This is a genomic window from Streptomyces sp. bgisy159 (assembly GCF_057707805.1).
Map to the genome: position 1 here is coordinate 1 of NZ_JBYIQX010000006.1, position 219444 is coordinate 219444.

Below are 219444 nucleotides of genomic sequence, written 5' to 3' on the forward strand. Positions count from 1 at the left end.
AGGCCGTCCTCGCCTTCCTGCGCGAGTACGAGGACGACCTGGTGCTCTGCGTGCACAACTTCTCCCGCTTCTCACAGCCCACCGAGCTGGACCTGCGCCGCTTCGCCGGCCGCCACCCGGTGGAGCTGTTCGGCGGCGTCCGCTTCCCCGCCATCGGTGAACTGCCGTATCTGCTCACCCTCGCGGGTCACGGCTTCTACTGGTTCCGGCTCGCCCGAGTCGCATCCCGCACCGGCCGGCGCGGATGAGCGTGCGCCGGGGAAAGGACGCGTCACCATGCCGAAGACCGCTGTGATCACACGAGGGTCGGCCGGTACCGACACCCGTGCCGTCGGGGCGCTCGGCGCCCTGCTGAGCGAGTGGCTGCCGCGCCAGCGCTGGTTCGCGGGGAAGGACCGGCCCGTCGAGGAGCTGCGTCTGCTGTCCATGACGGAGCTCTACCCGGGCTGTCTGCACGTGCTGCTGCAGGCGGGCCACGCGGGGGTGCCGGCGCCGGTCGGCGCGGCGCCCACCGGCGACTGCTACCAGCTGCTGCTCGGCGTGCAGGAGCATCACACGCCCCGTCTGGGCCGGGCGCTGATCGGCAGGGTCGCGGAGGGTCCGCTGGCCGGACGTACGGTGTACGACGCCCTGCAGGACCCCCGTTCGGCGCAGCTGCTGCTGGAGCGCATGCGCCATCCGGGCACGCTCGGGCCGCTGGTCTTCGAGTCCGACCCGGACGCCCCGCCGGTGCCCGCCGGGCTGGCACCCCGGCTGATGGAGGCCGAGCAGTCGAACACCTCGCTGGTGTACGGGGACGCCTTCATCCTGAAGGTGTTCCGCCGCATCCAGCCCGGGGTCAACCCCGATCTGGAGGTGCCGGTCGCGCTGGCCGGCCAGGGCTGCGAGCGGGTGCCCGCACCGGTGGCGTGGATCCGCACCACCCAGCCGCAGGAGGCGACGCTGGGCGTGCTGCAGCCGTTCCTGCCGAACGCCTCCGACGGCTGGACGCTGGCGCTGGACGCCCTGGCCCGCGGCGAGGACTTCACGGCCGAGGCCCACGCGCTGGGCCGGGCGACGGCCGAGGTGCACCTGGCACTGGCGGCGGCCTTCCCGCTCGGCGAACACGGCGGCAACGGTCCGCTGGCCATCGCGATGGCGGACCGGCTGGAGGCGGCCGCACGCCATGTGCCCGGGCTGCGCCCGCACGTCCCGGGGCTGCGCCGGGCCTTCGGCGCCCTGTGCGCCTGCGATCCGGGGCCGCCCGCCCAGCGCATCCACGGCGATCTCCATCTCGGCCAGGTGCTGCGCGCGGGGCGCGAGTGGTTCGTCATCGACTTCGAGGGCGAACCGTCGCGTCCGCTGGCCGAGCGGTGCAGCGCCCACTCCCCCGTGCGGGACATCGCCGGGATGCTGCGCTCCTTCGACTACGCGGCCCGGCAGCGGCGGCCGTGGCGCCCCGAGTGGGCGCGCCGCTGCCGGGAGGCGTACTGCGCCGGGTACGCGGCCCGGGCGGGCTGGGACCCCCGCAAGAAACACGCCCTGCTGCGTGCTCACGAGACCGACCGCGCGGTGTACGAAGTGCTGTACGAGGCCCGGCACCGGCCCGACTGGCTGGCGGTGCCGATGGCCGCGATCGAACGACTAGCAGTCCGAGGAGGCTGACCCGTGGCCCTGCGTGACACGTCACTGCCCGAGGGGGCCGGCCCGGGCCCGTCCCGGACCGTGCCCCTTGACCCCGACGACCGTGCCCGGCTGCTGGCGGGCGCGCACCACGACCCGCACGCCCTGCTGGGCGCCCACCCGGTGCCGGACGGGGTGGTGATCCGTGCTCTGCGGCCCTTCGCGCGCTCGGTGACCGCCCTGGTCGACGGCGAGCGCGTCCCGCTCGCCTCGGACGGCGACGGCCTGTTCTCCGCCGTCCTGCCGGTGGCGGAGATCCCCGAGTACACCCTGCTGGTGGCGTACGACGGCGACGAGAGCGAGACGCACGACCCGTACCGCTTCGTGCCGGCCCTCGGTGAGCTGGATCTGCATCTGATCCGGGAAGGGCGGCACGAGCAGCTGTGGAAGGCGCTCGGCGCGGAGCCGATGACGCACCAGGGCGTGGCCGGCACCCGGTTCACCGTGTGGGCGCCGAACGCCCGCGGTGTGCGGGTCACCGGCGACTTCTGCTGCTGGGACGGCACCGCCTACCCGATGCGCTCGCTCGGCGCGGCCGGTGTGTGGGAGCTGTTCCTGCCCGGCATCGGCGAGGGCACGCGGTACAAGTTCGAGATCACCTCGCAGTACGGTCAACGCTTCCTCAAGGCCGACCCGTTGGCCCGCCGCGCGGAGGTGGCCCCGGACACGGCCTCGATCGTGCACGCCTCGCACTACGAGTGGGGGGACGCCGACTGGCTGGCCCACCGGGGGGACGTGCCGGTGCACCGGGCGCCGTTCTCGGTGTACGAGGTGCACCTGCCGTCGTGGCGGCCGGGGCTGACCTACCGGGAGCTCGCCGAGGAGCTGCCCGCGTACGTGAAGGACATGGGCTTCACGCACGTGGAGCTGATGCCGGTGGCGCACCACCCGTTCAGCGGATCGTGGGGCTACCAGGTCACCGGCTTCTACGCACCGACGCCCCGGCTGGGCGGCCCGGACGACTTCAAGTTCCTGGTCGACGCCCTGCACCGAGCCGGCATCGGCGTGATCATGGACTGGGTGCCGGCGCACTTCCCGAAGGACGACTGGGCGCTGGCCCGGTTCGACGGGGACCCGCTGTACGAGCCCGGGGACGCGCGCCGCGCGGAACACCCGGACTGGGGAACGTACGAGTTCGACTTCGGGCGCGTGGAGGTGCGCAACTTCCTGGTCGCCAACGCGGTGTACTGGTGCGAGGAGTTCCACATCGACGGGCTGCGGGTCGACGCGGTCGCCTCCATGCTGTACCTCGACTACTCGCGCGACTCCGGGCAATGGGCGCCGAACGTGTACGGCGGCCGGGAGGACCTGGACGCGATGGCCTTCCTGCAGGAGATGAACGCGACGGTGTACCGCCGCAACCCGGGCGTGGTGACCATCGCCGAGGAGTCCACCGCCTGGGGCGGGGTGACCCGGCCCACCGACAGCGGCGGGCTCGGGTTCGGCCTGAAGTGGAACATGGGCTGGATGCACGACTCGCTGCAGTACATGAGCCACGAGCCGGTCCACCGCAAGTACCACCACCACGAGATGACCTTCTCGATGGTGTACGCCTACAGCGAGAACTACGTGCTGCCGATCTCCCACGACGAGGTGGTGCACGGCAAGCAGGCGCTGGTGTCGAAGATGCCCGGGGACTGGTGGCAGCAGCGCGCCAACCACCGCGCCTACCTCGGCTTCATGTGGTCCCACCCGGGCAAGCAACTGCTGTTCATGGGGCAGGAGTTCGCGCAGGGCGCCGAGTGGTCCGAGCCCGAAGGGCCGCACTGGTGGCTGCTGGACCCGGCGTACGGCGCGGCGGACGACCACCGCGGGGTGCGCGACCTGGTCCGCGACCTCAACCGGCTGTACCGTGCCACGCCGGCCCTGTGGGAGCGCGACACGGACCCGGCCGGCTTCCGGTGGGTCCTGTGCGACGCCGCCGACGACAACGTGTACGCCTATGTGCGCCACGCCGCCGACGGCACCCCGCTGCTGTCGGTCAGCAACCTCTCCCCGGTGGTCCGCCACGGCTACCCCCTCGGCGTCGGTGACGACGTGGCGGCCTGGGAGGAAGTCCTCAACACCGACGCTGCCCGCTACGGCGGCGGCGACGTCCGCAATCCGGACCCGGTGAAGCCGGAGGACGGGCGGATCCGCCTCACTCTGCCGCCCCTGGCCACGGTCTGGCTGGCACCGGCTGTGTGAACCGGTGTCGCGGGGGCAGTCGGGTGCGTACGAGCCGTAGCAGAGAGGCCGCATGCCGTGCGCACTGTCGGAGTGGAGGAGGAACTCCTCCTGGTGGACCCCGGGACGGGTGAGCCCCGCGCGCTGTCCGCCGCGGTGCTCGCCCGTGCCGCGCGGGAGGAGAACGGCGGGCGGGACGTCTTCGAGAAGGAACTCCACAACCAGATGCTGGAGTTCGCCACCCATCCGCAGTCCAGGATGGACGAGCTGGCGGCGGAGATCGTCCGGTGCCGCGCGGAGGCGGCCCGGCACGCCGGGGAGGCGGGCTGCGCGGTCGCGGCGCTGGCCACGTCGCCGCTTCCGGTGCGCCCGTCCGTCGGCATGCACCGGCGCTACCAGTGGCTCGCCGACCAGTACGGCATCGCCACCCGCGAGCAGCTGGTGTGCGGCTGCCACGTCCATGTGCAGGTCGACTCCGACGAGGAGGGCGTGGCGGTCATCGACCGGGTGCGCCCGTGGCTGTCGGTGCTGGCGGCGCTCAGCGGCAACTCACCGTTCTGGCAGGGCCGCGACACCGGGTACAGCAGCTATCGCAGCCGGGTCTGGCAGCGCTGGCCGTCGGCCGGGCCGACGGAGCTGTTCGGGTCGGCGGAGGGCTACCACCGGCGGGTGGCGGACATGGTGGCCACGGGGACGATTCTCGACGGGGCGATGGCCTACTTCGACGCGCGGCTGTCCGAGCGCTACCCCACCGTGGAGATCCGGGTGGCGGACGTCTGTCTGCACGCCGACACCGCGGTGCTGATCGCCGCGCTGGTGCGGGGGCTGGTGGAGACCGGCGCGCGCGACTGGCGGGCCGGCCGGGCCCCGGCGGACCACAGCGTGAGCCTGCTGCGGCTGGCCGACTGGCGGGCCGCCCGCTCCGGGCTGACCGGGGAGCTGCTGCACCCCGAGACGATGCGGCGGGCGCCGGCGAAGACGGTGGTCGAGGCCCTGCTGGACCGTGTCGGGGAGGCGCTCGCGGAATTCGGTGACCTGGAACGCGTGCGATCGTCCTGCGCCGAGCTGCTCGCCCGGGGCGGCGGGGCCCAGGTGCAGCGCGAGGTGTGGGCGCGCACGGGCAGCCTGCGGGACGTCGTCACCGCCTGCGTCCGGCACACCCAGGGCTGAGACCGCCGGTCGGTCGCGGTCCGTCCGGTCCGCCGGGGGTGGCTCACAGCATCAGCACGATGGCGTACGCCAGGAAGAAAGCGGCGACCAGGACGACCAGGCCGAGGATCAGCACCAGCGGGCCCTTGGCCCAGCCCTTGGTGGGATTGTGCGTCTCGCGCGGTCCGGCCTCGGGCATGCTGCTCTCCGCGGGCGGGGTCTCGCCCGGGGGGACGCCACCGCCCGGTTCCAGTCCGGTGGAGCGCTCGGGTTCGGGGTCGGGATTGATGTGCGTCATGCCGTCCGAGTCCCCCGAACCGGTCAGCATCACCAACTTGTCGGTTCCCGGCCACAAGTGGTCCCGCCTGGGCTACATTCGACCACCGCCGATGACGGTTCACGTCGGCGGCGTCACAGTCCGTACACCTCAGGAGCAGCGCATGCGCGACCTCGCGATCGCTCCCCCGGCCACCGCCCCGCTCACCGCGGGGCTCGCCGACAGCGTCTTCGACACCGCCGACCGCTCTCCCACGCTGCCCGTCCTGGCCCGCCGCCGGGCGGACGGCGCGGCGTGGGAGGAGGTGACGGCGGTGGAACTGCGGGACCAGGTGGTCGAGCTGGCCAAGGGTTTCGTCGCCTGCGGGATATCGCCAGGGCACCGCGTGGCGATCATGGCGCGCACCCGCTACGAGTGGACGGTGCTGTGCTACGCCCTGTGGGCGGTGGGCGCCGAGGTGGTCCCGGTCTACCCGACGTCGTCGCGCGACCAGGTGGCGTGGATCCTCCGGGACGCGGGGTGTGTCGGGGTGGTGGTGGAGGACGAGCAGAGCGTGATGACGGTCGGCTCGGTGTGCGCGACGCTGCCCGCCCTGCGGCACGTCTGGCAGCTGGACTCGGGGGCCCTCGCGGAACTCGCCCGGCACGGTGCGGAGATCCCCGCCACCACCGTCGACTCGCTGCGCCGGATCGTCCTGCCGGACGCCACCGCTGTGATCGCGTATACCTCCGGCACCACGGGCCGCCCGCTGGGCTGCGCCCTCAGCCACCGCAGTCTGGCCGCCCCCTGCGACACCCTGCTGGCCGGCTGGGGACACACCGCGGCTGCGCCCGGCGAGCGCCCCTCGGTCCTGGCCTTCCTGCCCTTCTCCCACGTGTACGGTCTGATGATCCAGGGGCTGTGCGTGCGCGGCGGCATCCTCATGGGCCATGAGCCGGACCTCAGCCAGGAGGCGCTGTCCTCGGCGCTGCTGACGTTCCGGCCCACGTACCTGTACGCGGTGCCGTCGGTGTTCGAGAAGCTGTACAAGGGGTTCCTGCGGGCGGCCCAGCAGGCGGGGCGCGGTGTCCTGTTCGAGCGGGCCGCCGCGACCGCGCGGGAGTTCGCGGCGGCCGTGGAGCGCCGGCGGATGGGGCGCGGCAGCGGCCCCGGTCTGGAACTGCGCCTGCAGCACGCGGTGTTCGAGCGGACGGTGTACCGCAAGCTGCGTGCGGCGCTGGGCGGCCGGGTGCACCGCGCCACCTCGGGAGGTTCGCCGCTGGGCCGTGACCTCTCCCTGTTCTACGAGGGCATCGGCATCTACGTGCACGACGGCTACGGCCTGACGGAGACCGCCGGCGGGATCACCGTGCAGCCGCTCGGCCGTGAGAAGTCGGGGACCGTCGGGCAGGCCCTGCCGGGCACGGAGATCCGGGTGGCCGCCGACGGGGAGATCCTGGTGCGCGGCCCGTCGGTGTTCCAGGGCTATGTCAATGCCGAGGCCGCCACCCGGGCCGCGCTGTCCGGCGGCTGGCTGGCCACCGGTGATCTCGGGCACCTGGACGAGGACGGGTACCTGACCATCACCGGCCGCAAGAAGGACGTCATCATCACCAGCGGCGGCAAGAGCGTCTCGCCGGCCCTGCTGGAGCAGCGGCTGCGGATGCACCCGCTGGTCCACGAGGCGGTGGTGGTGGGCGACAACCGGCCCTGCGTGGGGGCGCTGATCACGCTGGACCCCGAGTTCCTGACGCACTGGCGGGGCGGGCTCGCGCTGTACGGGGACATCCCGAGCCGGGAGGCCCGGGAGGAGAACGCGCTGCGGGAGGAGGTGGGCCGGGCGGTGGCCGCGGCCAACAGCGCGGTGTCGCGCTCGGAGTCGATCCGGGTCTTCCGGATCGTGCCGCAGCCCTTCGACCGGACCGGGGAGCTGCTGACTCCGTCGATGAAGTTGCGCCGCGATCTGGTCGTCGGACACTACGCGGCCGAGATCGACGCCATGTACGCGGCCCGCAGACCGGTGTCCCGGCAGGGCGGGCAGCATGAGGCGCCGGCCTGGGAGGACGCCGACGATGTGTTCCGCTGAACTCACGCGTAGGACGCGCCAGTCCGGGAACCCTCCCTGTGGCGACTGAGACAGCCGTACGAGAAGGGACGACGGCCCGGGACCGACGGGCCGCACGACGTCATGGCAACCGAGCCGAGCGGGAGTGACTCACTGGCCTCCTGGGGACCACCGACCCGTAGCGTCCGTTTCGCGGGCGAGCCGCACGACGTGACGGGGGCGCGGCTGGCCGCGGAGGAGTATCTGCGCGACCTGGCACGGGTGGCACCGCCGACGAGTGAGGAGTACTGGCACGACATACTCCTGATCGTCGGCGAGCTGACCTCCAACGCCGTCCAGTACGCGCCGGGCCCCTTCGAACTGCGCATGCGGCGCACGTTCGACGGGGTGCACGTCACCGTCCACGACACCAGCCCCACACGCCCCGAACCACGGCCGTTCCGCCCCGACAGCAGCGGCGGCGGCATCGGCTGGCACCTGGTGCACACGCTGTGCAGTCAGGTCAGCGTGGTGACGACCGAGCAGGGCAAGGACGTCCATGTGTTCCTGCCCTGGTGAGCGGGCCGCCGGCTCAGCCGGCGGCCGTGCCGCGCGCGGTGCGGCGCAGATAGTGGGTCCCGACCGTCGCCAGATAGGCGGGGTCGGACGTCTCGCTGTCGGTGCGGAACCCGGGCGCCGACCTCACCTGGTCGCGGGTGCAGGACAGCGATATCCGGCGGGCGGTCGCGTCGACGGAGGTGACCACGCCCGCGGGCACCACGGCGCTGCGACCGAAGATCCATCTGCCGCTGTCCACCACCAGGTGCGCCATGCCGTGGGGGCCGGCGGCGCGCTCCACGTGGCCGACCGTGCCGCCGTCGGCCGCGACCACGGTCCACCCGGTCAGGTCCTGCCCGTGGTGGTACCCGCTGCCGGCCGCGTAGGACCAGATCCCGTCGTCGGTTCTCACGCCGCCCCACCCCTTCGCCGGTGCGCGGGGGCACGGGATGCCACCGCGCTCGCTTCATTGCACCCTGTACCCGTCCGGCGCCGCTCCGATGCGGAGCGCGACTGTGCCCCATGTCGCATCCAAGCGGCGCGCCGGGGTAGCTGCCTGACATCCCCACAGTTCGGAGGCCCCCGTGTCCACCGCTCAGAGTCCCCTGTCGATCGAGGTCGAGCTGGCGCGCGAGGACGTCGTCCTGGTGAGCGTCGCCGGCCATCTGGATCTCGACACCGCGGCCGCGTTCCAGGCCGGGCTGGCCGAGCAGCTGCGCCAGGGCCGCCGGCACTTCCTGCTCGACCTGTCGGCGGTGCCGTTCATGGACTCGTCGGGGATGAACATCATCCTGCGGACGTACCACGAGACCCGCGGGCGGGCGGGCAGTGTGCATGTGATCCGTCCGGTGAACGCCGTGCGCCGGGTGCTGGACCTGACCGGCGTCAGCCTCACGGTCCCCATATCGGAATCGGTCGACGAGGCACTCGCCCTGATCGACGGACAGGGGGCCGGGCAGGCGTCGGCCGAGACGCCGGGGGACGCCTGAGGGGACCCGCGGCTGGGCGTCTTCGTCTGGTTGCCTCACCCGGCTGGCGCTCACCGGCCGGGCGCGGTGGGATCGTGTGAGGTGCGACACGGCGTGCGGCGGGCATGCGCGTGCCGTCGAGGCAGACCGCCGGAGCCGCAGAGAGGGAGATCGACGTGATACGACCCAGGATCCTGGTGGTGGGCGCGGGCTTCGCGGGAGTGGAGTGTGTCCGGCGCCTGGAACGCAAGCTGTCCCCCGACGAGGCGGACGTCACCCTGGTGACGCCGCAGGCCTACCAGCTCTATCTGCCGCTGCTGCCCCAGGTCGCCTCGGGGGTGCTGACCCCGCAGTCGATCGCCCTGTCGCTGCGCCGCAGCCGTAAGTACCGCACCCGGATCATCCCGGGCGGCGCGATCGGGGTGGACCTGGCGGCGAAGGTCTGCGTCATCCGCACCATCACCGACCGGATCGTCAACGAGCGCTACGACTACATCGTGCTGGCCCCCGGCAGCGTGACCCGGACGTTCGACATCCCGGGGCTCACGGACAACGCCTTCGGCCTCAAGACGCTCGCCGAGGCGGCGTACATCCGGGATCACGTGATCTCGCAGCTCGATCTGGCCGATGCCAGTCTGGACCCGGCCGAGCGGGCGGCCCGGCTGCAGTTCGTGGTGGTGGGCGCCGGTTACGCGGGCACCGAGACCGCGGCCTGTCTGCAGAAGCTGACGCACGCGGCGGTGCGGCGTTACCCCCGCCTGGACCCGCACCTGATCAAGTGGCACCTGATCGACATCGCCCCGAAGCTGATGCCGGAGCTGGGCGAGAAGCTGGGCCGCAGCGCCCAGGAGATCCTCAGCCGGCGCGGCATCGACATCTCGCTGGGGGTGTCGATCGCCAAGGCCGGCCCGGAGGAGGTCACCTTCACCGACGGGCGGGTGGTTCCGACCCGCACGCTGATCTGGACGGCGGGCGTGGTCGCGAGCCCGCTGATCGCCACGCTGGGCGCCGAGACGGTGCGCGGCCGGCTCGTGGTGTCCGACGAGATGGCCGTGCCCGGCCATGACGGGGTGTTCGCGCTCGGTGACGCCGCCGCCGTGCCCGACGTCACCCGGGAGGAGGGCACGATCTGCCCGCCTACCGCGCAGCACGCCATGCGGCAGGGCAAGGCGGTCGCGGACAACGTCATCGCGACGCTGCGTGGGCAGCCGCTGCAGCGCTACGAGCACGGGGATCTCGGTCTGGTCGTCGACCTCGGCGGCCGCGACGCCGTCTCCAAGCCGCTCGGCCTGGAACTGCACGGCCTGCCGGCCCAGTTCGCGGCGCGCGGCTATCACTGGTGGGCGCTGCGCACCAATGTGGCGAAGGTCCGGGTGGCCACCAACTGGACGCTGAACGCCGTCGCGGGCGACGATTTCGTGCGCACCGGCTTCCAGGCGCGGCGGCCCGCCAAGCTGAAGGACTTCGAGTACACGGACACGTACATGACACCCGAGCAGGTGCGGGCACATGTGGCGGGGACGGAGCCGCCGACCGGCGGCTGAGGCGGTGGACCGACGGCGACGGACGGGGGCCGGTGGAGCGCACGTGGTCGCGCCCCGCCGGTCCCCGTCGCCATGGGCGAGGGGGACCGGCGGGGCGCGGTGGTGGGCGGCCCGCTCAGAAGTCGGTGGGCAGCCCGCTGACCTCGGCGATGCCCCGCAGTTCCTCGGTGTCGTGGTGCCGCTGCCGGATGTAGCCGGCGATCTCGGCCAGCCGCACGGGGTCGGCCGCGGTGTCCGCGTCGGTCACCACCCGCACCGGGCCGGTCTCGTCGATGTTCAGTTCGACGAGCTGGTTGTCCAGGCGTCCGGTGACGGCGGTGGCGATGACCAGGGCGGCCTCGTCACGGATCTGCTGGGGCAGGGTGTCGGTGTCGTCCGGGTCCAGGGAGAAGTCGAGGGCCTCCGGGGGCTGCTCGTCCAGAGCACGCAGCGCCGGGGCGACGACCCTCAGCAGGAGCCGGTAGTCGTCGTTGTCCATCCGTCCGCGCAGACGGTCGAGGTAGAGGTCCACGGCCCGCCCGTCCGGCGAGTTCTCGGGTTCCGTCATTCGTTACGGGTTCCTCCCTCGCTCGGGTGTACACACGCTCACGCGTAGGCGCGAGGGTCCGCGCCCGCCGGGCCGGCGGTCGGCGCGGAACCGTGGTGCGAGAGCCACCGGTGGGCGGTCTGCAGGGCGTGCCGCACATCGCGGGTGCCCGTGGACACGCACAGCGTGTAGGCGAGGTCCTGGGCCCGGATGTCGGCCTCGGTGCGCCGGTCGGCCTTCTCGTCCGACGCCGTCAGTGCCTCGTACTCGTCGACCAGTCGACGCAGCACGGCGGGATGGGGCATCAGCATCGGTTCGCTCCTCGGTCCGGGTCGGTGGGGCGGCGGGTCAGTGACGGGTGCGCGGTGTCGGACGCGTGCTCCTCGGGTCTTCCGCGGTTCCGGACGGCGGTACCGCCGGACGGTGGTCAGGCGCCGGGTGCGGGCGGCCCGTTCTTCCCAGCGGTGGTGGTGCCGGAGCTGCCGCCACGCCCCAGGGCTTCCTCACGGACCCGGGCGCAGCTGCGGCTGATCAGCCGGGAGACGTGCATCTGGGAGATGCCCAGTTGGTCGGCGATCCGGCTCTGGGTCATGTCCTCGAAGAAACGCATGTAGAGGATGGCCCGCTCGCGCTCGGGCAGGCGGCGCAGTCCCTCCTTCGCGGACTCTCGGTCGACGACGACGTCGTAGGAGGCGTCGGCGGCGCCGAGGGTGTCGGCCAGGCTGTACCCATCGTCACCCGAAGGGAGTTCGGCGTCCAGTGAGAGCGTGCTGAAGCTCTCCAGCGCCTCCAGGCCGGCGTTGACCTCGTCCTCGGTGAGGCCGGTGTGCGCGGCGATGTCTGCGACCGAGGGTTCCGGCGCTCCGGGATTCTGGGTGAGGTCGCGGCGGGCGACACGGACCTTGTTGCGGAGCTCCTGCACGCGGCGCGGCACGCGCAGCGCCCACATGCGGTCGCGGAAGTGCCGCTTGATCTCACCGGTGATGGTGGGCACGGCGTAGCTCTCGAAGGCCCCTCGGGCCGGGTCGAAGCGGTCGACGGCCTTGACCAGTCCGAGGGCGGCCACCTGGCGCAGGTCCTCGATGGCCTCCCCCCGGTCGCGGAAGCGGCCGGCGATCCGGTGGGCCATGGGCAGCCACGCGGTGACGATCTCGTCGCGCAGCGCGTCGCGTTCGGGGCCGTCCGGCAGGCCGGTCAGCCGGACGAACTGGGCTGTCGTGTCGGGTGCGTCGTCGTGGGTGCGTCGCGGCGACGTGGTGGTGCGGGCGGAAGTTGCGAGTCGACTTGTCGACAGATCCGTAGCCATTGCGGTTTCGCTCCTGAACGGTGGAGTCAGGGACTGACCGCGGGAGGAACGGCGCCTGAGGGACCCAAGAGGCCCCGGCAGCCGTACGGCTCCCGCTGGCGCGCCTCCGGTCCGAAGCACGAGTGTGCGTCTGCCCCTGTGACGGGGGACCAAACCCCCTGGAACGCAAAAGGCGTCTGAGAGGCATGTGGCGCTTTTTGCGCCTGTGTCCATGGAAGGGCCCCAAGGGGGCGGACGGGAGGGCGGCCTGCTGGAACAGGCGAGGTGGCGGGCGTCAGAACACCGGGACGACGGCGGTGATGCGCTTGCCCCCGGAGGGCAGGTCGGCGACGCTGACCTCGCGGGAGAGCCTGCACACGATCGGCCACCCGCGGCCGCCGGTGCTGCGCCGGGACCGGGGATCGTGGCTGTCCACGGCGACGGGCAGCCGGTCACTGCGGTCGCTGACGGAGACCCGGACGGCCGGGCCGTCGACGTCGACGTCGAACTCCGTGACGCCGCCGCCGTGCAGGATGGCGTTGGTGGTCAGCTCCGAGGCGACGAGCAGGGCGTCGGAGAGGGCGGCCTCGTCGCAGTGGGTGCCGGTCGCCCCGCACCGCCGGGCCACCACGCCCCGCACGGCGCGGCGGACGTCGGCCGGGCGGCACGGACCGCGGGCGCAGTGGCGTGGCAGGCAGCGGTCGGACGTGCCGAGCGGGCTGGGTGCGGGGTCGGTGGTCATCCTTTCACTCCTTGGCTGGTCCCGGCCGGCACCGGCCGGGCCGGGCGGCAAGCTGTCTCCCTGTTCGGCTGGCCAGCCGCGCCCGGGCCAAACATCACGGGCGCCGTTTCCCGCCACATCCCGGCTCGGAGCGGCCCGTCGGCCCCGGCCGGGTGGGTTCGGGCGGCGACGGGGTACCCGCGGGCCATGTCCGATGTGGTCGACTCCGACGAACTGCTGCGCCGCATGCAGCGGGCCAGGGCTTACGCGCGTCAGGAACTGCGCACCTGGCGGACGCTCGCCGAGGGGGCGGAGCCCGCGGCGGACGCGGCGGCGGCGCGTACCCGGCAACTGGCGTACGAGGTGGTGGTGCGTGTCCTGGACGAGATCCTGACTCCCGGCAGCCACGGTCCGGAGCCCGGGAAGACGCGGTGACCGGGACGACGCGGTGATCGGGACGACCCGGCGACCGGGGGAGGCGGGACGAGGTGGTGGGCCGACGTGAATCAGGTCACGCGACCCGGTTTTGATTTCTCATACGATCCGAAAATCGTTTAGTGTTCATCCATACGCGGCGCGCGGAGTCGACGGCACTCCTCCTCCGTACCCCGCCCTGGACCGCCCTGGCCGGCTTCCCCCGTCCGGCCAGGGCGTTTTTCTGTTCCTCCCGAGGTGCCCGACGCCGCGTGGGCGGTTCCAATGGGCATAGGGAAAGCACGCATCCGTCGTCGGCGAGGAGCACCGCGCCATGACCAAAGCGATCAAACTGCTGTCCGCCCTCGCCCCACCCCAGCGCGCACGGCTGATGGAACTCGCCCGCGAGGTCTCCTTCCCGGAGGACACCCGGATCTTCGAGGCGGGCGGCCGGGCGGACCGCTTCTGGGTCATCCGGTCCGGGGCGGTCTCCCTCGATCAGCGCGTCACCTCGTTGCAGCGGGTCACCGTCGCCAGCCTGGCGGCAGGCGACCTGCTGGGCTGGTCCTGGCTGTTCCCGCCCTACGAGTGGGACTTCGGCGCGGAGGCGTTCAGCCCGGTGCGCGCCTACGAGTTCGACGCGCAGCCGGTGCTGAAGCTCTGCGAGGAGGACCCGGCGCTCGGCTTGTCCCTGGTGCGGATCGTGGCCGAGATCCTCGCCCACCGCCTGGAGGCGACCCGCGGCAAACTGCTGGAACAGGGCGGGTCCTACCGGTGGGGGCGGCGGTAGGGGCGGTCAGCCGCCGCTCCCGGCGAGCAGCAGCAGCCCGAGCGTGATCATCGTCGCCGCGACGAGCCCGTCCAGCACCCGCCAGGCGGCGGGCCGGGCCAGGAAGCGGCCCAGCAGGCGGGCGCCGAAGCCGAGCGCGGCGAACCAGCACAGACTGGCCAGCGCGGCGCCGACCCCGAACGTCCAGCGCAGCGGGCCCCGGTCGGCCGCGATGGAGCCGAGCAGGAAGACGGTGTCCAGGTAGACGTGCGGGTTGAGCCAGGTCAGCGCCAGGCAGGTGAGCACCGCCCGGCGGCGTGAGCCGGCCGCCTCGCCCTGCGCCACCAGCGCCCCGCCGGGCCGCAGCACGCGGCGGGCGGCGAGCACGCCGTAGCCGAGCAGGAAGGCGCCGCCGATCCAGGCCACCGCGGTCAGCGCCTGGGGCCAGGCCACCACCACGGCACCCACCCCTCCCACGCCGAGCGCGATCAGGACGACGTCGGACAGGGCGCAGATCCCGACGACGGCGAGGACGGCGTCGCGTCGGATGCCCTGACGCAGGACGAAGGCGTTCTGGGCGCCGATGGCGACGATGAGCGACAGACCGGTACCGAAACCGGCCGCCGCGGCGGCGAGAGCGTTGGACATGGCGCCCACGGTAGGGAGCCCGATCACTGGACGTACAGCTAAAGATTCTTACGTAACATTAGCTCTCGTGAAGACGATCGCTGATCCCGGGATGCCGGACCTCCCGCTCGACCAGGTGCGGACCCTGCTCGCCGTGGTCGACGAGGGCACCTTCGACGCCGCGGCCGCGGCGCTGCACGTCACCCCCTCCGCGGTCAGCCAGCGGGTCAAGGCGCTGGAACGGCGCACGGGGCGGGTCCTGCTGCTGCGCACCAAGCCGGTGCGGCCGACCGAGTCCGGGGAGATCGTGGTGCGGTTCGCCCGCCAGCTGGCCCGGCTGGAGCGCGACACGCGGGCCGAACTGGGCATGAGCGGTGCCGGGGAACCGACCCGGGTCTCCGTCGCGGTGAACGCGGACTCACTGGCGACCTGGTTCCTGCCGGCCCTCACCCGGGTCGCGCGCGAGCCGCGCCTGTGCTTCGAGCTGCACCGCGAGGACGAGACCCGCACCGCCGAACTGCTTCGTGAGGGACTGGTGATGGCGGCGGTCACCTCGTCGCCGGACGCGGTGACGGGCTGCTCCGTGCGCCGACTGGGCACCATGCGCTATCTGGCCGCCGCGACCCCCGGCTTCGCCGAGCGCCACCTGGGCGGCTCGCTGGGCGAAGCCCTGGCCGAGGCGCCGGTGGTCACTTTCGACCGCAGCGACGACCTGCAGGACGCGTTCGTGCGACGCCTGCGGCCCGGGCGGGGCCGGGCGGGCACGGTACGGCACGCCGTGCCGACCTCGGAGGGCTTCGTGTCCGCGGTGGCCGCCGGGCTCGGCTGGGGCATGGTGCCGCGCGCCCAGGCGGCGGAACTGCTGCGCACCGGCCGTCTGGTGTCCCTGGCCCCGGACCGCCCGCTGGACGTTCCGCTGTACTGGCAGCAGTGGCGGCTGGACTCCCCCGCGCTGGCGGCCCTGGCCGAGTCGGTGGCCCGCGCGGCGGCCGAGGCGCTCGACCAGGGCCCGTCCTGAACGTCCGGGCCGGAAGACGTCGCGGCGCCGGAGGGGCTTCGGCGACGGGCCCCGGCCGTCCCGGCGGCCCGCTCGGATCGACAGGCCCCGGCCGTCCGGGCGGCCCGCTCGGGGCGACGCGGCGGCCGGCGGGCCGGCGGCCGCGTCGCGGGGGCGCGGGCGACGGCGGGTCGCGAAACCCCCTCGGATCCGGTCAGCCGCTTCCGCGGCGCAGGGGGCCCCAGGCGCTCTCCTGGCGGGCCACCTCGGCCCGCGCCTCCTCGATGACGCGCCGGTCGATCCAGCACAGCGGCCGCACGTCGGTCACGAGGGGCTCGTTGTCCGGCCCGCGACCCGTCTCGCGGCCCGCGAGGACCCAGGGACGGACCCCCGGCCCCTTGTCGTGCGGCAGGTGGGCGTAGTCGTACAGACGGCGGGCCACCCACAGGTCCAGGGGCCGGTGCCGCCACCACTCCTCCACGTCCAGGGGGTTGGCCGACAGGCCGGGCATCGCCACGCCGGTGAGGTCGTCGGTGCTGGACGTGCCGGCGAGATCCGCCTCGGGGCCGCGGGACCAGCGGACGTAGAGACCCTGGCGGCGGCCCACCAGCCGGGTCAGCTCGCCCAGGCTGCGGGCGACGGGCAGACGGCCCGGCGTGCTGCTCATGGACCCTCCTTCCGCGCCACCGGGCCACCGGAGTACCCAGGGTGGACGAGCCGGAACGGGGCGGTCGCGTGACCATGGGGCGAGCAGCGTCCCCCGCCGGAAAGGAGAATCCCATGAGTGTCCGTGTGCGCCGCGTCTACGATCCGCCGCACCCCGACGACGGGGTGCGGGTGCTGGTCGACCGGCTGTGGCCGCGCGGGGTGTCCAAGGACGCCGCGCGCGTCGACGAGTGGCCCAAGGCCCTCACCCCGTCGACGGAGCTGCGCCGCTGGTACCACGCCGGCGAGGGCTCCTACGAGGAGTTCACCCGCCGCTACGAGGCGGAACTGGCCGCCCCGGACGCGGCCGGGCTCCTGGAACAGGTGCGGTGGCTGGCCCGGGAGGGGCCGGTGACGCTGCTGACGGCCTCGAAGACACCCGAGGAGAGTCACGCAGCCGTGCTGGTCGGCCTGCTCACGGCCGACGGGTGACGTCACGTGGTCCCGGGCCGCTCGCGGGGTGCCTCAGCCGGTCTGCCGGGCCGCCGCCCGTCCCGCCGCGCGCCCGGAGAAGAGGCAACCGCCGAGGAAGGTGCCCTCCAGGGCGTTGTAGCCGTGCACCCCGCCGCCGCCGAAGCCGGCCACCTCGCCGGCCGCGTACAGTCCCTCGACGGGCCGTCCGTCCGCGCCGAGGGCGCGGGAGTCGAGGTCGGTCTGGATGCCGCCGAGCGTCTTGCGGGTGAGGACGTGCAGCTTGACGCCGATGAGCGGGCCGGCCGCGGGGTCGAGGACCCGGTGCGGGGTGGCGACCCGGCCGAGGCGGTCGCCGAGGTAGCGGCGGGCGTTGCGGATGCCCTGCACCTGGGTGTCCTTGGCGAACGGGTTGGCCATCTGCAGGTCGCGGGCCTCGATCTGCCGGCGCAGCGTGGCCGCGTCGAGCAGCGGCTCGTCGGTGAGGGCGTTCATGCGGTCGACGAGCCGGTCGAGGGTGTCGGCGACGACGAAGTCGGCCCCGTGGTCGAGGAAGGCCCGGACGGGCGCGGGCGCGCCCTTGCCGAGGAGCCGGTCGCGCAGGACCGCGCGCTTGTCCTTGGCGGTGATGTCCGGGTTCTGCTCGGAGCCGGAGAGCGCGAACTCCTTCTCGACCATCCGGCGCGTGAGGACGAACCAGGAGTGGTCGTACGCGGCGATGTCCTCGGTGGTGCGCAGGTACTTCAGGGTGCCGAGGGTGTCGTACCCCGGCAGGCAGGGGTCGGGCAGCCGACGGCCGAGCGCGTCGAACCACAGCGGGGACGGTCCGGACAGGATGCGGATGCCGTGACCGGGCCACACGGGGTCCCAGTTGCGCACGCCCTCGGTGTAGTGCCACATGCGGTCGCGGTTGACCAGGCGGACGCCGGCCTCGGCGCTGATGCCGAGCATGCGGCCGTCGACGTAGGCGGGGACGCCGGTGACCATCTCGGTGGGCGGGGTGCCCAGCCGCCGCGGCCAGTGGCGCCGCACCAGGTCGTGATCGGCGCCGATGCCGCCGGAGGTGACCACGACCGCCTGGGCGGTCAGCTCGAACTCGCCGGACCGCTCCCGGCTGGAGGCGACGCCGCGCGGCGAGTCGTCGGAGGCCAGGACGGTGCCGCGCACCCCGCGGGCCGCACCGGACTCGACGACCAGTTCGTCCACGCGGTGGCGGTGGTGGAAGGTGAGCAGTCCGTCGCGGGCGGCCTGCTCGGCGTAGCGGGCGAAGGGCTCGACGACGCCGGTGCCGGTGCCCCAGGCGATGTGGAAGCGGGGTACGGAGTTGCCGTGGCCGTCGGCGCGCGGGCCGCCGCGCTCGGCCCAGCCGACGGTGGGCAGCAGCGTGATGCCGTGCCCGGCGAGCCAGGCGCGCTTCTCGCCGGCCGCCCACTCGACGTAGGCGCGCGCCCAGCGCACCGCCCAGGAGTCCTCGTCGTCGAGGCGGTCGAACCGGGCACTGCCCTGCCAGTCGTTCCAGGCGAGGTCGAGGGAGTCCTTGACGCCGAGGCGGCGCTGCTCCGGAGAGTCGACGAGGAAGAGCCCGCCGAACGACCAGTAGGCCTGGCCGCCGAGGTTGGCGGCGTTCTCCTGGTCGACGAGTGCGACCCGGCGGCCCCGGCTGGTCAGTTCGTGAGCGGCGACCAGGCCGGCGAGGCCGGCTCCGACGACGATGACGTCCGCGTCCATGGGGTGCGTTACCTTTCCTCGGTCCCTCGTCGGGGGTCTGTCGCCGCTGTGGTGAGCAGGGCGGTGAGCAGCTGTTTGAGCCAGGCGCGGGCGGCGTCGACGTCCTTGTCGAGCAGGAGCTGGGTGGTGACGCCGTCGTAGGCGGCGACCACCGCGCGGGCGGCACCGTCGACGTCGCCGAGCGCGGTGGACGGTTCGGGATGCCCCTGGGCGCGGGCGAGCCGGTCGGCGATGGCGCCGCGCAGCCGCACCCGGTGGTCCAGGAGCGTGCGGGCGACCTCGGGGTCACGGGCGGCGTGCACCAGGAAGTCGGTCTTCACCAGCAGCCAGTCCACGTCCAGCAGGAGGACCTCGGTGACCCGGTCGACGGCGGCGGGCACGTCGAGGCCGGGCCCGTCCTGGGCGAGCGCGTCGGCCACCTGTCCGGCGATGAGGTCCGCGCGTTCCCGGTAGAGCGCGAAGAAGAGTTCGTCCAGGGTGGCGAAGTTGGAGTAGAAGGCGCCCCGGCTGTAGCCGGCGGCCTCGCAGACCTCCTCGATGGAGACCCGGCCGAAGCCCTTGGCCGCGAACACCGCGAAGGCGCCGTCGAGCAGCCGGGCGCGGGTGCGGACGCGGCGCCTGGTGACGCGCCCGGGTGCCTCGTCGGCCATCTCCGCCCCCTCTCCGTTCGATACGGGAATGTATCGGATACGCCAGTGCATCGAAAGACCGGTCGACGGCCGATCACCCGCCGCCCGCCGAACGGCAACCCGCCCCACGAATGGAACACAGTTTCGATTCGGGGGTAGGCTGGCCGCATGGCCACGCACCACCTCCAGGGCTCCCTCTTCGACCAGGCCGACGAACTGCGGCTCGGCGCCCTCGCCGGGATCCGCCGGACCGAGCTGGGCGCCGGGGCCTGGATCGACGTGCGGCCGGGCTGGCTGACCGGCTCCGACGGCCTCTTCGACCACCTGGCGACCGGTGTCCCCTGGCGCGCCGAGCGGCGGAAGATGTACGACAACGTCGTCGACGTTCCGCGGCTGCTCGCCTTCTACGGGGCCGGGGACCCGCTCCCCCACCCCGTGCTGGAGCGGGCGCGCGCGGCGCTGTCCGCGCACTACGCCGGGGAACTCGGCGAGCCGTTCACCACGGCCGGCCTGTGCTACTACCGCGACGGCCGGGACAGCGTCGCCTGGCACGGCGACCGGGGCGGCCGGGGCTCGCGCGAGGACACCATGGTCGCGATCCTGTCCGTAGGCGCCCCCCGCGACCTGCTGCTGCGCCCGGCCCACGGCGGCGGTGAGACCGTGCGCCGCCCGCTCGGCCACGGCGACCTGATCGTGATGGGCGGCTCCTGCCAGCGGACCTGGGAGCACTGTGTGCCCAAGTCCACCCGCGCCGCGGGTCCGAGGATCAGCGTCCAGTTCCGTCCGCACGGGGTCCGCTGACGCGTCCGCCCGCCGATCTGCTTTGCTGGCGTCCTCAGCCACCTCTTCGCCACGGGACGGTCATGCGGGCACAAGTGCAGCAAGTAGCCGACGGCGTGCACCTCGTGCACGGCTCCGACACCAACTGGGTGATCCTCGCCGACGGCGACGCCGTCACCCTGATCGACACCGGCTATCCCGGGGACCGGGGGCTGCTGCTGGACTCCCTGGCCCAGGTCGGGAGTTCGCCCGAGGCGGTGACGGCCGTCCTCGTCACCCACGCGCACACCGACCACATCGGCTCGGCGGAGTTCCTGCGCACCCGGCACGGCACGCCGGTACGGCTGCACCAAGCCGAAGTCCCCCACGCGCGCCGGGAGTTCCTGCACCAGGTGGGCGTGGGGACGGTCCTGCGCCAGGGCTGGCGACCCGGGGTCCTGCCCTGGGCGGTGCGCGCGCTGCGCTCCGGCGGCACCGCCCACGTCCCGGTGGCCGGGCCCGAACCGCTGCCGGCCGCCGCCGGTCCGCTCGACCTGCCCGGCCGGCCCGTGCCCGTGCACACCCCGGGCCACACGCTCGGGCACTGCGCCTACCACCTGCCCGCGGCGGGCGTGGTGGTGTCCGGCGACGCCCTGGTCAGCGGCCATCCCACGTCCCGGGTGCGGGGCCCGCAGCTGCTGCCGACCATGTTCCAGCACGAACGCGAGCACGCCCTGGCCTCGTTGCGGCTGTTCGAGGAGCTGGAGGGGGATGTGCTGCTCCCGGGGCACGGGCCGGTACACCGGGGCCCGGTGGCCGACGCCGCGCGCCGTGCGCGGGAACGCGCCGTCTAAGGTCGGACCATGGCTTTGCAGATCAGCGCCACCAACCCGGAGCACCCGGCCCTCCTGCTGGAGCTGCCGTGGCACCTCCCCCTGGAGGAGTGGCCGGAAGAGGTCCTCGTCCCGCTGCCCCGGGGCATCTCCCGCCACGTGGTGCGCTACGCCCGCGCCGGCGAGGAGGTCATCGCCGTCAAGGAGCTCGCCCAGCGGCCCGCGCTGCGGGAGTACGAGCTGCTGCGCGACCTGGACCGGCTGTCCATCCCGGCCGTCGACCCGCTCGCCGTGGTCACCGGCCGCCTCGACACCGCCGGGGAGTCCCTGGAGCCGGTGCTGGTCACCCGGCACCTCGGCGGGTCCATGCCGTACCGGTCGATGTTCGAGACGACGATGCGGCCGGCGACCATGCACCGGCTGATGGACGCCCTCGCGGTGCTGCTGGTCCGGCTCCACCTGGCCGGGTTCGCGTGGGGCGACTGCTCGCTGTCCAACACGCTCTTCCGGCGCGACGCGGGCGCCTACGCCGCCTACCTGGTGGACGCCGAGACCGGCGACCTGCATCCGCGGCTGAGCGACGGCCAGCGCGCCTACGACCTCGACCTGGCCCGGGTGAACATCAGCGGCGAGCTGCTCGACCTGGAGGCGTCCGGGGCGCTGCACCCCTCCGTCGACCCGATCGAGTTCGGCACGGAGATCTGCGCCCGGTACGGCGACCTGTGGAAGGAGCTGACCCGCACCTCCGTCTATCCGGCGGGCAAGTACCACTACATCGAGCGCCGCATCCGGCGCCTGAACGACCTCGGGTTCGACGTGGCCGAGATGCAGATCGAGCACTCCTCCACCGGGGACACGGTCACCTTCGTGCCGAAGGTCGTCGACGCCGGCCACCACCAGCGCCAGCTGCTGCGGCTGACCGGGCTGGACGCCGAGGAGAACCAGGCCCGCCGGCTGCTGAACGACCTGGAGAGCTGGATGGCCACCCAGGACGACTACGCCCCGGGCGACCCGCTCGCCGCACGGCCGGAGGTGCTCGCCCACCGCTGGGTGCGCGACGTGTTCCGTCCGACCGTGCGGGCCGTTCCGCTGGAGCTGCGCGGCTCGATGGACCCGGCGGAGATCTACCACGAGCTGCTGGAGCACCGCTGGTACCTGTCGGAGCGGGCGCAGCACGACATCGGGCTGGACACCGCCGTCCGGGACTACATCGAGAAGATCCTTCCCAAGGCGCGCGAGACCCTGGAGCCGACCGTCCCCGAGGCGTGATCAGTCGTGCGGGACGACGGCCACCGGGCAGTCCGCGAGGTGCAGCACCCCGTGGGCGACGGAGCCGATGCGGGCGCCCACCGCCGTACGGTGCGCCCGGCGGCCCACGACCATCAGCTGGGCCCGCCCGGACACCGACAGCAGGACCTGTCCGGCGCTGCCCATCTCCACGTGCTCCACGACGTGCACGTCCGGGAACCGCTCCCGCCACGGCTTCAGGGCCTCCGTCAGCGCCTGCTTCTCGAACGGTTCCAGGCCGCCCGCGTCGTCGAGGAGCTGCATCGAGGCGGGGCTGTAGGCGAACACCGGCGGCAGGGTCCATGCGCGTACGGCGCGGACCGTCGCGCCGCGCGCGGCGGCCGTCTCGAACGCGAACCGCAGGGCCGCCGCGCTGTCGTGCGGGTCGCCGTGCTGACCGACGACGACCTCGTGCCCGGCGACCTCGTCGGACGGCTTGTCGCCGGCCCGCACCAGGACCACCGGGCGGGCTGCCTCGGCGATCACCTGCTGGCCGACGGAGCCCAGCAGGAAGCCGACCACGGCCCCGTGCCCGCGCGAGCCGAGCGCCAGCAGTTCGGAGTCCGCCGCGGCCGACACCAGCGCTTCCGCGGGGCGGCCCTCGACCAGGTCGGCGGTCACCCGGAGACCGGGGTGGCGCTCGGTGACCGCCCGGACCGCCTCGTCGACCCCCTCGCGCACCCAGCCCGCCTGGGTGTCCCGGTCCGCGGTGCCGGCCGCCGCCTGGGGCTGGAACCGCCAGGCGTGCACCAGGCGCAGCGCCGTGTCCCGCCGGACGGCCTCCCGGGCCGCCCAGGCGAGCGCCGCCCGGCTCTCGTCCGTCCCGTCGACCCCTACCGTGATCGGGCGCGTCATACCGCCGCCTCCCCTGCCTCGTGATCTTTCTGACCCGGCCCAGTCTTCACTACGCTTTCGGTATGGGCCTGCAGTGGGAGCAGATCTGCGTCGACGCACGTGATCCCGCGGCGCTCGGGGCTTGGTGGGCCCGGGCGCTCGGCTGGGTGGTGGTGAACGACGACCCTGAGGAGTACGAGGTCCGGCCGGCCCCGGACCGGCTGCCGGGTCTGCTGTTCGTGCGCGTGCCGGAGGCCAAGACGGTCAAGAACCGGTGGCATCCGGACTTCCGGCCCGTGGACCAGGGGGCCGAGGTGGAGCGGCTGCTGGCGCTGGGCGCGCGGCGCGCGGACATCGGGCAGGGCGAGCGGCCGTGGGTGGTCCTGCGGGATCCGGAGGGCAACGAGTTCTGCGTCCTGGGGGCCAGCAGGCAATCCTGAGCGCGGCGGGCCGATCGAACATACGATGGCCGGTAGCCGGCCTGGTCGACCGTCTCCGGGGTCACCCGGCCGCGGCACCGATCACTCGGGGTGGGAGACGCATGGCACAGGCCGCCGAAGCAGCGCGGACCGTCATTCTGACCGTGGACGACGACCCGGGTGTCTCCCGCGCCGTCGCCCGCGACCTGCGGCGCCGCTACGGCGCCTCGTACCGGATCGTGCGGGCGGAGTCCGGCCCGTCGGCCCTGGAGGCGCTGCGCGAGCTGAAGCTGCGCGGCGACCTGGTGGCGGTGATCCTCGCCGACTACCGGATGCCGCAGATGAACGGCATCGAGTTCCTCGAGCAGGCCCTGGACATCCACCCGGGCGCGCGCCGGGTGCTGCTGACGGCGTACGCGGACACCGGCGCCGCGATCGACGCGATCAACGTGGTCGATCTCGACCACTACCTGCTCAAGCCGTGGGACCCGCCGGAGGAGAAGCTCTATCCGGTGCTGGACGACCTGCTGGCGGCGTGGCGGGCCGGTGACCACCGGCCGGTGCCGAGCACCAAGGTGGTCGGCCACCGGTGGTCGGCCCGCTCCTCGGAGGTACGGGAGTTCCTCGCCCGCAACCAGGTGCCGTACCGCTGGTACTCCTCGGACGAGCCGGAGGGGCGGCGGCTGCTCGCGGCCGCCGGGCAGGACGGGCGGCGGCTGCCGCTGGTCGTCACCCCCGACGGCGACCCGCTGGTCGCGCCGGAGCCGCCCGAACTCGCCGCCCGCGTCGGCCTGGCCACCGACCCGACGACCGACTTCTACGACCTGATCGTGATCGGCGGCGGCCCGGCCGGGCTCGGCGCGGCGGTGTACGGGGCGTCCGAGGGACTGCGGACGGTGCTGGTGGAGCGGTCGGCCACCGGCGGGCAGGCCGGGCAGAGCTCGCGGATCGAGAACTACCTGGGCTTCCCCGACGGCGTCTCGGGTGCGCAGCTCACCGACCGGGCACGGCGGCAGGCGACGAAGTTCGGCGCCGAGCTGCTGACCGCGCGGGAGGTGACCGCGCTGGAGGTCAACGGCGCCGCGCGGATCGTCCGGTTCTCCGACGGCTCGGCGATCGCCGCGCACAGCGTGATCCTGGCCACCGGCGTGTCGTACCGGCAGCTGGCGGCGCCGGGCGCCCGGGACCTCACCGGGTGCGGGGTGTTCTACGGCTCGGCGCTCACCGAGGCGGCCTCCTGCCAGGGCCACGACATCTACATCGTCGGCGGGGCGAACTCGGCGGGGCAGGCGGCGATGTACCTGTCGCGGCACGCCAAGTCGGTGACTCTGCTGGTGCGCGGGCCGGACCTGACGGCGTCGATGTCGCACTACCTGATCCAGCAGATCGAGGAGGCGCCGAACATCTTCGTGCGGCCCCGCACGGTCGTCGACGCGGCACACGGCGAGGGGCGGCTGGAGCGGCTGACGTTGCGCCAGGTGGAGTCGGGGGAGACGGAACAGGTCGACGCGCAGTGGGTGTTCGTGTTCATCGGCGCCGCCCCGCTGACCGACTGGCTGGACGGCGCGGTCCTGCGCGACGAGCGCGGCTTCATCCTGGCGGGCCCCGACCTCAGCCCCGACGGGCGGCCCCCCGAGGGCTGGGAGCTGGACCGGCCGCCGTACCACCTGGAGACCAACGTGCCGGGCGTGTTCGTGGCGGGCGACGCGCGCGCCGAGTCCGCCAAGCGGGTCGCGTCCGCCGTCGGTGAGGGAGCCATGGCCGTGATGCTGGTCCACCGCTACCTGGAGCAGTCGTGAGCGGGCGCGCGATGCCGTGCAGCCCGGCGGAGATCGGCTCGCTGTTCCTGTTCGAGAAGCTCTCCCCGGAGCAGCTCGGGCGGCTGTGCGCCGAGGGCCGGGTGGAGCGGTTCGAGCCGGGGCCGGTGTACGCCGAGGGGGACCCGGCGACCTGCTTCTATGTGCTGATCGAGGGCACGGTGGTGCTGTCGCGCCGGGTCGGCGGCGACGACGTGGAGGTCGTCCGCAGCTCGCAGCGCGGGGTGTACTCCGGGGCCATGCAGGCGTACATCGGGGACCGGGTGCGCCAGGTCTACAACAACTCGATGCGGGTGACCGAGCCGACCCGCTTCTTCGTGCTGCCCGCGGACACCTTCTCGGCGGTGATGCACGAGTGGTTCCCGATGGCGGTGCACCTGCTGGAGGGGCTGTTCTTCGGCTCGAAGAACACCCAGCGCACCATCGGCCAGCGCGAACGGCTCCTCGCGCTGGGCTCGTTGTCGGCGGGCCTGACCCATGAGCTGAACAACCCCGCGGCGGCGGCCGTCCGGGCCACGGCCACCCTGCGGGAGCGGGTGGCGAAGATGCGCCACAAGCTCGCCGTGATCGCCTCGGGGCCCTACGACCGGGAGGCGCTCGCCAAGCTGATCGAGATCCAGGAGCGCACGGCCGAGCGGGTCGCCAAGGCCCCGGTGCTGAGCCCGTTGGAGGCAGCGGACCGGGAGGACGCGCTCAGCGAGTGGCTGGACGACCAGGGCGTCCCGGAGGGCTGGCGGATCGCGCCGACCTTCGTCCAGGCGGGCCTCGACGTCGGCTGGCTGGAGGAGGTCGCCGCGGCGGTCGACCCGGACGTCCTTCCCGGTGCGGTGGGGTGGCTCAACTACACGGTCGAGACCGAGCTGCTGATGTCCGAGATCGAGGACTCCACGACCCGGATCTCCCACCTGGTCGACGCGGCCAAGCAGTACTCCCAGCTCGACCGCGCCCCCTACCGCGAGGTGGACGTCCACGAACTCCTCGACAGCACCCTGGTGATGCTCTCCGGCAAGCTCGGGGAGCGCGTCGAGGTCGTCAAGGACTACGACCGGACACTCCCGGCCGTGCCCGCCTATCCGGCGGAGCTGAACCAGGTGTGGACCAACCTCATCGACAACGCGGCGTTCGCGATGGGCGACGGCGGCACGCTCACCGTGCGCACGGCCCGGGACGGCGACCGGCTGCTGGTGGAGTTCCGCGACACCGGCCCGGGGGTGCCGGCGGAGATCCGCGACCGCATCTTCGACCCGTTCTTCACCACCAAGCCGGTCGGCCAGGGCACCGGGCTGGGGCTGGACATCTCCTGGCGGATCGTGGTCGACAAGCACCACGGCGGCCTGCACGTGGAGTCCGCGCCCGGCGACACCCGCTTCCAGGTGCTGCTGCCGCTGACCGCGCCCGCCCCGGAGACCGGGCCGGGGACCGACATCGAGGAGACCGCATGACAACCGACGGTGACGGCATCGACCCGAGCGTGCCGCCGAGCGGCAGTGGCTGCGCCGAGTGCGAGGCGGCCGGCGGCTGGTGGTTCCATCTGCGCCGGTGCGCGCGGTGCGGACACGTCGGCTGCTGCGACTCCTCCCCCGCCCAGCACGCCACGGCGCACTACCGGGCCACCGGTCACCCGCTGGTGCGCAGCTTCGAGCCGGGCGAGGAGTGGTTCTGGGACTACGCCACCGGGGAACTGCACGAGTCCGGTCCGCGCCTGGCGCCGCCGGCGAGCCGCCCGCCGGACCAGCCCGCGCCGGGCCCCGCGGGACGCGTACCGGCGGACTGGGCCCGCGCGCTGCACCGGTGAGGTCCGGTGCGCGCGCCCCGCGGATGTCGCACACCTGACCGCCGGAATTGAACGAAGGACAGGAATCGCTGCGGATGTGCGGTTCCGTTGAACGCGTGCCGCCGCGCCCGTCGTACCTCTGGGAAAGGGAGAGCTCCGGCGGTTCAGCGAGGGATGGCCATGGTGAAGGCGCGGGTCGCCACGTCCGGGTTGGTGGCCGGGAGGTACCGGCTCCTCGACGTCGTCCACCGGGAGACGAACCGTGTCACCTGGTACGCGGAGGACGTCCCCAAGACGCGCCCGTGCGTGGTGACCCGGGTGGGGCTGCCGGACGGCATGGGCGAGGAGGACGTGCGCCGGGCGGCGGACCGGGTGCTGCGGATGTCCGAGACGATGGCCCGGCTGTGCCCCGGCCGGATCGCCGCCGCGCTGGACGCGGTGGCGCAGGACGGCGCGCTGTGGACCGTGACCGAGTGGATCGACGGCCGGCCGCTCGGTCAGCTCCTCGCCCAGAGGCGGGACTTCCCGCCGGCCCGGGCTGCCGGGATCGGGCTGGAGGTGCTCGGGGTTCTGGAGGCGGCGCACGGTGAGGGCATCACGCACGGCGAGCTGAGCCCCGGCCAGGTGTTCCTGCGTGAGCGCGGGCCGGTGGTGCTCACCGGCTTCGGCCTGGCCGGCGCGGCCCTCGTGCCGCGTCTGGCGGCCCCGTCGTACGCCTCTCCCGAACAGGCCCGCGACGAGCGGATCGGGCCGGCGGCCGACCTGTGGGCGCTCGGGGCGCTGCTGTACACCATGGTGGAGGGGCGGCCGCCGTTCCGGGACCGGGACCGCCCCGAGGGCACGCTGCGGGGGGTGGACCGGCTGCCGCTGCGCCCGCCGCTGCGGGCGGGTCCGCTCACCGCCATCGTGCAGGGGCTGCTGCGCAAGGACTCACGGGAGCGGCCCAACCGGGCGGTGGTGCGCCAGGCGCTCGCCCGGGCCGTCGAGGAGGATTCACGCGAGGGGGCGCGGACGGTGCCGCTGCGGGCGTACCCGCTCCTCCGGTGGGCCGTGCCGCGCGGGAGCGGGCGGGTGATGCTGGCCACCGGGACCGCGCTGGCGGTGCTCACGGTGGCGGTCGCCGCGGTCGCGGTGACCCAGCGGATGTCCGGTACCGACGGCGGTCCCTCCGAGGCCGCGGCCCACACCCGCCCCACGGAGTCCGGGACGCCGGGGGCGTCGGGAGCGACGCCCGGTGGCTCCGCCGCGCCGGGCACCCCGGCGGCCCCGTCGCCGTCGCCGACGGACTCCCCGCCGTCCTCGCCCCCCTCCGCCTCCCCCACCGCGCCGTCGTCGCCCCCGTCGTCACCCGCGGCGTCGGCGACCGCCCCGAGGCCGGCCGGCGGTTTCGCGCCCTACCGCTCCCCCCTCGGCTTCTCCGTGTCGCTCCCCGAGGGCTGGCGGGTACTGGCCACCGACCGCCAGGCCGACCTGGCCTACCGGGTCACCTTCGGCAAGGACGGCGATCCGCGCACCCTCGCGGTGACCTACAGCGAACGCGTCGGCCCCGACCCGGTGGCCGTCTGGCGCGACGACGTGGAACCGGTGCTGCGGCGGGAGGCCGGGTTCCGGCGGCTCGGTGCGATCCGGGCGACGACGTACCTGGGGAGCCGGGCGGCCGACATGGAGTGGCTCACCGATGTGGCCGGCACCCGGGTGCGTACCTTCGGCCGGGGGTTCCTGCTCGGCGGTCGGCGCGGCTTCTCGCTGCGCTGGAGCACCCCGGCCGCCGACTGGGACGAGGCGGCGAACCGGCAGGCCCTGGACACCTTCCTCACCACCTTCCGGCCGGGCTCAGCGTGAGGCGCGCAGCGAGGTGAGCGGTCCGGGGTGCAGCGGGGTGGTGTGCCAGCGCGCGGTGAAGGTGCCCTCGGCCCGCGAGCAGGCCACCCGCAGGCGGTGCGGGGTCTCGAGGAACTGCACGTCCACGGCGAGGGTGTCGCCGTCGCTCCAGCCTCCGCTGACCGCGACCGGCAGCGGCCGTTCGTGGACCGTCCAGCCGCCCGGTCCGAGGGGCAGCCGCAGGGAGTGGCCCTCTTCCTGGAGGGTGAGCCTCCAGCCGTCGTCGTCCTCGGTGACGGTGGCGCCGCGCAGCCCGGGCTGGTCCGCGCCGTCACCGCCGGACCGGGTGAAGGCGGCGCCCGACCAGTGCCCGGCCCGCTCCGGCGGTGCGGGCTTGCCGGGGGCGGGTGGCAACGCCAGCCCGGCCAACCGCTCGGCGAGGGCCGCTTCCGCGTCGTCCTGGCCGGGCGGCGGCGCGGCGCGGAAGGCGGGCAGCAGACGGTCCCAGACCAGGTGCAGCAGGCCCTGCATGTCGACGGTGGCCGCGGTCAGCGCGATCACGGCGTCGTGTTCCGGCAGGACGAGGGCGAACTGGCCGTAGGCGCCGTCGGCACGGTAGCCGTGCCGGGAGCGCCAGAACTGGAAGCCGTAGCCGCGGTCCCAGTCCTGCCGGTCGTCGCCCGCCATGACTCCGGCCGTCGCGATGTGTGCCCGGGTCGCCTCGGCGACCCACTGCGGCGACAGCAGCCGCTCGCCGTCCCACACGCCGCGGCGCAGGTACAGCAGGCCCAGCCGGGCGAGCGCGTCCGCCGGGGCGTGCAGGCCGCTGAAGCCGAGCTGCCGCCCGGACCGGTCGGTCAGCCAGGTGACGTCGCCGATACCGAGCGGGTCCAGCAGCCGCGGCCGCAGGTAGTCGGTGAGGGTCTGCCCGGTGACCCGCTGGAGGATCGCGGCGAGAGTGAAGGTGGCGGGCTGGTTGTAGGCGAAGACGGTGCCCGGGTCGCGGTCCGGGGGCACCAGGAGGAAGCCGCGCACCAGGTCACCGCCGCCGAGGGCGCGCGCCCGGTCCAGGGTCTCTGCCTCGTGCCCGCTGGCCATGGACGCCACGTGCCGGACCAGCATGGCGCGGCTGCGCGGGTCGGTGATCTCGGCGTCGAGTTCCGGGAAGTACGAGATCACCGGGTCGTCCAGGCGGATCAGCCCCTCGGCGAGGGCGAGTCCGGCGGCCGTGGCCGTGAAACTCTTGCTCACCGAGTACAGCAGCCGCCGGCGCTCGGGGGTGTACGGCGCCCAGCAGCCGGTGGCGACGACCCGGTCGTGCCGGACGATGGTCAGGCTGTGCGGCTGGATGCCGTCGGCGGCTTCCACGGCGTCCAGGAAGGCCAGGACGTCGGTGGCGGCGACGCCCTGGGCGGCGGGAGTGCTCACGGTCAGGGTCATGACCACATCCTCACCCGACGCGCACATATATTAGACCCCGCGTCGCGGTGTCGGGCGGGCGGTGGCCGCCGGGTGCCTGCGGGCCGTTTTCGCGTCGGCGCGCCGGGGACTCGGGCCGCATGGTGCGAATCGGATACACGATGATGACCGAGCAGGCCGGACCGCGTGAGCTGGTGGGCACGTGGTGGGTGCCGAGGAGGCCGGGTTCGACTTCTCGGTGACCTCGGACCACTACTTCCCGTGGCTGCGCTCCCAGGGACACGCCCCGTACGCGTGGAGCGTGCTGGGCGCCGCCGCGCAGGCCACGGAGCGCATTCCGCTCATGACGTACGTGACCTGTCCGACCATGCGCTACCACCCGGCGCTGGTGGCCCAGAAGGCGGCCACGACGCAGCTGCTGTCCGAGGGCCGCTTCCGGCTCGGGCTGGGGTCCGGGGAGAACCTCAACGAGCACGTGGTGGGGGCCGGCCGGCCCTCGGTGGACGTTCGGCACGAGATGCTCCAGGAGGCCGTGGAGATCATCCGCGCGCTGTTCGGGGGCGGCCACGTCACGCGGCACGGCACGCACTTCGACGTGGACTCGGCCCGGCTGTGGGACCTGCCCCAGGAGCCGCCGCCGATCGGCATCGCCGTCTCCGGCGAGCGCTCGTGCCGGCTCGCGGGAGAGCTGGCCGACCTGCTCATCGCCACCGAGCCGAAGCCGGGTCTGCTCGACGGGTTCGACCGGTACGGCGGTTCGGGCAAGCCGCGCGTGGGACAGCTCCCGGTCTGCCACGACCCCGACCGCGACACGGCGGTGAAGCGGGCCCACGCGCAGTTCCGCTGGTTCGGCAGCGGCTGGAAGGTGAACTCGGAGCTGCCGCACCCGGACTCCTTCGAGTCGGCGACCCAGTTCGTCACCCCGGACGACGTGGCCGGCAGCATCCCCTGCGGCGACGACCCCGATGACTTCGTGGAGGCGGTGCGCCCCTACGTGGACGCCGGGTTCACCGAGGTCGCCCTGGTGCAGATCGGCGGGGACGCGCAGCGGGCGTTCCTGGACTGGTCGGAGAAGGCACTGCTGCCCGCGCTGCGGGAGGCGTTCGCGTGAGCGGCGCTCAGCGGGCGGTGTAGCGGCGCCGCGTCCACAGCGGCAGCACGAACCAGCACAGGCCGTACCAGCAGACCACCGGGACGACGAGCCAGGGCACGAGGGAGTCGTGGGTGGCCACCCGGAGGATCAGCAGCAGTGAGGCGGTCATGGTGATGAGCAGCAGGACCAGACCGACGAAGGTCATCCGGGACGCCCAGCGCACCGCCTGGGGCTTCACCCGGCGCCCCGACACCAGGCGGTGCAGGGAGACCGGTCCGATCAGGGCACCGGTGGCGCACGACCCCAGCACCACCGTGGCGATGTAGATCGCCTTCTCGGTGTCCGCGAGCGTCGTGTACCGCTGTGTGAACACGACGGTGAGCAGGAAGCCGAACAGGATCTGCACGCCGGTCTGGGCGACCCGGACCTCCTGGATCAGCTCGCCCCACATCCGGTCGGCGCGTTCCTCCTCGGACTCGTCGCGGCCGGTTCGCGGCCGACCGTCCCTTGCCTTGGCCGTCACCTGTCCTCCCGGTTCTCCCGGTGTCCCGGGTCGAGTTCCGCCCTCGCGGGCCTGTGCTGCTCCCGCGAGTACCCAGGTAACGGCCGCCGTCCCGTGCGCCGCGCCCGGCCGGCTACCAGCGGGTCTCGACCTGGTCCTTGATCCGCCGCTCGTACAGGTCGCGGATCGCGGCCAGGCTCTCGACGGACAGCGGGGGCAGCCCGGCGGCGGCCGCGTTGGCGCGGGCCTGCTCGGGTGAGCGCGCGCCCGGGATGACGGTGGTGACGCCGGGCTGGTCGATGATCCAGCGCAGCGCGAGCTGGGCCGGGGTGAAACCCTCGGGGGCGAGGCCGGCGAACTCGACGGCGGCCTCGACGCCGGTCTCGTAGTCGACGCCGGAGAAGGTCTCGCCCATGTCGAAGGCCTCGCCGTGGCGGTTGTAGGTGCGGTGGTCGTCGGCCGGGAAGACGGTGTCCTTGGTGTACTTGCCGGACAGCAGGCCGGAGGCCAGCGGTACCCGGGCGATGATGCCGACGCCTGCCGCGCGGGCGGCGGGCAGGACCTCGTACAGCGGCTTCATCCGGAACGGGTTGAGGATGATCTGCACGCTGGCCACACCGGGGCGCGCGATGGCGGTGAGGGCCTCGGCGCAGGTCTCCACGCTGACGCCGTAGGCGGCCACGCGCTCCTCCGCGACCAGGGTGTCGAGGGCGTCGAAGACCTCGTCGGTGGAGTAGACGGGGGTGGGCGGGCAGTGCAGCTGGACCAGGTCGAGCCGGTCCACGCCGAGGTTGCGCCGGGAACGGTCGTTCCAGGCGCGGAAGTTGTCCAGGACGTAGTTCTCGGGGATCTGGTCGACGCGGCGGCCCATCTTGGTCGCGACGAGCATCCGCAGATCGGGGCGGCCACGCAGGAAGGCGGCGATGGTCTGCTCGCTGCGCCCGTCCCCGTAGACGTCGGCGGTGTCGAAGAAGGTGACCCCCGACTCGGCCGCCGTCTCCAGGACCCTCAGGGCCTCCTTGTCGTCCACGTCGCCCCAGTCGGCGCCCAGCTGCCAGGTGCCGAGACCGACGACGGAGGCGTGCTGACCAGACCTGCCGAATACGCGCTCGTCCATGGCGTCAGTCTGCCATCCGGAGGGCCCCGCCGCGGAACGGGCCCCGCCGCCCGGCGCCGGGCGGTCGGGTGACGGTGACCGCCCGTTTTCGGGCCCGGGTCACTCGCGCGGGGCGAGTGTCCTCGCGTGCACGGTGCGGGCGACCCGGGGGCCGAGCCAGCGCTTGAGGCGGCGCAGGGAGTCGAACTGTCCGGCGGCACGGTCCAGCCGGTAGTAGAGCTGCGGCGGGACGTGCGGCAGCAGCGGCGAGTGGCGCTGACCGAGCAGGGCGAACATGTGCTCGGGCGGGAGGTCGATGTAGCGGGTGAGGTTCTCGTACCACTGGGCGCTGTAGCGGGCGGCGCTCTGCACCGGCAGCAGGGCGGCCTTGCGGATGCGCTCGTACTCGGCGAGGGCGTGCGGCAGTTCGCGGTGGGCGCGCAGGGCGCCGGCGAGGGCCATGGCGTCCTCCAGGGCGAGCGTGGTGCCGGCGCCGGTGGAGTAGTGGGTGGTGTGCGCGGCGTCGCCGACCAGAACCAGGTTGTCGCGGTACCAGGTGCGGTTGGTCAGGGTGCGGAAGGTGCGCCAGGGCGCCGGTCCGTGGGCCGGGTCCTGCCCGATGAGGGGGTGTCCGTCGAGGATGTGCGCGAAGAGCTTCTCCAGCCGGGCCAGGCCGTCCGCCTCGTCGGCCCCGTCGAGGCCGAGCCCGGTGAAGGTCTCGGGGCCGCACTCGACGACGCAGGTGCTGTTTCCGGGGCCGTAGGGGTAGCCGTAGCACCAGATCCAGCCGTGCCCGGTCTCCACGAAGGCGAAGGTGAAGGAGTCGAAGACCTTGGTGGTGCCGAGCCAGATGTAGCGGTTGCGGCCCGGGGTGAGGCGGGTGCCGAAGTGGTCGGCGTACCGGCCGCGCAGGGCGCTGTGGACGCCGTCGCTCGCGACGACCAGGTCGGCCTCGGGGAGACGGTCGGGGCCGACCTCGTCCTCGTGGCGCAGTTCGACGCCCAGACTGCGGGCGCGGTGTGCGAGGAGTTCCAGGAGGCGGTGGCGGCCGATGCCGTGGCCCTCGTCGCCGGGCCGGCGGGTGGCCAGGTCGCGCACGTGGGCGACGCCCTCGTCCCAGCGCACGGAGTGGGCGTCGAGGGCGCGGGCGGACTCGGGGTCGTGGTGGCGGAGTCTGTCGAGCAGTTCCCGCCAGTAGGTGACCCCCCACCCGTAGGTGGAGCCCTCCGGGTCGCGCTCGTGGACGGTGATGTCGTGGGACGGATCCTGGCGCTTGAGCAGGATCGAGAGATACAGGCCGGCGGGCCCGCCGCCGACGCAGGCGACCTTCACGCGCACCCCTGGGAGTTACGAGTCGTGGCTGTGTGACGACGCAGAGTAGCAGGCGGATCGCGTCAGTTTTCACACGTGACGCACACCATCACCACGATCACGGCGGACGAAAGATCACCGAAGACAGCGCTTCCGCTGGAAGGAATTCCCCGCTCCAGCCCGGCCGGGGCGGGCGCCGCAACAAGATCATTCTTGTTCAACTCCGTACGACATCTGGGCAATTGTCCGGATCGCAGCCAACCCGTCCGGGGGAACTTCCCCCGTTGTCGACCGGCCCGATAGGCATGCGGGGTCTCGACCGGACCACCCCCCTCAGGAGGCTTTGCATGTCGGAACTCACCCGTCGCCGCGCGCTGTCCGCCGCGGCCGCCCTCACGGCGACCGCGGGCGTCGCCGCGGCCGTCGCGCCGGCCGCCGCGGCAACCGGACAGGGTCCGCACACCGGGCACTCCGGGCACCCGCAGGGCGTGCCGGGGCCCTTCGACGAGGTCTACAAGGGCCGCCGGATACAGGGCCGTCCCACCACCGGCGGCGGCCACCACGGCGGTCACCACGGTGCCGGCTACGCCGTGTCCGTCGACGGCGTGGAGCTGCATGTCATGCGCAACGCCGACGGCAGCTGGATCAGCGTGGTCAGCCACTACGACCCGGTGGCCACCCCGCACGCCGCGGCGCGCGCCGCGGTCGACGAACTGCAGGGCGCCGAGCTGCTGCCGTTCACCGCCAACTGACCGCCGCCACCGCACACCTGGAGCAACCAGCACATGACCGTCCGCAAGAACCAGGCCACCCTGACCGCCGACGAGAAGCGCCGATTCGTCGGGGCCGTCCTGGAGCTGAAGCGCAGCGGCCGCTACGACGCCTTCGTCAGGACGCACAACGCCTTCGTCATGTCCGACTCCGACTACGGCGAGCGCACCGGTCACCGTTCGCCGTCGTTCCTGCCCTGGCACCGCAGATTCCTGCTGGAGTTCGAGCGCGCCCTGCAGTCCGTGGACGCCTCGGTGGCGCTGCCCTACTGGGACTGGTCCACCGACCGCTCGACCCGCGCCTCGCTGTGGGCGCCGGACTTCCTCGGCGGCACCGGGCGCAGCCGGGACGGCCGGGTCACGGACGGCCCGTTCGCCGCCGTCGCCGGGGACTGGCCGATCAACGTCCGCGTCGACGGCCGCGCGTACCTGCGGCGCTCGCTCGGGGTGAGCGTGCGGGAGCTGCCGACCCGGGCGGAGGTGGAGTCGGTCCTGGCGATGGAGACGTACGACATGGCGCCGTGGAACAGCGCCTCGGACGGCTTCCGCAACCACCTGGAGGGCTGGCGCGGCGTCAACCTGCACAACCGGGTGCACGTGTGGGTGGGCGGCCAGATGGCCACCGGGGTCTCCCCCAACGACCCGGTGTTCTGGCTGCACCACGCCTTCGTCGACAAGCTGTGGGCCGAGTGGCGCCGCCGGCACCCCGACGCGGCGTACCTGCCGGCGGCGGGCACCCCGGACGTGGTCGACCTGGAGGAGACGATGAAGCCCTGGAACGACGTGCGCCCGGCGGACCTGCTGGACCACACGCGGTTCTACACGTTCGACACCGACTGACCGTTCGACGTGTCAGGCGCGCCTCCCGGGTGGCGCGATCAGGAGGGGGAAGCGGTGCGGCACTCCGGGTGACCCCAGCCCTGGTCGTTCTTGGCGATCTGCTCGCCGGCCGCGTAGGGGCGTCCGCACACACAGCGGCCGGGGAACTTGGCCTTGATCGTGCGCGACGACGACGAACCGGCGCGCCGCTGGGAGGACTTGGCCCCGGCGCCGCGTCCCCGCGGGGCCGCGGACTTCGGGGTGTCCGGGGAGGGCGGCGGCTCGGGTGAGCCGAGGGCGCTGCCCGCCGCCTCCTGGACACCGGCGGCCTGGCTGGCGGCGCGGTCGGCGAAGTCGTTCAGCCGGTCGCCGTCGACCTGGTGGGCGGGGACGTAGCGGAACTCCACGGAGCGGCCGGCGAGGAGTTCGTCGATGCGCACCACGAGGTCCTGGTTGGCGACCGGCTTGCCGGCGGCGGTCTTCCAGCCGTTGCGCTTCCAGCCGGGTAGCCAGGTGGTGACGGCCTTCATGGCGTACTGGGAGTCCATCCGGATCTCCAGCGGCACCGCCGGGTCGGTGGCCGCCAGCAGCCGCTCCAGCGCGGTCAGCTCGGCCACGTTGTTGGTGGCCCGGCCGAGCGGTCCGGCCTCCCAGCGGGCGGGCGTCCCGGAGTCGTCGGCGACCACCCAGGCCCAGCCGGCCGGTCCGGGGTTGCCCTTGGAAGCCCCGTCGCACGCGGCCACAGCATGTTCACCCATGGGCACGATCATGCCATGGCCGCGGTGACGTCCGGACCCGCGCTACGGCACGTCCGCGACCTTCGGCATGTCACCCTCCGTGGTGCTCGTGTCGATCACCGTGAAGGCGGCGCCCTGCGGGTCGCTGAGGGCGGCGAAACGGCCGAAGGGGCTGCTCTGCGGACCGAACCGGAGGGTGGCGCCCAGCTCGGTCGCCCGGGCGACGGCCGCGTCGCAGTCGGGGACGGCGAAGTAGACGTTGACGTACGGCGGCACCTCGGGCGGGAAGTCGTCGGTCATCTTCATCCGGCCGAGGACCGTGTCGCCGCCGACGTCGAACATCCGGTAGTCCATGGCGTCGTCCTGCATCCGCTTCACCGCGTAGGGGAAGACGGCGGGCAGGAAGGCGTCCGTGCGCTCGGGCTCCCGGGTGAAGAACTCGGCCCAGGCGTAGGCGCCGGGCACTCCTGTCGCCTCGAAGCCCTCGTGGGTGCCGGCCTGCCAGACGCCGAAGACCGCCCCGCTCGGTTCCCGGGCGATCAGCATGGAACCGAACTCGCCGACCTCCATGGGCCCCATCAGGACCTCGCCGCCGTTGTCCCGGATCTTGGCGGCGGTGGCGGCGGCGTCCGGCGAGGCGAGGTACAGACACCACTGCGACTGGCTCTCCTGGCCGGGCATCGGCGGTACGACCGCCGCGACCGCCTTGCCGTCCGCGTAGGCCTGGGTGTAGTTGCCGTACTCGGACGACGCCTCGCCGAAGGTCCAGCCCAGGACCTCGCCGTAGAAACGCTTGGCCCCCTCGACGTCGCTGAACATAGCGTCGGCCCAGCAGGGGGTTCCTTCAGGTGGTGCGGCCATGACTGGCGGCCCTTCCGATGAGAGGGATTGTCCGTTTTCTCACGCTAGCCATCCGCCGGGCGGCCCGCGCGCCGAGCGGGGCCGTCCGAACGGACGGCGGAGCTTGGCTCCGCGCGCGGTCCCGGTCGGTGACCGTGGCGCCGGGGAGGCGCACGGCGGTCGGCCGTGACCGCGGGGTGCCGTGGTGGTTCTCCGGCCCGGCGGGGGCGCGGCCCGGGTGGTACCGGCCGTTCACGGCCGACCCGGGTCCGCGCGAGCGCCGGGTCACTCGCCGTCGTACGCCCTGCGCAGGGCGGCGATGTCCAGCTTGCCCATCGCGAGCATGGCCCCCATGGTGCGGGTGGCGCGCTCCGGGTCCGGGTCGCCGACCATCTGGAGGAGGACCTTGGGTACCACCTGCCAGGACACGCCGTACCTGTCCTTGAGCCAGCCGCAGGGGCCGGGCTCGCCGCCGCCTTCGGTGAGCCTGCTCCAGTAGTGGTCGACCTCGTTCTGGTCGTCGCACTCGATCTGGAAGGAGATCGCCTCGTTGAACTTGAACTCGGGGCCGCCGTTGAGCGCGACGAACCGCTGACCGTTGGCCGTGAAGTCGACGGTCATCACGGTTCCCGCGGGGCGGGGGGCGCCCTCGAGGTAGTGGGTGACCTTGCCGACGCGCGCGTTCTTGAAGACCGAGACGTAGAAGTGGGCGGCCTCCTCGGCCTCGGTGTCGAACCAGAGACACGTGGTGAATCCGTCGGTCGTCATGAGTACCTCCTGCTGCGGGGATCGCTGTCACCTGTATTGACCGGTGCGGCCTCCGGAACTCATCGCCGGGCGGCGGATCCGCCGTCCGGATCTCGCGGCGCTCCTCGCGCGGCGGTGCAGCGGGCCCCCGGCGCCGGGGCCGGTCCGGCGCTCTGCCCAGGGCGAATCTGCCGCGGGCAGAGGAACCGGCCGCTGCGGGCCCGCGCGGCCGACAGTGGAGGGGACGACAACCACCTCACGGAGGGACGACCCCGATGCTCACCGCGCTCACCCCCCGGGCCGAGGAGGGCGACACCCCGCCCACCCGGTTCGACGACCACCTCGCCGCCCAACTGCTGGGCCAGCGCGTCGTGTTCCTGGGCACCCAGGTCGACGAGGTCTCCGCCAACCGGGTCTGCGCCCAGTTGCTGATCCTGTCGGCGGAGGACCCGCACACCGACATCGGCCTGTACATCAACAGCCCGGGCGGCTCGGTCCACGCCGGCCTGGCCATCTACGACACGATGCGGCTGATCCCCAACGACGTGGTCACCCTGGCCATGGGGTTCGCCGCGAGCATGGGGCAGTTCCTGCTCAGCGTCGGCACGGCCGGCAAGCGGTACGCGCTGCCGAACGCGCGGATCATGATGCACCAGCCGTCGGCGGGGATCGGCGGCACCACCGCGGACATCGAGATCCAGGCGCAGAACCACGAGTTCACCAAGCGGACCATCGAGCGGATCACCGCCGAGCACACCGGGCAGACCCCTCAGAGCATCGCCCGGGACGGCGACCGCGACCGCTGGTTCACCGCCGAGGAGGCACGGGAGTACGGCATCGTGGACCGGATCGTGGAGTCGCTCGCCGACGTCCGCCCGGTCGCGGCCAGGCGACGGACGGGGCTGTGACATGGGGAGCTACACGATTCCGAACGTCGTCGAGCGGACCCCGCGCGGCGAGCGGTCCTTCGACGTGTTCAGCAGGCTCCTGAGCGAGCGGATCATCTTCCTCGGCACCGAGATCGACGACGGCGTCGCCAACGTGGTGATCGCGCAGCTGCTGCACCTGGAGTCGGCGGAGCCGGACAACGAGATCGCGGTCTACATCAACTCGCCCGGCGGCGCGTTCACCTCGCTGATGGCCATCTACGACACCATGACGTTCGTTCGGGCGCCGATCTCGACGTTCTGCGTGGGGCAGGCGGCGTCGACGGCGGCCGTGCTGCTGGCCGGCGGGGATCCGGGGCGACGGTTCGTGCTGGAGCACGCGCGGGTGCTGCTCGGGCAGCCGGCGAGCGGCGGCCGGCAGGGCACGGTGTCGGATCTGGCGCTGCAGGCCAAGGAGATGGTCCGGATCCGTTCCCAGGTGGAGGAGGTGCTGGCCCGGCACACCGGACACGAGGTGGCCACGCTGCGGGCGGACATGGACCGCGACAAGGTGTTCACCGCGCGGGAGGCGGTGGCCTACGGACTGGCCGACGAGGTGCTGAGCCGGCGTCTCACGGTGGTGTGAGGCGCCGGCCGAGGGCATCCCCGACAGGACGTCAGGCGGCCAGGCACAGACCGCCGTGGGGGGTGCGGGCGGAGGTGCGGACGCCGGGCGCGGTACGGCTGCCGAGCCGGACCAGTTCGCCGTGCGCCCGCGCCAGCAGGTCGCCGAGGCCGAGGCCCAGGGCGTGCGCCGCGGCCGCGAGGACCTCTGAGGAGGCCTCCTTGCGGCCGCGCTCCACCTCCGACAGGTACGGCATGGAGATGCGGGCGGCGTCGGCGACGTCCTTCAGGGTGCGTTCCTGGGCGAGGCGTTCCCGGCGCAGGACGTCACCGACCAGATCGCGCCACAGAGGTTCCGCGGCACGCGGCTGCCGGGGCGGGGACGAGGGGCTCGGGCGCTCCCGGACCGGGCGCGGCGGGAGGGCTCGGGACTGGTTCGGCACTTGGTTGGTCACCTGCCCAGCCTAGGAGTTGACGCCGTGGCGGAAAGCGTACGGCGTTGCGCCCTCGGTGAATTCGGGCAGGCATGCGTCGGGCGACGGCGGGTAGGCGCCGTTCGTGACTGAGGGCATGCGGACCGCCGTGAAGCGGTCGGAAACAGCAACCGACGGGACAGGGACCGCCGGGGAAGCGACCGTCGTGGACCCCCGGAGCGTGGCCCCGCACGACGCCCGGGAGTTGTCCCGGCAGTTCTTCCGCCGGCTCAGAGAGCTGGAGGAGGGCACGCCGGAGTACCAGTACGCGCGCAACACGCTCATCGAGATGAACATCTCGCTGGTGCGGTTCGCGGCCGGGCGCTTCCGCGGGCGCGGGGACGACATGGAGGACATCGTCCAGACCGGGGTGGTCGGGCTGATCAAGGCCATCGACCGGTTCGACCTGTCCCGCGAGGTGGAGTTCACCTCGTTCGCGCTGCCGTACATCCTCGGCGAGATCAAGCGGTTCTTCCGGGACACCACCTGGGCCGTGCACGTGCCGCGCCGGCTGCAGGAGCTGCGGGTGGAACTGGCCAAGGCGCGCGAGGAGCTGGCCGGCCGGCTGGACCGGGAGCCGACGGTGGCGGAGCTGGCGATGCTGCTGAACCTGCCGGAGCGGGAGGTGAGGGAGGCGCAGATCGCGGCCAACGGCTACACGTCGGCCTCGCTGGACGCCGCGCTCACCGGGGACGGCCCGGACAGCGGCGAGGCGGTGCTGGCCGACTTCATCGGTGTCGAGGAGCACGGGCTGGGGCTGGTCGAGGACGTCCACTCGCTGGCCCCGCTGGTGGCGGGGCTGAGCGAGCGGGACCGGTGCATCCTGCATCTGCGGTTCGTGGAGGAGGCCACCCAGGCGGAGATCGGGGAACGCCTGGGCTGCTCGCAGATGCACGTGTCCCGGCTCATCAAGCGGATCCTGACCCGTCTGCGCCGGGGGATGGTGGAGGAACCGGGCCGCGCCTGAACGCCCCGCGGGCGGGTCACCCGCCCGCGGGGTCCGCCGTCACGGGTGGTCGAGGCGCAGCAGCGCGCGGACGCGCTTGCCGACGGGTACGCGTTCCGCGCTGACCTCGGCGGCGACGGCGTGCACTATCTCGAGACCGTGCCGGCCGATCCGCTGGGGGTCCCTGGGGAAGCGCAGCGGCAGCGCGTCGCTGCTGTCGTACACGGACACCGCGACGGAGGTGCCGGTGCCTTCCAGTTCCAGGATGTACGGACCGTTGCTGTGCCGCTCCGCGTTGGTGACCAGTTCGCTCACCACCAGCATCAGCTCCTCGACCGTGCGGTCGTCGATGGCGGCGAACCGGTCGGTGCGCAGCCGCTCGACGAACCGCGCGGCGAAGGAACGGGCCTCGGCGATGCATCCCGGTTCACCGGTGTAGTGTTCCGCGCGCCGCAGCGGTTCCACGGGCACGTCGAAACCAGTCGGTGCGACTGTCCCGCCCAGGTGTTCGATCATGCGCTTCTCTCTCCGACGCCGGACCGGCCGGACGCTGTTGCACCTGTGCTCGTACCCCGTGGCGCGCCGCGCACTCCCGTCACTGGGCCGAGTCTCCCGGCGGGGACTGCGGCGGCGTGGGTGACGGCTGCGGCGGGGGCGCCTCGCTGCTCGAAGGCGGCGGCTGCGGGGGCGACTCACTGCTGGGGGGAGGCGAGGACGGTGAGGCCGGCGAGGACGACGAGGCGCTCGGCGTGGTGACGCTCACCGACGGGGACGGCTGGGCGGGCGGCCGGGTGGGGCGGTCCTTGCCGCCGGTGTCGCCGCGGGGCCGGGCGAACCAGCCGCCGTCGTCGTCGTGCAGGACGAACACGTTCACGACCGTGGTCGACGGCGTGACCACCACGACGTTCGACGCGCGGTACGACGGCCAGGAGTCACCGGTGGGCTTCGGTGTGCCCTGCTGGGCGACCGGCGGGGTCAGCGGGTTGCCGCACGCGCAGCGCACCCGGGGCACGCCGTGCCCGTCCACGAGGACCGCGGTGCCGGTCTGCAGGACGGCCTGGTAGCTGGTGGCGGCGCCGTCGCGGTAGCCGTGGTTGGTGACCCTGGTGTCCATGCGCAGTTGCACGGGGGTGAGGCCCCGCAGGTAGGCGGGCACGTCGGCGGGGGCGACCGCGGCCACGGAGGCGAAGGCCCGGTTGCGGTCGGGGGCGGCCGCCAGGAAGCGGATCTGCTTCTCGACGTCGCAGCTGGAGGCGTTGCGGTTGCCTCCGTACAGGCCGGCGGTGCCGCCGTCGACGGCGGTCACGGCGTTGGAGCCCTCGGAGGTGGCGGCGGGGCTGGGCGAGACGGGCTGGGTGGAGCTGTCCGTGGCGGTGGACTCGGTGAACGGGTCCGGACCGGGTTTGCTCGCCGCCTGCAGGAACACCTCGCCGTCGGCCTCCTTGCCGCCGCCGTCGGAGCGGGTCAGGACGATGCCGAGGGCCACCAGGGCCAGGGCGACGGCCACCGCGAGGGCGATGCCGGGCGCGGAGCGCCACCAGGGACGGCGCGGCCCGGGCGGACCGCCCTCCGGGCCGCCGCCGGTCGGTGGGGAGGGTGGACCCGAGGGAGGGCCCGAGGAGCCGGACGGGCCGGACGACTGGCCCGAGGGCGGCCCCGCCGAGGGCCGGGTGGGACCCGAGAGCGGGCCGGAGGGTGGGCCGGTGGGACGGCCGGAGGACGGCGGTTCGACGCTCACTGGATCTCCCGACGTCGACTTCCTGCGACACTCCGGCAGAAGAATGTCGGATATGCCGGATGTATTATTCAATGCCCCATTGTGAACTCCAGGCGGGCGGCGACCGCAAGCGGACAGCCGGCGCTTTCACCGCCCGACCGAGGACCCCGCCGCGCGGACGGGTCTCCCGGCAGGCGCTCCGGGCGCTGTCTGCTTAGCGTGACAGGGTGAGCACGCACCGTCCCTCCGCCGCCTCAGCCTGGCAGGCCGCCCGGCCCGGCTGGGCGCGGGCGCTCGCCGCGGCCCTGGCCGGGCTGGTCGCCATGAGCGTCGTGGCCGCGCTCGGCCTCTGGGCGGCCGGGGCCGCGGACCTGCCGGACCGCGCCTTCCCCCGGGTGGTCGCCGCGACCGTGGTCACCGCGGTCGGCGGCACCGTCGAGCTCGCGGGTGACGCCGGTCCGCTCGCGGGCACGGGCGCCGATCTGGCCGTGATCCCGTTGTCCGTCACCCTCACCGGGGCCCTGGTCGTCGCCGTCGGCTTCCTGCGGCCGCTGCGCCACCGTGCGGTGGCCGACGCCGGTGAGCTGGCCGGCTGGGCGGCCCGGATCGCCGTGGTGTGGCTGCTCGGGCTGCTCGGCCTGGCGCTCGCCGCCCGGCAGACCTTCACGATCTCGCTGGGCCAGGGCGAGGTGAACGACCTCGCCGATCTGTTCGGCATCCGGCCGCAGGTCGGCTTCACCACCGACGTACCGCGCACCCTCGCCGTCGGGCTGGTCTGGCTCGCCGGAGTGCTGGTGCTGACGCTGCTGGTCTCGCGGGGTGCCCCACTGCCGGCGCGCCTGCTGCCCTTCCAGCGGTCGGTCCGACCCGCGGCCCACGCGATGGTGTTGCTGCTCCTCGCCTACGTGGGCCTCGGCCTGGTGATCGCGCTGATCGTGGCGGCCACGCGGGGCCACCCCGCCGAGACGCTGGCGGTGGTGCTGCTGGGCCTGCCCAATCTGATGTGGCTGGCGTTCACACTCGGGCTGGGCGCCACCTGGGACGGGCGGGTGGAAGGGCCGTTCGGGCTGCCGATGCCGCATGTCCTGGACGAGGTGCTGCGCGGCCGGGACAACACCGAGCTCGACGTGGGCACGCTCGCCGAGCAGGACGCGCGGGCGTGGTGGCTCGTGGTGGCCGCGGCGGTGCTGCTGCTGGCGGCGGCGTTCGTGATGGCGGCCCGCTCGCCGGCCGGTGTGGCCGCCTGGCGGCACGCCCTGCGCATGGCGGTGGCTCTGGTACTGACGGTGCTGATGATCTGCCTGCTGGGCCGCCTCTCCGCGCACTACGGGCTGTCGCTGCTCGGTATCGGGGATCTGGGCGGCGGCCTCGCGGGTGAGCTGTACCTGCGGCCCCGGCTGTGGTCGGCCCTGGGCCTGGCCGCCCTGTGGGGGCTGGTCACCGGCTTCCTCGGCGCCCTGCTGTCCCGGCCGGTGCGTCACCCCGGTGCGGTGCCGGACGAGGCGGCGGCACACGGCTGACCGCCCGCGGGGGTGCGCCGGCCCCGGCCCGGCGACCGGCGCGCGGCCCGGCTCCTCGCCCCGGCTCCTCGCCCCGGGAACAGCCGACGGCGTTCGGCCACGTCGCCGCCCCGGCCCCGGGCGTCCGACGCGCCGGTGGCACCGGTGGCCGCCGCTCCCTGCCCGCTCGGCGCCCCGGGCGGCGCGACCGCCGGGCGGCCCGGCCGGAACACAGCCGACGTCCCCTCCGGCGCCACCTGCCGGCCGGCCCCGTCGGCCGGCAGCCCGGCACACCGAGCCTTCAGCCCGTCCCGCCCGCGAAGAACCGCGTTGCCACCGCCCGGCCCCGCCCGGCCCCGCCCGCGCCGCACTCCGGCGGCAGCCGGCGAGGCTCCGGCCCGCGGCACGCCCGGCCGGTCCCGAGCCGCGGCCGTTGCGCCGCGATGCCCCGCCACCGGTCAGGCCGCCCGGTGGTCGTGGGCGGGGCACGGCCGACGACCACCCGCCCGGGAGGCGGCACCCTGGGAGGACACCGGGAGCGGGCGCGGGCCGGCGAGCCGTTCGATCCGCGCGGTCAGAGGCCGATCACCGGTTCCGCCCAGCGCGGCGGCGGCTTCGGGGCCTCCGGCAGGCCAGGGGTCGGCGGTCGCAGGGCCCTCAGGTCCACCTCCGTGGCCGGGTGCCCGGCCGAGGGGCCGCCGCTCAGGGCGGCGCGGAGGTCGGCGACGAAGCCGAGGCAGGAGTCCTGGCGGTCGTCGGGGCTCTTGGCCAGGGCCCGCGCGAACACCGCGTCGACGTGGGGGTCGAGGTCGGGGCGCGCCTCGGTCAGCGGTGGCGGGTCGTCGTACTGGTGGGCCCACAGCAGTGCCATGTCGTCGTCGCGGCGGAACGGCGGGTGCCCGGCCAGGGTCTCGTGGACGACACAGGCGAAGCCGTAGACGTCGCAACGCGCGTCGACCGGCTTGCCGGAGATCTGCTCGGGCGCCACGTAGTCGAGCGTGCCGACGAACTGGCCGACGGTGGTGAAGCCGGTCAGCGACAGCGACTTCTTCGTCAGGCCGAAGTCGGTGAGGTAGACGTGCTCGGGGTGGTCGCTGTCGGTGCCGCGGGCGACCAGGATGTTGCCGGGCTTCACGTCGCGGTGGACCAGCCCGTGCTCGTGGGCCGCGTCCAGCGCGGAGGCGACCTGGGCGGTGATGCGCAGGGCGGTACCGGGCGCCAGCGGGCCCCGCCGGTCCAGCAGGTGGCGCAGGTCGCTGCCGGCGACGTAGCGCATGGCGATGTACAGGACGCCGTCCGTCTCGCCCGCCTCGAAGACCGGCACGATGTGCGGGTGGTCGATGGCGGCGGCGGTCCGGGACTCGTGGGTGAAGCGCTGCCGGAAGGTGTCGTTGCGGGCGAGTTCGGGGGCGAGCAGCTTCAGCGCGACCGTGCGGTCCAGGCGCAGGTCGTGGGCGCGGTAGACGACGGCCATGCCACCGCGGCCGATCTCGCTCTCGATGCGGTAGCCGGCGACCGTGCGGCCGATCAGCTCGGCGGGCCGGCCGGAGAAGAGGCTGGTGTCAGGGGCCATCGGGGCTCACGATCCGGGTGGGGGCGTGGTCGCGACCGGGGGGCGCGGTGGCCTCCGGGGGCACGACGGCGGTCGGCGGCGCGGCGTCCGGGCGAGCCGCCGGGCGAGCCGAGGGGCCCGAGGGCGTGGGGTCCGGGGGCGCGGTGGTGTCCGGGGGCGCGGTCGCGCTCGGCGCCTCGTCGGCCGCGTAGGTGCTCAGCCGGGTGCCGTCGGCGTAGAGCCACCGCCCGCGCTCGGCGTCGTAGAGCCACAGCGACTCACCGTCGACGACCACCCCGATGCGCAGGCCCTGGGTGCGGTGGCGGAAGGACTCACCGTCGAGCGCCCCGGAGGCGAGGTCCTCCACGGCCGCCCGGTAGCCGGCCAGGACCCGTTCGGCGCGGGCGAGCAGCGGGCGCGGGTCGGCGGTGCGGGCGAGGGGGCCGCCGGCCGTGGTGGGCGGGTCCTGCGGTAGGGCGACCAGCAGGCGGGCGTCGACCCAGGCGGACCATCCGTTGGCGCACAGCGCCCGGCCCCAGTCGCCGCGCCGTTCGACGAGCCGTACGGGCAGCAGCGGGTCGAGGGGCACGGTGGGCCGGGCGGGGTCGGGGTCCTCCCAGGCGGCCATGCCGTCGCCGGGGACGACGTGAGTGGGACGGAACATCGGGAGCGTCACGTCGGGCCTACTTCCGCATGACGGCCGGCTCCTGCCGGCGCAGCAGCCGGGAGACCAGCAGGCCGAAGACCACGGAGAGCACCACCAGCATGCCCACGTCGAGCAGCCAGACGCCCGCCGAGTGCTCGAACAGCGGGTCGGCGGTCAGGTCTCCGGGCACGATGCGGGCCAGGTCGAGGGTGCCGGCCATCGCGCCCAGTGCCCAGCGCGAGGGCACCAGCCACGCCAGCTGCTCCAGTACGACGACGCCGTCCAGCTTCAGCAGCGCGCCGCAGAAGACCACCTGGACGATGGCGAGCAGCACCAGCAGCGGCATGGTCACCTCCTCCTTGCCGACCAGGGCGGAGATGACGAGGCCGAGCATCATCGCGGTGAACGCCAGGAGGGCGACGGCGACGGTGATCTCGACCAGGGGCGGCATCAGCACCCCCTTGCCGCCGGGCGCGCCGAGTTCGACGCCGAGCAGGGCGACCAGGGTCAGGACGACGGCCTGGACGACGGTCACCGTGCCGAGCACCACCACCTTCGACATCAGGTACGCCGATCTGGACAGGCCGACGGCGCGTTCGCGCCGGTAGATCACCCGCTCCTTCACCAGCTCGCGCACGGCGTTGGCGGCCCCGGTGAGGACCCCGCCGACGCTCAGGATCAGCAGCGCGTTCATCGCCGTGTCCCGGGTGAGCTCGCCGCCGGCGAGGGCCCGGGCCATGGCGCCCATGACGAACGGCAGGGCGATCATGATGGCGAGGAAGGTGCGGTCGGCGCTCAGGGCGGCGGCGTAGCGGCGCACCAGCGTGCCCAGCTGGGCGCGGCGGCCGCGCGGCCGGGGCGGCGGCGGAATGATCAGGGGCCCCTCCCGGGGCAGCCGGGGCTGCGCGGTGGCGTCGGCGACGTACCGGCGGTGCAGTGCCGAGGTGCGGTACTGCCCCGCCCAGTCCCGGTCTCGGTCGCGTTCGAACGCCTCGAAGGCCTCGGGCCACTGCGGGCAGTCGAAGAAGCCGAGCGCCTCGTCGGGCGGCCCGTAGTAGGCGATGCGGCCGCCGGGGGCGAGCACCAGGAGCCGGTCGCAGACGTCGAGGCTGAGGACGCTGTGGGTGACGACGATGACGGTGCGGCCGTCGTCGGCGAGGTCGCGCAGCATGTGCATCACCGAGCGGTCCATGCCGGGGTCGAGGCCGGAGGTGGGCTCGTCGAGGAAGAGCAGCGAGGGTTTGGTCAGCAGTTCCAGGGCGACGCTGACGCGTTTGCGCTGGCCGCCGGAGAGGCTGTGCACGGGCTGGTCGGCGCGCTGCTCCAGACCGAGTTCGCCGATGACCTCGGCGACCCGGGCGCGGCGTTCGACCCGGGCGGTGTCCTGGGGGAAGCGCAGCTCGGCGGCGTAGGAGAGGGCGGCGCGCACGGTGAGCTGGGAGTGCAGGATGTCGTCCTGGGGGACGAGTCCGATGCGCTGGCGCAGCTCGGCGTAGTCGTGGTAGAGATCGCGGCCGTCGTAGACGACGGTGCCGTGGTCGGCGGGGCGCTGGCCGGTGAGGGCGTTCAGGAGGGTGGACTTGCCGGCGCCGCTCGGCCCGACCACGGCGAGCAGGCACTTCTGCCCCACCGGGAAGGACACGTGGTCCAGCAGCGTCTTGCGGCCGTGGTCGACGGCGACGGTGAGTTCCTGGACGTCGAGGGAGATCTCACCGGTGTCGACGTACTCCTGCAGCCGTCCGCCGGTCAGGCAGAACGCGGAGTGCCCGATGCCGACGATGTCGTCGGGTCCGACGGGCGCGCGGTCCACCGGGCGGCCGTTGAGGTAGGTGCCGTTGTGGCTGCCGAGGTCGGCGATCTCGTAGCTGCCGTCGGGCAGGGCGCGCAGTTCGGCGTGGTGGCGGGAGACGACGAGGTCGTCGACGATCAGGTCGTTGTCCAAGGCGCGGCCGATGCGCACGGTGCGGGTGGGCAGCGGCCGGACGCTGGTGGGCCGGCGGAAGGTGCCGGTCAGGGCGGGCATCGCCACGGCGGAGGGGCGTTCCGCTGCGTGCGGGGCCGGCGGGGCCCGGCCGACGAGGACGGCGCGGGGGCCGTCGGAGGGGTTGCCGAACCGCAGGACGCTGCCGGGTCCGACGTCCCGCTCGTGGATGCGGTGGCCGTCGGCGAAGGTGCCGTTGGTGCTGTGCTCGTCGCACAGCACCCAGTGGTCGCCGTAGGGCCGCAGCACGGCATGGTGCCAGGAGACCCGTGTGTCGTCGAGGACGATGTCGCTGAGCGGGTCGCGGCCGAGACGGTAGGCGTGGCCCGGGGTCATCAACGTGACGCCCGTCTCGGTCTCCAGGACCAGTTCGGGTGCCGTCGAGGCGACCGGTCGCTCCGCCATGCCGGAATTCTATCGACCTGTGCCGATGAGCGCCTTATAACCCGTTCGGAGGAGCCTCACGGGTCAGGCGACCGGCACCACCAGGGCCGGGACGGTGCGCTGCATCCGCAGCGCGTCGACGGACTCGGCGAGCAGTTCGTACTCGGTGGTCTCGTCACTGGCGGCGATCCGCACCAGCCGTCCGCCGGCCAGCTCGTCGGCGACGAGTTCCTGTCGTGCGACGTCCGCGCACCAGGACCGCAGGATCCCCGGCACGTCGGGCACGGTCGCGGCGACCGGCACCAGCGCGCCGGCCGGGTAGCGGGCGCCGCCGGGCTGCGGGTCCAGCCGCTCGGCGATCCAGCAGGCCCGGTCACGCAGCCACCACAGGGCGAGCGCGAGCGTGGGCGCCCGGTAGGTGCCGAGCGGTACGCCGATGCGCCGCCCGTCGCAGACACCGTACGCGGTGACATGGCACAGGAATTCGTCGTGCACGTCTCACTCCCCCGTCGATCGCTTGCGCGCCTGGGCCTCGCTTCCCTGCGGCTCCCGGGTGGTGAACTGCCCCTGTCGTTCGAGTATGTTCACTTCTAAAACACTGTCACCATGACTTTCCGGCCAGTCTCCTGGCATATTCCGGGGCGCCGCTGGCCGAATTCCGGCGGGGCGTCAGGAGTCGTCGGCATGACCCCGGAGGTAATCGACCGGGCCGGGCGCGCGCGGCACAGTGGTCGCACCGGGTCGGCGCTCATCGCGATCCGGGACCTGACCTGCATCGACGACCCCATGGGGGCTGATTTCCCGTGTCCGCGCAGACCGAACGCTACGAGAACGCCGTCGCCCGTTACTTCGAGGCCTGGAACGCCCGCGAACCGCAGGCTTTGGCCAAAGCTGTCACGGTCGCGTGGGCGGCGGACGGCGGCTACACCGACCCACTGGCCGACGTCAGCGGTCATGAGCAGATCACCGCCCTGATCACCGCGGCGCAGGCGCAGTTCCCCGGCCTGGAGTTCCGGCTGACCGGCACCGTCGACGGGCACCACGACACGGCCCGCTTCTCCTGGGAGCTGGTCGACGCGGCGTCGGGGTCCGCCCCGGTGGCGGGGTCCGACGTGATCACGCTCGACGCCGAGGACCGGATCACCTCGGTCCTCGGCTTCCTCGACCGGGTGCCCGCCGGGGCCTGACGGCCGCGCCGCGATGAGTTCCCCCGCTCGCGCCGGTCTACCGATCGGAACCGACCGGCACCGGAGCGAGCGGAGGACATCATGGGCACGAGCGGTGGAGCACTGACCGCGGAATTCACCGCGGTCCTGGTCAAGAGCCCGAGCAAGGGCGGCTGGACCTATGTCGTCTGGCCGGAGTCCGTCGCGTACTTCGGCACCCGCGGACTGGTCAAGGTCCGCGGGACCGTCGACGGGCAGCCCTTCCGCAGCTCGTTCATGGCCCTCGGGGACGGCACCCACAAGCTGCCCGTCAGCGCCGAGGTCCGCAGGGCGATCGGCAAGGAGGAGGGCGACCGGGTGACCGTCCGGCTCGTCGAACGGCTCAGCCGTTGACCACCGCGTCGATGCGGGCCAGCTCGGCGTCCTCGAAGTCGAGGCGGTCCAGGGCGCCGACGCTGTCCTCGATCTGCCGGGCGCTGCTCGCGCCCACCAGCGCCGAGGTCACCCGCCCGCCGCGCAGCACCCAGGCCAGGGCCATCTGGGCCAGCGTCTGCCCGCGCCCCTTGGCGATCTCGTCCAGGGCGCGCAGCCGGGCCACCAGGTCACCGGTGAGGGCGTCCGAGTTCAGGAAGGGGCTGTCGCTCGCCGCCCGGGAGTCCTCGGGGATGCCGTCGAGGTAGCGGGAGGTGAGCAGGCCCTGCTCCAGCGGGGAGAAGACGATCGAGCCGACCTGCAGCTCGTCCAGCGCGTCGAGCAGGCCGCCGGTCTCGGGGCGCCGGTCCAGCATCGAGTAGCGCGGCTGGTGGATCAGCAGCGGGGTGCGCAGCTCGCCCAGGATGCGGGCGGCTTCGCGGGTCTGCTCGGCCGAGTAGTTGGAGACCCCGACGTACAGCGCCTTGCCCTGCTGCACCGCCGAGTGCAGGGCGCCCATCGTCTCCTCCAGCGGAGTGTCCGGGTCGGGCCGGTGCGAGTAGAAGATGTCGACGTAGTCCAGGCCCATCCGCCGCAGGCTCTGGTCCAGCGACGACAGCAGGTACTTGCGCGAGCCCCACTCGCCGTACGGGCCCGGCCACATCAGATAGCCGGCCTTGGTGGAGATGACCAGCTCGTCGCGGTAGCGGGCGAAGTCGGCCTTCAGGAACTCGCCGAACGCGGACTCGGCCGCGCCGGGCGGCGGACCGTAGTTGTTGGCCAGGTCGAAGTGGGTGACACCGAGGTCGAACGCGCGGCGCAGGATGGCGCGCTGGGTCTCGACCGGCCGGTCCGGGCCGAAGTTGTGCCACAGGCCGAGCGAGAGCGCGGGCAGTCTCAGGCCGCTGCGTCCGGAGCGCCGGTAGGGCATGTCCGCGTAGCGGTCGGGGTGTGCGGTGTACAACGCGACTCCATGAGGGGTGGGACACAGTGATCGAGCTGTACCCACTCTTCCGCTGCCTGCGAGCAGTGGTCCAACAGAAGAATCCGATGGAATTCAGCGGCTACGCTGCTCAATCATGGAACTGCGCCACCTCCAGCACTTCGTCGCGGTCGCCGAGGACCAGCACTTCACCCGGGCCGCCGAACGCCTGATGGTCTCCCAGTCGGGCCTGTCGGCGTCCATCCGGGCGCTGGAGCGGGAACTGCGGGCGCCGCTGTTCGTCCGGACCACCCGCCGGGTGACGCTGACCGAGGCGGGGCGCGCCCTGCTGGGCGAGGCGGAGCGCATCCTGGCCCAGGTACGGGCGGCACACGAGGCGGTGGCCGCGGTGCAGGGGGTGCTGCGCGGGACGCTGGCGGTGGGCGCCGAGCAGTGCATCGCCGGGGTGCATCCGCCCCGGCTGCTGGCCGCCTTCCGCCGACTGCACCCGGACGTGGAGATCCGGCTGCGGCAGTACGGCTCGGGGACGCTGGCCGAGGAGGTCGCGGCCGGCCGGCTCGACCTGGCCTTCGCCTACCGTACCCAGGACGACGGCGACCAGCTGCGCTCGGTGCCGCTGGCGGCCGAGCCGATGTACGTGCTGTGCCACCCCGGTCACCGTCTGGCGGGCACGGCGGCGGCACTCACCCCGGCGGACATCGCGGGCGAGGTGTTCGTGGACTTCCACCCCGACTGGGGGCCGCGCCGGGCGGCCGACGCCGCGTTCGCCGCGGCCGGGCTGCGGCGCACGGTCGCACTGGAGGTCAACGACGTGCACAGCCTGCTGGACCTGATCGACGAGAACCTGGGCATCGCGGTCGTCCCGCGCCACTTCCGTCACAAACGGCGCACCCTCACCGCGCTGCCGCTGAAGGGCATCGGCGAGGCGGCCTACGAGACGGTCGCCCTGCTGCCGCCCGCCCCCGCCCTCAGCCCGGCAGCCCGCGCGCTGATGGACGTCCTGGAGAACGGGGGCGCGTAGCCGCCGGCTGCGCGATGGTGGACGCATGCATGCGAAGGACATCCTCATCGACGGCTACGGCCGCGTCCGGGAAGAGGTCCACGCGGCCGTCGAGGGTCTCGACGCCGAGGACCTCAACGCCCGGCCCACCACCGAGACCAATTCCATCGCCTGGCTGATCTGGCATCTCACCCGGGTGCAGGACGACCACATCGCCGACGCCTTCGGGCTGGACCAGGTCTGGCTGACGGAGGACTGGGAGAAGCGGTTCGGGCTCGGCCTGCCGCGCCGGGACACCGGCTACGGGCACAGCGCGGCGAAGGTGGCCAAGGTGCGCGTCGACTCCCCCGACCTGCTCACCGGCTACCACGACGCCGTCCAGGAGCACACGCTGCGACAGCTGCGCGCGGTGACCGCCGCGGACCTCGAACGCGTCGTGGACGAGCGCTGGGATCCGCCGGTCACCCTCGGTGTGCGGCTGGTGAGCGTCCTGTCCGACGATCTGCAGCACGTCGGACAGGCGGCCTACGTGCGCGGGCTGCTTCAGAGCGCGGCGGCGTAGCCCGGCAGCACGACGTCCTCGATGAGGGCCTTGCGCTCGTCGAACGGCACGAAGGCGCTCTTGAGCGCGTTCACCGTGACGGTGCGCAGGTCCTCCACGCCCCAGCCGGCCTCCTCGACCAGCAGGGACATCTCCCGGGTCATCGTCGTGCCCGACACCAGACGGTTGTCGGTGTTGAGGGTGACACGGAAGCCGAGGTCCTTCAGCGCGGTGATCGGGTGTTCGGCTATGGAGGTGGCGGCGCCGGTCTGGAGGTTGGAGGTGGGGCACATCTCCAGGGCGATCCGGCGGTCGCGGACCCAGCCGGCGAGCCGGCCGAGCTTGCCGGCCGCGAGGTCGGGGATGTCGTCGGTGATGCGGACGCCGTGACCGATGCGCTGGGCTCCGCAGATCTGCAGGGCCTGGTGGATGCTGGACAGGCCGTCGGCCTCACCGGCGTGGATGGTGAACGGCACGTTCTCGCGGCGCAGGTACTGGAAGGCCTCCAGGTGGTCGGCGGCCGGGAAGCCGGCCTCGGCGCCGGCGATGTCGAAGCCCACGACACCGGCGTCACGGAAGGCCACGGCCAGGTCGGCGGCCTCGCGCACCCGGTCGAACATGCGCATGCCGCACAGCAGGGTGCCGACCCGGACCGGGGTCCCGGCGGCGGCCGCCTTCGCCATGCCGGCGGCGAGGCCCTCCTGCACGGTCTCCACGACCTCGGCGAGGCTCAGGCCGCCGGCGGTGTTCAGCTCGGGCGCGTAGCGGACCTCGCCGTAGACCACGCCGTCGGCCGCGAGGTCGAGGACGTACTCCTCGGCGGTGCGCAGCAGGCCCTCGCGGGTCTGCATCACGGCGAGGGTGTGCTCGAAGGTGGCGATGTAGCGGACCAGGTCGCCGGAGTTGGCGGCCTCGAAGTACCAGGCGGCCAGTTCGTCGGGGTCGGTGGTGGGCAGGGTGTGCCCGACCGCCTCGGCCAGTTCGACCACGGTGGCCGGGCGCAGGCCGCCGTCGAGGTGGTCGTGCAGGACGGCCTTGGGGAGGCGTCGGATCAGGTCGGCGTCTACGCGCGTAGCAGTCATGGCGGGTCTTTCCTTGAGCGGGGCGGTCCGGGCGAGCGGGGGAGGGACGGGGTGACGGGAAAGGGGTCAGCCGGCGGGCTGGAGCAGGTCCCAGCGGTTGCCGTAGAGGTCCTGGAAGACGGCCACCGAGCCGTAGGGCTCGTGGCGCGGCTCCTCCAGGAAGGTGACGCCGGCGGCCAGCATCCGGCCATGGTCGCGGGCGAAGTCGTCGGTGTGCAGGAAGAAGCCGACACGCCCGCCGGTCTGGTCGCCGATCCGGGCCCGCTGCGTCCCGCCCTTGGCGCGGGCCAGCAGCAGGGCGCTGCCGTCGTCGGCCGCGACGACGACCCAGCGCGAGCCGTCCGGACGCGGGGCGTCCTCGACGAGCCGGAACCCGAGGGCTTCGGTGTAGAAGCGGATCGCCTCGTCGTAGTCGTCGACGACGAGGGTGACCAGGGCGACGCGTCTCATCGGGGCCTTTCCGGGAGGGCTGATCAGCAGAAGAGGTTATACGTAAAACGTGCGATACGCCAGTCTCCTCGGGGAGGCCCGGGACGGAGGAAGGACGAGGTCGACGGCGGGGGCGAGGCGCGCGGTCGGGCGGGGGCTACGGCAGCGGGCGGGGAGACCGGCGTGGAGGCAACCTGCCGGAACGAGGCCGCGTGCAGGGGCGGCCGGGCCGCCGGGAACGGGACGTCGGCCGGGGGGCCGCCACGCCCGGGGGCCGCGGGCCGCCCCGGCCGGCCCCGTTGCCGTTCCGGCGGGACGGCACACAGCAGTGGTTGCCGACCGGGCCGAGTCGGCCGGCGGGACGCAAGGGCGGGCGTTGTTCACGAGGCGGATCGTCCACCGCGACGCGGGGGTTACCTGTCAGTAATTACCGGTGCTTTGATGTCTGCGCCGCTCAGTCCTCCTCACCCTCAGGGAGATCCGGTGACGCTCACCGCACCGCGCCGCACCCGGGGCACCGTCGTGCTGGCCCTCACTCTGTCCGCCGTGCCGTTCACCGGTGCGGCACCCGCTGAGGCCGCCGAACCGGTCGTACCGGTACGGGTGCTGACGTACAACGTGTTCCTGATGAGCAAGAGCCTGTACCCCAACTGGGGGCAGGACCACCGGGCGGCGCAGATCCCGAAGGCGCCCTTCTTCCACGGGAACGACGTGGTGGTACTGCAGGAGGCGTTCGACAACTCCTCCTCGGACGCGCTGAAGCGCGCGGCCGCCGGGGAGTACCCGTACCAGACGCCCGTGGTGGGACGCAGCAGGGACGGCTGGGACGCCACCGGCGGGGCGTACTCCGCGCTGACACCGGAGGACGGCGGTGTGACCGTACTCAGCAAGTGGCCCGTCCTGCACAGGGAACAGTACGTCTACAAGGATGCCTGCGGCGCCGACTGGTGGTCCAACAAGGGCTTCGCGTACGTGGTGCTGGACGTGAACGGCAGCCGGGTGCACGTCGTCGGCACACACGCGCAGTCCACCGACCCCGGGTGCGCCGCCGGGGAGGCGGCGGCGACGCGCGGCCGGCAGTTCGCGGCGATCGACGCCTTCCTGGACGCCAAGGACATCCCGTCGGACGAGCAGGTGCTGGTCGCCGGCGATCTCAACGTCGACTCCCGCTCGCCCGAGTACGCCTCGATGCTGGCCGCGGCCGGGCTGGTGGGGGCCGACACGCGCACCGGGCACCCGTACTCCTTCGACACCGCCGAGAACTCCGTCGCCCGGTACCGGTACCCGGACGACCCGCGCGAGGACCTGGACCATGTCCTGCACCGCGCGGGGCACATACGGCCGGCCGTGTGGAAGAACGACGTCGTGCGGGAGGAGTCGGCGCCCTGGACGGTGTCCAGTTGGGGCACGGACTACACCTACACCAACCTCTCCGACCACTACCCGGTGGCAGGTCTGGCGGGTTGACCCACCCGCTCGGGCACTTCGTCGAGCCGGCGCGGTTCGTCAGCGGTCGGGCGTAGGGCCTCAGCGGTCGGGGTAAGGGCGTCGATGGTCGGGGGAAGGGCGTCGGCCGCCAGGTCGTCGGTGCGGTGGCCGCTTCGTACGCACCGCGCAGTCTCACCCACGCCCACCGCGACGACTCTCAACAGGCCATCGTCTCCTCGCACTTGCGCAGCGCCTCCTGGACGTCACGGCTCCACGGGCGGGGCGCGGGCGGGGAGGCGGTCGACACGGTGTGTACGCCGGGCTCCTTGCGCTCGGGCAGGTCGCCGGGGCGGGTGCCGGGCCGCCGCTCGGGGTCGTGGTCCGGTCCCCGGCCGCAGACCTGGTCGAGGAGGCCGGTGAGGTCGCCGTCCGGCAGGGGCAGTTCGAGGTCGTCGTCGACGAAGCCGATCACGGCCGGTACGTACTCCACCAGCGACCGCAGCGTCCGGGGCAGCCCCCGTCCGCCGCGCCGCAGCCCGCGCAGCACGTGCAGGGCGGTGGCGATCTCCACCTCGGTGGCCTCGCGGTTGAGGGTGGCGGGGGTGATGTCGGTGTGGCGCAGCCACCAGTCGGCCTCCTGGTCCTCCCCCAGGGAGCGGTGGTGGAGGTAGAGGCAGTACGAGGAGACGGTGTCGGAGCCGCCGGCGCCGTACTGCCACCAGAAGCGGGCGCTGTCCTCGCAACCGGCCAGGTGGAGCAGGGCGCCGAGGACGCGGGCGCCGGAGGGTTCGGGCAGGCAGCTGCCGAGGAAGGCGCCCAGTCCGCGCAGGGCGCCGGGGCGCAGCAGCAGCGCCTCGCACAGCGCGCGCAGGTCGCGGGCCGCCGGGTGGGGCTGCGCGGGCCGAAGGCCCCGCGGGGCGGGCCGGTTGGCGGGGCCGGCCAAGGGTTCGTCGCCGTGGGCGGCGACCCGGGCGGCGATACGGGCCTCGGCCGCCTCGATATCGGAGCGGGTGTAGGGGGCGGTGGGTACCAGCCGGGCCCCGGCGAGCAGGGTGTCCACATCGCTCACGGTGTCGTGGGTCATGAGCGCTCCGCCTCCTCCTCGGCGCACGATGCGTAGATCTCCTTCAGCCGGCGTTTGGCGTAGCGCTCGGTGGAGCGTACGCCCGCCTCGGTGATGCCGAGGTGGAAGGCCACGTCGGCGGTGCTGTAGCCCTCGCAGTAGCGCAGCCGGATGACGTCGCGCTGGCGCTCGGGCAGGGTGGATATGGCGCGGAACAGGCGCAGATTCTGCTCGATCACCTCGAAGGCGTCCTCGGCGCCCTGCAGCGTGACCGTCTCGAAGACCGCGGTGTCCATCAGGGTGGGGCGCCGGCCGCGGGCGCGGGCGTGGTCGATGATGCGATTCCTGACCACCCGCCAGGCGTAGGCGGCGGGGTTCTCGGTGCGCAGGGTCTGCCGCCAGTCGCGGGCGAGCTGGACGAACGCCTCGTCGACGGCCTCCTCGGCGTCGGCGCGGCAGCGCAGGCAGCGTTCGGCCTCGCGGACGTAGCGGGGCCGGTGCATCTGGTGGAAGGCGGCGAAGTCCAGAGGCAGTTTCTCGGGTGCCCGGGGGCGGCCGGCCGGGCTCAGTCTCGATTCCTCCTGGGTCACCGGTCGCCTCCCGGCAGCCGGTGGTCCATCTCCCGGACGCCCACCCGCACCAGGGCGGCGACGACCCGGCGCGCGAGGGCTACGGCGCCGGGGCCGAAGACCCGCAGGGCGAGCAGGGCCAGCGCCCCGTCCCGGGCGAGCTGTACGAACTGGTCGTTCACGGACCCTTCGGTCCTCTCCGTTGGCTGGTCGGGGCGCGGCAGCCCCGGAAGGCGACGGTTACACCTTCTGCCTCAACGGCGTCCGCCGACGGTTTTTCGTGCATGCCCGGTTCGAAAGCCGGGTGTATTTGGTCGGTTCGGACTACGGAGTGTGTCGTTCCGGACTAACACCGGTGCCGTTGTGGACTAACAAGCGTGATTCTGCGGCCGGTTGGGCGACCGAATGCGCCCGTTCCCGGCCGGATCCGCGGCGTCCGTCGGTACCGGGCAGGCACGGACATGCTTCCGGAGAGGGCGGGCGCGGCTGTGCTCCCGAGCGCGCAAGGCAGTCCCGGGGCGCACGACAGCCCCGGGTGGCTACGGTCTGCCGGGGCAGTCCCCTGCCGGTCCCTCGCCTCGGCTCACTTGTCCCTGCGCACCGGCACGACGACGAGGAACGCGTCCTGCTTGAGGTCCATCACCACCGTCGCGGGCTTGCCCTCGGCCCGCAGGGCCGCCGCGTATTCCTCGGCCGGCCACGAGCCGCGCGGAGCCCCCGCCGGGAACCGCCGCATCACCTTGGTGCGCATGGCGGCGCCACCTCCCCTGGTCCGCGGCCACCGGCCCGTGCCGGCGGCCCTCTCCTTTCGCGTGCCCGGGATCGGCACGGACATGTCGGTCGACGGAAGCTCACTACCAGGCGCGTGCGGCGCGCAGCAGCGCGGCGCGCACCCGGGGGACGTCCGGGTTGTCGGCGGCGCCGGGGCGCTGGACGAGGAACCCGGTGTTGATCGGCGGGTCCTCCGGCTCGTGCAGCGCGACGAGCGCGCCCGAGGCGAGCTCGGCGTGGCAGAGATAGCGCGGGAGAACGCTGAACCCCGCGCCGGCGACGAGCGCCGAGCGCACCGCGCGCAGGTCGGGGACGGTCACGGCGGCCGGAAGGGTCAACCGCCGGCCGAAGACGTGCCGCCAGTAGCGCCGGGCGATGGGCAGGTCCTCCGCGTAGCTGACCAGCGGCACCCCGTGGAGCGCAGTGGGTCCCTGCGCTGCCGGCCTCCCGCTGATCCTCTCGGCCCACACGGGGGCGGCGACCAGCACGAACTCCTCGTCCATCAGCGCGGTGGCCGACAGCGTCCGGCCGCGCGGCCGGGTCGTGGCGATGACCAGGTCGTGGCGCCCTGCCCGCAGTTCCTCCAGGAGGGGGTCGGTCAGGCCGGTGGCCACCCGCAGCCGTACCCCTTCGGCGGCCAGCGGGGCCAGGGCGGGCAGGACCCGGACGGCCAGCAGTTCGGCGGGGCCGGCCAGGTGGACGGGGTCGGCGGGCCGGCCGTCCGGGGCCGGCCCGGGGCCCGCCACCGCCGCGAGGTCGTCCAGGGGCCCGGCCACGCGCGCGGCGAGTTCGTCGGCGACGGCCGTGGGGGCGACGCCGCGCGGGAGCCGCTGGAACAGCTCGCGGCCGGTCTGCCGCTCCAGCGCGCGCATCTGGGTGGTGACCGTCGGCTGCGACAGCCCCAGCAGCCGTGAGGCTCCGGTGAAGGAGCCGGAGCGGTGGACCGCGAGGAAGGTGCGCAGCAGGTTCAGATCGATGTTCGCGGGTCCGTCCACACGCCCAGTATCGCCCCTGCGGCCATAGGTTTCCCTATGCCGGGCATCGGGGTTTCCATTGGTTTTCCGTGGGTTGTGCGTGGTTGGCTCGGGGCCATGAGCAAGATTCTCTTCGTGATGACCGGCGCCGACCACTGGACGCTGGACGACGGCACCGAGCACCCCACCGGCTTCTGGGCGGAGGAGGCGGTCACCCCCTACCGGGCGTTCAAGGACGCCGGTCACGAGGTCGTCGTGGCCACCCCGGGCGGGGTCGTGCCCGTCGTGGACCGGGCGAGCCTGGCCCCCGAGGTCAACGGCGGGGCGGAGGGGGCGGACCGGGTGGCCCGCGAGCTGGCCTCGATGACCGAGCTGAAGCACCCGCTGCCCCTGTCGGCCGTGGACCTCGCCGACTACGCGGCCGTCTTCTACCCGGGCGGGCACGGCCCCATGGAGGACCTGGCCGTCGACGCCGACTCGGGCCGGCTGCTGACGGCCGCGCTGGACTCCGGCGTGCCGCTGGGTGTGGTCTGCCATGGCCCGGCCGCCCTGCTCGCGGCGGTGGCGCAGGACGGCTCCAACGCGTTCGCGGGGTACCGGGTGACGGCGTTCAGCAACGCCGAGGAGATCCAGGGCGGTCTGGCCCCGCGGGCGAAGTGGCTGCTGGAGGACCGGCTGACCGAGGCGGGCGTCGAGGTGCGGGTCGGCCCGGAGTGGGCCCCGCACGTGGTCGTCGACCGCACCCTGATCACCGGGCAGAACCCGGCTTCGTCGGCCGCGGTGGCGGACGGGTTGCTGCAGCGGCTCGGCTGAACGGGTTTGCGTGTGCGGATCTGCCGAGCCGCACACGCCCGACCTCTACACATAAAAGGGAAATAAGAGCAAAATAAGACATGCACGGCATTTGCCGTACGTCACTGCAGGCGGCGGTGGCCTGCCAGTCGAAGGAGACGAGTCATGGCCGACGTCTCGCGCACCCGGGGTGACATGTCCACTCACCCCGACACCTACGAAATGCGGGAACGGTACGCCCGCATGCTCGGCGGCCGCGACGTGGCACTCGTGGACGGACCGGTGTTCCTGCTCGGTCTGTACTGCGCCGTGTCCCCGTGGATCCTCCACTACACGACCAGCCAGCCCCCGCTGGTGACCCACAACCTCGTCGTCGGCATCGCCATCGCCCTGCTGGCCCTCGGCTTCACCCGCGCCCCCGAGCGCATGTACGGGCTGAGCTGGGCCATGTGCGCGGTCGGCGTGTGGATGATCATCGCTCCGTGGGTCGTGGGCGACAGCCCGGACACCGGCGTCGCGCTGAACAACATCATCATCGGCGCCCTGGCGGTGGTCCTGGGGCTGATGTGCGCCGGCACGGCGGCGAAGACCACTGCCCAGCCGTAACCGCACGCCCCCTCGCGGCACCGTTCTCCACCCCGGCCGGCCCGCTCCCCCGCGGGCCGGCCGTCCACGTCCCGCTCGGCACTAGGGGCGGTGGACGTACGGCGTCGTCGTGCTCAGCGCCGCGAAGCCGAGGCGTCCGAGGACGGGCCGGCTCCGGTCGGAGGCGTCGACCTGGAGGTAGGGGTAGCCGCGCTGGGCGGCGATCCGGGCGCGGTGCGCGACGAGCGCCCGGTAGACGCCCCGGCCACGCCAGCCCGGGACGGTACCGCCGCCCCACAGGCCGGCGAACCGGGCGCCGGGCACCAGTTCCATCCGCGCTGAGCTGACCGGGGCGTCCCCGGCGAGGGCGACCAGGGCGACCAGGGTCCGCGGGGCGCCGGCGAGCCGGTTCAGGAGCTGTTCCCGCAGCCGGGACCCGTCCCTGCCGAAGACCCTCTCGTGCGTCTCGACCATGAGGTCCACCCCGGCCCGGTCGGTCACGGGGACGATCCGTACCCCCTCGGGCGGCTCGGTGTCGAGGGGGAGCATCGCGGTCTCGCCGATCATCAGCGTCTCCTCGGGCTCGGCTGCGAAGCCGGCCGCCGTCAGCCGCCGGCCGAGGTCGGCCGGCCGGTCGTGGCCGTACACCTTCCACTCGAACTCCCGGCCGAGCCCCCCGAAGTACGCGATCTGCGCGGCGATGGCGGCGTCGGCGTCCGTCTCGTCGAGTCCCGACCACAGGACGCCGTTCCATCCGCCGCCGGGGGCGGTCTGGCGAACTACGCCCCCGGTCCGTTCGACGCGGGCGCCGGGGCCGTCGGGGTGGGCTTCCTCGCGCATGTCCCGGTCGTAGCGGGCGAGCACAGCGGCATGGTCCATGGGGGACACCTCACCACCCGCGCCCCGTTCCCTCAAAGGAATTCGCCCCCGCCGCCATGGTGCCCGGCCGCCGCGAACCCGCAGGGTACGGGGCCGCCGGCGCCCCCGCACGCCCGGAGGCGGACGGGCCGCGGGCCGCCTATCGTGTTCCGGGGCGCCGGTTCCCGAGCGACGGCGGGGCGCCCTGGGAGGCACTGATGCTGGCCATGCTGTCGACGCGCACCGCACCCCTGCGCTGCGCGTGTGCCGCGGCCGCCGCGCTGACCCTGCTCGGCGCCGGACTGCCCGCGGCCTTCTCCGGCCGGGACGGCGACCGCCCGTCCGGGCTCGCCCGCTTCTACGACCAGAAGATCGCCTGGTCCCGGTGCGTGGGACTGGAGACGCCCGACGACCTGCAGTGCGCGAGGGTGACCGTTCCCCTCGACCACGCCCACCCGGAGTCCGGCACCCTGGACCTGGCGCTGGCCCGCTACCGCGCCACCGGCGAGAAGCGGGGCTCGGTGGTGCTGAACTTCGGCGGCCCCGGCGGTGCCGGGGTGCCCGGGCTCGCCTACGGCGGCAAGGAGTTCATGGAACTCACCGACCACTACGACGTGGTGTCCTTCGACCCGCGCGGCGTCGGCCGCTCCTCACCCGTCAGCTGCGGCGAGGGAGAGGAGGAGGGCCTTGCCACCCTCGACGACGCCGCCGTGGACCTCTCCGACCCGCGTGCCGTGCTTGAGCGGCTCAAGAAGGCTGCCGCCGCGTGCGCGGAGCACTCGGGGCCGGTGCTGCCGTACATCGGCACCGTGCACGCCGCCCGCGACCTCGACGTGATCCGCGCGGCCCTCGGCGACGAGAAGCTGAACTACCTCGGCTTCTCCTACGGCACCCGACTCGGCGCGGTGTACGCGGCCCAGTTCCCCGAGCGGGTGGGCCGGCTGGCGCTGGACGGCGTGGACACCCTGACCGAACCGCTGGCCGAGCAGGGCCTCGCGGGCGCGGCGGGACAGCAGAGGGCCCTGGACGACTTCGTCACCTGGTGCACCGAGGACATCGCCTGCCCGTTCGGGACGGATCCGCGCTCCGCCCGCGAGGCCGTCGTACGGCTGGTGCGGTCGCTGGACGAGGATCCCGTGCCGACCGGCTTCGGAGAGCCGTTCACCGGTCAGGACCTGGTCGCCGCACTCGGGCAGGGGCTCTACAGCAGGCAGTGGTGGCCGTCCCTGCAGCGGGCCCTGGCCCGGCTGGTGGAGGAGGGCGACACCAGCGGGGTGCTGGACTTCGCGACGGGCGGCGTCACGGCCCCCCTCGCGAACCGGGCCGCGCCGGACGAGGAGGATCCCGAGCCCGGGGACGGCGCAACACAGACGCCGGGCGCGCTGGTCGACCCGGAGGACGTCCCCGTGGACAACCTCCCGGCGGCGCTGATGGCGATCAACTGCGCGGACGACCCGGACCGGCCCGGCGCCGAGCGGATCGCGGCGGACCTGCGCCGGCTGCGCGCCCGGTACGAGGCGGCGTCCCCGGTGTTCGGGCGCTACCGCCTCGCCCAGGTGCTGATGTGCTACGGCCGCCCCCCGGGCACCGACTTCGTCCGGCAGGCGGTCAAGGACGTCGACACCCCGAAGATGCTGCTGGTCGGCACCCGGGGCGATCCGGCCACGCCGTACCGCTGGACCGTGGAGACGGCCGAACGGCTCGGGTCGTCGGCCGTCGTGCTGGACAACAAGGGCGAGGGGCACACCGGTTACGGGACGTCCCGGTGCGTGCACCGCAAGGTGGACGACTTCCTGCTCTACGGGTCGCTGCCGCCGGACGGCAGCTCCTGCGGGGCCGACCCTCAGGAGTGACCGGGCGCCGCCGGCCTCAGCCGGTGATGAAAGCGTCGAGGGCGGCCGTCAGCTCGGCCGGCTTCTCGACGGGCAGCTCATGACCGGCGTCGAGGACGCGGACCGTGGCGTCCGGGTAGGCCTTGGCCATCCTGAGCATCTGCTGCGGCGGCAGCTGGATGTCGTGGTAGCCGTGGATCATCAGGGTGGGTGCGGTGATCTCGCCGGCCCGGTCCAGGACGTCGAAGGCGCGCATGGCGCCGTAGAGGGTCATGACCACCTCGCGCGGGGTGCCGGCGGACTCCTTGACGTACCGCCGGATCTCCGCGCGGGGGTAGCCGGGGGCGAAGGCCCGCTGGATGTTGGCGGCGACGAACAGCTTGAAGGGGGCGAGGGTGGAGGCGGCCATCAGCAGGGCGCGGGGCCGGCTGTAGGCCATCCGCCCGATGGAGTTGACCAGCACCATGCGGTCGACCCGTTCCGGGTGGGCGAGGGCGATGGTCTGCGCGATCATCCCGCCCATCGAGTGGCCGACGATCACGAACCGCTCGATCTTGAGGTGGTCGAGGAGGGCGAGGACGTCCCGGGCCAGCTCGTCGACGGTGCGCACCCCGGCCCCGGTGCTCTCGCCGTGACCGCGCAGGTCCAGCCGCACCACGCGGCGCCGTTCGGCGAAGTGGGCGAGCTGGTGGTCCCAGCGGTGCCGGTTCGCCGTCCAGCCGTGCACCAGGACCAGGGGCAGCCCGCCGCCGTCGCGCGGGCCCTCGTCGTCGTACGCCAGTGTCGCTCCGGCGACGTCGAGCTGCGGCATGGGGGCCTCCTGCGGTGTGCTGCTGCCGGTCACTGAGGTTACTGACGCGTACGGTAACCGGCCGCGGGGGGCCTCGGCCAGCGTTCCGCGGGTCCCGGCCGGCCGTGAAACGCTGGGGGCCGTCCAGGGAGAGGAGCCGACGGATCGTGTCGAAGCTGCTGGGTGTCGCGGTGCTGGGGGCCGGCCACATGGGGGCCGACCACATACGACGTATCGACCGGGTGGTGAGCGGCGCCAGGGTGGCCGCGGTGGCCGACCCGGACGCCGACCGGGCCGCGGAGGCCGTCGCCGGTATCGACGGCGTCACCGTGCACACGGAGACCGAGGCCGCGCTGGACGCGCCCGGCGTCGAGGCGGTGCTGATCGCCTCCCCCGGCCAGGCGCACGAGGAGGCGCTGCTGGCGGCCTTCGCCCGCGGCCTGCCGGTGCTGTGCGAGAAGCCCATGGTCCCGGACTCCGCCGGGGCGCTGCGCGTGGTGGAGGCGGAGGCGCGGCTGGGGCGGCGGCTCGCGCAGATCGGGTTCATGCGGCGCTACGACAGCGAGTACCAGGGCCTCAAGCGGGTGCTGGACGAGGGGCGGCTGGGCCGGCCGCTGATGCTGCACTGCGTCCACCGCAACGTCTCCTCGCCGCCCGGCTTCACCAGCGCCATGCTGATCGAGAGCTCGCTGTCGCACGAGATCGACGCGGCCCGCTGGCTGCTCGGGCAGGAGGTGACCGCGGTGACCGTGGTACGGCCCCGCGCCTCCTCCGGCGCGCCGGCGGGGCTGCACGACCCGCAGTTCGTGCTGCTGGAGACCGACGGGGGCGCCCTCGTCGACGTCGAGGTCTTCGTCAACTGCGGCTTCGGCTACGAGGTGCGGTGCGAGGCGGTGTGCGAGGCGGGCGGCGTCCGCGTCGGCGAGGAGCCGGGGCCGCTGGTGAGCACGGGCGGCCTCGCCGGGCGGGAGGTGCCGCGGGACTACCTGGTGCGGTTCCGGGACGCCTACGACCGTGAGGTGCGGGCGTGGGTCGACGCCGCCCGGCGGGGCCGCGTGACCGGTCCCACCGCCTGGGACGGCTACGCCGCCTCGGTGGTCGCCGAGGCCGGGGTGCGCTCCCTGACCGGGGGCACCCGCGCGGCGGTCTCCCTCGCGCCGCGTCCGGCGCTCTACACGCCCGGCGCCGCGGTGCGGTAGCGGACTCGTTCGCTCTCCGAACGCCAGACCGGGCCGCCGGGGTGCGCCCCTCACGCGCCCCTCAAGTCACGTACGTCTCCTACGACTTGGCCGGGCCCCGGGGTACGCGGGAGGCGGGGTGGGGACGGTCCGCGAAGACTCTGGCATATGCCCGACGCATCACCGTATCGTGTGTGGCCGAATCCCTTACACGGCGTCGCGGGCTGTGCAACAGTCGTAACGGCCCTTCCGTCCGCCCCGCCGCACCTTCCCGCCCTCGACCCTGGTCGAGCCGGGGGAACCCCTCACACCGGAGTGCGTCATGCCGTCCCACTTGTCCGCGGACCGCCCAGCCGCCCAGCCGCCCGGCGGCGGCTCGGTCGACGCGCTGATATCGCAGACGCGGCGACTCAAGGGCGACGTGGACGCCGTGCGACGGGACGCCGGCGGCGACGGGTCGGACCCCGGGGACCGCTGGCAGCGCGCCCTGTGCGACCTGGCGCTCCATCAGCTCGACGACCTGGACGCCCACTTGGCGCAGTTGCGGGAGGGGCCGCCGACCCCGCCGGCCGCCGACGGCGCCGCGCTCCCCCGCGCCGCCGCGGCGGCCGGCCCCTGGCGCGGCTCCCTGCTCAGCCGGGTCGGCAGCGCGGAGTGGAACCTGCTGACCGACGAGGCCGTGTGGTCCGCCGAGCTCTACCGGATCCTGGGCCGAGACCCGGCCGCACCTCCGCTCACCCTGGACGAACTGCCCTCCGTCGTACCGGAGGAGGACCGGCCGAAGCTGACGGCGATGGTCACCGGCTGTCTCGTCGACGGCCGCCCCATCGACGGGGAGTTCCGGGTGGCGCGTCCCGACGGCGAGGTCCGCACCGTGCACATGATGGGCGAACCCGTACTCGACGCGGACGGCGGCACCGCCGCCATGTGGGCGGTGCTGCGGGACGTGAGCGCCCTGCGGCGCAGCGAGCGGACGGTCAGCGAGACCCTCGACTCGCTCCAGCGCCACCACGACCGCGCGCAGACCGAGCACCGGGTCGCGGTGGAGGCGCAGGAAGCCGTGCTGCCCCCGTGGCGCGGTGCCCTGCGGCTCCCGCACGGCGAGCCCGGGCCACTCGACGTCGCCGGCCGCTATCTGCCCGCCGCGAGCGGCTCGATGATCGGCGGCGACTGGTACGACGCGCTGGAACTGCCCGGCGGGGCGACGCTGTTGAGCGTCGGAGACCTCACCGGACACGGCCCCACCGTCACCTCGTCCATGGCCATGCTGCTGGGCGCGCTGCGCGGCATGGCGATGGCCGGCACCCGGCCCGGCCCGCTGATGACACTGCTCAACCAGATGCTGGAGGCCACCGGCCGGCCGGCCCTCGCCAGCGCCCTGTGCTGTCAGTACCGCCCCGGGAAGCGCACCCTGACATGGGCTCAGGCCGGACACCCCGCCCCGCTGCTGTTCCGGGACGGGACGGGACGCCGGCTGGACACGCCGCGGGGAGCGCTGCTGGGCGCCGCCCCCGGTGGCTCCTACGGCCACGCCGAGGAGATCCTGCGCGAGGGCGACCTGCTGCTGCTGCACACCGACGGGCTGGTGACCGGTGACCCGGGCCGGGCCGGCGACGCGGGCGCGGCCGGAACGGGCCGCCTCCTCGCGCTGGCCGCGCGCCTCGACGAGGCGCGCGACGCCGCGGACTGCGTGCGCCTGGTGGTGAAGGAGTTCGGCGCGGCCGAGCGCCAGGACGACGCCTGCGTGCTCGTCGCACGGGTGACGTCCTGACCCTCCCCGCCGGCCGGCCGGCGCTCACGCCTGCGCGGTGCCGCCCTTGCCCCCCCTCGCCCTGGGCAGTGCGACCCGGATCTGCTCGCGCAGTTCGCTGACCCGCGGATAGTCGGCGTACTCCGCGGTCAGCCGGTACATCTGGCGGAGCCGGTCCCAGGTGCGGCGCGAGGAGTTCTGCCCCATCGACACCAGGGCCAGCCGGGCGAAGCTGTCGGCCTGCTCGGGGTCGTCGGCGATGAAGCAGGCCGAGGCCATGGAGAGGAAGTCGAAGATCTTCGACCGCTCCTGGGCGTCCACACGCAGGGCGAGGGCCTTCTCCGCGTAGTACCGGGCGTGGACGGCGGCGCCGGGTTCGAACTCCGCGAGCGTGCGGTAGGACAGGGCCTGCATGCCGTACAGGTCCGCCTCGTTGAACAGCTGCATCCAGCTGGGCGGCGCCACGTCGCCCCGGTCGGAGACGAACAGGTCCTCGGCCTGTCCCAGGGTGCGGCGCATGGCCTGCCCCTTGCCCATCGACGCCTGCGCCCAGGCCTCGATGGTGTGGAACATGGCCTTGGTGCGCGGCAGCACCGCCTCGCCGGAACCGGACTGGGCGAGTTTCATCAGGTCCAGGGCCTCGTCGGGCCGGCCCAGGTGCACCATCTGCCGGGCGGCGCGGGACAGGGCCTCACCGGCGCGCGGACGGTCGCCGCCCTCCCGGGCCGCGTGGGCGGCGATGAGGAAGTACTTCTGGGCCGTGGGCTCCAGGCCGACGTCGTGCGACATCCAGCCCGCGAGCACGGCGAGGTTGGCGGCGACGCCCCACAGGCGGCGCTGCAGATGGTGGGGGTGGCGATAGGCGAGCATGCCGCCCACCTCGTTGAGCTGGCCCACCACGGCCTTGCGCTGGAGTCCCCCGCCACGGGCGGCGTCCCAGGCACGGAACACCTCGACCGAGCGTTCCAGCTCCTCGATCTCCTCCGTTCCGACGGGAGCGGCCTCGTAGCGGTCGAAGCCGGCGGGATCGGCGCCCAGGGGGTGGTCGAGGACGGGTGCGTCGGCGGAGAGGGTGGGGTCGGTGTGCAGCCAGTCGTACATGGCGTTGCTGAGTGCTGGTCCCGCGGCGAGCGCGGCACCCGCGCCCACCAAGCCGCGTCGGTTGAGCATGAGGTCCATTCCCGTGAATTCGGTGAGGACCGCGGCGGTCCGCTCGGGCGCCCACGGCACACCGTCGGGATGCTCCACGCTCCCGCCGCCCTGCCGTTTCCCCGTACGCCCGTGCCGGACCAGACCAAGGTCCTCGATGGTCACGACACGGCCGAGACGCTCGGTGAACAGAACCGCCAGCACCCGCGGCACCGGGTCGCGCGGGATCTCTCCCGTGTCGATCCACCGCCGCACCCGAGAGGTGTCGGTCGCCAGCTGGGGGTGGCCCATGGCCGCCGCCTGCTTGTTGACCAGCCTCGCGAGTTCGCCCTTGGACCAGCCGGTCAGGCCGAACAGGTCCGAAAGTCGGGTGTTTGGTTCTCCGCTCACGTCAAGCCCCCAGGTTCTCGGCTGAGTTGACAGTAGCCCCGGGAGAGTTGCCGGGCGACTATTCGCCAGGCTTCGCCAGGGTGCGCTAGATGGTGTGCCACGGGCCATCGGGTGTCAGGTAGGAACGCGCCACCCCGACCCGGTCGCCCTCCTCGCGGTACAGCTCGCGGTACAGGCAGTACGGCCGGTGCATTCCCCAGGGTGCACCCGGGAGACCGGGCCGGGCCGCGCAACGTCGTCGCAGGCACACGAAGGGATCTGTTTCGCCCATGTACGCAGCATCGTCCTCCGTGTCCGCACCGCCCCGGCCGCTGCGCCCCCGTCAGGGCGGCGGCCCCTACCTCGACCCGACCGTGCGGACGGCGGGCTCCGTGCTCGGCGCCGGCCGTCCCCTGCGCGCTCCGGGGCTCGGCCCGCAGCCGCTCAGCGGGAGGATCGACCTGTCGGGCCCGCAGGGCGCACAGCTGCGCACGGCGATCGCGTCGGTGCACCGCATCTGCCCGGAGTTCGCGCCGGTCCAGGTGATGCGCCGCAGCGGCCGCTCGGTGCTGCTGGTCGGCACGACCGGACGCAGCACGGCCGTCGCCAAGTGTTTACTGGACCACTCCCCCGCGTGGGTCGAGCGGTTCGGGCACGAGATAGCGGCGTACCGCACGTTCGTCCGGCACCGCCCCCCGGTGCGGGTACCGAGACTGATCGCGGCGGATCCGGACCACTGCACGCTCGTCGTGGAGCGGATGGCGGGACGGCCGGCGGCGCTCCAGCGCCACCCCGTCGAGGCCCCGCCGCGCGCGGACATCCGGGCGGCGCTCGGCGCGATCTGCCGGCTCAACGCCTGGCGGCCGCCGGCGGGCACCTTCGACGCGCCGCTGGACTACGCGGCCCGGATCGCCCGCTACCACGAGCTGGGGCTGCTCACCGACCGGGACCTCGGCGACCTGCAGAAGCTGCTGCGCGGTATCGCGGCGAGCGCGGGCCGCCAGGGCATGGGCCAGTTCTGCCACGGCGACGCCCTGCTGGCGAACCTCCTGATGTCACCGGCCGGTCCCGTACTGGTCGACTGGGAGCACGCGGGCTGGTACCTGCCGGGGTACGACCTGGCGGTGCTGTGGTCGGTGCTCGGTGACGCCGCGGTGGCGCGCCGTCAGATCAGCCAGATCGCGCAGTCGGCGGGCCCGGCCTCGCGCGACGCCTTCCTGGTGAACCTGATGCTGGTGCTGACCCGGGAGATCCGCACCTACGAGACGGCCGTGCAGCGTTCGATGCACGACGCGGCCCCGACGGCCCCGGGGTCGGCCCACCCGGGCGCCGCGCCGTCCGGCGAGGAACAGCGGCTGCTGCTGCGGCGGCTGCACGACGACTGCCAGCTGGCCCGTCGGGCCGTGCGCGCGGCGGTCGGCACTCGCTGAGGGGAGCGGAGGTCCTCGGCGCACCGTGCTCCGCGGTGCGCCGAGGACCTTCGCATGTCCGGGTGCGGAACGCGCCGAAGCGCCTGCCGTCCGGGGATATGGGCAGTCCGTGGGCATGATTGACGGGGTGTCGGCCGACCGGTACCACTGAGGTCACGTCCGGCCCCGCACCTTCCCCCCACCTCTCGTGTCCCAGGAGGCCGCCTTGCGAGGTTCCGTCACCGTGTCCGGGCGCACCCGCCGAGGTGCGGCAGCCGTGGCGTCGGCGGCGCTGCTGCTGCCCCTGCTCGGCGCGGCCCCGTCCGACGCCGGGCCACCGGACGGCGGCGCGCTGCAGCGCGCGTTCGCCGCCGCGGCGGCCGAGTACCACGTGCCCGGCAGCGTTCTGCTGGGCGTCTCCTACCTGCAGTCCCGCTGGGACGCGCACGGCGGCGCGCCGAGCGTGGTCGGCGGCTACGGGCCGATGCACCTGACCGACGCCCGCACCGCGCTGGCCGGCGCCGAGCACCACGGCGGGGCCAGCGAGGACCCCCGGGGCGACTCCGCCCGCGCCGCGCTGCACCCGCGGGCGGACCTTCCGGCGGACACCGAGCTGCCCGCCCGGCTGAGGACACTGCCGAGGGCTGCGCAGCTGACCGGCGCCGACCCCGAGGAGCTGCGCGCCGACCCGGCGGCGAACATCGCGGGCGGCGCGGCCCTGCTGGCCGCCGCGCAGCGGGAGCTGGGCGAGCCGCCGAGCGCCGACCCGGCCGACTGGTACGGGGCGGTGGCCCGGTTCTCCGGCGCCGACGACCGGGCGACGGCGGCGGCGTACGCGCGCGACGTCTTCGACGTGATCCGGACCGGGCGGCGGCGCACCACGGACGCCGGGCAGCCGGTCGCGCTGGCGGCTCGGCCGGACGTGGTGCCCGACACCGCCCAGCTGGCGCGGACGGGTCTGCGGGCGGCGTCGGCGGCGGGCACCGAGTGCCCCGCGTCGGTGTCCTGCGAGTGGATCCCGGCGCCCTACGAGCGGTTCGGGGACGACGACTACGGCAACCACGACCTGGGCGACCGGCCGGCCTCGCAAGGCATCGACTACATCGTCATCCATGACACCGAGGGCGGCTGGGAGGGGGTCCTGAAGATGGTGCAGGACCCCACCTACGTGTCCTGGCAGTACTCGCTGCGCTCCACGGACGGCCACATCGCCCAGCACGTGAAGGCCAAGGACGTGGCGTGGCACGCGGGCAACTGGTACGTCAACGCCAAGTCGATCGGCCTGGAGCACGAGGGTTTCCTCGCCCAGCCGGACGCCTGGTACACCGAGGCGATGTACCGCGCCTCGGCCCGTCTGGTGCGCCACCTCGCCGCCACCTACGGCATCCCGCTGGACCGGCAGCACATCCTGGGGCACGACACCGTGCCGGGACCGACCGCGGCGACGGTCGCCGGGATGCACACCGACCCGGGCCCGTACTGGGACTGGCGGCACTACTTCGAGCTGCTGGGCAACCCGGTGCGGGCCTCTGCCCGCGCGGGCGGCGGGCTGGTGACGATCCGCCCGGACTACGCGGCCAACCGGCCCGTGTACACGGGCTGCGTCAGCGCGGGCGAGCCGTGTCCGGCGCACGGCTCCAGCGAGGTGCGGCTGTACGCGGACCACGACGAGGGCGCGCCCCTGATCGAGGACATCGGCCGCGGCACCGCCCCGACCACCGGCGTCAACGACATCTCCTCGCGGGTCTCGACGGGCCAGCAGTACGCGGTCGCGGACCGGTGGGGCGACTGGACGGCGATCTGGTACCTGGGGCAGAAGGCGTGGTTCCGCAATCCGGCGGAGCAGCCGACGGCGGTACCGGCCTCCGGGCTGGTGGTCACGCCGAAGGAGGGCCGGGACGGCGTTCCCGTCTACGGCCGTGCCTACCCGGAGGCCGCCGCGTACCCGCCGGGGGTGCCGGTCCAGACGGTGTCACCGCTGCCGTACACCCTGCCGGCGGGGCAGCGGTACGTGGTCGGCGACAGGGTGCCCGGCGAGTACTACTACTCGGTGACCTTCACGCAGGACTCGCACCGGGTCGTCGTCGGTGACGACCTGTACTACGAGATCCAGTACGGCCATCGGGTGGCGTTCGTGCGGGCCGCGGACGTGACGCTGCTGCCGTCGGCGTAGCCGGGGATCAGCCCTGCTGGAACAGTTCCGCCGGGAGCGGTTTCAGCAGGGCGTACAGGTCGTCGGTGATCGGGCGGTCCCAGGCCGCGATGGTGACCAGGACGTTGTCGCTGCGGTCGAACTGCACGCAGGAGATCCGGCTCTCCGAGAGCTTCAGGCGGCGCACGATCAGGAGGTTGTCGCCCTGCATCACCGGCACGTCCTCGGTACCGACGACGGTCACCTCCTCCTCGTTCTCCAGGGCCAGCAGCAGCTGGGCGACCTCGAAGGGGACCTCTCCGTCGGCGACCTCGCGGGCCGGGGAGCGCTCGGGCAGATTGCCGATGATCATCGCGGGACCGCGGCCGCCGAAGAGGTCGTAGCGCAGGAAGACGCCCTGGCAGCTGCCGTCGGGCGCGGGCAGCAGTCCGGCGCCCAGGTTGCCGGGCCAGTCACCCGGGTCCATGGCCAGGACGTCGAAGTCGGGCCCGGCGGGCGTGGCGCTGCGGCGGCGGAGGAACGACATGCCGCCATGGTACGTGGCCGAAGCCCCCGAACGCCGTGCGGGCCGGTCCCGAGCCGGGGTCCGGGGGCAGCGGCCGGCGTCAGGCGGGGCCGGTCCGGCGGCGCTCGTGGTGGCGGGCGGCGCAGGCGCGGTTGCCGCAGGACGGGCGGCACCGTTCCTGGCGGGGGCGGTCCTTGAGGAAGTGGCGGACGCGGCGCGGCGCGTGGCAGGCGCGCAGGCGTCGGAGGCCGGGGCCGGCGCGGAAGGCGATCGGGGCCTCGGCGAGGGCGGCCGACAGTGCGGGCGGCCCGCCGGTCGAGCACCGGTTCGGTGTCGTCGTCCCAGGTCAGGACGGGCACGGTCGGGGTGCGCGCGGCGGCCGGGTTGAGCCGGGCGAACGCCTCGGGTACGGGCAGCGGCCGGGCGGCGTCGGCGGGGCTGGGGGCGGCGGGCCGCACGGCGTGGGTGAGCAGGGCGCGGACGGCCGCGCGCAGGTCCCGTACGGCCCTCAGCCCGTCGGCGTCCGCGGCGAAGCCGGTGGTGCCCGGCAGGGCGTCGTGGTGGGCGCGGACCCGGTCCGTGAGCCCGGCCGGGTCGGCGAGGTCGTCGGCGACGCCGCCGTGGCCGTCGTGCCGGACGGTCAGCGCGAGATCGAGTACGAGCCGGCTGTCCCGGTCGCGCGCACCGCTGTCACCGGGTGCGCTCTGCGGGTGCTGCATGGCCCCGACGACAACCGCGGGCCGGGCCGGACCACCGGTGCAGCCGCCCGGTGCGGCCGCGACTCGGGGCGGTGCGCCGCGACCGTGCGCACCCGTCCGGCCAGCGCGGCGCCCGGCTGGGGCGGGGCGCCGTGGAAGCTGTGGGCCGGGGACGGGCCGGGGACGGGCCGGAGAACCGGGTTCCTGGTCCGGCGGCACCACGCGACGGCCCCACCGGAACCCGGCACGGCCGGGCCGCACGATCCGGCGGCCTTCACCGCGGCCCCGTGCGCACGAGGACCGCCGCGGGTGGCTCGGCGCCGCACCGCCCCCTCACTCCTGGACCGGCGCGGGGGGAACCACCACGATCGGGCACGCCGCGTGCAGCAGGGCGGCGTGGGTCACCGAGCCGAGCAGGCGGGCCGGGGAGAGGAGCCGACGCCGGTGGCGGCCGACGACCAGCAGATCGGCGCCTCGGGAGGCCTCGACCAGTCGGCCGGCGGCGTCGCCGGGAACCGGGTGGGCGTCGGCTCGGACGCCGGGGCGGCGGGCGCGGTGGGGGGCGAGGAACCCTTCGGCCAGGGTGCGGACCTCGTGTTCGACGGCCGCCTGGTCGACGCCCTGCGGGGCGAGTTCGGCGGGCGCGGCCCAGGTCTGGACCGGCCAGGGGTAGGCGGCGATCACCTGGACACGCAAGCCGCGCAGGGCGGCCTCGGTGAAGGCGAGGTCGAGGGTGGCGTCGTCGGGGCTGTCGGTCTTCAGGCCGACGACGACGCGCGGGCCGCCCTCGGCGGGCGGGGATTCGTCGCGCGCGGCGTCGGGCCGGGGCACCACCACGACCGGGCACTCGGCGTCCCGGGCGGCGGTCAGGCTGTTGGAGCCGAGCAGCAGGCGGGCGAATCCGCCGCGCCCGCGCGAGCCGAGGACGAGCAGCTGGGCCTCGCCGCCGAGCCCGGGCAGCAGCACGCCGGGCGCGCCGTCGAGTCCGACGTACTCCGTCTCGGGCAGGTCGCCGAGCGCCTCCACGTGGGCGCGGGCGGCGTCCAGGACCGGATCCTGCTCCGGTGGCGGCGGCACGACGAGGGGCGCGCCGGGCGGTGTCCAGGCGATGTACTGGCGTACGTGCGCCACGCGCAAGGGTGCGCCGCGGCGGCGTGCGGCGTCGGCGGCCCAGTCGAGGGCGCGCAGGCTGTCCTCGGAACCGTCGACCGCCGCGACGACCGGCAGTCCGGTCATGGTCCTCACCTCCGGATTACGACCTCGCTCCTGCGAAAGGGGCCGGTGCGCCCCCGGTGCCACCTTCCCGCAGGTGTCCGGCCCGGCAGGGCGGTGCGCGGTCGCGTGTCCGGAAAAAGGGGTCCGGCACCCCCGTTCGGCCCGCCGCGGCGGGCTCAGGTGAGGTCGAACTCCCCTTCCCGTGCGCCCGAGACGAAGGCGCCCCACTCGGCGGGCGTGAAGATCAGGGAAGGGCTCTCGGGGCGGCGGCTGTTGCGCATCGCGATGAACCCCTCGACGAAGGCGATCTGGACATCTCCCAGGCCTCGGCTGCTGGACTGCCAGTCGGCGTTGCTGAGGTCCAGCTCCGGCTTGTCCCAGCCCGCGAGCCGCTGTTGCTGGATGGTGCTCTCGGCCACGTCCGTGCTCCTCCCGGTTCCGTCGTCCGCGGGCCAGCCTAGCGATCGGCCCGGGACGCCGACAGGTCACGTGAGAGACCTTTCGGCCGGGGCCCCCGGCACCGGCTCAGGAGTCCGGGGGCCGGTCGCCCACCAGCCACATGGCGAAGAACTGGGAGCCGCCCCCGTAGGCGTGCCCGAGGACCCGGTGGGCCCGCGCCAGCTGGTGTTCGCCGGCCTGGCCGCGCACCTGCAGGGCGGCCTCGGCGAAGCGGATCATGCCGGAGGCGCCGATGGGGTTGGTGGACAGCACCCCGCCGGACATGTTGACGGGCAGGTCGCCGTCGAGCGCGGTCGCCCCGGACTCGGTGAGCTTCCAGCCCTCGCCCTCGGCGGCGAAGCCCAGGTTCTCCAGCCACATCGGCTCGTACCAGGAGAACGGCACGTACATCTCGACGGCGTCGATGTCCCGGCGCGGGTCGCCGACGCCGGCCTGCCGGTAGACGTCGGCGGCGCAGTCCCGGCCGGCGCGGGGCGAGACGGCGTCCTTGCCGGCGAACAGGGTCGGCTCGCTGCGCATGGCGCCGCCGAGGAGCCAGGCCGGCCGGCGGGTGGCGCGGGCGGCTCCGGCGCGGTCGGTGAGGACCATGGCGCAGGCGCCGTCGGAGGACGGGCAGGTCTCGGAGTAGCGGATGGGGTCCCACAGCATGGGCGAGGCCATCACCTTCTCCAGGGTGAGGTCCCGCTCGTGCAGGTGCGCGTAGGGGTTCTTCAGGGCGTTGCGCCGGTCCTTGTGGGCGACCAGCGCGCCGATGGTGTCGGGGGCGCCGCTGCGCCGCATGTAGGCGCGCACGTGCGGGGCGAAGAAGCCGCCGGCGCCGGCCAGCAGCGGCTGCTGGAAGGGGATCGGCAGGGACAGCCCCCACATGGCGTTGGACTCGGACTGCTTCTCGAAGGCGAGGGTGAGGACGGTGCGGTGGACGCGGGCGGCGACGAGGCCGGCCGCCACCAGCGCGGTCGAGCCGCCCACCGAGCCGGCGGTGTGCACCCGCAACAGGGGTTTGCCGACCGCGCCGAGGGCGTCGGCGAGGTACAGCTCGGGCATCATGACGCCCTCGAAGAAGTCGGGTGCCTTGCCGATGACGACGGCGTCGATGTCCGCCCAGGTCGACTCGGCGTCGTCCAGGGCGCGTCGGGCGGCCTCGCGGACCAGTCCGGCGAGGGAGACGTCCCGGCGGGCGGCCACGTGCTTGGTCTGGCCGATGCCTACGACGGCCACGGGCTCCTTGCTCATCGGGGATCCCCTTCGAGGACGGCGACCAGGTTCTGCTGCAGACAGGGGCCGGAGGTGGCGTGGGCGAGGGCGCGGTCGGAGTCGCCGCGGTGGATGCGTGCGGCGGCCTCGCCGACGCGGACGAGCCCGGTGGCCATCATCGGGTTGGCGGCGAGGGCGCCGCCGGAGAGGTTGACGCGCACGCTGTCGTCGAGCCGCAGCGCCCGGCGCAGCACGACCTCCTGGGAGCTGAAGGGCGCGTGCAACTCCGCGGTGTCGACGGGCCGTCGGAAGGCGCCGGCGTTCTCGGCGGCGAGCCGTGCGGAGGGCGAGTCGGTGAGGTCGCGCACGCCGAGGGAGTGGGCCTCGACGCGGTGGTCGACGCCGCGGATCCAGGCGGGCCGCTCGCACAGTTCGCGGGCGCGCTCGCCGGCCGCGAGGACGACGGCGGCGGCCCCGTCGCCGACGGGCGGGCAGTCGCCGGTGCGCAGGGGGCGTACGACGTAGTCGCCGTGCGGTACCGAACCCCTGAGCTGGGCGTGCGGGTTGAGGGTGGCGGCGCGCCTGCTGCGGGTGCCGATCGCGGCGAGCGCGGGCTCGTCGGTGAGGCCGGCGTCGATCAGGGCCTGGGCCTGGAGCGCGGCGAGGGCGACGGAGTCGGGCCACAGCGGGGCGAGGTAGTACGGGTCGAGCTGGCGGGTGAGGACGTCGCGGGGGGAGCCGGGCGAGGACTTGCCGTAGGCGTAGACGAGCGCGGTGTCGGCGTCGCCGGTGAGCAGTTTGGTCCACGCCTCGTACAGGGCCCAGGCGCCGTCCGTCTCGACGTGGGACTCGGAGATGGGCGGCCAGGCGCCGACGCCGTCGAGGGCGAGGGTGAAGGAGAAGGCGCGGCCGGCGAGGTAGTCGCTGGAGCCGGAGCAGGTGAAGCCGATGTCGGCGGTCCTGAGGCCGGTGCGGGCGAGGACGTCGTGCAGGACCGGCATGAGCATCTCCACCTCGGAGAGCTCGTCGGTGGTGCGCCGGGTGTCGGACTGCGCGAAGGCGACGACCGCGATGTCCCGTGTCACAGGAGCTCCTTGTAGGTGTCGTAGGCGGCGTCGGGTTCGCCGGTCGGCCGGTAGTGGTCGGGGTACCGGCCGTCCTCGGTCCACACCGGTTCGACGCGCAGGCCCATGCGGACCTGGTCGTAGGGGATGCCGCCGATCCGGCCGTGCAGGGCGAGGTCGGCGCCGTCGAGGGCGATGTGCGCGTAGACGTAGGGCACTTCTATGTCGAGGTTCTTCGCCTTGATGTTGACGATGCAGAAGGTGGTGACGGTGCCGCGCGGGCCGACCTCGACCTGTTCCGAGGTGGCGACACCGCAGGTGGGGCAGGCGCCCCTCGGCGGTACGTACACCTTGCGGCAGGCGGGGCAGCGTTCGCCGACGGTCCGGTGTTCGGCGAGCGCGTGGATGTAGGCGGACTGGGCCCGGCCGGGCGAGTAGGTGTAGTCGAGGCGTGCCGGGGCGACGATGCCGGTGACGGGGTCGTGGAAGGCGCCGGTGTGTCCCGCGGTTCCGGCCGGTTCACCGTCGTGGGGCTCGAAGCAGGCGATGTCCGTGATGGCGCCGGTCCGCTGGTCGGCCCAGCGGATGCGGACCCTGGCGCCGGTGCGTACGTGTTCGGACCCGGGGACGTCGAGGGCGTGCAGCAGGGCGGTGTCGGAGCCGTCGAGCCGGACCAGCACCCAGGCGAAGGGGGTGGCGAGGGGCTGGCCACGGCGCGGGGCGTGGTTCCAGGCCCAGGTGGTGACGGTTCCGGTGGGCGCGACTTCGACCAGGTCGCCGATCTCGTCGGCGGTGACGGGGTCGTACTCGACGGGCGGTACGAGAACGCGTCCGTCGACGCCCCGCACACCGAGGACGACGCGTTCCCGAAGCCCGGTGAGGAAGGCGCTCTGGACGGGGCCGAGGGAGCGGGTGAACGGGAACTCGACGGTGAGCGGGGCCTTGAGGGCTTCGGTCATCGGGGGCGTGCCTCCTTGGGAGATCGGGGGGCGGAGGGGGCGAAGCCCTCTCAGGGGGCCGGGGGCTGCGCGGCCGGCCAAGGACAAGCCGCACCGAACCACCGCGCGAGCCGGCGCGGCGTCACGCGCGCCGGTAGACGGGGGCCCGCTTCTCGGCGAACGCCCGGGCCCCCTCCTTGGCGTCGGCCGTGTCGAAGACCGGCCATCCACGCTCCAGTTCGGCGGCGAGCCCGTCGCGCTCGGACAGGTCGGCGGTCTCGTACACGGACGCCTTCACGGCCTCGACGGCGAGCGGCGCGCAGGCGTTGATCCGGTCGGCGGTCTCCAGGGCCCGGTCGAGGGCGGTGCCGTCGGGTACGACGTGGCCGATCAGGCCGATGTCCGCGGCCTCGCGGGCGCTGTAGGGCCGTCCGGTGAGCAGCATCTCCAGGGCGTGGGTGCGCGGGATCTGGCGCTGGAGGCGGACGGTGGAGCCGCCGATGGGGAACAGTCCGCGGCGTACCTCGAACAGGCCGAAGACGGCGGACTCGCCGGCGACGCGGATGTCGGTGCCCTGGAGCATCTCGGTGCCACCGGCGACGCAGTGCCCCTCGACGGCGGCGATCACCGGTTTGCGGGGGCGGTGGTGGCGCAGCATGGCCTTCCAGTGCAGGTCGGGGTCGGCCTTGAGCCGGTCCCGGTACTCCTCGCCCGTCATGCCCCGGCCGGCCAGGGCCTTGAGGTCCATGCCGGCGCAGAAGTCCCGGCCCGCGCCGGTGAGGACGACGGAGCGGACGCCGTCGTCGGCGTCGGCCTGAAGCCAGCCGTCGTGGAGGCCGACGAGCATCGGCAGCGAGAGCGCGTTCCTGGCGTCGGGCCGGTTGAGGGTGAGGACGAGGGTGGCGCCCTCGCGTCGCACGGTGAGGTGTTCGGTTCCGCCCATCGCCGTCTCCCGTCTCCGCGCGGCCGGCAGGACGAGAACAGGTTGCAGGAGGCGCGGGGTCACTTCAAGGGTTTTCTGACAGTCAGTCAGAGATTTTCTGATGGCTAGTCAGATTGGTGGGGCCGGGACCCTTCCCAGTTGCGGCGCCCTTTGCTCTGATGACCGGCGAACCGTCGTGGGAGCCGGACCGTCACGGGGCCAGGAGGAGCGGTGGAGTACAACCTTGCCGATCTGTTCGAGTCGGTCGTCGACGTGGTCCCGGACCGCGAGGCGCTGGTGTACGTCGACCACCCCGGCACCGGCGCCGTCCGCCGGCTGACGTATGCCGAGCTGGACGCGGCCGCGAACCGGATCGGCCACCACCTCCTCGACCGCGGGATCCGCCCCGGCGAGCACCTGGGACTGCACCTGTACAACGGGGTGGAGTACCTGCAGACGGTACTGGGCTGCCTGAAGGCACGGGTCGTGCCGGTCAACGTCAACTACCGCTACGTGGAGGAGGAGCTGGCGTACCTCTACCGGGACGCCGATCTCGTGGCGCTGGTCTTCGACGGCGAGTTCTCGGACCGGGTGACGGCGGCGCGGGCGAGCGCTCCCGGCCTGCGGCACCTGATCCGGGTGGGTCCGGGCGGACCGGGCGTGCCCTTCGCGGACGCCGAGGCGGGCGGGTCGCCGGAGCGTGGCTTCCCGGCGCGGTCGGGAGACGACCTGTTCATCATCTACACCGGCGGGACGACCGGTCTGCCGAAGGGGGTGATGTGGCGTCAGGAGGACCTGTTCTTCGCGGGCCTCGGGGGCGGCGCGCCGACCGGGGAGCCGGTGTGCAGGCCGGAGGAGTTGGCCGAGCGGGTGGCGGCGGGCGGCGCGGGGATCACCTTCTTCCCCACTCCCCCGCTGATGCACGGCACCTCCACGCTCACCGCGTTCGTCGGCTTCCACTTCGGCCAGCGTGTCGTGCTGCACCGCAAGTTCGTGCCCGAGGAGGTGCTGCGGACGGTCGAGAAGGAGAAGGTGACCAGCGTCTCCCTGGTCGGCGACGCGATGCTGCGGCCGCTGATCGACGCCCTGGCGGGGCCGATGAAGGGCACGGACTGCTCGTCGGTGTTCAGCGTGTCCTCGTCCGGGGCGATCATGTCGGACACGGTCCGGCGCCAGTTCCAGGAGCTGCTGCCGAACGCGGCGCTGCTCAACAACTTCGGTTCCTCGGAGTCCGGCTTCAACGGCACGGCGGCCCAGGACGCCGGTCCGGAACGCGGTTTCCGCATCCGTGTCAACTCCCGGACCGCGGTCGTCGACCCGGTGACCCGCGAGCCGGTGCCCCCCGGCGAGGTGGGCCGGGTGGCGCAGCACGGGCACGTGCCGCTCGGCTACTACAACGACCCGGCGAAGACCGCCGAGACGTTCTTCGAGCGGGACGGCGAGCGCTGGGTGCTGCTGGGCGACATGGCGACGGTCGACGAGGACGGGGTGGTGACCGTACTCGGGCGTGGGTCCCAGTGCATCAACACCGGGGGCGAGAAGGTGTACCCGGAGGAGGTCGAGCAGGCGCTGAAAGCCCACCCGGACGTGTACGACGCGCTGGTGGCCGGGGTGCCGGACGCGCGCTGGGGCAGTCACGTGGCGGCGGTCGTCCAGCTCCGGCCGGGTGCGCCGCGCCCCTCCCTGTCGGACATCCAGCGGCACTGCCGGGCGCGGCTCGCCGGTTACAAGATCCCCCGCCAGCTGGTTCTCACGGACGCGGTCCGCCGCTCCCCCAGCGGCAAGGCGGACTACCGGTGGGCACGGGAGGTGGCGGCGGAGACGGCGCCGGAGGCGGACGCCTGAGGGGCCGCCCGCCACACCGTCGGGGACCGTTCGCCCCTACCGGAAGCCGTCGGGCCGCGTCCGCCCGCGCCGGCCCCTCGCGGCCCGCGTGGGCGGGCGCTCCGCCACGGTGTCCGCCCGCCCTCCAGCGGCACCCGGCCGTGTCCGCGCGCCTCATCCCGCCGAGGGTGCAGCGGCCCCGTCCAGGAACGCGGTGACGCGGCGGACGAACCGGTCGGCGTCGTCCATCCAGGGGTAGTGCCCGGCGCCGGACTGGACGGCGACCTCGGCGCGCGGGAAGGCCGCGGCGGTACGGCGGGCCAGCTCCGGGCGGGGGCCGCCGTCGAGTGAGCCGGCCAGCAGCAGCACCGGGGCGGTCAGCCGGGCCAGGCGGGCCCGGAGCTGGGCCGGGTCGACCGCGCTCTCGACGCCGGCGTAGTAGCGGTCGTGCGCCTCCTCTGCGGTCTGCGCGGCGTCCGCCGCGGCGAGCGCCTGCGCGGCGGCGTCCCAGCGGCCGTGGAAGAAGGGCGTGATGTCGTCCTCGTAGGCCCCCTCCCCCGCCAGACAGGCCACCAGCTTGGGGTACGCCCGGGCGAACCACGGTTCGTCCTGCCGCAGCCGGGCCGCGGCGAGCCGGTCGTCCGCCGTCGCCCGCAGGCCCAGCGGCCGCACGGCGGTGGTGACGAGCACCAGCCGGGACACCCGGTGGGGGTACCGGGCCGCGTACAGCACGGCGAGGCTGCCGCCGGCGGAGTGCCCCAGAAGGGCGGTCCGCTCCAGTCCGAGACGGGCCCGCAGGGCCTCCACGTCGTCGACCTGCCGGTCGCAGCGGTAGGTCTCCGGGTCCGCCGGGACCGCCGAGTCGCCGGTGCCCCGCAGGTCGAGGAGGAACAGCCGGCGGTGGGACGTGAGCCCGCCGAGGTCGCCCAGATAGGCGGAGGCCCGCATCGGTCCTCCGGGCAGGACCACGAGGGGCTCGCCCTCGCCTCTGACGTGGTAGGCGAGCCGGGTTCCGTCGGCCGCGGGAAAAGTCGGCATGTCCACGATCCTGGCGGCCCACCGCCGCTCACGGCAACGAGGTTTCCGGCGGTGACCCGTCCCGGGAAATCGCCGCCGGACCCTTGCCTGAGCCGCACCCGCCTGAATAACTGATCCCCAGCACCACGACCGAATGATCGGTCGACGGGAACCAACGGCCGGTCGGCGAGGGAGAGTGCCCATGGCGGAGGCGAGGGACCTGCTGGACGCGGGTGAGCGGCTGGACGCGCACGCGCTGCGGACGCTGCAGCTGGAGCGGCTGCGCTCCGCGCTGCGGCACGCGTACGCCGACGTGCCGTTCTACCGGCGCGCCTTCGACCGGGCCGGCGTCCACCCGGACGACTGCCGCTCCCTCGCCGACCTGGCCCGCTTCCCGTTCACCACCAAGGCGGACCTGCGCGACAACTACCCGTACGGCATGTTCGCCGTCCCCCGCGAGCGGATCCGCCGCATCCACGCCTCCAGCGGCACCACCGGCCTGCCGACGGTGGTCGGCTACACGGACGCCGATCTGTCGATGTGGTCGGACATGGTGGCCCGTTCGATCCGTGCGGCGGGCGGCCGGCCCGGCGACACGGTCCACGTGGCGTACGGCTACGGCCTGTTCACCGGCGGCCTCGGCGCCCACTACGGCGCCGAGCGGCTCGGCTGCACGGTCGTCCCCGCGTCCGGTGGCATGACGGCCCGCCAGGTGCGGCTGATCCTGGACCTGGAACCCCGGATCATCATGGTCACCCCGTCCTACATGCTCACCCTCCTCGACGAGTTCGAGCGGCAGGGCGTCGACCCGCGCTCCACCTCGCTGGAGGCCGGGATCTTCGGGGCGGAGCCCTGGACGGAGGAGATGCGCCGTGAGATCGAGGAGCGGTTCGCGATCGACGCGGTCGACATCTACGGGCTGTCGGAGGTGATCGGGCCGGGCGTGGCGCAGGAGTGCGTGGAGACCAAGGACGGGCTGCACGTGTGGGAGGACCACTTCTACCCCGAGATCGTCGATCCGGTCACCGGGGAGGTGCTGCCGGAGGGCGAGGAGGGGGAGCTGGTCTTCACCTCGCTCACCAAGGAGGCGATGCCGGTCGTCCGCTACCGCACCCGTGATCTGACCCGGCTGCTGCCGGGCACCGCCCGCGCCTTCCGGCGGATGCGGAAGGTGACCGGCCGCAGCGACGACATGGTGATCCTGCGGGGGGTGAACCTGTTCCCCACACAGATCGAGGAGATCGTTCTGCGCACGCCGGGAGTGGCCCCGCACTTCCAGTTGCGGCTCACCCGCGAGGGCCGCCTCGACGCCCTCACGGTGCGTGCGGAGGCCCGACCCGGCGCGACGCCGGAGGACAGGGAGCGGGCCGCCCGCGCCATCGCGGCGGCCGTGAAGGAGGGCGTCGGGGTGTCGGTCGGCGTGGAGATCGTGGACCCGGAGTCGCTGGAGCGGTCCCTCGGCAAGCTGCGCCGGATCGTGGACGAACGCCCCCGCTGACCCGCGCTCCGCGCCAGGGGGAGCGGTCAGCCGAACCGCTCCCGCAGCTCCCGCTTGAGGATCTTGCCGCTGGCGTTGCGCGGCAGGGCGTCCACGAAGAGGATCCGTTTCGGCGCCTTGAACGCGGTCAGCCGCTCCCTGACGTGGTCGGCCAGCTCGTCCTGGGTCACCTCACCGCGCGCCACGACGACCGCGGTGACCGCCTCGATCCACTTCTCGTCGGGCACGCCGATCACCGCGGCCTCGGCGACGGCCTCGTGCGTGTACAGCGCGTCCTCGACCTGCCGCGAGGCGACCAGCACCCCACCGGAGTTGATGACGTCCTTCACCCTGTCGACGATCGTGAAGTAGCCCTGGGCGTCGCGCACCGCGAGGTCGCCCGAGCGGAACCAGCCGTCGCGGAAGGCGTCGGCCGTCTCCTCGGGCCGGTCCCAGTAGCCCTCGCACAACTGCGGTGAGCGGTAGACGATCTCGCCGGGTGTGCCGTCCGGCACGTCCTTGCCGTCCTCGTCGACCACCCGGGCGTCCACGAAGAGGACGGTCCGGCCGCAGGAGTCGAGGCGGCCCTCGTGCTCGTCCGGGCCGAGCACCATCGCCAGCGGGCCGATCTCGCTCTGGCCGAAGCAGTTGTAGAAGGCGAGCCCCGGCAGCCGGGACCGCAGCCGCTCCAGCACGGGCACCGGCATGATCGACGCCCCGTAGTACGCCTTGCGCAGGCCGCCGAGATCGCGTTCGGCGAAGTCGGGGCGGCCGGCGAGGCCGATCCACACGGTGGGCGGGGCGAACAGGCTGTCCACGCGCCCCTGTTCGATCAGGTCGAAAAGCAGGTCGCCGTCCGGGGCGTCCAGGACGATGTTGGTGGCGCCGACCGCGAGGTACGGCAGCAGGAACACGTGCGTCTGCGCCGAGTGATAGAGGGGCAGCGCGTGCGCGGGCCGGTCGCCGGCGCTCAGGTCGAGGGCGGTGATGGCGCTCAGGTACTCGTGCACCAGCGCCCGGTGAGTCATCATCGCGCCCTTGGGCAGGGCGGTCGTGCCCGAGGTGTACAGGAGCTGTACGAGGTCCTCGCCCCGCGCCTCCGGACCGTCGTACGGCGCCGTCCCTGGCAGCCGGGCGAGCAGCGCGTCGTCGGTGTCGCGCAGGGGGAGCACGCGGGTGCCGGCGGGCAGCCGGCCGACGAGTGCCGGGTCCGCGAGGACCAGCGCGCTGCCCGACTGGCGGACGATGTACGCGAGGTCGTCGCCGGTGAGGTTCTGGTTGACCGGCACGTGCACCAGGCCCGCGCGTGCGCAGGCCAGGAAGGCGATGAGGTAGGCGTCGCTGTTGTGGCCGTAGGCGCCGACCCGGTCACCGGGGGCGAGGCCCTGCGCCAGGAGGACGGCCGCCGCCCGGGAGACGGCGTCGTCGAGTTCCTCGTAGGTCCAGGAGCGGTCGCGGTACTCGACCGCGACCCGCGCCGGGGAGCGCCGGGCGCTGCGCCGCAGCACCCCGTCGACCGTACTGCCGTGTCCGGGCCTCATGACCCACGATCCTCAGCCGGGCGCGGGTGCCGGTCAAGTCACCGGCGTCCGGCCGCCGTCGGGCCGCGGGACCGTCTCCCGCGGCACGGCCGTCGCACACGCCGCCGCCGGCCACGGCCGCCTCCTCGCGGTGATCCCGCCGAGCACCGCAGCGACCGCGACGGGCGGCCGCCCTTGCCGTGGGTCCGGCTGCTCGCGGGTGCGGGGACCGTCCCGGAAGTGTCATCGGCCGCGGTGACCCGGTGCGGACCGTGCCGGGCCCCCGGCCGACCGGTCCGGGTGCGTGACCGCCGACGGCGGCCCCAGGCTGGCCCCATGACCATTCAGAGCCCGGTCCAGCGCGGCGGCCCCGAGCGGGGCCGGTTCGAACGTCCGGCCGAGAACGCGTCCAATCTGACGAGCTCCCCGCTCTTCTTCGTGATCTGCCTCGGCCTCGTCGCCTTCTTCGTCGCCGCGCACGCCGCTCACCTGTCCGTTCCCTGGCTGCTCCTCGCCGGCGAGTCGATGACCGCGGTCACCCTGCTGCTGCTCGCACTGCTGAAGAACTCCGAGAGGCGCGCCGAGCACGCCATCCAGCGCAAGCTCGACGCCATCGCCCGGGTCCTGCTGGCCCTGGAACTGGAGGGCGAGGACCGGGACGGAGCACTGCGGGACCTGCGGAAGTCGATCCGTATGGAGGAGGAGACGTAGCACGGATCACCGGGCCCCGGGCGGCCATCCGGTGGAACCTGGTGCGCTCGGCCGTTGCGCTCCCCGGCGGGCGCCGGGCGAGAGACGATTCTGCAGACCCGGATTCCGCTCCGCCAGAACCTCGCCAAGGGGCCGTATGGACATCCTCCTCGTCGCCAGCGCGTTCAACAGCCTGTGCCAGCGAGCCTACGTCGAGCTCTCCGACCTCGGGCACCGCGTGAAGGTGGTGCTCGCCTCGCACGGCGATGACGCGGTCCGGGCCGCCGTGCGGGAGACCGACCCCGAGCTGATCGTGGCGCCGATGCTCCGCACGGCCGTACCGGAGGACGTGTGGCGCACGCGCCCCTGTCTGATCGTGCATCCGGGACCGCCCGGCGACCGGGGTCCGTCCTCGCTGGACTGGGCCGTCGCCGAGGGGGCGCCCCGCTGGGGGGTGACCGTGCTGCAGGCGGAGGCCGCGATGGACGCCGGGGACGTCTGGGCCTCGGTCCCGTTCACCGTGGCGCCCGTCGGCAAGAGCGACCTGTACCGGCAGGAGGTGTCCGACGCCGCGCTGGCCGCCGTGCGGCAGGCGGTCGAGCGGTACGCGGGCGGGTCGTTCAAACCACGCCCGCAGAGCGACCCGTCGATCGGCGTGGTGTGGCGGGACTTCTTCCGGCAGGAGCGGCGGCGCGTCGACTGGGCGGCCGACGACACGGCGACGGTCCTGCGCAAGCTGCGCGGGGCCGACTCGCAGCCGGGTGTGCTCGACGAACTCCTCGGCCAGGAGGTCTTCCTGCACGGCGGTCACCCCGAGGACCGGCTGCGCGGCCGCCCCGGCGAACTGCTGGCCACCCGGAACGGCGGGGTGTGCCGGGCCACCCGCGACGGCGCGGTCTGGATCCCCGAGCTGCGGCCCCGGCGCGGCTCGGGCGACCCGGCCCCCTTCCGTCGGCCCGCCACCGACGTGCTCGGCGACCGGGTGCGGGGCCTGCCCGAGGACTTGGTGCCGCTGGAGCTGCCTGCCGAGCGGCGCACCTGGGCGGACATCGGCTACCGGCGGCTCGGCGACGTCGGTCTGCTCAGCTTCGGCTTCCCCGGCGGCGCGATGAGCACCGACCAGTGCCGGCGCCTGCTCGCCGCCTACCGCTACGCCCTGGCCCGGCCGACGTCCGTGCTGGTGCTCGGCGGCGGGCGGGACTTCTTCTCCAACGGCATCCACCTGAACGTCATCGAGGCGGCCGCCGACCCGGCCGGCGAGTCGTGGACCAACCTCAACGCCATGGACGACCTCGCCGAGGCGGTCCTGCGCACCACCGACCGGCTGGTGGTCGCGGCCCTGGGCGGCAACGCGGCGGCGGGCGGGGCGATGCTCGCGCTGGCGGCGGACGAGGTGTGGTGCCGTGCCGGTGTCGTACTCAATCCGCACTACCGGCGCATGGGGCTGTACGGGTCGGAGCTGTGGACGTACAGCCTGCCCCGGCGGGTCGGCGAGGCGGAGGCGGCGCGGCTGACCGAGGAGGCGCTGCCGGTGAGCGCGGCCACGGCGGTCCGGCTGGGGCTGGCCGACCGGCTGGTGCCGGTCGCGCCCGGCGCGTTCCGCCCCGAGGTGGAGCGCCTGGCCGGCGCGCTCGCCGCCGACCCGCGGCTGCCCGAGCGGATCGCCGCGAAGCGGGCGGCCCGCGAGCGCGACGAGGCGCGGCGGCCGCTCGCGGAGTACCGGCGCGACGAACTGGCCCGGATGCGCCGCGTGTTCTTCGACCCCGCGGCGCCGTACCACGCGCTGCGCTCGGCGTTCGTCCGCAAGGTGCCGAGCGGTTCGCCCCGGCCGCTGGCCCCGGTGCCGGAGCCGGGTGGCGCCGCCGGCCGGTAGCCGGCGCGTCACCGCCGTCATGACGACCCCGTCCGCGTGGAGGAGTGTCCGTTGAGTTTTCCCCGTCTGCTGGTGGCCGGAGTCGGCAACATCTTCCTCGGCGACGACGCCTTCGGCCCGGAGGTCGTGGTCGCGCTGCGCGACCACCCGCTGCCCGCGGGGGTGACGGTGCGGGACTTCGGCATCCGGGGGCTGGACCTGGCCTACACCCTGCTCGACGGCTGGGACGCCGTGGTGCTGGTCGACGCCGCCCCGCGGGGCCACCGCCCGGGCACCCTCTCCGTGGTCGACCCGGAGCCGCCCGCCGCCGCCGACACCGCCCCGGAGGCGCACGGCATGGACCCGGTGAAGGTGCTGGCCCTGGCCGCGCGGCTGACCGACGGTCCGCTGCCCCGGGTGGTGCTGCTGGCCTGTGAGCCGGAGCGGCTGCCGGACCACGACGCCGACGTGGTGGGCGGTCTGAGCGATCCGGTACGGGCGGCCGTCGCGGCCGCCGTGCCGCTGCTGCACACCGTGGTGGGGCGGCTGCTCGCCGACCCGGCCGCCCCACTGGTGTTCGGCCGGGCGGAGGAATCCGGGGCCCCGCCTCCGGCCGGTCCCCGGGGATCCGCGGCTCCCGGAGCGCAGGATCGGGGCGGGGCCCGGCCCGCCGGCTCCGCGCTCGACTCCCCGCCCCTCACCTTCCCGCCCAGCAAGGAGCACGCATGATGTGCCGGTCCGTGGACGTCAGGCAGGCCGTGATGGCGAAGAACGACGACCTGGCCGCCGCCCTGCGCACCGATCTCGGCCGCCAGGGCGTCACCGTCGTCAATCTGCTGTCGAGTCCGGGCAGCGGCAAGACCGAGCTGCTGACGGAGGTGCTGACCCGGGCGGTGCGACGGGAGATCCCGGTGGCGGCGCTCACCGCCGACCTGGCGACGGAGAACGACGCCCGGCGGCTGGCCCGCTCGGGCGCCCCCGTCAAACAGCTGCTCACGGGCGGCCTGTGCCATCTGGAGGCGCAGCAGGTCCGCGGCCATCTGGACGGGTGGCTGCCGCCGACGGCCGAGCTGCTCTTCGTGGAGAACGTCGGCAACCTGGTCTGCCCGGCGGCCTACGACCTCGGCGAGGCGCTGCGGATCGTGCTGATGGCGGTCACCGAGGGCGAGGACAAGCCGCTGAAGTACCCGACCGCCTTCGGCTCCGCCCATCTGGTGGTGGTGACCAAGACCGACCTGGCGGTCGCGGCCGGCTTCGACGAGGACGGCTTCGCGGGCAACGTCGAGCGGGTCAACCCGGGGGTGCCCGTCGTACGGACCAGCGCGCGCACCGGGGAGGGCGTGGACGCGCTGCTGGAGCGGGTCCTCGCCGCACGGGACGGCGCCCCGCCGCATCGGCCCGCGCTGGCCGCGCCCGAGCACCGGCACGCCGCGTCGTGACCGCCCCCGCCGCGGCGGCCGTCCGGCTGCGGGTAGGGGTGCGGGGCGTGGTGCAGGGAGTCGGGTTCCGGCCGTTCGTGCACCGGCTGGCCACCGAGGAGGCACTCGGCGGCTTCGTGACCAACCACTCGGGCGGGGTGCTGATCGAGGTCGAGGGGCCGCCCGACGGCGTGGACCGGTTCTGCGCCCGGCTGGTGGCCGAGCCGCCCGCGCTCGCCTGTGTCACCGGCGTCGACCGAGCGCCCGTCCCCGCCACCGGCGCGGACACCGGCTTCACGATCCGGCCCTCCGAGCCGGGCGAGGGCCGTACGGTACTCCCGGCGGACACCGCGACCTGCGCGGAGTGTCTGCGTGAGCTGGCCGATCCGGCCGACCGGCGCCACCGCCACCCGTTCATCACCTGCACCCACTGCGGGCCCCGCTTCACCATCGTCACGGCGCTGCCGTACGACCGGGCGACGACCACCATGGGCGGCTTCCCGATGTGCGCGGCGTGCGCGGCGGAGTACGGCGACCCGGGCGACCGCCGCTTCCACGCCCAGCCCGTGGCCTGCCCGGACTGCGGCCCCCGGCTGCGGCTGGTCCCGGCTCCCGGGCTGGGACTGCGGCCCGTCGAGGGGGCCGACGCGCTGACGGCGGCACGCCGGCTGCTGGCGGCCGGGCGGATCGTCGCCGTCAAGGGTCTCGGCGGCTACCACCTGGCCTGCGACGCCACCGACGAACGGGCCGTGGCCGAGTTGCGGGCCCGTAAGCGGCGCGCCGGCAAGCCGTTCGCGGTGATGGCCGCCGACCTGGCCGCCGTCGCGGAGATCGCGGAGGCCGGGGAGGCGGAGCGGGCCGCGCTGGCCGGTCCCCGCCGCCCCATCGTGCTGCTGCGTCCGCGCGGCGGCCCGCTGGCCCCCGGGGTGTGCCCGGGCAGCCCGCATGTGGGGGTGGTGCTGCCGTACACCCCGGTGCACACGCTGCTGTTCGGGCTGCCGGGCGATCCGCCGGGCCCCCGGCTGCTGGTGATGACCAGCGGCAACCGCTCCGGTGAGCCCCTGGTCACCGACGACGCCGAGGCCCTGACCCGGCTGGCCGGTCTGGCCGACGCCTGGCTCGCCCACGACCGCGCCATCACGTCGCCCTGCGACGACTCGGTGCTGCGGGTGCGGCCGGACGGCACCGAGCAGGTGCTGCGCCGTGCGCGGGGCTATGTCCCCCGGCCGCTGGCGCTGCCGTTCACCGCGCCGCCGGTGCTGGCCGCGGGCGGTGACCTGAAGAACGCGCCCTGTCTCGGCGCGGGCGCACAGGCGTGGTTCGGACCGCACGTCGGCGACCTGGGCGACCTGGCGTGCCTGGACGCGCTCGGGCGGGTCGAGGGCACGCTGCGGCGGCTGACCGGCATCCGGCCGGAGGTGGTCGCCGCCGACCGGCACCCCGGCTATCACTCGGCGCGGTGGGCGCGCCGGTACGCGGACGGCCGGCCGGTGCGGCTGGTCCAGCACCACCACGCCCACGTCGCCTCCGCCATGGCCCAGCACGGGCTGGACGGCACCGTTCCGGTGATCGGGGTGGCCTTCGACGGCACCGGCTACGGGGACGACGGCACGGTGTGGGGCGGCGAGGTGCTGATCGCCGACTACCGCCGCCACCGCCGGTTCGCGCATCTGGCGCCCGCTCCGCTGCCCGGCGGGGACGCCGGGGTGGCCCATCCCCGCCGGACCGCCCTGGCCCGGCTGTTCGCGGCAGGCATCCCGTGGGACGAGGAACTCCCGAGCGCCGCGGCCTGTTCGCCCGCGGAACGCCGGGTGCTGGCACGGCAGTTGGAGCGCGGCCTGGCCTGTGTGGCGACCTCCAGCGCGGGCCGGCTGTTCGACGCCGTCGCCTCGCTGACCGGTCTGTGCCACCGGGCGGACCACGAGGCGCAGGCCGCGCTGGCGCTGGAGGCGGCGGCCGGCCGGGCCGGGGCGGCGGACACCGGTGGCTACGCGTTCGCCCTGTCGGCGGGCGCCCCGGTGCTCGTCGACCCGGCGCCCGTGCTGCGGGCGCTCGTCGCGGACCTGCGGCACGGCACTCCGACGGCCGTGGTCGCGGCCCGCTTCCACCACGCGCTGGCGGCGGCGGTCGCGGCCGTGTGCCGGCGGGCGCGCCAGGACACCGGCATCGCGACGGTGGCCCTGACCGGCGGAGTGTTCGCCAACGCGCTGCTGGAGGAGTCGAGTCACGCCCTGCTGTCCGAGGACGGCTTCACGGTCCTGCGGCACCGGGAGGTCCCGCCGGGCGACGGCGGACTCGCCCTGGGCCAGCTCGCGGTGGCGGCCCACCGCCCCTGCCCCACCTCTCCAGCCTCCCCCGCCTCCCCCGCCTCCCCCGCCTTCCCCGCCTCCCCCACCTCCCACGCCGACAACACGGAGTGACATATGTGTCTGGCAGTGCCCGGCCGGGTCCTGGCCATCGAGGACGGCAGCGACCCCCTGACCGGGCTCATCGACTTCGGCGGCGTGCACAAGCGCGTCTGCCTGGAGTACGTCCCCGAGGTCGCGGTCGGCGAGTACGTGATCGTCCACGTCGGGTTCGCCCTGCAGCGGCTGGACGAGGAGTCGGCGCAGGCGTCGCTGCGGCTCTTCGAGGAACTGGGGCTGCTGGAGGAGGAGTTCGGAGACGCCTGGGGGCGTGCGGCGCAGGAGGCCGGTCAGCCCCGTACCGCTGAGGAGGAAGGAGCCCGGTGAGGTACATCGACGAGTTCAACGATCCGGAGCTGGCCCGCAAGCTGCTCGACGAGATCCACGCGACGGTGACCCGGCCGTGGGCGCTGATGGAGGTGTGCGGCGGTCAGACGCACTCCATCATCCGGCACGGCATCGATCAACTCCTGCCCGAGCAGGTGGAGTTGATCCACGGTCCGGGCTGTCCGGTGTGTGTGACGCCGCTGGAGGTCATCGACCGGGCGCTGGCCATCGCCGCCCGGCCGGAGGTGATCTTCTGCTCGTTCGGGGACATGCTGCGGGTGCCGGGCACCGACCGCGACCTGTTCCGGGTGCGCAGCGAGGGCGGTGACGTCCGGGTCGTGTACTCCCCCATGGACGCCCTCGACCTCGCCCGCCGGCACCCCGACCGGGAGGTGGTGTTCTTCGGTATCGGCTTCGAGACCACCGCGCCCGCCAACGCCATGGCCGTCCACCAGGCCCGCCGGCTCGGCGTCGGCAACTTCAGCCTGCTGGTGTCGCACGTGCGGGTGCCGCCGGCCGTCGAGGCCATCATGACCGCACCGGCCTGCCGGGTGCAGGGGTTTCTGGCCGCGGGACACGTGTGCAGCGTGATGGGCACCGCCGAGTACCCGGACCTCGCCGAGCGGCACCGGGTGCCGATCGTGGTCACCGGGTTCGAACCGCTGGACATCCTGGAGGGCATCCGCCGCGCCGTGCACCAGCTGGAGCGCGGGGAGCACCGGGTGGAGAACGCCTACCCGCGGGCCGTGCGGGACGCCGGCAACCCGGCGGCACTGCGCATGATCGAGGAGGTGTTCGAGGTCACCGACCGCTCCTGGCGGGGCATCGGACGCATCCCGGACAGCGGCTGGCGGCTGACCGAGGCCTTCCGCGCCCACGACGCCGAGCACCGTTTCGACGTGAGCGGCATCCGCACCGAGGAGTCCGCCGTGTGCCGCAGCGGCGAGGTGCTGCAGGGGCTGATCAAGCCGACCGAGTGCCCGGCGTTCGGCACCACCTGCACCCCGCGCACCCCGCTGGGCGCCACGATGGTCTCCAGCGAGGGCGCGTGCGCGGCGTACCACCTCTACCGGCGCATGGACGGCACCGCACCGGCCGCGACCGCCCCCAAGGAGATGAACCCCGTTGGCTGACCCGACCGTCACGGCACCTGTGGACCCGTCCGTCTGGTCCTGCCCCGCGCCGCTGCGCGACCAACCGGTCGTCGTCATGGGGCACGGGGGCGGCGGCGCACTGTCGGCGGAGCTCGTCGACACCGTCTTCGCACCCGCCTACGGCAACGCCACGCTGGCCGCGCTGGCCGACTCGGCGGTGGTCCGGCTCGGCGGCGCCCGCCTGGCCTTCGCCACCGACTCCCACGTCGTGCGGCCCCTGTTCTTCCCCGGCGGCAGCATCGGCGACCTGGCCGTCAACGGCACGGTCAACGACCTGGCGATGAGCGGTGCCGTGCCCGCGTACCTGTCGACGGCGTTCGTGCTGGAGGAGGGCGTCGGCATGGACGTCGTCGAACGGGTCGCCCGGGCGGTCGGTGCGGCGGCCCGGGCGGCGGACGTCACCGTCGTCACCGGGGACACCAAGGTGGTGGAGGCCGGCCACGGGGACGGGGTGTACGTGACGACGTCGGGCGTCGGGCTCGTCCCGGACGGCGTCGACATCCGCCCCGACCGGGCGCGGCCCGGCGACGTCGTGATCGTCAGCGGGCCGGTCGGCCTGCACGGGGTGGCCATCATGAGTGTGCGCGAGGGCATCGAGTTCGGTGTCGAGATCGCCTCCGACACCGCCCCGCTGGCCGCGCTGGTGGCGACGATGCTGTCGGTGACCCCCGACCTGCACGCGCTGCGCGACCCGACCCGGGGCGGCCTGGCCGCCGCCCTCAACGAGATCGCGCGCGCCTCGGGCACCGGTGTGCGGCTGTCGGAGCGCGCCGTCCCGGTGCCGGACGCGGTGGCGAACGCCTGCGGGTTCCTCGGGCTGGACCCGTGGTACGTCGCCAACGAGGGGCGGCTGGTGGCCTTCGTGCCGCCGGAGCACGCGGAGGCGGTGCTCGCGGCGATGCGCGCGCATCCGCAGGGGGCGGGCGCGGCGGTCATCGGCGAGTGTGTCGCCGAGCACCCCGGGATGGTGGTGGCGTCGACCGGCCTGGGCGGGACACGGGTGGTGGACCTGCCGCTGGGTGAGCAGCTGCCCCGGATCTGCTGAGGCCGGTACCGGGACCGGGGACGCGTGGTCCGGCCGGCCGCTCGCGGCCTACCGCCGGGTGTCCCGTGTCCCCGCACGGCCGACGGCCCGCGCCGCGCACGGCGCGGGCCGTCGGTTCTCAGTGCGCCGTCTCGGCGAACTCGATGCCGGTGATCTCCAGTTCCCGTCCGCTGCGCAGCCCGTCGGAGGGCCGGTCGCAGCGCGGGCACCAGAAGAAGGGCGGTACGCCGACCGCGAACTCCGTGTCACAGGGCGCGCAGTGGGCGACGGCGGCCACCTCCTGCACGACCAGGTCGGCCGCGGCGAGGGTGGTGCCGTCGCGGGCCACGTCGAAGGCGAAGGCGAGGGCGTCGGGGACGACGCCGGAGAGTTCGCCGACGCGCACGTTCACCGCGGACACGGGGCGGCCCGCGCCGTGTGCGCGGGCCGCCTCGTCGGCCTGTTCGACGATCGCGGTGGCGATCGACAGTTCGTGCACGGCCGTCACCCTGAGTGGTGGGAGCCGGCCGGGGAACCCACCATCCGCCAGATCCTGATCTCGCGCACGAGGCCGGGCATCTCCCTGATCAGCAGGGCCAGGGCGGCGGCGGAGACGAGCGCCGCCTGGGCGGTCAGGACCCGCCGGGCCGTCAGCTGTGCCATCTCTCCTTCTTTCTGCTTCCTGGGGCCGGTCCCGGTCCCGCCCCGGCTCAGCCCGGGGGGATGTTGGGCATGGCCTTGAGGATCGCGTTGTGTTTCTTCCAGTGGATGCCGGTGGAGCGGCGCGCGTCGGCGGTGCCGTCCTTGTGGTGGCCGGCCTGGTGTCCGTAAGGGCCCTTGTTGCCCTGGTGGAGGCCGAAGACGTGGGTGGGGGTGTCCGGCTTCACGGCCGGTCTTCCGACCCGGATGCTTCCCATGTGGTACTCCCTTCGGTGCTGTCGGCCAGGTCCGTGAAGAACCGCTCGACGGCCGGCCACACGCGGGTGCCGCCGGACAGTCCGCGCCACTCCCGCCGTACGAGAGCGACCAGCCGGAAGCAGTCGTCGACCGGCACGATCCAGTGGTGGCCGGCCCCGCGCGCGGTGTTCATCAGCAGGGCCTCCACGTCGGGGGCCACGCTTCCCACCAGTGGACACCCGGTGGCCACCTCCCGCCACGCGGCGGCGGCCACCTGCCCGTGGACGGCGCCGGCGGGCCCGGGGTAGTGGGCCACGACGGTGCCGTCGGCGTGCGGGACGAAGAAGGCCAGGCCGACGGGGACGCCGAGTGGGGCGGTGTCCAGCGGGGGCAGCCGCAAACGGCGTTCCGGGATCAGCCGGTAGTGGGCCCCGCTCGTTCCGTCCCGGACGAACAGCAGCGAGCAGGGGCGGCAGGCGCAGAGCACCTCCTGCCGTTCGCCGTCGTACAGGTGGCGGTGGCCTTGCGGCACGGGGGCCGCGCACAGCTCGCAGCGTTCCTCGGCCGCCGTGCGCAGGTCGGCGCCGGAGCGGATGACCCGGGCGAGCGCGCCGCCGGTGTTCATGGCGTCCCCCGCCGGCGGCCGGGCGCGAGGGTGAGGGTGTCCAGCGGTACGAAGGCGGCGGTGCCGCCGGGTTCGGGGGCGCGTTCGACGCCGTGCAGTTCGGGGGCGACGGCGAGGAGGGTGTCGCGGACGGCGTCCATGACGCCGGCGGCCGTCGAGCCGCAGCCGCCGGCGCGCAGCCGTACCCGCGCCACTCCCTCGTCGACGCCGACCAGTTCCAGGTCTCCGCCGCGCTCACGCAGGGGGCCGCGCAGCCGTTCGACGGCGCGGTCCAGCCGGGGCAGCACCTGCTCGGGGTGGACGTCGTGCAGCACCATCAGGTGCCCGAGGAGTTCGTCGTCGGCCAGCGCCGCCGCCAGGGCCGGGTCGGCGCGGTCCAGGACGCGGGCCAGGGCCTCGCCGTACACCTCGGTCAGGGCGCGTACCGCCGCCAGGGCGTCCCGGGAAGTGGGCCCGGGACTGCTCTCCAGGCGTTCGAGCAGGTCGTCGACGCGGGCCAGGCGGGCGGCCACGGCGTCGGCGCCGAGCCGGGTGGCCCCGGCCGTGGCCGGCTCGGCGGCGGGAGTCCCGGCCGCGGGGGTGTCAGCCGCCATGGCCGGCCCCGTACGTCGGCGAGTGCACCGTGGTGAGGGTGTTGCCCTTGCCGAGGTACATGTGGACGCCGCACGGCAGGCAGGGGTCGAAGCTGCGCACGGTGCGCATGATGTCGACGCCCTTGAAGTCGTCGGGCCCGTTCTCCTCGAAGATGGGCTGGCCCTGGACGGCGTCCTCGTAGGGGCCGGGGGTGCCGTAGCTGTCGCGCGGGCTGGCGTTCCACGGGGTGGGCGGGTACGGGTGGTAGTTGGCGATCTTCTTGTCCTTGATGACGAGGTGGTGGGAGAGGACGCCGCGCACGGCCTCGTGGAAGCCGCAGCCGATGGCCTCCTCGGGCACCTCGAAGTTCTCGAACACCTTGGTCTCGCCGGCCCGGACCAGGTTCATCGCCTTCTCCACGAAGTCGAGGGCCATGGCGGCGGCGTACGCGACGAAGTAGGGGCGTGCCCGGTCACGCTCGATGGTGTTGCTCCACCGCGGGATGCTCCACTCCAGCGTCTGCTCGGGCAGCTTCTCGCTCCTGGGCAGCGTGATGCGCACGCTGTGGCCGGTGGCCTTGACGTACTCGGTGTCGACGAGGCCGTTGAGGGCGGTGGACCACAGCCGGGCGAGGGGGCCGCCGCCGGTGTCCAGGGCCAGGTGCCGGTCGGTCTGCTGGTGGTACCAGCGGGGGCTCATCACCCAGCTGTAGTTGCCGTCGAAGTCGCGCTTCTGCGGCACCGGGACGGTGGTCTGGTTCCACGGGTGGCGCATGTCGACGGGGTTGCCGAGCGGGTCGTGGGTGACGAAGGGTTCCTCGGTCCGCCAGTCCTCGTAGTAGGAGCTGCCGAGCATGATGCGCATGCCGAGGTTGATGTCGACCAGGTTGTTGGTGACCAGTTCGCCGTCGACGATGATGCCGGGGGTGACGTGCATCGCCTTGCCCCAGTCGTTCATCGTCTCGTAGCGGTAGTCGCAGACGTCGGGGTTCTGGAACGCGCCCCAGCAGCCCAGCAGGATACGGCGGCGGCCGACCTCCTCGTAGCCGGGCAGGGCCTCGTAGAAGAAGTCGAAGACGTCGTCGTTCATCGCGACGGACTGCTTGACGAAGTCCAGGACCTTCATCAGGGCGGAGAGGTAGTCGGTGAAGAGGGTGGGGGTCGCCATGGTGCCGACGCCGCCGGGGTACAGGGTCGACGGGTGGACGTGGCGTCCCTCCATCTTGCAGAACATCTCCCGGGTCAGCCTGCTGACCTTCAGCGCCTCTTTGTACGTCTCGCCCTCGAAGGGGTTGAACGAGCGCATGATGTCGGCGATGGTGCGGAAGCCGTGGATCTGCGCCCTCGGCGCGTCGGTGCGCTCGGCGCGGGCCAGGACGCCCGGGTTGGTCGCCTTGACCATGGCCTCGCAGAAGTCGACGAAGACCAGGTTGTCCTGGAAGATCGTGTGGTCGAACATGTACTCGGCGGCTTCGCCGAGGTTGACGATGTGCTCGGCGAGCGGCGGCGGTTTGATCCCGTAGGCCATCTGCTGCGCGTAGTTGGAGCAGGTGGTGTGGTTGTCGCCGCAGATGCCGCAGATCCGCGAGGTGATGAAACCGGCGTCACGGGGGTCCTTGCCCTTCATGAACACCGAGTAGCCGCGGAAGAGCGACGAGGTGCTGTGGCACTCGACCACCTCGCGGTTGGCGAAGTCGATCTTCGTGTAGATGCCCAGGTTGCCGATGATCCGGGTGATCGGGTCCCAGGACATGTCGACGAGCTGAGCGGGTTTGCGCTCGCCGGTCCCGGCCCGGTCCTCGGTCTGTGTCATGTCACTTCCTGATGTGTGGGGTGCCGGCGGGGGTCACGGCCGCCAGTAGGGGTCGTAGCCGCTGGTGAGTTCGGGCTCGTTGTGGTGCCACTTGGGTTCGCGGTTCACGGCGACACTGGTGATGCCGCGCATCCGGCGGATGAACGCCCCGTAGGGCTTGATGAGGATCGACGACAGGCTGCCGCCGGTGGGCTCGTCCATGAACGGCATGAACGCGTCGGGGAAGCCGGGCATGGTGCACCCGATGCAGATGCCGCCGACGTTGGGGCAGCCGCCGACGCCGTTCATCCAGCCGCGCTTGGGCACGTTGCAGTTGACCACCGGGCCCCAGCAGCCCACTTTCACCTGGCATTTGGGGGCGTTGTAGTCCTTGGCGAAGTCGGCCTGCTCGTAGTAGGCGGCCCGGTCGCAGCCCTCGTGGACCGTTCTCCCGAACAGCCACTGCGGGCGCAGCATGTGGTCCAGCGGGGGCGGCGGGGCGGCGCCGGCCGCGTGGTGGAGCACCCAGACCAGGGTCTCCATGAAGTTCTCCGGCTGGATGGGGCAGCCGGGTACGTTGACGACGGGCAGCGCGCCCTGTGTCCTGAAGTCCCAGCCCAGGTAGTCGGAGAGTCCCATGGCACCGGTGGGGTTGCCGGCCATGGCGTGGATACCGCCGTAGGTGGCGCAGGTGCCGGCGGCGACGATCGCCCACGCCCTGGGGGCGAGTTGGTCGATCCACTCGTTGAGCGTCTGCGGTTCGCCGGTCTCCGGGTCGTTGCCGAAGGACGTCCAGTAGCCGTCGCCCTCGATGATGTTCTGGTTGGGGACGGACCCCTCCAGGACGAGGATGAACGGGGCGAGTTCGCCGCGCGCCGCGGCCCGGTAGGGGGCGAGGAAGTCCTCGCCGCCGAGGCTCGGTGACAGCACCTTGTTGTGCAGGTGCACCTTCGGCAGGCCGGGGATCAGCCCTTCTATGAGGTCCTCGATGGAGGGCTGTCCGGCGGCGGTGAGCGAGACGGTGTCGCCGTCGCAGCTCATCCCCTCGGAGATCCAGAGAATGTGGATCTCGTCGAACCCTTCGCGCGCCTGCGCACGGTCGGGTTCCTTGCTCACGTCGGTGGTGCCGCTCTCAACGGTCATGTCCTCGGCCTCCCTTGCAGTCGGTCCCGTGCCCTGTCGTACGCGGCGGCCATCGGCGCGGCCAGGGTGAGGCCGGGCGGGCGGTCCGGAGCGTGCGGGTGGGGCCGGGTGGGCGCGCCCCGCTTGGCCTTGGCCAGCTCCTCGCCGAGCCGGTCCAGCCGCTCCTGGGAGACGGCCGCGCGCAGGCGGGGCATGAACTCGGTCTCTTCCTCGTGCACGTGCTCCTCGACCTCCCGGCGCAGCTCGGCGACGAGTGCGTCGGTGCGGTCGTCGCCCGCGGAGAGCCGGTCCAGTGCGAGGAGGGTCTTCTTCAGGGCCATGTGCTCGCCGAGGCGGTCGTCGACCTCGCGGGCGCCGTCGGGGAGCACCTCGCGGGCGAGCGGGTAGATCAGCATCTCCTCCAGGGCGGCGTGCTTGGACAGTTCCCGCACGAGCAGCTCGACGACGGCCCGGCGCTGGGCGTCGGAGGCGCCGGCGTGGTAGTTGCGGAACAGCTGTTCCACCATGCGGTGGTCGTGGACCAGTACCTCAAGGGCGTCCATCGCGTCCTGCCTCGTCTGTGGTGGTCAGGGGTGTGGTCGGGGTGCGCGGGGCGGACGCGGCTGCTGACCCGGCGGGGGCACGGCGGGGGGCGCTGCCGGGGTGAGGGGGGTGAGTTCGTGGGGGCGGAAGTAGTGGAAGCGGCCGTACCAGCCGTGGAGCTCGGCCGCCGGGTCGTCGTCGAGCGTGACGGCGACGTGCAGGCTGCCGTCCACGTCGTGCAGGACGGCGGCCACCGTGGCGGTGCGGCCCGCCAGGAACATGTCCTGGGCGTCGGCGCCCCGCCCGGCCGGGCGCAGCCGCACGGCGCTGCCGGCGGCGACGGGCACCCCGTCGACGAGGACGGTGTCGGTCGTCGGGGACAGTCCGTCGTCGCCGCCGTCGTGCCACCAGGGGACGCCGGGCAGCGGTCCCGGGGTGGGCGCGGGGGCGGAGACCGGGGCGGGGGCGGTGACCGGGGTGACCGGTGCCGGGGCGGCCGCCGGGGTGGAGCACGCGGTGGGGGCGGCCGGCCGCAGGGATCGGATGGCCCCGTGCAGCTTGGCGAACATCTCCGGGGGCATGCCCTCCACCCGGTCGAGGATGTCGGCGGCGCGCGGGTCGGTGGCCCGTGCCTCGCGCTTCTCCTCGTCGGTGAGGAGCAGGGTGCGCAGGGAGAGGATCTCGTCGATCTCGGCGGCGTCGTGCAGGTCGCCGGGGCTCTCGGGCGCCACCTGGGGGTGGTCGGGCAGCAGGATGGGCGCGGACAGCAGGACGCCGGACACGCCGGGGGCCGGGTGTTCGCGGCCCCCGCCGGGTTCGCCTCCGAGGACGGGGAAGGTGTGCAGGTTGCGGCAGGTGCGGGCGAGGTCCTGGTACGGGGGCGGCGGATCGGTCAGGGACAGGAACTCGGTCCCGTCGTCCGCGCCGACGAGGGTGTGGGTGGCCAGGAGCGCGTGACGCAGGACTTCGGCGCGGGGGACGCCGGCGCCGGGTGACGCGCCGGTGTTCTCGGTGCGCACGGTGAGCCGGTAGAGCGCCGGGGCGCCGTCCCGCACGCGTTCGGCGCGCAGTGCGGTCACCGCCTCGCTGGGATGGCGCCGGCGCACCACCCGGCCGATCCCGCCGGGCAGCGGCTCGGTGTCCTCCCCGGCCGGCGCGCCCGCGGGCACCCGGTACTCGTGGTCGAGCAGCCGTTCGAGCGGGACGACGATGTCCACCTCGCGGGGCACGGCCTCGTCGAAGGTGAGGTGGACCGCGTCACCGGCCGCCAGCGACTCCACGGGCCGGTACCGGCCGTCGGCTTCCCGTCGCTCGATCTGCTTGTACTGGAGCTGCAGGTAGCGGACCTGTACACGGAGCACGGTGGTCGGGGCGGCCCGCAGCAGGCACTGGGTCTGCTGGTACCAGGAGTCCACCGAGCCGGAGAGGCCTGGCGGCACCGGCCCGTCCCGCTCCGCCCAGTCCCGCGGGCTGAGGACGCCGAACTGCCAGCGCACCCGGTTCTTCGGGGAGGACCTGCGGTAGGGGTACAGCAGATAGCCCTCGTAGAGGACGGCGTCGGCCACCGCGCGCAGCCGGCCGAAGGCGTCAGCGGCCCCGACTCCCGTCCGCGTCCCTGCTCCGTCGACCGTCATCGGCGTCTCCTCGTGCCGTGGGCTCCCGGGTACTCGGTGACCGCCCGGGGTGGTGTGCGGCCTCCCGGTGGCGTAGGTCGACCGTCCGGGGCCTTCGCCGGCCATCCGTTCCACGACGGTCACACGCTTCACACCTCGGCGCCTCTCACGACGCACCGCCGCTGAGCCGGTCGGGCGACGGCCGTCGGGCCCGCGGCCCGCTCGCCGGCGGACGGGCACGCTGGTCGGAGGGGCATCCGTACGACGCGCGGGCGATCCGTGCCGGGCACGGATGCCGCGCATCCCTTTGTGTGACGTCCCCCGGGGGCCCCTGGGGCACGCCCGCTTCGGGGGCGCCGCTGGGGGCGCCACTTCGGGAGCGCGCCTTCGCCGGAACGGGGCGCCGGGCCGCGGCCCCGCGCGGTGCGTTCCACGTCGGAGTGCGCGCCGGTCTGTCGGCGCGCGGGCATGGCGTGCTGCGGATCCGGCAGGTGCCAGCCCTGGCCGAGGCGGGGACGCGGCCACGGCGAGGCGGAAGGACGACGACGGGCCGGACCTGGCCAGCGAGGTCCCGGACCTGGCCGGCCAGGTCACGGGGCGGCGGCGCAGACGGGTGCGGGCAGGGGCGGCACGGCACGGGGGGACGGCCGGGCTCTCAGGGCCGGGGCGTCGCGGGTGGTGGCGGGCGGCATCGCCGCCCCGCGGGGGCACCGGTGCGGGACGCCGCCTCGGTGCCGACGGCGGCTGTCGGCGCCGGCGGCCACGGCGCGGCCGCCGCACTCGGCCCACCCGGCGTACTCGGTATGAGCGGGCCGGCCTGCCCGGCCTGCCCGGCGTGCCGCTCACGTGCCCGCAGGCGCGGGGCGCCCGCCCCCGTGCCGACGCTCCGCCGAGCGGCCGACGGGGCTGGTGCACGACCGAGCCGCCGTACGGTCAGACGGCGCGGGTGCGGCCCGCCCAGTACGGGTCCCGCAGCCGCCGCTTGTACAGCTTGCCGTTGGGGTCGCGGGGCATCTCGGGGACGAAGTCGATGCTCCTCGGGCGTTTGTAGCCGGCCAGGCGGTCGGCGCAGTGGGCGAGCAGGGCGGCGGCGAGGTCCGGCCCCGGGGTGTGGCCGGGGGCCGGTTCGACGACGGCCTTGACCTCCTCGCCCCAGTCGTCGTGCGGGATGCCGAAAGCGGCGGCGTCGGCGACGGCCGGGTGGGCGAGCAGGGCCGATTCGATCTCGGCGGGGTAGATGTTGACCCCGCCCGAGATGATCATGTCGATCTTGCGGTCGCGCAGGAAGAGATAGCCGTCCTCGTCGAGGTAGCCGAGGTCGCCGACGGTGAAGAAGTCGCCGATGCGGTTCCTGCGGGTCTTCTGCTCGTCCTTGTGGTAGCTGAAGCCGCCGGTGGTCATCCTCATGTAGACCGTGCCGAGCCGCCCGGGCGGCAGCCGGTTGCCGTCGTCGTCGAAGATCGCGAGTTCGCTGATGGGCCAGGCCCTGCCGACGGTGCCGGGACGCTTCAGCCAGTCCTCGGCCGTCGCGAAGGCGCCGCCGCCCTCACTGGCCGCGTAGTACTCCTCCACGCAGCTCCCCCACCAGTCGATCATGGCCCGCTTGACGTGGTCGGGGCAGGGCGCGGCGCCGTGGACGGCGTGCCGCATCGACGACACGTCGTAGGACCGGCGGACCGGCTCGGGCAGGGCGAGCAGGCGGTGGAACTGGGTGGGCACCATGTGGGTGTGGGTGCACCGGTGGGTGTCGACGAGGCGGAGCATCTCCTCGGGCGTCCACTTGTCCATCAGGACCAGCCGGTGGCCGATGTGCAGGGACGCGGAAGCGAACTGCAGCACGGCCGTGTGGTACAGGGGCGAGCAGACGAGGTGGACGTTGTCGTCGAACGGCCGGATGCCGAAGATGCCGAGGAAGCCGCCGAGGTGGGCCTGTTCGGGAAGGGTGCCGGGCAGGGGCCGCCGGATGCCGCGCGGTCGGCCCGTCGTACCGGAGGTGTAGTTCATCACCCAGCCGAGGGTGCGCTCGGCCGGGGGCGACTCGGGCTGTCCGTCGAGGAGTTCGGCGTACGGCCGGAAGCCCGCGACGTCACCGACCGCGTACCGCCGGTCCGCGGGCAGGCCGGCCTCGTCGGCGGCCCGGCGGGCCGCGTCGCCGTGACGGGCGTGGGTGATGAGGACCTTGGCGCCGGAGTCGGCGATGATCCAGGCGATCTCGGGGCCGACCAGATGATGGTTGACGGGGACGAGGTAGAGGCCGGCCTGGGTGGCGGCGAGGTGGGCGGTGAGGAACTCCGCCGAGTTGGGCAGCACCACGGCGAACGCGTCCCCGCGTGCCAGTCCGGCGGCGCGCAGGCCGTGGACCAGCCGGTTGGCGGCGGCGTGCAGGCGTCCCGCGGTCCATTCCTCGCCGTCGGGGGCGATCAGGACGGTACGTCCGGGGTCGGCGGTGGCCTGCGCCCAGAAGCCGGCGGGAGGCGCGGGCCGAGCGGGGGTGGTCGTCACCGGGCGCTCCTTCCGGCGATGCGGTCGAGCCGGTCGACGGCCCGTTCGAAGCCGCGGGTCAGGTCGTCGACGACGGCCTGGACGTCGCGGACCTCGTTCATCCGCCCGACGATCTGGCCGACGGGCGTGCCGAGGAGGGGTTCCACCTCGTACCGCTGGATGCGCGAGAGGGCATCGGCGACCAGGAGTCCCTGCAAGGGCATGGGTAGGGTGCCGGGGCCGGCCGGGTCGTCCCAGGCGTCCGTCCACTCGGTGCGCAGCTGACGGGCCGGCTTGCCGGTCAGGGCACGGGAGCGCACGGTGTCGCCGGAGCCCGCGGCAAGGAGTTTGCGGGTCAGGGCGGGAGAGGTGAGTTCGGCCTCGGCGGTGGTCAGCCAGACCGAGCCCAGCCAGACGCCCTGGGCGCCGAGGGCGAGGGCGGCCGCGGCCTGCTCGCCGCTGCCTATGCCTCCGGCCGCCAGCACGGGCAGGGGGGCGACCGCCGTGACGACCTCGGGCGTCAGCACCATGGAGGCGATGTCCCCGGTGTGGCCGCCGGCCTCGTAGCCCTGCGCCACGACGATGTCGATGCCGGCCCGCACGTGTTTCACCGCGTGGCGCGCGCTTCCGGCCAGCGCGGCGACCAGGACGCCCTGGTCGTGGGCGCGCGCGATCACGTCGGCCGGCGGGGAGCCGAGGGCGTTGGCGAGGAGGGCGATCGGGTGGTCGAAGGCCACGTCGAGCTGGGTACGGGCGACCTGCTCCATCCAGCCGGTGATGCGCCAGCCGGACGCCTCCCCGTCGGGCAGGTCGGGGACCCCGTAGCGGGCGAGGGTGTCGCGGACGAACGCGCGGTGGGTCTCCGGGATCATCGCTTCCACGTCGGCCTCGGTGACGCCCTCGACCTTCTTGGCCGGCATGACGACGTCCAGGCCGTAGGGCCGGCCGCCGGTGTGGGCGTCCAGCCAGTCGAGGTCGCGCTTGAGGTCGTCGGGGGCGGTGTAGCGGACCGCGCCGAGCACGCCGAACCCGCCGGCCCGGCTGATCGCCGCGGCGACGGCCGGGAACGGTGTGAAGCCGAAGAGGGCGTGCTCGACTCCCAGTCTCTTGCTCAGCTCCGTCTGCATGCGCGCAGGATGCCCGAGACCCCCGTACGACGGAAGAGCTTTTCTGATGCTCCGTCAGTTATCTGGGGAGCGGTCCCGCCGTCCGGCACCCGCCCTACTGGTGGAACACCGCCTTCTTCCACCTCGTTCGGCCCGTCGAAGTGGTCCTCTTCAGGCCGCCCCGGTCAGGTCCCGTCCCGCTCCAGCACGGCCATCGCGGCGTTGTGGCCGGGCACCCCGCTGACCCCGCCGCCACGCACCGCGCCCGCCCCGCACAGCAGGACATTGCCGTGCCGCGTCTCCACACCCCAACGGCCCGTACCCTCCTGCGCGTACGGCCAGGACAGCGCGCGGTGGAAGATGTTGCCGCCGGGCAGCCGCAGGTCGCGCTCCAGGTCGAGCGGGGTCCTGGCCTCGACGCAGGGCCGGCCGTCGGCGTCGGTGGCCAGGCAGTCGGCGAGCGGTTCCGCCAGATGGGCGTCGAGCTGGGCGAGGGTCAGGTCGAGGAGCCGCGCACGGACCGCGTCGTTGTCCCGCCGGAAGAGCCGGGCGGGGGTGTGCAGGCCGAACAGGGTGAGGGTCTGGTATCCCCGGGCGACCAGGTCGGGGGCGAGGATCGTCGGGTCGGTCAGCGAGTGGCAGTAGATCTCCGAGGGCGGCACGGCCGGCAGGTGCCCCGTGGCGGCCTGGGCGTGGGCGGTGGCCAGCTGCCGGTACCCCTCGGCGATGTGGAAGGTCCCGGCGAACGCCTCGCGCGGGTCGACGGAGCTGTCCCGCAGCCGGGGCAGCCGCCTGAGCAGCATGTTCACCTTGAGCTGGGCGCCCTCGGCCGGCTCCGGCGGGGTGTCGCCGGTGAGCGCCGCCAGCTCCTGCGGGGAGGCGCCGACCAGCACGTGCCGGGCGGCGGCCAGGCCCTCGCCGTCGGCGGTGCGGTAGGTGACCTCCGCACGGCGGCCGTCGGTGTGCACACGCAGCGCCTCGTGGCCGGTGGCGAGGACCGCGCCTGCCCCGCGGGCCGCCGACGCGAGCGCGTCGGTGAGGGCGCCCATCCCGCCGACGGGCACGTCCCAGGCGCCGGTGCCCCCGCCGATCACGTGGTAGAGGAAGCAGCGGTTCTGGGCGAGGGAGGCTTCGTGCGCGTCGGCGAAGGTGCCGATGAGGGCGTCGGTGAGCACCACGCCCCGTACCACGTCGTCCGCGAACCGGTCCTCGATCGCGGCGCCGATCGGCTCCTCGAACAGCACCCGCCAGGCCTCTTCGTCGTCGACGCGGCGGCGCAGCTCGGCGCGGGTGGGCAGCGGTTCGGTCAGTGTCGGGAAGACCCGCTCGGCGACGTGCCCGGTCAGGCCGTAGAAGCTCTGCCACGCGGCGTACTCGCGCTCCCCGCCGGTCAGTCGCTCGAACGCCTCCCGGGTGCGCCGCTCGCCCCCGCCGACCAGCAGCCCCGTGGCCCGTCCGCCGCGCTCGACCGGCGTGTAGGAGGAGATCTGCCGGGCCCGCACCCGGAAGTCCAGCCCCAGATCGCGCACGATCTTCCGCGGCAACAGGCTGACCAGGTAGGAGTAGCGTGAGAGTCGGGCGTCCACGCCGGTGAAGGGGCGCGTGGAGACGGCGGCGCCCCCGGTGCGGCCCAGCCGTTCCAGCACCAGCACGGACCGGCCCGCCCGGGCCAGGTAGGCGGCGGCCACCAGCCCGTTGTGGCCTCCGCCGATGATCACGACGTCATGGCTGCGGGTCGCCTCGTGTGCGGACATGGTTCTTGGTAGCACGGGGCGATCGACAGGGGCCAGGTGGCCGGGCGGGTGGCCGTCGGCGCGCGATCGCCACCGGGAGGCGGGGCGCGGGGCCCAAGTCCGGCGGGGGCCCTCAAGAGGAGGCGTCCGGCGTCGTCAGCCGGAGGCCGGACCGACTCGGACGGGCGTCCGGACCGAGGCGGCCGATCGCGCGCAGCACGTGCCGGGGTGGCGGCAGAGTCCTGGTCACCGTTCCCCTGGTGGTGATGGTGCTGCTCTTCCAGGCCGCATCGTCGCCGGACTCACCGCCGGCGCGGTGAAGTAGACACCGGGGCCGTACGCGCCCCGCCCTCGATCCTCGATCCTCGAAGGAGTAACGCAGAGTATGTCCGGTACCGCACCGTGGTGGCGCAACGCCGTCATCTATCAGGTCTACATCCGCAGCTTCGCCGACGGCAACGGTGACGGCATCGGCGACATCGCCGGCATCCGTTCCCGCCTTCCGTACCTGAAGTCGCTCGGTGTGGACGCCATCTGGATCAACCCGTGGTACAAGTCGCCGATGGCCGACCACGGTTACGACGTGACCGACTACCGTGAGATCGACCCCCTGTTCGGCACTCTGGCCGATGCCGAACAGCTCATCGCCGAGGCGCACCTCCACGGCATCCGCGTCATCCCCGACATCGTCCCCAACCACACCTCAGACCAGCACGCCTGGTTCCGGGCCGCGCTGGCGGCCGGCCCCGGGAGCCCGGAACGTGAGCGCTACGTCTTCCGGCCCGGAAGGGGACCCGACGGCGCGGAACCGCCCAACGACTGGGTCTCCTGTTTCGGCGGCCCGGCGTGGACCCGGCTGCCCGACGGGGACTGGTACCTGCACCTGTTCGCCCCCGAGCAGCCGGACCTCAACTGGGAGCACGCCGAGGTACGGGCGGAGTTCGAGTCGATCCTGCGCTTCTGGTTCGGCCGGGGTGTGGACGGCTTCCGCATCGACGTCGCGCACGGTCTGGTCAAGCACCCCGAACTGCCCGACCTGCCGCCCCGCCAGGAATTCGGCGTGCCGGGTGCCGTCGTTCCCCCCGCCGCCGCTCAGGGGCGGCCCCGGCAGCACGTCGACCACCCCCACTGGGACCGCGACGAGGTCCACGACATCTACCGCGCCTGGCGCAAGGTGGCCGACGAGTTCCCCGGCGACCGGTGTTTCGTCGCCGAGGCGTGGGCCGAGACCCCCGAACGACTCGCCGCGTACGTCCGTCGGGACGCCCTGCACACCGCGTTCAACTTCGACTTTTTGATGTCGAGTTGGGATGCGCAGGACCTTCGCACGGTCATCGACGACTCGCTCCGGATGCTCGGTGCGGTCGACGCACCGGCCACCTGGGTGCTCTCCAACCACGACGTCATGCGCCACACCAGCCGCTACGGCCGCACGACGGTCAAGCGATGGGCCGTGAACGAGCCGTACCGTCCCGAAGGTCCCCTCGACCTCGACCTGGGCGTCCGCCGCGCCCGCGCGGCGGCCCTGCTGATGCTGGCCCTGCCCGGCGGCGCCTACATCTACCAGGGTGAGGAACTCGGGCTCCCCGAGGTCGAGGACCTGCCGGAGGACGTGCTCCAGGACCCCATCTGGGAGCGGTCCGGGCACACCGACCGGGGCCGTGACGGCTGCCGCGTGCCCGTTCCGTGGTCCGGGCAGGCGGCACCGTACGGATTCAGCCCCGAGGACGCCTCGGCGGCCCCCTGGCTTCCGCAGCCGGCGGACTGGGCCGAGCGCACCGTGGAGGCGCAGACCGGGGACGCGACCTCCATGCTCGAGCTCTACCGCGGTGCCCTGCGGCTGCGCCGCGAGCACCCCGCACTCGGCGACGGCGACCTCGCCTGGATCGACGCCCCCCGGGGCGTCCTGGTGTTCCGCCGGGACCCGGGATTCATCTGCGTGGTCAACCTCTCGACCGAGGTCTACCGGCTCCCCGACCACGCATCGGTCCTTCTGGCCAGCGACACCGTGGAGGACGGGCTGCTCTCACCTGACGAGGCGGTCTGGCTCTCGGCGTAGCCGTCCCACCTGCCCGCCTGTCCGCCAGGGCCCGTCCGGTCTTCGCGAGGGAGCCGTCGGCCGCGAGGAGCCGTCCGATCGCGCACGGGGCACACTCACCGAGCCGGGCCCGGTTCGACGATCACCCCGTCGCCGGGGGGCGAAGTCCGCGGCCCCCCGACGGTGGCCACCACGACGCCCACCGCCTCGTGGCCGGGGTGGTAGGGCAGACCGATGAACGGATGGTGTCCGGCGGCGTGGGTGTCGAATCCGGCGATCCCCGGCGTGGCAACGGGGGCGACGATCCGCAGCAGCACCGTGGGCAGTCCCGCACCGTCGACCTCGGCCGCCTCCAGGATCTCCCGGGGCACCTCGGCGAGGAAGGACCGCACCATCCTTACGTGATCGGCACTGCGCCTCTGCCGACCTCCACCATCGTCCCACGCGGGGATGCGCGATGCCCGGCGTCGTCACCGGGCACACGGTGTCCGGCCCGGCGGCCGGGAAACAGGGTTGTCGCGCGTCAGCGCCGTACGCGGGGCATGCCCAGGCCGATCCAGGAGATGATCTCGCGCTGGATCTCGTTGTTGCCGCCGCCGAAGGTGAAGATCACGGCCGAGCGGTAGCCGCGTTCCAGTTCGCCGTGGAGCACGGCGCCGGCCGAGCCCTCCTGGAGGGCGCCGGGTGCGGCGACGACCTCCAGGAGCCAGGCGTAGGCGTCACGGCGCGCCTCGGAGCCGTAGACCTTGACGGCGGATGCCTCCTGGGGGGTGAGGGTGCCGTTCTGGAGGGCGGCGACCATCCGCCAGTTGAGGAGTTTCAGGGCGTCGAGGCGGACGTGGGTCCGGGCCAGCAGGCGGCGCACCCACGGCAGGTCCAGCACCCGGCGGCCGTCGGCGAGTTTGGTCTCCGCGGCCCAGCGCTGCACGTCGTGCAGGGCGCGGATGGCCATGGTGCCGTGCGCGGCGAGGGTGACGCGCTCGTGGTTGAGCTGGTTGGTGATCAGTCGCCAACCCTCGTTCTCGGCGCCGACGCGGCGGGAGACGGGGACGCGGACGTTCTCGTAGTAGCTGGCGGTGGTGTCGTGCGAGGCGAGGGTGTGGATCAGGGTGCAGGAGTAGCCGGGGTCGGTGGTCGGGACCAGCAGCATGGTGATGCCCTTGTGCGGCGGGGCGTCCGGGTCGGTGCGCACCGCCAGCCACACCCAGTCCGCCGTGTCGCCGTTGGTCGTCCAGATCTTCTGCCCGTCGACGACGTACGTGTCGCCGTCGCGCACCGCCCGGGTGCGCAGGGCCGCCAGGTCGGTGCCGGCGCCGGGCTCGCTGTAGCCGATGGCGAAGTCGATCTCGCCGGAGAGGATGCGGGGCAGGAAGTACGCCTTCTGCTCGTCCGTGCCGTACCGCATGATCGTGGGGCCGACGGTGTTGAGCGCCATCAGCGGCAGCGGTACGCCGGCCCGCGCGGCCTCGTCGAAGAAGACGAACTGCTCGACGGGGGTCAGTCCGCGTCCGCCGTACTCCTTCGGCCAGCCGACGCCGAGCCAGCCGTCGGCGCCGAGGCGGCGGATCGTGGTGCGGTAGAAGCGCTTGGCGGCGACCGGGTCGACGTGCCGGGCGTAGGCGTTGTCGGGCACCAACTCGGCGAAGTAGTCGCGCAGTTCGGCGCGGAGCCGGAGTTGCTCGGGGGTGTGGTCGAGGTGCACGGCGCCTCCTGCGGGGCCCAAGGCCGGTCTCCTGACGGCGCCCACCGTAGAACGTGTTGCAGAAATTGGGAATGCCGGGGAGGCGGGAAGGGTGCGGGCACGCGGACGGCCCCCGGCGTGCGCCGGGGGCCGTCCGCTCGGTGCGGGTGGGGGGTTGGGCGTGGTCAGTGGGCGACGGGTGTCGCCCGGGTGACGGATGCCGTCCGTGCGGGCCTGGGCGCGAGCGCCCGTTCCGCCAGCTCCCCGAAGACCAGTCCGAAGGCGGTCCACAGGGTGGCCTGCACGGCGAGGGCCGCGAGGCGGAACTTCCACAGCAGGAGGGCCGGGAAATGGTCCGGCACCTCGTTGAAGGACGGCAGGAAGGCGTAGGCGAGGCCGACGGCGAGGACGAAGAACGCCCCTGCCGCGACCGTCGCGTTCCAGTTCCCGAGGCGTGGCGCCAGACGTCTGCCCAGGATGACGGTCCCGACGGCGAGCAGCACGCTCAGTACCACCATCAGGAAGTACAGCGATGTGCGCCGGCCGATGGTGTCGGCCTCGCCGACCGCCGGCGGGTTGGCGGGGTACTTCAGGAACGGCACCACGTAGACGGCGAGCAGGCCGGCGGCCGCGAGCAGCAGCGCACTCGCGCGCGGCCCGAAGCGTCCGGTCCGGCCGAGCGCGAAGCAGAACGCGAGGGCGGCGATGCCGCCGAACGCGACACCGTAGACGAGGACGCCGGTGGACAGGCCCGCGGTGGACTGCATCGTGCGGCTGACGGGTTCGCCGCCGCCGTGTTCGTGGGGGTGCGCCTCCTCGAAGGCGATGGCCGCGTCGACGTGCGGCTCGCCGAGGAAGTAGGCGACGACGAGGGCGAGCAGGCCCGCGGCGAGACCCGCGAGCATGCCGCGCACCAGGAGGGTGCGCACGGTTGCCGAGTTCATCGGTATGCCGGTTTCCTTCGCGGCCGTCAGTGGCACGGGAAGCCGAGCAGGTGGCGGGCGTCGTGCACCCATTCGTGGACGCCGTCGCCGGACGTCAGCGCGGTGGCGCCCTGCTCGGCGCCGACGAAGTAGAGCAGCACCAGCATCAGGATGCCGAAGAAGACCGCCCAGGGGGCGATCGCCGAGAGCGGCAGCTTGGCGGGTACGGCGGCGGGGGTGGGGGTGACGCTGGGCTGGACAGCGGACTGCGCCATGGCAGGACCTCCTGGGGAACTCGCGTCCCGGCTCGGTGGTGCACAGGACGACGGCGCGGGTCTGACTCATCCGCCTCCGCACGCGCGTGCGACAGCGGACTCACAGTGGCGCGACCGTGCCGGACTTCCACCGGCTTCCGCGTGACCGTCGTCGATATCGCCCGAGACCGTACCGCGAAACCGCAGTTCGGGCCAAGGGCGCGTGGCGTGACGGCGGACGCGCCCCCTTCGCGCGCGACGCAGTGGACGGGCCGCGGCGGCGGCTCCGGGCGGCGAGGAGGGCGAACCGCCGCCGGACCGAGGGCAGATGGTGCGGGCGTACCCGAGGGGGCGGGGCGGGTACCGAGGGGACGTCGGGCCGGCCGGGGCGGTGGCCGGCCGAGGACGGCCGGATCGGGTCTCCGGTCGCAGTGAGGAGGGTCGACGGAAGGCGCAAGTAGGCTTCGCACAGGGTGAGTTGGCGCGCGGGAGGGCGACGGGCTCGACCGGCTCGGCGGGCCGACGCGCGCCGCCGCGACGGTGTCGCGACCCTCTCCGGTACGGCCGAACCGGGGGCCGGTGCGGCGGGCCGACGGGGCGTCGCCGGAGCGGTGGGGTCGTATCGAAGCGGCGTCACGTTCCTGCCCGTTCGGCCTCCCCGGCGAGACGAAGATCACTTCGTCGGCCGGGGTGCCGAGCGCTGTGAGACCGTCGGTCGCCGAGAGAGGTGCTCGGTGAGGAGAGGTGCCCTGTGACGGTCCGGCTGGTCCTGGTGTCACCCGCGCTCAGCGAGGCCCTGCGCGAGGCCCGCTTCGACGACGGCCGCCCCCTGGATCCGGTGGGGCTACGACGGGCGAGGGAGGCGGCGGGCACGCTGCCCGGGGCCGGGCCTGCCTTTGCCTCGCCCACCGTCCGGTGCCGCGAGACGGCCGCCGCGATGGGGCTGGACGCGGTCGAGGATCCGGCACTGGCGGCGCTGGACGCGGGGCGCTGGCGCGGGGAGACCCTCGCGGAGGTGGGGGCGCGTGAGCCGGCGGCGCTGGCCGCCTGGCTGGGCGACCCCGGGGCCGCGCCGCACGGCGGGGAGTCGGTGCGGGCGGTGTGCGACCGGACGGCGGCCTGGCTGGACGCGCTGCCGGAGCGGGTGGGGCGGGCGGTCGCGGTGATCGAACCCGAGCTGGTCCGGGCGGCGGTGGTACGCGCCCTGGGCGCACCGGACGAGGCCTTCTGGCGTGCCGACGTCCCGCCGCTGACGGCGGTGGAACTCAGCGGCCGGGCGGGGCGGTGGAACGTACGGATGGGACGGCCCCTGGCCCCGCTCGACGGGGACACTTAGCGAGCGTGCGCCGTCCTTGCCCCCCACAGGGGCCCCGGACGCCCGCCCGTCAGGAACTAGACCAGCGTGTCCAGGAAGTCGGTGCAGGCGCGGGCGCAGGTGCGGCAGGCTCTGGCGGCCTCCTCGGCGCCCGGTTCCGCGTCGAAGACGTGGGCGCTCTCCAGACAGACGGCGCGGCACCATTCGAGCTGGGCTCGCAGGCCGCTCTCGTCGAGGTGGGTCTGCTCGGCGAGCACCCGGCAGGTCGCGTCGCAGGCCTCGGCGCACATGATCCCCTTGCGTCGGGCGGGCTCGTGCTGTCCGGATCCACTCGGGTCCACGAGGCTCGCACGCGTCGCGCAGACACGCGCACACTCGGTGCACGCCTGCGCACACGCGAAGCGTTCCTCCAGGAACCGGTAGAGCTCCTGTTGGGAAGGCGACGTAGTCACGGCGCACGGGTAGCCCCGCGCCCCCGCGCCAAACCCCCGGTTCCCTCCCCCGGTACGGCCCGCACGGGCGCGGCGACGGTCGGTGAGGGTGCACCACGGCGTGGTTCGCGTCCGGTTGCAGGGGTATTCGCCTGATATGAGTAGCGCATCCATGCAGATGGCCGCCACCAGCGGCCTGCTCAGCCTGGCGCTGTTCGCGGTCGGCGTGGCCCTGCTGGCCATGCTGGGCGGCGCCTTCTGGCTGGGCTCGCGAATCAAGCTGCGGGAGCCGCCGTGCCCGCGCCCCGAGGAACAGCCGCACGTGCCCCCGGGCGGCCCGGTGCACGAGATCCGGGAGAGCCGGGAGCCCGAGGACGTGCCCCCTACTCCCGAGGGCGGTCGTCCACTGACGCCCTACGAACTGTCCAACATGAGGACCCGGCCCGGCACGTCGACGAAACGGCCGCGCTGGAGCAAGGGCTCCAGCGGTTCGTTCGGCGGCGGCGGCCTCGGCGCGCACTGAGCCGCGCGCCCGGCCCCGCGGCCGGTACCCCTCGCCCACCCCGCGGAACGGAAGTGAGATGCATGGCCGGCCCCGGCCGCAGCAGCCTGCCACTGCCCGACTACGACCATCTGCCGATCGGCGGCCTGGAGAGCCGGGTGCGCTCCCTGTCCGCCGGCGAGGTGGAGGAACTCCTCGCGTACGAGCGGACGCACGCCGACCGGCTTCCGATCACCGAGGTGCTGACGTCCCGGCTGGAGCGGTCGGACGCGGGTGCCGAGCCGACGTCCGGCGATCCGGGCGCCCTGCGTCCCGAGCAGTACGAGCGGCGGACCGGCTCCCCGGTGTCGCCGGCGACCTCTCCGCAGCCCTTCAGCCCACCGCCGCACGGCACCCCGGACCAGCGGGGCAAGCCCAAGGGCGACCGCGTCTGAGGTGAGACCCTCCGCCCGGCGCGCCCGTGCGGAGGGAGTACGGGCGCGTACCCCGGGCGCGGGGCCCTTCGGCCTCCGCGCCCGGGGTGTGTGCGCACCGGCGCCCGGTCACCGGCTGTCGCTGGTGTCCGTCGTGTCGGTCAGGGCGGCCCGGCCGGCCTCCAGCCGGGCGGCCGGGATGCGGAACGGCGAGCAGGAGACGTAGTCCAGGCCCGCCCGGTGGAAGAAGTGGATCGACCGCGGGTCACCGCCGTGCTCGCCGCACACCCCGGTCTCCAGGCCGGGGTTGACGGCCCGGCCGGCGTCGACGCCCAGTTCCACCAGCCGACCCACGCCCTCCTGGTCGAGGGTCTCGAACGGCGACACCTCGAACACGCCCTTCTCGATGTAGAGCGGGAAGAAGGACGCCTCGGCGTCGTCGCGGGACAGGCCCCAGGTGGTCTGCGTGAGGTCGTTGGTGCCGAAGGAGAAGAAGTCGGCGGACCGGGCGATCCGGCCGGCGGTGAGCGCGGCCCGCGGCAGCTCGATCATCGTGCCGATCGGGCAGTCCAGCGCGGTGCCGGTCTCCGCGGCGACCTCGGCGAGGACCCGTTCGGCCTCGGCGCGCGCCAGCCGCAGCTCCTCGACGGTCCCGACGAGGGGGATCATGATCTCGGCGCGGGGCCGGCCGCCGGCGGCGAGCCGCCGTACCGCCGCCTCGGCGATGGCCCGCACCTGCATGGCCATCAGGCCCGGCACGGCCAGGCCCAGCCGCACACCGCGCAGGCCCAGCATCGGGTTCTGCTCGTGGATGCGCTCGACGGCCTCCAGCAGGTCGAGGTCGTGGGGGTCGGGTGCCTCGGCCCTGGCGATGCGGACGGCGAGTTCGGTGCGGTCGGGCAGGAACTCGTGCAGCGGCGGGTCGATCAGGCGGATGGTGACCGGCAGGCCGTCCATCGCCTCCAGGATGGCGGTGAAGTCGTCGCGCTGCAGCGGCAGCAGGGCGGCCAGCGCCTGCTCGCGCGCGGTGTCGTCGCGGGCCAGGATCATCGCCTCGACGAGTTCCCGGCGCTCCCCGAGGAACATGTGCTCGGTGCGGCACAGTCCGATGCCCTGGGCGCCGAGGGCGCGGGCGCGGACGGCGTCCTCCGGGGTGTCGGCGTTGGCCCGCACCTCCAGCCGGCGCACGGCGTCGGCGTGGTCCAGGGCCTCCAGGACGGCGGCGGTGAGCCTGCCGGTGGCCGCTCCGGTCTCCAGAGCGCCCGCCACCTCGGAGTCGGTGAGCGGGAGGGCGCCGAGGTGGACGGTGCCGGCGGTGCCGTCGACGGAGACGACGTCGCCCTCGCGGACGACGAGGCCGGCCGCGGTGGTGAACCGCCGGGCCTCGGTGTCGACGGCGAGCTGCTCGGCGCCGCACACGCACACCTTGCCCATGCCGCGGGCGACCACGGCGGCGTGGCTGGTCTTGCCGCCCCTGCTGGTGAGCACCGCCTGCGCGGCGATCATGCCGGGCAGGTCGTCGGGCGTGGTCTCGCGGCGCACCAGCACGGTGGCCTCGCCGTCGGCGGCCCGCCGTACCGCCTCGGCGGAGTCGAAGACGACGGCGCCGACCGCCGCGCCGGGCGAGGCGGGGACACCGTGGGCGAGCGGCTCCTGCGCGGAGGTGGTGTCGAAGCGGGGGAACATCAGGCGGGTCAGCGCGGTGCCGTCGACGCGCATCAGGGCCTCGTCGGCGCTGATGGCGCTCTCCTCGCGCAGGTCGTGGGCGATGCGGAAGGCGGCCTCCGCGGTGCGCTTGCCGACGCGGGTCTGCAGGATCCACAGCTTGCCGCGCTCGATGGTGAACTCGATGTCGCACAGGTCGCGGTAGTGGTGCTCCAGGGTGCGCATGTGGTCGCCGAGCTCGACGTAGGCGCGCGGGTCGAGTTCCTTCAGGGCGTGCAGGGGCAGCGCGTCGCGGACGCCGGAGACGACGTCCTCGCCCTGGGCGTCGGGCAGGTAGTCGCCGTAGACGCCGCGTTCGCCGGTGGCGGGGTCGCGGGTGAAGGCGACGCCGGTGCCCGAGTCGTGGCCGAGGTTGCCGAAGACCATGGCCTGCACGTTGACGGCGGTGCCGAGGTCGTCGGGGATGTGTTCGCGGCGGCGGTAGACGCGGGCGCGTTCGACGTTCCAGGACTCGAAGACCGAGCGGATGGCGCGGGAGAGCTGTTCGGCGGGGTCCTGCGGGAAGTCCTCACCGGTCTCCCGGCGCACGATGTCCTTGTACTCCTCGGTGAGCAGGACCAGTTCCTCGGTGTCCAGCTCGTCGTCGGCGGTCACCTCGCGCCGGGCCTTGTGGGCGGCGAGGGCGTGCTCGAAGAGATCGCCGTCCACGCCCATCACCGTGCGGCCGAACATCTGCACGAGGCGGCGGTAGGAGTCCCAGGCGAACCGCTCGTCGCCGGACGCCTTCGCCAGACCGTGCACGGAGTCGTCGTTGAGGCCGATGTCGAGGATGGTCTCCATCATGCCGGGCATGGAGAACCGGGCACCGGAGCGGACGGACACGAGCAGCGGGTCGCCGGCGGCGCCCAGGCTCCGGCCCATGGCGTGCTCCAGGCCGGTGAGGGCGCGGGCGGCCTCGGCGGCGAGCTCGGGGGGCTCCGCACCGGTGGCGAGGTACACCCGGCAGGCCTCGGTGGTGACGGTGAACCCGGGCGGCACGGGCAGCCCGAGCCGGGTCATCTCGGCCAGTCCGGCCCCCTTGCCGCCGAGCAGGGCGGCCATCTCCCGGCTGCCCTGGGCGAAGGTGTACACGTACTGCGTGGACGTGGTCATCAGGACTCGACCTCTCGGATGTGCGCTACGACGGCTCTCGGACGAGGGTGGGGCGGCTCTCTCGGGGGGTGGGCGGGTGGCTCTCGGGGGCCGGCGCCGGGGGTCCGGCGGGCGCTCGGTGCGGCCGGCTCTCAGGTGTGGGGTACCACGGCGACGGGACACCCTGCGTGGTGGATGACCGCGTGGGTGACGGGTCCGGTGCGCGGGCCGGCCGGGCGGTCGGTGACGCGGCGGCCGACGACCAGGAGCCCGGCCGAGGAGGCCGCGCGGATCAGCGGCGACGCGGCGCGGCCCTCGGTGAGGGTGGACTCGACGTCGACCTCGGGGTACTTCTCGCGCCAGGGCTGGAGCACGGCGGTCACGAACTCCTGCCACTCCGCCAGCCGCGCGGGCCCGTCGGCCAGGGCGATCTCGCCGGGGCCGAGTCCCGCGGTGGCCGCGACCGGTCCGAAGGCCGCGGGCTGCGGGACGGCGTGCAGCACCCGCAGGCGGGCGCCGCGCGCACGGGCGGTCTCGAAGCCGAAGGCGATGACCTCGTCGCACGGGTCCCCGACGTCCAGGCCCAGCACCACGTCGCGGTAGGGCGTGCGGACGCCGGGGCTGCCGTCGGCGGCCGGGAGGTGCTCGTCGGCGGCCTCCTCGCCCGCGCGGACCAGCACGACGGGCAGCTCGGCGCGGGCGACGACGCCCAGCGCGACCGAGCCGACGAGGAAGCCGGTGAAGCCGCTCAGGCCGCGCGAGCCCAGTACCAGCAGCTCGGCGCCGTGCGAGGCGGTCAGCAGGGCGCCGGTGGCCGGGCCCTCGACCTGCCGGTCCTGGAGGGCGACGACGCCCGGGCAGGTACGGCGGATGCGGTCCTCTGCCTGGCGCAGGGCCCGCCGGGCCAGATGGCGCACGGCGGCGCCGGTCGGGGCGTCGTGGGGTCGCGGGTGCCAGTTCCACGCGTGGACCAGCCGCAGCGGCCGGTCCCTGCGTACGGCCTCGCGGGCGGCCCACTCGGCGGCCGCCAGGCTCTCGGGCGATCCGTCCACTCCGGCGATGACGGGTGGCAGCATGCGCGCACCTCCTGCGCTCCGTTGCGCTCGGTCGTTGTCTCCGCTTGCCAGCGTCGTCCCGCGGCCGGGGCGGCAGGTAGGGGCCGCCAGGGCTCCGGGCGGGGTCCGTTCGGCCCTGCGGGACGGGACGGGACGGGACGGGACGGGACGGCCGCGGCGGGAGTGGAACGCGTGGACGTACGCGCGGTACGGCGTGCGGCGTCGGTGCTGCCCGGCGGTGGGCTACGCGAGGCGCCGCGCCGTCCTCAGTGCCTGTTCGGCGTAGGACCGGCCGAAGAGCACCGCGTGGACCAGGAGCGGGAAGAGCTGGTGGAGGCCCACGCGTTCGGGCCGGCCGGCGGACAGCGGGGCGACCGACCGGTAGCCGTCCAGGACGTCGTCCAGGTGGGGGCAGCCGAACAGGTGGAGCATCGCGAGGTCGGTCTCGCGGTGGCCGCCGTGGGCGGCGGGGTCGATGAGCCAGGCGCGGCCGTCACCGTCCCACAGGACGTTGCCGTTCCAGAGGTCGCCGTGCAGCCGTGCGGGCGGTTCCGGTGGGCCGGCCAGCTCGGGCAGCCGTTCGCAGACCCGTTCCACGACGGCCGCCTCGCCCGCGCGGATCGTGCCGGTGTCGACGGCGGTGCGCAGGTAGGGCAGCACCCGGTGGTCCGCGTACCAGCGGGGCCAGTCGTCGCCGGTGACGTTGCGCATCGGGGCCCGCCCGATGTACGCCTCCCGGGGCCCGTCGGGCGGGGGCGCGCCGAAGGCGGGGGCGCCTGCCGCGTGCAGCGCGGCCAGTTCCCGCCCGAACCGTGCGGCGCCCTCGGGGCTCGGTCGGCCGCCGGGCACCCGGTCGGTCACCAGCCACCGGTCGTCGTGGCCGTGCACCGCCGGTACGGGGACGGTGTCGGCGTCGGCGAGCCAGCGCAGCCCGGCCGCCTCGGCCCGTACCGCGCGCGGCGCGTCACCGCGTTTGACGATCACGGTGCGGCCGTCGGCGAGGGTGACTTCGGCGAGCTCGCCGGACAGCGGTCGCAGGCGGACGGCCGGGGCGCCGGCGAAGCGGGCCGCGGCGGCCGAAGGGCCGTTGCCGGAGGGGTCGTCGGTGGAAGGGCCGTCGGTCAAGGCGTCGTCGTCGGACGGGCCGTCGGTGAAGGCGTCGTCGTCGGACGGGCCGTCGTCGGAGGGTGGGCGGGCCGCGGGCACGACGCCCAGCGTACGACCATCCCGGCGGCGGGCCACTCGGCGCCCAGGGACGCGCCACCCGCCACCGGACACAGGGGGCGGCCGGGGGTGCGGGCGCTTCAGCCCTGGGACCGGGGTCTTTCGGCCCCTGTGGTGCGGGGGCCGCGGGGCGGAGGGTGGCGGGTATGAGGGCGCGGGATTCGATCGTCGTCGTCGGCGTCGGCAACGACTTCCGGCAGGACGACGGGGTGGGCTGGGCCGTGGTGACCCGGCTGCGCGAGCGGGCCGGCGACGGTCCGACGGCCGGGCCGGTCCTCGCCACCTGCGACGGTGATCCGGGGCGGCTGATCGGACTGTGGGCGGGGGCCTCGCTCGCCGTGGTGGTGGACGCGGCGCACGCCCATCCGGGCCGTCCGGGCCGCGTGCACCGGCTGGAGCTGGCCGCGGGCGGCCCGGCCCGTCCGTCGTCGACCAGCTCGCACGGGCTCGGCCTGGGTGAGGCGGTGGAACTGGCCGGCGCACTGGACCTGTTGCCCGAGCGGCTGGTGGTGTACGCGGTGGAGGGCGCCCGGACGGACTTCGGGACCGGACTGAGCCCGGCGGTCGCCGCGGCCGTGGAACCGCTGGCCGAGGCCGTCGAGGACGAGATCGCCCGGTATCGCGCGGTGGCGCCCGGGAGGCCGGCATGAGCGTGCGGCACTTCGAGGTGTACGGGACCGTGCAGGGCGTCGGCTTCCGGCCGTTCGTGTACCGCACGGCGGCGGGCCTGGGCCTGGCCGGATGGGTCGCCAACATCAACGGGCACGTGGAGGGCGAGGTGGCCGGTGCCCCGGCAGCCATCGAGGAGTTCGCGAGCCGGCTGCGCGCCGACGCGCCGGCCCTGGCCCGGGTGCGCCGGGTGCGGCTGACCCCGGGCGCGGGGCAGCCGTCGTACGCGCGCGGGTTCCAGGTGCGGCGCAGCACGCCGGTGCCCGGGGACACGTCCGCGCGCGAGGTGCCGCCGGACGCGGCCCTGTGCGACAACTGTCTGCGGGAGCTGCGCGACCCGGCCGACCGGCGCTACCGCTACCCGTTCATCAACTGCACCGACTGCGGGCCGCGCGCCACGATCATCGAGGACCTGCCCTACGACCGGGTCCGCACCACCATGCGCCGCTTCCCGCTGTGCGCGCGCTGCGCGGCCGAGTACGCCGATCCGGGCGACCGGCGCTTCCACGCCGAGCCGGTGGCCTGCCCGGTGTGCGGCCCGACGCCGGCGTGGGAGGACCTGCGCGGCGAGCGGGCGCTGCGCGCCGCGGTGGCGGCCGTCGCGGCCGGCCGGATCGTCGCGGTGAAGGGCCTGGGCGGCTACCAGCTGGTGTGCGACGCGACCGACGAGCGGGCCGTGGCCGAGCTCAGGCGGCGCAAGGGGCGGCCGGCCAAGCCGTTCGCCGTGATGGTCGCGGACCTGCCGGCGGCCACCCGGCTCGCCCGGATCAGCACCTCGGAGAAGCGCGCGCTGACCGCGCCGGAGCGCCCGGTCGTCCTGCTGGCGCGCCGGCCGCACCGCGGCCGCGGACGCCCGCCGCTGGCGGCCGGGGTGCACCCGGGGCTGTCCCGGGCGGGTCTGTTCCTGCCCACCACCGGGCTGCACCAGCTGCTCCTGGACGAGCTGGCCCGGCCGCTGGTGGTGACCAGCGGCAACCTCTCCGACGAGCCGATCGCCGTCGACGACGAGGCCGCCCGGCGGGACCTGGCGGCCGTGGCGGACGGCTTCCTCACCCACGACCGGCCGATCCGCTCCCGCTACGACGACTCGGTGGTGCAGTTCGCCGGGCAGGTGCGGGTGACCGTCCGCCGGGCCCGCGGTCTGGCCCCGGCGCCGCTGCCGCTGGAGTCGCCGGTGCCGCTCGCCGCGGTCGGGGCCCAGCTGAAGCACACGTTCACGCTGGCCGCCGACGGCCGGGCCCATCTGGGCCCGCACACCGGCGACCTCTCCGACGTGGCGACGCACGAGGCGTTCCAGGCCTCGTACGACCATCTGCGCAGGCTCACCGGCATCGAGCCGGCCGTCGTCGCCCACGATCTGCACCCCGGCTACCTGTCGACGCAGTGGGCGCAGGAGCGGCCGCTGCGCCGCATCGCCGTGCAGCACCACCACGCGCACGTCGCGGCGTGCGCCGCCGAGCACGGGGTGCGCGGGTCGTTCCTCGGAGTGGCGTACGACGGGCTGGGGCTCGGCGACGACGGCACACTGTGGGGCGGGGAGATCCTGGTCGCCGATCTGGCCGGGTACCGCCGTGCGGGCCGCTTCGCGACCGCGCCGCTGCCCGGCGGCGAGGCGGCCGTGCGCCATCCGGCCCGCACGGCCCTCGGCCAGGTGCTGGGCGGCGAGCCGCTGGGCTCCCCGCCTCCCGGGCCGTGGCTGCTGCGGCCCTTCCTGGACGGCCTGGACCCGGCCGAGTTCCGTGCCGTGCGGACGATGGTGGAGCGGGACGTCAACTGCCCGCGCGCCTCCAGCGCGGGACGGCTCTTCGACACGGTGGCCGCGCTGCTCGGCCTCGCCGGCGGGCGGATGTCGTACGAGGGGGAGGCGGCCGTGCGGCTGGAGGCGGCGGCCGGCGAGGAGCGGGCCGTGCCGCTGGAGCACCGGCTGGCGCGGGTGGCCGGGCTGTGGGTGTACGACCCCCGGCCGACCCTCGTCGACCTGCTGCGCAGGCGGCGGCGCGGCGAGCCGGCCGGGTCGCTGGCGGCTGCCTTCCACCAGACCCTGGCGGTGGTGACCGGCGAGCTGGTCGGCCGGGTGGTGGCCGAGGGCGGGCCGCGGACGGTGTGCCTGGGCGGGGGCTGCTTCGTCAACCGCCGGCTGCTGACCGACGTACGGCGGCGGCTGCACGCGCAGGGGCTGCGGGTGCTGGTCGGGGGGCAGGTACCGGTGGGGGACGGCGGAATCAGCTTCGGGCAGGCCGCGGTCGCCGCGGCGCGGTTGGCGCGGTCGGCACGGGAAGGATGAGGGCGATGTGTCTGGGTGTTCCGGGCCGGATCGTCGAGGTCCACGAGGAGGCGGGGCTGCGGATGGCGACCGTCGACTTCGGGGGCATCCGGCGCGAGGCCTGTCTGAGCTGCACGCCCGAGGCGGGCGTGGGCGCCTATGTGATCGTGCACGTCGGTTTCGCCATCAGCCGGGTCGACGAGGCGGAGGCCGAGCGGACGCTGGCGGTGCTGCGGGCCATGGCGGGCGCGGTCGAGGGCGAGCTGGGCGAACCGCTGCCGTAGGGCCGGCGGCATGGCCCGGCCCGGCGTCACCACCGCCTCCGTGCCTTCCCCGCTCCCGGCTCGGCGTCGGTAGCGGCGTCGCGTCGGCGTGGGCACCGGTCGTGCCGGCGGCGCGCGGCCCCGGCACGGCCCGGCAGGCACCGGTCGGCCCCCCGGCCAGGGCCGGTCAGCCCCTGCCGCGGACCGGGTGCCCGGGACGAACCTGACGGTGGAGGCACCCGTAGTTTCCCGGGACCTGGGAGGAGCGTCATTCATGGACGTCGCCCGAGACGAACTGGTCATCGATCGCGCGGGACTGGACGCGCTGGTCAGGGTCCTGGTGGGGCGGGGGCGGACGGTGATCGGGCCCACCGTGCGGGACGGGGCCGTGGTACTGGCGGAGCTGACCTCGGCGGAGCAACTGCCGTACGGCTGGGGGGTGGAGCTGGAGGCCGGCCGCTACCGGCTGGTGCGGCGGGCCGACGGGGCAGCGTTCGCGCACAGCGCGGGACCGCAGTCCTGGAAGACCTTCCTGCACCCGGCCCGGGAGCGGCTGTGGAGCGCCGACCGGACGGCCGACGGATCCGTCGAGTTCCGGGCCGAGGAGCCCGAGGCGCCGTCGTACGCGTTCCTCGGGGTGCGGCCCTGCGATCTGCGGGCCATCGCGATCCAGGACCGGGTGCTGACCGGGGGCCGGTACGAGGACACCGGCTACGGCGCGCGGCGGCGCGGAGCGTTCCTGATCGCCGCGGAGTGCACCGAGCCGGGCGCGACCTGCTTCTGTGTGTCGATGGGCGGCGGGCCGGCCGCCGACGCCGGTTTCGACCTGGCGCTGACCGAGACGGTGGACGAGGAGGGCCACCGGTTCCTGGTGCGGGTGGGCAGCGCCGACGGCGCGGAGCTGATGGCCCACGTGCCGCACGAGCGGGCCGGCGCCGGTACGCGCGAGAGCGCGCGAGCGGCGGTGGACGGGGCCCGGGAGCGGATGGGGCGGTCGATGCCCCCGGTCGACCTGCGGGAGCTGATGGGCGCGAGCCTTGACGCGGACCGCTGGGACGACGTCGCCGCCCGCTGTCTGACCTGCGGGAACTGCACGATGGTGTGCCCGACGTGCTTCTGCGTGACCACGGAGGAGGTCACCGACCTCACCGGTGACCACACCGAGCGCTGGCAGCAATGGGACTCCTGCTTCGACCTCGACTTCTCCTATCTGCACGAGGGCCCGGTGCGTTCCTCCGGCCGTGCCCGCTACCGGCAGTGGCTCACCCACAAGCTGTCCACCTGGTACGACCAGTTCGGCTCGTCGGGCTGTGTGGGCTGCGGACGCTGCATCACCTGGTGCCCGGCCGGCATCGACATCACCGAGGAGGCCGACGCCCTGCACACCGAGCTCGCGGCGAGGACGGAGGGCGGGCGATGACTCCCCGGAGCACGCTGCGGCTGGCGAACGCGCTGCCGCCGGACCACCGCGAGGTGCTGCTGCGCATGGCCCGCGAGGTCGAACTGGCCCCGGGCACACGCCTGTTCGACGAGGGCGGCGCGGCGGACCGGTTCTGGGTGCTGCGCGAGGGGACGGTGGCGCTGGACATGCACGTACCGGGCCATCCGACACCCGTGGTGGAGACCCTCGGCGAGGGTGACCTGGTGGGCTGGTCGTGGCTGTACGAGCCGTATGTGTGGCACCTGGGCGCGCAGGCGGTCAACCGGGTGTCCGCGTGGGAGTTCGACGCGGTCGCCGTGCGCGGGATGTGCGCCGACGACGCCGCGTTCGGTCGGGCCGTCGGTCACTGGGTCGGCCGGGTGCTGTCGCACCGGCTGAACGCGGCCCGGGCCCGGCTGGTGGACCTGTACGGGGCGCATGTGACGGGGGGCCCGCGATGACCGCCGTGCCCGTCCCCCACCGCGTGGCCGACCGGGTGCGGGAGACCGCGGAGACGGTCACGCTGCGGCTGGAGCCGTTCGCGGAGCCGCTGGCCGAGTTCGCGCCGGGGCAGTTCGCGATGGTGCACTGCTTCGGGCGGGGCGAGATCCCGCTGTCGGTGAGTTCCGTGCAGGCCACGGGCGGCCTCGCCCACACGGTGCGGGCGGTGGGCGCGGTCTCCGAGGGCCTGTGCGCGGCTCGCGTCGGCGACGTCGTGGGGCTGCGCGGCCCGTACGGCACCAGCTGGGGCCTTGAGCGGGCCCGCGGCCGGGACGTGCTGGTGGTGGCCGGCGGCATCGGGCTGGCCCCGCTGCGGCCGCTGATCCTGCGCGCCCTGGCCGAGCCGGGTGCGTACGGACGGGTCAGCGTGGTCGTGGGGGCCCGCACCCCCGCCGACCTGGTCTTCGCGGCGGAGCCGGCCGGCTGGCCGACGGCGTACACCGGGGTGACGGTCGACTGGCCCACCCCGCACTGGCGCGGCGACGTCGGCGTGGTCACGCAGCTGCTGGGCCGCGCCCCGTTCGACCCGGCCCGCACGGTCGCGTTCGTCTGCGGGCCGGAGCCGATGATCCGGGCCACCGCCCGTGAGCTGTCCCGGCTGGGTGTCCCCGCGGAGGGGATCAGGGTGTCGCTGGAGCGCAACATGCGCTGTGCGACCGGGCACTGCGGGCACTGTCAGCTCGGTGGGCTGCTGGTGTGCCGGGACGGGCCGGTCGTCGGCTGGGACCGGGCCGAACCGCTCCTGTCGGTGAGGGAGTTGTGAGATGAACACGCCCAAGCTGGCCGTGTACAAGCTGGCCTCCTGCGACGGCTGCCAGCTCACCCTGCTGGACTGCGAGGACGAACTGCTCGCGCTGGCCGGACGGGTCGACATCGCGCACTTCCTGGAGGCGTCCAGCGCGGTGACGGGCGGGCCGTACGACCTGGCGCTCGTGGAGGGCTCGGTCACCACGGAGCGGGACGCGGAGCGGGTCCGGGAGATCCGGGCCGCCGCCCGCCGCCTGGTGACGATCGGTGCCTGCGCCACGGCCGGCGGCATCCAGGCGCTGCGGAACTTCGCCGACGTCGAGGAGTACCGGCGGGTGGTGTACGCGCACCCGGAGTACATCTCCTCGCTGGCGACCTCCACGCCCGTGTCGGACCATGTGCAGGTCGACTTCGAGCTGCGCGGCTGCCCGATCGACAAGCGGCAGCTGCTGGAGGTGATCACCGCGTTCCTGGTCGGCCGCAAGCCCGACGTGCCGAACCACAGTGTGTGCTTCGAGTGCAAGCGGCGCGGCGCGGTCTGTGTCATGGTCGCCGAGGGCAAGCCCTGCCTCGGGCCGGTGACGCACGCCGGGTGCGGGGCGCTGTGTCCGGCCTACGGGCGCGGCTGCTACGGCTGCTTCGGCCCGTCCGGGTCGGTGAACCTGCCGGCGCTGATCCCGGTGCTGCGCTCGGACGGCCTCGACGACGCCGCCGTGGAACGCCTCCTGACAACCTTCAACGCCGCCGCCTTCGCGAAGGAGCAGGACCGATGACACACCGCGGATCACGGGTACTGCACGTCGGGGCGCTGACCCGGGTGGAGGGCGAGGGCGCGCTGCGGCTGGACGTGTGCGACGGTACGGTCACCGGGGCCCGCCTGGACATCTACGAACCGCCGCGGTTCTTCGAGGCGTTCCTGCGCGGCCGCTCCTACACCGAACCGCCGGACATCACGGCGCGGGTGTGCGGCATCTGCCCGGTGGCGTACCAGATGAGCGCGTGCGCGGCCGTCGAGGACGCGTGCGGGGTGGAGGTCCCCGAGCCGGTCCGGGCGCTGCGCCGGCTGCTGTACTGCGGCGAGTGGATCGAGAGCCACGCGCTGCACATCCACCTGCTGCACGCCCCGGACTTCCTGGGCCGGCCGAGCGCCATCGACCTGGCGCGCACCCACCGGGCGGAGGTGGAACGGGGGCTGCGCCTGAAGAAGGCGGGCAACGGGCTGATGGAACTGCTGGGCGGGCGGGCCGTGCACCCGGTCAACGTGCGGCTGGGCGGTTTCCACCGGGCCCCGGCCCCGGACGAGCTGCGCCCGTGGGCCGAGGAGCTGCGGCGGGCGCTGGACGACGCCTGGGGCACGGTGCGCTGGGTGGCCGGGTTCGACTTCCCGGACGCGGACACCGGCGCCGACCTGCTGGCGCTGGCCGCGCCGGACACGTACGCCATCGAGGGCGGCACGCCGACCGCGCTGCGGGCCGACGGCGAGCGCTTCTCCTTCCCGGTGCGCGACTTCACCGAGCGGATCACCGAGACACAGGTGCCGCACTCGACGGCGCTGCACTCGCGCCTGGACGGCCGGCCTCATCTGACCGGGCCGCTCGCCCGGTACTCCGTCAACGGGCGGCAGCTGACGCCGGTGGCCCGCCAGGCGGCCCTGGAGGCCGGGCTGGGCGACCCCCACGCGGGGACCGGCTGCCGCAACCCGTTCCGGTCCATCCTGGTCCGGGCGGTGGAGGCGGTGTACGCGGTGGAGGAGGCGTTGCGCATCGTCGAGGGCTACGAGCCCCCGGAGCGCCCGTACGTCGAGGTGCCGCCGGTCGCGGGCACCGGGCACGGGGCGACGGAGGCGCCGCGCGGGACGCTGTACCACCGCTACCGGCTGGACGCGGCGGGGCTGGTGGCCGACGCTCTGCTGGTCCCGCCGACCGCGCAGAACCAGGGCGCGATCGAGGCCGACCTGCTGCGCCTGGCGCAGCGGGCGCTGGACGCGCGCGCCGACGGTGAACCGACCGACGCGGAGCTGACGGATCTGTGCGAGCGGGCGATCCGCAACCACGATCCGTGCATCTCCTGTTCCACCCATTTCCTCGACCTGACGGTCGTCCGTACCTCAGCGCACCCCTCGGGAGGTAGCGATGCCTGAATCCCCGTACCGAGTGAGCGACGTGATGACGCACACCGTCGTCGCCGTCGGCCGTGACGCCCCCTTCAAGGAGATCGTCGAGCTGTTCGACCAGTGGAAGGTCAGCGCCCTGCCGGTGCTGGAGGGCGAGGGCCGGGTCGTCGGCGTGGTGTCAGAGGCGGACCTGCTGCCCAAGGAGGAGTTCCGGGCCACCGACGACGGCCTCGTCCTGGACGCGCAGCAGCTGATGGAGCGCGCCAAGGCCGGCGGGACCACGGCAGGCGACCTGATGAGCAGCCCCGCGGTGACCGTCCACGCGGACGCCACGCTCGGCGAGGCCGCCCGGATCATGGCGCGCCGGCACGTCAAGCGGCTGCCCGTGGTGGACCGGGTGGGTCTGCTGGAGGGCGTGGTCAGCCGCGGTGACCTGCTGAAGGTGTTCCTGCGCTCCGACGAGGAGATCGCCGAGGAGGTCCGGCACGACGTGCTGACCCGGATGCCGCTGACCACCGCGCTGACGGTGTCCGTGGCGGACGGCGTGGTCACCGTGCACGGTGTCCTGCCGGACCGCGCCCTGGTCCCGGTGGTGGCGCGGGCGGTGCGCGCCGTGGAGGGTGTCGTGGACATCCGGCTGGATCTGACCCACCGATGAAGTACCTCGACGAGTACCGCGACCCGGTGCTCGCCCGGCGCCTGCTGGACGAGTTGCGGGGAGCCGCGACGCGCCCGTGGCGGATCATGGAGGTGTGCGGCGGTCAGACCCACACCCTGGTCCGCCAGGGCATCGACGAGCTGCTGCCCGCCGGGATGCGGATGATCCACGGTCCGGGCTGCCCGGTCTGTGTGACCCCCCTGGAGACCCTGGACCGTGCGATGGCCGTCGCGGCCCGCCCGGAGGTGATCCTGACCAGTTTCGGCGACATGCTGCGGGTGCCCGGCACGGACACCGACCTGCTGTCGCTGCGGGCGCGCGGCGCGGACGTGCGCGTGGTGTACGCGCCGATGGACGCGGTGCGGCTGGCGGCGCGGCACCCGGAGCGCGAGGTGGTGTTCCTGGCGGTCGGCTTCGAGACGACGGCGCCGGCCAACGCCACGGCGGTGCTGCACGCGGCCCGGCTGGGGCTGACGAACTTCTCGCTGCTGGTCAGCCATGTGCTGGTGCCGCCCGCGATGACGGCACTGCTTCAGGACCCGGACTGCGAGGTGCAGGCGTTCCTGGCGGCCGGGCACGTGTGCGCGGTGATGGGGTGGCGGGAGTACGAGCCGATCGCCGCCCGGTACCGGGTGCCGATCGTGGTGACGGGGTTCGAGCCGCTGGACCTGCTGGAGGGGATCCTCCTGGCGGTCCGGCAGCTGGAGGCGGGCCGGCACGAGGTGGAGAACCAGTACGTGCGGGCCGTGCGCCGCTCGGGCAACACCGCGGCGCAGGACGCGGTCCGGGAGGTGTTCCGGGTGACCGACCGGGCCTGGCGGGGCATCGGTCCGCTGCCCGGCAGCGGGCTGGAGCTCACCGAGGGGTACGAGCGCTTCGACGCGGCCCGGCGGTTCGACGTGGGCGGGCTGCGGCCGGTGGAGGACGCCCAGTGCATCGCGGGGGCGGTCCTCACCGGGGCGAAGCTGCCCACGGACTGCCCGGCGTACGGGGTGCGCTGCACGCCGCGGCATCCGCTCGGTGCGCCGATGGTGTCGTCGGAGGGCACCTGTGCCGCCTTCTACGCGGCGGGGCGTACCGCCGCCCGCGATCAGGTGAGGAGTCCGGCATGACCTTCGACTGTCCCCTCCCCCGTCATGACGACGAGGTGGTGCTGCTGGGCCACGGTGCCGGCGGGCGGCTGACCGCCGAGTTGCTGGACCGGCTGATCCTGCCCGCCGTGGCCGAGGACACCGGCCCGCTGGAGGACGCGGCGCTGCTGCCCGGGCATCCGGACCTGGTGATCAGCACCGACGGTTTCGTGGTCAGCCCGCTGTTCTTCCCCGGCGGGGACATCGGGTCGCTGGCGGTGCACGGCACGGTGAACGACCTGGCGATGCGGGGGGCGTGGCCGCTAGCGCTGTCCGTGGCGCTGATCGTGGAGGAGGGGCTGCCGCTGGCCGAACTGCGCGCGGTCATGGCGTCCCTGGGCAAGGCGGCGCAGGACGCCGGGGTGCCGGTGGTCACCGGGGACACCAAGGTGGTGGGCCGGGGGGCGGCGGACCGGCTGTTCGTCACCACGACGGGCGTCGGCCGGCGGCACGAGACGCTGCGCCCGTCCGCGGCGCTGGCCCGGCCGGGTGACACGGTGCTGCTGTCGGGGCCGGTCGGGCTGCACGGCACCACCGTGCTGTCCACCCGGGAGGGGCTGGGCTTCGAGACCGGCATCGCCTCGGACACCCGGCCGCTGCACCGGCTGGTCAGGGCGCTGGCGCCGGTCGGGGAGGCGGTGCACGTGCTGCGCGATCCGACCCGGGGCGGGCTGGCCGCCGCGCTGAACGAGATCGCCCGGGACTCGCGGGTGGCGGTGGAGATCGAGGAGGCCGCGGTGCCCGTGCCGGAGGCGGTGGCCTCGGCCTGCGATCTGCTGGGCCTGGACCCGCTCGTGGTCGCCAACGAGGGGTGTCTGGTCGCGTTCGTCTCACCGGAGCGGGCCGAGGAGGCGCTGGCCGCGCTGCGGTCGCTGCCGGAGGGGGCCGGGGCCGTGCGGATCGGGGAGGTGCCGGCCGGGGGCGCGCCGGGGCGGGTGACGCTGCGGACGCTGGTCGGGGCGCGGCGCATCGTGGACATGCCGCTGGGCGAGCAGTTGCCCCGGATCTGCTGACGTCGCCCCGCCCGTCCCGCGGTCACGGCTTCTCCGGGGCTGCCGGCACGGGCTCCCGCGGGCTCCGGCCCCGGCTGCCTGCGCCGGGCACCGGACGGGGTCCGGCCGCCCCGGGACGGGTGACACGGGCTCCCGCGGTCACCGGTCCGCGGGGCCCGTAGACGTGGGACTGCCGCATGCCCTTCCGGTCTCCGCCCCCGCCCCGCAGGTGCCGGCGCGGGGCCGTGTGCGGGCGGGGGCGGGAGGAAAAGCCGGCCGGGGACTCAGCCGGGGCGGCCGGGATCGCGTTGGGCGGCACGGTGGCGGACGGTGTGGGCGTGGGTGAGGGCGATGACGAGGAAGACGGCCAGGACGGCCGCCGGGGCGCCGGCCGTCGCCGGCCAGGACCCCGGGGTGCCGGGGCGGGCGGTCGCCAGGAGCGCCGCGGCCGTGGCCGTGAGCAGCCCGGTGACGACGAGGACGGCCACTGTGCGGCGGGAGCGGGTGGGGTCCGCCGGGAGCGGCCCGCCCCCCAGGCGGTCCCACCCGCGTGCCGCCTCCCGCAGCTCGCGGCGCCGCTGGACGACGGCCCGGGCCCGCAGGGCCACCGCGGTGGCGGCCCCGGCGGCGGCCCAGGTGCCGTGGATCCACCAGGCGTCGACCAGCAGCAGGAGCACGGCCAGGGCGCCGGTCGCGCCCCATCCGGTGACACAGGAGGCGGCGGCCGTACGGCGGGAGACCGGACGGTCGGCTCCGGCGCGCAGGTCGGCCAGCGCCGGCACGTACCAGACACAGCCGGAGGCGGTCAGCGTCGTGGCTCCCAGGGCGAGGACGGCGTGTGCCACGACTAGCTCACCGCCGCTTCGAGTTCGGCCCGGCGCGCCGCCTCGAACTCGGCGATCTCCGGGTGGTGCAGGTCGAACGCCGGGGACTCGCTGCGGATGCGGGGCAGCCGGGCGAAGTTGTGGCGCGGGGGCGGGCAGGAGGTCGCCCACTCCAGGGAACGGCCGTAGCCCCACGGGTCGTCGACGCCGACGGGCTCGCCGTACCGGGCGGTCTTCCAGACGTTGTAGAAGAACGGCAGCAGCGACAGGCCGAGGACGAACGAGCCGATGGTGGACAGGGTGTTGAGGACGGTGAAGCCGTCCGCCGCGAGATAGTCCGCGTACCGGCGCGGCATGCCCTCCACGCCCAGCCAGTGCTGGATCAGGAAGGTGAGGTGGAAACCGGCCGTCAGCGTCCAGAAGGTGACCTTGCCGAGCCGCTCGTCGAGCATCTTGCCGGTCATCTTCGGCCACCAGAAGTGGAATCCGGCGAACATCGCGTAGACCACCGTGCCGAACAGCGTGTAGTGGAAGTGCGCGACGACGAAGTAGGTGTCGGAGACGTGGAAGTCCATCGGCGGGGAGGCCAGGATGACGCCGGTCAGGCCGCCGAAGGTGAAGGTGACCAGGAAGCCGGTCGCCCACAGCATCGGTGTCTCGAAGGACAGCGAGCCCTTCCACATCGTGCCGATCCAGTTGAAGAACTTCACGCCGGTCGGCACGGCTATCAGGAACGTCATGAAGGAGAAGAACGGCAGGAGCACACCGCCGGTGACGTACATGTGGTGCGCCCACACGGTCACCGACAGGCCGGCGATGGCGATGGTGGCGCCGATCAGGCCCACGTAGCCGAACATCGGCTTGCGGGAGAAGACCGGGATCACCTCGGAGACTATGCCGAAGAACGGCAGGGCGAGGATGTACACCTCGGGATGGCCGAAGAACCAGAACAGGTGCTGCCACAGCAGGGCCCCGCCGTTGGCCGGGTCGAAGACGTGGGAGCCGAACCTGCGGTCGCACTCCAGGGCGAACAGCGCGGCGGCCAGCACCGGGAAGACCAGCAGGACCAGGACACCGGTCAGCAGCACGTTCCAGGTGAAGATCGGCATGCGGAACATGGTCATGCCGGGGGCGCGCATGCAGATGATGGTGGTGATGAAGTTGACCGCGCCGAGGATCGAGCCGAACCCGGACAGCGCCACACCCATGATCCACATGTCGGCGCCGACGCCCGGCGAGTGCACGGCGTCGGACAGCGGCGCGTACAGGAACCAGCCGAAGTCGGCCGCGCCGTCCGGGGTGAGGAAGCCGCCCGCGGCGATCAGGGAACCGAACAGGAACAGCCAGTAGGCCAGCATGTTCAGCCGGGGGAAGGCCACGTCGGGGGCGCCGATCTGCAGCGGCATGATCCAGTTGGCGAAGCCGGTGAACAGCGGCATCGCGAAGAGCAGCAGCATGATCGAGCCGTGCATGGTGAACGCCTGGTTGAACTGCTCGTTGGACACGATCTGCAGTCCGGGCCGGGCGAGTTCGGCGCGCATCAGCAGCGCCAGCAGGCCTCCGACGATGAAGAACACGAACGCGGAGACCAGGTACATCGTCCCGATCTTCTTGTGGTCCGTGGTCGTCAGCCAGTCCGTCCAGGGCGGTCGGGCCGCCGCCCTCGCCGCCGTCTGCGGGCTCCCGGTCACCGGCGGCGTGGGTGCCGTGGGTCCCGCGTGTTGTGTCTGTACCTCGTCCACCGGACGGTGTCCCTCCCGATCATGTCGTACCCGGCCCTTCCGGCCGCCGCCTCATGATCGTGGCTGGGTGCCCCCCTGCCGGTAGGGCCGTGGGACCCGTGAACAGGGCCCAAGGGCCCTGTTCGGCCCGGCGGTCGGCGGACGGCGGGGGCGGTCCGCGGACCGGCCGGCGGGCATGCGGACGGACGGCTCGGGCGGAGGAGAAGACGGACTCCGCCCGAGCCGTCGGTGGTGCCCGGGACCGTGGGCCGGCCCCCGCGGGGGCCGGCCGGCGGGGTCACCGGGTGGCGTGCTGCCGCGCCGGTGCCGTGGTGGCGCGGCGCCGGTAGACGATGTACGGCCGGACCAGGTAGCCGACCGGCACGCTCCACACGTGGACCAGGCGGGTGAACGGCCAGGCCGCGAAGAGCAGGCAGGCGGTGAGGGCGTGCAGCTGGAACAGCAGCGGCGCGCCCGTGATGGCCTCCGGCTCGGGCTGGAGGGTGAACACGCCGCGGAACCAGACGGAGACGGTCTCGCGGTAGTCGTAGCCGCCGCCGAAGACGTTGTGCGCGGCGGTGGCGGTGATGCCGAGCAGCACGGTGGCCGAGAGCAGCGGGAAGAGGACCTTGTCGCTGCGGTCGGTGGTGATGCGGATCCGGCGGGTCAGCAGCCGGCGGGCGCACAGCATCCCGAGGCCCAGGACCATGGCGACGCCGGCCACCGAGCCGGCGACGACGGCCGTGGTGTGGTACGCGTGTTCGGAGATCCCGGCGGCCTCGGTCCAGGAGGCGGGGACGGCCAGGCCGACCACGTGTCCGGCGATCACCATGAACGCGCCGAGGTGGAACAGCGGACTGCCCCAGCGCAGCCAGCGGTGTTCGAGGAGCTGGCTGGTGTGCGAGGTCCAGCCGAACTGGTCCTGCCGGTAGCGCCAGACGTGGCCGACGGCGAACACGGCGAGGCAGACGTAGGGGAAGGCGACCCACAGCAGCAGGTCGGTGCCTGAGACGTTCATCGGTGTTCTTCCACGGTGGTCGGCGGGGCGGGGGCGGGCGGGACGAAGGCGCCGGGCGGGGCGAACAGGTCTCCGGCGTACGGGTCGAGGCCGACGTCCTCGTTCGGCGGGCCCTGTGCGGCGAGTTCGGCGACCGCCCTCCGGTCCTCCTCGGTGGGCGGCGGCAGCAGGGCCAGCAGGGCGGCCAGGACGTGCCGGTAGGGCGAGCCGGCGTCGGTGAGCGCCCGGTGCACCAGCTGGATGCCGCGCCGGTGCTGGCGCAGCGGCGCCTCGCCGGCGCCCGGCCCGCACAGCGCGGCGAACTCCAGCACCACCGGCAGGTGATCGGGCAGTTCGCCGCCGCCGACGTCCCAGCCGGCCGCCCGGTAGCGCTGGGCGAGGGCGAGCAGGGCCATGCCGCGACGGCGGGTGTCGCCGTGCAGGTAGTAGGTGAGGTAGAGGCTGCTCCTGCGGCGCAGGTCGAACGTCTCGACGTAGTGCCGGGTCAGCGCGTCGGGATCCTCGCCGGTGAACCACTCGGCGAACGCGGCGAGTTCGGCGCCGGCCGGGGAGTCGGGCAGGGCGGCGACGGTGGCGGCCACGGCGGGACGGGCGGCGGCGAGCTCGTCGTCGGGGTACTGGAGCGTCAGCGACATCAGCCGCAGCAGCAGGGCGCGGTGCTCGCCCTGGGCGGGGTCCGCCGCGGCCTCGGGGCGGTGGCGGCGGACGGCGGCGCGCACCCGGGTGCGGACGATGCCCGGGACGGTGGCCGGCAGGGGGCTCATGCGGTGTCTCCCGTCGTGGAGCGGCGCAGGGTGGGGATGCCGAGCATCACGCGGCGTTCCGCGGGCTCGCCGGAGGACTCCACCGGGCAGCGGTTCTCCATCGCGGTGAGCGCGGCGGCGTCCTCCTTGTGGGCGGCGGGGACGACGTAGCGGTCCTCGTACTTGGCGACGGCGAGCAGCCGGTGCAGGTCCTCGGCCTCGCGGGCGGTGAGCCCGACGGCCTTCAGGGCGGCCTCGTCGCCGCTCTCGCCGAGGATGCGTTCGCGCATGAAGGAGCGCAGCGCGGTGAGCTTCATCAGCACCCCGGCGACGACGTCGGTGTCGCCGGCGGTGAAGAGGCTCGCCAGGTACTCCAGCGGGATGCGCAGCCGGGTGACGGCGGCGAAGACGTGGTCGGGGTCGTCCTGGTCGCCGCCTGCGGCGTCGACCGCGTCCAGCACGGGGGAGAGCGGCGGCACGTACCAGACCATGGGCAGGGTGCGGTACTCCGGGTGCAGCGGCAGGGCCACCCTGTAGCGGGAGACCAGGTCGTACACCGGGGAGCGGCGGGCGGCGGCCAGCCAGTCCTCGGGGATGCCGGACTCGCGGGCCGCGGCGGCCACCTCGGGGTCGTGCGGGTCGAGGAAGACGTCGCGCTGGGCGTCCAGCAGGTCCTTCTCGTCCGGGGTGGCGGCGGCCTCGCCGACGCGGTCGGCGTCGTAGAGGAGCAGGCCGAGGTAGCGCAGCCGGCCCACGCAGGTCTCGGAGCAGACGGTGGGCTGGCCGGCCTCGATGCGGGGGAAGCAGAAGGTGCACTTCTCGGCCTTGCCGGTGGCGTGGTTGACGTACACCTTCTTGTACGGGCACGCCGTGACGCACATGCGCCAGCCGCGGCACCTGTCCTGGTCGACCAGGACGATGCCGTCCTCGACCCGCTTGTACATCGCGCCGGACGGGCAGGCGGACACGCAGGCCGGGTTCAGGCAGTGCTCGCACAGCCGGGGCAGGTGGAAGAGGAAGGTCTGCTCGAACTCGAACCTGACCTTCTCGGCCCACTCCCCCGTCAGGTTGGGGTCGGCGCCGGCGTGTTCGGGGGCGCCGCCGAGGCCGTCCTCCCAGTTGGCGCCCCAGGTGATGTCGGTGGGCCGGCCGGTGAGGACGGAGCGCGGGCGGGCGACCGGCATGTCGTCGCCGGCGGGGGCGCTGACGAGGTTGTCGTAGTCGTAGGTGACCGGCTCGTAGTAGTCCTCGATGGCGGGCAGGTCGGGGTTGGAGAACAGCGACAGCAGGCGCCTGACGCGGCCGCCGGAGCGCAGGACCAGCCGGCCCCGCCTGTCCAGCATCCAGCCGCCCTTCCAGTGCTCCTGGTCCTCGTAGCGGCGGGGGTAGCCGACGCCGGGCTTGGTCTCGACGTTGTTGAACCAGGCGTACTCCACGCCGGGCCGGTTGGACCACGTCTGCTTGCAGGTGACCGAGCAGGTGTGGCACCCGATGCACTTGTCGAGGTTCATCACCATCGCGATCTGGGCCATCACGCGTCCGATGGGGGCTTTGCCACGGGGCATGTCAGTACTCCACGTCCTGCGAGCGACGGCGGATGACCGTGACCTCGTCGCGCTGGTTTCCGGTCGGGCCGTAGTAGTTGAAGGCGTAGGTGAACTGCGCGTAGCCGCCCGCGAGGTGGGTGGGCTTGAGCAGCAGCCGGGTGAGCGAGTTGTGGATGCCGCCGCGCTTGCCGGTGACCTCGGTCTTCGGCACGTTCACGTTGCGGTCCTGGGCGTGGTACATGTACACGGTTCCCTCGGGCATGCGGTGGGTGACCACTGCCCGGCAGGCGACGACGCCGTTGCGGTTGTACGCCTCGATCCAGTCGTTGTCCCCGACGCCGATCTTCTCGGCGTCCTCCCGGGACATCCAGATGACCGGGCCGCCCCGGGACAGGGCGAGCATGTGCGCGTTGTCCTGGTAGTTGGAGTGGATGGACCACTTCGAGTGCGGGGTCAGGTAGCGGACCGTGACCTCGGCGCGGCCGTCCTCGCGCAAGTGCTCGTCGCCGTAGTGGCGGGGCGTGTTCAGCGGCGGCCGGTAGACGGGGAGCTGCTCGCCGAGTTCGGTCATCCAGTCGTGCTGGACGAAGAAGTGCTGGCGGCCGGTGAGGGTGTGCCAGGGCTTGAAGTGCTCGGTGTTGATGACGAACGGCGAGTAGCGGCGGCCGCCGGTCTCCGAGCCGGACCACTCGTAGGAGGTGATCACGGAGCGGGGCTGGGTGCGGGTGTCGGCGAAGGTGATCCGCTCGGCCTCGCGTTCGGCGGCCAGCTCCACCAGGCCCTCGCTGCCGGTCTGCCGCTCCAGTTCGCGGAAGCCCTCGGTGGCCAGGCGGCCGTTGGTGGTGCCGGACAGGGCGAGGATGGCCTCGCACATGTCGGAGGCGGTGGCCAGGGAGGGCCGCCCGGCGGCGATGCCGTCGCGCACGGTGCCGCACCGGCGCCGCAGGTCGTCGAGTTCCTTGCCGGGGTGGACGGTGACGCCCTTGGTGGTGGTGCCGAGGGTGTCCAGCAGCGGGCCGACGGCGCGCATCTTCTGCGCGGTGGCGGCGTAGTCCCGTTCGACGACGACCAGCTTGGGCATGGTGCGCCCCGGGACCGGCTCGCACTCCCCGGTCTTCCAGTCCCGTACGACGCCGCCCGGCTGGGCGAGTTCGTCGGGGGTGTCGTGCAGCAGCGGCACGGGAAGCACGTCGGTGCGCCTGCCCAGGTGCTCGCCGGCCAGCTCGCTGAACCGGTCGGCGATGGTGAGGAAGGCGTCGTAGTCGGTGCGGGCCTGCCAGGGCGGGGTGATGGCCGGGGTGAAGGCGTGCACGAAGGGGTGCATGTCCGTGCTGGACAGGTCGTCCTTCTCGTACCAGGTCGCGGCCGGCAGGACCACGTCGGACAGCAGTCCGGTGGAGGTCATCCGGAAGTCCATGGTGACCAGCAGGTCGAGTTTGCCCTCGGGGGCCTCCTCGCGCCACACCACGTCCTTGGGCCGGTCCTCGGGCGGGGTCTCGGCGGAGCGGACGGCGGCGTCGGCGCCGAGCAGGTGGCGCAGGAAGTACTCGTTGCCCTTGCCGGAGGAGCCGAGCAGGTTGGCCCGCCACACGGTGAGCACGCGCGGGAAGTTGGCGGGGTCGTCGGGGTCCTCGGCGGCGAACCGGAGCCGACCGGACTTCAGCTCGTCGACGATGTGGTCGGCGACCGGGCGGCCCGCCGCCTTCGCCTCGTCCGTCAGGTCGAGCGGGTTGCGGTTGAAGCCGGGGTGGCCCGGCGTCCAGCCCAGCCGGACGGCCTGGGCCAGGCAGTCCGCGAAGCCCTTGCCCGCGAACCGGCCCTCGCCCAGCGGGGAGGCCAGTTCCTCGGGCCCGAACGCCTCGTAGCGCCACTGGTCGGAGTTCAGGTACCAGTAGGAGGTGCCCGCCATGTGCCGGGTGGGCCGCTGCCAGTCGAAGGCGAAGGCGAGGTGCTGCAGGCCGGTGACCGGGCGGACCTTCTCCTGGCCGACGTAGTGGGCCCAGCCGCCGCCGTTGACGCCCTGGCAGCCGGTCATGGTGAGCAGGGCCAGGAAGGCGCGGTAGATGGTGTCGGAGTGGAACCAGTGGTTGGTGCCGGCACCGAGAGCGATCATGGAGCGGCCCCGGGTGCGCTCCGCGTTGCGGGCGAACTCGCGGGCGATACGGGCCGCCTGCTCGGCGGGGACGGAGGTGATGGTCTCCTGCCAGGCCGGGGTGTTCGGCTGCTCCGCGTCGTCGTAGGAGGTGGGCCAGGTGCCGGGCAGGCCCGGCCGTCCGACGCCGTACTGGGCGAGCATCAGGTCGAAGACGGTGGTGACCTTGCGTCCGCCGATCGTGCGCACGGGCACGCCGCGGACCATGGTGCTACCGCCCTCGGTGGTGCCCTCGTCGAAGCGGGGCAGCACCACGGGCGCGCACTCCTCGGCCCGCTCCAGCAGGCTCAGCTCGGGCACCACGTCGCCGAGGTCGAGGTTCCAGCGGCCCTGGTCCTCCTTGGCCCAGCGGTGGCCGAGGGAGCCGTTGGGGACGACGGGTTCGCCGGTGGCGCCGTCCACGAGGACGGTCTTGGAGTCGGCGTTCTCCTGGGTCGCCTCGTCGCCGCCGAGGTCGGCGGCGGTGAGGAAGCCGTCCGGGACCAGGCCGTCGGCGTGCTCGCGCAGGGTGACCAGGAAGGGGGCGTCGGTGAACTTGCCCAGGTAGTCCCGGAAGTAGGGCACCTCGCGGTCGACGAGGAACTCGCGCAGGATCACGTGGCCCATGGCCATGGCGAGGGCACCGTCCGTGCCGGGGTGCGGGCTGAGCCACTCGTCGGCGTGCTTGACGTTGTCGGCGTAGTCGGGGCTGACCGCGACGACCTTGGTGCCGTTGTAGCGGGTCTCGGTGAGGAAGTGGGCGTCGGGGGTGCGGGTGACGGGGATGTTGGATCCCCACATGATCAGGTAGCCGGTGTTCCACCAGTCGGCCGCCTCGGGCACGTCCGTCTGGTCGCCGAACACCTGCGGGGAGGCGACGGGCAGGTCGGCGTACCAGTCGTAGAAGGACAGCAGGGTGCCGCCGATCAGCGACATGAAGCGGGCGCCGGCCGCGAAGGAGGCCATCGACATCGCGGGGATCGGGGAGAAGCCGGCGACGCGGTCGGGGCCGTACCGCTTGACGGTGTGGACGTGGGCGGCGGCGATCAGCTCGCTGACCTCGTCCCAGTCGGCGCGGACCAGGCCGCCCTTGCCGCGGGCCCGCTTGTAGGCGCGGGCCTTGGCCGGGTCGCCGGTGATCTCGGCCCAGGCGGCCACCGGGTCGCCGAGGCGGCGGCGGGCCTCGCGCCACAGCTTGAGCAGGGCGCCGCGCACGTACGGGTAGCGGACCCGGCTGGGCGAGTAGGTGTACCAGGAGAAGGAGGCGCCTCGCGGGCAGCCGCGCGGCTCGTACTCCGGGCAGTCGGTGCCGATCGACGGGTAGTCGGTGGCCTGGTGCTCCCAGGTGATGATCCCGTCCTTGACGTACACCATCCACGAGCAGGACCCGGTGCAGTTCACGCCGTGCGTGGAGCGCACGACCTTGTCGTGGGCCCAGCGGTCCCGGTAGAAGCCCTCCCACGCGGGGTCGCCCTGCCCGTACACCGCCCGGCCGTCGGCGGACACCTCACGGCGCGTCAGCAGGCGGCGCGCGGCCAGCGGCCAGCCCTCGGCTGCGCGCCGGTCGTCGGGGCGGCGCGCGGTCTCGTCGTTCTCCATGGGGCGAACGTAGAGGGCGCGGGGCGCGCGGAACCTGGGTCGACCGGTCCCCGGCGGACGACTTACCGGCCCGGGCCCGCACCACCGGGGCAGGGACCCTTGGTCCCGGTGGTGGGGCCGGTCGGCCGGGGAGGGGGGCGCTTCGGGCGGGGCAGGCTGACGGTGACCGCGGGCGACGGCGCGTCACGACCGCGCCGGGCCTCGGCCCCGGCCTCCGCTCCCCCGCCCCGGCCTCCACTCCCCCGTCCCCGTCCCCGCCTCCACTCCCCGTCCCGGGCGCAGCCGCCGCGGCGCGCCCTCGCCGCCCGTGCGGTCACCGTCCGTGCGGTCACCGTCCGTGCGGTCACCGTCCGTGCGGTCACCGTCCGGCCGCCCGCCGTGCGGTCACGCCCGGACGGCCGGACGTCCGGACCGGGAGCCCGTGCCGTCGCGGATCGTCCGATGCCGCGTCCCCCGCCGGACGGAGAGTGAACCGGCCCGGCGCAAGGGTGCGGGTGCGGGTCCCGCCGGGCGCGGGGCACGCTGCCGGGGACGCCGCCCGGACGGTGGCCTGCCCGGGCACGGGCCGGGGCGCGGCGGGGTCCTGCCGAAGCCGCCACCGCCCCCACAGCCGCCGCCCCGGTGGACGGATGCGGGCGCAGGGCGCAGGCGACGGCCGGCCCCGCCGAGGCCCCGTACGCGCGGTACGGGGCCTCGCAGCGGGGCGGGTACGGGCCGGGGCGGTCACGCGGCCTCGGGCGGGGCCGTGAGTTCGGCGGCGACCCGCGACGCCCACGCCTCGATGGCCGCGTCGTCACGGAAGTCCCCGCCCTTGCCGTTGCGCAGCAGCATCCGGGCCATCCGCCCCTTGGCGCCCTCCTGGAGGGAGCCGCCGAAGGTGACGTGCCCGCGGGCGTCCAGACGGTCCATGGTCCGGCGCACGCCGGGCACGGGCGGGATCTCCCGCTCGCCGGCGGACGCGTCGAGGGGGCCGCTGCTGAACAGCCACAGCGGGCGCTCCTCCAGCTCGCGGCGGTGCCGGTGCACGAAGCGGCGGGCGTCGCGGTGCCAGTGCCCCGCGTAGAGGGCGCCGCCGACGACGACGGCGTCGTACGGCGTGACGTCCTTGACGCGGCCGCCCGGTGCCGCCTCCGCCGGGCAGCCGTGCCTGCTCAGGGTCTCGGCGACGGTCCGCGCTATGCGCGCGGTGGAACCGCTCTTGGAGCCGTAGGCGACCAGTACGTGTGGTGGGTCCGACGGGTTCACGGTCATGGTGGTCCGCCTCCTCGCTGGGTCAGAGCCGGCGCAGCCATTCGTCGGCCACGCCGTGCACGGTCTGTCCCGCCGGCTGGATCCGGGCGTCGTCGAGCCGGTGGGTCAGCTTGTCGACGACCGCGACGACCCCGTCGATCCGGCGGGCCATGGACACCGCGATCTCGGTCTCGCTCTTGCGTTCCAGTTCGCCGCTGAGCGTGACCACGCCGTCCGTCACCGAGACGTCGATGGCGCGCGGCGTCAGCCACAGGGCCCGGACCAGCACCTCGTCGATCACCTCGGCGCGGATCTCGCCGTCGGGCCGCAGGAACACGGTGAGCAGGTCTCGGCGGGTGACGATGCCGACGAGCCGGTCGTCCTCGTCGAGGACGGGCAGCCGCTCCACACCGTGGGCGGCCATGGTCCGGGCGGCCGCGACGAGGGTGTCGTCGGCGTGCACGGTGATCGCGGGCGCGGTCATCAGCTGCCCGGCGGTGCGGGCGCGCGCCTTGGCGGCCCGCCGGCGGGCGGCGGGGGTGAGGTCGGCGAGACGCGGACGCCGGTGTGCCTGGTAGGGGTCGGGCATCCCGGCCTGGTGCACCATCAGGTCGGTCTCGGAGACCACGCCGACGACCCGTTCGTCGTCGTCGACCACGGGCAGTCCGCTGATGTCGTGCTCACCGAGCAGCCGGGCGACCTCCTTGAACGGGGTGCCGTACGTGGCGCGGACGACGTCCGTGGTCATCACGGAGCCGACCTTGTTGTGCTTCATGGGGTTCCTCCTCGGCGGTCGGCGCGGTTCCTCAGCGGAGCCGGCGCAGATAGGGGTCCTGGGCGGTGCGCGGCAGCAGCCGCACCCGGGCGTCGAGCACGGTCACCCGGCCCGCGGTGGCCAGGACGGGATGGAAGTCGGCCTCGGCGAGCTGCGGCAGGTCGCTCGCCATGCGGGAGAGCCGGTGCAGCAGCTGTTCCAGGCCGGCCAGGTCGACGGGGCCGCCGCCCTGTGGGCCGAACAGCAGGGGCGCGCAGCTCGGGTCGGTGATCAGGTCGTGGACGTCGTGGTCGGTGAGAGGGGCGAGACGGGCCATGGGTGTCCCCCCGGTCGAGCGGAGCCGAGACCGGGGGAGGTCGGCGAGGACCTCGGTGGCGGTGCCGCCGAGGCCGAACAGGACGAGCGGCCCGAACACCTCGTCCTGGACGACTCCGGCGAAGAGTTCCACACCGCGGTCGGCGAGGGGCTGGACGACGACGCCGGTGAGCAGCCCGGCGAACCGGGTCTCCAGGTCGCGGTAGGCGGCGCGGACCTGGGCGTCGCCGCGCAGGTCGAGGTGGACGGCGTGCTCGGCGCTCTTGTGCAGCAGGCCGGGCCAGTGACCCTTCATCACCACGCGGCCGTCGGCGCCGCGCAGCCGCTCGGCGGCCAGGACGGCGCGGTCCTCGCTGTCCGCCCACGCCCAGGGGAGCTGCGGGATGCCGTAGCAGTCGAGGAGTTCGGCGCACACGCGCGGGTCGAGCCGGCCGCCGTCGGGGTGGGCGTCGAGATAGGCGTCGACGACGGTGTGGGCGCGGGCGGTGTCGACGCCGCCGAGGCCGGGCACGGTGCCGGCGGGCCGGTCGAGCCAGGCGGCGCGGCGTCCCGCGTGCGCGAGGGCGCGGGCGGCCGCCTGGGGTTCGGCGTACGCGGGCAGGGTGCGGCCCTCGGCGGCGGGCAGCAGCTGGACGGGCAGGGCCTGTTCGAGGCGGACGACGACCAGGGGCTTGGTGCGCCGGGCGGCGGTCTCGGTGACGGCGCGGACCAGGTCGTCGCCGGTGGCGGCGGCGACCGCGGTGGGCACCAGCACGACGAGGACGGCGTCGAAACCGTCGTGGCGCACGATCCGTTCCACGCATCCGGCGAGCTGTTCCTCGGAGACGGCGGCTCCGGCGTCGACGGGGTTGCCGACGGTCGCGCCCTCGGGCAGCACGTCGAGCAGGTCGTCGCTCAGGTCGGGGCCGGGCGCGGGCAGGCTGAGCCCGGCCTCGGCGCAGGCGTCGGCGGCGAGGACGCCGGCACCGCCCGCGTTGGTGACGATCGCGACGCGCGGTCCGGCGGGCAGCGGCTGGGAGTGCAGCAGGGCGGCGGTCTCGATGAGCTCGCCGCAGGAGCGGGTGGCGGTGATGCCCGCCTGGGTGAACAGGGCGCCGCGGGTCACGGCGCGGGGGGCGGCGGCCGCGGTGTGCGAGGCGGCGGCGCGCCGGCCGGCCTCGGTGCGGCCCGCGTCGACGGTGAGGACCGGCATCCGGCGGGTGACGCGGCGGGCGGTACGGGAGAAGGCGCGGGGGCTGCCGAAGGACTCCAGGTGGAGCAGGGCGAGGTCGGTGCGGCCGTCGCTCTCCCACCACTGGAGCATGTCGTTGCCGCTGACGTCGTACTTGTCGCCGAGGGAGGCGAAGGAGGACACCCCGACGCCGAGCCGGGACAGGCCGTCGAGGAGGGCGATGCCGACGCCGCCGGACTGGACGGCGACGCCCGCGGTGCCGGGCAGCGGGTGGCCGGCGGCGAAGGTGGCGTCCAGGCGCAGCGCGGGGTCGGTGTTGGACAGGCCGAGGCAGTTCGGTCCGACCAGGCGCATGCCGTGGCTGCGGCAGGTCGCCAGCAGGTCGCGGGCCCGGTCGGTGGCGAGACCGCCGGTGAGCACGAGCAGGGCGCGCACGCCGGCCTTGCCGCACTCCTCGGCGGCGGCCGGGACGGCGGCGGCGGGGACGGCGAGCACGGCGAGGTCGGGCGTGACGGGCAGGGCGGCCACGGAGGGGTGGCAGGGCACGCCGAGAAGCGAGCGGGCCGCCGGGTTGACGGCGAAGAGCCGGCCGGTGAAGCCGCCGTCCTTGAGGTGGTGCAGCACGGCCCGGCCGATGGAGCCGGCGCGTCGTCCGGCGCCGAGGACGGCGACCGTCCGGGGCCGCAGCAACGGTGTCAGGCTGGCGACGTCGGCGGCGCGGCCGCGTTCCTCCACGGCGCTCAGGTAGGTGTCGTCCTGGTCGAGGGCGATGGAGCACCGCACCTCAGGTCCTTCGAAGCGGCGGGCGGTGCGCAGTCCGAGGCCGGCGAAGAGGCGCAGCACCTCGTGGTTCTCGGCGAGCGCGTCGGCGGTGAAGCGGGTGATGCCCTCGGCGCGGGCGGCGGAGACGAGGTGTTCGACGAGGAGGGTGCCGACGCCCCGGTGGTGGAGTCCGTCGGCGACGGCGATGGAGATCTCGGCGGTGTGATCGTCGTCGGCGCCCGGTGTCCCGGCGTCGTACTCGGCGAGGCCGATGATCCGCTCCTGGGTCTCGGCGACCAGCGCCCGGTAGCCGGGACGCGGGGGTGCGCAGGCTCGGTCGGCGGCCATCTCCGCGGAGCGGCGGCCGGCCGAGAAGAACCGCAGCCGCAGGTTCTCCGGGGACATCTCCTCGTAGAAGCCGCGCAGCTGGTCGTGGTCGCTCCGGCGGACCGTGCGGATGCACACGGTGGTGCCGTCCGCGAGCAGGCCGTGGACCGGCGGTCGGGAGAGCGGAGCGTCCAACATCGCGGATTACCTCCATGCTTTCTACACTTCGAGCGTCCAGCGGAACGCGGCGGGATCCCATGGGCTGTCCGGCGGTGGCCGGGGGGCCGGTCGGCCCTCGGCTCCGCGGCCTCGGCGAGGGGAGTCAGGACGGCATGGCGGACAACACGACGGACAGGCTGTCGCGGAAGGTCTACGAGCGCGAACTGCTGCGGCTGCAGACGGAGTTGGTCAAGGTCCAGGAGTGGGTGCGGGCCGAGGGGGCGCGACTGGTGGTGATCTTCGAGGGGCGGGACGCGGCCGGCAAGGGCGGGACCATCAAGCGGGTCACCGAGCATCTCAATCCGCGTGTGGCGCGGATCGCGGCGCTGCCGACGCCGACCGAGCGGCAGCGCACCCAGTGGTACTTCCAGCGGTACGTCGAGCAGTTGCCGGCGGCCGGCGAGATCGTGCTGTTCGACCGGTCCTGGTACAACCGGGCCGGCGTGGAGCACGTGATGGGCTTCTGTACGAAGGAGGAGCACCAGCTGTTCCTGCGGCAGTGCCCGATCTTCGAGCGGATGCTGGTGGAGGACGGCATCCTGCTGCGCAAGTACTGGTTCTCGGTGAGCGACGCCGAGCAGCAGGAGCGGTTCCGGCGGCGACTGGAGGACCCGCTCAGGCGGTGGAAACTGTCGCCGATGGACCTGGAGTCGATCACCCGCTGGGAGGCGTACTCGCGGGCCAAGGACGACATGATGGTGCACACCGACATCAGGGAGGCGCCCTGGTACGTGGTGGAGAGCGACGACAAGCGGCGGGCCCGGCTGAACATGATCGCCCATCTGCTGGACACGCTGCCCTACCACGACGTGCCGCCTCCCGTGCTGGAGCTGCCCGAGCGGCCGGAGTCGACCGGCTATGTGCGCCCGCCGCGCGATCTGCAGACGTACGTCCCCGACCGCGCGGCGGACCTGTGAGCGGCCCGCATCACGCCGGGTGCGGTACGACGGCCACGGGGCAGGCGGCGTGGTGCAGCGCGGTGTGCGCGACCCGGCCGAGCTGCAGCCCGTGCCGCCCCTCGCGCCGCTCGGCGCCGACGACCAGCAGGTCGGCGCGGTGCGAGACGTCCACCAGGACCCGCCGGGCGTGGCCCTCGACCGTACGGGGGTGCACCTTCACGTCCGGCGGGGCGTCCGCGAGGGCCGCCTCCAGGACCTCCGCGGCCCGCTCCCGGTGCACCACCACGGCCTCGCCCGCGAGGAGCGGGTGGCCGGCCGTCTCGTGCGCCGGGCACCGCCAGACCCGTACCGCTTCCAGGACGGCGCCGCGCCGCCGCGCCTCCTCGTAGGCGAAGCGCAGCACCGTGCCGTCGCCGGGGTCGTCGCCGACGCCGACGACCACCCGGCCGTGGACCGGTGCGGCGGTCTGGTTGTCGTGGCTGCCGCGCAGCACGACCACCGGGCAGGGGGCGTGCGCGGCGACGGTCAGGCTGACCGAGCCGAGCAGCAGGTTGACGATGCCGCTGCGGCCTCTCGTGCCGACCACGAGCAGACCGGCGTCGCGGCCCTCGTGGACGAGGGCGTACTCCGGTTCCTCGGCGATTGCCTCGGCGACGACGTCGAGGCCGGGGTGGCGGCGGTGGGCGCGTCGGACGGCGACGTCGAGGATGTCGTCCGCGCGCACCTCCTCGGCCGGCTTGGCGAGGTCGGGGGTGAGGGACCTGCCCTCGTACCGCTCCCACAGGGAGGCGTAGACCACGCGCAGGGGCACCGTGCGCAGGGCGGCCTCGTCGGCCGCCCAGTCGACGGCGCGCAGGCTCGGCTCGGAGCCGTCCACTCCGACGAGCAGGGGTGTCGTCACGGTGCTCACCTCCCCGCGCCGAGGTCGAAGACGATGCGGGCCTTGACCTGACCGTGCAGGACGGCGTGGATCGAGTCGTTGACGGTCTCCAGCGGGCGGGTCTCGTAGATGACCTTGGTGCGGCCCGCGGCGTGCAGTTGGAACACCTCGGCGAGGTCCTGGCGGGTGCCGACGATGGAGCCGATGACGGACGTGCCGTTGAGCACGGTGTCGAAGATCGGCACCGGGACGGTGCCGTGTGCCGGGAGGGCGACCATGACCAGCTTCCCGCCGCGGCGCAGCCCGGCGTTGGCGGCGGCGAAGGCGGCCTCGTCGACCGCGAGGGCGATGGCCGCGTGGGCACCGCCGTGCTGCTTGAGGGTCGCCCCGACGTCCTCCTTGCGGGCGTCGATGACGATGTCGGCGCCGAGTTCGCGGGCGAGTTCCAACTTGTCGTCGGTGACGTCGACGGCGGCTACGGTCGCCCCGGCGATCTTCGCGTACTGGACGGCGAGGTGGCCGAGGCCGCCGACGCCGGAGACCGCGACGAGCTGGGCGGGCCGGACGTCGGCGACCTTGAGGGCCTTGTAGGTGGTGACGCCGGCGCAGGTCAGCGGCGCGGCGTCGAAGGGGGTCACGCCGTCGGGCACCGGCTGGGCGAAGTCGGCCCAGGCGAGCATCTTCTCGGCGTAGCCGCCGTCGCAGCCGTAGCCGGTGTTGATCTGCTGCTCGCACAGCGTCTCCCAGCCGGACAGGCAGTGCTCGCACCGGCCGCAGGCGCGGCCGAGCCACGGCACGGCGACCCGCTGCCCGATGCTCAGGTGGGTGACGCCCTCGCCGAGTTCCTCGACCAGGCCGACGCCCTCGTGACCGGGGACGAACGGGGGGCTGGGCTTGACGGGCCAGTCGCCGTGCGCGGCGTGGATGTCGGTGTGGCAGAGCCCGGAGGCCTCGACGCGGACCCGGACCTGGCCGGGGCCGGGCACGGGGTCGGGGCGCTCCTCGATGACCAGGGGCTCGCCGAACGCTCGTACGACCGCTGCCTTCATGGGGTCAACTCCTCGGGTGGTGCGTGGATCGGTACCGGCCGATCGGGATCGGCGGGTTCGGTCGGGGGGTCAGCTGTGCGAGACGACGGCGACGGGGGCGGTGGCGTGGTGCAGGACGGCGTGCGCGACGGGGCCGGTGCGGGCACCGATCGGGGTGCGGCGGACGCGCCGGCCGACGACCACCAGCGAGGCGTCGCGGGAGGCGTCGATGAGGTGGCTTGCGGCGCTGCCCGAGCGGGCGTCCGCGACGACCTCCACCGTCGGGTACTTCTCCCGCCAGGGTGCGAGGACCTCGTTGAGGGCGGCGGTCTGCTGCCGGGTGAGCTCCTCGTGCAGGGACGCGTCGGTGCCCAGGCCGTAGGTGTAGTACGGCGGCAGGGTCCAGCCGTGCACCACGTGCAGGGTGGTGTCGCGGCGGGCGGCGGCCTCGAAGGCGAACTCGACGACCGCGTCGGCGGCGCCGGCCGGGTTCAGGCCGAGCACGACGGGCCGGTACGGGGTGGCGGTGGTGGGGGCGCCCGACGGGTCGGGCCGGTGTTCGTCGGCGGCCTGTTCCCCGGCGCGGACGAGGATGACGGGGCACTGGGCGTGGGCGACCACGTACATGCCGACCGAGCCGACGACGAACCCGCCGAGGCCGCTGAGCCCGCGCGAGCCCAGGACCAGCAGCTCGGCGTTCTTCGCGGCGTCCACCAGGACGTCGAAGGGCGAGCCGTGCCGCTGCTCCGCGGTGACCTGGAGGCCGGGGTGGCGGGCCTTGAGGACGGTGGCGGTCTCGCGCGGGATGCGCTCGGTCCAGTGCTGCTGGGTCTCGGCGCCGAGCGGCGGCGTCTGGGTCATCGCCTCGGGGACGGGCTGCCACACGTGCAGGACGGTGACGGGGAGCCGGCGCTCCGCGGCCTCGCGGGCCGCCCAGGCCGCGGCGGCCTTGCTCTCGGGTGAGCCGTCGAGTCCTACGACAACTGTGCGGACCATGGTGTCTGCCTCCGGATCGGATGGTGTGGTGGGAGCCCGGTGACGGGGGGCTGGGGGGTCGGCTCACGGGTGGGTACCCGGTGGCGGCGGGCCCGCCGAAGGCCCGCCGTACCGGGGCGGTTCACCGCAGCCAGGGGTGCCGGCCGACGAGGGGCAGCCGGGCCCAGACGCGGCCCAGTCCCCAGGTGGCGCCGGCGCCGACGGCCGCGAGGGCGATCAGGGCGGCGGCGTAGATCACGTGGTAGTCGACGAACGGGTTCGTCGACATGCTGAGCGCGCCGTCGGACAGGTGCTTGGCGGGCGGCCACTCGGCGATCCACATCAGCGCCATCATGGCGGTGCCGGCGACGGCGGCCAGCCGCAGCGCGACGCCGCTCATCACGGCGACGCCGATGCCGAGCAGGCCGAGCATGAACAGCCAGTCCGCCCAGGCGTCCCCGGCCCAGGCGTGGAACGTGGACTCCATCGGGCCGGCCGCGACGTGGCTGAGGAAGCCCTGGGTGGGCGAACCGCCGTCGATCCAGCCCTTGCCCGACTGGGTGGCGTATCCGAGACCGAAGGTCTTGTCCAGGAACGCCCACAGGAAGACGAACCCGGTCAGCAGCCGCAGTGCGGCGAAGGCGTAGGCGCTCACCGCGGTGGTGGCCGTGTCGGTGACGGTGCCGTCCGTGTGCGTCCGGCGCAGGGACGGAAGGCGGAACCCCGTGTGGCGGTGCGGGTGGTCGTGAACGGCCATGGTCGTGTTCCCTTCGGGAGTGGTGCGTCAGTGGTTGTCTGCGGCTCGTTCCGTGCTGTTCTCGCACCGCCCAATCTGGTCTCACCGAGCGTGGCGCGCCGGATGCCGAAAGTCGGCGTCCAGGGGGCTGAACGGCCCCTTCCGCGGGACCGACCGGGCCGCGGGCCGACCGACGGCGGTCGGGCCCCGTCCGGTCCGGGGGGCACGGGTGCCCGTACGGCCGTACGGAATGCCGCGCGCCGTGTCGGGGCCGGTGCGCTCGCGGGGCCGCCGGTACGGGGCCGCGAGGGCTCGCCGGCGCAGCCGGGCGGCCCGCCGCCGGGGCCGGGTGGCCCATGGCCCGTGGGCGGGTGCCCGCACACGCTGGAGGTGTCCTTCCGTACGCGCCTTCCTGGAGGCACGCCATGAACGCTCCCGCCACCACGAGCATGCCGCGGGCGTTGTCCCCCGAACAGCGGCAGCGGCTCATGGGGATCGCCCACGAGGTGGCGTTCCCCCCGGGCGCCCGTCTCTTCGAGGAGGGCGGCCGCGCCGACCGGTTCTGGATCGTGCGCACCGGCACGGTCGATCTGGACATGCGGGTACCCGGCCGCCGCGCCGCGGTGATCGAGTCCCTGGGCCACAACGACCTGGTCGGCTGGTCCTGGCTGTTCCCGCCGCACACCTGGCACCTGGGCGCCGAGGCGGCGAGCCCGGTCCGGGCGTACGAGTTCGACGCGGACGCGGTGCGGTCGCTGTGCGAGAGCGACCCGCTGTTCGGCCGGGCGGTCGCCGAATGGGTGGGCGGCGTCGTGGCCCACCGGCTGCACGCGGCACGCACCCGCCTGCTCGACCTGTACGGTCCCTACGGCAGCGGGGCCGGGCGATGAGCACCGCCCCCGAGGCGGCGACGGGCCGGCCCGCGGCGCCGCACATCGTGGCGGACGTGATGACGCGCTCGGTGGCCCGCGTCGGCCGCCGCGCCGCGTTCAAGGAGATCGTGCGGGTCCTGCACGGCCGCAAGGTGAGCGCGCTGCCCGTCGTGGACCGGGAGGGTCGTGTCGTCGGGGTGGTCTCCGAGGCCGATCTGCTGCCCAAGGAGGAGTTCCGCGACAGCGACCCCGACCGGTACACGCAGCTGCGCCGGCTGTCCGACCTCGCCAAGGCGGGCTCGCTGACGGCGGCCGAGCTGATGACGTCACCGGCGCTGACCGTCACCGCCGGCACCACTCTGGCGCAGGCCGCGCGGACCATGGCGCGGGCCCGGGTCAAGCGGCTGCCCGTCGTCGACGGGGCGGGCCTGCTCGTGGGGGTGGTCAGCCGGGCCGATCTGCTGAAGGTGTTCCTGCGCGAGGACGAGGACATCGCCGAGGAGGTGCGCCGCGAGGTGGTGGCCTACCTGCTGCCCGCTCCCGCGTCGTCGGTGCGGGTGGCGGTCCAGGAGGGGGTCGTGGTGCTGTCCGGCCGGGTCCGGGACCGCTCCCTGGTGCCGGTGGCCGCGCGGCTGGTGCGGTCCGTCGAAGGGGTGGTGGACGTCCGGTTCGAGCTGACGGGCGACGCGGAGCCGGGCCCGGGGGCGGAAGGGGCCGGTCGGCCCTAGTGCGCGGGTCGGCGCTGGCTCAGGATCGTCGGCAGGGGCGGCCCGCAGTCCGCCACCACCGGGGAACGACAAGGGGTCCACATGACCGACGCACGCACCTTTTCGACGCAGGACCCGATCCGCGTCTTCCTGCTCGACGACCACGAGGTCGTCCGGCGCGGACTGGCGGACCTGCTGGACGCCGAGCCGGACATCACCGTGGTCGGTGACGCCGAGAACGTGGCGCACGCCCTGGTGCGCGCCCCCGCGGTCCGGCCGCACGTGGCCGTCCTCGACGTCCGCCTGCCCGACGGCGACGGCATCTCCGTCTGCCGTGAGCTGCGCAGCCGGATGCCCGAGCTGTCCGTCCTCATGCTGACGTCGTTCGACGACGAGGACGCCCTGCTGGACGCGATCATGGCCGGCGCGTCCGGCTACGTGCTGAAGCAGATCCGCGGCTCCGACCTGGTCTCGGCGGTGCGTACGGTCGCCTCCGGGCAGTCGATGCTCGACCCGGCCACCACCGCCCGGCTGATGCGCTCACTGCGCACCGAGCCCGCCGAGGCGCCGGAGGGCGCGCCCGAGCTGGCGAGCCTGTCGCCGCGCGAGCGGGAGATCCTGGCGCTGATCGGTGACGGGCTGACCAACCGGGAGATCGGCAAGCAGCTGTACCTGTCGGAGAAGACCGTCAAGAACCACATCTCCCGGCTCCTGTCGAAGCTGGGCGTCCAGCGCCGGGTGCAGGCGGCGGTCCTCGCCTCCCAGCTGGACCAGCAGCCCGAGCCCGCGCCCCGCGCCCCGCTGGTGCGCTGAGGGCCCTCCGGCGGGCCCCAAGGACGTACGGCCCCTGGGCTGGGCGCCGCGCCCGGACGATCATGGGCTGCGAACAGCCCGGCGTCGTCCCGGTGCCGGGCGGGGAGGAGTCCTCGATGGTCACGGCGGTGCTCGACGTCACGACGCTGCGGACGCTGCTGTCGGCGGCCGCGGCCGCTCCCTCGATCCACAACACCCAGCCCTGGCGGTTCCGTTTCGACCCGCACGCCCCCGCGCTGGAGATCCGGGCGGCGGCCGACCGCGGACTGCGCCACATCGACCCTGCGGGGCGCGCCCTGCACCTGTCGGTGGGGTGTGCGCTGCTCAATCTGAGGATCGCCGCCGCGCACAGCGGCCGGGAGCCGGCGGTCCGGCTGCTGCCCCGCCCGGACGATCCCGGCCTGCTGGCCCGGGTGCGGCTGGGCGGGCCGCCGCACTCGCCGGAGCCGACCGGGCTGTACGACGCGCTGTGGCGCCGGCGCAGCAGCCGGCTGCCGTACACGGACCGCCGGCTGCCCACCGGGCTGCCCGCCGAGCTCGTCGAGGCCGCCCTCACGGAAGGGGCCGGGCTGGTCCTGCCCGACGCCGACGGCACCGACCGGCTGCTGCGGCTGACCTGGGAGGGCGAGCAGCGCAACCGGGTGGACGCCGACCGGGCGGAGGAGAGCCGCCGCTGGCTGCGGGCACCGTACGTCTCCGCGCTCGGCATCCCGCCGACGGCGGTCGGACCGCAGGACTACCGCGAACGGCTCCCGATGCGTGACTTCGGCGCCCACCGCCGTACGGCGGCGCTGCCCGCCCGCTCCTTCGAGGTCCGGCCCCGGCTGGCGGTGCTGACCACGCAGCACGACCGCCGCGCGGACTGGCTGCGGGCCGGGCAGGCCCTGGAGCGGGTCCTGCTGGTGGCCACCGCGCACGGTCTGCGGGCCTCGCTGCTGCACCAGGCGCTGGAGTGGCCTGACCTGCGCACGGAACTCACGTCCCCGCCGGAGCAGGGCCGTCGCCACGTGCAGATGGTGCTGCGGCTCGGCTACGGCCCCGAAGGCGCCGCGACGCCACGCCGCACCGTCTGGCGGCTGCCCGCCCAGGGCTCCCCGCCCCGCCCGCAGCCCTGACCGCTCGCGGCCCCCGAAGCCCGTGCCAGGCCCGTACCCGGCCACCACATCGGCGCCGCACCCGCATCCATCCGCACCCGCCCCCCCACCAGCACCGGCCTGCACCCGCACCCGCACCCGCACCCGCACCCGCACCCGCACCGACGGTTGCCCGCCCGGGCCCCGCCCGCGCTCACCGCGACGGTTCAGGGACTCCCCAAGGCACCCGCACCCGCACCCGCACCCGCACCACCCTCCGCCACCCTGTCACCGCGCCGCTGCTGCACCCGCACCACCCGACGGCTGCCCGTCCGGGACGTGCCGTCGGCCCCGGACGGCCGTCGCCGCGCGGACCGCTGCCTCCGCCAGCAGGACCGTCGAGGCGACGGCCGTGCACACCGCCCACTGGGCGGCGGTGAGCGGGACGGTGCCGAACACGGAGCGCGCCCACGGCAGGTGCACGGCGGCCACCTGGACGGCCAGCACGCCCGCCAGGCACAGCCACAGGGTGCGGTTGGTCAGTTGGTGGCGGCCCAGCAGGGGGCTGTCCTCCGCGCGGGCGCAGAGCGAGTTGACCAGCTGGAACAGGACGAACGCGGTGAACGCCATGGTGGCCGCCGTGGCGTCGCCGGTCCGGGGGCGGGCGAGGGCGAACAGGGTGACGGTACCGACGGCCATGACCGCGCCGGCCCGGCCGACGGCGAGCAGGCGGCGGGCGTTCAGGATCCGCTCGGCGGGGTCGCGGGGCGGGCGGCGCATGATGTCCTCGCCGGCCGGGTCGACGGCCAGGGCCATCGCGGGCGGCCCGTCCATGATGATGTTGACCCACAGCAGCTGGGTCGCGGTCAGCGGCGCGGGCAGCCCGGCGGCGGAGGCGCCGAGCAGGGTGAGCAGGGCGCCGATGTTGGTGGCGAGCTGGAAGCGGACGAACTTCACGATGTTGGCGTAGATGGCGCGTCCCTCGCGCACCGCCCGCACGATGGTGGAGAAGTCGTCGTCGGTGAGGACCAGGTCGGCGGCCTCCTTGGCCACGTCGGTCCCGGTGCGGCCCATGGCGACGCCGATGTGGGCGGCGCGCAGCGCGGCCGCGTCGTTCACGCCGTCGCCGGTCATCGCCACGACGTGGCCGCGGGCGGTGAGTGCGCGGACGACGGCCACCTTGTGCTCGGGGGCGACGCGGGCGAAGACGCCGATCCCCTCGACGCGGCGGGTCAGTTCCCCCTCCGGCATCCGGTCGAGGTCCGCGCCGGTCACCACCTCGCCGGTGATGCCGACCTCGCGGGCGACGGCGGCCGCGGTGTCCGCGTGGTCCCCGGTGATCATCTTGACGGCGACGCCGGCCGTGCGGCACAGGTCCATCGCGGCGCGGGCCTGCGGGCGGGGCGGATCGGCGAGGCCGGCGACGGCCACCAGGGTCAGTCCGGTCGGGCCCTCGTGGCCGTCCACGCCGCCCTGGCCGACGGGGCCGGCAGGGCCGTCCACGAGGGCGGTGGCCGCCGCGAGCACCCGCAGTCCCGAGCGGCCCAGTCCGGCGGTGACCGCGCGGACGGCGGCGCGGCGTGGCTCGTCGAGGGGCCGCACACCGTCTTCGGTGAGCACGGTGGCGCAGCGGTCGAGCAGGACGTCGGCGGCTCCCTTGACGTAGGCGCGGGTGCGGCCGCCGGGTTCGGTGTGGAAGGTCGCCATGTACTTGGTCGCCGCGTCGAAGGGGAGCTCGCCGGTGCGGGGCCGCTCGGCGCGCAGGGCGTCGGGGTCGGTGCCCGCCTTCGCCGCGAGGACGAGCAGGGCGGCCTCGGTGGGGTCGCCGACGAAGCCGTCCCCGGTCAGGCGGGCGTCGTTGCACAGCGCGAACGGCAGGACCCCGGCGCGCACTTCGGCCGAGTCCGCCGGGCTGCCGTCGGCGCGGACGACGGTGCCGCGGGTGCCGTAGCCCTCGCCGGTGACCGCGTAGCGGCGGCCGGCGGTCCACACGGACCGCACGGTCATCTCGTTGAGGGTGAGGGTGCCGGTCTTGTCGCTGCACACCACCGTCGCCGAGCCCAGCGCCTCCACCGAGGCCAGGCGCCGGACTACGGCGCCCCGGCGGGCCATACGGTGCACGCCGAGGGCCAGGGTCAGCGCCAGGACGGCGGGCAGTCCCTCGGGGATCGCCGCGACGGCGAGCGCGACCGCCCGCAGGGCGATGTCGGAGGGCGCCTCGCCGCGCAGCAGCGCGAGCACCGCGTACAGGCCCACCGCGACGCCGCTGAGCACCGCGAGCCGCCGCCCCAGGCTGTCCAGCTGCACCTGGAGCGGGCTCGGCGGCTCGCCGCCCGAGCGCAGCGCCTCGGCGATCGCGCCGAGTTCGGTGTCCATGCCGATCGCGGTGACGACCAGCTCGGCCCGCCCGCGCGTCAGGGCGGTGTTCATGAACAGCTCGCCGGTCCGCTCGGCAAGGGGAACGGGACCGGTTCCGGCGGGCGCGGGTGGCGGGTCCGCCGTCTTGGGGACGGGCTGGGACTCGCCGGTCAGGGCCGCTTCGGCGACCTCGACGGACTCCGCGACCAGGAGCCGTCCGTCGGCGGGGACACGGTCACCGGCCTCCAGCAGGACCACGTCGCCGGGGACCAGGGCCTCGGCGGCGACCTCGCGTTCGGTGCCGTCGCGGCGGACCCGGGCCGTCGGGACGAGCATGCGGCGCAGCGCCTCCAGGCTGCGCTCGGCACGCCGTTCCTGGAGGTAGCCGAGGACGGCGTTGATCTGCAGCACGACGGTGATCACGACGGCGTCCCGCACCTCGCCGATCGCGGCGGCGACGACGGCGGCGATCAGCAGGATGCCGATGAGCCAGTTGCGGAACTGGTCGAGGAACCTGAGCCACTCCGGCCGCCGGGCGGGCTGTGCGAGCCGGTTCGGCCCGTGCGCGGCGGCGCGTTCGGCGGCCTCCCGGGCGGTCAGTCCGGTGCGCGGGTCGACTCCGAGACGAGCGGCGGTCTCCTCGACCGTCCTCGGTACCGTCATGGCCTCTCCTGTTCCGGGTTCCCCGGGCGTCCGGGAGCGCCGGTGCCGTGGGCGGCGCGGCGCGGCGGGCAGCCGCCCGTCCGCTGCCCGCTTCCCAGCCTCGGCCGGGCCGGGAGCCGCCGCAGTGGGCCGTCCGGGCCTCAAGCCCGCACCGTCCGGCCCTCCCCCGGCGGGGGCGGGGCGGCCAGTCTGGAGGTGGGAGGAAAAGACGCGCGGCGGGGACTCCCCGCCCCGTCGCCGTGCCGACCCCGGAGGTGCGCCATGACCGGACCCGTCGTCGTCGGGCTCGACGGCTCCCCCGCCAGCGTGACGGCCGCGTGGTGGGCCGCCCGCGAGGCGGTGGACCGGCGACTGCCCCTGTTGCTGCTCCACTCGTGGACCACGCAGCCCCTCAACGTACCCATCGCGCAGGCCGCGCACAGCAAGCGACGCTACGGCGAGCAGGTGCTGCGGCGGACGGAGGCGGAGCTGCTCCACCGCTACGACACGCTGGCCGTCACCGCGGAGCTGGTCTCGGCGCCGGCCTCCCAGGCCCTGGTGGACCTGAGCGAGAGCGCCGAGCTGCTGGTGCTGGGCTCGCGCGGGTACGGCTCGGTGTCGAGCTTCCTGCTCGGCTCCATCAGTCTGCACGTGCTGGGACTGAGCCACTGCCCCGCCGTGACCGTGCGGGCCGGTGACCCGGCCGTGGAGACCGGCTTCGGCCGTCCGGCGGTCACCGGCCGCGACGAGGTCGTCGTCGGTGTGCAGGATGTCGCCCCGGCCGTCGATCCGCTGCTGGAGTTCGCCTTCGCCACCGCCGACGTCCACGGGGTGGCGCTGCGCGCCGTGCGGGCGCTGGCGCTGTCCACTCTGGCCGGGGACCCGGGCACCGACGGGCAACTGGAGCGCGAGCGGGAGCGGCTCGCCGCCGTTCTCGCGCCGTGGCAGGACAAGTTCCCGGGCGTCGACGTCGTGCAGCAGACCGCGCACGGCTCCGCCTCCCAGGTACTGCTGACCGCGTCGGCACACGCCCGGCTGGCCTTGGTGGGCCGCCGCCGGCACCCGTCGCCGCTGATGTGGAAGCTCGGGCCGGTCGCGCACGCGGCCCTGCACCACCTGCCCTGCCCCGTCGCCGTCGTACCGCACGACTGAACACCGGCCGGGTGCCGCCATGGAGGTGCTGCGTTCCCGCACGGCACGGCTGGAGCCCGTGCTGCTGGTGGTGACGGCGGTTCTGGTGGCGGCCGGCGGCGTGGCCCGCTGGGCCGGCGCCGCCGGCCTCGCGGACCTGCTGTGGGGGGCCTGCGCGGGGATCGCCGTGGTGCCCGCGCTCGGCTGGGTGCTGTCGGCGCTGCGGCGCGGGCAGGCCGGCGTGGACCTGATCGCCGTACTGGCCCTCGGCGGGACGCTCGCCGTGGGCGAGTACCTGGCGGGGGCGCTGATCGCGCTGATGCTGGCCACCGGCCGAACGCTGGAGGCGGCGGCTCGGCGGCGGGCGACGCGTGACCTGCGGGCGCTGCTGGAGCGCGCGCCGCGCACCGCCCGGCTGCGTGCGGGCGCCGAGGTGCGTACGGTGCCGTGCGACCAGATCGGCGTCGGGGACACGGTGGTCGTCGGGCCGGGCGAGGTGGTCCCGGTGGACGGGCGGCTGACCGGCGGCACGGCCGTGCTGGACGAGTCGGCGCTCACCGGGGAGCCGCTCGCGGTGCGGCGGGCGCCGGGAGAAGCGGTGCGCAGCGGTGTCGTCAACGCGGGCGGCGTCTTCGACCTGCGGGCCAGCGCGACCGAGGCGGACAGCACCTACGCCGGGATCGTCCGGCTGGCCCGGGAGGCCGGGGAGCGGTCGGCGCCCGTGGTGCGGCTGGCCGACCGGTACGCGGCCTGGTTCCTGCCGCTGTCCCTCGCCGTGGCCGGAATCGCCTGGCTGCTGAGCGGCGACCCGGTGCGGGCGGTGGCCGTGCTGGTCGTCGCGACGCCCTGCCCGCTGTTGCTGGCGGCTCCGGTGGCCGTGGTGTCGGGTCTGTCACGGACGTCGCGGCTCGGGGTGGTGGTCCGGGACGGCGGCGCGCTGGAGACGCTGGGCCGGGCCCGCACCCTGCTGCTGGACAAGACGGGAACGCTCACCGGGGGCCGGCCCCGTGTCCTGGACGTGTTCGCCGCGCCGGGCACACCGCCGGGCGAGGTGCTGCGGCTGGCCGCCTCCGTCGACCAGTACTCCCCGCACGTGCTGGCCCGGGCGCTGGTGGAGGCGGCACGGGAACGCGGCCTGGAGCTGTCGGCGCCGGACGGAGTGACCGAGGAGCCCGGCCGGGGCGCCACCGGTGTCGTCGAGGGCCGGCGGGTCACGGTCGGCCGCCTCGCCGAGGAGCCGGGCGCTTCGGCGGCCCCGGGATCGCCGCTCCCGGCCTGGGTGCGGGCCGTGGACAACCGGGCGCTGCTGGACGGGGCGGCGGTGGCGTGGCTGACCGTTGCCGGGCGGGCGGTGGGGGCCGTACTGCTGCGCGACCCCGTACGGCCGGACGCGCCGCGGGCGCTGCGCAGGCTGCGGACGGCGGGGTTCGGGCGTCTGGTGATGCTCACCGGGGACCGGGCGGAGCCCGCCCGCGAGGTCGGCGCCGTGCTCGGGCTGGACGCGGTGCGCGCCGGGCTTTCCCCGGCCGGCAAGGTCGCCGAGGTGCGTGCCGAGCGCGAGCGGGCGGTCACCGTGATGGTGGGCGACGGGGTGAACGACGCGCCCGCGCTGGCCGCCGCCGACGTCGGCGTGGCGATGGGCGCGCACGGTTCCACGGCGTCCTCGGAGGCGGCCGACGTGGTGCTCACCACCGACCGCGTGGACCGCTTGGCCGACGCCGTCCAGATCGCCGTGCGGGCGCGGCGGATCGCCGTGCAGAGCGCGCTCGGCGGGATGGCGCTGTCGCTGGCCGCGATGGTCGCGGCGGCCTTCGGGCTGCTGCCCCCGGCGGCCGGGGCGCTGCTGCAGGAGGGCATCGACGCGGCGGTGATCCTCAACGCGCTGCGGGCCCTCGGCGCGGACCGCGCGGTGGGGCCGGCGCTCCAGCCGCGCGCGGCGGAGCTGGTCCGCCGGTTCGCCGCCGAGCACGACGATCTGCGGGACGTCCTCGACGCCGTCCGGGACGCCGCCGACCGCCTCTCCGCCGACGCGGACCCGGACGAGGCCCTGGCGGCGGTGGCGGGCGTCCACCGGCTGCTGACCGAGCGGCTGCTGCCGCACGAGCACGCCGAGGAGCACGAGCTCTACCCGGCGCTGGCACCGGCCCTGGGCGGCCCCGAGGCGACGGCGACGATGAGCCGCGCCCACGCGGAGATCGACCGGCTGGCCCGGCGTGTCGCCACCCATCTGGCGCTCGCCGGACCGGCCGGCCTGGCCCCCGAGCAGCTCGACGACCTGCGCGCCTGCCTGTACGGGCTGCACACGGTGCTGCGCCTGCACTTCGTGCAGGAGGAGGAGAGCTACTTCTCCCTGGCCCCTGACCCGGCCCCCGGCCCGTCGGCGTAGGGAAGGCGCGGGCAGGTGGGCCGGACGGTCCGGGCCGGTGGTCCGGAAGGTCCAGGGCGGGTGCCGGTGCCGGTCAGACGATGTCCAGGACGTCCGGCACCGGCCTGCGCGGTGACGCCGTACCCGCCGGGCCGTGCCCGATGCGCAGGATCATGTGGACGTAGCCCATGTCGGACGCGGGGTCGCGGGCGAGTTCGCGCAGGTCGGAGCGTTCCAGGGAGTGGGAGGCGAGGGCCGTGGCCAGGCCGTGCAGCGTGGCCAGGAGCAGGACGCGCTCCAGGGCCTGCCCGGCCGTCAGCCAGTCGGCCGCGCGGTCGTGGCGGGTGCCGAGGAGGACCATGTTGGGAGCCGGTTCGAAGGTCGCCCAGGTGCGGTCGGCCAGGTGCCGTCGGCCGGCGAAGTCCCGGACCGGGGCGCCGCCGTCGTACTTGGACGGTCCGAAGGCGTACTCGGGGATCCCGTCGACGGCCGCGTCGGCGGCCTCGGGGCCGACCCGGGTCCACCGCCGTACCTCATCGGTCCGCTCCGGGTCCGCCAGGTCGCGGCCCTCGGCGTCGTGGATCTGGTTCAGCAGCGCCGCCACGTGCCAGGGGTCGGGGAAGAAGAGCTGGGCGCCCTCCGCGCGGGCGGCGGCGGACAGTTCGTCCCGTACGTCGAACGGCACGGGTTCGTCGCGGAACGGGTGGCGGCTGGTGTGCCGGCGCGGGATCGCCGGGTGCAGCACGGCGAGCGAGTGGTCGGGCTGGTCGGTGGCGGCCGGGCGGACGGCGGCGAGCAGTCCGGGTTCGGCGGCGTCGGGCAGCAGCCGCACGGGGGCGCCCAGTCCGTGGTGGGCGGCGGCGACCCTCAGGTTGAACAGGGCGGCGCCGCAGCCGATGTGCAGGGCGCGGTGGTCGGGGTCGGTGTACGGCATGGCGCGCTCGAAGTCGGCGCGCAGTTCCAGGACGTGGTCGGCGCTGCGGTAGCGGAAGCGCCAGGGCTGGGCGTTGTGCAGCGAGGGAGCGGCCGTGGCGGCCGCCACCAGGGCCCGCACGGTCATCGGGTCGAGTGGTCGCGCCGGCATGGCGCACCTCCCCTCGGAGGCGGACGGCAGGGTTCCTCGCAGCCAGCGTCCCTCGGTGCGGCGGCGGATGCCAGGGGCCGTCGGGCCGGCGCCGGGGGCCGTCCGGCCCCCGGGCCGGCGCGGGCCTCAGTCGGGGAGCGCCAGCTTCACGGTCTCGCCCGGCTGGAGGCACACCGCCCGGTCGGGGAGGCGCACATCGATGGGGGACTCGTCGGAGGACGGTACGGCGATCTCCAGCCAGCCGCGCTCCAGGCGCAGCCGGATGCCCCAGTGGCCCTGGTAGCGCAGGGAGAACCCGTAGGAGGACAGCTCGGGCAGCGGGACCGGGTCGAGCCAGAGGGCTCCGCCGCGGGTCTCCAGGCCGGTCAGGCCGCGCTGCACCAGGTCGAGGGTGCCGGCCATGGCGCCGAGGTGGATGCCCTCGCCGGTGGTGCCGCCCTGGACGTCGGCGATGTCGCCCTGCAGGGCCTCCTGGCAGAACGTCCAGGCCTCGGCGCGGCGGGCGCGGGCCAGTACCCAGCCGTGCACCAGGCCGCTGAGGGTGGAGCCGTGGCTGGTGCGGTGCAGGTAGTAGTCGACGGTGCGGCGCCAGGTGTCGTCGTCCAGGCGCACGCCCAGGCGGCGGAAGAGGCCGGTGAGCTCGGCCGGGGAGAACAGGTAGCCGAGCATGAGGACGTCGGCCTGTTTGGAGGCCCGGTAGCGGTTGACGGTGTCGCCCTCGGCCTCCAGGATCCGGTCCAGCCGCCGGATGTCGCCGTACCGCTCCCGATAGCCCTCCCAGTCCAGCTCGGCGAGGTCGCCGTATCCGTCGAACTGGCTGACGACGCCCTCGTGGAAGGGCACGTGCAGGGTGCGGGAGACGTCCTCCCACTGTTCGAGTTCGCCGCCGTCCAGCGCGGTGCGCTCGACGAGTTCGCGGCGGCGCGGCTCGGGCAGCGAGCGCAGCAGCTCCAGCGTGCGGGTGAGCACCCAGGCGGCGGTGACGTTGGTGTAGGCGTTGTCGTCCAGGCCCGGCTCGGCGGCGTCGGGGTAGGCGTCGTGGTACTCGTCGGGGCCGACCACGCCCTTGATACGGTGCCGGCCGAGGGTGTCGTCCCAGACCGCGCTGTCCGCCCAGAACCGGGCGATCCGCAGCAGCATCTCGGCGCCCTTGGTGTGCATGAACTCGCTGTCGCCGCTGGCCTCGCAGTACTGCCAGACGTTGTACGCGATGGCGGAGCCGACGTGGTGCTGCAGGCGGGAGTGATCGGGCAGCCAGCGTCCGGAGTTGGGGTTGAGGTGGAGCTGCTGGGTCTCCTCGCGGCCGTCGCTGCCGCTCTGCCACGGGTACATCGCGCCGCGCCGGCCGGCCTCCCGGGCGGCGACGCAGGCCTGTTCCAGACGGCGGTGGCGGTAGCGCAGCAGGGCCCGGGACACCTCCGGGAAGTGCAGGTTGAGGTAGGGCAGGACGAACAGCTCGTCCCAGAAGACATGGCCCCGGTAGGCCTCGCCGTGCAGTCCCCGGGCGGGCACGCCGACGTCGAGGTCGGCGGTGTGCGGGGAGAGGGTCTGCAGGACGTGGAAGTGGTGCAGGCGCAGGATGGGGCCGGACTCACCGGGCACGTCGAGGTCGGCGCGGCGCCACAGCTGGTCCCAGGCCGTCAGGTGGGACTCCAGCAGGTCGTCGTAGGCCGGGGCGCGTTCGACCCGGTGCAGTGCGGCGTGCAGGGGGTCACTGATGGCGGGGTCGCGCGAGGTGTGCACGGCGACCGTCTTGTCGACGACGGCCGGGCGGCCCTCGGTCAGTTCCAGGTCCAGCCGCTGCAGGACGCGCGTCCTCTCGTGCCGTGCGGTGACGGGCGCGTCGGCGGTGAGCCGGGCGGTCAGGCCGACGCGGATGCCCGAGGTGCGGGTGCGGCAGCGCAGCCACACGGTGTCCGGTCCGGTGTCGCCGGTGTGCACGTGTTCGAGGTGACGGCCGTCCAGCCGGCGGTAGCGGGCCACGCCGGCGTTGACAACCCCGCCGTCCAGCGCGGCCTCCACCTCCACGGTGCCGGAGAAGCCGGTGGCGGTGAACTGGGTGCGCAGCGCTGCCAGATGGGGATCGGCCATGTGCACCAGGCGTTCCTGGCGCACCGTCAGTTCCCGTCCGTCGCCGAGGCCGTAGCGGGTGTGCCGTTCCAGCAGACCGGCGGACAGCTGCAGTCTCAGGCGGTGTTCGAGGACGGGCGCGGTGTCCGGGGTGAGCCACTCGCCGCCGGGCAGCCGGAAGCGCAGCGGCAGCCAGTTCGGCATGTTGACCATGTCCTCGTTCTCGACCTCGTGGCCCGAGACGTCCGAGGTGAGCCGGTTGAAGCAGCCGGCGACATAGGTGCCGGGGTAGTGGACGTCGTCGGCGGCGCACTCGGGCAGCGCTCCCCGGGTGGCGAAGCAGCCGTTGCCCAGCGTGCACAGTGACTCGCGCAGGCGTTCGTCCTCGGGTTCGTAACCCTCGTACTCCCAGGTCCAGCCCGTCACTGCGGCACTCCCTCCCGTCGGCGGTGGGTCCGGGTTCCCCGGCTCCGCCGCGCTACGCCGTAGCCCTGCGGCCACTCATACCCGCTGCGGCACGATCGCCACCGGGCAGGGGGCGTGGTGCAGCAGGGTGTGGGCGACCCGGCCCAGTTGCAGGCCGACGAGACCGGTGCGACGCCGGGCTCCGACGATCACCAGGTCGGCGGCGGCCGAGCGATCGAGGAGCACCCGCCGGGCGGGTCCCTCGGCGGTGGCACGGCGCAGCCGGATCTCCGGATGGTCCTCGGCCGCCTCCCGCAGCACCGCGTCGAGCTGTTCGGAGGCCTGCAGTTCCTGCTCGTGGGCCGGGTCGCCGATGAGCAGCGGATGACCGGCGGGGTCGTGCAGGGGCCGACGCCAGGCGCGCACGACGTCGAGGACGCAGCCGCGCGCCCTGGCCTCGCCGAACGCGAACCGGACGGCCTCCTCACAGCTGTCGGGGTCGCCCGCGCCGAGCAGGATCCGCTCGTGGGTGCCCGCCAGCGCGGCCCGGTCGCCGCGGACCACGACGACGGGGCAGTGGGCGCGCCCGGCGACGGCCAGGCCGACCGAGCCGAGCAGCAGGCCGCGCAGTCCGCCGCGGCCGCGGGAACCGGTGACCAGCAGCGTGGCGTTGTGGCCGGCGTACAGCAGCGCCTGCACCGCCTCCTCCGGGACGATGTCCGTCAGGACCTTCAGGCCGGGGGCCCGCCGGCGGGCGTGGTCCGCCGCGGTCGCGACGACGGTGTCGGCCATCACCTGCTCCGAAGCCGGGCCGGGCTCCTCGGGGGACCGGTCGCCCTCGTAGCGCTCCCACAGGGAGGCGTACAGCAGGCGCAGCGGCAGGCCGTGCCGGGCGGCCTCGTCGGCCGCCCACTCGACCGCCGTGAGGGCGTCCGGGGATCCGTCGACGCCCACGACCACGGGCAGGTTCATGCTCCTCACCGCCTCCCAGGCTCGTCCGCGCGGCACCGGGCCGGGCGGGCACCCCTCACTCCATCGTCACTCTGCCACCGGGTACCGGCGCGGGACAGGGGTGCACCGGCCCCCGGACGGGCCGAACGGCCCCTGGGGCGGGTGGCCTGCCGGGCAGACGCTTGAGACAGGACAAATGGTTAGGGAGGACCGGCCATGACCGCTCCGTTCCTGCTTCTGATCGCGCTCGGGCTCGGGACCTGGCTGGTGTTCCAGAACACGGTCGTCCTCGGACTCGTCCTGATGGCCGCCGGGCTGCTGGGCCTGCTGATGTTCATGGGTACGGTCGCCGGTCACCAGCGTCCCGGCGAGAACGAGACCGTCATCGAGGAACGGCACTACATCGGCCGCAGCGACGACGACCATCGCCGATTCCGTGGCTGACGGACGAAGGAGGCGCTGTGAAGACCGCCCCGTACACCGAGACCGACACCGGCACCGGCGGGCCCCGCGCGCCGGACATGCCGGTACGCGTGACAGCCGAGCTGGACCGGCCGCTGTCGCGCTGGCTGTGGCTGGTGAAGTGGCTGCTCGCCCTCCCCCACTACGTCGTCCTGTGCTTCCTGTGGGTGGCGTTCGTGGTGGTGAGCGTGGTGGCCTTCTTCGCCATCCTCTTCACGGGCCGCTACCCGCGCGCCCTGTTCGAGTTCAACACCGGCGTGCTGCGCTGGAGCTGGCGGGTGTCGTACTACGCCTACGGCGGGCTCGGCACCGACCGCTATCCGCCGTTCACCCTGGCGGACGTGCCCGACTACCCGGCCCGCTTCGAACTCGACTACCCGGACGAGCTGTCCCGGGGGCTGGTCCTGGTCAAGTGGTGGCTGCTGGCGATCCCCCACTACATGGTGCTGGCCGTCCTCCTCGGCGGGGCGCGCGTGCCGTGGGCGGACGTGGGGCTGATCGCCCTGTTCGTCCTGTTCGCCGGGGTGGCCCTGGCGGCCACCGGGCGCTATCCGCGCGGCATCTTCGACCTGGTCGTCGGGTTGAACCGCTGGGTGCTGCGCGTCGCGGCGTACGCGGCGCTGATGACGGACGTCTACCCGCCGTTCCGCCTGGACCAGGGCGGCCGCGAGCCCGATGCGTGAGCACGCGGGCCGGGCCCGTCGCAGGGGCCGCCCGGCACCGCACGGGTGCCGGGCGGCCCACGCGGGCAGGGCCCGCGCCGGGGCACGGTGGAGACAGGGACCGTCGAAGGAGGCAGCCATGACCCAGCGCACCGACAGCAACGGCATCGTGGTGGGTGTGGACGGCTCCGACGCGTCGCGCGCCGCGCTGCGCTGGGCAGCGCGGCAGGCCCACGTGCTCGGCACGCGGGTCCTCGCCGTGCACGCCTGGGAACCGGCCCCCCTGCACGCCGCGCCGTACGCCCCCGTCGCCGGCCGGCCGACCCGCGCGCAGCAGCGCGAGCGGGCCGCCGCGCTGCTCGCCGACTCCGTCCGCGAGGTCTTCGGCCCCCGCGTGGACCCCGCGGTGCACGCCGTCCTGGCCGAGGGGCCGCCCGCCCGGGTCCTGCTGCGCCACACCGACGGCGCGTTGCTGCTGGCCCTCGGCCACAGCGCCCGCGGCCGGGAGGACCTCCCGGCCGTCGGGCCGGTGAGCCGCGAGTGCCTGCGTCACGCCGCGGTGCCGGTGGTCACCGTCCCGGCCCCGGACCCCGACCGCGCGGAACCGGACCTGCGGATCGTGCAGGCGCCACCGGCGCGGCTGCCCAGCGGCGCGGGCGTGGCGTGACCTCACCCGGCCCGGACCTGACCCGTGGAGGTGATCCCATGGACGTCCTGGTGGGATACGCGACCGCGCACGGATCGACGGCGGAGATCGCCCGCAGCCTCGCCGCCCGGCTCGGCGCGGCGGGCCTGACGGCCGAGGCCAGACCGATGGAGAGCGTGCCCGACGCGGGCGCGTACGCGGCGTTCGTCCTGGGCAGCGCCGTGCACGGGCAGACCTGGCTCGATCCGGCGAAGGAGTTCCTGCGGCGTGGCGCGGACGTCCTGCGCGAGCGGCCCGTGTGGCTGTTCAGCGTGGGCATGCCGGACGCGTTGCGGGGACCCTGGCGGCGGATGGGCCCCAAGGAGGCCCCGGTGATCGTGGAGAGCCTGCCCGGCGGGCTGCCCCTCCGGGAGCACCGGCTGTTCTCCGGCGTCGTCCGCCCCGCCCACCTCTCGCTGACCGGACGGTTCGTGTTCCACCTGTTCTGCGGACGGTACGGCGACTACCGCGACTGGGACGCCCTGGACCGCTGGGCCGACGCGATAGCCGAGGAGCTGACGGGCCGGACACGGCACTGATGCCGACGGGGTGCCGCCGTGGACCGGGGGCCCGCCGCAGCTCGGCCGGTGTCACGGTGCCGCCGTCGGTGAGCCGGGAGAAGACGCGGCCCCCGCGCGGCGGTCCTCGCCGCGTCCCGCGCACCGGCCGGGGTCAGCACGGCACCGGCGGGCGACGGTCCGAGGGGGCACGCGGGTGCGGGCGGGGTGCCCGGGCGTCCGGCAGGGGCGGCGGGGGTGTGGGCGGCAGCTGGGCGGCGCGCCGGCGGGCCACGCGCAGGGCGAGGGCGTCCAGCACGGCGGTCAGGACGAAGGTCACGCCCGTTGCCGCCAGCAGCAGCACGGCGAGGCGCTCCCAGAACTCCGGTGTGAGGCTCGTGCCCATGGTCCTCGCTCCTTCCCGGCCCTCCCGGCCGGTCGACATGGCGCGGAGAACGGTGCGGTCTTCCCGTTTCCATAGAACTCCTCACCGAGGGGCGGCACTTGAGCCGACCGGCCCGCCGCAGGTCCCGGCAGCGGGGCCGGGGGTCCCGTGCCGACCGGAACACGGGTGCGGGAGGTGTCCGCCGGTGGCCGTGGCGGGCGCCTTTCCGGTTGAGGCCGCTCGGCCCTGGCGCGCGGGGGGTCTGTGTGGTGTGCTGGGAGCGACGGGAAGGACCGATCGGAACGACGCGGGGAAGCGACCTTCACCGGTCGCGCACCGCGCAATCGGGATCCGCGAGAAGTGGATGGTCCTTCCCGCCGTCACGCCACGGCCCACCGCCCCACCGCAGCCCCATGCCCCCGGTGCGGGCGCGGTCCGGGAAGCAACCGTGCTCCCCGTCGGGCGCGCCCCCGCGGCCCGACGGGCCGTGCGGGCCGGGTGGCCCGGCCGCCGACCGGCGAAGGCGCCGGGCGGTCATCCGTTTCCCCGCCCGGCCGCCCACCGCCTGCGTACCGCGTCCTCGTGCTCGGCCTGCTCCAGTGCCGCTTCCAGCCGCGCGAGGGCCGTCTCCAGCGCCGGTATCCAGTGCCGCCGCAGTGCCCGCACCCGCTGCCGGGTCCGCAGCACCTCCTCCCCCACCACGTGGGCGGCGCGGCGCGCGGCGGCGTGGGCCGCCGCCGCGCGGACGGCGTCGGCCCAGGCGGCCTCGGCGAGCAGCAGGGCGGTGTTGTCGGGGGCAGGGGCCGAGGGGTCCCGGCCGGCCGTCTCGCAGTGCACGGCGCCGGGATGCCGTACCCCCGTCGTGGAGTCCCAGGTGATCCGCAGCTCCGCGCGGTGCGGGTAGTCGGCGGCGTCCGGGCCGGTCGCGCCACCGGGACCGTCGGGGCCGCCGAGCAGCACGCCCCGGCGGGTCCAGGCCTGCGCCCGGGCCGCCCGGTCGTGCCACACCACCCGTGTCTCGTCCTCGACGCGTCGGAGTTCCCGGTGCCGTCGCAGCAGGATCCGCAGCTTGCGGTCGAGGAGGTCGGCGCCCCGCAGGGCCGCCTCCCGGCGGCGCCGCAGCCGGGTCCGGCCGGCCCGGCCGGGTGGGACGCGTGGCTCGGGCACCAGATCACCGCCCCTCGGAGGACGCCCCGTGGGCGTCGAGCAGGTCGGCCGGCAGCATCGACAGCTCGCTGCGCGGCAGGGTGAGCAGCACCCGCCAGGCACGCTCCAGGGTGTCCGCCAAAGGGCGCGCCTCGTCCCGCCGCTGCCGCAGCAGGCCCTGGGCGAAGGCCTCCTCGAAGTCGAGGTAGCGGCGGTCCACCGCGCCGAGCGCGCCCTGCCCGACGAGGTCGGCGAGGTCGCGGACCTGGCGGGCGCGGGCGAGCGCCGACAGCAGCTGGGCGGCGACGTCCAGGTGGTCGGCTCGGGTGCGGCCGGGCCCGGCGCCCTTGCGCATCAGCCGGGACAGTGACGACAGCGCGTCCACGGGCGGGTAGACGCCCCGGGCGTGCAGCGGGCGGGACAGCACGATCTGCCCCTCCGTGATGTATCCGGTGAGGTCGGGCACGGGGTGGGTGATGTCGCCGGCGGGCATGGTGAGCACCGGCAGGACGGTGACTGAGCCGGGCAGGCCCCGGACCCGTCCGCAGCGCTCGTACAGGGACGCCAGGTCGCTGTAGAGGTAGCCGGGGTAGGCGCGCCGGGCCGGGATCTCGCCTCGGGCGGCGGACACCTCGCGCAGGGCCTCGGCGTAGCTCGTCATGTCGGTCATCACCACGAGCACGTGGCGGCCAGCCGCGAAGGCGAGGTGCTCGGCGACGGTGAGGGCGATGCGCGGGGTGAGGACCCGTTCGATGACCGGGTCGTCGGCGGTGTTGAGCAGCAGCACCAGCTCACCGGCGGCGGAGCGCTCCTCCAGGGCGTCACGGACGAAGTCGGCGTCGGCGTGGGTGACGCCCATCGCGGCGAACACCACGCTGAAGGGCTGCCCGCCGACCGTGGCGCGGGCGGCGATCTGGGCCGCGAGTTCCAGGTGCGGCAGGCCCGCGGCGGAGAACACCGGGAGTTTCTGGCCGCGCACCAGGGTCGTCAGGGCGTCGACGGCGCTGACCCCGGTGAGGACCGGTTCGGCGGGCGGTTCACGGCGCACCGGGTTGACCGGCCGGCCGCCGACCTCGGCGCTGTCGGCGGCGAACACGGGCGGTCCGCCGTCGAGCGGCACGCCGCGGCCGTTGCAGACGCGGCCCAGCCAGCCCGGTCCGACGGGGACGCGGAAGGGGCTGCCGGCGAAGGCGGCGGCGATCCGTCCGGGGTCCATGCCGGCGGTGTTCTCCAGCACCTGCACCACGGCCGTGCCCCGGTCCACCTCCAGTACGACGCCGTGCCGCCGCTCTCCCGAGGCGAGGGTGAGCACCACGTACTCGTCCCAGCCGACGCCCTCGACCCCGTCGACGACCAGGAGGGGTCCGCGCAGCTCCCTGACCGAGGTGAACTCGGCGCGCCCCCAGTCCCGTACGGCGTTCACCGCAGCTCCCCGAGTCGGTCCAGCATGGCGCGGCACCGGGCGCGCACGGTGTCGGAGTCGTGCGGGCCGGCCTCCTCTCGGGCCCGCAGCAGCGGCGCGAAGTCGACGTTCTCGATGCGGGCCGGGTCGACTCCCCCGTCGGCGAGTTCGCGGCAGCGGGCGGCGACCGCCAGAGCCGCGTCGGCCAGGGCCGCGGTCTTCTCCGGGCCGCTGTAGGCGTCCCGGGCCGACAGGGCGCTCTGCTGCAGCACGGCCTCGCGCACCAGCCGCCCGCCCAGCACCCCGATCCGCTCGCGGGCGGGGAGCGCGGTGATGCCGAGCAGGTCGACGAGGTCGGCGAGCCGGTCGGCCTCGGCGAGCACGGCGGCGACCCGGGCGCGGCGCGCGGGCCGGTCCGGGTCGCCGGCCGCCGCGCCGTCGGCGGCGGGCGTCAGGTCGCGGGCGTCGAGTGTCTCGATGTCGCGGGAGAACGACTCGGCCCACGAGACGGCCGGGTAGTGGCGGGCGTAGGCGAGGTCGCGGTCCAGGGTCCACAGGGAGCGCACGAACCGCTGGGTGTGGGCGGTGACGGGTTCCGTCATGTCCCCGCCGGGCGGCGAGACCGCGCCGATCACGGTGACGGAACCGGCGCGTCCGCCCAGGGTGGTGACCGGGCCGGCGCGCTCGTAGAACGCGGCCAGCGCGGAGGCCAGGCCGGCCGGGTAGCCCTCTTCGGCGGGCAGCGCGCCGGTCCGGGAGGCGAACTCGCGCAGGGCCTCGGCCCAGCGTGAGGTGGAGTCGGCGATGACGACGACGTGCAGGCCCATGTCGCGGAAGTACTCGGCGACCGTGACCCCGGTGTGGACGCTGGCCTCCCTGGCCATCATGGGCATGTTGGAGGTGTTGGCGACGATCACCGTCCGGTCGGCGAGCCGGCCCCCGGTGCGCGGGTCGGTGAGCGCGCCGAACTCGTCGATGACGTCGGCCATCTCGTTGCCCCGCTCGCCGCAGCCGACGTAGACGATGACGTCGGCGTCGCACCACTTGGCGATCTGCTGGAGCAGGACGGTCTTGCCGGTGCCGAACCCGCCGGGCACGGCGACGGTGCCGCCCACGGCGACCGGGAAGAGCAGGTCGATGGCGCGCTGGCCGGTGGTCAGGGCACGCTCGGCGGGCGTCCGGGCGCGGACCGGGCGGGGGACGCGTACCGGCCAGCGCGTGGTCATGCGGACCGGTACGCCCGCCACGAGGGCGAGGACGGCGTCCTCGGGGCACCGGCCCGGTGCGGCCACCCGCGTCACCTCTCCCGCCCGGCCCGGCGGCACCAGCGCGCTGAGGCGGACGGGGCCGGTGCCGGTGATCTCGCCGAGGGAGTCGCCGGGCCGGACCCGGTCCCCCTCGGCCACCCGGGGGGTGAACTCGCGGGCGGGCCGGGGCCCGGGTGGGTCGCCGAGGGCCCCGGGCGCCAGCCAGTCGCCCGCACCGGACAGCGGGCGCAGCAGGCCGTCGAACACGCCGCCCAGCAGGCCGGGACCGAGCGCCGCGGACAGGGGCCGGCCGAGAGGGCGCGCGGGCATGCCGGGCGCGAGGCCACCGGTGTACTCGTAGGCCTGGACGGTGACCACGGCGTCCCGGATCGCGACGACCTCGCCGGGCAGTGCGGCCTCGCCCAGCGCGACGAGGTCGTTCATGGCGGTGCCGGGGACGTGCTCGGCCTCCACCAGGGGACCGGCGACGCGCAGGACGCGGCCGGCGGCGGGCGCGGCCCGGGTCAGGGAACCCATGGCTCCTCCTCTCCCGCGGCGGCGCGGTCGAGGGCGCGTCGCGCGAAGGTGGCCAGCCGGCAGTCGATGCGGCGGCCGGGCACCTCGCCGACGACGCCGCCGCCCGGGGCCTCGGTGATCACCGCGTCCGGCCCGAGTGCGGCCCGTACGCGCGCGGCGAGCCCGTCACGCAGCGGCGGGTAGGTGTCGGTGCGGCGCAGTGCCTCGACGCCGGCCACGACCTGACGGCACAGCTCCTCCCAGCATGCCCGGCGGGCGGCCAGTTCGCGGGCGCGCGCGGCGCGGCGGGCGCGGACCCGTTCGGCGCTCACGCGGTGGTCGGCGTCCGCCCTGCCCTGCCGGCGCGCCTCGGCCAGGATCCGCGCGGCGCTCGCCCCGGCGTCCCGCACGGCGGCGTCGGCGTCCCGGTCGGCGGCGGCCAGCAGCGCCCGGGCGGCCTCCCGGGCGTCGGCGAGCAGCCGCGTCCGCACCGGGTCCAGGGCCGCACCGGCACCCCGCGGGAGCGGGAGCGCGGCCGGCGTGCCGGACGGTGTACGGGCCGGAGAGGCGTGCGCGCGGCCGCCGCCCGCGGCCGGCTCGGGGGTCATGGCGGCATCACCGCAGTCAGTGGCCGGTCCCCGTCCAGGCGGTCCGGGGGGAGGGCGGCGGCCGCCGCGGGGGTCAGGATGACCAGGGCGACGTGGGCCGGCAGGGCGTCCCAGGCGGCGCGTACGGCGTCCGGGTCGTGCGCGGGGAACACCTCGACGCCGGCCGTCAGCAGCCCGGTCACCCGGGGCCGCTCCCCGATGGCCGCGATCCGGGCCATGGTCAGGCCTTCCCGATGAGGATGATGGCGACGACCAGGCCGTAGATGGCGATTCCCTCGGCGAGTCCGACGATCACCATGGCCCGGCCGAAGAGTTCGGGACGCTCGCTGAGCGCGGCCAGGGCCGCCGCTCCCGTGTAGGCGACGGCGATCGCGGCACCGATGGAGGCGCCGGCGACCGCGATGGCGGCGCCGATGAGAGCGGCGGAACCGGAGCCTGAGTCCTGTGCGGTGGTCGTGACGGTGTCGGCCCGCGCCGGATCACCGGTCAGGGCGACCAGCAGCAGGGCGAGACCTCCGGCGAACAGGGCCCCGTCGAGCGCGAGGAGGGGCCGCAGCGCGGTCGGCCTGCGGCGGCGCAGCAGTCGGCGGGTCAGGGCGAAGGCCGCGAGGAACGCGGGGAGGGCGACCAGCCAGGCGATCATGATGTCACCTCCGTGCGACGGGATGCGGGGGCGGGGGCGGGCCGGGGTGCGGGGGGTTCCGGCACCTCGGTGGGCACGTGCCAGGGCCGGAAGGGCCGGCCCTCCGCGTCGAAGACCCGGGAGAACAGCTCGTAGAACTCCAGGCGCAGCGCCTGTACGCCCGCCACCAGCGCCTCCAGGGCGAAGGCGAGCGCGTTGCCGAGGACCAGCACGAGGCCGGCCGCGACGAGGGCGGGCGGGCCGCCGGTCCTCGCGAGGGCTTCGGTGCCCTGCCAGACGATCGCGCCCAGCGCGGCGTGGGTGAGCCCGAACGCGGCGAGGCGGGCGAAGGAGACCGTGTTGGAGCCGATCCGGACGACGACGTCGAAGAGCTGGACGGCCGTCTGCAGGCCGCCCGAGAGACCGCCCCCCGTGGCGCCGTACAGTCCGGCGCCCGCCAGGAGCAGCCCGGCACCGGCGGTGGCCGCGCCCCCGGCGGTGAGCGCGGGCAGGTGGCGGGCGATGCCGGCGGCGAGCCCGGCGAGGCCGAGGAAGACGGCGGCGCCGGCGACACCGGACGACGCGTACAGGGCGCGGCCCGGTCCGCCCTCGCGCCAGCGGTTGACGGTGCCCGCGGCGTAGGCGAGGGCCAGCAGGACCGCGCCGAACGCGATCGCGGCGAGCAGCAGCGGGAGCGGCCGGTCGAGGGGGTTCAGCCACAGCACGGGCAGCACCCCGGTGGGCCCGAAGAACTCCCCGTAGGCGATGCCGGCGAGGGTGCTGGCGATGCCCGCACCGGCCAGGAAGGGCCAGGCCCGGCGCAGGGCGGGTCGGCCGCGGGGGCGCCCGGAGCGCAGCACGAGTGCGCCGAGGAGCAGCAGCAGGCCGTGACCGGCGTCGCCGAACATCATGCCGAACATGACGACGTAGGCGAGGCCCGCGGCGAACGTGGGGTCGACGTCGGCGTAGGGGACGGTGCCGTAGGTGCGCACCAGGGGTGCCAGGGAGCGCCGCACCGGGCCGGTGTCGGGCAGGAGGGTCGGCGGGTCGGTGCCGCGCGGGCTACGCAGCGGTACGACGGCGCCCCCGGCGTCGGCCAGCCGGCCGGCGAGGCGGGGTACGTCGGCGGCGGGGCACCAGCCGGCCAGGGCCGCGACGGGGCCGCGCCGCACGGCCGCCGCCCGGTACGCCTCCAGCTGGGCCTCGCCCGCGAGCAGATCGGTGCGGCCCCGGGCGGACAGCGCGTCGAGATCGGGTGGGGCGGCCGACAGCCGGGGGGCGGCCGGGGGCGTGGCCGATCCGCGCAGCCGGGCGGCGGCCGGGCCGGGGTCCCCGGCGGCGGCCCCGGCGGGGCGGTCCAGTTCGACGCAGCCGGCGTCGGCGACGCGTACCAGGACGTCCCGCAGGGCCGGCTCGGCGGCCATCACCGCCACCCGCCGCATCCGCGTCGGCACCAGCGTGTCAGCCCAGGAGTTCATCGAACGCCTCCACGGCCCGGCCCCCGTACGCGGCGCACTCCAGGGCGGCTCGGACCCGCCGGGCGTCGGTCGCCAGGACGGCGGCGGCGCCCACGACGGGGGCCGGGCCCGGGCTGGTGCCGCGCAGCAGGCGCTGCCCGTCCTGCTCCACCTCGCGCCACCAGCGGGCCTCGGCCCGCCACAGGTCCTCCGGCCGGTCGGACCCGCCCAGCGCCCAGCGGGCGTCGGCCGGGAGCCGGGCACGGTAGTCGCCGTAGGACACCGCGGACAGGGCGCCCCGGCCCAGCAGTACGGTCGCCTGCCGGGCGGCCTGGCCCTCCGGCCGGCGGCCGGCCAGGAAGGTCTCGCGGGCGACGAGCAGGGCGGCTCCACCGGTGGTCCAGCGGGCGGCGTGCGGGACGCCCGCGGCGGTCCGGGCGGCGGCCGACAGACGCATCGCGGCGACCACGGAGGCCGGGGCCTCGCCACCTGGGTCGCCCCACACGGAGGAGGCCAGCACGGCCCGCACCTCTGCCGGGGACGCGGTGCGCGCCAGGCGGGTCCAGGCGGTCGACAGCGCGCCCAGCCGGTACGGCGGCGGTTGCGGCACACCGGACAGGGCGCGCAGGTGCGAGCGCGTGTTCGCGATCTCGAACCCCGAGGCGAGCAGGCGCAGGGCGGCGGCACCGGCCCGCGGCTGCCAGCCGGCGAGGACCCGCAGTTGCCACACCAGGACGTCGGCGACGGTCCGCGGCCCCTCGTCCCGTTCCACGGGGTCGCGCCGGTAGGCGGTGCCCGCCAGTACATGCCACGCCTCGTCCCGGTCGGCCGCCGCGGCGACCCGGTGGGCGCGCCGGGGGCCGGCGCAGGTGGCCGTCATGGCTCTGGCCCGCGTCACCCCGGCGACCCATCCCGCGCCCATCACTCCTCCTCGCCGCGCTCGTCCGCCGCGCCCAGGCCCGCCGGGCGGGTGTGCGGGGACGCCGGGTTTTCGGGGGGCGAGGGCGCCGGGCCTCCGGAGGCTGGGGACGCCGGGCTACCGGAGGGCGGGGACGCCGGGCTACCGGAGGGCGAGGGCGCCGGGCTACCGGAGGCTGGGGACGCCGGGCCTCCGGAGGGCGGGGACGCCGGGCTACCGGAGGGCGAGGGCGCCGGGCTACCGGAGGCCGGGGACGCCGGGCCTCCGGAGGGCGGGGTGTCGCCGACCTGGCCGCCCGGGGTTCGGGCGTCCGCTCCCCCGGTCGACGGGGCGTGGCCCGGGTCGCGGTCGCCGTGGCCGGCGCTGTTCGGTGCCCGAGGTCCGGCGTCGGGCATCGGCCCGAGCGGACGACCGCGCTGCGCACCGCTCGGCTCCGCGCCGCGTGGGGGCGGGTCGCCGGTGAGCGGAGGTCTGGGCTCCGGGTGCGGGTCCGGGGGGCGGGAGTCCGGCCGTGGACCGGTGGCGGGTGGGCCGACGGAGTTCTGCGGAGGACCCGAGGCGGGTGGACCGGAGGAATCCTGCGGCGCACACGAGGCAGGTGGACCGGAGGAATCCTGCGGCGCACACGAGGCAGGTGGGCCAGAGGAATCCTGCGACGGACCCGAGGCAGGTGGGCCAGAGGAATCCTGCGACGGACCCGAGGCACCTGGGCCGGCGGAGTCCTGCGGCGGGCCCGTGGCGCGTGGGCCGGTGGCAGACGGGCCGGCTGGAGGTAGGGCCGACGGGGGCGCGCTGCCGTACGGCGGACGGGCAGGCGGAGCCGGGGCACCGGGCGGGGGCCCGGGGGGTGAGCCGGTGGCGGCGGTGGGCGGGCGGTCCGGGTCGGCCGCCGCGGTGATGTCCCGCAGGGCCGTGGCGACGAGTCGGGCGGCCACGGCCGGTGTGCGCTGCTCGGCCCGCTGCCGGAGCCGGGCCAGGGTGTCCTCGGCCGCTGCCTCGGTGCGGGCGGCCGCCTCCCGGGACCGCTCGGCCCACCGGGCGGCCGTCTCGGCCCTGATGCCGGGGGCGCGTGCACGGGCGGCCCGGACGACGGCGTCGGCCCGGGCGACCGCGGCGCGGCGGCGGGCGGTCGCCTCGCGCTCGGCGTCGGCGCGCAGGGCCGCGGCCCGGGCGACGGTGTCGTCCAGCAGGGCGAGCGGCGCCGCCAGTTCGGCCGCGAGTTCGGCGGTCCGGTCGGCGGGCACGCCGCCCGCCACCGCCGGGCCGGGTGCGCCGGCCGGGCGGAAACGGGCGAGGAAGACACGGAACCGGATCATGGTCACCTCCCGAGCCGGACGTGGCGTCCGATGCCGGGTCGCTTCGCTTCCACGCTACGAAGGGGGTGTCGCCCCTTCCAGGGGCCGACCCGACCCGCACAAGGGGCCGGGCGGCCCTGTCACCGGCGGGGTGTCGGCGCGATGGTGGCCTTGGGGACCCTGTCCACGCGCACCGTGGGGGGCTGCCATGAACGACCGGTACACACGGGAGAGCGCGACGGCCTCGGGCGAGGCGCGCCATACGGTGCCGACCCAGGCCGGCCGTCCGTCGGAGGAGTTCCGCCACGACCTCATGATCCGCTACTTGCAGGCCATGGCCTCGCGTTCGGCGGCGGCGAGGGGGCCGGAGGTCGTCGTCGAGAATCCGGACGCACGGCGGCCGGACCGGACCGAGCCGACGGGTGCGGTGGCGCGCCGCGTCCGTCATCCGCGTCGCCCCTCAGCCGTCCGTCGGCCGAACACCTCGGGCCGTCCGCCGAACACCTCGGGCCTCACCCATCGCCCCCACGACTCAGCGGGACCTCTCGACGAGGAACGCCGCACTGTCTGCCAGCGTGGTGAGCCGGGGGTAGTCGTCCTCGTCGATCCGCACCCCGGTGCGCTCCGACAGGACCTCCACCAGCGTCAGGAAGTCGAGCGAGTCCAGTTCGAGCACGTCGCGGAACCGGTCGTCGGGTCCGACGCGGGTGAAGTCGGCGTCCGGGACGATCCCGGTGATGGCCTCCTCCACGAGGTGGCGGGCCTCGGCACTGGTCAGTGACGTCATCCGGATCACAACTCCTCTGGTTCCTGCAGCAGACGGTCCACGGCCGTGAGGTAGCGCGCCCCCACGGCGCCGTCGCTGGCGCGGTGGTCGGCGGACAGGGTCACGGTGACCACCGGGTGTACCCCGAGCATCCCGCCCACGGCCCAGGGCCGCTCGACGACCGCGCCGAAGCCGACCAGGGCGACCTGGGGCGGGTGGATCACGCCGAACACCGACTCCACGCCCTGTTCCCCGAGACTGGTCACGGTGAGCGTGGCGCCTGCGACCTCGCTGCCGCGCAACCGTCCCTGGCGGGCCCGCCGCACCAGGTCCTTCAGGGCCGCCATGACGGCTTCGGGCGCGAGGGTGTCCGCCTCGTGGATCACCGGAGTGAGCAGGCCGCCGTCGCGCAGCGACACCGCGAAACCCAGGTGCACGCCGGGCCCGGGGACGAAGTGACCGTCCTGCCAGAAGCCGTTGAGCTGCGGCACGGCGCGAGCCGCGCGCGCCGCCGCCTTGAGCAGCAGGGCGGCGGACACGACGCGGTCGGAGGGCGGACGGCCCCTGTTGCGCCGGTGCAGCCACTCCTCGGCCGCCGCCAGGTCGACCGTGGTCGACAGGTAGTAGTGCGGGATCTCCCGCTTGGACCGGCTCATCAGCTCACCGATGGCCCGGCGCATGGTGGCCGTGTGCTCGTCGCGCCGGTCGTCGTCCTGCCGGCGCGGGACCGCTGCGGGCTCGGCCCCGCCGTGGCGCGGCGCCGTAGCCGGCTCGGGTGCCGTCCGGGCCGCCGCGTGGACGTCCGCCGCGCGCACGGCCGAGCCGTGTCCCGTCCCGCGCAGCGTCGTGAGGTCGACGCCGAGGGTGTGGGCCAGGCGCCGGGCGTACGGGGTGGCTCGCACGGTCGGGGGTGCGACCGGTGCCGCCCGCTCGACATCGGCCCGGGTGATCCGGCCGCCGCGCCCGGTGCCGTGGACGGCCCCGAGGTCGACGCCGCGCTCCTCGGCGAGATGCCGTACGAGCGGCCCGGCGCCCGTGCCGGACCCGCCGCCGGGCGACCCGGCAGCCGCGTGCCCGGCCGGTTGCCCTCCGGTCCGTGCCGCGTCAGTGACCTCTTCCCCCTCGGGCGGCCCGGCGGACGGGGCGGGTCGCGCGGGCTCGCCCGCCTGCGCCGCGTCCCCCACGGGTTCCCCGCCCTCGGCGGGACGGGCCGCGGCCGGCGGCCCGGGGGCCGCCGCACGGCCCGCGGTCCCCGCGCGCCGTGTCCCGGCGCCGGTGCCGACGGCACCGGCCGGGCTCGCGCCCTCCGTGGCTGCCGCAGCCCGCGCGGTGTCCGGGACCTCGGCGGTCCTCGCCACCCGCGCGGTCTCCGGCGGCCGCGGCGGCGCCTCGCCGGGACCGCCCGCGGCCGCGGGCGTGCCGGTGAGGGCGGTCCGGCTCCCCGACGGCTCGGAGGCGGCGGCACGGGGCCGGTCGCGGCGGCGGGCGCCCGTCGGGTGCGGGGCGCCGGTGTCGCCGGCCGTCGGCGCCCCGGTGGCGGAGCCGCTCCCCGCCCCATGGGTCTCGATCTCCGCGAGCACCGTCCCCACCGGCACCCGCGTCCCCGGTCGGACCAGCAGCCGGCCCACCGTCCCGGAGTGGAAGCACTCGACCTCGATCGCGGCCTTGTCGGTCTCCACGACCGCCACCACGTCGCCCTTGGCCACCTGGTCCCCCGGAGCGACGAGCCATTCCAGGAGCAGTCCCTCGTCCATGTCTGCGCCGAGCGAGGGCATGGTGAACTCGGCCATGTCAGCCCGCCTCCCCCGCCTCCCGCGGGCGCCGCGCGTCCGCCGTGTAGGGCGGTGGTCCGACCGCCCGGCGGGCCGCGGCGGCGATGCCGGCGGCCTGGGGCAGCGCGGCCTCCTCCAGCCTCCGGGCGTACGGCACGGGCACCTCGGCGCTGCACACGCGTTCGACGGGGGCGTCGAGGTCGTAGAAGCAGTGCTCGGTCAGGCGCGCGGAGATCTCGGCGGACAGGCTGCCGCTGCGCCAGCCCTCGTCGACGACGACCGCCCGGTGGGTGCGCGAGACGGACTCCGTGATCGTGGCGTCGTCGAGCGGGCGCAGGGTCCGCAGGTCGACGACCTCCGCGCTGATGCCGGCGTCCGCCAGCTCCCCGGCCGCGGCCAGCGTCTTGGGCAGCGAGCCACCGTAGGTGATCAGGGAGACGTCGGTGCCCGGCCGGCGGATCGCCGCACGGTCCAGGTCCGCCGGGCCCGCGTCGGCGGGCAGGTCGCCGGAGACGTTGAGCAGTACGGCGTGTTCGAAGATCAGCACGGGGTCGGGGTCGGCGAGTGCGGACGCGAGCATGCGGCGGGCGTCGCCGACGGTCGCCGGCGCCAGGACCCGCAGACCGGGGATGTGCGCGTACCAGCCCTCCAGACTGTGCGAGTGCTGGGCGGCGAGCTGCCGTCCGGCGCCGGTGGTCATGCGGATGACGAGGGGGACGGCCAGCTGGCCGCCGGACATGTGCAGGAGGGTCGCCGCGTTGTTGAGGATCTGGTCGAGGGCGAGGAGGCTGAAGTTGACGGTCATGATCTCCACGACGGGCCGCATCCCGGCGAGGGCCGCTCCGATCCCGGCGCCGACGAACGCGGACTCCGACAGCGGGGTGTCGCGCACGCGTTCGGGGCCGAACTCCTCCAGCAGGCCGAGGCTGACGCCGAAACAGCCGCCGTACCGGCCGACGTCCTCGCCCATCAGGAAGACGCGCTCGTCGGTGCGCAGCGCTTCGCGCAGGGCCTCGCGCAGCGCCTCCCGGTAGGTGGTCCGTGCCGGGGCCCGACCGGTGGCCCGTTCCCCGCTGCGGTCCGCGGTGGGGCTCGCGGTGTGCGCGGCCATGGTCAGCTCACCTCCGCGGGGGCGCTGGTGACGTGGCGCAGCAGGTCCTCGACCGGTTCCTCCGGGGCCCGCTCCGCGCTGTCGACGGCGGCGTCGATCTCGTCCGCCGTCCGCTCCTCCAGAGCGGCGAGTGCCTCGTCGGTGAGTTCTCCGCGCTCTTCGAGGCCGCGGACGAGGAGGTCGACGGGGTCGCGTTCCTTCCAGCGTTCGATCTCGCCCTTCTCACGGTAGCGGTCGGGGTCGTACATGGAATGGGCACGGAACCGGTAGGTGCGCATCTCCAGGAAGTGCGGGCCGGCGCCGGCGCGAACGCTCTCGGCGGCGCGGCGGGCGGCGTCCTCGACGGCGCGGACGTCCATGCCGTCGACCGCCCAGGAGACCATGCCGTAGGAGGCCGCCCGCAGTGCCAGGTCGGTCGCGGCCTCGTGGCGGTCGAGGGCGGTGCCCATGGCGTACAGGTTGTTCTCGCAGACCAGCAGCAGGGGCAGCCCCCACAGCGCGGCCAGGTTCGCGGTCTCGTGGAACTCGCCCTCCGCGAAGGCGCCGTCGCCGAACAGACAGCAGGTGACACGGTTCCGGCCGGTCATGCGGTCGGCGAGGGCCAGGCCGGCGGCGAGCGGCAGTCCGCCCGCGACGATGGCGTTGCCGCCGTAGAAGCGGCGGCCCGCGTCGAAGAGGTGCATGGAGCCGCCGCGGCCCCGGCTGCAGCCGGTGACCTTGCCGAACATCTCCGCCATGATCGCGTCGGCGGGCACGCCGCGGGCCAGCGCGTGTCCGTGTTCCCGGTAGGTCGACACCACCGCGTCGTCGGCGGTGAGGGCCTCGTTGACGCCGACGGCGACGGCCTCCTCCCCGATGCACAGATGCATGAAGCCGCGGATGCGGGCGGCGCTGTACAGCTCCACGCAGCGCTCCTCGAAACGGCGGATGCGCAGCATCGAGGCGAGCAGGTCGAGCCGGTGCCGTTCCTGCGGGCGGGCACGCTTCCTGGCGGTCATGACGGCCCCTCCGTCGACTCCAGGGTGGACAGGTCGCCCTCGGGCAGGCCGAGTTCCCGGGCGCGCAGCAGCCGGCGCATGACCTTGCCGCTGCGGGTGTGCGGCAGGTGCTGGTCGAAGGCGATCTCGCGGGGGGCCACGGCGGGTCCGAGCCGGCGTCGGGCGAAGGCCAGCAGTTCGCGCCGGGTGCCGTCGGTGGGCGCGGCACCGGGGCGCAGGGTCACGAACGCCTTGACCACGTTCCCGGCGACGGGGTCGGGGCGGCCGATGACACCGGCCTCGGCGACCGCCGGGTGTTCCATCAGCGCGCTCTCCACCTCGAAGGGGCCGATGAGGTGTCCGGCGGACTTGATGACGTCGTCGGCCCGGCCGACGAACCAGTACCAGCCGTCGGCGTCGCGCCGCACCAGGTCGCCGGTGAGGTACCAGCCCCCGGCGAAGGCGGCCGCGGTGCGGTCCTCGTCGTGGAGGTAGCCGCGGAACATGGACGGCCAGCCGGGGCGCAGCGCGAGTTCCCCCTCGACGCCGGGCTCGCGCAGCTCGGTGACGCGGCCGTCGACGACCTCGGCGCGGCCGTCCTCGCCGCGCCGCAGCACGGTCGCCTCGACGCCGGGCAGCGGGCGGCCCATGGAGCCGGGCCGGACGGGACAGGCCGCGAAGTTGGCGATCATGATCGCTCCGGTCTCGGTCTGCCACCAGTTGTCGTGCACCGGCAGCCCGAGCACGTCCCGTCCCCACAGCACGGCCTCGGGGTTGAGGGGTTCCCCGACCGAGGCGATGAAGCGCAGGGCGCGGAGGTCGTAGGAGGCGGGCAGGTCGTACGGGCCCGTCCGGGGCGTGGTGCGCATCAGCATGCGCAGCGCGGTCGGGGCGGTGTACCAGACGGTGACGTGCTGCTCGGCCAGGATGCGGTACCAGCGGCGCGCGTCGTAGTCGCCCTCGTCTACGACGACGGTGACGCCGTGCATCAGGGGGGCGACGACGCCGTACGACATGCCGGTGACCCAGCCCGGGTCGGCGGTGCACCAGTACACGTCGCCGCGGTGCAGGTCGAGGGCGTACAGCGCGGTGGCGTAGTGGGCGACGGCGGCCTCGTGGACGTGGACGGCACCCTTGGGGGTGCCGGTGGTGCCGCTGGTGAAGTGCAGCAGCGCCATGTCCTCGGGTGCGGTGGCCGGGATGGTGAACGCGTCCGGCGCCCGCGCGGTCAGCTCGTCGAGGCAGAGCGTGCCGGGGAGAGCGTCCGCGCCGTCGCCCACGATCAGCACGTGCTCCAGGGACGGCAGCCGGTCACGCTGTCCGGCGACCTTCCTGCGGTACAGGTCCGCTGTGGTGACCAGGACCCGGGCGTCGCTCAGCCGCAGCCGCTGGGCCACCGGGTCGGGGCCGAAGGCGGAGAAGAGCGGGCACAGGACGCTGGTGTTCTTCAGGGTGCCGAGGACCACCGTGTACAGCTCCGGGCAGCGGCCCAGCAGGGTCACCACCCGGTCGCCGCGGCCGGCGCCGAGGGTGCGCAGCACGTGGGCGAACCGGGAGGCGGTAGCGGCCAGCTCTCCGTAGGTGACGGTGGTGACGGTGTCGTCGCGGGCCACGCAGCGCAGCGCGACCGCGTCGCCGCGGCCGGCCGCGACATGCCGGTCCACGGCCTCGTGTGCGATGTTCAGTCCTCGCCCGCCGGGCAGTCCGGCCAGTTCGGCGCGGGCCTCGGACCACGAGAAACCGGTGTACGTCCTGTCGTAGTCGGCCAGGTTGGGCGGCACCTGCGGCGGAGTGTCCTTGTGGATCGTCTCCCAGGGCATACGAGCCCCCTTCCCTGCGGACCGTTTCCCGCGGTCCTCTTCCGACCATGCGCCGGGGCCGCCTCGGCCGCACTGGGCCGAACGGCCCGGGGGCCGCGCCGGGCGGCACCGCGCAGACGCGACGGACGGACACGGTCCCGGGAGCCGGCCGGACCGGGTACGCCCGTCGGCGGGTGCCGTCCGTTCTCTGTGCCGTCCGCGCTCTGTGCCGTCCGCTCCTCCGGCGCGACGGCGGTCGGCGGACGAGGCCGGCGTGTTACGACGCACCGGACTGAACCGCGTACCGGGGGCCGCCGGGACCGGCGCAGCGGAGCGCGGCCGGGAGGGGTCGCACCCGGCCGCGCGTACGTGGTGCGGCATCCGTGCACCACGGTGCTAGGCGAGCCGCACCGGGATGGTCCTGGCTCCTTCCTCCTTCTGCGGCACCGGTACGGTGATGGTCAGGACACCGCCCTCGTACTCGGCGGTGGCCTCGTCGGCCTTGGCTCCGGCGGGCAGCCGCACGGACCGGGTGAACGTGCCGTACCGGAACTCGGTGCGGTGCTTGTCCTTCGTCTCCTCGGTCCGCTCGGCCCGCAGGGTGAGCAGGCCTTCGTCGACGGTGACCTCGACGTCCTTCGCCGGGTCCAGGCCCGGGAGTTCGGCGCGCAGGACGTAGGCGCCGTCGGTCAGTTGCTCCTCGATCCGGATGGCGTGCGTCCCCGGCACCGTGTGTGCCAGGGGGAGTCCGCCCTCGACCCAGCCGAACAGGTCGGGCAGGCTCGGCCAGCCGGGCAGCCGCTCCGTCATCGCGCTCATGGGGCACCTCCTCCGCCTCTTCCACTTCCAGGGTCCCGCCGCCGGCCGCGGCGGGCGTGAGCCGTCCGGGCCCCGGGAAAGGACCACCGGCCGCTTGCTTCCCCGGCCCCGCGTCAGCCCCACATCTTCTTGCGCCAGCGCGGTCCGACCTGCGCCCACTCCGTCTCCCAGGCCCGCATCCGTCGGCGGTCCAACGGGCGCCGGGCGAGGCGGGAGCCCAGCAGGACGCCGGTCGCGGTGCCCAGTGCGGCCAGTGTGCCCGTGATCGCCGACTGGAGTTCGGCCGCCGAGGCGGTGAGGGGCTCGGCGACCAGCCGGCCCGAGCCGTCGGTCCACGTGGTGACCTTGCCGCCGGTCTCGCCGCCGGGCTCGACCTTGGCCCGGCCGGTGTGGGTGGCCCCGTCGGCGTCGGTCCAGCGCACCTGCGCCCAGACCAGGCCGTCGCCGACGCCGTCGTCTGCCGCGGGCGGGGCCTTCGGGGCGTCGGCGGTGAGGACGGCGGTCACCTGGTGCACGGCCGCGCGGTGCGCGTCGAGGAGGTGCTGCGTCCCGGTCCCCGCCGACACACCGGCGAGAACTCCGCCGGCCAGGGCCAGGATCCAGGCGCTCAGGATGATCCACGCCTCCACGCGGTCGCTGAGGCGGCGCAGCGGATTGGCCCGCCAGCGCCAGAGCCACCGCCGCCCGGTCCCGCGTCCCCGTCCCGTCCTCGCCATCGCCGACACCTCCCGCCGGGGTGACCTGCTCACCGGCCGATACGGGTCATCCCCGGGCCCCGCTGCCGTAGGGGGCGTACAGGTCGAGCAGCCGGGTGCGGGCCGCCTGCAGCCGGCGGACCACGGCCTCGCCGGCCCACTGCGCGACGACCTGGCCGAGTTCGGCATCGTCCTCGCACAGGTGGCGCACGGCCGCCGCGTCGAACTCGAAGGCACGCACCGGGCCCACGGTCCGGGCGCTGAAGCGCCGCCGGTACGGCGGGAACCGCGCGGACCAGCCGAGGAGTTCACCGCTGCCGAGGGTGTCGATCACGGCCGGCTGGGCACCGGGCACCCGCATCTCCAGGGCGACGGTGCCGGACTCTATGATCCACAGCCGGTCGGCGGGGCCGCCCTCCGCGAAGAGCCGGATGCCGCCCGGGTAGCGGACCTCGTGCGCCAGGGACATCAGCCGGCCCCGGTACTCGGCGGGCAGCGTCCTGGTCGGGCGGGGTGTGGTCAGGGTGGTCATGGGGGGCCTCCTCGATGCCGGCGCGCCGGCAGAGGTCGCGATGATCGGTGCCGAACACCTCCTGCTCCCAGCGTCGGCCACGAACGCCCCCGCCGCATGGGCCGACCGGCCCCTTGCAGCGGCCCGGTCGGCCGGTCCCGCCCGCATCGCCCCGCGGGCCGCCGTCGGCCGGGGCGTCCGCCGTGAGCCGCGCCCGGCCGGGCCGCCGCGAGACTAGGAGTGTGCCGAGCCGGTCCCCCGCACGGGCGGAACGCGCTCCGCCGCTCCACGCCCCCGCGCACGCGGCCCGCGACACCCGCCCCGACCACGCGCGTCCGAACCCGCCCCGCACCACGTCCCCGTGCCGGCTCCCCCCCCCGCCCCCGGGGAGCCGCCCGGGCGCGCTTGCCGACGCCCGCCGCGCCCGCCCCGCCCCGCCCGCGGACGGCCTCGGCGGCACCGGTCGCCCGGGCACGGGAGCCGTCAGACGGTGAGCGGCAGTCCCGTCGCCGTCCGGACGGTGAGGACGTCGCGGACGGGTCGGCGCGGGGTGCGGCGGACCGTGTTGACGTAGCCGAGGCGCAGGATCACCTGGGGGTGGCCGCCGCCGAACACGGAGCGGCGGACCCGGCGGCGCAGGTCCGGCAGTTCCAGCGGCTGGGTGTGGAAGGCGGCGGCGACGCCGGCCGCGGCGGCGTGCAGCAGCATCCGCTGCAGGCCCTGGCCGGTGCGCACCCAGTCGGTGCGCTGGTCGTGCCGCGTGTCCAGCAGGACGACCAGGCCCAGGGAGGGCCGCAGGGTGCGCTGGGCGGGGCCGCCGTCGTGGCCGCGCCGGGTGTGGGCGGCGTAGTCGCGCCCGGCGAAGGCGGTGGTGTCGGGGTTGCGCGGGTAGGCGTGGGCGGGGATGCCGTCGGCTCGCCCGCTGCCGGCGCGCGGCGTCCACTCGGCGAGTTCGCGGCCGCAGTCGGGCAGCGCCCGCCGGGTGGACTCGGCCTCGCGGATCAGCAGGGCGAGGTGGCGCAGGTCCTCCCGGCCGGAGACGGTGTACAGCCCGGCGCCCTCCACTCCGGCGTGCCGGCGCAGCTGCTCGATGAGGCGGGCGGACAGCGGGTCGGGGCGGAACGGGCCGCGATGGGTGTGCCGCTGCGGCAGCGCGGCGAACAACCGCTCCTCCTCGGCGCTGGGCGGCGCGTACGGCCCCCAGTGGACGGTGGCCACGTGCCAGGGCCGCGCGGGGTCCGGGAACAGCGCGACGCGGGGCAGGAAGCCGAGGTGGCGCACGGCCAGCCGTACGTTGTACAGCGCGGCGCCGCAGCTGATCAGCGTCTCCCGCCCGTCCGGGTCGGAGGCGGTCAGCATGCGGGTCGGGTCGGCGTGCAGGTGCAGTTCGCCGTCCCGGGCGACGAAGCGCCAGGGCTGGGCGTTGCAGTGCGAGGGCGCGGTGACGGCCGCGCGGACGAGGTAGTGGGCCGCGTGATCGGGCAGCAGGTGAGACCCCCCGGGCATCGCTGGTACCGCCGTTTCAGTCATCCGTCCGTCCCTTCCGGTCTTCCTCCCCCCATCACAGGCGCCGGCGGGGCCGGCCGGTAGGGCCGTTGGGGCGTGCCGTGCGGCTCACGTGGGGCACGGACGGCGGCCGGGGGCGCGGGCGGGGTCCAACGGCCCTGGCACGGGCGGGAGCCGGGGGGCGGTCGGCCCCCGCGGGGTGCGCCGCTCGGCCCATGCCCCGGCGGTGCCGGGCACGGCACAGTGGTGGCGAGCCCGTGAGACCGGCGGCACGGGGCGCGTCCCTCATCTGCGCCCTGACGCCGCTCGCGGTCCTCGCCTCGGGTCTGGCAGGCGGATGCCCGATGCGGGGTCGCGGGTCTCACGGGCCGGTGCCGGTGTGGGGACCGGCATCTGCCGCCCAGGCGGCTCCTCGGAGGGGGCGGACCAGGTCACCCGCCCCCGTGCCGGGCCCGTGGCAGGCCGGCGACGTCGGAACGGACGTCAGCGGACACCGCCGCCCCACGGGCCCGGCGCTCCGGTTCCTCCCCTTCCTGTCCTTCCGGGCTCCCGCGTTCCGCGCGGCACCGACGACAATGGGAGGAGGAGTGCGGGCCGGCCCAGGGAGGTGCCCGGGAGTCATGGTCGTCAGGGTCGCGCTGGCCGGGGACACGATGCTGGGGCGCGGCGTCGCGGAGGCGCTGCGGCACAGCCGGCCCGGCCCGTTGTTCTCCCCCGCGGTCCACACCGCCGTCCGGGACGCGGACCTGTTCCTGGTCAACCTGGAGTGCTGCGTGTCGGACCGGGGTGCCCCGGTCGACGTGCCGGGCAAGCCGTTCTTCTTCCGCGCCCCGCCCCGCGCGGCCGACGTCCTGGCGGGCCTCGGCGTGGACGCCGTGTCGCTGGCCAACAACCACGCCCTCGACTACGGTCCCGACGCCCTGCTGGACACCCGGGCCGAGCTGGCCCGGGCCGGCGTGCGGTCGGTCGGGGCGGGGGCGGACGCGGCGGCGGCCAGGGCGCCGCTGGTGGTGACGGCCGGCGGGCTGCGGCTCGGGATCCTCGCGCTCACCGACCACCCCGCCGAATTCGCGGCCGGACCGGACCGGCCCGGGGTGGCGTACGCGAACCTCTGGGACGAGGACGTGCCCGAGTGGGCGGTCCGGGCGCTGGGGGACCTCGCCGGAGCCGGCTCCGTGGACCTGGTCGTCGTCACGGTCCACTGGGGGCCGAACATGACCGCCCGTCCCGTGCCCCACGTCCGGCGGGCCGCCTCGGCGCTCACCGCCGCCGGCGCGGACCTGGTGGTGGGGCACTCCGCCCACGTCTTCCACGGCTTCACCCGCCCCGTCCTGTTCGACCTGGGCGACTTCGTCGACGACTACGCCGTCCATCCGAGCCTGCGCAACGATCTCGGCCTGCTGTGGTTCGTCACCCTCGGCGGGGACGGTCCGCTGCGTACCGAGGCGGTCCCCATCGCCCTGGACTACTGCCACACCCGCCTGGCGAACCGGGACGAGTACGCGTGGATCGCCGACCGTCTCACCCGGCTCTGCGCCGAGTCGGGCACGGCCGTCACCGACGAGGGCGACCGCCTTTCGGCGGACTGGCCGCCCCCGCCCCGGGCCACCGCGTGACCGGCGGGCCAGGCGGGTCCGGCGCCACGTCACGGTCACCGGCACCCGCTCCGGCGGCCGGCCCGCGAGCCCACCCGGCCCGGCACCGTGCGCCGGCCACGGTCACGGCTACCGCCACCGCCGCGGCCGCGACGGCGAGGCGCGCACCCGGCCACCCGTGCACCGGCGGGAATCCGTTCGGCCCCGGTGCGGGGCCGGGCGGGCCCTGTCCGGGGGTGGGGGTCGGGCGGGACACTACGGGGAGGAGCCCGTGTCCGGGCGGGTGGAGCTGTGATGCGGGGAGGTGGCGGCCGTGCCGCGCCCGATCGTCGTAGGAGTGGACGGCTCGCACGAGAGCCTGGCCGCCGCCGACTGGGCGGCCCGGGAGGCGCTGCGGCGCGGGCTGCCGCTGCGCCTGCTGTACGCGGACGAGGAGCTGGGCACCGGCTCCGGTCCGCCGGAGTCCGACGCCTCGCGGTACTGGGCGGACAAGGTGCTGCGGGCGGCGGCGGACCGGATCGAGGAGTGCCTGCCGCAGGTGCCGCTGAGCACCGAGCGGGTCGCCCGTCCGGCCGCCGAGGCGCTGGTCGCGGCGGGGTCGCGGGCGGAGCTGCTGGTGGTGGGCAGCAGGGCGTTCGGCGGGATCGGCGGGTTCATGGCCGGGTCGGTCGCGTCGGCCACGGTCGCGCGCGCCGACCGGCCCGTGGTCCTCGTGCGCGCCGACCGGCCGCCGGTCGACGGCCCCGGTGTCCCGGACGTCTCGGACCCGGGTGTCGGCCGCCCGGTCGTGGTCGGCGTGGACGCGGAGCAGCCCTGCGAGGAGGTGCCGGCGTTCGCCTTCGACGCGGCGGCGCGGCGGGGCTCGCAGCTGTGGGTGGTGGCCGGCTGGCAGCTTCCGCTCGCCGTGCGCCCGGCCCCGGAGGCGGTGACGGCGGCTCAGCAGCAGGACACCGAGCGGGCGGTGGCCCGGATCCTCGACCCGTGGCGGGCACAGTACCCGGCTGTGGTGGTGCGGGTGCTGGTCGTCCAGGGGCACCCCGCGCAGGAGTTGCTGCGCACGTCGCGGGAGGCGGCCCTGCTGGTCGTGGGCCGCCGGATCCGCGCACCTCGCCTGCTCCCGCACACCGGCCCCGTGACCCACGCGATGATCCATCACGCCCGCTGCCCGGTGGCGGTCGTCCCGCACCGCTGACCGGTACGGGTGCCGCCGCCCCTCCCGTCAGCCGACGAACTCCCCGACCGCCGCCTTCAGATCGCTCAGCCCCTGCTTGGCGTCGGCGAAGAACATGCCGGTCTTCGGGTCGGTGTACAGCTCGTTGTCGACGCCCGCGTAGCCGTGGCCCATGGAGCGCTTGACCACGACGACGCTGCGCGCCCGGTCGACGTCGAGGATGGGCATCCCGGAGATGGCGTTGCCGGACTTGCGGGCGAGCGGGTTGGTGACGTCGTTGGCGCCGATGACGAGGGCGACGTCGGCCTGCGGGAACTCGGGGTTGACGTCGTCCATCTCCTTCAGCTGGGTGTAGGGCACGTTGGCCTCGGCCAGCAGCACGTTCATGTGGCCGGGCATGCGGCCCGCGACCGGGTGGACGGCGTAGCTGACGTCGACGCCGTGGTCGGTGAGCAGCTGGGCGAGGTCGCCGAGTTCGTGCTGTGCCTGTGCCGCGGCCAGGCCGTACCCGGGGACGAAGATGACCTTGCGGGCGTAGGCGAGCTGAATGGCGACGTCGTCCGCGCCGACCGACCGCACGTGGGCGGGTCCCCCGGTGCCGGCCGCGGCGGGCCCGTTGTCCGCGGTGCCGAAGCCGCCGACGACGATGCCGGCGAGGGAGCGGTTCATGGCGTCGGCCATCAGCTTGGTGAGGATGCCGCCGGAGGAGCTGACCAGCATGCCCGCGATGATCAGGGCGGTCTCGTTCAGCACGAAGCCGGCCATCGCGACCGCGGAGCCGGTGAAGGCGTTCAGCAGGGCGATGACGACCGGCATGTCGGCGCCGCCGATGGGCAGCACCATGGTCACGCCGAACAGCAGCGCCACGGCCACCAGTCCGAACAGGGCGGTCCGGGAGTCGGGGGCCAGCACCAGCCACACGGTCCCGGCGACGAAGGACGCGGGCAGCAGCGCGTTGAGCAGTCGCGCCCCGGGGAAGACGACGGGTGCGCCGGAGACCAGGCCCTGCAGCTTGCCGGCCGCGACGAGGGAGCCGGAGAAGGTGACCGCGCCGATGACGATGTCCAGCGCGGCGGGCAGGGACACGCGGGCGCCGAGCAGCGCGGCGTCCTCGGTCTGGAGGACGTCGCTGACCGCGATGAGGGCCGCCGCGCCGCCGCCGACGGCGTTGAACAGACTGACCAGTTGGGGCATGGCGGTCATCCGCACCGACCGGGCGCTCCACAGGCCGAGGCTCGCGCCGACCAGTCCGCCGGTGATCAGCACGGTCCAGCCGGTGCGGGTGATCAGGCCCTGGTGGGCGACCAGCCAGACGGTCGCGCCGATGGCGACCGTCATGGCCGCGGCGGACAGAGTGTTGCCGCGTCGGGCGGTGCGCGGGTGGTTCATCAGGCGCAGGCCGAGCACGAAGCAGGCGGCCGCGCCGAGGAAGACGTAGTGGACGGCGTTCTCGACGGTGTCCATGTCACCGCACCTTCCCGGCCGGCGACTGCCCGGCGCCCGACTGCCCGGCGCCCGACTGCCCGGCGCCGGACCGCCCGTCGCCCGACTGCTCGGGGGCGGGGCGTTCGGCGGTCGGCTTCGGCTTGAACATCTCCAGCATGCGGTCGGTGACGACGTATCCGCCGACGACGTTCATCGCGCCGAACACCATGGCCGCGAAGGCGAGGGTGTAGCCGATCCAGTTGTGTGCGTGGGCGGCGATGAGCATGGCCCCGACGACGACGATGCCGTGCACCGCGTTGGAGCCGGACATCAGCGGGGTGTGCAGGGTCGCGGGGACCTTGCTGATCACCTCGATGCCGACCAGGACGCTCAGCACGAAGACGGTGATCGCGGTGAGGAGGTCGAGCTGGGTCATGGGGCGGTCTCTCCCATCAGGGCGCCGGTGATCTCGTCGGCCGGGTCGAGGACGAGTTCGCCGTCGCGCACGAGGTGGCGCAGCAGCGCGACGAGGTTGCGGGCGTAGGCGGTGGACGCCGCGGTCGCCATCGCCGACGGCAGTCGTCCGGCGCCGATCACGGTGACGCCGTTGTCCAGGACGTCTGTCTTGTCGGGTTCGGAGCCCTCGACGTTGCCGCCGAGGTCGCCGGCGGCGAGGTCGACGACGACCGAGCCGGGGTTCATCCGCTCCAGTACGGCGGCGGTGACCAGCAGGGGCGGCCTGCGGCCCGGCACCTGGGCGGTGGTGATGACGACGTCGCTGCGGGCGATGTGCGCGTCGAGGGCGGCGCGTTGGGCCCGCTGCTCCTCCTCGGTCAGCTCCCGGGCGTAGCCGCCGCGCCCGGTGCCCGGCTCGCGCTCCGGCGGGCCCTGCACGTCGAGGAACCGGGCGCCGAGCGACTCCACCTCGCCGCGTGACTGGGGGCGTACGTCGTAGGCGGTGACGACGGCGCCCAGGCGGCGGGCCGTGGCGATGGCCTGCAGTCCGGCCACCCCGGCGCCGAGGACCAGCACCTGCGCGGGGCGCATGGTGCCGGCCGCGGTGGTCAGCATCGGGAAGAAGCGGTCGTAGGTGTCGGCGGCGAGGACGGCCGCCCGGTAGCCGGCGATGTTGGCCTGGCTGGTCAGGGCGTCCATGGACTGGGCGCGGCTGAGGGTGCGGGGCAGCAGGTCGAGGCTGACGGTGCGCACGCCGCGCCCGGTCAGCTCCTGGACCAGGTCGGGGTGGCGCAGCGGTTCGAGCAGACCGATCAGGGTCTGGCCGGCGCGCAGGGCCGCGGTGCCGTCGGCGTCCGGCGGGCCGACGCACAGGACGGCGTCGGCGCGGGCGTACAGCTCGTCGGGCGGGACCACCCGCGCGCCGGCCTCGGTGTAGTCGGCGTCGGTGAACCACGCTCCCGAGCCCGCACCGGTCTCGACGAGCACGTCGATCCCGGCCCGGCGCAGGAGGGTGACGGCCTCGGGGACGATAGCCACCCGGCGTTCCCCGGGGGCTCGTTCCCGTACGGCTCCCACGGTGACGGTTCCCATGTTCTGCGGCCTCCCCAATGGCCCGGTCGCGGCCGGGCCTCGGAACTCGACGACGGGCCGTGCCCCGGCCCGCCCGCCGAGCACGGTTTCGGAGATCGGCACAGTGCTGGGAGCATTGTCCGCCGGTGGCGCGACGCTGACCAGGCGTACGGCACGGTGCCCTCCTCGGACGGATCAATCCAGCCTCACCTGGAGCACCGCGCGGGGGAAAGGGCCGACGGCCCCTCGGTGAGGGGCCGTCGGGTGATCGGGCGGGCCGAGGGGCCCGGGTGGCGCTACTCCCCGTCGCCGACCGGCACCCGCCACTGAAGGGTCGAGCCGCCCTCCGGCGGGCAGGTCACCGCGAGTTCGCCGCCGTACTGCTCGGCGCGCTCGGCCATGTTGCGCAGCCCGCTGCGCCGGCCCTCCGCCGGGATGCCCACCCCGTTGTCGGAGACCGTCAGCCGTACCTCGCGGCCGTCGGTCGCCAGCATGACGTCGGCGCGGTCGGCCCGCGCGTGGCGGGCGACGTTGGTGAGCGCCTCGGAGAGCACGGCGACCACATGGTCGGCGATCTCGCGGGGCACGGCGGTGTCGACCAGGCCCTCCATCCGGACGCTGGGTGCGAAGCCGAGCACCGGAGCGGTCTCGCCGACCACCCGGACGACCCGCGCGCGCAGTCCGGAGCCGCCGGATGCCTCGCGGGAGCGCAGGCCGAAGATCGTCGACCGGATGATCTTGATGGTCTCGTCCAGGTCGTCCACCGCCCGCACGACCCGCTCGGCGGCCTCCGGGTGCTCGATGAAGCGCCCGGCGCTCTGCAGGGTCATACCGGTGGCGAAGAGCCGCTGGATGGCGAGGTCGTGCAGGTCACGGGCGATCCGGTCGCGGTCCTGGAGCACCGCGATCTCCTCGGCGTCCTGACGGCGCTGGGCCAGCTCCATCGCGACCGCCGCCTGCGCGGCGAAGCCCTGGAGGGGGTCGATCTCCTTCTCCGAGAAGGGGGCGTGGCCCTGGCCGGAATGGCGCACCAGCAGCAGCGCACCGCTCACCTCGTCGCCCGACCCGATGGGCACGGCGACGGCGGGCCCCAGTCCGGCGAAACGCGACGAGCCGGCCTTGATCCGCCTGTCGGTCGGCGCGTCGGCACTGGTCGCCGGGGCCGCGGTGGTGAACGCCTCCCCGAGGAGGCTGCCGTCCACGGGGAGCACCAGTCCCTGGTGCTTCTCCGCCTCGGCGCCGAGCGCCAGTTCGACGGTGAGGGAGCCGGTGTCCTCCATGGGGGTGGCGACGACGGCCAGGGCGGCGCCGGTGATCTCCCGGGCCCGGTCGGCGATCAGCCGGAGCACCTCGGTGCGCTCGCTGCCGGACATCAGGCTCTGGGTGATCTCCGCGGTGGCCCGCAGCCACCGCTCGCGCAGCCGGGACTCCTCGTACAGGCGGGCGTTGTCGATGGCGACGCCGGCCGCGACGGCGAGCGTCGACAGGACGGACTCGTCGTCCTCGTCGAACTGCGCCCCGTCGCGCTTCTCGGTGAGGTACAGGTTGCCGAAGACCTGGTCGCGCACCCGGATGGGGACGCCGAGGAAGCTGTTCATCGGCGGGTGGTGCGCCGGGAAGCCGTACGAGGCGGGATGCTCGGAGAGCTTCGTCAGGCGCAGCGGCTCGGGGTGGCGGATCAGCTCGCCGAGGATGCCGTGGCCCTCGGGGTAGTGGCCGATCTCGCGGATCTGCTCGTCGTCGATGCCGACGGTGTGGAAGTCCGACAGGCTCGTGCCGTCGGGGCCGATCACGCCGAGCGCGGCGTACTGGGCGTCGACGAGGACGGCCGCGGCCTCGACGATGCTGTGCAGGGCCTGCTCCAGGTCGAGTTCGCGGCCGACCGACAGCACCGCCTCCAGCAGGCTGTGCACCCGGTCGCGGGTGCCGCGGGCCGCGTCGAGGCGTGCCTGCAGCTCCTCCAGCAGTTCGTCCAGCCGGAGCTGCGGGAGCCGTACACGGGCCTCGCCGTTGCCCTCCTCAGCGTCTGTCACCCGTGGTCCTCCCGATCCCCGTACCGTGTTCCGCGCCCGGCCGTCCGGGCTCACCAGCCACGGTAACGTCCCAGGGCAGGCGACGATACGGGATGCGCACGCGCCGGCTCGCCCCGGGGTGGGCCGGAACACGGTTCCGTGCGGCGCGGCCGACGCGGGGCCGGGGCGTCTACTCCGGGCGGCGCAGCCGGTCCTGGGCCTGGGTGGCGATGACGGCCGCCTGAATGCGGCGTTCCACGCCGAGCTTGGCGAGCAGCCGGGAGATGTGGTTCTTGACGGTCTTCTCGGCGAGGAAGAGCTTCTGCCCGATCTGCCGGTTGGTCAGTCCCTCCCCGATGAGGGCGAGGATCTCGCGCTCACGCGCCGTCAGACCGGGCAGGACGTCGGGTTCCTCCTCCTGGTGCTGGTCGTGGCGGAGCCGGGCCATCAGCCGGGCGGTGGCGCTGGGGTCCAGCAGGGACTGCCCGGCGGCGACCGTGCGGACCGCGGAGACCAGGTCGGAGCCCTGGATCTGCTTGAGCACGTAGCCGCTGGCGCCCGCCATGATGGAGTCCAGCAGCGCCTCCTCGTCGTCGAAGGAGGTCAGCATCAGACAGGCCAGGTCGGGCATCCGGGAGCGCAGGTCGCGGCAGACGGTGACGCCGTCGCCGTCCGGCAGGCGGACGTCCAGCACGGCCACGTCGGGGCGGAGCGCCGGGACCCGCACCAGGGCCTGCTCGACGGTCGCCGCCTCACCGACCACGGTGATGTCCGGCTCGTCGTTCAGCAGGTCGTGCACGCCGCGCCGCACCACCTCGTGGTCGTCCAGCAGGAAGACCCTGATCGGTGTCTCGGGGTCCGGCCGCCGGCTGTCCGCCATCGGTTCACTCCTCGTGTCGTCGTTCACTGTCGTGTCGCGTTCGGTCGTCCGCGGGGGCACGCGCTCGGCGCGGTCGGGCCCGTAGCCGATCCTCCCCCAGCCGCGGCCGGACGGACCAGGGCCGATCGGCCCTGATGAACGGGTTCCCCCGTTCGCCGGTCCCGTGCAGGACCCCCGGCCCGCGTTCGGGGCCGGGCGGCCCCTGGGGCGCGCGGGGCGGCGGAGTCACGCTGAGGGGGCCGACGGACGAACGAAGGAGGGGAGCAGATGACTCCCAGGGACACCGCAGCCCGGAACACCGCCGCCACCGGCACGGTGCTGGTGCGGGCCGAGGGCGACGTGCGCGAGGACGACCTCGCCTACGTGCGGGCCAAGGTGGACGCGGCCCTCGACCGGCCGGGACTGCCCGCCGTCTCCGGCGAGGTGCGCGTCGCGCACGTCCCGGCGCACACCGGGCAGCCGTGGTCGGCGGGCGGCGAGATCCGCGTCGGCTGCGACCTGGTCCTGGTGCACGCCGACGAGGCGAGCGCCCACGAGCTCGCCGACCGGCTGCAGGACCGGCTGCGCGGCCAGGTCGACCGGGTGCTGCACCGCGGTGAGACGGCCCGGCGGGCGACCGCCCCGCCGCCGTGGCGAGGTGGCCCGGGGCAGGGCGGACGGGTCTGAGACCCGGGCCGGGTCCCGTACGGGGCGGCGGGCCCGGGAAGGCGGGTCCGCCGTCCGTGCGACGAGCGAAGGAGGAGCGCCGTGGAACCGAGCACCGTCGGTGAGGTGATGACCCGCGAGGTCGTCCACGCCCACCGGGCGACACCGTTCAAGGAGCTGGTGCGCCTGCTGCACCGCCACGGCATCAGCGGTCTGCCGGTGGTCGACCACGACGACAAGGTGCTCGGCGTGGTGTCGGGCACCGATCTGGTGCGTGCGCAGGTGACCCACGGGGAGGCCCCGGGAGGCCGGCCGGTCACCGCCGAGCAGCTGATGTCGACACCGGCGATCACCGTGCACCCCGAGCAGCCGGTCCCGGCCGCGGCGCGCGTGATGGAGCGGCACCACGTCGAGCGCCTGCCGGTGGTCGACGAGGAGGACCGGCTGATCGGCATCGCCACCCGCCGCGATCTGCTGCGGGTCTTCCTGCGCAGCGACGAGGCGATCCGGCGGGATGTGCTGGACACCATCCGGGCCGGCGCGCCGGGGCTGCCGGCGGACGCCGTCGACGTCTCCGTGCGGGAGGGCATGGTGACGCTGTCCGGGCAGATCGCCCACCGGGACGACGCCGCGTCGGCGGTGTGGGTGGCCTGGCGGGTGGACGGCGTCGTCGGCGTGGTCAACGCGCTGACGTACACCGCCGAGGAAGCCCGGCATGCCTGAGCGCGGCCGGCCGGCCCTCCGGCCCGGGCCCGCAGGGTCGGTCGGCCGCGCGGCGGGGCCGAACGGCCCTAGCCGCCGACGGCCGCGAACCGGTCGAATGACCTGATCGAACAGCGTCGACCCCGTGGAACGCCTCATGCCCCTCGACCATGTCCGGCCCACCCCGGTGGGCCCGCGCCGGAGCATCGACCTCGACAGCGCCGAGGCGCTGCGGCTGCTGGGCAGCGTCTCCTTCGGGAGGATCGTCTTCACCCGGCACGCGCTGCCTACCGTGCGGCCCGTCAACCACGTCCTGGTGGACGGGGACGTCGTCATCCGCACCCACGAGGGCGCGGCCCTGACCACCCGCACCCGGCAGGCCGGCGACCCCGGCGTGGTCGTCGCCTACGAGGCGGACCACATCGACCCCGAGACGCACCTCGGATGGAGCGTCGTCGTGACGGGATACGCCCATCTGGTCGCCGACCCGGCGGAGCTGGACCGCTACCGGGCGCTGCTGCGGCCGTGGGTGGCACAGACCATGGACTACGCGGTCCGTATCCGCCCGGATCTGGTCACGGGCATCCGGCTGGTGCCGGCCGAGGCGGCACCGTCCGGCTGACCCCGCCGTCCGCCTGCCTCACCGCATCGGCCTCCCTCCGGCACGCCGGAGGGAGGCCGATGTCCGTGCGGGCTCATTCGTGGGGCACGACGGCGACCGGGGCCTCGGCGTGGCGCAGCAGGGTGTCGAGGACGGGGCCGATCTGGGGGCCGACGGCCGGGTGACGGGTGCGGCGGCCGACGACGACCAGGCAGGCGTCGCGGGAGGCGTCGGCGAGGTGCGGGCCGGGCGAGCCGACGACGGTCTCCTCGACGACCGGGACGTCCGGGTACTTCTCCCGCCAGGGGCGCAGCGCCGCGGCGCAGGTCGCGTCGGCGCCGGCCGCGAGGTCGTCGGCGGCGCCGGCCGGGTCGGGCGCGGAGCCGTGCACGACCCGCAAGGTGGCGGCGCGGCGCTCGGCGGCGTCGAAGGCGTACGCCAGGAGGGCCTCGCAGGGCCGCTCGGGCTGGTTCAGGCCGAGGACGACGTCCCGGTACGGTCCGGTCCCGGCGGGGCGCCCCGGTGCGTCCGGCAGGTGTTCGGCGGCGGGGTCCGCGCCCGCGCGGACCAGGACCACCGGCTGCTCGGCGCGGGCCACGACGGCCGCCGCGACCGAGCCGAGCAGGTATCCGGCGGTGCGGCCGCGTCCCCGGGAGCCCAGCACCAGGACCGGGGAGCGCCGTGCCAGGGCGGACAGGGCCTGGGCGGGCCGTCCGGCGACCTGCTCGGCGGCGACGTCCAGTCCGGGATGACGGCGCGCCAGTTCGGCCGCGGCCTCGGTGAGCATCCGGGCGTCGCGGTCCGCACCGGACGGCGGCCGCTCCCGCACGTGCACGAGCCGCAACGGCGCGGTGTGCAGCACGGCCTCGCGCGCGGCCCAGCCGGCCGCGGCGGCACTCTCGGGCGAACCGTCCAGGGCGACGGTGACGGTACGGGACATCAGGACCCCTCCTCGAAAACCTGCCCCCACTCTCCCGGTTCACCAGGCGCCACAGCAGGGCCCACCGGTCCCCCGGGCCTCCCCCGTTCGACCCGCCGTGATCAGGCCGACCAGGGAAGCGCCTGCGCCGAAGACGCCGGCGCGGGCGCTTCTCGGGTGGTGTGCCCGGTCAGTGGGTGGACAGGGAGCCGTCCCGGCCGAGCGGGGTGGGGATCCGGGTGGTCAGGGCGAGGGCGTCCAGGTGGGCCCGGACGTAGGGGACGGCGACGAGCGGGAGTTCGCCGTCGACGAAGGCGGGCTGGACGTTGACCTCGAAGACGACGCCGCCGTTCTCGACGGCCAGGTCGACGCCGGCGAACGGCAGGCCGACCGACGCGGTGGCCGCGACGGCGAGTTCGGTGAGGCGGGGCGAGAGGTCGGGCGGGTCGATGAACACCGCGGTGGCGCCCTGGCAGGTGTTGCAGGGGGTGTCGACCGCGGGCTGGAGGTGTTCGCGGGCGTGGATGACCCGGCCGTCGAGGACGAAGACGCGGAACTGGTGGCGCCGTCCGTCGGCGGTGACGTTTCCGGCGTCGCGGGAGAGCAGCCAGTCGGTGTCCCGCTCGGCGTAGTAGGCCGCGGCGTCGGCCAGTCGGTCCGGGGTGGTGACGTGGAAGGTGTCGTTGCCGCCGGTGCCGACGACCGGCCGGGCCCAGGTGTCGCCGCCGAGCCGCTCGAAGGCGTCCAGCGCCTCGCGCGCGGTGGGCCGGGAGAGGACCGCGGTCTCCATCTGGGCGATGCCGTCGCGGGCGAAGCGCCGCACGGTGAGGTTCTTCTCGGTGGCCGTGCGCCAGGCGTCGGGCCCGGTGGCCAGGGTCACCACGCCGTGCGCCGCCAGGAGCCGCTGGAAGCCGGCGAGCGTCTGCCTGCGGTGCGGCGGGATCTCGTAGAGCAGCACCGCGTCGGGCACGACGTCCAGGTCCTCCTCGGGGACCTGGAGCCGTAACCGGCCGCCGTCGCGGACCGCACGGCCGGTGCCGCCGGTGGCGAAGTGCCGGGAGTCGATCCGCACCGGCGCGGCGCCGGTGAGCAGGTGTGCCGCCTCGGCCAGGTACTCCCGGCAGCCTTCGGGCGACGTCGGGTCGGCGATCAGGGCGATGCACGGTCGGGACACAGCGGCCTCCACTGGCTCTCGACGCCGCCCGCGCCGTGGGCACCCTGTCGTACGGCCCGAGCGGTGTCACGAATGGTGCCTGTCGCGCGGGGTGGTCGCGTACGCCGCTCGCGGGAGGGCCGGGCGGGGCGGACGGTGACCTGGGGGGTGCTGGTGCGCGCCCCGCCGGATCCGCGTCGCAGGGCTTGGGCGCCACACTGTAGGCGGGCGGCGGGTGGCCCTGACAGGGCGCACGCCCGCCGCCGCTTCTGCCCCGTCCTCTGCGCCGTCCGCCCCGTGTGTGCGCCCCGTACCCGCGTGGCGGGAGCCGCGGGGCTCCGGTGCCGCCCGTGCCGAGGGGTGCGGTCAGTCGTGCGGGGCGGTGGGGACCAGCACCACGGGGCAGTGCGACCGGAGCAGCAGGGCGTGCGCCACGGCGCCGAGGTGGGGGCCGAGGGGGCCGCTGCGGCGGTGGTGGCCGATGACGACCACGCCGGCGTCCCGGGTGGCGTCCAGCAGCGCCCGGGCCGGCGCGGTGCGCACCGTGCGGGCGTCCACGCCGACCCGCGGGTGGAGTTCGCGCAGTTCGGCGACGCCGAAGCGGGGCACGGCCTCCTCGGCGAGGTCCAGGCGGGCCTCGGCGCGCTGGCCGGGGCTGGTGGCCGGCACCAGCGAGGGCAGTTCGGGGCGGGAGTGACGGTGGCCGTGCGCGTGCAGGACGCGCAGGGCGACCCCGCGCCGGGAGGCCTCGCGGAAGGCGAAGGCGGCGGCGCGGGTGTCGTCGTCGCTCGCCAGACCGACGACGACCGCACGGCCGTCGTCGCACGGGTGGTCGCCGCGGACCACCAGCAGCGGTCCGGGCACCCGGGCGGCCAGCCGGACGCTGACCGAGCGGGCGAGGAGCGAGCCGACGTTGCCGTAGCCGCGGGTGCCGACCACGGTGAGCGCGGCGCCGCGCGCCGCCCGGGCCAGCGCGGGCACCGCGCCGCCCTGCGCCGCCTCCCGCCGGACCACCAGGTCCGGGTGGCGCTCGCCGGCCCGCCGGACCGCCGCGGCGAGCACCGGGGCCGCCTCGTCGAGGTCGGGCACGGCGTACACCACGCGCAGTTCGGCGCCGCGCCGGACGGCGTCGTCCGCCGCCCAGTCCAGGGCGCGGTCGGCGACCGGCGATCCGTCCACTCCCACGACCACGTACTGACCGTTCATGGTCCTTCCCTTCTCAGGTCCGCTCGCCGTCGAGCGGCCGACACGACGATGCTCGCGCCCGGTCGCCCGCCCGGACAGGGGCCGCAGGAACCCACCGGGGCTCCGTACGGCCCCGGCGCCCGGGCCGTACGGGCCGGGCGCCGGGGCGGTCGGGTGGCGGTCAGGTGGTGGTGAGGTCGACGCCGTAGAGGCTGCGGCCGCCGACCAGTTCCCGGCCGGTGACCAGTTCGGGTTCGATGCGGACGAAGATCTCGTGCCGCGAGGGGACCCAGGAGCGGGGCCCGGTGCGCACCAGCCGGCCGTGCTCGATCGGGTCGGTGACGACGGTGGCCGGCCCCGTGACGACGACGCTCCACCCGGACTGGGCGGCGGCGTCGACCTCGTCGGCCTCGAAGGCGACCACCGCTCCGTCGACCGCCCGCACCAACTCGGAGGCGGCCGAGGTGCACAGCACGATGGCACCGTCGTCGTCCACGACGAAGTTGACCGGAAGCACGGCCGGCAGGGCGTGGCGGGTGTGCACGATGCGGCCGATGGGCACGCGTTCGAGCAGCCGCAGGCACTCCTGCGGTCGTAGCTCTCGGAATCCGTCATTGGGGTACATCGGCTCGTCCGTCTTCCGCCTGGCACGGCTCGGGGTGCGGTACACGTCCATGGTCGGCGTGGCCGGGGCCGGCACCGAAGGGCCATCGGTCCCGGGCGCGACGGACAACAGCCCTTTGTTCCGGCGGGTCCTGGCCCGCTCACGCGACGACACGACGCCCCGTGATCTTTGTCGGCTGGATCCGGACCCACAGCTCGCGCAGCCCGCCCGCCCACGGCGAGGGGTACGCCAGTGCCGCCAGCCGGCCCACGGTCTCCGGGTCGGTGACGTGCCGGGCGTCGCCGCGGACCAGCACGCTCCAGCCCCTGCTGAAGGCGTTGTCGATACGGTCCACCTCGAACGCGACGCGCCGGCCCCCGACCCGGGAGGCGACGGTGCCGGGCGCGGTGCGGTAGAGGACCTGGCCCTCCACCACGGCGTAGTTGACGGGCACGACGACCGGTCCGTGTTCCAGGACCAGCGCCACCCGGCCGACGCCGTGGGTGCCGAGCAGCGCCCGGCACTGGGGCTCGGTGAGCACCGTGAACCCGGGGTGCGGTGCCGCCTCTCCGGGCCCGGGGGGCATCTCGGCGTTTCCGCCGGTGAGTTCACCCATGGTGGTCTCCAGCGCCTCCGCGAGGCGCAGCAGCACCCCGGTGCCCGGAGCGGCGCCGGGGCGTTCCTCCAGGTATCGGAGGTAGCCGGGGGCCACCCCGGCCCGGGCCGCCGCCTCGCCGAGCGTGAGGCCCAGTTGCGCGCGACGCGCCCCGAGACGCCGTCCGAGATCGCCCGGTGCGTGCTTGCCCGGGGCGTCCGGCACAACCTGCTCGACCATGACCGTCACCTTCTCCCGTCGTGACCACAGGCCCAGTGCGACCTCGAACCCGCCGGGTTTGCCCGGCAAGTCCAGCTTGTCCGGCCGCTGGGCGCGCCGCTTGGGCCTATCGGTCCCCGTCCGGCCGCCGTCCGGGGTCGCGCTGCGCCCGGAGTACGGGCCGGGGCAGGAGGGTCCGGTCGGCCCTTCCGGCGGACGCGGCGGGACCGGTTGGCTGGGGTGCATGGCCGACATGTACATCGGGTCCGTGCCCGACCTCTCGGAGTGCCTCGTCGCGGGCACCGTCGTGGTGACGGTGCGCGGCGAGATCGACCTGGAGGTGTCCCGGGCGCTGACCGAGCGCCTGGACGCGCTGACCGCCGGACCCTGCCCCGACGTGGTGCTCGATCTGCGCGAGATGGCGTTCATCGACTGCGCCGGGCTGAGTGTGCTGTGCCGGGCCCGCAACCGGGCCGTCGCCCGCGCCGGCCGGTTGCGGCTGGTGACCGACAGCCCCGGGTTCCGCCGGATCCTGCGCGCCGTACGGCTGGCCGACGTCTTCGAGACGTACGGCACGCTGTCCGGCGGTCTGGCGGCCGACGGGCGGGGCGCAGACGGCCAGGCCGCGGTTCCGGTGACCGTGGCGGGCTGACCCGCAGCGCCGGGCCCGGTCAGCGCCGCCCGCCGCCGGCCGGCGGGTACTCGGTGACCTCGTGGAGCGGCCGGCGCGGGGTGTCGGGGCCGACGGGCCCGTACCCCAGGCGGAGCACCATCTGTGCGTGCCCGGCCGGGCCGGCACCGGCGCGCGTGCGGTCGCGCAGGTCCGGCCACTCCAGCGCCTGGTGCAGCAGGGAGGCGCGTACGCCGTGGACCGTGGCGACCAGCAGGACGCGTTCGAGGGCCTGTCCGGCGCGCAGCCAGTCGGTGCGGCGGTCGTGCTCGGTGCTCAGCAGGGCCAGCACCGGGTGCCGCTCGAACGGCACGGCGGCCAGCCGTTCCGGACGGCGCTGGGCGGTGAAGTCGCGCATCGGCACCCGCTCCCGGGCGTCCTGCGGGCCGATCGCGGCCGGCGGCAGCCCGGTGTCGCCGGGCCGGTAGGGGTCGCGCCGGACCCAGCGGCGGCTCTCGGTGGCCCGGTCGGCGTCGCGCTGGGAACGGCGTTCGCCGCGGGCGGTCAGGTCCAGCAGCGCGGCGGTGTCCGCCGGGCCGGGGAAGTCCAGCCGGGCGCCCTCCGCGCGGGCGGCCGCGCTCAGCGCGGTGCGCACGTCGTCGGGGAGCGGCACGTCGGCGTAGGGGAACCGGCTGCTGTGGCGGCGCCAGATCGCGTCGTACAGGCCGGTGTCGGGGCGGCCCGGGGTGCCGGGGCCGGGTTCGGTGGGGCCGGGTTCGGTGGGGCGGACCGCGGCCAGCAGGTCGGGGTCCTCGGGGCGGGGCAGCAGCCGGGTGAGGGGGGTCCACCCGAAGTGCTCCATGGCGACCCGCAGGTTCAGCACGCAGGCGCCGACCGACAGGTGCAGCGCGCGGCCCACGGGGTCGGTGTGGCGCAGGCCCGGGCCGGGTGCGGCCCGGACCTCGAAGGCGACCGTGTCCGGGTCCAGCCGGAACCGCCACGGCTGTGCGTTGAAGATGGACGGCGCGGCGACCGCGGCGGACACACAGGTCTCCAGGATCGTGGCGTCCAGGGTTGTGCGCTGCATGATGCCCTCCTGGCGCGCGGCTCGGACGGGTGCCGCCTTCGATGCTGCCCGGCCCGCGCCCGAGCCGATGAGGGGCCGTTGGTCCCCGCCGCGGCACCGGCGGGCCCTACGCCGGACGTCCCGCGGCGGGGACGCCGCCACCGCGGATGTGACTCCGCCCTCCCCGGCCACCCGTACGGCGGCCGGCTCGGCGCGGTGCAGCGCCGGGGGTGGGCTGAACGGCCCACCGGGGCGGCCGGCCCGGGCCCCAACGGACCCCCGGGGGCACCTGAGCGGCCCATGCCGGAGGGAGCGGGCGGGTGTCACCGTCGGAGCACGACCGCGACGAGGAGGTGCGGACCCATGAACGGCGGCAGCGGCAGGAAACCGGTTATGTGGCGGTGGCGGGACAATCCGCTGCGACGCCACGACGATGTCGTCGAGGCGTGGATCGTGCTGGTGATGTGGGTGCTGGTGGCCGTGGGGGGCACGCTCGCCGGGCTGTTCACGGCCCGGGCCGCCGACGACGCCTTCGCCCGGCAGCGCGAGGAGCGCTACGCCGTACGGGCCGAGCTGCTCGCCGACGCACCCGACCTCGGCGCGAGGGCCGACGGGGCGAGCACCCGGGTGGTGGCGAAGATCCGCTGGACCACCCACGAGGGGGTCACCCGCACGGACACCGCCTTGGTCGACAGCGGTGGGAAGGCCGGTTCGCGGGTGCAGGTCTGGCTGGACGAGGCCGGCCGGCTGAGCACCGAGCCGCCGAGCGCCACGGAGGCGGCCGTCGAGGCCGCCGTCCTCGGGCTGGCCGCCGCCTCGGCGACCTCCGGTCTGGTCGTGGGCGCGGGCTCCCTGCTGCGGTGGCGCCTGGACCGGCGCCGGATCGACGCCTGGGGGCGGGAGTGGGAGCTGATCGGCCCCCGCTGGGACCACAAGACGAGCTGATTGCCGGGGAACTCCGGCACCGGGCACCGACCACTGCCGCCGCGTGGTTCCGGCACGGGACGCCTGCCCCGGCCGCCGCGGGAACTCCCGCCCGGCAACGCCTGCCCCGGCCGCCAGGTCGGAACGGGCACGCACCCAGCGGGACCCGGCCCCGGGCCCAGCCGTGGCCCGGCTGCCCGTGGCCCACGCGCGTGCTCGGACCGGGCCGGGGACGGCATACGGCCGTCCCCTCGGCAGAGCCGGGCCCCGCCACTGCCCGGCCCGGATTCCGGCGCCCCGGGACTGCGGCGGGCTCGGGACTCCGGCGGGCTCGGATGCCGGCAGCCCTGAGAGCCGACGGTCGGAGCGTGGCGCCGGGCGTCTCGGCGGTCGGGCCCGGGCTCGGCCGAAGGGGACGGGCCGGGAACGGGGCCGGGGAAGCCGGCATCCGCGGTCCCGGGAGTCTGCCGGCGCCGGCCGGGAACGCCCCGAGGGGCGGCCCCGACGGGCCGCCCCTCGGTCACAGCAGCGCGGTCACCGCAGCGCGGTCACCGCGGCGCGGTCGCCGCGGCGCTGCGATCAGACCAGGTCGAACCGGTCCAGGTTCATGACCTTGACCCACGCGTCGACGAAGTCCCGCACGAACTTCTCCCCGGCGTCGTCGCTCGCGTAGACCTCGGCGAGCGCCCGCAGCTCGGAGTTGGAGCCGAAGACGAGGTCGGCCCGGGTGCCGGTCCACTTCAGCTCGCCGGTGACGGCGTCGCGGCCCTCGAAGGCGGTCTGGTCCTCGGACGTCGACTTCCACGTGGTGCCCATGTCGAGCAGGTTGGCGAAGAAGTCGTTGGTCAGCACACCGGGCGTCTCGGTGAGGACGCCGTGCTTGCTCTGCTGGTGGGTGGCGCCCAGGACGCGCAGACCGCCGACCAGGACGGTCATCTCGGGCGCGCTCAGCGTGAGCAGGTTGGCCCGGTCGAGCAGCAGGTACTCGGCGGGCAGCCGGTTGGCCTTGCCGAGGTAGTTGCGGAACCCGTCGGCGGTCGGCTCCAGCGCGGCGAAGGACTCGACGTCGGTGTGCTCCTCGGTCGCGTCGACGCGGCCCGGGGCGAAGGGCACCTCGATGTCGTGGCCCGCGTCCTTGGCGGCCTTCTCCACGGCGGCGGAGCCGGCGAGCACGATCAGGTCGGCCAGGGACACCTTCTTGGCGCCGGCGTTGAACTCCCGCTGGATGCTCTCCAGGGTGCGCAGCACCAGGGCGAGCTGGTCCGGGTCGTTGGCCTCCCAGTTGCGCTGCGGCTCCAGGCGGACGCGGGCGCCGTTGGCACCGCCCCGCTTGTCGCTGCCGCGGTAGGTGGAGGCCGAAGCCCAGGCGGTGGAGACCAGCTGGGCGACGGTCAGGCCGGAGTCCAGGACCTTGGCCTTGAGAGCGGCGACGTCGGCGGCGCCGATCGGCTCGCCCTCGGCCTCGGGCAGCGGGTCCTGCCACAGCAGCGTCTCCTGCGGCACTTCCGGGCCCAGGTACAGCGACTTCGGGCCCATGTCGCGGTGGGTCAGCTTGTACCAGGCACGGGCGAAGGCGTCCGCGAACTCCTCCGGGTGCTCGTAGAACCGGCGGGAGATCTGCTCGTAGACCGGGTCGAAGCGCAGCGACAGGTCGGTGGTGAGCATCGTCGGCAGGTGCTTCTTCGACGGGTCGTGCGCGTCGGGGATGATCGCCTCGGCGTCCTTCGCCACCCACTGCTTGGCGCCGGCCGGGGACTCCGTCAGCTCGTACTCGTACTCGAAGAGGTTCTTGAAGAACCCGTTGCCCCACTGCGTGGGCGTGGCGGTCCAGGTCACCTCCAGGCCGGAGGTGATGGTGTCGCCGCCCTTGCCGGAGCCGTGGGTGGACTTCCAGCCGAGGCCCTGCTCCTCCAGGGAGGCGGCCTCGGGGTCGTTGCCCACGTGGTCGGCGGGGCCGGCGCCGTGGGTCTTGCCGAAGGTGTGGCCGCCGGCGATGAGGGCGACGGTCTCCTCGTCGTTCATCGCCATCCGGCGGAAGGTCTCACGGATGTCGCGGGCCGCGGCGATCGGGTCCGGGTTGCCGCCCGGGCCCTCGGGGTTGACGTAGATGAGGCCCATCTGCACCGCGCCGAGCGGGTTCTCCAGCTCGCGGTCGCCGGAGTAGCGCTCGTCGCCGAGCCAGGTGGTCTCGGGGCCCCAGTAGACGTCCTCCTCCGGCTCCCAGACGTCCTCGCGGCCGCCGGCGAAGCCGAACGTCTCGAAGCCCATGGACTCCAGGGCGACGTTGCCGGCGAGGATCATCAGGTCGGCCCAGGAGATGCTCTGGCCGTACTTCTTCTTGACCGGCCACAGCAGGCGGCGGGCCTTGTCGAGGTTGGCGTTGTCCGGCCAGCTGTTGAGCGGCGCGAACCGCTGCTGGCCGGCGCCGGCGCCGCCGCGGCCGTCGCTGATGCGGTAGGTGCCCGCGCTGTGCCAGGCCATCCGGATGATCAGCGGGCCGTAGTGGCCGAAGTCGGCGGGCCACCAGTCCTGCGAGGTGGTGAGGACCTCGGCGATGTCCCGCTTGACCGCGGCGAGGTCGAGCGCCTCGAAGGCCTCGGCGTAGTCGAAGTCCTCACCGAGCGGGTTCGCCACGGCGGGGTTCTTCGCCAGGATCTTCAGGTTGAGGCGCTCCGGCCACCACTGGCGGTTGCCGCCGCCCTGCGTGGGGTGCGGCGCTCGCCCGTGCGCGACCGGGCAGCCACCCGTGCCCTCCGTCTTGGGGTCGGTGACGATGGCATCGGGGTTCTCGGCCATGGATGTCCCTCCGGACTAGTCGGATCTCGGAATGCTCAGCTACTGCGGGTGGTGGAGCAGTCGGGGCACAGGCCCCAGTAGATGACCTCGGCCTCGTCGATCGCGAAGCCGTGGTCGTCGGAGGCGGTCAGACAGGGGGCCTCGCCGATCGCGCAGTCGACGTCGGCGACGGCACCGCAGGACCGGCACAGGACGTGATGGTGGTTGTCCCCCACCCGTCCCTCGAAGCGGGCGGGGCTGCCGGCCGGTTCGATACGGCGGACCAGGCCCGCGGCGGTCAGGGCGTGCAGGGCCTCGTAGACGGCCTGCAGGGAGATGTGACCCACGCGCTGGCGGACACCGGAGGCGATCGCCTCGACGCCGAGGTGGTCACCGCCCCGCACGGTCTCCAGCAGCGCCACGCGGGCCGCCGTCACCCGCAGGCCGGCACCGCGCAGTTCCTCGGCGGTGGTCGGAGTCTGGGATGCGGTCATGGCACAGAACCTACCCTCATAAACACGAACGGTTCAAGAAAAGGAGCCGTTAAAGTTTTTTTGGTCTTCCGGACCACGGTACGGGGCGGGCCGGATCCCGCCCGTTCGGCTGGTGCGCGCCCCGCGGGACGGGGAGAATGCGGGGCAGGACGGACCACCCGTGGCCCCGAGGACCGGCGGCACGGGCACCGTCGAGGGAGGCCCGCCATGAGCGGCACAGTCACACACCCGACGACGGCTCCCCCGGTCGCCCCGCTGCTGACCCGCATCCGGCGCGGCCTCATCGGCGACGACGAGGTCCTGGACGGCCCCTACGGACCGAAGCGGATCGTGTACGCCGACTACACCGCCTCCGGACGCGCCCTCGACCTGATCGAGGACTTCGTCCGCGCCGAGGTCCTTCCCCGCTACGGCAACACGCACACCGAGAGCTCCAGCACCGGCCTGCAGACGACGCGGCTGCGCGAGGACGCGCGCCGGATCATCCGGGACGCGGTCGGCGGCACCGAGGACGACCTGGTAATCTTCTGCGGCTCCGGCGCCACCGCCGCGGTCAACAAGCTGGTCGGCATCCTCCGGCTGCGCGCCGGGGACCGGCAGCCCCCGCCCGCCGAACGCCCGGTGGTCCTCGTGGGTCCCTACGAGCACCACTCCAACGAACTGCCCTGGCGCGAGTCGGTCGCCGACGTCGAGGTGATCGGCACGGACCCGGACGGCCATGTCGACCTGGCGCGGCTGGAGGCGGCGCTGCGCCGGTACGCCGACCGGCCGCTGCGCATCGGCAGCTTCTCCGCCGCCTCCAACGTCACCGGCATCCTCACCGACACCGACCGGATCGCCCGGCTGCTGCACGAGCACGGGGCGCTGTCCTTCTGGGACTACGCGGCCGCCGCGCCGTACGTCCCGATCCGGGTCGCCGAGAGCGCCCCGGGGGCGGGCGACCACAAGGACGCCGTGTTCCTCTCCCCGCACAAGTTCGTCGGCGGCCCGCAGACCCCCGGGGTCCTGGTGGTGCGGCGCGAGCTGGTCCGTCACCGGGTGCCCACCGCGCCCGGCGGGGGCACGGTGGCCTTCGTCGACCCGCTCGGCCACCGCTATCTCGACGATCCGGTGGCCCGCGAGGAGGGCGGCACCCCGGCGATCGTGGAGTCCGTGCGGGCCGGTCTGGTCTTCGCGCTCAAGGAGGCCGTCGGCACCGACACCATCCAGGCCGCCGAGGAGCGCCACTGGCGGTACGCCCTCTCCCGGTGGGACGGCGAGCCGGGGGTGCAGATCCTGGGCAGTCACGACGCCCGGCGGCTGTCCATCGTCTCCTTCCGGATCCGCCACGGCGACCGCGCCTTCCTGCACCACAACTACGTCGTGGCCCTGCTCAACGACCTGTTCGGCATCCAGGCGCGCGGCGGCTGCTCGTGCGCGGGACCGTACGGGCACCGGCTGCTGGCCATCGACGCCGACACCTCGCACGCGCTGATGGACGAGGTGGTCCAGGGCTGCGACGGCATCAAGCCCGGCTGGATCCGCGTCAACTTCAACTACTTCATCAGCGACACCGTCCGGGACTACCTCGTCGACGCCGTCGCCCTGATCGCCCGCTACGGCCACCGGCTGCTGCCGGACTACCGGTTCGACCCGCGCACCGGGCAGTGGCACCACCGCGGCGGCCCCGCCGAGCCGCCGGTACGGCTGACCGGGGTGCGGTGGACGGCCGACGAGGGCCTCACCGTGCCCGCGCCCCGGCACCGCCGGCTGAGCGAGGAGGCGCTGGCGGGCCAGCTCGCCGCCGCCCGCACCGTGCTCACCGCGCGTCCCGCTCCGGCCGACGACGGCCCCACCGGCCTGGCCCCCGACTTCGAGCGCATGCGCTGGTTCCCGCTCCCCCGGGTCTGCGTGGAGCGGCCCGCGCCCTGATCCGGTCCGCACCCTGATCCGGTCCGCACCCCGGCGAGCCCCGAGGCCGGGAACGCCGGTCGGCGCGGGCGGGGTCCGGGAGAGGACGATGGGGTGAAAGCGGGTGTTTCGGACGGTACGGGCCGGGATACCTCTCTCACCCGTCCGCCCGGAGCCGTGGACCGACGGCAACCCGTCCGCCGTTCCCGCGGGACCGCCGCACACACCGAGGTCAGCCGCCATGTCGCACGCAGCACCCGGCCCCCGCCCCCGCACCGGGACCTCGCTGACCGAGCATCCGGCGGCACCCGTGCGGGTGCGGCACCCCACCGAACGCGCGACACGGCAGAAGACCGCCCTGGTGACGGGCGCGTCCTCGGGCATCGGCGCGGCCCTGGCCCGCCGGCTGGGCGAGGGCGGCTGGCGGCTCGTCATCAACGGCCGCGACGCTGCGCGCCTCGACCGGGTCGCCGCCGAGGCGTCCGCCGTCCCCTACCCGGTGGATCTCACCCGCCCCGGCGCGGACCGCGGGCTCGCCGACTTCGCACTCCACCACAGCGGGCGGATGGACCTCCTGGTGGCGGGCGCGGGCATCGGCTGGGCCGGGGAGTTCAGCTCCATGCCGGCGTCCTCCATCGACGAGGTCGTCAACGTCGACCTGCTCGCCACCATGCGGCTGGTGCGGCAGTTGCTGCCGCACATGGTCGAGGCCCGCGCCGGCCGGGTGGTGCTCATCGGTTCGGTGGCCGGTTCCGTCGGGGTGCGGGGCGAGGCCGTCTACTCCGCCGCCAAGGCCGCCCTCGCCGCGTTCGCCGACGCCCTGCGCTACGAGCTGCGGGGCACCGGCGTGGGCGTCACCCTGGTCGTCCCCGGCGTGGTCGACACCCCCTTCTTCGAGCGGCGCGGCGCGCCCTACCCGCGTCGGCGCCCCCGGCCGGTGTCCCCGGAACGGGTGGTGGACGCCGTGCTGCGCGCCGTACACCGGGGCCGGGACGAGGTGTACGTGCCCGGCTGGCTGCGGCTGCCCGCCCGGGTGCACGGCACCGTACCTGCGCTGTACCGCCGACTGGCCGCCCGGTTCGGCTGAGCCCGTGCCGCGGAGCGGCCGACGGTCCGGCGCAGGCAGCGGATCGGCGGGACGGCGGCGGACCGCGGCCCGGCGGACCGCGGTTCAAGGGCTCAGGGGTCCAGGGGCCCGGCGGACAGCGGCACTCCGGCAGACCGGTGGTACTCCGGCAGACCGGTGGTACTCCGGCGGATCGGTGGTACTCCACACCCGCCAGTACGACATCGCACCTCAGGGAGGACCACGATGCGCGCCGTGACCGTGTCGCCAGGACGGGAGGGCTCCGTCGCCCTGTCCGAGCTGCCCGAACCGTCGCCCGGTCCCGACGACCTGCTGGTCGACGGGCTCGCGGTGGGCGTCTGCGGCACCGACCGGGAGATCGTCTCCGGCGCCTACGGCTGGGCCCCGCCCGGCCGGGACCGGCTGGTGCTGGGGCACGAGTCCCTGGGCCGGGTCCGGCAGGCCCCCGCCGGCAGCGGCTTCACGCCCGGCGACCTGGTCGCGGGGGTGGTGCGGCGCCCCGACCCGGTGCCGTGCGGGGCGTGCGCGCACGGCCAGTTCGACATGTGCCGCAACGGCCGGTACACCGAGCGGGGCATCAAGCAGGCGGACGGCTACGGCGCCGAGGTGTGGACCGTACCGGTTCCCTACGCGGTCCGCGTCGACCCCCGGCTGTCCCGCGCCGGGGTCCTGATGGAGCCGACCAGCGTGGTCGCCAAGGCGTGGGAGCAGGTGGAGCGGGTCGGCGCCCGGGCCTGGTTCGAGCCCCGGCGGGTCCTGGTGACCGGGGCCGGGCCCATCGGGCTGCTGGCCGCCCTGCTGGGCAGCCGGCGCGGCCTCGACGTCCACGTCCTGGACCGGGTGACCGACGGACCCAAGCCGAAGCTGGTGGCCGACCTGGGCGCCGAGTACCACACCGGGGACGTCGACGACGTCCTGGCCGCCGTACGCCCCGACATCGTCATCGAGGCCACCGGGGTGGGCCGCCTGGTCTTCAGCGCGATCGAGGGCACCGCCCCGTACGGCATCGTCTGCCTGACGGGTGTCTCCCCGGCGGGACGCCGGCTGACCGTGGACGCCGGGTCGGTGAACCGGGAGATCGTGCTGGAGAACGACGCGGTGGTGGGCTCCGTCAACGCCAACCTGGATCACTACCGGCAGGCTGCCGAGGCGCTGGCCGGGGCGGACGCGGCCTGGCTGGAGCGGATCGTCACCCGGCGGGTCCCGCTGGAGCGACTGGCCGAGGCGTTCACCCCACGGCCCGACGACATCAAGACCGTCATCACCCTCGACGGGTCCGGCTCGGCGCCGTGACGGCGCCCGCCGGCACCCGCCGCGGCGGGACTCCACCATCCGGGTGGGTCCGCGCTCCCCGTCGTTTCGGCGCGTGTGGACGGGGACACCCAACGACAGCCCGCCATCGTCCGAGGTGATCCATGAGACTGCTGCTCGTCCACCCCAGCGCCCTGATGTACTCGGAGATCTTCCTGCGCCTCGAACCACTCGGCCTCGAACGGGTGGCCGCCGCCGCGCGCAAGGCCGGTCACGAGGTGCGGGTGGTGGACCTCCAGGTCCTCAACCACAAGCACCTGGACGCCGAACTCCGGTCGTTCCGCCCGCAGGCGCTCGGGGTCTCCCTGAACTACCTGGCCAACATCCCCGAGGCGATCCGCATCGCCCACCGCGCCAAGGCGACCGTGCCGGGGTGCTTCGTCTTCTTCGGCGGCCACAGCGTCTCGTTCGTCGCCCAGGACGTGCTGGAACAGGGTGAGGGCAGCGTCGACGCCGTGGTGCGCGGTGAGGGCGAACCCGCCGTCGCCCCGCTCCTGGAGGCGGTGCGGGACGGGGGCGTGGACGGCGTACCCGGGCTGGTCACCGCCGACGGCCGCGGGCCGGCCCCGCAGATGCTGCACAGCATCGACAGTCCGCTGCCCGCACGCGACCTGATGCGCAAGCGGCGCAAGTACTTCATCGGGGAACTCGACCCCTGCGCCTCCATCGAGTTCACCCGCGGCTGCCCCTGGGACTGCTCGTTCTGCTCCGCCTGGACGTTCTACGGCCGCAGCTACCGCAAGGCGTCACCGCAGGCCGCGGCCGCGGAACTGGCCTCGATCCGGGAGCCCAACGTCTTCATCGTCGACGACGTCGCCTTCATCCGCCCGGAGCACGGCGACGCGATCGCCGCCGAGATCGAGCGCCGCAGGATCGACAAGCAGTACTACCTGGAGACCCGCGCGGACGTCCTGCTGCGCAACACCGAGGTGTTCGAGCGCTGGTCGAGGCTGGGCCTGCGCTACATGTTCCTCGGCATGGAAGCCCTGGACGCCGAGGGCCTGGACCAGTTCCGCAAGCGCGTCAACCCCGACGACAACTTCCGCGCGCTGGAGGTGGCCCGCAAGCTCGGCATCAACGTCGCCATCAACCTGATCGTCGACCCGGCCTGGGACGTCGACCGGTTCCGGCTGGTGCGCGAGTTCGCCCTGTCCGTGCCGGAGATCGTCCACCTCACGGTGATGACCCCGTACCCGGGCACCGAGATCTGGCACACCGAGTCGCGCCGGCTGACCACCCGCGACTACCGCCTCTTCGACATCCAGCACGCCGTCGTCCCCACGACGCTGCCCCTGGACGTCTTCTACCAGGAGCTGGTGCGCACCCAGTCCGTCATCAACCGCAAGCACCTCGGTCTGAGCACCGCGCTGGGCGCCGGGCGGATCCTCGGCCGCAACCTGCTGCACGGCCAGACCAACTTCGCGCGCATGCTGTGGAAGTTCAACAGTGTCTACAACCCGCGCCGCCAGATCGCCGACCACTCCCGGCCGGTGCGCTACGAACTGCCGCTTCCCTCGCACCGCCCCGTCGACGACCGGCGGCTGCTCTACATCCACAGTCGGCCCGCCTCCCGCACCAAGTCGCCCGGCGCGCCCGACTGACCGTCCCCGACGGCCGCCCCTGTCATGACGATCGCCGTCCTCGCCGCGCTGGCCGCCGGTGCCTGCTTCGCCCTCGCCGGGGTGCTGCAGCAGCGGGCCGCCAGTGCCCGGCCCGACACGGAGACGCTGTCGTGGCGGCTGCTGCGGCAGCTGGCCCGGCAGCCCGCGTGGCTGGCCGGCATCGGCCTGGCCGTCCTGGCGTACGGGTTCCAGTCGCTGGCGCTGGCGTTCGGGCCGCTCAGTCTGGTGCAGCCGCTGATCGTGACCGAGCTGGTCTTCGCGATCCCGCTGTCCGCGCGGCTGGCGCGGACCCGGCTCGGAGCCCGCGAGTGGGGAGGCGTCCTCGCGGTCGCGGGCGGGCTGGCCCTCGCGCTGTCGACGGCGCGTCCGCACGGCGGTGCCCGCCCGGACGTGGGTCTCGGCCCGTGGCTGTGGACGCTGGGCGCGGTCGGCGGGGTGGTCCTGGCCGCGCTGTCCGTGCGCCGGTCGACGGCCGGTGCGTGGCAGGCGTCGGCGACCGCGCTGGCCGCCGGTGTCGTGATGGGCTTCCAGTCGGTGCTGCTGAGCGTCACCGTGTCCCGGTTCGACCAGGGGGTGGCCGCCGTCGCGACGGCCTGGCAGACGTACCTGCTCGTCGCAGTCAGCGTCGGCGGGCTGCTGCTCATCCAGAGCGCCTTCCAGGAGGGGCCGCTCGCCGCGTCGATGACGGTGCTCGACATGACGGAACCGGCGGTCGCGATCGCCGCCGGGACGGTCCTGTTCGGCGAGTCCCTGTACCTGGGTCCGGTGGCGACGCCCCTCACGGTCCTCGGTGTCGTCCTCGCCCTCTCCGGCATCGTCAGCCTGGACTCCTCCCCCGTGGTGGCCGCCCTGCACCGCCAGGAGCGCCGGGGCCGGAACGAGGCGGCCGACGACGAGGGCGACGACGACCCGGACGGCGAGACGGACGGTGAGACGGACCGGGACGCGGGCACCTCGACGGCCGAAGCGGCCCCCGACGGACGCGCGTGACCGGCACACCGGCCGCCCCCCGGCGGCCGCCACCGGGCCGGCCTGCCGCCCCCGCTCCCCCGCCGTCGGCGCCGCCCCGTACGCCCCTTCGCGGACGGGCCCTTCGCGGACGGGCCCTTCGCGGACGGCCGCGCCCCACGGCGAGGACGACGACCGGCGCCCCCCCGCGAAGCGGCACCGCGGCCAAGGCAGGCACGCACGCCACCCGCTGCGCGGGCCCGGCCGCACCGGACACCGCCAGGACAACCACCCGCCTCCGCACGACCGGGGGCCCGGCCGGCCCCACACCGACGGCGACGCCTCCCGCACCGGCCCGTCACGGCGCCCGGGACGGCATCAGGCCGCCGGCGGCGCGGGGGGCCAGGGCCCGAGCCGGGGTCAGGGCCAGGACCGGTGCCGGGGCCAGGGCCAGGCCCGGTGCCGGGGCCAGGGCCAGGCCCGGTGCCGGGGTCAGGGCCAGGACCGGTGCCGGGGTCAGGCTCGGCGGGGGTGCGGGCGGGTGCCGCGGGCCGCGGCCTCGTGCCAGGCGGGCAGGAGGTCCTCGGTGAGGACACGGCCCCAGCTGGGGTGCCGTTCGCGGGCGGTGGCGGCGGCCCGCAGGCCCATGGCGCGGCGGCGGTCCGGGTGCGCCAGCAGGGTGTCCAGCGCGCGGGTCCAGCCGGTGGGGTCGTCGTCGCGCACCACCAGGCCGTCGGCGCCCGGCTCGGCGAGCCACTGGGTGGTCCGGGCGCCCTCCGGCAGGACGACGGGCAGCCCGCTCGCCATCGCCTCGGCGACCACGTTGCCGACCGTCTCGGTCCGGGACGGGAAGGCGAACAGGTCGCACGCCGCGTAGACGCCGGCGAGCCGCTCCTGGGCGAGGGCGCCGAGCAGCGTGACGTCGGGGCCGAGGAGGCGGGCGATCCGCCCGGCGTCCGCACCGGCGCCGGCCACCACCAGATGCACCGGCCGCCGCTGCCGTACGCGGTGCACCGCCTCGGCGACCGTCCAGACCCGCTTGGTCTCGTCCACCCGCCCCGCGAACAGCACGAGCGGCCGGTCGCCGGGTATCCCGTGCTCCCGGGCCAGCGCGTCCCGGGCGGTGGGGTCGGGGCCGAACCGCTCGTGGTCGGTCCCGCGCCGCAGCAGGGCCACCCGCTCCCGCCCCACCACCGCCTCGATCTCCGCGCGGTCCTGTGAGGACCCGACCAGCACCCGGTCGCACATCCGCAGCAGGCGGTCCCGCCGCCACCGCACGACCGTGCCGACGAACTCGGACGCCCCGCGCGCGGCCGGGCCCGCGGGCCGTGGCACGCGCCGGGCCAGCTGCCGTACGTACACGGAGGCCAGCGCCGGCACGTCGGTGTGCACCGAGCAGACGAGCCCCGGGCGCCCGGCCCCCGACCGGGACGCGCGGCGGGCGAGGCGGCCGGCCGTGGCGGCGAAGGCGAAGGTGTGGGTGAGGTGCCAGACGTCGTGGCGCGGCAGCAGCCGGGCGAGCCGGGGGTGGTACGGCGCCATGTCGGCGACGTCGCCGCCGATCGCCCGCGTCAGCGGCGCGGTGCTCAGTACCGGCCGCAGGCCGACGAACCGGACGCGGGGCGACAGCGGCTCGACGTACTCGTGGTCGCCGAGGACGTACACGGTGAGGTCGACGGCGGTGTGGCCGCCCCGGGACGCGGCGGCCGCCGCCTCGGCGAACCGCTCCCAGCACTTGACGTGGCCGCCCGCCGAACGGCTGCGGACCAGCTCCACCAGCACCGCCACGGACAGCGGACCGGCCGGCGCCCCCGCGGCGCCCTCCCCTGCGGCTCGTGTCTCGCCCATGGTCCGCCGGGTACCCGAAGCGCGCGGCCTCGCACGGGTGCGCGGGAGCCGCGCCGGGGCACCGGAGCGACCGGGGCCGACCGCATCCGGGCACCGTGTCCGGGCCGAATACGTCTGTGCGTCACGCCCGTGGCGCAGCGGAGTGCGCCGACACAGGAGGTATCCGTGGCCGTTCGCCATCGTCTGGTCCATGTCGGCCCGAGCACCGTGTGGGACGTCCTCGCCGACGGCCGGCGGTACGCGGAGTGGGTGGTGGGGACGTCGCAGTCCCGTCCGGTGCGCGGCCGGTGGCCGGACACCGGTGCGGCGATCCGCTACGAGATCCGGCTCGGGCCGGTGCGCCTGTCCAACGAGACGGTCGTCCGCCACTGCGAGGAGGACGTGCGCCTGGAGCTGGAGGCGGACGCCGGTCCCCTCGGCACGGCGCGCATAGCGATCGAGCTGCGGCCGTGGGGCGAGCACTGTCTGGTGATCGTCGACGAGCACCCGCTGCGGGGGGCGGGCGGTCTGTTGCACAACGTCGGCTTCGAGGCGCTGATCCTGGTGCGCCACACGGCCATGCTGGCCCGTCTGGCGCGGCTGTGCGAGCGGGAGGCGGGCGAGGGCCGCCGCGCGGCGCGGCGGCCGCCGGTCGCGTCGGCGGCGCGGGACACGGACGGGGTCGGCCATGCCTGACGCCGTGGTGGTCGGCGCCGGCCCCAACGGCCTGGTCGCCGCCAATCTGCTGGCCGACGCCGGGTGGAGCGTGGAGGTGCTGGAGGAGCAGCCCGATCCGGGCGGCGCGGTGCGCCACGACCGTGGGGTGGACCCGGCCTTCGTCAACGACCTGTTCAGTTCGTTCTATCCGCTGGCCGCCGCCTCTCCGGTGCTGGCCGGGCTGCGCCCGGAGGACCACGGGCTGCGGTGGAGCCACGCGCCGAGCGTCCTGGCGCATCCCCTCACCGGCGGCGGCTGCGCCGTCCTGGACCGCGACGTCGGGACCACCGCCGCCTCCCTGGAGGCGTTCGCGGCGGGGGACGGGGCAGCCTGGCGGCGGCTGCACGAGGTGTGGGAGTCCCTGCGTCCCGATCTGCTGGACGCCCTGTTCACCCCGTTCCCGCCCGTGCGGGCGGGGGCCCGGCTGGCGCTGCGGCTGCGGGCGGCGGGCGGCCTGCGCCTGGCGCGGTCCCTGGTGCTGCCGGTGCGCCGGCTCGGCGAGGAGGAGTTCCACGGGGAGGGCGGACGGCTGCTGCTGGCGGGCAACGCCCTGCACGCCGACCTCGCCCCGGAGGCCGCCGGCAGCGGCGGCTTCGGCTGGCTGATGGCGATGCTGGGGCAGACGTACGGCTTCCCGGTCCCGGTCGGCGGCGCCGGGGCGCTGACCCACGCCCTCGTCCGGCGCCTGCGGACCCGGGGCGGGCAGGTGCGCTGCGGGCAGCGCGTCGAGCACATCGTCGTCCGGGGCGGGCGGGCCGTCGGCGTGCGCACGGCGGCCGGCGCCGCGGTGCCGGCGCGCCGGGCGGTGCTGGCGGACGTGTCGGTGCCGGCCCTCTACGGCGAACTGCTCGACCCGGGTGTGCTGCCGGCGCAGCTCCTGGACGACCTGCGCCGCTTCCAGTGGGACTTCGCCACGTTCAAGGTGGACTGGGCGCTGGACGGCCCGGTGCCGTGGCGGGCGGAGCAGGCGTCGCGGGCCGGCACCGTGCACCTCGCCGACGGTATGGACGAACTGACCCGCTTCGCCGCGCAGATCGCCATGCGCGAGGTCCCGGACCGGCCCTTCCTGCTGTTCGGCCAGATGACCACGGCCGACGCCGGCCGGTCCCCGCTCGGCACCGAGTCGGCCTGGGCCTACACCCACCTCCCGCGCAGCGTCCGCGCCGACGCCGGGGAGGAGGGCGTCACCGGCCGGTGGGACGCCGCGGACCGCGAGCGCATGGCCGACCGTGTGGAACGCCAGGTGGAGCGGTTCGCCCCCGGGTTCCGCTCCCTGGTCCGCGCCCGCCGCGTCCTCTCGCCGCCGGCCCTCCAGGCGCTGGACCGCAATCTGTCCGACGGCGCCATCAACGGGGGCACGACCGCGATGCACCAGCAGCTCGTGTTCCGCCCCCTGCCCGGCACCGGGCGCCCGGAGACCCCGGTGCCCGGCCTGTTCCTGGCCTCCGCGGGGGCCCACCCGGGCGGCGGGGTGCACGGCGCGCCGGGCGCCAACGCGGCGCGGGCCGCCCTGCGCCGCCACCGGCCGCCCGGCCTCGCCCAGGCGCAGCGGCTGCTGGCCCACCGTGACCGCACCGGAACCCGACGCCGGTCCGCCCCGCCGGGCGGCCCGGCCGGCAAGGAGGACCCATGAACGGCTACGAGGACATCCCCGGCGCCTGCGAAGACCCCGACGCCCCCGGCACGCTCGAAGACCCCGACGGCCGCCACGCGCCGGTCGGCGCCGACGGCCTCGGCCCCGACCGCGCCCACCGGCGGCCCGCCGGCGTGGACGACACGACCGTCGAGGCCCTCGGAGCACTGTCCAAGGCGCTGGAGACGACCGAGCGGGCCAGGGGCCGGCTGTACGACTTCCACCAGCTGACCGGGACGGCCGACCTGCAGCTGGACCGCGCGGTCCGGCTGCTGCACGAGGCCGGCCACCCCGAGTGGGCGGAGAAGGTCCGCTCGGAGATCCTCGGCCGCAACGTGATCCCGGGGCACTGGACGTTCCAGGTCGTCGAGGCCTACGACACCACCTACTACGAGCCGTTCCGGCAGCTGGAGGCGAGCGTGGTGCGGGAGCTGGCCGCGGGCCGCGACCACCTGTACGAGGCGGAGCTGAAGGAGGCCCGCCGAACCCCCGGGCATCCGCACCACACGGCGCGGCCGTCCGCCGACGAGACCTGACCCACCCGACCCACCGGGAAGGAGGGCGTCCGATGGACTCCCTGCGCAGCAGTCCGCTGGCCGGCCGGACCGTCGTCGTCACCGGGGCCGCCCGAGGCCTGGGCGCGGCGCTGGCCCACGAGACGGCCCGGCGCGGAGCCCGGGTGGCGCTGCTCGGCCACGAGAAGGCGGCCCTGGAGGCGGTGGCCGCGTCCCTGCCGGGCCCGGCGCTGGCCGTGGAGGCGGACGTCACCGACACCGCCGCGCTGGACGCGGCGGCCGGCACGGTGCGGGCCGCGCTCGGCCGGTGCTCGGCCGTGGTGGCGAACGCGGGCGTCGCCCAGGGCGGCCCGTTCCTCGCCACGGATCCGGCCGCCTGGTCCCGCGTCATCGACGTCAACCTCGTCGGCAGCGCGAACACGGCCCGTGCGTTCCTGCCGGATCTGCTCGGCACGGCGGGCTACTTCCTCCAGATCGCCTCGCTCGCGTCGATCGGCGCCGCTCCCCTGATGAGCGCCTACTGCGCCTCGAAGGCCGGCGTGGAGTCCTTCACGCACGCGCTGCGGGCGGAGGTGGCCCACCGGGGTGTGGGGGTGGGCATCGCCTACCTCAACTGGACGGACACCGACATGATCCGCGATGCCGACCGGTACGCCGTGCTGCGCGAGCTGCGCGCCCACATGCCGCCGCCCGCCCGCCGGGTGTACCCGGTGCAGACCGTCGCCGCCCGTGTCGTCCGGGCCCTGGAACGCCGTCGTACGGCGGTGTACGCGCCGGCGTGGCTCCGGCTGACCCAGCCGGTGCGCGCGGCCCTGCCACCCGTGGTGCTGCGTGTGGCGCGCCGGGAACTGCCCCGTCTGGAGGCCGAGACCCCCTTCGAGTTCACCGGCCCGCTCGGTGCCGGCGGCCTCGCCGACCGCGCGGCGTCCGTGCCACCGGGCGCCTGACCGCCCGCACACGGCGCGACGCCGGGGGACGCGGTGCCGCCGGCCGCCCGGACCGGCGGGGCGCGGGGCGCATCCGAAGCACGCCGCGGTGCCGAAGCAGAGGTACGGAGCCCTTTCGCAGTCGACCGGAACGAGGTGCCGCGATGAGCAAGAAGGCGCGCAGGACGACAGGGAAGACGGGGAAGACGGGGAAGGCCGACGGCGGTGACGCGTTCGCGGCGGGTGAGGAGGTGACCTGGAAGAGCCACGGCGGCACCGCCGAGGGCACGGTCGAGCGGAAGATCACCCGGCGTACCGAGGCCGCCGGCCGGACCGTGGCCGCCTCGCCCGAGGAACCGCAGTACGAGGTGCGCAGCGAGAAGTCCGGCAGGACGGCGGTTCACAAGCCGTCCGCGCTGCACGAGAAGTGAGCCGCGCCGATGCAGACGTTCCTGCCCGACGCGGACTTCCGGCGCACGGCGCTGCTGCTGGACCGGCGGCGGCTGGGCAAGCAGCGGGTCGAGGCGCTGCAGGTGCTGCGGGGCCTGACCGTGCCCGGCTACGGGTGGCGGCACCATCCGGCGGTCCGGATGTGGACCGGGTACGAGGAGGCCCTGGTCCGCTACGGCCTGGAGATCTGCCGCGTCTGGCGGGAGCGGGGCCACCAGGACAGTTGCGCCGCGTCGCTGGTCGCCGGGCTGGCCGGGCTCCGGCCGGGTGCCCCGGTCCGTGACCAGGACGAGCTGGCGCGCGCCGGTGAGCTGCCGCCGTGGCTGGGTGACGAGCCGTTCCACGAGAGCCACCGTTCGGCGCTCCTGCGCAAGGACCGCGAGGCCTACGCCGGTGTCTTCGCGGGGGTTCCCGACGACCTGCCGTACGTCTGGCCGGCCTCGGACCGCACGGGCGGGCCGGTGACCTCCGGCCGGTGACCGGGACCGCCGCGAGGGCGGACACTGGGAGGCAGAGGGGAGGCCGACCGTGCTGACCGAAGTCCGCGAACAGCTGGGCCGGGCCCTGTTCCGCCGGGTCGCCGGCCCGGACGGACCGGCCAAGCGCGCCCGCATCCACGACACCCCGGGCCCGCGCTGGTTCGGT

Annotated in this window: 207 protein-coding genes, 3 pseudogenes and 1 riboswitch (1 of these 211 only partly in view); of the genes and pseudogenes, 94 read left to right on the forward strand and 116 right to left on the reverse strand. The window is 74.6% G+C overall.

Annotated elements, in window-relative coordinates:
• From AC3ET3_RS08205 to AC3ET3_RS08220, 4 genes are all read left to right on the forward strand, one after another.
• A partial coding sequence (locus tag AC3ET3_RS08205) for an alpha-glucosidase C-terminal domain-containing protein (protein ID WP_435611908.1) occupies positions 1-248 on the forward strand: 248 nt, incomplete at its 5' end.
• 28 nt (positions 249-276) lie between these two features.
• On the forward strand, positions 277-1644 hold the full coding sequence (locus tag AC3ET3_RS08210; protein ID WP_432138100.1) for a maltokinase N-terminal cap-like domain-containing protein: 1368 nt from the start codon (positions 277-279) through the stop codon (positions 1642-1644).
• Between the two features lie 3 nt (positions 1645-1647).
• Positions 1648-3849, forward strand: coding sequence for a 1,4-alpha-glucan branching enzyme (glgB, locus tag AC3ET3_RS08215; RefSeq protein WP_432157400.1), 2202 nt, complete (start codon positions 1648-1650; stop codon positions 3847-3849).
• A gap of 57 nt (positions 3850-3906) precedes the next feature.
• Positions 3907-4998 (forward strand): glutamate--cysteine ligase 2, encoded by a 1092-nt coding sequence (locus tag AC3ET3_RS08220; protein WP_432138098.1) that lies wholly within the window; start codon positions 3907-3909, stop codon positions 4996-4998.
• Positions 4999-5041: 43 nt separating this feature from the next.
• Here AC3ET3_RS08220 and AC3ET3_RS08225 read toward each other — a convergent pair whose 3' ends face one another.
• Positions 5042-5275 (reverse strand): DUF6480 family protein, encoded by a 234-nt coding sequence (locus tag AC3ET3_RS08225; RefSeq protein WP_432138097.1) that lies wholly within the window; start codon positions 5273-5275, stop codon positions 5042-5044.
• Between the two features lie 142 nt (positions 5276-5417).
• On the opposite strand from AC3ET3_RS08225, the gene AC3ET3_RS08230 reads away from it, so the two are divergent.
• Positions 5418-7319, forward strand: a complete 1902-nt coding sequence (locus tag AC3ET3_RS08230) for an AMP-dependent synthetase/ligase (protein ID WP_432157399.1) — start codon at positions 5418-5420, stop codon at positions 7317-7319.
• Positions 7320-7421: 102 nt separating this feature from the next.
• The gene (locus tag AC3ET3_RS08235) at positions 7422-7856 is read left to right on the forward strand and encodes an ATP-binding protein (protein WP_432138095.1); all 435 of its coding nucleotides are present in this window, start codon (positions 7422-7424) and stop codon (positions 7854-7856) included.
• A 13-nt stretch (positions 7857-7869) separates the two neighbouring features.
• Here the strand turns inward: AC3ET3_RS08235 and AC3ET3_RS08240 are convergent, their stop codons facing one another.
• Complete coding sequence (locus AC3ET3_RS08240; protein WP_432138094.1) at positions 7870-8247, reverse strand: PRC-barrel domain containing protein; 378 nt, start codon at positions 8245-8247, stop codon at positions 7870-7872.
• A gap of 172 nt (positions 8248-8419) precedes the next feature.
• Between AC3ET3_RS08240 and AC3ET3_RS08245 the strand changes: the two genes are divergently transcribed.
• Complete coding sequence (locus tag AC3ET3_RS08245) at positions 8420-8824, forward strand: STAS domain-containing protein (protein ID WP_432138093.1); 405 nt, start codon at positions 8420-8422, stop codon at positions 8822-8824.
• Between the two features lie 104 nt (positions 8825-8928).
• A complete protein-coding gene (locus AC3ET3_RS08250) occupies positions 8929-10347 on the forward strand; it encodes an NAD(P)/FAD-dependent oxidoreductase (protein WP_432138092.1) in 1419 nt (472 codons plus the stop codon).
• 115 nt (positions 10348-10462) lie between these two features.
• On the opposite strand, the gene AC3ET3_RS08255 is transcribed toward AC3ET3_RS08250, so the two are convergent.
• The 4 genes from AC3ET3_RS08255 to AC3ET3_RS08270 all read right to left on the reverse strand — a co-directional run bounded on the left by AC3ET3_RS08255 (position 10463) and on the right by AC3ET3_RS08270 (position 12900).
• Positions 10463-10894, reverse strand: coding sequence for a hypothetical protein (locus tag AC3ET3_RS08255; protein ID WP_432138091.1), 432 nt, complete (start codon positions 10892-10894; stop codon positions 10463-10465).
• Positions 10895-10932: 38 nt separating this feature from the next.
• Positions 10933-11184 (reverse strand): DUF5133 domain-containing protein, encoded by a 252-nt coding sequence (locus AC3ET3_RS08260; protein WP_432138090.1) that lies wholly within the window; start codon positions 11182-11184, stop codon positions 10933-10935.
• A 116-nt stretch (positions 11185-11300) separates the two neighbouring features.
• The gene (locus AC3ET3_RS08265; RefSeq protein WP_435611909.1) at positions 11301-12179 is read right to left on the reverse strand and encodes an RNA polymerase sigma factor SigF; all 879 of its coding nucleotides are present in this window, start codon (positions 12177-12179) and stop codon (positions 11301-11303) included.
• Between the two features lie 274 nt (positions 12180-12453).
• A complete protein-coding gene (locus AC3ET3_RS08270; protein WP_432138088.1) occupies positions 12454-12900 on the reverse strand; it encodes an ATP-binding protein in 447 nt (148 codons plus the stop codon).
• A 186-nt stretch (positions 12901-13086) separates the two neighbouring features.
• Here AC3ET3_RS08270 and AC3ET3_RS08275 point away from each other — a divergent pair, with 186 nt between their 5' ends.
• Positions 13087-13314, forward strand: a complete 228-nt coding sequence (locus AC3ET3_RS08275) for a hypothetical protein (RefSeq protein WP_435611910.1) — start codon at positions 13087-13089, stop codon at positions 13312-13314.
• A gap of 313 nt (positions 13315-13627) precedes the next feature.
• The gene (locus AC3ET3_RS08280) at positions 13628-14083 is read left to right on the forward strand and encodes a cyclic nucleotide-binding domain-containing protein (protein WP_432138086.1); all 456 of its coding nucleotides are present in this window, start codon (positions 13628-13630) and stop codon (positions 14081-14083) included.
• A 6-nt stretch (positions 14084-14089) separates the two neighbouring features.
• On the opposite strand, the gene AC3ET3_RS08285 is transcribed toward AC3ET3_RS08280, so the two are convergent.
• On the reverse strand, positions 14090-14710 hold the full coding sequence (locus AC3ET3_RS08285) for a LysE/ArgO family amino acid transporter (RefSeq protein WP_432157398.1): 621 nt from the start codon (positions 14708-14710) through the stop codon (positions 14090-14092).
• A gap of 91 nt (positions 14711-14801) precedes the next feature.
• On the opposite strand from AC3ET3_RS08285, the gene AC3ET3_RS08290 reads away from it, so the two are divergent.
• On the forward strand, positions 14802-15707 hold the full coding sequence (locus tag AC3ET3_RS08290; protein WP_432138106.1) for a LysR family transcriptional regulator ArgP: 906 nt from the start codon (positions 14802-14804) through the stop codon (positions 15705-15707).
• A gap of 193 nt (positions 15708-15900) precedes the next feature.
• Here AC3ET3_RS08290 and AC3ET3_RS08295 read toward each other — a convergent pair whose 3' ends face one another.
• Positions 15901-16353, reverse strand: coding sequence for a DUF6098 family protein (locus AC3ET3_RS08295; RefSeq protein ID WP_432157397.1), 453 nt, complete (start codon positions 16351-16353; stop codon positions 15901-15903).
• A gap of 113 nt (positions 16354-16466) precedes the next feature.
• Between AC3ET3_RS08295 and AC3ET3_RS08300 the strand changes: the two genes are divergently transcribed.
• The gene (locus AC3ET3_RS08300) at positions 16467-16823 is read left to right on the forward strand and encodes a DUF488 domain-containing protein (protein ID WP_432138083.1); all 357 of its coding nucleotides are present in this window, start codon (positions 16467-16469) and stop codon (positions 16821-16823) included.
• 33 nt (positions 16824-16856) lie between these two features.
• Here AC3ET3_RS08300 and AC3ET3_RS08305 read toward each other — a convergent pair whose 3' ends face one another.
• Positions 16857-18530 (reverse strand): FAD-binding dehydrogenase, encoded by a 1674-nt coding sequence (locus AC3ET3_RS08305; RefSeq protein WP_435611911.1) that lies wholly within the window; start codon positions 18528-18530, stop codon positions 16857-16859.
• 8 nt (positions 18531-18538) lie between these two features.
• Complete coding sequence (locus tag AC3ET3_RS08310; protein WP_435611912.1) at positions 18539-19180, reverse strand: TetR/AcrR family transcriptional regulator; 642 nt, start codon at positions 19178-19180, stop codon at positions 18539-18541.
• A gap of 147 nt (positions 19181-19327) precedes the next feature.
• Between AC3ET3_RS08310 and AC3ET3_RS08315 the strand changes: the two genes are divergently transcribed.
• The 3 genes from AC3ET3_RS08315 to AC3ET3_RS08325 all read left to right on the forward strand — a co-directional run bounded on the left by AC3ET3_RS08315 (position 19328) and on the right by AC3ET3_RS08325 (position 22020).
• Positions 19328-19960 (forward strand): alpha-ketoglutarate-dependent dioxygenase AlkB, encoded by a 633-nt coding sequence (locus tag AC3ET3_RS08315; protein ID WP_432138080.1) that lies wholly within the window; start codon positions 19328-19330, stop codon positions 19958-19960.
• A 62-nt stretch (positions 19961-20022) separates the two neighbouring features.
• The gene (locus tag AC3ET3_RS08320; RefSeq protein ID WP_435611913.1) at positions 20023-20772 is read left to right on the forward strand and encodes an MBL fold metallo-hydrolase; all 750 of its coding nucleotides are present in this window, start codon (positions 20023-20025) and stop codon (positions 20770-20772) included.
• Between the two features lie 9 nt (positions 20773-20781).
• Positions 20782-22020, forward strand: coding sequence for a DUF4032 domain-containing protein (locus AC3ET3_RS08325; protein ID WP_432138078.1), 1239 nt, complete (start codon positions 20782-20784; stop codon positions 22018-22020).
• Here AC3ET3_RS08325 and AC3ET3_RS08330 read toward each other — a convergent pair whose 3' ends face one another.
• Positions 22021-22893, reverse strand: a complete 873-nt coding sequence (locus tag AC3ET3_RS08330) for a universal stress protein (RefSeq protein ID WP_435611914.1) — start codon at positions 22891-22893, stop codon at positions 22021-22023.
• Between the two features lie 62 nt (positions 22894-22955).
• On the opposite strand from AC3ET3_RS08330, the gene AC3ET3_RS08335 reads away from it, so the two are divergent.
• From AC3ET3_RS08335 to AC3ET3_RS08355, 5 genes are all read left to right on the forward strand, one after another.
• Positions 22956-23312, forward strand: a complete 357-nt coding sequence (locus AC3ET3_RS08335) for a VOC family protein (RefSeq protein ID WP_435611915.1) — start codon at positions 22956-22958, stop codon at positions 23310-23312.
• A 101-nt stretch (positions 23313-23413) separates the two neighbouring features.
• Positions 23414-25090, forward strand: coding sequence for an NAD(P)/FAD-dependent oxidoreductase (locus AC3ET3_RS08340; protein ID WP_435611916.1), 1677 nt, complete (start codon positions 23414-23416; stop codon positions 25088-25090).
• Between the two features lie 11 nt (positions 25091-25101).
• On the forward strand, positions 25102-26550 hold the full coding sequence (locus AC3ET3_RS08345; RefSeq protein ID WP_435611954.1) for an ATP-binding protein: 1449 nt from the start codon (positions 25102-25104) through the stop codon (positions 26548-26550).
• Positions 26547-26903, forward strand: coding sequence for a UBP-type zinc finger domain-containing protein (locus tag AC3ET3_RS08350; RefSeq protein WP_432138073.1), 357 nt, complete (start codon positions 26547-26549; stop codon positions 26901-26903). Before AC3ET3_RS08345 ends, AC3ET3_RS08350 begins: the two co-directional genes overlap by 4 nt.
• A 153-nt stretch (positions 26904-27056) precedes the next feature.
• Positions 27057-28724, forward strand: a complete 1668-nt coding sequence (locus AC3ET3_RS08355) for a serine/threonine protein kinase (RefSeq protein WP_432157391.1) — start codon at positions 27057-27059, stop codon at positions 28722-28724.
• Here the strand turns inward: AC3ET3_RS08355 and AC3ET3_RS08360 are convergent.
• Complete coding sequence (locus AC3ET3_RS08360) at positions 28716-30143, reverse strand: serine hydrolase domain-containing protein (RefSeq protein WP_435611917.1); 1428 nt, start codon at positions 30141-30143, stop codon at positions 28716-28718. The two genes, AC3ET3_RS08355 and AC3ET3_RS08360, sit on opposite strands and share 9 nt — an antisense overlap.
• A 119-nt stretch (positions 30144-30262) precedes the next feature.
• Here AC3ET3_RS08360 and AC3ET3_RS08365 point away from each other — a divergent pair.
• Positions 30263-31233: pseudogene (locus tag AC3ET3_RS08365) on the forward strand (LLM class F420-dependent oxidoreductase).
• A gap of 7 nt (positions 31234-31240) precedes the next feature.
• On the opposite strand, the gene AC3ET3_RS08370 reads toward AC3ET3_RS08365, so the two are convergent.
• The 3 genes from AC3ET3_RS08370 to AC3ET3_RS08380 form a co-directional block, all read right to left on the reverse strand.
• Positions 31241-31666, reverse strand: a complete 426-nt coding sequence (locus tag AC3ET3_RS08370; protein WP_432138105.1) for a DUF6328 family protein — start codon at positions 31664-31666, stop codon at positions 31241-31243.
• 184 nt (positions 31667-31850) lie between these two features.
• Positions 31851-32834 carry an aldo/keto reductase gene (locus tag AC3ET3_RS08375; protein WP_435611918.1) on the reverse strand — a complete coding sequence of 328 codons (984 nt, stop codon included), beginning with the start codon at positions 32832-32834 and terminating at the stop codon, positions 31851-31853.
• Positions 32835-32933: 99 nt separating this feature from the next.
• Entirely contained in the window at positions 32934-34145 is a 1212-nt protein-coding gene (locus AC3ET3_RS08380; RefSeq protein ID WP_432138069.1) for an FAD-dependent monooxygenase, read from the reverse strand.
• 326 nt (positions 34146-34471) lie between these two features.
• On the opposite strand from AC3ET3_RS08380, the gene melC1 reads away from it, so the two are divergent.
• Both melC1 and melC2 read left to right on the forward strand, forming a co-directional pair.
• Positions 34472-34876 (forward strand): apotyrosinase chaperone MelC1, encoded by a 405-nt coding sequence (gene melC1 / locus AC3ET3_RS08385; RefSeq protein ID WP_432157388.1) that lies wholly within the window; start codon positions 34472-34474, stop codon positions 34874-34876.
• A 33-nt stretch (positions 34877-34909) separates the two neighbouring features.
• Positions 34910-35734, forward strand: a complete 825-nt coding sequence (melC2, locus tag AC3ET3_RS08390; protein WP_432138067.1) for a tyrosinase MelC2 — start codon at positions 34910-34912, stop codon at positions 35732-35734.
• A gap of 38 nt (positions 35735-35772) precedes the next feature.
• On the opposite strand, the gene AC3ET3_RS08395 is transcribed toward melC2, so the two are convergent.
• From AC3ET3_RS08395 to AC3ET3_RS08405, 3 genes are all read right to left on the reverse strand, one after another.
• Complete coding sequence (locus tag AC3ET3_RS08395; RefSeq protein ID WP_432138066.1) at positions 35773-36483, reverse strand: ribonuclease H family protein; 711 nt, start codon at positions 36481-36483, stop codon at positions 35773-35775.
• A gap of 30 nt (positions 36484-36513) precedes the next feature.
• Complete coding sequence (locus AC3ET3_RS08400) at positions 36514-37311, reverse strand: VOC family protein (RefSeq protein WP_435611919.1); 798 nt, start codon at positions 37309-37311, stop codon at positions 36514-36516.
• A 264-nt stretch (positions 37312-37575) separates the two neighbouring features.
• Positions 37576-38058, reverse strand: a complete 483-nt coding sequence (locus tag AC3ET3_RS08405) for a VOC family protein (RefSeq protein ID WP_432138064.1) — start codon at positions 38056-38058, stop codon at positions 37576-37578.
• A 254-nt stretch (positions 38059-38312) separates the two neighbouring features.
• Here AC3ET3_RS08405 and AC3ET3_RS08410 point away from each other — a divergent pair, with 254 nt between their 5' ends.
• Together AC3ET3_RS08410 and AC3ET3_RS08415 are read left to right on the forward strand one after the other, a co-directional pair.
• Positions 38313-38945 carry an ATP-dependent Clp protease proteolytic subunit gene (locus AC3ET3_RS08410; protein WP_432157385.1) on the forward strand — a complete coding sequence of 211 codons (633 nt, stop codon included), beginning with the start codon at positions 38313-38315 and terminating at the stop codon, positions 38943-38945.
• A gap of 1 nt (position 38946) precedes the next feature.
• Positions 38947-39549, forward strand: coding sequence for a ClpP family protease (locus AC3ET3_RS08415; RefSeq protein WP_432138062.1), 603 nt, complete (start codon positions 38947-38949; stop codon positions 39547-39549).
• Positions 39550-39580: 31 nt separating this feature from the next.
• On the opposite strand, the gene AC3ET3_RS08420 is transcribed toward AC3ET3_RS08415, so the two are convergent.
• The gene (locus AC3ET3_RS08420; RefSeq protein WP_432138061.1) at positions 39581-39982 is read right to left on the reverse strand and encodes a helix-turn-helix domain-containing protein; all 402 of its coding nucleotides are present in this window, start codon (positions 39980-39982) and stop codon (positions 39581-39583) included.
• Between the two features lie 115 nt (positions 39983-40097).
• Between AC3ET3_RS08420 and AC3ET3_RS08425 the strand changes: the two genes are divergently transcribed.
• Positions 40098-40967 carry a SigB/SigF/SigG family RNA polymerase sigma factor gene (locus AC3ET3_RS08425; protein ID WP_432138060.1) on the forward strand — a complete coding sequence of 290 codons (870 nt, stop codon included), beginning with the start codon at positions 40098-40100 and terminating at the stop codon, positions 40965-40967.
• A gap of 39 nt (positions 40968-41006) precedes the next feature.
• Here the strand turns inward: AC3ET3_RS08425 and AC3ET3_RS08430 are convergent, their stop codons facing one another.
• On the reverse strand, positions 41007-41462 hold the full coding sequence (locus AC3ET3_RS08430) for an ATP-binding protein (protein WP_432138059.1): 456 nt from the start codon (positions 41460-41462) through the stop codon (positions 41007-41009).
• Positions 41463-41541: 79 nt separating this feature from the next.
• Complete coding sequence (locus AC3ET3_RS08435) at positions 41542-42684, reverse strand: DUF6777 domain-containing protein (RefSeq protein ID WP_432138058.1); 1143 nt, start codon at positions 42682-42684, stop codon at positions 41542-41544.
• Positions 42685-42986: 302 nt separating this feature from the next.
• Here AC3ET3_RS08435 and AC3ET3_RS08440 point away from each other — a divergent pair, with 302 nt between their 5' ends.
• Complete coding sequence (locus AC3ET3_RS08440; protein ID WP_432138104.1) at positions 42987-44183, forward strand: streptophobe family protein; 1197 nt, start codon at positions 42987-42989, stop codon at positions 44181-44183.
• A 553-nt stretch (positions 44184-44736) separates the two neighbouring features.
• Here AC3ET3_RS08440 and AC3ET3_RS08445 read toward each other — a convergent pair.
• The 4 genes from AC3ET3_RS08445 to AC3ET3_RS08460 all read right to left on the reverse strand — a co-directional run bounded on the left by AC3ET3_RS08445 (position 44737) and on the right by AC3ET3_RS08460 (position 49220).
• Positions 44737-45735 carry a serine/threonine-protein kinase gene (locus tag AC3ET3_RS08445; RefSeq protein WP_432157383.1) on the reverse strand — a complete coding sequence of 333 codons (999 nt, stop codon included), beginning with the start codon at positions 45733-45735 and terminating at the stop codon, positions 44737-44739.
• Positions 45725-46390: a hypothetical protein gene (locus tag AC3ET3_RS08450; protein ID WP_432138056.1), complete on the reverse strand. Its 666-nt coding sequence runs from the start codon at positions 46388-46390 to the stop codon at positions 45725-45727. The genes AC3ET3_RS08445 and AC3ET3_RS08450 overlap by 11 nt, the downstream gene beginning before the upstream one ends.
• A 7-nt stretch (positions 46391-46397) precedes the next feature.
• Positions 46398-48746: an FHA domain-containing protein gene (locus AC3ET3_RS08455; protein WP_432157381.1), complete on the reverse strand. Its 2349-nt coding sequence runs from the start codon at positions 48744-48746 to the stop codon at positions 46398-46400.
• 63 nt (positions 48747-48809) lie between these two features.
• The gene (locus AC3ET3_RS08460; protein WP_432138054.1) at positions 48810-49220 is read right to left on the reverse strand and encodes a hypothetical protein; all 411 of its coding nucleotides are present in this window, start codon (positions 49218-49220) and stop codon (positions 48810-48812) included.
• 308 nt (positions 49221-49528) lie between these two features.
• Here AC3ET3_RS08460 and AC3ET3_RS08465 point away from each other — a divergent pair, with 308 nt between their 5' ends.
• A complete protein-coding gene (locus AC3ET3_RS08465; RefSeq protein WP_432138053.1) occupies positions 49529-49912 on the forward strand; it encodes a nuclear transport factor 2 family protein in 384 nt (127 codons plus the stop codon).
• 81 nt (positions 49913-49993) lie between these two features.
• Positions 49994-50284: a DUF1905 domain-containing protein gene (locus AC3ET3_RS08470; protein WP_432138052.1), complete on the forward strand. Its 291-nt coding sequence runs from the start codon at positions 49994-49996 to the stop codon at positions 50282-50284.
• On the opposite strand, the gene mgrA is transcribed toward AC3ET3_RS08470, so the two are convergent.
• Positions 50274-51266 (reverse strand): L-glyceraldehyde 3-phosphate reductase, encoded by a 993-nt coding sequence (gene mgrA / locus AC3ET3_RS08475; protein ID WP_435611920.1) that lies wholly within the window; start codon positions 51264-51266, stop codon positions 50274-50276. The two genes, AC3ET3_RS08470 and mgrA, sit on opposite strands and share 11 nt — an antisense overlap.
• A 115-nt stretch (positions 51267-51381) precedes the next feature.
• On the opposite strand from mgrA, the gene AC3ET3_RS08480 reads away from it, so the two are divergent.
• A complete protein-coding gene (locus tag AC3ET3_RS08480) occupies positions 51382-52266 on the forward strand; it encodes a LysR family transcriptional regulator (protein WP_432138050.1) in 885 nt (294 codons plus the stop codon).
• Between the two features lie 25 nt (positions 52267-52291).
• Complete coding sequence (locus AC3ET3_RS08485; RefSeq protein WP_432138049.1) at positions 52292-52807, forward strand: mycothiol transferase; 516 nt, start codon at positions 52292-52294, stop codon at positions 52805-52807.
• On the opposite strand, the gene AC3ET3_RS08490 is transcribed toward AC3ET3_RS08485, so the two are convergent.
• Both AC3ET3_RS08490 and AC3ET3_RS08495 read right to left on the reverse strand, forming a co-directional pair.
• Positions 52789-53868: an adenosine deaminase gene (locus tag AC3ET3_RS08490; protein ID WP_432157379.1), complete on the reverse strand. Its 1080-nt coding sequence runs from the start codon at positions 53866-53868 to the stop codon at positions 52789-52791. The genes AC3ET3_RS08485 and AC3ET3_RS08490 overlap by 19 nt on opposite strands.
• Before the next feature lie 66 nt (positions 53869-53934).
• Entirely contained in the window at positions 53935-54318 is a 384-nt protein-coding gene (locus AC3ET3_RS08495; protein ID WP_432138047.1) for a VOC family protein, read from the reverse strand.
• A 420-nt stretch (positions 54319-54738) separates the two neighbouring features.
• On the opposite strand from AC3ET3_RS08495, the gene sph reads away from it, so the two are divergent.
• Complete coding sequence (gene sph, locus AC3ET3_RS08500; RefSeq protein ID WP_432138046.1) at positions 54739-55764, forward strand: sphingomyelin phosphodiesterase; 1026 nt, start codon at positions 54739-54741, stop codon at positions 55762-55764.
• A 178-nt stretch (positions 55765-55942) separates the two neighbouring features.
• Here the strand turns inward: sph and AC3ET3_RS08505 are convergent, their stop codons facing one another.
• The 5 genes from AC3ET3_RS08505 to AC3ET3_RS08525 form a co-directional block, all read right to left on the reverse strand.
• Positions 55943-56809, reverse strand: coding sequence for a hypothetical protein (locus AC3ET3_RS08505; protein ID WP_432157378.1), 867 nt, complete (start codon positions 56807-56809; stop codon positions 55943-55945).
• Positions 56806-57378: a sigma-70 family RNA polymerase sigma factor gene (locus tag AC3ET3_RS08510; RefSeq protein WP_432138044.1), complete on the reverse strand. Its 573-nt coding sequence runs from the start codon at positions 57376-57378 to the stop codon at positions 56806-56808. The genes AC3ET3_RS08505 and AC3ET3_RS08510 overlap by 4 nt, the downstream gene beginning before the upstream one ends.
• Complete coding sequence (locus AC3ET3_RS08515; protein ID WP_432138043.1) at positions 57375-57539, reverse strand: hypothetical protein; 165 nt, start codon at positions 57537-57539, stop codon at positions 57375-57377. The genes AC3ET3_RS08510 and AC3ET3_RS08515 overlap by 4 nt, the downstream gene beginning before the upstream one ends.
• A gap of 401 nt (positions 57540-57940) precedes the next feature.
• A complete protein-coding gene (locus AC3ET3_RS08520) occupies positions 57941-58108 on the reverse strand; it encodes a hypothetical protein (protein ID WP_432138042.1) in 168 nt (55 codons plus the stop codon).
• 103 nt (positions 58109-58211) lie between these two features.
• Positions 58212-59123, reverse strand: coding sequence for a LysR family transcriptional regulator (locus AC3ET3_RS08525; RefSeq protein WP_435611921.1), 912 nt, complete (start codon positions 59121-59123; stop codon positions 58212-58214).
• A gap of 96 nt (positions 59124-59219) precedes the next feature.
• Here AC3ET3_RS08525 and AC3ET3_RS08530 point away from each other — a divergent pair, with 96 nt between their 5' ends.
• Both AC3ET3_RS08530 and AC3ET3_RS08535 read left to right on the forward strand, forming a co-directional pair.
• On the forward strand, positions 59220-59915 hold the full coding sequence (locus AC3ET3_RS08530; RefSeq protein WP_435611922.1) for a type 1 glutamine amidotransferase domain-containing protein: 696 nt from the start codon (positions 59220-59222) through the stop codon (positions 59913-59915).
• Positions 59916-60059: 144 nt separating this feature from the next.
• Positions 60060-60500 carry an SPW repeat protein gene (locus tag AC3ET3_RS08535; RefSeq protein WP_432138039.1) on the forward strand — a complete coding sequence of 147 codons (441 nt, stop codon included), beginning with the start codon at positions 60060-60062 and terminating at the stop codon, positions 60498-60500.
• Between the two features lie 81 nt (positions 60501-60581).
• Here AC3ET3_RS08535 and AC3ET3_RS08540 read toward each other — a convergent pair whose 3' ends face one another.
• The gene (locus AC3ET3_RS08540; RefSeq protein WP_432138038.1) at positions 60582-61358 is read right to left on the reverse strand and encodes a GNAT family N-acetyltransferase; all 777 of its coding nucleotides are present in this window, start codon (positions 61356-61358) and stop codon (positions 60582-60584) included.
• Positions 61359-61555: 197 nt separating this feature from the next.
• Between AC3ET3_RS08540 and AC3ET3_RS08545 the strand changes: the two genes are divergently transcribed.
• Positions 61556-63190, forward strand: a complete 1635-nt coding sequence (locus AC3ET3_RS08545; protein WP_435611923.1) for an alpha/beta fold hydrolase — start codon at positions 61556-61558, stop codon at positions 63188-63190.
• A 16-nt stretch (positions 63191-63206) separates the two neighbouring features.
• Here the strand turns inward: AC3ET3_RS08545 and AC3ET3_RS08550 are convergent, their stop codons facing one another.
• The gene (locus AC3ET3_RS08550; RefSeq protein ID WP_432138036.1) at positions 63207-63980 is read right to left on the reverse strand and encodes an alpha/beta fold hydrolase; all 774 of its coding nucleotides are present in this window, start codon (positions 63978-63980) and stop codon (positions 63207-63209) included.
• Positions 63981-64126: 146 nt separating this feature from the next.
• Between AC3ET3_RS08550 and AC3ET3_RS08555 the strand changes: the two genes are divergently transcribed.
• Entirely contained in the window at positions 64127-65158 is a 1032-nt protein-coding gene (locus tag AC3ET3_RS08555) for a Gfo/Idh/MocA family protein (RefSeq protein WP_432157376.1), read from the forward strand.
• 301 nt (positions 65159-65459) lie between these two features.
• Positions 65460-66908: a PP2C family protein-serine/threonine phosphatase gene (locus tag AC3ET3_RS08560; protein ID WP_435611924.1), complete on the forward strand. Its 1449-nt coding sequence runs from the start codon at positions 65460-65462 to the stop codon at positions 66906-66908.
• A 24-nt stretch (positions 66909-66932) separates the two neighbouring features.
• Here the strand turns inward: AC3ET3_RS08560 and AC3ET3_RS08565 are convergent, their stop codons facing one another.
• Entirely contained in the window at positions 66933-68426 is a 1494-nt protein-coding gene (locus tag AC3ET3_RS08565; RefSeq protein WP_432157374.1) for a DNA-binding protein NsdB, read from the reverse strand.
• 269 nt (positions 68427-68695) lie between these two features.
• Here AC3ET3_RS08565 and AC3ET3_RS08570 point away from each other — a divergent pair, with 269 nt between their 5' ends.
• Together AC3ET3_RS08570 and AC3ET3_RS08575 are read left to right on the forward strand one after the other, a co-directional pair.
• A complete protein-coding gene (locus tag AC3ET3_RS08570; RefSeq protein ID WP_432157373.1) occupies positions 68696-69835 on the forward strand; it encodes an aminoglycoside phosphotransferase family protein in 1140 nt (379 codons plus the stop codon).
• A 205-nt stretch (positions 69836-70040) separates the two neighbouring features.
• A complete protein-coding gene (locus AC3ET3_RS08575; RefSeq protein WP_435611925.1) occupies positions 70041-71987 on the forward strand; it encodes an N-acetylmuramoyl-L-alanine amidase in 1947 nt (648 codons plus the stop codon).
• A gap of 7 nt (positions 71988-71994) precedes the next feature.
• On the opposite strand, the gene AC3ET3_RS08580 is transcribed toward AC3ET3_RS08575, so the two are convergent.
• From AC3ET3_RS08580 to AC3ET3_RS08615, 8 genes and pseudogenes are all read right to left on the reverse strand, one after another.
• The gene (locus tag AC3ET3_RS08580) at positions 71995-72492 is read right to left on the reverse strand and encodes a hypothetical protein (protein WP_432138030.1); all 498 of its coding nucleotides are present in this window, start codon (positions 72490-72492) and stop codon (positions 71995-71997) included.
• A gap of 79 nt (positions 72493-72571) precedes the next feature.
• Positions 72572-73190, reverse strand: a pseudogene (locus AC3ET3_RS08585) (ABATE domain-containing protein).
• A 312-nt stretch (positions 73191-73502) separates the two neighbouring features.
• Positions 73503-74405 carry a universal stress protein gene (locus AC3ET3_RS08590; protein WP_432157371.1) on the reverse strand — a complete coding sequence of 301 codons (903 nt, stop codon included), beginning with the start codon at positions 74403-74405 and terminating at the stop codon, positions 73503-73505.
• 155 nt (positions 74406-74560) lie between these two features.
• Positions 74561-74803: a DUF397 domain-containing protein gene (locus tag AC3ET3_RS08595; RefSeq protein ID WP_432138028.1), complete on the reverse strand. Its 243-nt coding sequence runs from the start codon at positions 74801-74803 to the stop codon at positions 74561-74563.
• A gap of 106 nt (positions 74804-74909) precedes the next feature.
• Complete coding sequence (locus tag AC3ET3_RS08600) at positions 74910-76076, reverse strand: thiolase domain-containing protein (protein WP_432138027.1); 1167 nt, start codon at positions 76074-76076, stop codon at positions 74910-74912.
• Positions 76073-77122, reverse strand: a complete 1050-nt coding sequence (locus AC3ET3_RS08605; RefSeq protein WP_432138026.1) for a thiolase domain-containing protein — start codon at positions 77120-77122, stop codon at positions 76073-76075. The genes AC3ET3_RS08600 and AC3ET3_RS08605 overlap by 4 nt, the downstream gene beginning before the upstream one ends.
• A complete protein-coding gene (locus tag AC3ET3_RS08610) occupies positions 77119-78060 on the reverse strand; it encodes a Zn-ribbon domain-containing OB-fold protein (protein ID WP_435611926.1) in 942 nt (313 codons plus the stop codon). Before AC3ET3_RS08610 ends, AC3ET3_RS08605 begins: the two co-directional genes overlap by 4 nt.
• Positions 78061-78181: 121 nt before the next feature.
• On the reverse strand, positions 78182-78982 hold the full coding sequence (locus tag AC3ET3_RS08615) for a crotonase/enoyl-CoA hydratase family protein (protein WP_432138024.1): 801 nt from the start codon (positions 78980-78982) through the stop codon (positions 78182-78184).
• Between the two features lie 210 nt (positions 78983-79192).
• On the opposite strand from AC3ET3_RS08615, the gene AC3ET3_RS08620 reads away from it, so the two are divergent.
• A complete protein-coding gene (locus tag AC3ET3_RS08620) occupies positions 79193-80806 on the forward strand; it encodes an acyl-CoA synthetase (protein WP_432138023.1) in 1614 nt (537 codons plus the stop codon).
• Between the two features lie 153 nt (positions 80807-80959).
• Here AC3ET3_RS08620 and AC3ET3_RS08625 read toward each other — a convergent pair whose 3' ends face one another.
• Complete coding sequence (locus tag AC3ET3_RS08625) at positions 80960-81823, reverse strand: alpha/beta fold hydrolase (protein WP_432157369.1); 864 nt, start codon at positions 81821-81823, stop codon at positions 80960-80962.
• Positions 81824-82004: 181 nt separating this feature from the next.
• On the opposite strand from AC3ET3_RS08625, the gene paaK reads away from it, so the two are divergent.
• Positions 82005-83300: a phenylacetate--CoA ligase PaaK gene (gene paaK / locus AC3ET3_RS08630; protein ID WP_432138021.1), complete on the forward strand. Its 1296-nt coding sequence runs from the start codon at positions 82005-82007 to the stop codon at positions 83298-83300.
• Between the two features lie 26 nt (positions 83301-83326).
• Here paaK and AC3ET3_RS08635 read toward each other — a convergent pair whose 3' ends face one another.
• Complete coding sequence (locus tag AC3ET3_RS08635) at positions 83327-84820, reverse strand: fatty acyl-CoA synthetase (protein ID WP_432157368.1); 1494 nt, start codon at positions 84818-84820, stop codon at positions 83327-83329.
• A 315-nt stretch (positions 84821-85135) separates the two neighbouring features.
• Here AC3ET3_RS08635 and AC3ET3_RS08640 point away from each other — a divergent pair, with 315 nt between their 5' ends.
• The 8 genes from AC3ET3_RS08640 to hypE (AC3ET3_RS08675) all read left to right on the forward strand — a co-directional run bounded on the left by AC3ET3_RS08640 (position 85136) and on the right by hypE (AC3ET3_RS08675) (position 93690).
• On the forward strand, positions 85136-85510 hold the full coding sequence (locus tag AC3ET3_RS08640; RefSeq protein ID WP_432138019.1) for a low affinity iron permease family protein: 375 nt from the start codon (positions 85136-85138) through the stop codon (positions 85508-85510).
• A gap of 136 nt (positions 85511-85646) precedes the next feature.
• On the forward strand, positions 85647-87362 hold the full coding sequence (locus AC3ET3_RS08645) for an enoyl-CoA hydratase-related protein (protein ID WP_435611927.1): 1716 nt from the start codon (positions 85647-85649) through the stop codon (positions 87360-87362).
• Between the two features lie 51 nt (positions 87363-87413).
• Complete coding sequence (locus tag AC3ET3_RS08650) at positions 87414-88070, forward strand: hydrogenase maturation protease (protein ID WP_432138017.1); 657 nt, start codon at positions 87414-87416, stop codon at positions 88068-88070.
• Entirely contained in the window at positions 88070-88780 is a 711-nt protein-coding gene (gene hypB, locus AC3ET3_RS08655; RefSeq protein WP_432138103.1) for a hydrogenase nickel incorporation protein HypB, read from the forward strand. Before AC3ET3_RS08650 ends, hypB begins: the two co-directional genes overlap by 1 nt.
• On the forward strand, positions 88777-91179 hold the full coding sequence (gene hypF, locus AC3ET3_RS08660) for a carbamoyltransferase HypF (RefSeq protein ID WP_435611928.1): 2403 nt from the start codon (positions 88777-88779) through the stop codon (positions 91177-91179). The genes hypB and hypF (AC3ET3_RS08660) overlap by 4 nt, the downstream gene beginning before the upstream one ends.
• A 3-nt stretch (positions 91180-91182) precedes the next feature.
• Positions 91183-91491: a HypC/HybG/HupF family hydrogenase formation chaperone gene (locus AC3ET3_RS08665; RefSeq protein ID WP_432138015.1), complete on the forward strand. Its 309-nt coding sequence runs from the start codon at positions 91183-91185 to the stop codon at positions 91489-91491.
• Entirely contained in the window at positions 91488-92624 is a 1137-nt protein-coding gene (gene hypD, locus AC3ET3_RS08670; RefSeq protein ID WP_432157364.1) for a hydrogenase formation protein HypD, read from the forward strand. Before AC3ET3_RS08665 ends, hypD (AC3ET3_RS08670) begins: the two co-directional genes overlap by 4 nt.
• Positions 92617-93690 (forward strand): hydrogenase expression/formation protein HypE, encoded by a 1074-nt coding sequence (gene hypE, locus AC3ET3_RS08675; RefSeq protein WP_432157363.1) that lies wholly within the window; start codon positions 92617-92619, stop codon positions 93688-93690. The genes hypD (AC3ET3_RS08670) and hypE (AC3ET3_RS08675) overlap by 8 nt, the downstream gene beginning before the upstream one ends.
• 118 nt (positions 93691-93808) lie before the next feature.
• On the opposite strand, the gene hypA is transcribed toward hypE (AC3ET3_RS08675), so the two are convergent.
• The 12 genes from hypA to AC3ET3_RS08735 all read right to left on the reverse strand — a co-directional run bounded on the left by hypA (position 93809) and on the right by AC3ET3_RS08735 (position 106174).
• On the reverse strand, positions 93809-94168 hold the full coding sequence (gene hypA / locus AC3ET3_RS08680; RefSeq protein WP_432138012.1) for a hydrogenase maturation nickel metallochaperone HypA: 360 nt from the start codon (positions 94166-94168) through the stop codon (positions 93809-93811).
• 5 nt (positions 94169-94173) lie between these two features.
• Positions 94174-94332, reverse strand: a complete 159-nt coding sequence (locus AC3ET3_RS08685; RefSeq protein ID WP_432138011.1) for a hypothetical protein — start codon at positions 94330-94332, stop codon at positions 94174-94176.
• A gap of 47 nt (positions 94333-94379) precedes the next feature.
• On the reverse strand, positions 94380-94586 hold the full coding sequence (locus AC3ET3_RS08690; RefSeq protein WP_432138010.1) for a hypothetical protein: 207 nt from the start codon (positions 94584-94586) through the stop codon (positions 94380-94382).
• Entirely contained in the window at positions 94553-95191 is a 639-nt protein-coding gene (locus AC3ET3_RS08695; RefSeq protein WP_432138009.1) for a DUF5947 family protein, read from the reverse strand. Before AC3ET3_RS08695 ends, AC3ET3_RS08690 begins: the two co-directional genes overlap by 34 nt.
• Positions 95188-95784, reverse strand: coding sequence for a NifU family protein (locus AC3ET3_RS08700; RefSeq protein WP_435611929.1), 597 nt, complete (start codon positions 95782-95784; stop codon positions 95188-95190). Before AC3ET3_RS08700 ends, AC3ET3_RS08695 begins: the two co-directional genes overlap by 4 nt.
• Positions 95774-97576, reverse strand: coding sequence for a nickel-dependent hydrogenase large subunit (locus AC3ET3_RS08705; protein ID WP_432138007.1), 1803 nt, complete (start codon positions 97574-97576; stop codon positions 95774-95776). Before AC3ET3_RS08705 ends, AC3ET3_RS08700 begins: the two co-directional genes overlap by 11 nt.
• A gap of 33 nt (positions 97577-97609) precedes the next feature.
• Complete coding sequence (locus AC3ET3_RS08710; RefSeq protein WP_432138006.1) at positions 97610-98698, reverse strand: NADH-quinone oxidoreductase subunit B family protein; 1089 nt, start codon at positions 98696-98698, stop codon at positions 97610-97612.
• Positions 98695-99240, reverse strand: coding sequence for a hemerythrin domain-containing protein (locus AC3ET3_RS08715; RefSeq protein ID WP_432138005.1), 546 nt, complete (start codon positions 99238-99240; stop codon positions 98695-98697). The genes AC3ET3_RS08710 and AC3ET3_RS08715 overlap by 4 nt, the downstream gene beginning before the upstream one ends.
• Before the next feature lie 24 nt (positions 99241-99264).
• Complete coding sequence (locus tag AC3ET3_RS08720; RefSeq protein ID WP_435611930.1) at positions 99265-100854, reverse strand: hypothetical protein; 1590 nt, start codon at positions 100852-100854, stop codon at positions 99265-99267.
• A 912-nt stretch (positions 100855-101766) separates the two neighbouring features.
• Positions 101767-103335, reverse strand: coding sequence for an acyl-CoA synthetase (locus tag AC3ET3_RS08725; RefSeq protein WP_432138003.1), 1569 nt, complete (start codon positions 103333-103335; stop codon positions 101767-101769).
• A complete protein-coding gene (locus AC3ET3_RS08730; RefSeq protein WP_432138002.1) occupies positions 103332-104441 on the reverse strand; it encodes an NAD(P)H-dependent flavin oxidoreductase in 1110 nt (369 codons plus the stop codon). The genes AC3ET3_RS08725 and AC3ET3_RS08730 overlap by 4 nt, the downstream gene beginning before the upstream one ends.
• 164 nt (positions 104442-104605) lie before the next feature.
• Positions 104606-106174 (reverse strand): phytoene desaturase family protein, encoded by a 1569-nt coding sequence (locus tag AC3ET3_RS08735; protein WP_432138001.1) that lies wholly within the window; start codon positions 106172-106174, stop codon positions 104606-104608.
• A 364-nt stretch (positions 106175-106538) separates the two neighbouring features.
• Between AC3ET3_RS08735 and AC3ET3_RS08740 the strand changes: the two genes are divergently transcribed.
• Positions 106539-108212 carry a glycoside hydrolase family 13 protein gene (locus AC3ET3_RS08740; RefSeq protein WP_432138000.1) on the forward strand — a complete coding sequence of 558 codons (1674 nt, stop codon included), beginning with the start codon at positions 106539-106541 and terminating at the stop codon, positions 108210-108212.
• 95 nt (positions 108213-108307) lie between these two features.
• Here AC3ET3_RS08740 and AC3ET3_RS08745 read toward each other — a convergent pair whose 3' ends face one another.
• From AC3ET3_RS08745 to AC3ET3_RS08765, 5 genes and pseudogenes are all read right to left on the reverse strand, one after another.
• A complete protein-coding gene (locus tag AC3ET3_RS08745; RefSeq protein ID WP_435611955.1) occupies positions 108308-108469 on the reverse strand; it encodes an alcohol dehydrogenase catalytic domain-containing protein in 162 nt (53 codons plus the stop codon).
• Positions 108464-108592: pseudogene (locus AC3ET3_RS08750) on the reverse strand (carbohydrate ABC transporter permease); the annotation flags it as partial. The pseudogene AC3ET3_RS08750 and the gene AC3ET3_RS08745, both read right to left, overlap by 6 nt.
• A gap of 122 nt (positions 108593-108714) precedes the next feature.
• Positions 108715-109893 carry an acyl-CoA dehydrogenase family protein gene (locus AC3ET3_RS08755; RefSeq protein WP_432157729.1) on the reverse strand — a complete coding sequence of 393 codons (1179 nt, stop codon included), beginning with the start codon at positions 109891-109893 and terminating at the stop codon, positions 108715-108717.
• Between the two features lie 164 nt (positions 109894-110057).
• The gene (locus tag AC3ET3_RS08760) at positions 110058-110816 is read right to left on the reverse strand and encodes a CbtA family protein (RefSeq protein WP_432157727.1); all 759 of its coding nucleotides are present in this window, start codon (positions 110814-110816) and stop codon (positions 110058-110060) included.
• A 26-nt stretch (positions 110817-110842) separates the two neighbouring features.
• Positions 110843-111070, reverse strand: coding sequence for a CbtB domain-containing protein (locus tag AC3ET3_RS08765; protein ID WP_432138450.1), 228 nt, complete (start codon positions 111068-111070; stop codon positions 110843-110845).
• Positions 111071-111105: 35 nt separating this feature from the next.
• Positions 111106-111262, reverse strand: a riboswitch (cobalamin riboswitch).
• Positions 111263-111800: 538 nt separating this feature from the next.
• Here AC3ET3_RS08765 and AC3ET3_RS08770 point away from each other — a divergent pair.
• Entirely contained in the window at positions 111801-112385 is a 585-nt protein-coding gene (locus AC3ET3_RS08770) for a histidine phosphatase family protein (protein ID WP_435611931.1), read from the forward strand.
• Between the two features lie 56 nt (positions 112386-112441).
• Here AC3ET3_RS08770 and AC3ET3_RS08775 read toward each other — a convergent pair whose 3' ends face one another.
• Positions 112442-112816 carry a four-helix bundle copper-binding protein gene (locus tag AC3ET3_RS08775; RefSeq protein ID WP_432138448.1) on the reverse strand — a complete coding sequence of 125 codons (375 nt, stop codon included), beginning with the start codon at positions 112814-112816 and terminating at the stop codon, positions 112442-112444.
• 136 nt (positions 112817-112952) lie between these two features.
• On the opposite strand from AC3ET3_RS08775, the gene AC3ET3_RS08780 reads away from it, so the two are divergent.
• Entirely contained in the window at positions 112953-113318 is a 366-nt protein-coding gene (locus tag AC3ET3_RS08780; protein ID WP_432138447.1) for a DUF6479 family protein, read from the forward strand.
• Between the two features lie 62 nt (positions 113319-113380).
• Positions 113381-113731, forward strand: a complete 351-nt coding sequence (locus AC3ET3_RS08785; protein WP_435611932.1) for a DUF8129 domain-containing protein — start codon at positions 113381-113383, stop codon at positions 113729-113731.
• Positions 113732-113839: 108 nt separating this feature from the next.
• Here AC3ET3_RS08785 and ppdK read toward each other — a convergent pair whose 3' ends face one another.
• The 3 genes from ppdK to AC3ET3_RS08800 all read right to left on the reverse strand — a co-directional run bounded on the left by ppdK (position 113840) and on the right by AC3ET3_RS08800 (position 118686).
• A complete protein-coding gene (ppdK, locus tag AC3ET3_RS08790) occupies positions 113840-116527 on the reverse strand; it encodes a pyruvate, phosphate dikinase (protein WP_432138445.1) in 2688 nt (895 codons plus the stop codon).
• A 131-nt stretch (positions 116528-116658) separates the two neighbouring features.
• The gene (locus tag AC3ET3_RS08795) at positions 116659-117582 is read right to left on the reverse strand and encodes a universal stress protein (protein WP_432157724.1); all 924 of its coding nucleotides are present in this window, start codon (positions 117580-117582) and stop codon (positions 116659-116661) included.
• 222 nt (positions 117583-117804) lie between these two features.
• Positions 117805-118686, reverse strand: a complete 882-nt coding sequence (locus tag AC3ET3_RS08800) for a fructosamine kinase family protein (protein ID WP_435611956.1) — start codon at positions 118684-118686, stop codon at positions 117805-117807.
• Positions 118687-118931: 245 nt separating this feature from the next.
• On the opposite strand from AC3ET3_RS08800, the gene AC3ET3_RS08805 reads away from it, so the two are divergent.
• The 11 genes from AC3ET3_RS08805 (at position 118932) to hypE (AC3ET3_RS08855) (ending at position 129562) form a co-directional block, all read left to right on the forward strand.
• Positions 118932-119435: a hydrogenase maturation protease gene (locus tag AC3ET3_RS08805; protein WP_435611933.1), complete on the forward strand. Its 504-nt coding sequence runs from the start codon at positions 118932-118934 to the stop codon at positions 119433-119435.
• Entirely contained in the window at positions 119432-121738 is a 2307-nt protein-coding gene (hypF, locus tag AC3ET3_RS08810; RefSeq protein ID WP_432138442.1) for a carbamoyltransferase HypF, read from the forward strand. Before AC3ET3_RS08805 ends, hypF (AC3ET3_RS08810) begins: the two co-directional genes overlap by 4 nt.
• 5 nt (positions 121739-121743) lie before the next feature.
• Positions 121744-122001 (forward strand): HypC/HybG/HupF family hydrogenase formation chaperone, encoded by a 258-nt coding sequence (locus tag AC3ET3_RS08815; protein ID WP_432138441.1) that lies wholly within the window; start codon positions 121744-121746, stop codon positions 121999-122001.
• A 253-nt stretch (positions 122002-122254) separates the two neighbouring features.
• Positions 122255-123400, forward strand: coding sequence for a 4Fe-4S dicluster domain-containing protein (locus AC3ET3_RS08820; protein WP_432157722.1), 1146 nt, complete (start codon positions 122255-122257; stop codon positions 123398-123400).
• Positions 123397-123861 carry a Crp/Fnr family transcriptional regulator gene (locus AC3ET3_RS08825; protein WP_432138439.1) on the forward strand — a complete coding sequence of 155 codons (465 nt, stop codon included), beginning with the start codon at positions 123397-123399 and terminating at the stop codon, positions 123859-123861. Before AC3ET3_RS08820 ends, AC3ET3_RS08825 begins: the two co-directional genes overlap by 4 nt.
• Positions 123858-124664: an FAD/NAD(P)-binding protein gene (locus AC3ET3_RS08830; RefSeq protein WP_432138438.1), complete on the forward strand. Its 807-nt coding sequence runs from the start codon at positions 123858-123860 to the stop codon at positions 124662-124664. Before AC3ET3_RS08825 ends, AC3ET3_RS08830 begins: the two co-directional genes overlap by 4 nt.
• A gap of 1 nt (position 124665) precedes the next feature.
• Positions 124666-125421, forward strand: coding sequence for an NADH-quinone oxidoreductase subunit B family protein (locus AC3ET3_RS08835; RefSeq protein ID WP_432138437.1), 756 nt, complete (start codon positions 124666-124668; stop codon positions 125419-125421).
• On the forward strand, positions 125418-126788 hold the full coding sequence (locus AC3ET3_RS08840) for a Ni/Fe hydrogenase subunit alpha (protein ID WP_432138436.1): 1371 nt from the start codon (positions 125418-125420) through the stop codon (positions 126786-126788). The genes AC3ET3_RS08835 and AC3ET3_RS08840 overlap by 4 nt, the downstream gene beginning before the upstream one ends.
• The gene (locus tag AC3ET3_RS08845; RefSeq protein ID WP_432138435.1) at positions 126781-127419 is read left to right on the forward strand and encodes a CBS domain-containing protein; all 639 of its coding nucleotides are present in this window, start codon (positions 126781-126783) and stop codon (positions 127417-127419) included. Before AC3ET3_RS08840 ends, AC3ET3_RS08845 begins: the two co-directional genes overlap by 8 nt.
• Positions 127416-128531, forward strand: a complete 1116-nt coding sequence (hypD, locus tag AC3ET3_RS08850) for a hydrogenase formation protein HypD (protein WP_432138434.1) — start codon at positions 127416-127418, stop codon at positions 128529-128531. The genes AC3ET3_RS08845 and hypD (AC3ET3_RS08850) overlap by 4 nt, the downstream gene beginning before the upstream one ends.
• Entirely contained in the window at positions 128528-129562 is a 1035-nt protein-coding gene (hypE, locus tag AC3ET3_RS08855; RefSeq protein ID WP_435611934.1) for a hydrogenase expression/formation protein HypE, read from the forward strand. The genes hypD (AC3ET3_RS08850) and hypE (AC3ET3_RS08855) overlap by 4 nt, the downstream gene beginning before the upstream one ends.
• Before the next feature lie 263 nt (positions 129563-129825).
• Here hypE (AC3ET3_RS08855) and AC3ET3_RS08860 read toward each other — a convergent pair whose 3' ends face one another.
• The 9 genes from AC3ET3_RS08860 to AC3ET3_RS08900 all read right to left on the reverse strand — a co-directional run bounded on the left by AC3ET3_RS08860 (position 129826) and on the right by AC3ET3_RS08900 (position 143902).
• The gene (locus AC3ET3_RS08860; protein ID WP_432138432.1) at positions 129826-130386 is read right to left on the reverse strand and encodes a hypothetical protein; all 561 of its coding nucleotides are present in this window, start codon (positions 130384-130386) and stop codon (positions 129826-129828) included.
• A 2-nt stretch (positions 130387-130388) separates the two neighbouring features.
• Entirely contained in the window at positions 130389-132056 is a 1668-nt protein-coding gene (ctaD, locus tag AC3ET3_RS08865; protein ID WP_432138431.1) for an aa3-type cytochrome oxidase subunit I, read from the reverse strand.
• 328 nt (positions 132057-132384) lie between these two features.
• On the reverse strand, positions 132385-133104 hold the full coding sequence (gene narI / locus AC3ET3_RS08870) for a respiratory nitrate reductase subunit gamma (RefSeq protein WP_432138430.1): 720 nt from the start codon (positions 133102-133104) through the stop codon (positions 132385-132387).
• A complete protein-coding gene (gene narJ / locus AC3ET3_RS08875; protein ID WP_432138429.1) occupies positions 133101-133868 on the reverse strand; it encodes a nitrate reductase molybdenum cofactor assembly chaperone in 768 nt (255 codons plus the stop codon). The genes narI and narJ overlap by 4 nt, the downstream gene beginning before the upstream one ends.
• Complete coding sequence (gene narH / locus AC3ET3_RS08880) at positions 133865-135412, reverse strand: nitrate reductase subunit beta (protein ID WP_432138428.1); 1548 nt, start codon at positions 135410-135412, stop codon at positions 133865-133867. The genes narJ and narH overlap by 4 nt, the downstream gene beginning before the upstream one ends.
• 1 nt (position 135413) lies before the next feature.
• The gene (locus tag AC3ET3_RS08885) at positions 135414-139124 is read right to left on the reverse strand and encodes a nitrate reductase subunit alpha (RefSeq protein WP_435611935.1); all 3711 of its coding nucleotides are present in this window, start codon (positions 139122-139124) and stop codon (positions 135414-135416) included.
• 723 nt (positions 139125-139847) lie between these two features.
• Positions 139848-140375, reverse strand: coding sequence for a flavodoxin domain-containing protein (locus AC3ET3_RS08890; RefSeq protein ID WP_432138426.1), 528 nt, complete (start codon positions 140373-140375; stop codon positions 139848-139850).
• Positions 140376-140397: 22 nt separating this feature from the next.
• A complete protein-coding gene (locus AC3ET3_RS08895; RefSeq protein ID WP_432138425.1) occupies positions 140398-141129 on the reverse strand; it encodes a CBS domain-containing protein in 732 nt (243 codons plus the stop codon).
• 31 nt (positions 141130-141160) lie between these two features.
• Complete coding sequence (locus AC3ET3_RS08900) at positions 141161-143902, reverse strand: bifunctional acetate--CoA ligase family protein/GNAT family N-acetyltransferase (protein WP_432138424.1); 2742 nt, start codon at positions 143900-143902, stop codon at positions 141161-141163.
• Between the two features lie 134 nt (positions 143903-144036).
• On the opposite strand from AC3ET3_RS08900, the gene ppk2 reads away from it, so the two are divergent.
• On the forward strand, positions 144037-144840 hold the full coding sequence (ppk2, locus tag AC3ET3_RS08905) for a polyphosphate kinase 2 (RefSeq protein WP_432138423.1): 804 nt from the start codon (positions 144037-144039) through the stop codon (positions 144838-144840).
• A 10-nt stretch (positions 144841-144850) separates the two neighbouring features.
• Here the strand turns inward: ppk2 and AC3ET3_RS08910 are convergent, their stop codons facing one another.
• The 4 genes from AC3ET3_RS08910 to AC3ET3_RS08925 form a co-directional block, all read right to left on the reverse strand.
• Positions 144851-145732 carry a universal stress protein gene (locus AC3ET3_RS08910; RefSeq protein WP_432138422.1) on the reverse strand — a complete coding sequence of 294 codons (882 nt, stop codon included), beginning with the start codon at positions 145730-145732 and terminating at the stop codon, positions 144851-144853.
• On the reverse strand, positions 145729-146751 hold the full coding sequence (gene adhP / locus AC3ET3_RS08915) for an alcohol dehydrogenase AdhP (protein ID WP_435611936.1): 1023 nt from the start codon (positions 146749-146751) through the stop codon (positions 145729-145731). Before adhP ends, AC3ET3_RS08910 begins: the two co-directional genes overlap by 4 nt.
• Before the next feature lie 69 nt (positions 146752-146820).
• Positions 146821-147726 (reverse strand): universal stress protein, encoded by a 906-nt coding sequence (locus AC3ET3_RS08920; protein ID WP_432138420.1) that lies wholly within the window; start codon positions 147724-147726, stop codon positions 146821-146823.
• Between the two features lie 121 nt (positions 147727-147847).
• Entirely contained in the window at positions 147848-148462 is a 615-nt protein-coding gene (locus AC3ET3_RS08925) for a hypothetical protein (RefSeq protein ID WP_432138419.1), read from the reverse strand.
• Positions 148463-148866: 404 nt separating this feature from the next.
• On the opposite strand from AC3ET3_RS08925, the gene AC3ET3_RS08930 reads away from it, so the two are divergent.
• The 4 genes from AC3ET3_RS08930 to AC3ET3_RS08945 all read left to right on the forward strand — a co-directional run bounded on the left by AC3ET3_RS08930 (position 148867) and on the right by AC3ET3_RS08945 (position 151948).
• The gene (locus tag AC3ET3_RS08930) at positions 148867-149331 is read left to right on the forward strand and encodes a cyclic nucleotide-binding domain-containing protein (RefSeq protein WP_432138418.1); all 465 of its coding nucleotides are present in this window, start codon (positions 148867-148869) and stop codon (positions 149329-149331) included.
• Positions 149328-150041: a CBS domain-containing protein gene (locus tag AC3ET3_RS08935; RefSeq protein WP_432138417.1), complete on the forward strand. Its 714-nt coding sequence runs from the start codon at positions 149328-149330 to the stop codon at positions 150039-150041. Before AC3ET3_RS08930 ends, AC3ET3_RS08935 begins: the two co-directional genes overlap by 4 nt.
• Before the next feature lie 81 nt (positions 150042-150122).
• Complete coding sequence (locus AC3ET3_RS08940) at positions 150123-150833, forward strand: response regulator (RefSeq protein ID WP_432138416.1); 711 nt, start codon at positions 150123-150125, stop codon at positions 150831-150833.
• Positions 150834-150949: 116 nt separating this feature from the next.
• Positions 150950-151948, forward strand: coding sequence for an Acg family FMN-binding oxidoreductase (locus AC3ET3_RS08945; RefSeq protein ID WP_435611957.1), 999 nt, complete (start codon positions 150950-150952; stop codon positions 151946-151948).
• Positions 151949-152194: 246 nt separating this feature from the next.
• On the opposite strand, the gene AC3ET3_RS08950 is transcribed toward AC3ET3_RS08945, so the two are convergent.
• Positions 152195-154927, reverse strand: coding sequence for a cation-translocating P-type ATPase (locus AC3ET3_RS08950; RefSeq protein ID WP_435611937.1), 2733 nt, complete (start codon positions 154925-154927; stop codon positions 152195-152197).
• A 261-nt stretch (positions 154928-155188) separates the two neighbouring features.
• Between AC3ET3_RS08950 and AC3ET3_RS08955 the strand changes: the two genes are divergently transcribed.
• Both AC3ET3_RS08955 and AC3ET3_RS08960 read left to right on the forward strand, forming a co-directional pair.
• Positions 155189-156058: a universal stress protein gene (locus AC3ET3_RS08955; RefSeq protein WP_432138414.1), complete on the forward strand. Its 870-nt coding sequence runs from the start codon at positions 155189-155191 to the stop codon at positions 156056-156058.
• A gap of 19 nt (positions 156059-156077) precedes the next feature.
• Complete coding sequence (locus tag AC3ET3_RS08960) at positions 156078-158423, forward strand: heavy metal translocating P-type ATPase (protein WP_432138413.1); 2346 nt, start codon at positions 156078-156080, stop codon at positions 158421-158423.
• Positions 158424-158496: 73 nt separating this feature from the next.
• On the opposite strand, the gene AC3ET3_RS08965 is transcribed toward AC3ET3_RS08960, so the two are convergent.
• From AC3ET3_RS08965 to AC3ET3_RS08975, 3 genes are all read right to left on the reverse strand, one after another.
• Positions 158497-159486, reverse strand: a complete 990-nt coding sequence (locus AC3ET3_RS08965) for an Acg family FMN-binding oxidoreductase (RefSeq protein WP_432138412.1) — start codon at positions 159484-159486, stop codon at positions 158497-158499.
• Between the two features lie 126 nt (positions 159487-159612).
• Positions 159613-161982, reverse strand: coding sequence for a glycoside hydrolase family 65 protein (locus AC3ET3_RS08970; RefSeq protein ID WP_435611938.1), 2370 nt, complete (start codon positions 161980-161982; stop codon positions 159613-159615).
• 75 nt (positions 161983-162057) lie between these two features.
• Positions 162058-162933: a universal stress protein gene (locus AC3ET3_RS08975; RefSeq protein ID WP_432138410.1), complete on the reverse strand. Its 876-nt coding sequence runs from the start codon at positions 162931-162933 to the stop codon at positions 162058-162060.
• Positions 162934-163128: 195 nt separating this feature from the next.
• On the opposite strand from AC3ET3_RS08975, the gene AC3ET3_RS08980 reads away from it, so the two are divergent.
• From AC3ET3_RS08980 to AC3ET3_RS08995, 4 genes are all read left to right on the forward strand, one after another.
• Positions 163129-163356: a hypothetical protein gene (locus AC3ET3_RS08980; protein ID WP_432138409.1), complete on the forward strand. Its 228-nt coding sequence runs from the start codon at positions 163129-163131 to the stop codon at positions 163354-163356.
• A 77-nt stretch (positions 163357-163433) separates the two neighbouring features.
• Positions 163434-164057, forward strand: coding sequence for a DUF4389 domain-containing protein (locus AC3ET3_RS08985; RefSeq protein WP_432138452.1), 624 nt, complete (start codon positions 163434-163436; stop codon positions 164055-164057).
• Positions 164058-164175: 118 nt separating this feature from the next.
• Complete coding sequence (locus AC3ET3_RS08990) at positions 164176-164703, forward strand: universal stress protein (RefSeq protein WP_432138408.1); 528 nt, start codon at positions 164176-164178, stop codon at positions 164701-164703.
• 38 nt (positions 164704-164741) lie between these two features.
• Positions 164742-165260 (forward strand): flavodoxin domain-containing protein, encoded by a 519-nt coding sequence (locus AC3ET3_RS08995; RefSeq protein ID WP_432138407.1) that lies wholly within the window; start codon positions 164742-164744, stop codon positions 165258-165260.
• 133 nt (positions 165261-165393) lie between these two features.
• Here the strand turns inward: AC3ET3_RS08995 and AC3ET3_RS09000 are convergent, their stop codons facing one another.
• From AC3ET3_RS09000 to AC3ET3_RS09085, 18 genes are all read right to left on the reverse strand, one after another.
• Complete coding sequence (locus AC3ET3_RS09000; protein ID WP_432138406.1) at positions 165394-165624, reverse strand: hypothetical protein; 231 nt, start codon at positions 165622-165624, stop codon at positions 165394-165396.
• A gap of 513 nt (positions 165625-166137) precedes the next feature.
• The gene (locus tag AC3ET3_RS09005) at positions 166138-166770 is read right to left on the reverse strand and encodes a V-type ATP synthase subunit D (RefSeq protein WP_432138405.1); all 633 of its coding nucleotides are present in this window, start codon (positions 166768-166770) and stop codon (positions 166138-166140) included.
• A gap of 4 nt (positions 166771-166774) precedes the next feature.
• The gene (locus AC3ET3_RS09010; protein ID WP_432157715.1) at positions 166775-168172 is read right to left on the reverse strand and encodes a V-type ATP synthase subunit B; all 1398 of its coding nucleotides are present in this window, start codon (positions 168170-168172) and stop codon (positions 166775-166777) included.
• Positions 168169-169935: a V-type ATP synthase subunit A gene (locus tag AC3ET3_RS09015; protein WP_432138403.1), complete on the reverse strand. Its 1767-nt coding sequence runs from the start codon at positions 169933-169935 to the stop codon at positions 168169-168171. The genes AC3ET3_RS09010 and AC3ET3_RS09015 overlap by 4 nt, the downstream gene beginning before the upstream one ends.
• The gene (locus AC3ET3_RS09020) at positions 169923-170522 is read right to left on the reverse strand and encodes a hypothetical protein (RefSeq protein WP_435611939.1); all 600 of its coding nucleotides are present in this window, start codon (positions 170520-170522) and stop codon (positions 169923-169925) included. Before AC3ET3_RS09020 ends, AC3ET3_RS09015 begins: the two co-directional genes overlap by 13 nt.
• On the reverse strand, positions 170519-170740 hold the full coding sequence (locus AC3ET3_RS09025; protein ID WP_432138401.1) for a V-type ATP synthase subunit F: 222 nt from the start codon (positions 170738-170740) through the stop codon (positions 170519-170521). Before AC3ET3_RS09025 ends, AC3ET3_RS09020 begins: the two co-directional genes overlap by 4 nt.
• A gap of 2 nt (positions 170741-170742) precedes the next feature.
• Positions 170743-171165 carry an ATP synthase subunit C gene (locus tag AC3ET3_RS09030; RefSeq protein ID WP_432138400.1) on the reverse strand — a complete coding sequence of 141 codons (423 nt, stop codon included), beginning with the start codon at positions 171163-171165 and terminating at the stop codon, positions 170743-170745.
• Positions 171162-172622 carry a V-type ATPase 116kDa subunit family protein gene (locus AC3ET3_RS09035; RefSeq protein WP_432138399.1) on the reverse strand — a complete coding sequence of 487 codons (1461 nt, stop codon included), beginning with the start codon at positions 172620-172622 and terminating at the stop codon, positions 171162-171164. The genes AC3ET3_RS09030 and AC3ET3_RS09035 overlap by 4 nt, the downstream gene beginning before the upstream one ends.
• A complete protein-coding gene (locus tag AC3ET3_RS09040; RefSeq protein WP_432138398.1) occupies positions 172606-173523 on the reverse strand; it encodes a hypothetical protein in 918 nt (305 codons plus the stop codon). The genes AC3ET3_RS09035 and AC3ET3_RS09040 overlap by 17 nt, the downstream gene beginning before the upstream one ends.
• Before the next feature lie 1824 nt (positions 173524-175347).
• Positions 175348-175602 (reverse strand): acyl carrier protein, encoded by a 255-nt coding sequence (locus AC3ET3_RS09045; protein WP_432138396.1) that lies wholly within the window; start codon positions 175600-175602, stop codon positions 175348-175350.
• Between the two features lie 5 nt (positions 175603-175607).
• Positions 175608-177371: a dihydrolipoamide acetyltransferase family protein gene (locus tag AC3ET3_RS09050; protein WP_432157713.1), complete on the reverse strand. Its 1764-nt coding sequence runs from the start codon at positions 177369-177371 to the stop codon at positions 175608-175610.
• 1 nt (position 177372) lies between these two features.
• Positions 177373-178464, reverse strand: coding sequence for an alpha-ketoacid dehydrogenase subunit beta (locus AC3ET3_RS09055; RefSeq protein ID WP_432138394.1), 1092 nt, complete (start codon positions 178462-178464; stop codon positions 177373-177375).
• A 2-nt stretch (positions 178465-178466) separates the two neighbouring features.
• Positions 178467-179462: a pyruvate dehydrogenase (acetyl-transferring) E1 component subunit alpha gene (pdhA, locus tag AC3ET3_RS09060; RefSeq protein ID WP_432138393.1), complete on the reverse strand. Its 996-nt coding sequence runs from the start codon at positions 179460-179462 to the stop codon at positions 178467-178469.
• On the reverse strand, positions 179459-181261 hold the full coding sequence (gene acsA / locus AC3ET3_RS09065) for an acetate--CoA ligase (RefSeq protein ID WP_432157712.1): 1803 nt from the start codon (positions 181259-181261) through the stop codon (positions 179459-179461). Before acsA ends, pdhA begins: the two co-directional genes overlap by 4 nt.
• A 375-nt stretch (positions 181262-181636) precedes the next feature.
• Positions 181637-182059: an Hsp20/alpha crystallin family protein gene (locus tag AC3ET3_RS09070; RefSeq protein WP_432138391.1), complete on the reverse strand. Its 423-nt coding sequence runs from the start codon at positions 182057-182059 to the stop codon at positions 181637-181639.
• A gap of 113 nt (positions 182060-182172) precedes the next feature.
• Entirely contained in the window at positions 182173-182775 is a 603-nt protein-coding gene (locus AC3ET3_RS09075) for an Rv1733c family protein (protein WP_435611940.1), read from the reverse strand.
• 46 nt (positions 182776-182821) lie between these two features.
• Entirely contained in the window at positions 182822-183286 is a 465-nt protein-coding gene (locus AC3ET3_RS09080; protein WP_435611941.1) for a cyclic nucleotide-binding domain-containing protein, read from the reverse strand.
• Between the two features lie 462 nt (positions 183287-183748).
• On the reverse strand, positions 183749-184795 hold the full coding sequence (locus AC3ET3_RS09085) for an Acg family FMN-binding oxidoreductase (protein WP_435611942.1): 1047 nt from the start codon (positions 184793-184795) through the stop codon (positions 183749-183751).
• A 596-nt stretch (positions 184796-185391) separates the two neighbouring features.
• On the opposite strand from AC3ET3_RS09085, the gene AC3ET3_RS09090 reads away from it, so the two are divergent.
• Together AC3ET3_RS09090 and AC3ET3_RS09095 are read left to right on the forward strand one after the other, a co-directional pair.
• Positions 185392-186387, forward strand: coding sequence for a CapA family protein (locus AC3ET3_RS09090; protein ID WP_432138387.1), 996 nt, complete (start codon positions 185392-185394; stop codon positions 186385-186387).
• A 292-nt stretch (positions 186388-186679) separates the two neighbouring features.
• Positions 186680-187558 (forward strand): universal stress protein, encoded by an 879-nt coding sequence (locus AC3ET3_RS09095; protein WP_432157709.1) that lies wholly within the window; start codon positions 186680-186682, stop codon positions 187556-187558.
• 27 nt (positions 187559-187585) lie between these two features.
• Here AC3ET3_RS09095 and AC3ET3_RS09100 read toward each other — a convergent pair whose 3' ends face one another.
• From AC3ET3_RS09100 to AC3ET3_RS09120, 5 genes are all read right to left on the reverse strand, one after another.
• The gene (locus AC3ET3_RS09100) at positions 187586-189001 is read right to left on the reverse strand and encodes an NAD(P)(+) transhydrogenase (Re/Si-specific) subunit beta (RefSeq protein ID WP_435611943.1); all 1416 of its coding nucleotides are present in this window, start codon (positions 188999-189001) and stop codon (positions 187586-187588) included.
• Between the two features lies 1 nt (position 189002).
• Entirely contained in the window at positions 189003-189398 is a 396-nt protein-coding gene (locus tag AC3ET3_RS09105; protein ID WP_435611944.1) for an NAD(P) transhydrogenase subunit alpha part 2, read from the reverse strand.
• The gene (locus AC3ET3_RS09110) at positions 189395-190510 is read right to left on the reverse strand and encodes an NAD(P) transhydrogenase subunit alpha (RefSeq protein ID WP_432138383.1); all 1116 of its coding nucleotides are present in this window, start codon (positions 190508-190510) and stop codon (positions 189395-189397) included. Before AC3ET3_RS09110 ends, AC3ET3_RS09105 begins: the two co-directional genes overlap by 4 nt.
• Before the next feature lie 275 nt (positions 190511-190785).
• The gene (locus AC3ET3_RS09115; RefSeq protein ID WP_435611945.1) at positions 190786-192522 is read right to left on the reverse strand and encodes a sensor histidine kinase; all 1737 of its coding nucleotides are present in this window, start codon (positions 192520-192522) and stop codon (positions 190786-190788) included.
• A gap of 169 nt (positions 192523-192691) precedes the next feature.
• Positions 192692-193381, reverse strand: a complete 690-nt coding sequence (locus tag AC3ET3_RS09120) for a response regulator (RefSeq protein WP_432138381.1) — start codon at positions 193379-193381, stop codon at positions 192692-192694.
• Between the two features lie 267 nt (positions 193382-193648).
• Between AC3ET3_RS09120 and AC3ET3_RS09125 the strand changes: the two genes are divergently transcribed.
• The 3 genes from AC3ET3_RS09125 to AC3ET3_RS09135 all read left to right on the forward strand — a co-directional run bounded on the left by AC3ET3_RS09125 (position 193649) and on the right by AC3ET3_RS09135 (position 195350).
• Positions 193649-194047: a hypothetical protein gene (locus AC3ET3_RS09125; RefSeq protein WP_432138380.1), complete on the forward strand. Its 399-nt coding sequence runs from the start codon at positions 193649-193651 to the stop codon at positions 194045-194047.
• An 81-nt stretch (positions 194048-194128) separates the two neighbouring features.
• Positions 194129-194749: a CBS domain-containing protein gene (locus AC3ET3_RS09130; RefSeq protein WP_432138379.1), complete on the forward strand. Its 621-nt coding sequence runs from the start codon at positions 194129-194131 to the stop codon at positions 194747-194749.
• 136 nt (positions 194750-194885) lie between these two features.
• Positions 194886-195350, forward strand: coding sequence for a pyridoxamine 5'-phosphate oxidase family protein (locus tag AC3ET3_RS09135; RefSeq protein WP_432138378.1), 465 nt, complete (start codon positions 194886-194888; stop codon positions 195348-195350).
• Between the two features lie 73 nt (positions 195351-195423).
• Here AC3ET3_RS09135 and AC3ET3_RS09140 read toward each other — a convergent pair whose 3' ends face one another.
• The 5 genes from AC3ET3_RS09140 to AC3ET3_RS09160 all read right to left on the reverse strand — a co-directional run bounded on the left by AC3ET3_RS09140 (position 195424) and on the right by AC3ET3_RS09160 (position 200025).
• Positions 195424-196269, reverse strand: a complete 846-nt coding sequence (locus tag AC3ET3_RS09140) for a universal stress protein (protein WP_432138377.1) — start codon at positions 196267-196269, stop codon at positions 195424-195426.
• 169 nt (positions 196270-196438) lie between these two features.
• A complete protein-coding gene (locus AC3ET3_RS09145; RefSeq protein ID WP_432139460.1) occupies positions 196439-197422 on the reverse strand; it encodes an ATP-grasp domain-containing protein in 984 nt (327 codons plus the stop codon).
• Positions 197423-197767: 345 nt separating this feature from the next.
• On the reverse strand, positions 197768-198607 hold the full coding sequence (locus tag AC3ET3_RS09150) for a universal stress protein (RefSeq protein ID WP_432139461.1): 840 nt from the start codon (positions 198605-198607) through the stop codon (positions 197768-197770).
• 160 nt (positions 198608-198767) lie between these two features.
• Positions 198768-199211: a pyridoxamine 5'-phosphate oxidase family protein gene (locus AC3ET3_RS09155; protein WP_432139462.1), complete on the reverse strand. Its 444-nt coding sequence runs from the start codon at positions 199209-199211 to the stop codon at positions 198768-198770.
• A gap of 139 nt (positions 199212-199350) precedes the next feature.
• Positions 199351-200025: a helix-turn-helix domain-containing protein gene (locus AC3ET3_RS09160; protein ID WP_432139463.1), complete on the reverse strand. Its 675-nt coding sequence runs from the start codon at positions 200023-200025 to the stop codon at positions 199351-199353.
• A gap of 223 nt (positions 200026-200248) precedes the next feature.
• Between AC3ET3_RS09160 and AC3ET3_RS09165 the strand changes: the two genes are divergently transcribed.
• The gene (locus AC3ET3_RS09165) at positions 200249-200656 is read left to right on the forward strand and encodes an STAS domain-containing protein (protein WP_432139464.1); all 408 of its coding nucleotides are present in this window, start codon (positions 200249-200251) and stop codon (positions 200654-200656) included.
• A 19-nt stretch (positions 200657-200675) separates the two neighbouring features.
• Here AC3ET3_RS09165 and AC3ET3_RS09170 read toward each other — a convergent pair whose 3' ends face one another.
• Complete coding sequence (locus AC3ET3_RS09170) at positions 200676-201701, reverse strand: Acg family FMN-binding oxidoreductase (protein WP_435611946.1); 1026 nt, start codon at positions 201699-201701, stop codon at positions 200676-200678.
• 342 nt (positions 201702-202043) lie between these two features.
• Between AC3ET3_RS09170 and AC3ET3_RS09175 the strand changes: the two genes are divergently transcribed.
• Positions 202044-202625 (forward strand): Rv1733c family protein, encoded by a 582-nt coding sequence (locus AC3ET3_RS09175; protein ID WP_432139466.1) that lies wholly within the window; start codon positions 202044-202046, stop codon positions 202623-202625.
• Positions 202626-203183: 558 nt separating this feature from the next.
• Here AC3ET3_RS09175 and katG read toward each other — a convergent pair.
• Positions 203184-205400, reverse strand: coding sequence for a catalase/peroxidase HPI (gene katG, locus AC3ET3_RS09180; RefSeq protein ID WP_432139467.1), 2217 nt, complete (start codon positions 205398-205400; stop codon positions 203184-203186).
• 35 nt (positions 205401-205435) lie between these two features.
• Positions 205436-205873 carry a Fur family transcriptional regulator gene (locus tag AC3ET3_RS09185; protein ID WP_432139468.1) on the reverse strand — a complete coding sequence of 146 codons (438 nt, stop codon included), beginning with the start codon at positions 205871-205873 and terminating at the stop codon, positions 205436-205438.
• Positions 205874-206080: 207 nt separating this feature from the next.
• Between AC3ET3_RS09185 and AC3ET3_RS09190 the strand changes: the two genes are divergently transcribed.
• From AC3ET3_RS09190 to AC3ET3_RS09210, 5 genes are all read left to right on the forward strand, one after another.
• Entirely contained in the window at positions 206081-207784 is a 1704-nt protein-coding gene (locus AC3ET3_RS09190) for an aminotransferase class V-fold PLP-dependent enzyme (protein ID WP_435611947.1), read from the forward strand.
• A gap of 220 nt (positions 207785-208004) precedes the next feature.
• The gene (locus tag AC3ET3_RS09195; protein WP_432139470.1) at positions 208005-208850 is read left to right on the forward strand and encodes an SDR family NAD(P)-dependent oxidoreductase; all 846 of its coding nucleotides are present in this window, start codon (positions 208005-208007) and stop codon (positions 208848-208850) included.
• Between the two features lie 225 nt (positions 208851-209075).
• A complete protein-coding gene (locus AC3ET3_RS09200; RefSeq protein WP_435611948.1) occupies positions 209076-210143 on the forward strand; it encodes a glucose 1-dehydrogenase in 1068 nt (355 codons plus the stop codon).
• Positions 210144-210265: 122 nt separating this feature from the next.
• Entirely contained in the window at positions 210266-211762 is a 1497-nt protein-coding gene (gene hpnR, locus AC3ET3_RS09205; RefSeq protein WP_435611949.1) for a hopanoid C-3 methylase HpnR, read from the forward strand.
• A 24-nt stretch (positions 211763-211786) separates the two neighbouring features.
• The gene (locus AC3ET3_RS09210) at positions 211787-212773 is read left to right on the forward strand and encodes a DMT family transporter (protein ID WP_435611950.1); all 987 of its coding nucleotides are present in this window, start codon (positions 211787-211789) and stop codon (positions 212771-212773) included.
• 474 nt (positions 212774-213247) lie between these two features.
• On the opposite strand, the gene AC3ET3_RS09215 is transcribed toward AC3ET3_RS09210, so the two are convergent.
• A complete protein-coding gene (locus tag AC3ET3_RS09215; protein WP_435611951.1) occupies positions 213248-214579 on the reverse strand; it encodes a glycosyltransferase in 1332 nt (443 codons plus the stop codon).
• A 165-nt stretch (positions 214580-214744) separates the two neighbouring features.
• Here AC3ET3_RS09215 and AC3ET3_RS09220 point away from each other — a divergent pair, with 165 nt between their 5' ends.
• The 7 genes from AC3ET3_RS09220 to AC3ET3_RS09250 all read left to right on the forward strand — a co-directional run.
• Positions 214745-215254 (forward strand): SRPBCC family protein, encoded by a 510-nt coding sequence (locus tag AC3ET3_RS09220; protein ID WP_432139475.1) that lies wholly within the window; start codon positions 214745-214747, stop codon positions 215252-215254.
• Positions 215247-216908, forward strand: a complete 1662-nt coding sequence (locus tag AC3ET3_RS09225; protein WP_432156701.1) for a phytoene desaturase family protein — start codon at positions 215247-215249, stop codon at positions 216906-216908. The genes AC3ET3_RS09220 and AC3ET3_RS09225 overlap by 8 nt, the downstream gene beginning before the upstream one ends.
• A complete protein-coding gene (locus AC3ET3_RS09230) occupies positions 216905-217444 on the forward strand; it encodes a hypothetical protein (RefSeq protein WP_432139477.1) in 540 nt (179 codons plus the stop codon). The genes AC3ET3_RS09225 and AC3ET3_RS09230 overlap by 4 nt, the downstream gene beginning before the upstream one ends.
• Before the next feature lie 41 nt (positions 217445-217485).
• A complete protein-coding gene (locus tag AC3ET3_RS09235; protein ID WP_432139506.1) occupies positions 217486-218370 on the forward strand; it encodes an SDR family oxidoreductase in 885 nt (294 codons plus the stop codon).
• Positions 218371-218513: 143 nt separating this feature from the next.
• The gene (locus tag AC3ET3_RS09240; protein ID WP_432156702.1) at positions 218514-218780 is read left to right on the forward strand and encodes a hypervirulence associated TUDOR domain-containing protein; all 267 of its coding nucleotides are present in this window, start codon (positions 218514-218516) and stop codon (positions 218778-218780) included.
• Between the two features lie 9 nt (positions 218781-218789).
• Complete coding sequence (locus AC3ET3_RS09245; RefSeq protein ID WP_432139479.1) at positions 218790-219278, forward strand: MSMEG_6728 family protein; 489 nt, start codon at positions 218790-218792, stop codon at positions 219276-219278.
• A 49-nt stretch (positions 219279-219327) separates the two neighbouring features.
• On the forward strand, positions 219328-219444 hold the 5' end (the start) of the coding sequence (locus tag AC3ET3_RS09250) for an oxygenase MpaB family protein (protein ID WP_432139480.1). It continues 729 nt past the right edge of the window; the window shows 117 of its 846 coding nt (coding positions 1-117); the start codon lies at positions 219328-219330; its stop codon lies off the right edge, out of view.

What these genes read in the sequence shown, in the direction of transcription:
- AC3ET3_RS08210 (WP_432138100.1), top strand. Translation starts at nt 277, where the DNA reads ATGCCGAAGACCGCTGTGATCACACGAGGGTCGGCCGGTACCGACACC.
- AC3ET3_RS08225 (WP_432138097.1), bottom strand. Translation starts at nt 5,275, where the DNA reads ATGACGCACATCAATCCCGACCCCGAACCCGAGCGCTCCACCGGACTG.
- AC3ET3_RS08230 (WP_432157399.1), top strand. Translation starts at nt 5,418, where the DNA reads ATGCGCGACCTCGCGATCGCTCCCCCGGCCACCGCCCCGCTCACCGCG.
- AC3ET3_RS08235 (WP_432138095.1), top strand. Translation starts at nt 7,422, where the DNA reads ATGGCAACCGAGCCGAGCGGGAGTGACTCACTGGCCTCCTGGGGACCA.
- AC3ET3_RS08250 (WP_432138092.1), top strand. Translation starts at nt 8,929, where the DNA reads ATGCGCGTGCCGTCGAGGCAGACCGCCGGAGCCGCAGAGAGGGAGATC.
- AC3ET3_RS08255 (WP_432138091.1), bottom strand. Translation starts at nt 10,894, where the DNA reads ATGACGGAACCCGAGAACTCGCCGGACGGGCGGGCCGTGGACCTCTAC.
- AC3ET3_RS08260 (WP_432138090.1), bottom strand. Translation starts at nt 11,184, where the DNA reads ATGCTGATGCCCCATCCCGCCGTGCTGCGTCGACTGGTCGACGAGTAC.
- AC3ET3_RS08265 (WP_435611909.1), bottom strand. Translation starts at nt 12,179, where the DNA reads ATGGCTACGGATCTGTCGACAAGTCGACTCGCAACTTCCGCCCGCACC.
- AC3ET3_RS08270 (WP_432138088.1), bottom strand. Translation starts at nt 12,900, where the DNA reads ATGACCACCGACCCCGCACCCAGCCCGCTCGGCACGTCCGACCGCTGC.
- AC3ET3_RS08275 (WP_435611910.1), top strand. Translation starts at nt 13,087, where the DNA reads ATGTCCGATGTGGTCGACTCCGACGAACTGCTGCGCCGCATGCAGCGG.
- AC3ET3_RS08280 (WP_432138086.1), top strand. Translation starts at nt 13,628, where the DNA reads ATGACCAAAGCGATCAAACTGCTGTCCGCCCTCGCCCCACCCCAGCGC.
- AC3ET3_RS08285 (WP_432157398.1), bottom strand. Translation starts at nt 14,710, where the DNA reads ATGTCCAACGCTCTCGCCGCCGCGGCGGCCGGTTTCGGTACCGGTCTG.
- AC3ET3_RS08290 (WP_432138106.1), top strand. Translation starts at nt 14,802, where the DNA reads ATGCCGGACCTCCCGCTCGACCAGGTGCGGACCCTGCTCGCCGTGGTC.
- AC3ET3_RS08295 (WP_432157397.1), bottom strand. Translation starts at nt 16,353, where the DNA reads ATGAGCAGCACGCCGGGCCGTCTGCCCGTCGCCCGCAGCCTGGGCGAG.
- AC3ET3_RS08300 (WP_432138083.1), top strand. Translation starts at nt 16,467, where the DNA reads ATGAGTGTCCGTGTGCGCCGCGTCTACGATCCGCCGCACCCCGACGAC.
- AC3ET3_RS08305 (WP_435611911.1), bottom strand. Translation starts at nt 18,530, where the DNA reads ATGGACGCGGACGTCATCGTCGTCGGAGCCGGCCTCGCCGGCCTGGTC.
- AC3ET3_RS08310 (WP_435611912.1), bottom strand. Translation starts at nt 19,180, where the DNA reads ATGGCCGACGAGGCACCCGGGCGCGTCACCAGGCGCCGCGTCCGCACC.
- AC3ET3_RS08315 (WP_432138080.1), top strand. Translation starts at nt 19,328, where the DNA reads ATGGCCACGCACCACCTCCAGGGCTCCCTCTTCGACCAGGCCGACGAA.
- AC3ET3_RS08320 (WP_435611913.1), top strand. Translation starts at nt 20,023, where the DNA reads ATGCGGGCACAAGTGCAGCAAGTAGCCGACGGCGTGCACCTCGTGCAC.
- AC3ET3_RS08325 (WP_432138078.1), top strand. Translation starts at nt 20,782, where the DNA reads ATGGCTTTGCAGATCAGCGCCACCAACCCGGAGCACCCGGCCCTCCTG.
- AC3ET3_RS08330 (WP_435611914.1), bottom strand. Translation starts at nt 22,893, where the DNA reads ATGACGCGCCCGATCACGGTAGGGGTCGACGGGACGGACGAGAGCCGG.
- AC3ET3_RS08335 (WP_435611915.1), top strand. Translation starts at nt 22,956, where the DNA reads ATGGGCCTGCAGTGGGAGCAGATCTGCGTCGACGCACGTGATCCCGCG.
- AC3ET3_RS08340 (WP_435611916.1), top strand. Translation starts at nt 23,414, where the DNA reads ATGGCACAGGCCGCCGAAGCAGCGCGGACCGTCATTCTGACCGTGGAC.
- AC3ET3_RS08345 (WP_435611954.1), top strand. Translation starts at nt 25,102, where the DNA reads ATGCCGTGCAGCCCGGCGGAGATCGGCTCGCTGTTCCTGTTCGAGAAG.
- AC3ET3_RS08350 (WP_432138073.1), top strand. Translation starts at nt 26,547, where the DNA reads ATGACAACCGACGGTGACGGCATCGACCCGAGCGTGCCGCCGAGCGGC.
- AC3ET3_RS08355 (WP_432157391.1), top strand. Translation starts at nt 27,057, where the DNA reads ATGGCCATGGTGAAGGCGCGGGTCGCCACGTCCGGGTTGGTGGCCGGG.
- AC3ET3_RS08360 (WP_435611917.1), bottom strand. Translation starts at nt 30,143, where the DNA reads ATGACCCTGACCGTGAGCACTCCCGCCGCCCAGGGCGTCGCCGCCACC.
- AC3ET3_RS08370 (WP_432138105.1), bottom strand. Translation starts at nt 31,666, where the DNA reads ATGTGGGGCGAGCTGATCCAGGAGGTCCGGGTCGCCCAGACCGGCGTG.
- AC3ET3_RS08375 (WP_435611918.1), bottom strand. Translation starts at nt 32,834, where the DNA reads ATGGACGAGCGCGTATTCGGCAGGTCTGGTCAGCACGCCTCCGTCGTC.
- melC1 (WP_432157388.1), top strand. Translation starts at nt 34,472, where the DNA reads ATGTCGGAACTCACCCGTCGCCGCGCGCTGTCCGCCGCGGCCGCCCTC.
- melC2 (WP_432138067.1), top strand. Translation starts at nt 34,910, where the DNA reads ATGACCGTCCGCAAGAACCAGGCCACCCTGACCGCCGACGAGAAGCGC.
- AC3ET3_RS08395 (WP_432138066.1), bottom strand. Translation starts at nt 36,483, where the DNA reads ATGATCGTGCCCATGGGTGAACATGCTGTGGCCGCGTGCGACGGGGCT.
- AC3ET3_RS08400 (WP_435611919.1), bottom strand. Translation starts at nt 37,311, where the DNA reads ATGGCCGCACCACCTGAAGGAACCCCCTGCTGGGCCGACGCTATGTTC.
- AC3ET3_RS08405 (WP_432138064.1), bottom strand. Translation starts at nt 38,058, where the DNA reads ATGACGACCGACGGATTCACCACGTGTCTCTGGTTCGACACCGAGGCC.
- AC3ET3_RS08410 (WP_432157385.1), top strand. Translation starts at nt 38,313, where the DNA reads ATGCTCACCGCGCTCACCCCCCGGGCCGAGGAGGGCGACACCCCGCCC.
- AC3ET3_RS08415 (WP_432138062.1), top strand. Translation starts at nt 38,947, where the DNA reads ATGGGGAGCTACACGATTCCGAACGTCGTCGAGCGGACCCCGCGCGGC.
- AC3ET3_RS08425 (WP_432138060.1), top strand. Translation starts at nt 40,098, where the DNA reads ATGCGGACCGCCGTGAAGCGGTCGGAAACAGCAACCGACGGGACAGGG.
- AC3ET3_RS08430 (WP_432138059.1), bottom strand. Translation starts at nt 41,462, where the DNA reads ATGATCGAACACCTGGGCGGGACAGTCGCACCGACTGGTTTCGACGTG.
- AC3ET3_RS08440 (WP_432138104.1), top strand. Translation starts at nt 42,987, where the DNA reads ATGAGCGTCGTGGCCGCGCTCGGCCTCTGGGCGGCCGGGGCCGCGGAC.
- AC3ET3_RS08445 (WP_432157383.1), bottom strand. Translation starts at nt 45,735, where the DNA reads ATGGCCCCTGACACCAGCCTCTTCTCCGGCCGGCCCGCCGAGCTGATC.
- AC3ET3_RS08455 (WP_432157381.1), bottom strand. Translation starts at nt 48,746, where the DNA reads ATGGCGGAGCGACCGGTCGCCTCGACGGCACCCGAACTGGTCCTGGAG.
- AC3ET3_RS08470 (WP_432138052.1), top strand. Translation starts at nt 49,994, where the DNA reads ATGGGCACGAGCGGTGGAGCACTGACCGCGGAATTCACCGCGGTCCTG.
- AC3ET3_RS08480 (WP_432138050.1), top strand. Translation starts at nt 51,382, where the DNA reads ATGGAACTGCGCCACCTCCAGCACTTCGTCGCGGTCGCCGAGGACCAG.
- AC3ET3_RS08485 (WP_432138049.1), top strand. Translation starts at nt 52,292, where the DNA reads ATGCATGCGAAGGACATCCTCATCGACGGCTACGGCCGCGTCCGGGAA.
- AC3ET3_RS08490 (WP_432157379.1), bottom strand. Translation starts at nt 53,868, where the DNA reads ATGACTGCTACGCGCGTAGACGCCGACCTGATCCGACGCCTCCCCAAG.
- AC3ET3_RS08495 (WP_432138047.1), bottom strand. Translation starts at nt 54,318, where the DNA reads ATGAGACGCGTCGCCCTGGTCACCCTCGTCGTCGACGACTACGACGAG.
- sph (WP_432138046.1), top strand. Translation starts at nt 54,739, where the DNA reads ATGTCTGCGCCGCTCAGTCCTCCTCACCCTCAGGGAGATCCGGTGACG.
- AC3ET3_RS08505 (WP_432157378.1), bottom strand. Translation starts at nt 56,809, where the DNA reads ATGACCCACGACACCGTGAGCGATGTGGACACCCTGCTCGCCGGGGCC.
- AC3ET3_RS08520 (WP_432138042.1), bottom strand. Translation starts at nt 58,108, where the DNA reads ATGCGCACCAAGGTGATGCGGCGGTTCCCGGCGGGGGCTCCGCGCGGC.
- AC3ET3_RS08530 (WP_435611922.1), top strand. Translation starts at nt 59,220, where the DNA reads ATGAGCAAGATTCTCTTCGTGATGACCGGCGCCGACCACTGGACGCTG.
- AC3ET3_RS08535 (WP_432138039.1), top strand. Translation starts at nt 60,060, where the DNA reads ATGGCCGACGTCTCGCGCACCCGGGGTGACATGTCCACTCACCCCGAC.
- AC3ET3_RS08540 (WP_432138038.1), bottom strand. Translation starts at nt 61,358, where the DNA reads ATGGACCATGCCGCTGTGCTCGCCCGCTACGACCGGGACATGCGCGAG.
- AC3ET3_RS08545 (WP_435611923.1), top strand. Translation starts at nt 61,556, where the DNA reads ATGCTGGCCATGCTGTCGACGCGCACCGCACCCCTGCGCTGCGCGTGT.
- AC3ET3_RS08550 (WP_432138036.1), bottom strand. Translation starts at nt 63,980, where the DNA reads ATGCCGCAGCTCGACGTCGCCGGAGCGACACTGGCGTACGACGACGAG.
- AC3ET3_RS08560 (WP_435611924.1), top strand. Translation starts at nt 65,460, where the DNA reads ATGCCGTCCCACTTGTCCGCGGACCGCCCAGCCGCCCAGCCGCCCGGC.
- AC3ET3_RS08570 (WP_432157373.1), top strand. Translation starts at nt 68,696, where the DNA reads ATGTACGCAGCATCGTCCTCCGTGTCCGCACCGCCCCGGCCGCTGCGC.
- AC3ET3_RS08580 (WP_432138030.1), bottom strand. Translation starts at nt 72,492, where the DNA reads ATGTCGTTCCTCCGCCGCCGCAGCGCCACGCCCGCCGGGCCCGACTTC.
- AC3ET3_RS08590 (WP_432157371.1), bottom strand. Translation starts at nt 74,405, where the DNA reads ATGACCGGACTGCCGGTCGTCGCGGCGGTCGACGGTTCCGAGGACAGC.
- AC3ET3_RS08600 (WP_432138027.1), bottom strand. Translation starts at nt 76,076, where the DNA reads ATGAGCAAGGAGCCCGTGGCCGTCGTAGGCATCGGCCAGACCAAGCAC.
- AC3ET3_RS08610 (WP_435611926.1), bottom strand. Translation starts at nt 78,060, where the DNA reads ATGACCGAAGCCCTCAAGGCCCCGCTCACCGTCGAGTTCCCGTTCACC.
- AC3ET3_RS08615 (WP_432138024.1), bottom strand. Translation starts at nt 78,982, where the DNA reads ATGGGCGGAACCGAACACCTCACCGTGCGACGCGAGGGCGCCACCCTC.
- AC3ET3_RS08625 (WP_432157369.1), bottom strand. Translation starts at nt 81,823, where the DNA reads ATGCCGACTTTTCCCGCGGCCGACGGAACCCGGCTCGCCTACCACGTC.
- paaK (WP_432138021.1), top strand. Translation starts at nt 82,005, where the DNA reads ATGGCGGAGGCGAGGGACCTGCTGGACGCGGGTGAGCGGCTGGACGCG.
- AC3ET3_RS08635 (WP_432157368.1), bottom strand. Translation starts at nt 84,820, where the DNA reads ATGAGGCCCGGACACGGCAGTACGGTCGACGGGGTGCTGCGGCGCAGC.
- AC3ET3_RS08640 (WP_432138019.1), top strand. Translation starts at nt 85,136, where the DNA reads ATGACCATTCAGAGCCCGGTCCAGCGCGGCGGCCCCGAGCGGGGCCGG.
- AC3ET3_RS08645 (WP_435611927.1), top strand. Translation starts at nt 85,647, where the DNA reads ATGGACATCCTCCTCGTCGCCAGCGCGTTCAACAGCCTGTGCCAGCGA.
- hypB (WP_432138103.1), top strand. Translation starts at nt 88,070, where the DNA reads ATGTGCCGGTCCGTGGACGTCAGGCAGGCCGTGATGGCGAAGAACGAC.
- AC3ET3_RS08665 (WP_432138015.1), top strand. Translation starts at nt 91,183, where the DNA reads ATGTGTCTGGCAGTGCCCGGCCGGGTCCTGGCCATCGAGGACGGCAGC.
- AC3ET3_RS08685 (WP_432138011.1), bottom strand. Translation starts at nt 94,332, where the DNA reads ATGGCACAGCTGACGGCCCGGCGGGTCCTGACCGCCCAGGCGGCGCTC.
- AC3ET3_RS08690 (WP_432138010.1), bottom strand. Translation starts at nt 94,586, where the DNA reads ATGGGAAGCATCCGGGTCGGAAGACCGGCCGTGAAGCCGGACACCCCC.
- AC3ET3_RS08695 (WP_432138009.1), bottom strand. Translation starts at nt 95,191, where the DNA reads ATGAACACCGGCGGCGCGCTCGCCCGGGTCATCCGCTCCGGCGCCGAC.
- AC3ET3_RS08700 (WP_435611929.1), bottom strand. Translation starts at nt 95,784, where the DNA reads ATGGCGGCTGACACCCCCGCGGCCGGGACTCCCGCCGCCGAGCCGGCC.
- AC3ET3_RS08705 (WP_432138007.1), bottom strand. Translation starts at nt 97,576, where the DNA reads ATGACACAGACCGAGGACCGGGCCGGGACCGGCGAGCGCAAACCCGCT.
- AC3ET3_RS08710 (WP_432138006.1), bottom strand. Translation starts at nt 98,698, where the DNA reads ATGACCGTTGAGAGCGGCACCACCGACGTGAGCAAGGAACCCGACCGT.
- AC3ET3_RS08715 (WP_432138005.1), bottom strand. Translation starts at nt 99,240, where the DNA reads ATGGACGCCCTTGAGGTACTGGTCCACGACCACCGCATGGTGGAACAG.
- AC3ET3_RS08720 (WP_435611930.1), bottom strand. Translation starts at nt 100,854, where the DNA reads ATGACGGTCGACGGAGCAGGGACGCGGACGGGAGTCGGGGCCGCTGAC.
- AC3ET3_RS08730 (WP_432138002.1), bottom strand. Translation starts at nt 104,441, where the DNA reads ATGCAGACGGAGCTGAGCAAGAGACTGGGAGTCGAGCACGCCCTCTTC.
- AC3ET3_RS08735 (WP_432138001.1), bottom strand. Translation starts at nt 106,174, where the DNA reads ATGTCCGCACACGAGGCGACCCGCAGCCATGACGTCGTGATCATCGGC.
- AC3ET3_RS08740 (WP_432138000.1), top strand. Translation starts at nt 106,539, where the DNA reads ATGTCCGGTACCGCACCGTGGTGGCGCAACGCCGTCATCTATCAGGTC.
- AC3ET3_RS08760 (WP_432157727.1), bottom strand. Translation starts at nt 110,816, where the DNA reads ATGAACTCGGCAACCGTGCGCACCCTCCTGGTGCGCGGCATGCTCGCG.
- AC3ET3_RS08765 (WP_432138450.1), bottom strand. Translation starts at nt 111,070, where the DNA reads ATGGCGCAGTCCGCTGTCCAGCCCAGCGTCACCCCCACCCCCGCCGCC.
- AC3ET3_RS08780 (WP_432138447.1), top strand. Translation starts at nt 112,953, where the DNA reads ATGAGTAGCGCATCCATGCAGATGGCCGCCACCAGCGGCCTGCTCAGC.
- AC3ET3_RS08785 (WP_435611932.1), top strand. Translation starts at nt 113,381, where the DNA reads ATGGCCGGCCCCGGCCGCAGCAGCCTGCCACTGCCCGACTACGACCAT.
- ppdK (WP_432138445.1), bottom strand. Translation starts at nt 116,527, where the DNA reads ATGACCACGTCCACGCAGTACGTGTACACCTTCGCCCAGGGCAGCCGG.
- AC3ET3_RS08795 (WP_432157724.1), bottom strand. Translation starts at nt 117,582, where the DNA reads ATGCTGCCACCCGTCATCGCCGGAGTGGACGGATCGCCCGAGAGCCTG.
- AC3ET3_RS08805 (WP_435611933.1), top strand. Translation starts at nt 118,932, where the DNA reads ATGAGGGCGCGGGATTCGATCGTCGTCGTCGGCGTCGGCAACGACTTC.
- hypF (WP_432138442.1), top strand. Translation starts at nt 119,432, where the DNA reads ATGAGCGTGCGGCACTTCGAGGTGTACGGGACCGTGCAGGGCGTCGGC.
- AC3ET3_RS08815 (WP_432138441.1), top strand. Translation starts at nt 121,744, where the DNA reads ATGTGTCTGGGTGTTCCGGGCCGGATCGTCGAGGTCCACGAGGAGGCG.
- AC3ET3_RS08820 (WP_432157722.1), top strand. Translation starts at nt 122,255, where the DNA reads ATGGACGTCGCCCGAGACGAACTGGTCATCGATCGCGCGGGACTGGAC.
- AC3ET3_RS08825 (WP_432138439.1), top strand. Translation starts at nt 123,397, where the DNA reads ATGACTCCCCGGAGCACGCTGCGGCTGGCGAACGCGCTGCCGCCGGAC.
- AC3ET3_RS08830 (WP_432138438.1), top strand. Translation starts at nt 123,858, where the DNA reads ATGACCGCCGTGCCCGTCCCCCACCGCGTGGCCGACCGGGTGCGGGAG.
- AC3ET3_RS08835 (WP_432138437.1), top strand. Translation starts at nt 124,666, where the DNA reads ATGAACACGCCCAAGCTGGCCGTGTACAAGCTGGCCTCCTGCGACGGC.
- AC3ET3_RS08840 (WP_432138436.1), top strand. Translation starts at nt 125,418, where the DNA reads ATGACACACCGCGGATCACGGGTACTGCACGTCGGGGCGCTGACCCGG.
- AC3ET3_RS08845 (WP_432138435.1), top strand. Translation starts at nt 126,781, where the DNA reads ATGCCTGAATCCCCGTACCGAGTGAGCGACGTGATGACGCACACCGTC.
- hypD (WP_432138434.1), top strand. Translation starts at nt 127,416, where the DNA reads ATGAAGTACCTCGACGAGTACCGCGACCCGGTGCTCGCCCGGCGCCTG.
- hypE (WP_435611934.1), top strand. Translation starts at nt 128,528, where the DNA reads ATGACCTTCGACTGTCCCCTCCCCCGTCATGACGACGAGGTGGTGCTG.
- narI (WP_432138430.1), bottom strand. Translation starts at nt 133,104, where the DNA reads ATGAACGTCTCAGGCACCGACCTGCTGCTGTGGGTCGCCTTCCCCTAC.
- narJ (WP_432138429.1), bottom strand. Translation starts at nt 133,868, where the DNA reads ATGAGCCCCCTGCCGGCCACCGTCCCGGGCATCGTCCGCACCCGGGTG.
- narH (WP_432138428.1), bottom strand. Translation starts at nt 135,412, where the DNA reads ATGCCCCGTGGCAAAGCCCCCATCGGACGCGTGATGGCCCAGATCGCG.
- AC3ET3_RS08885 (WP_435611935.1), bottom strand. Translation starts at nt 139,124, where the DNA reads ATGGAGAACGACGAGACCGCGCGCCGCCCCGACGACCGGCGCGCAGCC.
- AC3ET3_RS08890 (WP_432138426.1), bottom strand. Translation starts at nt 140,375, where the DNA reads ATGACCGTGAACCCGTCGGACCCACCACACGTACTGGTCGCCTACGGC.
- AC3ET3_RS08895 (WP_432138425.1), bottom strand. Translation starts at nt 141,129, where the DNA reads ATGAAGCACAACAAGGTCGGCTCCGTGATGACCACGGACGTCGTCCGC.
- AC3ET3_RS08900 (WP_432138424.1), bottom strand. Translation starts at nt 143,902, where the DNA reads ATGTTGGACGCTCCGCTCTCCCGACCGCCGGTCCACGGCCTGCTCGCG.
- ppk2 (WP_432138423.1), top strand. Translation starts at nt 144,037, where the DNA reads ATGGCGGACAACACGACGGACAGGCTGTCGCGGAAGGTCTACGAGCGC.
- adhP (WP_435611936.1), bottom strand. Translation starts at nt 146,751, where the DNA reads ATGAAGGCAGCGGTCGTACGAGCGTTCGGCGAGCCCCTGGTCATCGAG.
- AC3ET3_RS08920 (WP_432138420.1), bottom strand. Translation starts at nt 147,726, where the DNA reads ATGGTCCGCACAGTTGTCGTAGGACTCGACGGCTCACCCGAGAGCAAG.
- AC3ET3_RS08925 (WP_432138419.1), bottom strand. Translation starts at nt 148,462, where the DNA reads ATGGCCGTTCACGACCACCCGCACCGCCACACGGGGTTCCGCCTTCCG.
- AC3ET3_RS08930 (WP_432138418.1), top strand. Translation starts at nt 148,867, where the DNA reads ATGAACGCTCCCGCCACCACGAGCATGCCGCGGGCGTTGTCCCCCGAA.
- AC3ET3_RS08935 (WP_432138417.1), top strand. Translation starts at nt 149,328, where the DNA reads ATGAGCACCGCCCCCGAGGCGGCGACGGGCCGGCCCGCGGCGCCGCAC.
- AC3ET3_RS08940 (WP_432138416.1), top strand. Translation starts at nt 150,123, where the DNA reads ATGACCGACGCACGCACCTTTTCGACGCAGGACCCGATCCGCGTCTTC.
- AC3ET3_RS08945 (WP_435611957.1), top strand. Translation starts at nt 150,950, where the DNA reads ATGGTCACGGCGGTGCTCGACGTCACGACGCTGCGGACGCTGCTGTCG.
- AC3ET3_RS08950 (WP_435611937.1), bottom strand. Translation starts at nt 154,927, where the DNA reads ATGACGGTACCGAGGACGGTCGAGGAGACCGCCGCTCGTCTCGGAGTC.
- AC3ET3_RS08955 (WP_432138414.1), top strand. Translation starts at nt 155,189, where the DNA reads ATGACCGGACCCGTCGTCGTCGGGCTCGACGGCTCCCCCGCCAGCGTG.
- AC3ET3_RS08960 (WP_432138413.1), top strand. Translation starts at nt 156,078, where the DNA reads ATGGAGGTGCTGCGTTCCCGCACGGCACGGCTGGAGCCCGTGCTGCTG.
- AC3ET3_RS08965 (WP_432138412.1), bottom strand. Translation starts at nt 159,486, where the DNA reads ATGCCGGCGCGACCACTCGACCCGATGACCGTGCGGGCCCTGGTGGCG.
- AC3ET3_RS08975 (WP_432138410.1), bottom strand. Translation starts at nt 162,933, where the DNA reads ATGAACCTGCCCGTGGTCGTGGGCGTCGACGGATCCCCGGACGCCCTC.
- AC3ET3_RS08980 (WP_432138409.1), top strand. Translation starts at nt 163,129, where the DNA reads ATGACCGCTCCGTTCCTGCTTCTGATCGCGCTCGGGCTCGGGACCTGG.
- AC3ET3_RS08985 (WP_432138452.1), top strand. Translation starts at nt 163,434, where the DNA reads ATGCCGGTACGCGTGACAGCCGAGCTGGACCGGCCGCTGTCGCGCTGG.
- AC3ET3_RS08990 (WP_432138408.1), top strand. Translation starts at nt 164,176, where the DNA reads ATGACCCAGCGCACCGACAGCAACGGCATCGTGGTGGGTGTGGACGGC.
- AC3ET3_RS08995 (WP_432138407.1), top strand. Translation starts at nt 164,742, where the DNA reads ATGGACGTCCTGGTGGGATACGCGACCGCGCACGGATCGACGGCGGAG.
- AC3ET3_RS09000 (WP_432138406.1), bottom strand. Translation starts at nt 165,624, where the DNA reads ATGGGCACGAGCCTCACACCGGAGTTCTGGGAGCGCCTCGCCGTGCTG.
- AC3ET3_RS09015 (WP_432138403.1), bottom strand. Translation starts at nt 169,935, where the DNA reads ATGGGTTCCCTGACCCGGGCCGCGCCCGCCGCCGGCCGCGTCCTGCGC.
- AC3ET3_RS09020 (WP_435611939.1), bottom strand. Translation starts at nt 170,522, where the DNA reads ATGACCCCCGAGCCGGCCGCGGGCGGCGGCCGCGCGCACGCCTCTCCG.
- AC3ET3_RS09025 (WP_432138401.1), bottom strand. Translation starts at nt 170,740, where the DNA reads ATGGCCCGGATCGCGGCCATCGGGGAGCGGCCCCGGGTGACCGGGCTG.
- AC3ET3_RS09030 (WP_432138400.1), bottom strand. Translation starts at nt 171,165, where the DNA reads ATGATCGCCTGGCTGGTCGCCCTCCCCGCGTTCCTCGCGGCCTTCGCC.
- AC3ET3_RS09035 (WP_432138399.1), bottom strand. Translation starts at nt 172,622, where the DNA reads ATGAACTCCTGGGCTGACACGCTGGTGCCGACGCGGATGCGGCGGGTG.
- AC3ET3_RS09040 (WP_432138398.1), bottom strand. Translation starts at nt 173,523, where the DNA reads ATGGGCGCGGGATGGGTCGCCGGGGTGACGCGGGCCAGAGCCATGACG.
- AC3ET3_RS09045 (WP_432138396.1), bottom strand. Translation starts at nt 175,602, where the DNA reads ATGACGTCACTGACCAGTGCCGAGGCCCGCCACCTCGTGGAGGAGGCC.
- AC3ET3_RS09050 (WP_432157713.1), bottom strand. Translation starts at nt 177,371, where the DNA reads ATGGCCGAGTTCACCATGCCCTCGCTCGGCGCAGACATGGACGAGGGA.
- AC3ET3_RS09055 (WP_432138394.1), bottom strand. Translation starts at nt 178,464, where the DNA reads ATGGCCGCGCACACCGCGAGCCCCACCGCGGACCGCAGCGGGGAACGG.
- pdhA (WP_432138393.1), bottom strand. Translation starts at nt 179,462, where the DNA reads ATGACCGCCAGGAAGCGTGCCCGCCCGCAGGAACGGCACCGGCTCGAC.
- acsA (WP_432157712.1), bottom strand. Translation starts at nt 181,261, where the DNA reads ATGCCCTGGGAGACGATCCACAAGGACACTCCGCCGCAGGTGCCGCCC.
- AC3ET3_RS09070 (WP_432138391.1), bottom strand. Translation starts at nt 182,059, where the DNA reads ATGAGCGCGATGACGGAGCGGCTGCCCGGCTGGCCGAGCCTGCCCGAC.
- AC3ET3_RS09075 (WP_435611940.1), bottom strand. Translation starts at nt 182,775, where the DNA reads ATGGCGAGGACGGGACGGGGACGCGGGACCGGGCGGCGGTGGCTCTGG.
- AC3ET3_RS09080 (WP_435611941.1), bottom strand. Translation starts at nt 183,286, where the DNA reads ATGACCACCCTGACCACACCCCGCCCGACCAGGACGCTGCCCGCCGAG.
- AC3ET3_RS09085 (WP_435611942.1), bottom strand. Translation starts at nt 184,795, where the DNA reads ATGACTGAAACGGCGGTACCAGCGATGCCCGGGGGGTCTCACCTGCTG.
- AC3ET3_RS09090 (WP_432138387.1), top strand. Translation starts at nt 185,392, where the DNA reads ATGGTCGTCAGGGTCGCGCTGGCCGGGGACACGATGCTGGGGCGCGGC.
- AC3ET3_RS09100 (WP_435611943.1), bottom strand. Translation starts at nt 189,001, where the DNA reads ATGGACACCGTCGAGAACGCCGTCCACTACGTCTTCCTCGGCGCGGCC.
- AC3ET3_RS09105 (WP_435611944.1), bottom strand. Translation starts at nt 189,398, where the DNA reads ATGACCCAGCTCGACCTCCTCACCGCGATCACCGTCTTCGTGCTGAGC.
- AC3ET3_RS09110 (WP_432138383.1), bottom strand. Translation starts at nt 190,510, where the DNA reads ATGGGAACCGTCACCGTGGGAGCCGTACGGGAACGAGCCCCCGGGGAA.
- AC3ET3_RS09120 (WP_432138381.1), bottom strand. Translation starts at nt 193,381, where the DNA reads ATGGCGGACAGCCGGCGGCCGGACCCCGAGACACCGATCAGGGTCTTC.
- AC3ET3_RS09125 (WP_432138380.1), top strand. Translation starts at nt 193,649, where the DNA reads ATGACTCCCAGGGACACCGCAGCCCGGAACACCGCCGCCACCGGCACG.
- AC3ET3_RS09135 (WP_432138378.1), top strand. Translation starts at nt 194,886, where the DNA reads ATGCCCCTCGACCATGTCCGGCCCACCCCGGTGGGCCCGCGCCGGAGC.
- AC3ET3_RS09140 (WP_432138377.1), bottom strand. Translation starts at nt 196,269, where the DNA reads ATGTCCCGTACCGTCACCGTCGCCCTGGACGGTTCGCCCGAGAGTGCC.
- AC3ET3_RS09150 (WP_432139461.1), bottom strand. Translation starts at nt 198,607, where the DNA reads ATGAACGGTCAGTACGTGGTCGTGGGAGTGGACGGATCGCCGGTCGCC.
- AC3ET3_RS09155 (WP_432139462.1), bottom strand. Translation starts at nt 199,211, where the DNA reads ATGTACCCCAATGACGGATTCCGAGAGCTACGACCGCAGGAGTGCCTG.
- AC3ET3_RS09160 (WP_432139463.1), bottom strand. Translation starts at nt 200,025, where the DNA reads ATGGTCGAGCAGGTTGTGCCGGACGCCCCGGGCAAGCACGCACCGGGC.
- AC3ET3_RS09165 (WP_432139464.1), top strand. Translation starts at nt 200,249, where the DNA reads ATGGCCGACATGTACATCGGGTCCGTGCCCGACCTCTCGGAGTGCCTC.
- AC3ET3_RS09170 (WP_435611946.1), bottom strand. Translation starts at nt 201,701, where the DNA reads ATGCAGCGCACAACCCTGGACGCCACGATCCTGGAGACCTGTGTGTCC.
- AC3ET3_RS09175 (WP_432139466.1), top strand. Translation starts at nt 202,044, where the DNA reads ATGAACGGCGGCAGCGGCAGGAAACCGGTTATGTGGCGGTGGCGGGAC.
- katG (WP_432139467.1), bottom strand. Translation starts at nt 205,400, where the DNA reads ATGGCCGAGAACCCCGATGCCATCGTCACCGACCCCAAGACGGAGGGC.
- AC3ET3_RS09185 (WP_432139468.1), bottom strand. Translation starts at nt 205,873, where the DNA reads ATGACCGCATCCCAGACTCCGACCACCGCCGAGGAACTGCGCGGTGCC.
- AC3ET3_RS09190 (WP_435611947.1), top strand. Translation starts at nt 206,081, where the DNA reads ATGAGCGGCACAGTCACACACCCGACGACGGCTCCCCCGGTCGCCCCG.
- AC3ET3_RS09195 (WP_432139470.1), top strand. Translation starts at nt 208,005, where the DNA reads ATGTCGCACGCAGCACCCGGCCCCCGCCCCCGCACCGGGACCTCGCTG.
- AC3ET3_RS09200 (WP_435611948.1), top strand. Translation starts at nt 209,076, where the DNA reads ATGCGCGCCGTGACCGTGTCGCCAGGACGGGAGGGCTCCGTCGCCCTG.
- hpnR (WP_435611949.1), top strand. Translation starts at nt 210,266, where the DNA reads ATGAGACTGCTGCTCGTCCACCCCAGCGCCCTGATGTACTCGGAGATC.
- AC3ET3_RS09210 (WP_435611950.1), top strand. Translation starts at nt 211,787, where the DNA reads ATGACGATCGCCGTCCTCGCCGCGCTGGCCGCCGGTGCCTGCTTCGCC.
- AC3ET3_RS09215 (WP_435611951.1), bottom strand. Translation starts at nt 214,579, where the DNA reads ATGGGCGAGACACGAGCCGCAGGGGAGGGCGCCGCGGGGGCGCCGGCC.
- AC3ET3_RS09225 (WP_432156701.1), top strand. Translation starts at nt 215,247, where the DNA reads ATGCCTGACGCCGTGGTGGTCGGCGCCGGCCCCAACGGCCTGGTCGCC.
- AC3ET3_RS09230 (WP_432139477.1), top strand. Translation starts at nt 216,905, where the DNA reads ATGAACGGCTACGAGGACATCCCCGGCGCCTGCGAAGACCCCGACGCC.
- AC3ET3_RS09240 (WP_432156702.1), top strand. Translation starts at nt 218,514, where the DNA reads ATGAGCAAGAAGGCGCGCAGGACGACAGGGAAGACGGGGAAGACGGGG.
- AC3ET3_RS09245 (WP_432139479.1), top strand. Translation starts at nt 218,790, where the DNA reads ATGCAGACGTTCCTGCCCGACGCGGACTTCCGGCGCACGGCGCTGCTG.